201 protein-coding genes, 4 tRNA genes, 1 pseudogene and 3 riboswitches (1 of these 209 cut by a window edge) are annotated in these 230,686 nt (G+C 74.7%); of the genes and pseudogenes, 87 read left to right on the top strand and 119 right to left on the bottom strand.

Annotated features, from left to right (window positions below):
• The 7 genes from KG103_RS01030 to KG103_RS01000 all read right to left on the bottom strand — a co-directional run.
• Positions 1–306, bottom strand: partial view of a GNAT family N-acetyltransferase gene (locus tag KG103_RS01030; RefSeq protein ID WP_207340231.1) — the 5' portion only. The gene continues 279 nt to the left of window position 1, outside the view; only the first 306 of its 585 coding nucleotides appear in the window; its start codon is at positions 304–306; its stop codon lies off the left edge, out of view.
• On the bottom strand, positions 297–2,504 hold the full coding sequence (locus KG103_RS01025) for a penicillin acylase family protein (protein ID WP_207340230.1): 2,208 nt from the start codon (positions 2,502–2,504) through the stop codon (positions 297–299). Before KG103_RS01025 ends, KG103_RS01030 begins: the two co-directional genes overlap by 10 nt.
• A 1-nt stretch (position 2,505) precedes the next feature.
• On the bottom strand, positions 2,506–4,449 hold the full coding sequence (locus tag KG103_RS01020; protein ID WP_207340229.1) for an IucA/IucC family protein: 1,944 nt from the start codon (positions 4,447–4,449) through the stop codon (positions 2,506–2,508).
• Complete coding sequence (locus KG103_RS01015) at positions 4,446–5,168, bottom strand: GNAT family N-acetyltransferase (RefSeq protein WP_207340228.1); 723 nt, start codon at positions 5,166–5,168, stop codon at positions 4,446–4,448. The genes KG103_RS01020 and KG103_RS01015 overlap by 4 nt, the downstream gene beginning before the upstream one ends.
• The gene (locus KG103_RS01010; RefSeq protein WP_207340227.1) at positions 5,165–6,523 is read right to left on the bottom strand and encodes a lysine N(6)-hydroxylase/L-ornithine N(5)-oxygenase family protein; all 1,359 of its coding nucleotides are present in this window, start codon (positions 6,521–6,523) and stop codon (positions 5,165–5,167) included. The genes KG103_RS01015 and KG103_RS01010 overlap by 4 nt, the downstream gene beginning before the upstream one ends.
• The gene (locus tag KG103_RS01005) at positions 6,520–7,974 is read right to left on the bottom strand and encodes a pyridoxal phosphate-dependent decarboxylase family protein (protein ID WP_207340226.1); all 1,455 of its coding nucleotides are present in this window, start codon (positions 7,972–7,974) and stop codon (positions 6,520–6,522) included. Before KG103_RS01005 ends, KG103_RS01010 begins: the two co-directional genes overlap by 4 nt.
• A 205-nt stretch (positions 7,975–8,179) precedes the next feature.
• Positions 8,180–9,151 carry a helix-turn-helix transcriptional regulator gene (locus KG103_RS01000; protein WP_207340225.1) on the bottom strand — a complete coding sequence of 324 codons (972 nt, stop codon included), beginning with the start codon at positions 9,149–9,151 and terminating at the stop codon, positions 8,180–8,182.
• 90 nt (positions 9,152–9,241) lie between these two features.
• Between KG103_RS01000 and KG103_RS00995 the strand changes: the two genes are divergently transcribed.
• Positions 9,242–9,982: an alpha/beta fold hydrolase gene (locus KG103_RS00995; protein ID WP_207801227.1), complete on the top strand. Its 741-nt coding sequence runs from the start codon at positions 9,242–9,244 to the stop codon at positions 9,980–9,982.
• Between the two features lie 176 nt (positions 9,983–10,158).
• Here the strand turns inward: KG103_RS00995 and KG103_RS00990 are convergent, their stop codons facing one another.
• A complete protein-coding gene (locus KG103_RS00990) occupies positions 10,159–10,926 on the bottom strand; it encodes an alpha/beta hydrolase (RefSeq protein ID WP_207340224.1) in 768 nt (255 codons plus the stop codon).
• 137 nt (positions 10,927–11,063) lie between these two features.
• On the opposite strand from KG103_RS00990, the gene KG103_RS00985 reads away from it, so the two are divergent.
• From KG103_RS00985 to KG103_RS00970, 4 genes are all read left to right on the top strand, one after another.
• Complete coding sequence (locus KG103_RS00985; protein ID WP_207340223.1) at positions 11,064–11,546, top strand: hypothetical protein; 483 nt, start codon at positions 11,064–11,066, stop codon at positions 11,544–11,546.
• A 115-nt stretch (positions 11,547–11,661) separates the two neighbouring features.
• Positions 11,662–12,759: an ACR3 family arsenite efflux transporter gene (gene arsB, locus KG103_RS00980; RefSeq protein WP_207340222.1), complete on the top strand. Its 1,098-nt coding sequence runs from the start codon at positions 11,662–11,664 to the stop codon at positions 12,757–12,759.
• Positions 12,756–13,772, top strand: a complete 1,017-nt coding sequence (locus KG103_RS00975; protein WP_207340221.1) for a metalloregulator ArsR/SmtB family transcription factor — start codon at positions 12,756–12,758, stop codon at positions 13,770–13,772. Before arsB ends, KG103_RS00975 begins: the two co-directional genes overlap by 4 nt.
• Before the next feature lie 16 nt (positions 13,773–13,788).
• The gene (locus tag KG103_RS00970) at positions 13,789–14,208 is read left to right on the top strand and encodes an arsenate reductase ArsC (RefSeq protein WP_207340220.1); all 420 of its coding nucleotides are present in this window, start codon (positions 13,789–13,791) and stop codon (positions 14,206–14,208) included.
• 114 nt (positions 14,209–14,322) lie between these two features.
• Here KG103_RS00970 and arsM read toward each other — a convergent pair whose 3' ends face one another.
• The gene (gene arsM, locus KG103_RS00965) at positions 14,323–15,108 is read right to left on the bottom strand and encodes an arsenite methyltransferase (protein ID WP_207340219.1); all 786 of its coding nucleotides are present in this window, start codon (positions 15,106–15,108) and stop codon (positions 14,323–14,325) included.
• A 100-nt stretch (positions 15,109–15,208) separates the two neighbouring features.
• Here arsM and KG103_RS00960 point away from each other — a divergent pair, with 100 nt between their 5' ends.
• Both KG103_RS00960 and KG103_RS00955 read left to right on the top strand, forming a co-directional pair.
• Positions 15,209–15,583 carry an ArsR/SmtB family transcription factor gene (locus KG103_RS00960; RefSeq protein ID WP_207340218.1) on the top strand — a complete coding sequence of 125 codons (375 nt, stop codon included), beginning with the start codon at positions 15,209–15,211 and terminating at the stop codon, positions 15,581–15,583.
• A 278-nt stretch (positions 15,584–15,861) separates the two neighbouring features.
• Positions 15,862–16,728: a metal-dependent hydrolase gene (locus KG103_RS00955; protein ID WP_207340217.1), complete on the top strand. Its 867-nt coding sequence runs from the start codon at positions 15,862–15,864 to the stop codon at positions 16,726–16,728.
• A gap of 97 nt (positions 16,729–16,825) precedes the next feature.
• Here the strand turns inward: KG103_RS00955 and KG103_RS00950 are convergent, their stop codons facing one another.
• The gene (locus KG103_RS00950) at positions 16,826–17,938 is read right to left on the bottom strand and encodes a DNA glycosylase AlkZ-like family protein (protein ID WP_207340216.1); all 1,113 of its coding nucleotides are present in this window, start codon (positions 17,936–17,938) and stop codon (positions 16,826–16,828) included.
• Positions 17,939–18,075: 137 nt separating this feature from the next.
• Between KG103_RS00950 and KG103_RS00945 the strand changes: the two genes are divergently transcribed.
• Positions 18,076–18,957, top strand: a complete 882-nt coding sequence (locus KG103_RS00945; protein ID WP_207340215.1) for an alpha/beta hydrolase — start codon at positions 18,076–18,078, stop codon at positions 18,955–18,957.
• Here KG103_RS00945 and KG103_RS19150 read toward each other — a convergent pair.
• From KG103_RS19150 to KG103_RS00910, 7 genes and pseudogenes are all read right to left on the bottom strand, one after another.
• A pseudogene (locus KG103_RS19150) lies at positions 18,902–19,312 on the bottom strand (serine hydrolase); the annotation flags it as partial. The gene KG103_RS00945 and the pseudogene KG103_RS19150 overlap by 56 nt on opposite strands.
• Positions 19,313–19,536: 224 nt before the next feature.
• A complete protein-coding gene (locus tag KG103_RS00935; RefSeq protein WP_207340214.1) occupies positions 19,537–19,989 on the bottom strand; it encodes a VOC family protein in 453 nt (150 codons plus the stop codon).
• A gap of 68 nt (positions 19,990–20,057) precedes the next feature.
• A complete protein-coding gene (locus tag KG103_RS00930) occupies positions 20,058–20,702 on the bottom strand; it encodes a hypothetical protein (protein WP_207340213.1) in 645 nt (214 codons plus the stop codon).
• A 105-nt stretch (positions 20,703–20,807) separates the two neighbouring features.
• Positions 20,808–21,377: a small multidrug efflux protein gene (locus KG103_RS00925; RefSeq protein ID WP_207340212.1), complete on the bottom strand. Its 570-nt coding sequence runs from the start codon at positions 21,375–21,377 to the stop codon at positions 20,808–20,810.
• A gap of 79 nt (positions 21,378–21,456) precedes the next feature.
• Positions 21,457–22,236, bottom strand: coding sequence for a MerR family transcriptional regulator (locus KG103_RS00920; protein WP_207340211.1), 780 nt, complete (start codon positions 22,234–22,236; stop codon positions 21,457–21,459).
• A 36-nt stretch (positions 22,237–22,272) separates the two neighbouring features.
• The gene (locus KG103_RS00915; RefSeq protein ID WP_207340210.1) at positions 22,273–22,791 is read right to left on the bottom strand and encodes a MarR family winged helix-turn-helix transcriptional regulator; all 519 of its coding nucleotides are present in this window, start codon (positions 22,789–22,791) and stop codon (positions 22,273–22,275) included.
• Positions 22,792–22,848: 57 nt separating this feature from the next.
• Entirely contained in the window at positions 22,849–24,291 is a 1,443-nt protein-coding gene (locus tag KG103_RS00910) for an MFS transporter (protein ID WP_207340309.1), read from the bottom strand.
• A gap of 288 nt (positions 24,292–24,579) precedes the next feature.
• Between KG103_RS00910 and KG103_RS00905 the strand changes: the two genes are divergently transcribed.
• The 3 genes from KG103_RS00905 (at position 24,580) to KG103_RS00895 (ending at position 27,096) form a co-directional block, all read left to right on the top strand.
• The gene (locus KG103_RS00905; protein ID WP_207340308.1) at positions 24,580–26,436 is read left to right on the top strand and encodes an ABC transporter ATP-binding protein; all 1,857 of its coding nucleotides are present in this window, start codon (positions 24,580–24,582) and stop codon (positions 26,434–26,436) included.
• 91 nt (positions 26,437–26,527) lie between these two features.
• Positions 26,528–26,758, top strand: a complete 231-nt coding sequence (locus KG103_RS00900) for a hypothetical protein (RefSeq protein WP_207340209.1) — start codon at positions 26,528–26,530, stop codon at positions 26,756–26,758.
• A 107-nt stretch (positions 26,759–26,865) separates the two neighbouring features.
• Positions 26,866–27,096, top strand: coding sequence for a type II toxin-antitoxin system Phd/YefM family antitoxin (locus tag KG103_RS00895; protein WP_207340208.1), 231 nt, complete (start codon positions 26,866–26,868; stop codon positions 27,094–27,096).
• 77 nt (positions 27,097–27,173) lie between these two features.
• On the opposite strand, the gene KG103_RS00890 is transcribed toward KG103_RS00895, so the two are convergent.
• The 11 genes from KG103_RS00890 to KG103_RS00840 all read right to left on the bottom strand — a co-directional run bounded on the left by KG103_RS00890 (position 27,174) and on the right by KG103_RS00840 (position 36,841).
• Positions 27,174–27,563: a hypothetical protein gene (locus tag KG103_RS00890; RefSeq protein WP_207340207.1), complete on the bottom strand. Its 390-nt coding sequence runs from the start codon at positions 27,561–27,563 to the stop codon at positions 27,174–27,176.
• A 277-nt stretch (positions 27,564–27,840) separates the two neighbouring features.
• The gene (locus KG103_RS00885) at positions 27,841–28,104 is read right to left on the bottom strand and encodes a hypothetical protein (RefSeq protein ID WP_207340206.1); all 264 of its coding nucleotides are present in this window, start codon (positions 28,102–28,104) and stop codon (positions 27,841–27,843) included.
• The gene (locus tag KG103_RS00880) at positions 28,101–28,811 is read right to left on the bottom strand and encodes a YqjF family protein (protein WP_207340205.1); all 711 of its coding nucleotides are present in this window, start codon (positions 28,809–28,811) and stop codon (positions 28,101–28,103) included. Before KG103_RS00880 ends, KG103_RS00885 begins: the two co-directional genes overlap by 4 nt.
• Positions 28,812–28,944: 133 nt before the next feature.
• Positions 28,945–29,274: a DMT family transporter gene (locus KG103_RS00875; protein WP_249670685.1), complete on the bottom strand. Its 330-nt coding sequence runs from the start codon at positions 29,272–29,274 to the stop codon at positions 28,945–28,947.
• Positions 29,275–29,286: 12 nt separating this feature from the next.
• Positions 29,287–29,359: riboswitch (guanidine-III (ykkC-III) riboswitch) on the bottom strand.
• 177 nt (positions 29,360–29,536) lie between these two features.
• The gene (locus KG103_RS00870) at positions 29,537–30,046 is read right to left on the bottom strand and encodes a ribose-5-phosphate isomerase (RefSeq protein WP_207340203.1); all 510 of its coding nucleotides are present in this window, start codon (positions 30,044–30,046) and stop codon (positions 29,537–29,539) included.
• The gene (locus tag KG103_RS00865) at positions 30,043–31,806 is read right to left on the bottom strand and encodes a dihydroxyacetone kinase family protein (protein WP_207340307.1); all 1,764 of its coding nucleotides are present in this window, start codon (positions 31,804–31,806) and stop codon (positions 30,043–30,045) included. Before KG103_RS00865 ends, KG103_RS00870 begins: the two co-directional genes overlap by 4 nt.
• On the bottom strand, positions 31,803–32,690 hold the full coding sequence (locus tag KG103_RS00860; RefSeq protein ID WP_207340202.1) for an NAD(P)-dependent oxidoreductase: 888 nt from the start codon (positions 32,688–32,690) through the stop codon (positions 31,803–31,805). Before KG103_RS00860 ends, KG103_RS00865 begins: the two co-directional genes overlap by 4 nt.
• The gene (locus KG103_RS00855) at positions 32,687–33,646 is read right to left on the bottom strand and encodes a sugar phosphate isomerase/epimerase family protein (RefSeq protein WP_207340201.1); all 960 of its coding nucleotides are present in this window, start codon (positions 33,644–33,646) and stop codon (positions 32,687–32,689) included. The genes KG103_RS00860 and KG103_RS00855 overlap by 4 nt, the downstream gene beginning before the upstream one ends.
• Before the next feature lie 41 nt (positions 33,647–33,687).
• On the bottom strand, positions 33,688–34,569 hold the full coding sequence (locus tag KG103_RS00850; RefSeq protein ID WP_207340200.1) for a carbohydrate ABC transporter permease: 882 nt from the start codon (positions 34,567–34,569) through the stop codon (positions 33,688–33,690).
• Positions 34,569–35,516, bottom strand: a complete 948-nt coding sequence (locus tag KG103_RS00845; RefSeq protein WP_207340199.1) for a carbohydrate ABC transporter permease — start codon at positions 35,514–35,516, stop codon at positions 34,569–34,571. The genes KG103_RS00850 and KG103_RS00845 overlap by 1 nt, the downstream gene beginning before the upstream one ends.
• Positions 35,513–36,841: an ABC transporter substrate-binding protein gene (locus KG103_RS00840; protein WP_207340198.1), complete on the bottom strand. Its 1,329-nt coding sequence runs from the start codon at positions 36,839–36,841 to the stop codon at positions 35,513–35,515. Before KG103_RS00840 ends, KG103_RS00845 begins: the two co-directional genes overlap by 4 nt.
• Before the next feature lie 190 nt (positions 36,842–37,031).
• Between KG103_RS00840 and KG103_RS00835 the strand changes: the two genes are divergently transcribed.
• Positions 37,032–38,087 carry a LacI family DNA-binding transcriptional regulator gene (locus tag KG103_RS00835; protein ID WP_207340197.1) on the top strand — a complete coding sequence of 352 codons (1,056 nt, stop codon included), beginning with the start codon at positions 37,032–37,034 and terminating at the stop codon, positions 38,085–38,087.
• A complete protein-coding gene (locus KG103_RS00830) occupies positions 38,084–40,459 on the top strand; it encodes a beta-xylosidase/alpha-l-arabinosidase (protein WP_243656297.1) in 2,376 nt (791 codons plus the stop codon). The genes KG103_RS00835 and KG103_RS00830 overlap by 4 nt, the downstream gene beginning before the upstream one ends.
• A gap of 61 nt (positions 40,460–40,520) precedes the next feature.
• Here the strand turns inward: KG103_RS00830 and KG103_RS00825 are convergent, their stop codons facing one another.
• Positions 40,521–41,072, bottom strand: a complete 552-nt coding sequence (locus KG103_RS00825) for an NUDIX domain-containing protein (RefSeq protein WP_207340196.1) — start codon at positions 41,070–41,072, stop codon at positions 40,521–40,523.
• Positions 41,073–41,143: 71 nt separating this feature from the next.
• The gene (locus tag KG103_RS00820; protein ID WP_207340195.1) at positions 41,144–41,605 is read right to left on the bottom strand and encodes a hypothetical protein; all 462 of its coding nucleotides are present in this window, start codon (positions 41,603–41,605) and stop codon (positions 41,144–41,146) included.
• Between the two features lie 234 nt (positions 41,606–41,839).
• Here KG103_RS00820 and KG103_RS00815 point away from each other — a divergent pair, with 234 nt between their 5' ends.
• The 3 genes from KG103_RS00815 to KG103_RS00805 all read left to right on the top strand — a co-directional run bounded on the left by KG103_RS00815 (position 41,840) and on the right by KG103_RS00805 (position 43,696).
• Entirely contained in the window at positions 41,840–42,067 is a 228-nt protein-coding gene (locus tag KG103_RS00815; protein WP_207340194.1) for a DUF6458 family protein, read from the top strand.
• Positions 42,068–42,254: 187 nt separating this feature from the next.
• A complete protein-coding gene (locus KG103_RS00810; protein ID WP_243656296.1) occupies positions 42,255–43,424 on the top strand; it encodes a hypothetical protein in 1,170 nt (389 codons plus the stop codon).
• A gap of 44 nt (positions 43,425–43,468) precedes the next feature.
• On the top strand, positions 43,469–43,696 hold the full coding sequence (locus tag KG103_RS00805; protein ID WP_243656356.1) for a hypothetical protein: 228 nt from the start codon (positions 43,469–43,471) through the stop codon (positions 43,694–43,696).
• Between the two features lie 231 nt (positions 43,697–43,927).
• Here KG103_RS00805 and KG103_RS00800 read toward each other — a convergent pair whose 3' ends face one another.
• Positions 43,928–45,115: a lytic polysaccharide monooxygenase gene (locus KG103_RS00800; protein WP_207340192.1), complete on the bottom strand. Its 1,188-nt coding sequence runs from the start codon at positions 45,113–45,115 to the stop codon at positions 43,928–43,930.
• A gap of 269 nt (positions 45,116–45,384) precedes the next feature.
• Here KG103_RS00800 and KG103_RS00795 point away from each other — a divergent pair, with 269 nt between their 5' ends.
• Complete coding sequence (locus KG103_RS00795; protein ID WP_243656338.1) at positions 45,385–46,842, top strand: GGDEF domain-containing protein; 1,458 nt, start codon at positions 45,385–45,387, stop codon at positions 46,840–46,842.
• Between the two features lie 124 nt (positions 46,843–46,966).
• On the opposite strand, the gene KG103_RS00790 is transcribed toward KG103_RS00795, so the two are convergent.
• The 4 genes from KG103_RS00790 to KG103_RS00775 all read right to left on the bottom strand — a co-directional run bounded on the left by KG103_RS00790 (position 46,967) and on the right by KG103_RS00775 (position 52,416).
• A complete protein-coding gene (locus KG103_RS00790) occupies positions 46,967–48,886 on the bottom strand; it encodes an NHL domain-containing thioredoxin family protein (protein WP_207340190.1) in 1,920 nt (639 codons plus the stop codon).
• 291 nt (positions 48,887–49,177) lie between these two features.
• Positions 49,178–50,266 (bottom strand): lytic polysaccharide monooxygenase, encoded by a 1,089-nt coding sequence (locus tag KG103_RS00785; RefSeq protein WP_207340189.1) that lies wholly within the window; start codon positions 50,264–50,266, stop codon positions 49,178–49,180.
• 225 nt (positions 50,267–50,491) lie between these two features.
• The gene (locus tag KG103_RS00780) at positions 50,492–51,520 is read right to left on the bottom strand and encodes a class I SAM-dependent methyltransferase (protein ID WP_249670684.1); all 1,029 of its coding nucleotides are present in this window, start codon (positions 51,518–51,520) and stop codon (positions 50,492–50,494) included.
• A gap of 290 nt (positions 51,521–51,810) precedes the next feature.
• Positions 51,811–52,416: a TetR/AcrR family transcriptional regulator gene (locus KG103_RS00775; RefSeq protein WP_207340188.1), complete on the bottom strand. Its 606-nt coding sequence runs from the start codon at positions 52,414–52,416 to the stop codon at positions 51,811–51,813.
• Between the two features lie 151 nt (positions 52,417–52,567).
• On the opposite strand from KG103_RS00775, the gene KG103_RS00770 reads away from it, so the two are divergent.
• From KG103_RS00770 to KG103_RS00760, 3 genes are all read left to right on the top strand, one after another.
• Positions 52,568–53,890, top strand: a complete 1,323-nt coding sequence (locus KG103_RS00770) for a GAF domain-containing protein (RefSeq protein ID WP_207340187.1) — start codon at positions 52,568–52,570, stop codon at positions 53,888–53,890.
• A gap of 415 nt (positions 53,891–54,305) precedes the next feature.
• Positions 54,306–54,866 (top strand): DinB family protein, encoded by a 561-nt coding sequence (locus KG103_RS00765; RefSeq protein ID WP_207340186.1) that lies wholly within the window; start codon positions 54,306–54,308, stop codon positions 54,864–54,866.
• A 73-nt stretch (positions 54,867–54,939) separates the two neighbouring features.
• Positions 54,940–55,842: a hypothetical protein gene (locus tag KG103_RS00760; RefSeq protein WP_207340185.1), complete on the top strand. Its 903-nt coding sequence runs from the start codon at positions 54,940–54,942 to the stop codon at positions 55,840–55,842.
• A 34-nt stretch (positions 55,843–55,876) separates the two neighbouring features.
• Here KG103_RS00760 and KG103_RS00755 read toward each other — a convergent pair whose 3' ends face one another.
• The 5 genes from KG103_RS00755 to KG103_RS00735 all read right to left on the bottom strand — a co-directional run bounded on the left by KG103_RS00755 (position 55,877) and on the right by KG103_RS00735 (position 61,376).
• Positions 55,877–56,803 (bottom strand): transglutaminase family protein, encoded by a 927-nt coding sequence (locus KG103_RS00755; RefSeq protein ID WP_207340184.1) that lies wholly within the window; start codon positions 56,801–56,803, stop codon positions 55,877–55,879.
• Complete coding sequence (locus KG103_RS00750; RefSeq protein WP_207340183.1) at positions 56,800–59,379, bottom strand: circularly permuted type 2 ATP-grasp protein; 2,580 nt, start codon at positions 59,377–59,379, stop codon at positions 56,800–56,802. The genes KG103_RS00755 and KG103_RS00750 overlap by 4 nt, the downstream gene beginning before the upstream one ends.
• A gap of 140 nt (positions 59,380–59,519) precedes the next feature.
• Positions 59,520–60,077 carry a hypothetical protein gene (locus KG103_RS00745; protein WP_207340182.1) on the bottom strand — a complete coding sequence of 186 codons (558 nt, stop codon included), beginning with the start codon at positions 60,075–60,077 and terminating at the stop codon, positions 59,520–59,522.
• 228 nt (positions 60,078–60,305) lie between these two features.
• Positions 60,306–60,905 carry a hypothetical protein gene (locus tag KG103_RS00740; RefSeq protein ID WP_213319961.1) on the bottom strand — a complete coding sequence of 200 codons (600 nt, stop codon included), beginning with the start codon at positions 60,903–60,905 and terminating at the stop codon, positions 60,306–60,308.
• 397 nt (positions 60,906–61,302) lie between these two features.
• A tRNA-Gly gene (locus tag KG103_RS00735) sits at positions 61,303–61,376 on the bottom strand.
• A gap of 126 nt (positions 61,377–61,502) precedes the next feature.
• On the opposite strand from KG103_RS00735, the gene KG103_RS00730 reads away from it, so the two are divergent.
• On the top strand, positions 61,503–62,102 hold the full coding sequence (locus KG103_RS00730; RefSeq protein ID WP_207340180.1) for a GNAT family N-acetyltransferase: 600 nt from the start codon (positions 61,503–61,505) through the stop codon (positions 62,100–62,102).
• Positions 62,103–62,186: 84 nt separating this feature from the next.
• Entirely contained in the window at positions 62,187–63,485 is a 1,299-nt protein-coding gene (locus KG103_RS00725; protein ID WP_249670683.1) for a YibE/F family protein, read from the top strand.
• 91 nt (positions 63,486–63,576) lie between these two features.
• On the opposite strand, the gene KG103_RS19050 is transcribed toward KG103_RS00725, so the two are convergent.
• Genes KG103_RS19050 through KG103_RS00710 form a run of 3 tightly spaced genes read right to left on the bottom strand, consistent with a single transcriptional unit; the run spans position 63,577 to position 68,297 of the window.
• A complete protein-coding gene (locus KG103_RS19050; RefSeq protein ID WP_207340179.1) occupies positions 63,577–64,731 on the bottom strand; it encodes a GNAT family N-acetyltransferase in 1,155 nt (384 codons plus the stop codon).
• A 49-nt stretch (positions 64,732–64,780) separates the two neighbouring features.
• A complete protein-coding gene (locus KG103_RS00715; protein WP_207340178.1) occupies positions 64,781–65,782 on the bottom strand; it encodes an aldose epimerase family protein in 1,002 nt (333 codons plus the stop codon).
• Positions 65,783–65,828: 46 nt separating this feature from the next.
• Entirely contained in the window at positions 65,829–68,297 is a 2,469-nt protein-coding gene (locus KG103_RS00710; RefSeq protein ID WP_207340177.1) for a GH36-type glycosyl hydrolase domain-containing protein, read from the bottom strand.
• Between the two features lie 324 nt (positions 68,298–68,621).
• Between KG103_RS00710 and dcd the strand changes: the two genes are divergently transcribed.
• Positions 68,622–69,197: a dCTP deaminase gene (gene dcd, locus KG103_RS00705; protein WP_207340176.1), complete on the top strand. Its 576-nt coding sequence runs from the start codon at positions 68,622–68,624 to the stop codon at positions 69,195–69,197.
• Positions 69,197–70,345, top strand: a complete 1,149-nt coding sequence (locus KG103_RS00700; RefSeq protein ID WP_207340175.1) for a hypothetical protein — start codon at positions 69,197–69,199, stop codon at positions 70,343–70,345. Before dcd ends, KG103_RS00700 begins: the two co-directional genes overlap by 1 nt.
• 69 nt (positions 70,346–70,414) lie before the next feature.
• Here the strand turns inward: KG103_RS00700 and KG103_RS00695 are convergent, their stop codons facing one another.
• Positions 70,415–72,529: an alpha/beta fold hydrolase gene (locus KG103_RS00695; protein ID WP_207340174.1), complete on the bottom strand. Its 2,115-nt coding sequence runs from the start codon at positions 72,527–72,529 to the stop codon at positions 70,415–70,417.
• Positions 72,530–72,660: 131 nt separating this feature from the next.
• Here KG103_RS00695 and KG103_RS00690 point away from each other — a divergent pair, with 131 nt between their 5' ends.
• Genes KG103_RS00690 through KG103_RS00675 form a run of 4 tightly spaced genes read left to right on the top strand, consistent with a single transcriptional unit; the run spans position 72,661 to position 75,186 of the window.
• Positions 72,661–73,053: a VOC family protein gene (locus KG103_RS00690; protein WP_207340173.1), complete on the top strand. Its 393-nt coding sequence runs from the start codon at positions 72,661–72,663 to the stop codon at positions 73,051–73,053.
• 33 nt (positions 73,054–73,086) lie between these two features.
• Complete coding sequence (locus KG103_RS00685) at positions 73,087–73,998, top strand: ABC transporter ATP-binding protein (RefSeq protein WP_207340172.1); 912 nt, start codon at positions 73,087–73,089, stop codon at positions 73,996–73,998.
• Positions 73,995–74,855 carry an ABC transporter permease gene (locus tag KG103_RS00680; RefSeq protein ID WP_207340171.1) on the top strand — a complete coding sequence of 287 codons (861 nt, stop codon included), beginning with the start codon at positions 73,995–73,997 and terminating at the stop codon, positions 74,853–74,855. Before KG103_RS00685 ends, KG103_RS00680 begins: the two co-directional genes overlap by 4 nt.
• Positions 74,848–75,186, top strand: coding sequence for a helix-turn-helix transcriptional regulator (locus KG103_RS00675; RefSeq protein ID WP_249670682.1), 339 nt, complete (start codon positions 74,848–74,850; stop codon positions 75,184–75,186). Before KG103_RS00680 ends, KG103_RS00675 begins: the two co-directional genes overlap by 8 nt.
• A gap of 451 nt (positions 75,187–75,637) precedes the next feature.
• Here KG103_RS00675 and KG103_RS00670 read toward each other — a convergent pair whose 3' ends face one another.
• Both KG103_RS00670 and KG103_RS00665 read right to left on the bottom strand, forming a co-directional pair.
• Positions 75,638–77,221 (bottom strand): M20/M25/M40 family metallo-hydrolase, encoded by a 1,584-nt coding sequence (locus KG103_RS00670; protein WP_207340170.1) that lies wholly within the window; start codon positions 77,219–77,221, stop codon positions 75,638–75,640.
• Between the two features lie 363 nt (positions 77,222–77,584).
• Complete coding sequence (locus KG103_RS00665) at positions 77,585–78,490, bottom strand: ATP-grasp domain-containing protein (protein ID WP_207340169.1); 906 nt, start codon at positions 78,488–78,490, stop codon at positions 77,585–77,587.
• Positions 78,491–78,636: 146 nt separating this feature from the next.
• Between KG103_RS00665 and fabG the strand changes: the two genes are divergently transcribed.
• Both fabG and nrdI read left to right on the top strand, forming a co-directional pair.
• Positions 78,637–79,398: a 3-oxoacyl-ACP reductase FabG gene (gene fabG, locus KG103_RS00660; RefSeq protein WP_207340168.1), complete on the top strand. Its 762-nt coding sequence runs from the start codon at positions 78,637–78,639 to the stop codon at positions 79,396–79,398.
• Positions 79,399–79,607: 209 nt separating this feature from the next.
• The gene (nrdI, locus tag KG103_RS00655; RefSeq protein WP_207340167.1) at positions 79,608–80,033 is read left to right on the top strand and encodes a class Ib ribonucleoside-diphosphate reductase assembly flavoprotein NrdI; all 426 of its coding nucleotides are present in this window, start codon (positions 79,608–79,610) and stop codon (positions 80,031–80,033) included.
• Between the two features lie 40 nt (positions 80,034–80,073).
• On the opposite strand, the gene KG103_RS00650 is transcribed toward nrdI, so the two are convergent.
• Positions 80,074–81,756, bottom strand: a complete 1,683-nt coding sequence (locus KG103_RS00650; RefSeq protein WP_207340166.1) for an OmpA family protein — start codon at positions 81,754–81,756, stop codon at positions 80,074–80,076.
• 198 nt (positions 81,757–81,954) lie between these two features.
• Between KG103_RS00650 and KG103_RS00645 the strand changes: the two genes are divergently transcribed.
• Genes KG103_RS00645 through KG103_RS00635 form a run of 3 tightly spaced genes read left to right on the top strand, consistent with a single transcriptional unit; the run spans position 81,955 to position 85,370 of the window.
• A complete protein-coding gene (locus KG103_RS00645) occupies positions 81,955–82,563 on the top strand; it encodes a DUF4956 domain-containing protein (protein WP_249670681.1) in 609 nt (202 codons plus the stop codon).
• On the top strand, positions 82,560–83,375 hold the full coding sequence (locus KG103_RS00640) for a polyphosphate polymerase domain-containing protein (RefSeq protein ID WP_207340165.1): 816 nt from the start codon (positions 82,560–82,562) through the stop codon (positions 83,373–83,375). The genes KG103_RS00645 and KG103_RS00640 overlap by 4 nt, the downstream gene beginning before the upstream one ends.
• A 24-nt stretch (positions 83,376–83,399) precedes the next feature.
• The gene (locus KG103_RS00635) at positions 83,400–85,370 is read left to right on the top strand and encodes a carbohydrate-binding domain-containing protein (RefSeq protein ID WP_207340164.1); all 1,971 of its coding nucleotides are present in this window, start codon (positions 83,400–83,402) and stop codon (positions 85,368–85,370) included.
• Positions 85,371–85,455: 85 nt separating this feature from the next.
• Here KG103_RS00635 and KG103_RS00630 read toward each other — a convergent pair whose 3' ends face one another.
• The 4 genes from KG103_RS00630 to KG103_RS00615 form a co-directional block, all read right to left on the bottom strand.
• Positions 85,456–87,066, bottom strand: a complete 1,611-nt coding sequence (locus tag KG103_RS00630; protein ID WP_207340163.1) for an OmpA family protein — start codon at positions 87,064–87,066, stop codon at positions 85,456–85,458.
• A gap of 103 nt (positions 87,067–87,169) precedes the next feature.
• A complete protein-coding gene (locus KG103_RS00625) occupies positions 87,170–88,447 on the bottom strand; it encodes an alpha/beta fold hydrolase (protein ID WP_207340301.1) in 1,278 nt (425 codons plus the stop codon).
• A 44-nt stretch (positions 88,448–88,491) separates the two neighbouring features.
• Positions 88,492–90,150, bottom strand: a complete 1,659-nt coding sequence (locus KG103_RS00620; RefSeq protein ID WP_207340162.1) for an OmpA family protein — start codon at positions 90,148–90,150, stop codon at positions 88,492–88,494.
• A 90-nt stretch (positions 90,151–90,240) separates the two neighbouring features.
• Complete coding sequence (locus KG103_RS00615) at positions 90,241–92,634, bottom strand: glycoside hydrolase family 31 protein (RefSeq protein ID WP_207340161.1); 2,394 nt, start codon at positions 92,632–92,634, stop codon at positions 90,241–90,243.
• A gap of 80 nt (positions 92,635–92,714) precedes the next feature.
• On the opposite strand from KG103_RS00615, the gene KG103_RS00610 reads away from it, so the two are divergent.
• From KG103_RS00610 to KG103_RS00600, 3 genes are read left to right on the top strand one after another with little or no spacing between them, the layout of a single operon-like run.
• Positions 92,715–93,641, top strand: a complete 927-nt coding sequence (locus tag KG103_RS00610) for a metal ABC transporter substrate-binding protein (protein WP_207340160.1) — start codon at positions 92,715–92,717, stop codon at positions 93,639–93,641.
• Positions 93,638–94,369, top strand: a complete 732-nt coding sequence (locus KG103_RS00605; RefSeq protein ID WP_207340159.1) for a metal ABC transporter ATP-binding protein — start codon at positions 93,638–93,640, stop codon at positions 94,367–94,369. Before KG103_RS00610 ends, KG103_RS00605 begins: the two co-directional genes overlap by 4 nt.
• The gene (locus KG103_RS00600) at positions 94,369–95,235 is read left to right on the top strand and encodes a metal ABC transporter permease (protein WP_207340158.1); all 867 of its coding nucleotides are present in this window, start codon (positions 94,369–94,371) and stop codon (positions 95,233–95,235) included. The genes KG103_RS00605 and KG103_RS00600 overlap by 1 nt, the downstream gene beginning before the upstream one ends.
• A gap of 55 nt (positions 95,236–95,290) precedes the next feature.
• Here KG103_RS00600 and KG103_RS00595 read toward each other — a convergent pair whose 3' ends face one another.
• The 4 genes from KG103_RS00595 to KG103_RS00580 all read right to left on the bottom strand — a co-directional run bounded on the left by KG103_RS00595 (position 95,291) and on the right by KG103_RS00580 (position 99,560).
• Positions 95,291–95,743, bottom strand: coding sequence for a nitroreductase family deazaflavin-dependent oxidoreductase (locus tag KG103_RS00595; RefSeq protein ID WP_207340157.1), 453 nt, complete (start codon positions 95,741–95,743; stop codon positions 95,291–95,293).
• Between the two features lie 119 nt (positions 95,744–95,862).
• Complete coding sequence (locus KG103_RS00590; protein WP_207340156.1) at positions 95,863–97,332, bottom strand: SPFH domain-containing protein; 1,470 nt, start codon at positions 97,330–97,332, stop codon at positions 95,863–95,865.
• Between the two features lie 84 nt (positions 97,333–97,416).
• Positions 97,417–97,884: an NfeD family protein gene (locus KG103_RS00585; protein WP_207340155.1), complete on the bottom strand. Its 468-nt coding sequence runs from the start codon at positions 97,882–97,884 to the stop codon at positions 97,417–97,419.
• A gap of 134 nt (positions 97,885–98,018) precedes the next feature.
• Complete coding sequence (locus tag KG103_RS00580; RefSeq protein ID WP_207340154.1) at positions 98,019–99,560, bottom strand: amino acid permease; 1,542 nt, start codon at positions 99,558–99,560, stop codon at positions 98,019–98,021.
• Between the two features lie 149 nt (positions 99,561–99,709).
• On the opposite strand from KG103_RS00580, the gene KG103_RS00575 reads away from it, so the two are divergent.
• Both KG103_RS00575 and KG103_RS00570 read left to right on the top strand, forming a co-directional pair.
• Positions 99,710–100,213 carry a hypothetical protein gene (locus tag KG103_RS00575; RefSeq protein WP_207340153.1) on the top strand — a complete coding sequence of 168 codons (504 nt, stop codon included), beginning with the start codon at positions 99,710–99,712 and terminating at the stop codon, positions 100,211–100,213.
• A 131-nt stretch (positions 100,214–100,344) separates the two neighbouring features.
• On the top strand, positions 100,345–101,067 hold the full coding sequence (locus tag KG103_RS00570; RefSeq protein ID WP_307860914.1) for an HNH endonuclease family protein: 723 nt from the start codon (positions 100,345–100,347) through the stop codon (positions 101,065–101,067).
• An 81-nt stretch (positions 101,068–101,148) separates the two neighbouring features.
• Here KG103_RS00570 and KG103_RS00565 read toward each other — a convergent pair whose 3' ends face one another.
• The 3 genes from KG103_RS00565 to KG103_RS00555 all read right to left on the bottom strand — a co-directional run bounded on the left by KG103_RS00565 (position 101,149) and on the right by KG103_RS00555 (position 103,528).
• On the bottom strand, positions 101,149–102,009 hold the full coding sequence (locus KG103_RS00565; RefSeq protein ID WP_207340151.1) for an IclR family transcriptional regulator: 861 nt from the start codon (positions 102,007–102,009) through the stop codon (positions 101,149–101,151).
• A 107-nt stretch (positions 102,010–102,116) separates the two neighbouring features.
• On the bottom strand, positions 102,117–102,848 hold the full coding sequence (locus KG103_RS00560) for a M50 family metallopeptidase (RefSeq protein WP_207340150.1): 732 nt from the start codon (positions 102,846–102,848) through the stop codon (positions 102,117–102,119).
• A complete protein-coding gene (locus tag KG103_RS00555; RefSeq protein WP_207340149.1) occupies positions 102,845–103,528 on the bottom strand; it encodes an LmeA family phospholipid-binding protein in 684 nt (227 codons plus the stop codon). The genes KG103_RS00560 and KG103_RS00555 overlap by 4 nt, the downstream gene beginning before the upstream one ends.
• A 155-nt stretch (positions 103,529–103,683) precedes the next feature.
• On the opposite strand from KG103_RS00555, the gene KG103_RS00550 reads away from it, so the two are divergent.
• Positions 103,684–104,100 (top strand): hypothetical protein, encoded by a 417-nt coding sequence (locus KG103_RS00550; protein WP_207340148.1) that lies wholly within the window; start codon positions 103,684–103,686, stop codon positions 104,098–104,100.
• An 18-nt stretch (positions 104,101–104,118) separates the two neighbouring features.
• Here the strand turns inward: KG103_RS00550 and KG103_RS00545 are convergent, their stop codons facing one another.
• From KG103_RS00545 to KG103_RS00525, 5 genes are all read right to left on the bottom strand, one after another.
• The gene (locus KG103_RS00545) at positions 104,119–107,337 is read right to left on the bottom strand and encodes an AAA family ATPase (RefSeq protein WP_207340147.1); all 3,219 of its coding nucleotides are present in this window, start codon (positions 107,335–107,337) and stop codon (positions 104,119–104,121) included.
• The gene (locus KG103_RS00540) at positions 107,337–108,506 is read right to left on the bottom strand and encodes an exonuclease SbcCD subunit D (protein WP_207340146.1); all 1,170 of its coding nucleotides are present in this window, start codon (positions 108,504–108,506) and stop codon (positions 107,337–107,339) included. The genes KG103_RS00545 and KG103_RS00540 overlap by 1 nt, the downstream gene beginning before the upstream one ends.
• A 55-nt stretch (positions 108,507–108,561) precedes the next feature.
• Complete coding sequence (locus KG103_RS00535) at positions 108,562–108,915, bottom strand: STAS domain-containing protein (RefSeq protein ID WP_207340145.1); 354 nt, start codon at positions 108,913–108,915, stop codon at positions 108,562–108,564.
• Positions 108,916–109,115: 200 nt separating this feature from the next.
• Positions 109,116–109,634, bottom strand: coding sequence for an aminoacyl-tRNA deacylase (locus KG103_RS00530; protein ID WP_207340144.1), 519 nt, complete (start codon positions 109,632–109,634; stop codon positions 109,116–109,118).
• Positions 109,635–109,677: 43 nt separating this feature from the next.
• Positions 109,678–110,229 (bottom strand): hypothetical protein, encoded by a 552-nt coding sequence (locus KG103_RS00525; protein ID WP_207340143.1) that lies wholly within the window; start codon positions 110,227–110,229, stop codon positions 109,678–109,680.
• Positions 110,230–110,380: 151 nt separating this feature from the next.
• Between KG103_RS00525 and KG103_RS00520 the strand changes: the two genes are divergently transcribed.
• The 8 genes from KG103_RS00520 (at position 110,381) to KG103_RS00485 (ending at position 123,751) form a co-directional block, all read left to right on the top strand.
• Positions 110,381–112,162, top strand: a complete 1,782-nt coding sequence (locus KG103_RS00520; protein ID WP_207340142.1) for a lipase family protein — start codon at positions 110,381–110,383, stop codon at positions 112,160–112,162.
• A gap of 77 nt (positions 112,163–112,239) precedes the next feature.
• Complete coding sequence (locus KG103_RS00515) at positions 112,240–112,965, top strand: DUF1361 domain-containing protein (RefSeq protein ID WP_207340141.1); 726 nt, start codon at positions 112,240–112,242, stop codon at positions 112,963–112,965.
• 156 nt (positions 112,966–113,121) lie between these two features.
• Positions 113,122–117,705, top strand: a complete 4,584-nt coding sequence (hrpA, locus tag KG103_RS00510; RefSeq protein ID WP_207340140.1) for an ATP-dependent RNA helicase HrpA — start codon at positions 113,122–113,124, stop codon at positions 117,703–117,705.
• A gap of 124 nt (positions 117,706–117,829) precedes the next feature.
• Positions 117,830–118,435, top strand: coding sequence for a DNA-3-methyladenine glycosylase I (locus KG103_RS00505; RefSeq protein WP_207340139.1), 606 nt, complete (start codon positions 117,830–117,832; stop codon positions 118,433–118,435).
• A 51-nt stretch (positions 118,436–118,486) separates the two neighbouring features.
• Positions 118,487–118,699: a hypothetical protein gene (locus tag KG103_RS00500; RefSeq protein ID WP_207340138.1), complete on the top strand. Its 213-nt coding sequence runs from the start codon at positions 118,487–118,489 to the stop codon at positions 118,697–118,699.
• Positions 118,700–118,821: 122 nt separating this feature from the next.
• Positions 118,822–118,928, top strand: a riboswitch (SAM riboswitch).
• A gap of 64 nt (positions 118,929–118,992) precedes the next feature.
• Positions 118,993–120,108 (top strand): methylenetetrahydrofolate reductase, encoded by a 1,116-nt coding sequence (locus KG103_RS00495; protein WP_207340137.1) that lies wholly within the window; start codon positions 118,993–118,995, stop codon positions 120,106–120,108.
• Positions 120,105–122,453 carry a 5-methyltetrahydropteroyltriglutamate--homocysteine S-methyltransferase gene (gene metE / locus KG103_RS00490; protein ID WP_207340136.1) on the top strand — a complete coding sequence of 783 codons (2,349 nt, stop codon included), beginning with the start codon at positions 120,105–120,107 and terminating at the stop codon, positions 122,451–122,453. Before KG103_RS00495 ends, metE begins: the two co-directional genes overlap by 4 nt.
• A 143-nt stretch (positions 122,454–122,596) precedes the next feature.
• Positions 122,597–123,751 (top strand): MalY/PatB family protein, encoded by a 1,155-nt coding sequence (locus KG103_RS00485; protein WP_207340135.1) that lies wholly within the window; start codon positions 122,597–122,599, stop codon positions 123,749–123,751.
• Between the two features lie 208 nt (positions 123,752–123,959).
• Here KG103_RS00485 and KG103_RS00480 read toward each other — a convergent pair whose 3' ends face one another.
• The 6 genes from KG103_RS00480 to gcvP all read right to left on the bottom strand — a co-directional run bounded on the left by KG103_RS00480 (position 123,960) and on the right by gcvP (position 130,715).
• Complete coding sequence (locus KG103_RS00480) at positions 123,960–124,394, bottom strand: Hsp20/alpha crystallin family protein (protein ID WP_207340134.1); 435 nt, start codon at positions 124,392–124,394, stop codon at positions 123,960–123,962.
• 221 nt (positions 124,395–124,615) lie between these two features.
• Positions 124,616–125,068 carry a (deoxy)nucleoside triphosphate pyrophosphohydrolase gene (locus KG103_RS00475; protein WP_207340133.1) on the bottom strand — a complete coding sequence of 151 codons (453 nt, stop codon included), beginning with the start codon at positions 125,066–125,068 and terminating at the stop codon, positions 124,616–124,618.
• Positions 125,069–125,461: 393 nt separating this feature from the next.
• Positions 125,462–125,698: a helix-turn-helix domain-containing protein gene (locus tag KG103_RS00470; protein ID WP_207340132.1), complete on the bottom strand. Its 237-nt coding sequence runs from the start codon at positions 125,696–125,698 to the stop codon at positions 125,462–125,464.
• Positions 125,699–126,013: 315 nt separating this feature from the next.
• Complete coding sequence (gcvH, locus tag KG103_RS00465; RefSeq protein ID WP_207340131.1) at positions 126,014–126,385, bottom strand: glycine cleavage system protein GcvH; 372 nt, start codon at positions 126,383–126,385, stop codon at positions 126,014–126,016.
• A gap of 62 nt (positions 126,386–126,447) precedes the next feature.
• Positions 126,448–127,611, bottom strand: coding sequence for a glycine cleavage system aminomethyltransferase GcvT (gene gcvT / locus KG103_RS00460; RefSeq protein ID WP_207340300.1), 1,164 nt, complete (start codon positions 127,609–127,611; stop codon positions 126,448–126,450).
• 47 nt (positions 127,612–127,658) lie between these two features.
• The gene (gene gcvP, locus KG103_RS00455) at positions 127,659–130,715 is read right to left on the bottom strand and encodes an aminomethyl-transferring glycine dehydrogenase (protein WP_207340130.1); all 3,057 of its coding nucleotides are present in this window, start codon (positions 130,713–130,715) and stop codon (positions 127,659–127,661) included.
• 134 nt (positions 130,716–130,849) lie between these two features.
• Positions 130,850–130,961: riboswitch (glycine riboswitch) on the bottom strand.
• Positions 130,962–131,087: 126 nt separating this feature from the next.
• Here gcvP and KG103_RS00450 point away from each other — a divergent pair.
• Positions 131,088–132,323, top strand: a complete 1,236-nt coding sequence (locus KG103_RS00450) for an RNA polymerase factor sigma-54 (RefSeq protein WP_207340129.1) — start codon at positions 131,088–131,090, stop codon at positions 132,321–132,323.
• A 50-nt stretch (positions 132,324–132,373) separates the two neighbouring features.
• Here KG103_RS00450 and KG103_RS00445 read toward each other — a convergent pair whose 3' ends face one another.
• On the bottom strand, positions 132,374–132,997 hold the full coding sequence (locus tag KG103_RS00445; protein ID WP_207340128.1) for a hypothetical protein: 624 nt from the start codon (positions 132,995–132,997) through the stop codon (positions 132,374–132,376).
• Positions 132,998–133,168: 171 nt separating this feature from the next.
• Here KG103_RS00445 and KG103_RS00440 point away from each other — a divergent pair, with 171 nt between their 5' ends.
• From KG103_RS00440 to KG103_RS00410, 7 genes are read left to right on the top strand one after another with little or no spacing between them, the layout of a single operon-like run.
• The gene (locus KG103_RS00440; protein ID WP_207340127.1) at positions 133,169–133,810 is read left to right on the top strand and encodes a hypothetical protein; all 642 of its coding nucleotides are present in this window, start codon (positions 133,169–133,171) and stop codon (positions 133,808–133,810) included.
• 11 nt (positions 133,811–133,821) lie between these two features.
• On the top strand, positions 133,822–134,787 hold the full coding sequence (locus KG103_RS00435) for a hypothetical protein (protein ID WP_207340126.1): 966 nt from the start codon (positions 133,822–133,824) through the stop codon (positions 134,785–134,787).
• A complete protein-coding gene (locus KG103_RS00430; RefSeq protein ID WP_207340125.1) occupies positions 134,784–136,154 on the top strand; it encodes a hypothetical protein in 1,371 nt (456 codons plus the stop codon). Before KG103_RS00435 ends, KG103_RS00430 begins: the two co-directional genes overlap by 4 nt.
• Positions 136,155–136,165: 11 nt before the next feature.
• On the top strand, positions 136,166–137,689 hold the full coding sequence (locus KG103_RS00425; protein ID WP_207340124.1) for a hypothetical protein: 1,524 nt from the start codon (positions 136,166–136,168) through the stop codon (positions 137,687–137,689).
• 11 nt (positions 137,690–137,700) lie between these two features.
• Positions 137,701–138,765, top strand: a complete 1,065-nt coding sequence (locus tag KG103_RS00420; RefSeq protein ID WP_207340123.1) for an aminotransferase class I/II-fold pyridoxal phosphate-dependent enzyme — start codon at positions 137,701–137,703, stop codon at positions 138,763–138,765.
• Positions 138,762–139,532 (top strand): amidohydrolase family protein, encoded by a 771-nt coding sequence (locus KG103_RS00415; RefSeq protein WP_207340122.1) that lies wholly within the window; start codon positions 138,762–138,764, stop codon positions 139,530–139,532. The genes KG103_RS00420 and KG103_RS00415 overlap by 4 nt, the downstream gene beginning before the upstream one ends.
• Before the next feature lie 30 nt (positions 139,533–139,562).
• Positions 139,563–140,159: a hypothetical protein gene (locus KG103_RS00410; protein WP_207340121.1), complete on the top strand. Its 597-nt coding sequence runs from the start codon at positions 139,563–139,565 to the stop codon at positions 140,157–140,159.
• Here KG103_RS00410 and KG103_RS00405 read toward each other — a convergent pair.
• Positions 140,123–141,646, bottom strand: a complete 1,524-nt coding sequence (locus tag KG103_RS00405) for a sigma-54-dependent transcriptional regulator (RefSeq protein WP_207340120.1) — start codon at positions 141,644–141,646, stop codon at positions 140,123–140,125. The genes KG103_RS00410 and KG103_RS00405 overlap by 37 nt on opposite strands.
• A 553-nt stretch (positions 141,647–142,199) precedes the next feature.
• Here KG103_RS00405 and KG103_RS00400 point away from each other — a divergent pair.
• Both KG103_RS00400 and KG103_RS00395 read left to right on the top strand, forming a co-directional pair.
• Positions 142,200–144,797 (top strand): alpha/beta hydrolase, encoded by a 2,598-nt coding sequence (locus tag KG103_RS00400; RefSeq protein WP_213319959.1) that lies wholly within the window; start codon positions 142,200–142,202, stop codon positions 144,795–144,797.
• Positions 144,798–144,865: 68 nt separating this feature from the next.
• On the top strand, positions 144,866–146,053 hold the full coding sequence (locus KG103_RS00395) for a COG1470 family protein (protein ID WP_207340118.1): 1,188 nt from the start codon (positions 144,866–144,868) through the stop codon (positions 146,051–146,053).
• Here the strand turns inward: KG103_RS00395 and KG103_RS00390 are convergent.
• Entirely contained in the window at positions 145,997–147,073 is a 1,077-nt protein-coding gene (locus KG103_RS00390) for a YeiH family protein (RefSeq protein WP_249670678.1), read from the bottom strand. The genes KG103_RS00395 and KG103_RS00390 overlap by 57 nt on opposite strands.
• 83 nt (positions 147,074–147,156) lie before the next feature.
• Here KG103_RS00390 and KG103_RS00385 point away from each other — a divergent pair, with 83 nt between their 5' ends.
• Positions 147,157–148,167 (top strand): aldo/keto reductase family protein, encoded by a 1,011-nt coding sequence (locus KG103_RS00385; protein WP_207340116.1) that lies wholly within the window; start codon positions 147,157–147,159, stop codon positions 148,165–148,167.
• A 60-nt stretch (positions 148,168–148,227) separates the two neighbouring features.
• Here the strand turns inward: KG103_RS00385 and KG103_RS00380 are convergent, their stop codons facing one another.
• Positions 148,228–148,590 (bottom strand): TFIIB-type zinc ribbon-containing protein, encoded by a 363-nt coding sequence (locus tag KG103_RS00380; protein ID WP_207340115.1) that lies wholly within the window; start codon positions 148,588–148,590, stop codon positions 148,228–148,230.
• Positions 148,591–148,625: 35 nt separating this feature from the next.
• A complete protein-coding gene (locus tag KG103_RS00375; protein ID WP_207340114.1) occupies positions 148,626–149,543 on the bottom strand; it encodes a DUF72 domain-containing protein in 918 nt (305 codons plus the stop codon).
• Between the two features lie 135 nt (positions 149,544–149,678).
• Between KG103_RS00375 and KG103_RS00370 the strand changes: the two genes are divergently transcribed.
• Entirely contained in the window at positions 149,679–150,041 is a 363-nt protein-coding gene (locus KG103_RS00370; protein ID WP_207340113.1) for a hypothetical protein, read from the top strand.
• 62 nt (positions 150,042–150,103) lie between these two features.
• Here the strand turns inward: KG103_RS00370 and KG103_RS00365 are convergent, their stop codons facing one another.
• From KG103_RS00365 to KG103_RS00340, 6 genes are all read right to left on the bottom strand, one after another.
• Positions 150,104–150,598, bottom strand: a complete 495-nt coding sequence (locus tag KG103_RS00365) for an ACT domain-containing protein (RefSeq protein ID WP_207340112.1) — start codon at positions 150,596–150,598, stop codon at positions 150,104–150,106.
• On the bottom strand, positions 150,595–151,740 hold the full coding sequence (locus tag KG103_RS00360) for a lactate/malate family dehydrogenase (protein WP_207340111.1): 1,146 nt from the start codon (positions 151,738–151,740) through the stop codon (positions 150,595–150,597). Before KG103_RS00360 ends, KG103_RS00365 begins: the two co-directional genes overlap by 4 nt.
• Before the next feature lie 69 nt (positions 151,741–151,809).
• Entirely contained in the window at positions 151,810–152,985 is a 1,176-nt protein-coding gene (locus KG103_RS00355) for an aminotransferase class I/II-fold pyridoxal phosphate-dependent enzyme (RefSeq protein ID WP_207340110.1), read from the bottom strand.
• 71 nt (positions 152,986–153,056) lie between these two features.
• Positions 153,057–153,803 (bottom strand): DUF1345 domain-containing protein, encoded by a 747-nt coding sequence (locus tag KG103_RS00350; protein WP_207340109.1) that lies wholly within the window; start codon positions 153,801–153,803, stop codon positions 153,057–153,059.
• A 110-nt stretch (positions 153,804–153,913) separates the two neighbouring features.
• Entirely contained in the window at positions 153,914–155,506 is a 1,593-nt protein-coding gene (locus tag KG103_RS00345; protein WP_249670677.1) for a class I SAM-dependent methyltransferase, read from the bottom strand.
• Between the two features lie 45 nt (positions 155,507–155,551).
• On the bottom strand, positions 155,552–156,094 hold the full coding sequence (locus KG103_RS00340) for a low molecular weight protein-tyrosine-phosphatase (protein WP_207340298.1): 543 nt from the start codon (positions 156,092–156,094) through the stop codon (positions 155,552–155,554).
• A 187-nt stretch (positions 156,095–156,281) separates the two neighbouring features.
• Between KG103_RS00340 and KG103_RS00335 the strand changes: the two genes are divergently transcribed.
• On the top strand, positions 156,282–158,027 hold the full coding sequence (locus KG103_RS00335; protein WP_207340108.1) for a DNA polymerase IV: 1,746 nt from the start codon (positions 156,282–156,284) through the stop codon (positions 158,025–158,027).
• Here the strand turns inward: KG103_RS00335 and KG103_RS00330 are convergent.
• The 3 genes from KG103_RS00330 to KG103_RS00320 all read right to left on the bottom strand — a co-directional run bounded on the left by KG103_RS00330 (position 157,969) and on the right by KG103_RS00320 (position 160,288).
• A complete protein-coding gene (locus tag KG103_RS00330; protein ID WP_207340107.1) occupies positions 157,969–158,442 on the bottom strand; it encodes a hypothetical protein in 474 nt (157 codons plus the stop codon). The genes KG103_RS00335 and KG103_RS00330 overlap by 59 nt on opposite strands.
• A gap of 76 nt (positions 158,443–158,518) precedes the next feature.
• Positions 158,519–159,283: a type I methionyl aminopeptidase gene (gene map, locus KG103_RS00325; protein ID WP_207340106.1), complete on the bottom strand. Its 765-nt coding sequence runs from the start codon at positions 159,281–159,283 to the stop codon at positions 158,519–158,521.
• A gap of 351 nt (positions 159,284–159,634) precedes the next feature.
• Complete coding sequence (locus KG103_RS00320; RefSeq protein ID WP_207340105.1) at positions 159,635–160,288, bottom strand: GNAT family N-acetyltransferase; 654 nt, start codon at positions 160,286–160,288, stop codon at positions 159,635–159,637.
• A 112-nt stretch (positions 160,289–160,400) separates the two neighbouring features.
• On the opposite strand from KG103_RS00320, the gene KG103_RS00315 reads away from it, so the two are divergent.
• From KG103_RS00315 to KG103_RS00305, 3 genes are all read left to right on the top strand, one after another.
• On the top strand, positions 160,401–161,009 hold the full coding sequence (locus tag KG103_RS00315) for a TetR/AcrR family transcriptional regulator (protein ID WP_207340104.1): 609 nt from the start codon (positions 160,401–160,403) through the stop codon (positions 161,007–161,009).
• Between the two features lie 306 nt (positions 161,010–161,315).
• Positions 161,316–162,371 carry an LPXTG cell wall anchor domain-containing protein gene (locus tag KG103_RS19045; protein ID WP_207340103.1) on the top strand — a complete coding sequence of 352 codons (1,056 nt, stop codon included), beginning with the start codon at positions 161,316–161,318 and terminating at the stop codon, positions 162,369–162,371.
• A gap of 291 nt (positions 162,372–162,662) precedes the next feature.
• The gene (locus KG103_RS00305; RefSeq protein WP_207369670.1) at positions 162,663–164,105 is read left to right on the top strand and encodes an outer membrane protein assembly factor BamB family protein; all 1,443 of its coding nucleotides are present in this window, start codon (positions 162,663–162,665) and stop codon (positions 164,103–164,105) included.
• A gap of 8 nt (positions 164,106–164,113) precedes the next feature.
• Here KG103_RS00305 and KG103_RS00300 read toward each other — a convergent pair whose 3' ends face one another.
• Positions 164,114–164,785 carry a ThuA domain-containing protein gene (locus KG103_RS00300; protein ID WP_207340101.1) on the bottom strand — a complete coding sequence of 224 codons (672 nt, stop codon included), beginning with the start codon at positions 164,783–164,785 and terminating at the stop codon, positions 164,114–164,116.
• Positions 164,782–165,297 carry a hypothetical protein gene (locus KG103_RS00295; protein WP_207340100.1) on the bottom strand — a complete coding sequence of 172 codons (516 nt, stop codon included), beginning with the start codon at positions 165,295–165,297 and terminating at the stop codon, positions 164,782–164,784. The genes KG103_RS00300 and KG103_RS00295 overlap by 4 nt, the downstream gene beginning before the upstream one ends.
• A 105-nt stretch (positions 165,298–165,402) precedes the next feature.
• Here KG103_RS00295 and KG103_RS00290 point away from each other — a divergent pair, with 105 nt between their 5' ends.
• Positions 165,403–165,804 carry a YchJ family protein gene (locus tag KG103_RS00290; protein ID WP_207340099.1) on the top strand — a complete coding sequence of 134 codons (402 nt, stop codon included), beginning with the start codon at positions 165,403–165,405 and terminating at the stop codon, positions 165,802–165,804.
• Positions 165,805–165,826: 22 nt separating this feature from the next.
• Here KG103_RS00290 and KG103_RS00285 read toward each other — a convergent pair whose 3' ends face one another.
• The 3 genes from KG103_RS00285 to KG103_RS00275 all read right to left on the bottom strand — a co-directional run bounded on the left by KG103_RS00285 (position 165,827) and on the right by KG103_RS00275 (position 169,199).
• Complete coding sequence (locus tag KG103_RS00285) at positions 165,827–167,290, bottom strand: Tat pathway signal sequence domain protein (RefSeq protein ID WP_207340098.1); 1,464 nt, start codon at positions 167,288–167,290, stop codon at positions 165,827–165,829.
• 194 nt (positions 167,291–167,484) lie between these two features.
• The gene (locus KG103_RS00280; protein ID WP_207340097.1) at positions 167,485–168,480 is read right to left on the bottom strand and encodes an NAD-dependent epimerase/dehydratase family protein; all 996 of its coding nucleotides are present in this window, start codon (positions 168,478–168,480) and stop codon (positions 167,485–167,487) included.
• Positions 168,481–168,602: 122 nt separating this feature from the next.
• Positions 168,603–169,199 carry a hypothetical protein gene (locus KG103_RS00275; protein ID WP_207340096.1) on the bottom strand — a complete coding sequence of 199 codons (597 nt, stop codon included), beginning with the start codon at positions 169,197–169,199 and terminating at the stop codon, positions 168,603–168,605.
• Positions 169,200–169,304: 105 nt separating this feature from the next.
• Between KG103_RS00275 and KG103_RS00270 the strand changes: the two genes are divergently transcribed.
• Positions 169,305–169,925, top strand: coding sequence for a YigZ family protein (locus KG103_RS00270; RefSeq protein ID WP_207340095.1), 621 nt, complete (start codon positions 169,305–169,307; stop codon positions 169,923–169,925).
• Positions 169,926–169,965: 40 nt separating this feature from the next.
• On the opposite strand, the gene KG103_RS00265 is transcribed toward KG103_RS00270, so the two are convergent.
• Positions 169,966–171,138 (bottom strand): epoxide hydrolase family protein, encoded by a 1,173-nt coding sequence (locus KG103_RS00265; protein WP_207340094.1) that lies wholly within the window; start codon positions 171,136–171,138, stop codon positions 169,966–169,968.
• A gap of 33 nt (positions 171,139–171,171) precedes the next feature.
• The gene (locus tag KG103_RS00260; protein WP_207340093.1) at positions 171,172–172,818 is read right to left on the bottom strand and encodes an ABC-F family ATP-binding cassette domain-containing protein; all 1,647 of its coding nucleotides are present in this window, start codon (positions 172,816–172,818) and stop codon (positions 171,172–171,174) included.
• Positions 172,819–173,272: 454 nt separating this feature from the next.
• Here KG103_RS00260 and KG103_RS00255 point away from each other — a divergent pair, with 454 nt between their 5' ends.
• Both KG103_RS00255 and KG103_RS00250 read left to right on the top strand, forming a co-directional pair.
• Entirely contained in the window at positions 173,273–173,857 is a 585-nt protein-coding gene (locus KG103_RS00255) for a VanZ family protein (RefSeq protein ID WP_207340092.1), read from the top strand.
• A 345-nt stretch (positions 173,858–174,202) separates the two neighbouring features.
• A complete protein-coding gene (locus KG103_RS00250) occupies positions 174,203–174,667 on the top strand; it encodes a hypothetical protein (RefSeq protein ID WP_207340091.1) in 465 nt (154 codons plus the stop codon).
• Here the strand turns inward: KG103_RS00250 and KG103_RS00245 are convergent.
• Positions 174,654–175,688 (bottom strand): hypothetical protein, encoded by a 1,035-nt coding sequence (locus KG103_RS00245; RefSeq protein ID WP_207340090.1) that lies wholly within the window; start codon positions 175,686–175,688, stop codon positions 174,654–174,656. The genes KG103_RS00250 and KG103_RS00245 overlap by 14 nt on opposite strands.
• Positions 175,689–175,759: 71 nt before the next feature.
• On the opposite strand from KG103_RS00245, the gene KG103_RS00240 reads away from it, so the two are divergent.
• Positions 175,760–176,344 carry a TetR/AcrR family transcriptional regulator gene (locus tag KG103_RS00240; RefSeq protein ID WP_207340089.1) on the top strand — a complete coding sequence of 195 codons (585 nt, stop codon included), beginning with the start codon at positions 175,760–175,762 and terminating at the stop codon, positions 176,342–176,344.
• 38 nt (positions 176,345–176,382) lie between these two features.
• Here KG103_RS00240 and KG103_RS00235 read toward each other — a convergent pair whose 3' ends face one another.
• The gene (locus tag KG103_RS00235; protein WP_207340088.1) at positions 176,383–176,943 is read right to left on the bottom strand and encodes a TM2 domain-containing protein; all 561 of its coding nucleotides are present in this window, start codon (positions 176,941–176,943) and stop codon (positions 176,383–176,385) included.
• Positions 176,944–177,126: 183 nt separating this feature from the next.
• Between KG103_RS00235 and KG103_RS00230 the strand changes: the two genes are divergently transcribed.
• From KG103_RS00230 to KG103_RS00220, 3 genes are all read left to right on the top strand, one after another.
• Positions 177,127–177,660, top strand: coding sequence for a GNAT family N-acetyltransferase (locus KG103_RS00230; RefSeq protein WP_207340087.1), 534 nt, complete (start codon positions 177,127–177,129; stop codon positions 177,658–177,660).
• 176 nt (positions 177,661–177,836) lie between these two features.
• Positions 177,837–178,430 (top strand): hypothetical protein, encoded by a 594-nt coding sequence (locus KG103_RS00225; protein WP_207340086.1) that lies wholly within the window; start codon positions 177,837–177,839, stop codon positions 178,428–178,430.
• Positions 178,431–178,749: 319 nt separating this feature from the next.
• Positions 178,750–180,576, top strand: a complete 1,827-nt coding sequence (locus KG103_RS00220) for a phosphoenolpyruvate carboxykinase (GTP) (protein WP_207340085.1) — start codon at positions 178,750–178,752, stop codon at positions 180,574–180,576.
• Here the strand turns inward: KG103_RS00220 and KG103_RS00215 are convergent.
• Positions 180,573–181,991 carry a helix-turn-helix transcriptional regulator gene (locus KG103_RS00215; RefSeq protein WP_207340297.1) on the bottom strand — a complete coding sequence of 473 codons (1,419 nt, stop codon included), beginning with the start codon at positions 181,989–181,991 and terminating at the stop codon, positions 180,573–180,575. The genes KG103_RS00220 and KG103_RS00215 overlap by 4 nt on opposite strands.
• Positions 181,992–182,535: 544 nt before the next feature.
• Here KG103_RS00215 and aceA point away from each other — a divergent pair.
• Together aceA and aceB are read left to right on the top strand one after the other, a co-directional pair.
• Positions 182,536–183,891 (top strand): isocitrate lyase, encoded by a 1,356-nt coding sequence (gene aceA / locus KG103_RS00210; RefSeq protein WP_243656295.1) that lies wholly within the window; start codon positions 182,536–182,538, stop codon positions 183,889–183,891.
• Positions 183,892–183,976: 85 nt separating this feature from the next.
• Positions 183,977–185,644 (top strand): malate synthase A, encoded by a 1,668-nt coding sequence (aceB, locus tag KG103_RS00205; RefSeq protein WP_207340084.1) that lies wholly within the window; start codon positions 183,977–183,979, stop codon positions 185,642–185,644.
• A 177-nt stretch (positions 185,645–185,821) separates the two neighbouring features.
• Here aceB and KG103_RS00200 read toward each other — a convergent pair whose 3' ends face one another.
• Positions 185,822–186,673 (bottom strand): isocitrate lyase/PEP mutase family protein, encoded by an 852-nt coding sequence (locus KG103_RS00200; RefSeq protein ID WP_207340083.1) that lies wholly within the window; start codon positions 186,671–186,673, stop codon positions 185,822–185,824.
• 62 nt (positions 186,674–186,735) lie between these two features.
• Positions 186,736–188,202 (bottom strand): DNA-3-methyladenine glycosylase 2 family protein, encoded by a 1,467-nt coding sequence (locus KG103_RS00195; RefSeq protein ID WP_207340082.1) that lies wholly within the window; start codon positions 188,200–188,202, stop codon positions 186,736–186,738.
• A gap of 145 nt (positions 188,203–188,347) precedes the next feature.
• On the opposite strand from KG103_RS00195, the gene KG103_RS00190 reads away from it, so the two are divergent.
• Positions 188,348–189,217, top strand: a complete 870-nt coding sequence (locus KG103_RS00190; RefSeq protein ID WP_207340081.1) for an arginase family protein — start codon at positions 188,348–188,350, stop codon at positions 189,215–189,217.
• Between the two features lie 363 nt (positions 189,218–189,580).
• Here KG103_RS00190 and KG103_RS00185 read toward each other — a convergent pair whose 3' ends face one another.
• The 3 genes from KG103_RS00185 to KG103_RS00175 form a co-directional block, all read right to left on the bottom strand.
• Entirely contained in the window at positions 189,581–190,981 is a 1,401-nt protein-coding gene (locus KG103_RS00185) for a class II 3-deoxy-7-phosphoheptulonate synthase (RefSeq protein ID WP_207340080.1), read from the bottom strand.
• A gap of 34 nt (positions 190,982–191,015) precedes the next feature.
• Positions 191,016–192,134, bottom strand: a complete 1,119-nt coding sequence (locus tag KG103_RS00180; protein ID WP_207340079.1) for a hypothetical protein — start codon at positions 192,132–192,134, stop codon at positions 191,016–191,018.
• 804 nt (positions 192,135–192,938) lie between these two features.
• Positions 192,939–193,021, bottom strand: a tRNA-Leu gene (locus KG103_RS00175).
• A gap of 360 nt (positions 193,022–193,381) precedes the next feature.
• On the opposite strand from KG103_RS00175, the gene KG103_RS00170 reads away from it, so the two are divergent.
• Genes KG103_RS00170 through pknB form a run of 7 tightly spaced genes read left to right on the top strand, consistent with a single transcriptional unit; the run spans position 193,382 to position 202,426 of the window.
• Positions 193,382–194,089, top strand: coding sequence for an FhaA domain-containing protein (locus KG103_RS00170; RefSeq protein ID WP_207340078.1), 708 nt, complete (start codon positions 193,382–193,384; stop codon positions 194,087–194,089).
• A gap of 9 nt (positions 194,090–194,098) precedes the next feature.
• Positions 194,099–194,599: an FHA domain-containing protein FhaB/FipA gene (locus KG103_RS00165; protein WP_207340077.1), complete on the top strand. Its 501-nt coding sequence runs from the start codon at positions 194,099–194,101 to the stop codon at positions 194,597–194,599.
• Between the two features lie 4 nt (positions 194,600–194,603).
• Positions 194,604–196,037 (top strand): Stp1/IreP family PP2C-type Ser/Thr phosphatase, encoded by a 1,434-nt coding sequence (locus KG103_RS00160; protein ID WP_207340076.1) that lies wholly within the window; start codon positions 194,604–194,606, stop codon positions 196,035–196,037.
• Entirely contained in the window at positions 196,037–197,599 is a 1,563-nt protein-coding gene (locus KG103_RS00155) for an FtsW/RodA/SpoVE family cell cycle protein (protein WP_207340075.1), read from the top strand. The genes KG103_RS00160 and KG103_RS00155 overlap by 1 nt, the downstream gene beginning before the upstream one ends.
• A complete protein-coding gene (locus KG103_RS00150; RefSeq protein WP_207340074.1) occupies positions 197,596–199,047 on the top strand; it encodes a peptidoglycan D,D-transpeptidase FtsI family protein in 1,452 nt (483 codons plus the stop codon). Before KG103_RS00155 ends, KG103_RS00150 begins: the two co-directional genes overlap by 4 nt.
• Positions 199,044–200,426: a serine/threonine-protein kinase gene (locus tag KG103_RS00145; RefSeq protein ID WP_207340073.1), complete on the top strand. Its 1,383-nt coding sequence runs from the start codon at positions 199,044–199,046 to the stop codon at positions 200,424–200,426. Before KG103_RS00150 ends, KG103_RS00145 begins: the two co-directional genes overlap by 4 nt.
• Entirely contained in the window at positions 200,426–202,426 is a 2,001-nt protein-coding gene (gene pknB / locus KG103_RS00140) for a Stk1 family PASTA domain-containing Ser/Thr kinase (protein WP_207340072.1), read from the top strand. Before KG103_RS00145 ends, pknB begins: the two co-directional genes overlap by 1 nt.
• Before the next feature lie 87 nt (positions 202,427–202,513).
• Here the strand turns inward: pknB and KG103_RS00135 are convergent, their stop codons facing one another.
• The 4 genes from KG103_RS00135 to KG103_RS00120 form a co-directional block, all read right to left on the bottom strand.
• Positions 202,514–203,137, bottom strand: coding sequence for an aminodeoxychorismate/anthranilate synthase component II (locus tag KG103_RS00135; protein ID WP_207340071.1), 624 nt, complete (start codon positions 203,135–203,137; stop codon positions 202,514–202,516).
• Positions 203,134–203,295 carry a hypothetical protein gene (locus KG103_RS00130; RefSeq protein ID WP_177199764.1) on the bottom strand — a complete coding sequence of 54 codons (162 nt, stop codon included), beginning with the start codon at positions 203,293–203,295 and terminating at the stop codon, positions 203,134–203,136. Before KG103_RS00130 ends, KG103_RS00135 begins: the two co-directional genes overlap by 4 nt.
• A gap of 46 nt (positions 203,296–203,341) precedes the next feature.
• Positions 203,342–204,031 carry a class E sortase gene (locus KG103_RS00125; RefSeq protein WP_249670676.1) on the bottom strand — a complete coding sequence of 230 codons (690 nt, stop codon included), beginning with the start codon at positions 204,029–204,031 and terminating at the stop codon, positions 203,342–203,344.
• Positions 204,032–204,114: 83 nt separating this feature from the next.
• Entirely contained in the window at positions 204,115–204,969 is an 855-nt protein-coding gene (locus tag KG103_RS00120) for a DUF881 domain-containing protein (protein WP_207340069.1), read from the bottom strand.
• 190 nt (positions 204,970–205,159) lie between these two features.
• On the opposite strand from KG103_RS00120, the gene KG103_RS00115 reads away from it, so the two are divergent.
• On the top strand, positions 205,160–205,408 hold the full coding sequence (locus KG103_RS00115) for a cell division protein CrgA (RefSeq protein ID WP_207340068.1): 249 nt from the start codon (positions 205,160–205,162) through the stop codon (positions 205,406–205,408).
• A 167-nt stretch (positions 205,409–205,575) separates the two neighbouring features.
• On the opposite strand, the gene KG103_RS00110 is transcribed toward KG103_RS00115, so the two are convergent.
• Together KG103_RS00110 and KG103_RS00105 are read right to left on the bottom strand one after the other, a co-directional pair.
• Positions 205,576–206,454 (bottom strand): rhomboid family intramembrane serine protease, encoded by an 879-nt coding sequence (locus KG103_RS00110; protein ID WP_249670675.1) that lies wholly within the window; start codon positions 206,452–206,454, stop codon positions 205,576–205,578.
• Positions 206,455–206,471: 17 nt separating this feature from the next.
• Positions 206,472–207,011 (bottom strand): peptidylprolyl isomerase, encoded by a 540-nt coding sequence (locus KG103_RS00105; protein WP_089802803.1) that lies wholly within the window; start codon positions 207,009–207,011, stop codon positions 206,472–206,474.
• Between the two features lie 193 nt (positions 207,012–207,204).
• Between KG103_RS00105 and KG103_RS00100 the strand changes: the two genes are divergently transcribed.
• The 4 genes from KG103_RS00100 (at position 207,205) to KG103_RS00085 (ending at position 212,404) form a co-directional block, all read left to right on the top strand.
• Positions 207,205–208,083, top strand: a complete 879-nt coding sequence (locus KG103_RS00100) for a hypothetical protein (RefSeq protein WP_207340067.1) — start codon at positions 207,205–207,207, stop codon at positions 208,081–208,083.
• Between the two features lie 207 nt (positions 208,084–208,290).
• Entirely contained in the window at positions 208,291–210,723 is a 2,433-nt protein-coding gene (locus KG103_RS00095; protein ID WP_207340066.1) for a glycoside hydrolase family 9 protein, read from the top strand.
• Positions 210,724–210,977: 254 nt separating this feature from the next.
• Complete coding sequence (locus KG103_RS00090) at positions 210,978–211,712, top strand: GNAT family N-acetyltransferase (protein ID WP_307859436.1); 735 nt, start codon at positions 210,978–210,980, stop codon at positions 211,710–211,712.
• A 125-nt stretch (positions 211,713–211,837) separates the two neighbouring features.
• Entirely contained in the window at positions 211,838–212,404 is a 567-nt protein-coding gene (locus KG103_RS00085) for a hypothetical protein (RefSeq protein ID WP_207340065.1), read from the top strand.
• A gap of 154 nt (positions 212,405–212,558) precedes the next feature.
• Here KG103_RS00085 and KG103_RS00080 read toward each other — a convergent pair whose 3' ends face one another.
• The 4 genes from KG103_RS00080 to KG103_RS00065 all read right to left on the bottom strand — a co-directional run bounded on the left by KG103_RS00080 (position 212,559) and on the right by KG103_RS00065 (position 216,472).
• Complete coding sequence (locus KG103_RS00080; protein ID WP_089802810.1) at positions 212,559–212,765, bottom strand: cold-shock protein; 207 nt, start codon at positions 212,763–212,765, stop codon at positions 212,559–212,561.
• A 571-nt stretch (positions 212,766–213,336) separates the two neighbouring features.
• Positions 213,337–214,371, bottom strand: coding sequence for an RtcB family protein (locus KG103_RS00075; RefSeq protein WP_243656319.1), 1,035 nt, complete (start codon positions 214,369–214,371; stop codon positions 213,337–213,339).
• A 153-nt stretch (positions 214,372–214,524) separates the two neighbouring features.
• On the bottom strand, positions 214,525–215,406 hold the full coding sequence (locus tag KG103_RS00070; protein WP_207340064.1) for a hypothetical protein: 882 nt from the start codon (positions 215,404–215,406) through the stop codon (positions 214,525–214,527).
• Positions 215,407–215,794: 388 nt separating this feature from the next.
• Positions 215,795–216,472 (bottom strand): tyrosine-type recombinase/integrase, encoded by a 678-nt coding sequence (locus KG103_RS00065; protein WP_207340063.1) that lies wholly within the window; start codon positions 216,470–216,472, stop codon positions 215,795–215,797.
• A gap of 206 nt (positions 216,473–216,678) precedes the next feature.
• Here KG103_RS00065 and KG103_RS00060 point away from each other — a divergent pair, with 206 nt between their 5' ends.
• On the top strand, positions 216,679–217,146 hold the full coding sequence (locus tag KG103_RS00060; protein ID WP_207340062.1) for an ATP-binding protein: 468 nt from the start codon (positions 216,679–216,681) through the stop codon (positions 217,144–217,146).
• A gap of 113 nt (positions 217,147–217,259) precedes the next feature.
• Here the strand turns inward: KG103_RS00060 and KG103_RS00055 are convergent.
• The 11 genes from KG103_RS00055 to dnaA form a co-directional block, all read right to left on the bottom strand.
• A tRNA-Ala gene (locus KG103_RS00055) sits at positions 217,260–217,332 on the bottom strand.
• A 16-nt stretch (positions 217,333–217,348) separates the two neighbouring features.
• A complete protein-coding gene (locus tag KG103_RS00050) occupies positions 217,349–217,468 on the bottom strand; it encodes a DLW-39 family protein (protein ID WP_213319957.1) in 120 nt (39 codons plus the stop codon).
• Positions 217,469–217,528: 60 nt separating this feature from the next.
• A tRNA-Ile gene (locus KG103_RS00045) sits at positions 217,529–217,602 on the bottom strand.
• Positions 217,603–217,733: 131 nt separating this feature from the next.
• A complete protein-coding gene (locus KG103_RS00040) occupies positions 217,734–218,726 on the bottom strand; it encodes a DUF3566 domain-containing protein (protein ID WP_207340061.1) in 993 nt (330 codons plus the stop codon).
• Positions 218,723–221,317, bottom strand: a complete 2,595-nt coding sequence (gene gyrA, locus KG103_RS00035; protein ID WP_207340060.1) for a DNA gyrase subunit A — start codon at positions 221,315–221,317, stop codon at positions 218,723–218,725. The genes KG103_RS00040 and gyrA overlap by 4 nt, the downstream gene beginning before the upstream one ends.
• A 64-nt stretch (positions 221,318–221,381) precedes the next feature.
• Positions 221,382–223,463: a DNA topoisomerase (ATP-hydrolyzing) subunit B gene (gene gyrB / locus KG103_RS00030; RefSeq protein WP_207340059.1), complete on the bottom strand. Its 2,082-nt coding sequence runs from the start codon at positions 223,461–223,463 to the stop codon at positions 221,382–221,384.
• Between the two features lie 206 nt (positions 223,464–223,669).
• Entirely contained in the window at positions 223,670–224,305 is a 636-nt protein-coding gene (locus KG103_RS00025) for a DUF721 domain-containing protein (protein WP_249670674.1), read from the bottom strand.
• On the bottom strand, positions 224,295–225,491 hold the full coding sequence (gene recF / locus KG103_RS00020) for a DNA replication/repair protein RecF (protein ID WP_207340058.1): 1,197 nt from the start codon (positions 225,489–225,491) through the stop codon (positions 224,295–224,297). Before recF ends, KG103_RS00025 begins: the two co-directional genes overlap by 11 nt.
• 5 nt (positions 225,492–225,496) lie before the next feature.
• Entirely contained in the window at positions 225,497–226,426 is a 930-nt protein-coding gene (gnd, locus tag KG103_RS00015; protein ID WP_207340057.1) for a phosphogluconate dehydrogenase (NAD(+)-dependent, decarboxylating), read from the bottom strand.
• 77 nt (positions 226,427–226,503) lie between these two features.
• The gene (gene dnaN / locus KG103_RS00010; protein ID WP_207340056.1) at positions 226,504–227,634 is read right to left on the bottom strand and encodes a DNA polymerase III subunit beta; all 1,131 of its coding nucleotides are present in this window, start codon (positions 227,632–227,634) and stop codon (positions 226,504–226,506) included.
• Between the two features lie 1,230 nt (positions 227,635–228,864).
• Entirely contained in the window at positions 228,865–230,412 is a 1,548-nt protein-coding gene (gene dnaA, locus KG103_RS00005) for a chromosomal replication initiator protein DnaA (protein ID WP_207340055.1), read from the bottom strand.
• Between the last annotated feature and the right edge of the window lie 274 nt (positions 230,413–230,686).

The raw sequence follows: 230,686 nt of genomic DNA, 5'->3' as shown, positions 1-230,686 counted from the left end.
ACCCACGGGGTCGAGCGCGGGCTCGTACGCCTGCACGAGCGCGACCGACGTGCCGTCGACGCGCACGAGGAGCGCGTGGTGGTGCGTCATCGCGTCGACCACGGCGTAGGTCTCCCGCAGCTCGTCCACGCTCAGGCCCCCCAGCCCCCAGAACGCGGTGCCGCGTGCCGTGCACCAGGCGTGCAGCAGGGGCACGTCGGCGTCCAGGTCGAGCACCGCGGTGGTCAGCACGCCGAGGCCGTCGACGGTCCGCTCGTCGACCACGGACCCGCCGGCCAGCCCGGCCCACGCCGTCGTCAGGCCCACCGCACCCGTCCCGGCTCCCGCTCCCCCGGCAGCGGCTCGGGCGTCAGCAGCGCCCAGTCGGTGACGACCTCGACGGTGCGCGCCGCCGCCCAGGTCGGGTGCTGGTCCGCGAAGTGAGGGCCCCGCGGGTCGCCGCTGCTGCCGAACGGCACGCCCCAGCGGCTGCGCGACCGGTCGCCCAGGTCCCACACCCACCGTGCGACCGACCCGCGGAACGCACGGTCCGTCACGCCGGGCACCGACCCGGTGCACCGCACGGTGTCCTGGTCGCCACCCAGCGGCAGCGCGGGCACGGACGGCACGGTCGCCCCCGGGACGTCGGCCAGCACGTGCGCCGGGAGCACGGTGTGCCGGGCGCCCCAGGCCCCGCCGTCCGCGCGGGCGGCGACCTCCTCCAGCGCGGCGCGCACGTGCGCGGGGCCGTCGATGCCCAGGTCGGCGCGGCCGAGCAGCGCGGTGAGCGCCGACCCGACGCGCCCGCGCAGGCCGAACCACGCGTCGAACGCGGGGCCGGCGTGGTGCGGGACGTCGAGCGCGCCGAGGGCGGGCTCCTCGACGAGACGCGCGACCAGGGCGGCGCGCAGGTCGGCGAGCAGGGCCGCCTCGGCGGAGTCGGCGTCCAGGTGCAGGTCCCACGCGAGCAGCCGGTCCCGGACCGCGGCGGCCGGCGGGCTGAGGTCGTCGAGGTCGGCGGCGTACCGCAGCAGCCGTCCGGCGCCGGCCCAGTGCGTGTCGCCGTGCACGTCGCCCAGGTCGTCGACGCCCCACACGGGCCGTGCCGCGAGCAGGTGGGCGATGCGCGCCGCGCGGTCCGGTGCGTAGACGCTGCCGTGGTCACGGTCCGCGGCGGCCGGTCGCTCGTTCGCGTCTGCGGCGACGTCCGTGACCTCGCGTGGCGCGGCCGGGGCGCGCCACGGGCGCGGGGCGTGCGCGGGGTCCCACGCGTGCAGCGACAGCAGGCGGTCGTCCGGGGCGCGGTCGGCCACGCGGCCCGCGTCGAACGTCAGCACCGTCCCGGCCGAGTCGGCGGCCAGGACACGGTTGACGGGGTCGACCCAGCCCGCGAGCGCCGCGGCGACGTCGTGCGCGGTGCGGGCGCGCAGCAGCGGGCGCAGGCACGCGAACCCGAGGTCGGCGTCGACCTGCGCCTGCAGCCGCACGGACCGCGCCTCCTCGAGCCCGGCGCGCGGCAGGGCCCCGGTGACGACGCCGTCCTGGTCGACGGGACGTCCCGTCGGCATGCCCCGCACCACGACGGGCCCCCGGGCGGTCTCCAGGACGTCGACCGTCAGCGGCTCGCCGCCGCGCACCCGCACCTGCACGGCGCGGGAGGCGACGGGCTCCACGCCGTGCGGGCCGATCGCCTCCCAGCGGCCGTCGTCGCAGGTCAGCAGCTCGCGGTACACCTCGGTGGCGTGCGCGACGGCGTTGGTGATGCCCCACGCGGCGTCCCCGGCGTGGCCGAAGTGCGGCAGCCCGGGGACGCCGGGGAACGCCAGGCCGAGCACGTCGTACTCCGGGCACGCCAGACGGATCTGCTGGTAGGGGCCGGGCAGCTCGAGGACGCGGTGCGGGTCACCCGCCAGCAGCGGGGCCCCGGAGTCCGTGCGGGAGCCGTGCAGGGCCCACGCGTTGGAGCCGCTGGTCGGCCCGTCGGACGCCGGCTCGAAGAGCCGCACGAGGTCGAGCGGGTCGACGTCGGCGAGCCCGGGGTGCTGCGAGTACCGCGCGGCCCGCACGACGTGGTCGTGCCACAGCACCCGCGGGAACGTCGAGAACAGCGCGTGGTCGACGAGGAAGATCCCGAGCGGCGCCCACGCCGGCCACGGGTCGTCCGGCGTGCTGCCGCCGAGCACGCGGTCGAGCTCGTCGACCTCGACCGGCCGCGGTGCCGACGCGAGCCCGGCGTCGACCCCGGCGGTGTACGCGTCGACCCACGCACGGTCGTCGTCGCCGAGCGCGGCGTACGCACGCTGCGCCAGGTCCGGCAGCCGCAGGCGGTGCGCGACGACGTCCCACGCGATGCCGCCGTCACCGATGTGCTCCGCCAGCCGGGCCTCGGCGCGCCACCGGTCCGTCTGCACCTGCCACGTGCGGTCGCGGGCCGTCACCCAGCCCTGGCCGTACGCGAGCGCGAGCTCGTCGGACGCGCGGACGTGCGGCACGCCCCACGCGTCGCGGAAGACCTCGAACGTCATGTCAGACAGTCCCGGGGGTCGCGCCCGCGGCGACGGGTGCCTCGGCGGTCGGCCCGCCCGCCTCACCCGTCCGGTCGTCGTCGTGCCCGGCGACGGCACCGCGTGCGACCGGGTTGGCCAGCGTCCCGGCGTAGACGAGCGACGACGACTGGTCGGCCAGGTCGACCATCTGCAGCGTGTTGCGCAGCTGCAGCCGGTTGAGGCAGGAGTGCGCGAACCGCGGGGCGCGCAGGTCGACGCCCGACGGCAGGTCGGGGTGGTCCGCGGCGTGGGCGTCGATGGTCTCGGCCACGACGCCCCAGAACGTGCCCTCGGTGAGCACGCCGTCGGTGACGAGGACCGCGGCGAGGTGCCGCAGCACGCCGTCGAGCACGTCCGTGAAGATCGCCAGCGCCTTCTCGTCGTCGTCGACGACGGCCCGGACGCGCTCCACCTCGGGCGGCAGCGGGCGGGCGGACAGGACCGCGACCTCCTCGCCGATGTCCTTGAGCAGCGCGCCGACGGGCACGTGGTCCTGCCACACGAGCAGCACGTTCTCGCCGTGCGGCATGAACGCCAGGTCGTGGGCGCGCACGCAGTGCACGAGCGGGCGCAGGTAGACGCGCAGGTAGGCGCGCAGCCAGTCGGCCGGGTCGAGCCCGGACGCGCGGACGGCCGCCGTCGCGAACGCGTCGCCCGCGGCGTCGCGGTGCAGCAGCGCGGCCATCGTCGTCGCGCGCTGCCCGGGGGCGAGGTACGCGAACGGCTGCTCGCGCCACAGCGCCGCGAGCATCTTGCGGTGCGCGTTGGGCTGCGGCGTGCGGTGGTAGACGTCGCCCGTGTACCCGACGGACGCGCGCTCGCGCAGGACGCGGACGCCGCACCCGACGAGCTCCGGGTCGGTGTCCACGAGGTCCGCGACCCAGTCGTTGATCGCGGGCGTCGCGCGCATGTACGCCGGTGACAGCCCGCGCAGGAACCCCATGTTCTGGATCGCGAGGGCCGTCTTCACGTAGTGCCGGTCCGGGCGGTCGGTGTTGAGGAACGTGCGGATCGACTGCTGCGCGCGGTAGGTGTCGTCGGACTCCCCCAGCAGGACGAGGTCGCGGCGCGCGACGTCGGGGGCGAAGGTCACGGCCACGCGGTGCTCCCACTGCCACGGGTGCACGGGCAGGTACCGGTAGTCGGCGGGGTCGAGGCCCAGCACCCGCAGCCGCGCCTCGAAGCGCGCGCGGGTGGGGGCGTCGAGCTCGTGCCGGTACAGCGCGTCCTCCGTGAGCCCCGCGCCGGTGGCGACGTGGCTGAGCGCGCGCCGCGCGGCGAGCCACACCAGGCGCACGGGCCGGCCCGCCTCGGGCGCGTAGGCGTCGTGCTCGGCGACGCCGAAGCCGATCCGCCCGTTGTTCGCCACGAACGACGGGTGCCCCTCGGTCATGGCCTGCTCGACGGTCGCCAGGTCGGCGTGCAGCAGCTCGGCGCTGGTCGGGCCGCCGTGCGCACGCCGGTACGCGGCGCTCGCGAGCGTCGCGGACAGCTCCTCCAGGTACACGGCGAGCAGGTCGTCGCCGATGCCCAGCAAGGGCTGCAGCTCGAGCACCAGGTCGAGCACGTCGAGGTCGGCCGGGGCGCCCGCGACCTGCCGGGTGATCGTCCCCTGGTCGATCACCCAGTGCTCCAGCGCGAGGCGTCGCGCGCGGAACCGGTAGGCGACGTCTCCCGCCGGCGTGTCGAGCCCGACGACGTACGCGTCCGGGCCGGCCGCACGGTCGCGCGCCGGGGCGAGCAGACGCTCGTGCGCGAACTCCGCCAGCGCCTTGGTGACCAGGTGCCGCTGCGCGGCGGCCAGGTGCTCGGGCGTCAGGTGGTCGGCGGGGTGCGGGGTGGGGGCGGTGCGGGCGGCGGGTGCGGGGCGGGCGGTGCGGGCGGCGGGTGCCGTGCGGGGTGCGGGTGCGGTGCGGGTCGTCATCGCCCGTCCTCCCGGGCGGTGCGGGCGCCGGGGACGACCGGCGTGCCGCGCACCGTGGCGCCCGGACCGGTGGGGCCCGGAGCGGTGGGGCCCGGAGCGGTCGTGCGGCGCGGGCGGCTGCCGAGGCGGCTCGCGGCGAAGTCCTCCCGCGTGCACACCGACAGCGCGGCCCGCTTGCCCGGCAGGTCGATCTCCCGGACCACGCGGAACCCCGCCGCCGCGTTCTTCACGGCGATGGCGGTGTTGCGCACGTCCGGCTCGACGACGACCCGCTGGGCGCGCAACGTCTCGAAGCAGAAGCGCATGGTCGCCGCCATGACGGCGTCGGTCAGGCCGTGCAACGGCGCGCCCTGCGGCGGCGCAACCAGCAGGTGCATCCCGACGTCGCCCGCACGGGCGCGGTACAGGCCCTTGAGCAGCACGCGCGACGGGTCGTACGTCTCGACCATGAACGTGGGGCGGCCGTCGACGCGGCCGATCCACGCGTGCTCGTCGGTCGACGCGGCGAGCCGCTGCTGGTACGCCAGGACGTCGTCGAGGCCCAGCTCGGTCATCTGCCAGAACGCCGACGCGGGGTGCGTGAGCCAGTGGTGCAGCGTGAGGGCGTCGCGCTCGGGGACGACGCGGTCGAGGCGGACGGGCCCGATGCGTCGCCACGCCTCGTCGCGGACCGTCGGGGCCGACAGCGGCTCGGTCGGCAGCGAGCGTGGCGTGCTCATGCGCCCGTCCCGGCGAGCGCACCGACGGTCCCGGCCGGCGCCGGGCTGCCGTCCCGGGGCACCCCGAAGTCCTGGAACGCGATGCGCGTCTCACGCGGATACACCTCGCGGCCGCACACCGCGGCGAGGATCGTGGACGACCGCCACGCACCGAAGCCCAGGTCCGGCGCCGTCACTCCGTGCGTGTGCTCCTCGCCGTTCTGGACGAACACGCGGCGGCGGCCGCCGTCGACCGAGTAGTCCCGCGCGACCGCGAGACGCCCGTGCTCGTCGTGGTCGAGGCGCTCGGCGATGGGTGCGACGACGTCGGGGACCTGCGCGGCGTAGCCGGTGGCCAGCACCAGCGCCTCAGTGGTGCGCTCGTGCTCGACGCCGAGCTGCGCGTGGTGCAGCCGCAGCACGTAGCGCTCCCCGTCCCACACCGCCTGGCGCACCTCGGTGTCGGTCAGCAGGGTCGTCGGCACGGGCCCGGCGGCGCTCATGCGGTAGAGGGTGTCGTAGATGTCGTCGACGAGGGAAGCACTGATCCCCTTGGACAGGCCGCGCTGCTCGCGCGAGAGCCGGTCGCGCAGGGCCGTCGGCAGCGCGTGGAAGTGGTCGGTGTACTCCGGCGACGTCATCTCCAGCGTCAGCTTCGTGTACTCCATCGGAAAGAACCGCGGCGAGCGCGTCACCCAGTCCAGGCGCGGACCGCCGGGGCCGGTCGCGTCGAGCAGGTCGCGGTAGATCTCCGCCGCGGACTGCCCGGACCCGACGACCGTGACCGACCCGGCCGCGCGCAGCCGGTCGCGGTGCGGCAGGTACTGCGACGAGTGGACGACCGGCCCGTCGAGCCCGCGCAGGGCGGCGGGCACCACGGGCTGCGTCCCGACGCCGAGTACGACGTGGCGCGTGCGGTAGGACTCGACGCCCTCGGCGGTGCGGGCGTGCACGACGTAGAGGTCGTCGTCGTGCGGGTCGCCCTCGACGGCCGTCACGTTCCTCCCCCAGCGCAGGGACGGCAGCTGCTGCGCGACCCAGCGGCAGTACGCGTCGTACTCCGCGCGCAGCGGGTAGAAGCTCTCGCGGATGTAGAACGGGTACAGCCGCCCGGTGGCCTTCAACCACGCGAGGAACGAGTACCGGCTGGTCGGGTCGGCCATCGTCACGAGGTCCGCGAGGAACGGCACCTGGATCGTCGCGCCGTCGAGCATCATGCCGGGGTGCCAGCGGAACTCCGCGGCGCGGTCGAGGAAGACGGTGTCGAGGTCGAGGGGGTCCGCGAGCGCGGCCAGGCCCAGGTTGAACGGGCCGATCCCGACGCCGACGACGTCGTGCACGGGGGCGTCGGGACGGACGGTCGCGCGCGCGGTCACCGGGCCACCGCCTCGTCCTGGCGGAGCAGCTCCTCGCCCTCGAGGAGCGCGGCGGCGGTCTGCCGCACGAGGTCCAGGACGCCGCGGACGTCATCGACCGTGGTCGCGGGGTTGAGCAGCGTGAGCTTGAGGCACGGGCGGCCGTCGAGCGTGGTGCGGGCGACCAGGGCACGTCCGGAGTCGAACAGGACCCGGCGCACCCGCCCGACCAGGGCGTCCGCGCGGGCGTCGTCCAGCCCGGAAGGCTGGTAGCGGAACAGCACGGTCGACAGGTCGGTGGGCGACAGCAGCCGCAGGTCGGGGTCGGCGTCGACGACGTCGTGCACGGCGGCCGTCAGGTCGATGGTCGCGTCGACCATCTCCCCCAGCCGGTCCGGCCCGAGCGCGCGCAGCGTCGCCCACAGCTTGAGGGCGTCGAACCGGCGGGTGGTCTGCAGCGACACGTCGACCTGGTTCGGCTCGTCCTCGCCCGCGGGGTTGAGGTAGTCGTGGTGGTGGGCGACGAGCCGCAGGTCCGCCGCGTGCCGCACGAGCAGCGCGGAGGACGACACCGGCTGGAAGAACGCCTTGTGGAAGTCGACGGTCACCGAGCGGGCGCGCTCGACACCGTCGAGCAGGTGCCGGCGCGTGCGGCTGACGAGCAGACCGCACCCGTACGCGGCGTCGACGTGGAGCCACACGTCGGCGGCGTCGCAGACGTCCGCGACGGCAGCGAGCGGGTCGACGCAGCCGCGGTCGGTGGTGCCCGCGGTGGCGACGACGGCCATGGGGTGGCGGCCGTCGCGCTCGACGTGCCGCAGCGCGATCGCCAGGGCGTCGGGGCGCATGCGGCCGCGCTCGTCGACGGGCACCAGGCGGACCGCGTCGTGCGCGAGACCCAGGAGGCGCGCGGACCGTTGCACCGAGAAGTGGCTGGACGCCGACGCGAGGACGACGAGGTCCGCGAGCACCGCCCCGGGCCGGGTCGCGAGGGCGTGCTCGCGGGCGACCAGCAGCGCCTGCAGGTTCGACTGCGTCCCGCCCGACGTGAAGACCCCGCCCCCGGCGACGAACCCGACGCGTCCCGCGGTCCACGCGACGAGCCGGCGCTCCATGAGCGTGCCGACGGTCGACTGGTCGTACGTGTCGACGCTGGGGTTGACCGCCGCGAGCACGGCCTCGGCCGCGACCGCGGGCAGCGCGACCGGGCAGTTGAGGTGGGCGGTGTAGGCAGGGTCGTGGAACCAGACCGCGTGCTGCGCGAACAGCTCGTCGACCTCCCGCAGCGCCGCGGGCGTGCCGCAGCCGGGGCCGTCGAGGTCGACCGCGTCGACGAGCACCTGGAGGTGCTCGCGGCTCGCACCGGAGAACGGCTGGGTGGTGGTGCGGAACCGGGTCGCGACCCGGTCGACGGTGCCGCGCAGCGCGTCGACGTAGGCGTCGGCGCTCGCGGCGGACAGCAGCTCGTGCACGCGTCTACTCCCCTGGACGGACACGCGCGACGGATCGCCCGCGTTGTGAGGTGCACCTAAGTGAGGCGCGGCTAACCTACGCGAACAGGAGGATTCGTCAAGGGTCGGTCCGCCGGGCGCCCCACGTCCGGGCCGACGTCGGCACGGGCTCACCCGGTGGACATCCGTCCAGGTCAGCGCCTCGTCGCCGGGACCGCGGCCCCACTCAGGGACGCGCCACCCGGCGTCCCGCGGCGGCCCGCAGGCGGTCTGCCAGTGCCGCGACCTCGTCGCGCAGACCGTCCGGGGTGATGACCTCGAAGTCCCCACCCAGCCCGGCGAGCATGCGAGCCATGCCGTCGAGGCGCTCGGCGCGCGCCTCGAGCAGGACACCGTCGGCGTGCTCGCTCAGGCGCCCGACGCTGGGCGGCAACTGCTCGCGCGCCTGCGCCAGGGTGGTCCGCAGCACGACGGCGACCTCGTGCGACCACGGCACTGCCCCGATGCCCGCCACCACGCGCTCACCGGCGTCGAAGTCGGCAGGCACGTCGTAGGAGCCGTCGGCCTGCTCGACCGAGGCGATGCGGTCCAGGCGGAACGTCCGCACCTCGCCGCGACCGTGGTCGAGCCCGGTGACGTACCAGCGGCCGGAGTGCAGGACCACGCCGTAGACGTCGAGCTCGCGCCGCGACTCCCGGCCGTCCCAGGCGGTGTACGCGATGGTGACGGTGCGGCGCGCCTGCGCGGCGGAGGCCAGACGCAGGAGCGTGTCCGTGCCGGCGGGCACGGCGGCACGGACCGGCGCCGTGAACTGCGCGGTCGACAGCAGGCTCTCGATCCGTCCGCTCAGGGCCCGCGGCAGGACGCGCGTCACCTTGGTCAGCGCGCCGGCCGCCGCCACGCTGCCGGTGGTGGCGAGGCCCGCACGCTCCGCGAGCGTGAGACCCAGGACCACGGCCACGGCCTCGTCGTCCGTGAGCATCAGCGGCGGCAGCTTGTGGCCGGGCGCGAGCCGGTACCCGCCGTACCGGCCCCGCTGCGACTCGACGGGGATGCCGAGGTCGGCCAGGTGCTCGGCGTAGCGGCGGACGGTGCGCTCGTCGACCCCGAGCGCGGCGGCGAGGTCGGCGACCGTGCGCTGCCTGCCCGTCTGGAGCAGCTCGAGCATCGCGAGGACGCGAGCGGTCGGGCGGGTCACGAGCCTCCTCCGCACCGCGGGCGGTGTCCCGTCGGGCGCGTTCTGCATACCGGGCGGATCCTGTCCACAATCAACCGTAGCGTCGCGGTCATGACCACCACCACCTACGTCCTCGTCCCCGGCTTCTGGCTCGGCGCCTCGGCCTGGCGCAGCGTCGCGGACTCGCTGCGGGAGCAGGGCCACGCCGTGCACGCCGTCGACCTCACCGGCATGGGCGAGCGCGCCCACCTCGCCACTCCCGAGACCGACCTGACGACCCACGTCGACGACGTCGTGCGCCTCCTGGAGGAGCACGACCTGCACGACGTCGTGCTCGTCGGGCACAGCTACGGCGGGCTCGTCATCACCGGCGCCGCCGACCGCGCGCCGGAGCGCGTGGCCCGCCTGGTGTACGTCGACACGGGCCCGCTGCCGGACGGCACGGCCCAGGCCGACTTCGACGGGCCGGAGGCCCGCTCGGCCAACGAGCGCGTCGTCATGACCGACGGCGACGGCTGGAGGCTCCCGCCGCCGCCGTGGGCCGCGCTCGCCGCCGACGTGCCGGAGGTCGACGACGCGACGGTCGCCACGCTCGTCGCGGGCTCGCAGCCCCAGCCCTGGCGGACCGCCACCGAGCCGGTCACGCTGACGGGCGCGTGGGAGCGGCTGCCCCGCACCGGGGTGCTGTGCACCTTCGGCGTCGAGCAGATGCGCGAGATGGGCCAGCACGTGCCGGCGCTCGCGCACATGGTCGACGGCGACTGGACGTACGTCGAGCTGCCGACGTGGCACTGGCCGATGGTGAGCCGGCCGGCGGAGCTCGCCGAGGTGCTGGGGTCGGTCGCCGGGTAGGCGGGCCGGGCTGGGCCCGGCCTACGTCGGCCTGCTGGCGAGCGCACCGACCTCGGCGGCGTGTTCACCTCACGGGGTTCGCGCCGTCGACGAGTCCGAGAGCCCGACCGGTGCTGGAGCTGATCTGAGCTGGCCGTCGAGCGCCAGGGGACCCCGCGGCAGCAGGCGCCTCCCGCTCACCGCCGCAGCGGGAGCCAGTCGAGGACGTTCACGATGTGCTCGTCCCAGAACGCCCAGTCGTGGTCACCCGGGTGCACGTGCGCCTCGACCTGGACACCCCGCGCCGCGGCCCGCTCGACGAACGCGTGCTGCGTGTCCAGCAGGTCGTCCTGCGCCCCGCACGTCGCGAACAGCGCGGGCAGCGTGGCCGGATCGGCGCGGTCGAGCAGGGCGAGCAGGTCGTCGTCGGTGCCCGCGGGGTCGGCGCCGCCCCACACGTGCGGCACGAGCTCGTCGCGCACGAACCGCGCCCGCTCCCCGCCGACGACCAGCGCCCCCGACAGGCTCGCCGCCGCCGCGAACCGCCACGGCTCGCGCAGCGCCCACTTGAACGCGCCGTACCCACCCATCGACAGGCCGGCGACGAACGTGTCCTCGCGGCGGTCGGAGACACGGAAGAACTGCTGCACGGCCTGCGGCAGCTCCTGCGACAGGAACGTCCAGTACCCGCCGCCGTGCACCTCGTCCGCGTACATCGACCGCCCACCACGCGGCATGACGACCGCGAGCCCGCGCTCGGCGACGTACCGCTCGATCGACGTGCGGCGCGTCCAGATCGTCTCGTCGTCCGAGAGCCCGTGCAGCAGGTACAGCACGGGCGGTGGGCCCTCGACGTCGGCGCCACCCATGCCGATCTGACCGCGCGCCGACTCGGGCAGCAGCACGGTCGCGGCCGTGCTCACACCCAGTGCCTCGGAGAAGAAGTGACAGGTCAGCAGCGCCATCGCCGGTGGTCCTTCCGTGGCCTGGTCCTCGTGTGGGCCTGGTCCGACCGTAGCCCGGGAGCTCCGCGCGTGCCGCGGACGAGGCGTCCGACCACGGGAGGACGCCCCGACGGCGCGGTCGCGCCTACCGTCCGGGCGTGGCTGCTCGGACCGTGATCGCGCTGGCCGGTAGCGTGCTCGTCGCCGGCTACGCCGTCCTGCTCGGCGTCGACGCCCTGGTGCTCGACCCGCGGGCCGCGGCCCCCTGGCTCACCCCCGCCGAGCTGGAGCACGCGCTGGCCGGGAGCGACTGGCGGTCCGCGCGGACGCTCGTGCTCGTCGCGGTGGCGCTCGGCGTCCTGCTGCCGGCCGTCGGCGTGGTGCTGGTCGCACGGCTGCGCCCGCCCGCCCGCGCGGTGGCTGCCGCCTACCTGGTCCTGCTCGCGCTCGGAGGGCCGGTCGGGTTCGTCGTGACGTTCTCGACGGGCATGACCGTGGCCGACGAGCTCGGGGTGTCCGGTGGCGTGCACTCGTCGACGGGTGTCGCGCTGCGCGTCGTCGCGGGCGTCGCGTCCTGCGCCGCCGTCGCCGCGGTGGTGCTGGCCGCACGCCGGCCCGCACCCGCCCGCGCAGCGCGGTAGCCGACCGCCGCCGGCTCGCCCGGGTCCGCTGACCCGGCCGCGGTGCGCACGCGGGACGACGACTCGTCATCCCGCGTTCGCGCGGCGTTGGTTTGATCTCTGTCAATATAGAGCCATGTCGAACCAAGCCGACGGGAGGCCGCGCCTCTCGATGCTCGACCGCTGGCTGCCGGCCTGGATCGGGACGGCCATGGTCGCCGGCCTGGTGCTGGGCAGGTTCGTCCCCGCTCTCGGTGACGGGCTCGCACGCCTCGAGGTCGGGGGCATCTCCCTGCCGATCGCGCTCGGGCTGCTGGTGATGATGTACCCGGTGCTCGCGAAGGTCCGCTACGACCGGGTCGCCGCGGTGACGGGTGACAGGCGCCTGCTGGTGAGCTCGCTCGCGCTGAACTGGGTCGTCGGGCCGGCGCTGATGTTCGCGCTCGCCTGGCTGCTGCTGCCCGACCTGCCCGAGTACCGCACCGGGCTGATCGTCGTGGGCCTCGCACGGTGCATCGCGATGGTCGTGATCTGGAACGACCTCGCCTGCGGCGACCGTGAGGCCGCCGCGGTGCTGGTCGCGGTCAACTCGGTGTTCCAGGTGGTGGCGTTCTCGCTGCTGGGCTGGTTCTACCTCACGGTGCTGCCGGGCTGGCTGGGTCTGGACTCCGCGGGCCTGGACGTCTCCGTGGGGCAGATCGCGGTCAACGTCGCCGTGTTCCTCGGCATCCCGCTGCTCGCCGGCTTCGCCTCCCGGTGGATCGGTGAGCGGGCGCGCGGGCGCGACTGGTACGAGGAGCGGTTCGTCCCGCGGGTGGGTCCGTGGGCGCTGTACGGGCTGCTGTTCACGATCGTGCTGCTGTTCGCCCTGCAGGGTGAGGCCGTCACGTCGCGACCGCTCGACGTCGCCCGGATCGCGCTGCCGCTGCTGGTCTACTTCGGGGTCATGTGGGCCGTGGGCCTGGCCGCCGGGCGTGGCCTCGGGCTGGGCTACGCGCGGTCGACGACGCTGGCGTTCACCGCCGCGGGCAACAACTTCGAGCTCGCGATCGCGGTGGCGATCGGGACGTTCGGCGCGACCTCGGGCCAGGCGCTGGCCGGTGTGGTCGGTCCGCTGATCGAGGTCCCGGTCCTGGTCGCGCTGGTCTACGTCAGCCTCTGGGCGCGGGACCGCTGGTTCCCGCCCTCCCCGACCTCCCCCTCCGCCGCCGAGCCGCAGGAGGCACGCTCATGACGACGACCGACGTCACCGCGGGCGGTGGCTGCACACCGCAGACCTCGCCCGCCGACCGCGCGATGGGAGCCGACGCCGCGGCCCACGTCGCCGCCACCCTCAAGGCGCTGGGTGACCCGCTGCGCCTGCGGATGCTGTCGCTCATCGCCGCCACGCCGACCGGTGAGGCGTGCGTGTGCGACCTGGCCACGGTCGCCGACGTCTCCCAGCCGACGGTGTCCCACCACCTCAGGCTGCTCAAGGACGTCGGCCTGCTGACGTCCGAGCGCCGCGGGACCTGGGTGTACTACCGCGTGCAGCCGGCGTTGCGCGGTGCGGTCACCACGCTGCTGGACTCCTTCGCCCCGGCCGCGGCGCAGGCCGCGACCGCGGTGCCGCTGGCCGGCCTCACCGACGCCGAGGACGCCCTGGTGCGGATCGCCGACCGGCTCGTCGCGACCTTCCCCGACCGCGACCCCGGGGCGGTGCTCAGCGTGGTCCGCGAGTCCTACACCGGTCTGGCCCGGTCCTCGGCGCTCCGCTCGCACCTGGTCGTCAACGCCGAGCGCTTCGCCCGCCAGCGGCTGACCGACACCGCCCGGTCGCTGGACGCCGCGGGCACCCGCCCGCAGGTGCTGTTCGTGTGCGTCGCCAACGCGGGCCGCTCCCAGCTCGCCGCCGCCCTGCTGCGCCACCACGCCGGCGACGCCGTCACCGTCCGCTCCGCCGGGTCGACGCCCGCCGCGGACGTGCACGCCGCGGTCCGCCCGCTGCTGGCCGAGCTCGGCGCGGACGACGACGCGTTCCCCAAGCCCTTGACCGACGACGCCGTCCGGGCGGCGGACGTCGTCATCACCATGGGCTGCGGCGACACCTGCCCGGTCCTGCCCGGCAAGCGGTACGAGGACTGGGTCGTCGGCGACCCGGCCCTCGCCTCCGAGGCCGGCGTCCGCGCGATCCGCGACGAGATCGACCGGCGCGTCCGCGCGCTGCTCACCGACCTGCTGCCCGACCTGACCCTGCCCAGCACGTGACCCCCGTGGAGACCCGATGAGCGACACCAAGCCGTCCGCCCTGTTCGTCTGCGTGCACAACGCCGGCCGCTCCCAGATGGCTGCGGGGTACCTGCGGCACCTGTCCGGCGGGGCCGTCGAGGTCCGCTCCGCCGGGTCCCTGCCCGCCGAGAAGATCAACCCGGTCGCCGTGGAGGCGATGCTCGAGGAGGGCATCGACATCCGGGCCGAGCGCCCCAAGGTCCTCACCGCCGACGCGGTCGAGGCGTCCGACGTCGTCGTCACCATGGGCTGCGGCGACGTCTGCCCGATCTTCCCCGGCACGCGGTACGAGGACTGGGCCCTGGCCGACCCGGCCGGCCAGGGCATCGAGGCGGTCCGCCCGATCCGCGACGAGATCCGCGGCCGCGTCCTGGCCCTGCTCGCCGAGCTCGGCGTGGAGCCCGTCACCGCCTGACGCGGACGCGGCGAAGGCCGCACCCCGGGTGGGTGCGGCCCTCGCGTCCGGTTCGCGCCGGGCAGCGGGACCGGCCACGCCCGGGGGCGGCTCGCGCTGGTGAACCGCCGTCGATCACGCGTCCTGGGGTGCGGGCTTGCGGGCGCGCACGATCGCGCCGTGCATGCCGTCGGCCACGGTGTGGGTGAACTCGACCTCGGCGTCGACGAACCCCGCCGCCGCCAGGCCCTCGAGGTACTCGGTGCGCGACAGCGCCCCGGCGATGCACCCGACGTAGGACCCGCGCTCGGCGCGCTGCTCGGGAGTGAGATGGTCCTCGGCGACGACGTCCGAGATCCCGAACCGGCCGCCGGGCACCAGCACCCGGAACGCCTCGGCCAGCACCGCCGGCTTGTCCGGGGACAGGTTCACCACGCAGTTGGAGATGACGACGTCGACCGTCGCGTCGTCCAGCGGGAGGTCCTCGATCGTGCCCTTGCGGAACTCCACGTTCGTCGCACCGGCCTTGGCCGCGTTGGCGCGGGCCAGGTCCAGCATCTCGTCGGTCATGTCGACGCCGTAGGCGAACCCGGTCGCTCCGACCCGCCGGGCGGACAGCAGCACGTCGATCCCGCCGCCCGAGCCCAGGTCGAGCACCCGCTCACCCTCGCGCAGCTCGGCGACCATCAGCGGGTTGCCGCAGCCCAGGGACGCCGCCAGCGCCTCGGCCGGCACCGCCGCCGCGTCCTGCGCCCCGTACAGCGCGGCGCCGAACCGCTCGTCGATCACCAGGTCCGTCGGCCCGTCCGTCGGCCCGCACCCCCCGACCGGGTCCCCGCCGCAGCAGCCCGCGTCCCCGCTGCCCTGCACGGCTGCCAGCGCGTAGCGCGCCCGGACCTGCTCCCGGATGTCCTGTGCCATCACTTCTCCTCATATTGATGCCCGTCGATACCCGAGAGTGGACCAGGCATCGACGGCTGTCAACATCGACAGGCGTCAATGCGTGGCGCATGATGCCTGCATGGCTCTCGACCTGCTCCCGGTGACCTCGACCGCGTCGACGGGCTGCTGCAGCCCCGCCACCGGCTCGACGATGAGCGCCGAGGACGCCGAGCGCACCGCCCGCACGCTCAAGGCCCTGGCCGACCCGGCGCGGCTGCGGCTGCTGTCGCTCATCGCCGCCCACGACGGCGGCGAGGCGTGCGTGTGCGACCTCACCGAGCCGGTCGGGCTGTCGCAGCCGACGGTGTCCCACCACCTCAAGGTGCTCACCGACGCCGGCTTCGTCACCCGGGAGAAGCGCGGGGTCTGGTCGTACTACACCCTCGTCCCCGACGCGGTCCGGGCGCTCACCGCCCACCTCGGTGCGCACCTGCTCGACGCGGTCGACGCATGACGACGCTGCACCGGTCCGCGCTCCCGACGTCACCGACGACGTAGCCCGCGACCCAGGAGGCCGGGCGCGACCCGAGGCGTGCACGGTGGCCGCACCCGCCGGGCGTGGCAGCGTGCCGGTGTGGGACACGCCCCGGTGGGACACACCGGGCGTTTGACGCTGGTCACCCGAACGGCTGAGGTGGGGCGTCACCCACCCCCTTGACCTGCACCGGAGGTCCGCGTGCTCGCCGCCACCGTCCCGCCCCGCCGCACGGACGCGACGGGACCGGCCGCACGATGATGGGGGCGCACCACGCCGCGTGCGGGGCGGCCGCGTGGGTCGCGGTCGCCTCCACCGCGCCGTACACCCTCGGGTGGTACCCGGTGTCGCCGCTGGGCGTCGTGGCCGGCGCGCTCGTGTGCGCGGGTGCCGCGCTCGCCCCGGACGCCGACCACCACGACGCGACGATCGCGAACTCGCTGCCGCCGGTCTCGCAGTGGGTGTGCGACGCCGTCGGCGCCGTCGCGGGCGGGCACCGCAACGGCACGCACTCGCTGCTGGGCGTCGCGGTGCTCACCGGTGTCGCGTGGGCGGCCGGGCACCTGACCGTCGACACCGAGGCGCTGGGCGAGCTCGCGCTCGGGGCCGGGGTGCTGTCGCTGCTGCTGGTGGCGTTCGCGGCGCAGGCGCTGCGGCTCGGGGGGAACCGACGCCTGCACGCGTGGGCGCTGGCCCTCGCCCTGGCCGGGTTCGTCACCGTCGCCGCGCCGACGGAGTGGACGTGGCTGCCGGTGGCCGTCGGGCTCGGGGCGAGCGTGCACGTCGTCGGGGACCTGCTCACCACGGGCGGGGTGCCGCTGCTGTGGCCGTGGGAGCCGCGCCCGCCGCGCTGGTGGCGACGCACCCCGGTGCTGCGCGACGTGTGGCGCTCGGGCGGCAACGTCGCACTGCCCGTGCTGGGGTCGGCCGGGTCGTGGCGCGAGTGGCTGATGGTCGTACCGGTCGGGCTGTACGCGACGTACGGGGTCACCACCGCGGTGGCCGCCGGCACCCTGACCTCGCTGGGCTACGACGCGGACGCGGTCCTCGGCCGTGTCGTCGAGCTCGCCGGTGCCGTGGTCGCGACGGCCGCGGTCATCGGCACGGCGCCGCTCCCGGGCTGACGGGCCTGCGGCCACCGGCGCCACCGTCGACAGTGGGCGCCCGTGACACCGCACCCGGGGGCCGACCCGCCGTCCCTGGCAGGTCGGCCCGCTCGCGCTACCCCGCCTCGACGGTGACCCGCAGCGGACGACCGAGGCCCACCGCCAGCCGGTCGACGCCGTCGTCGAGCGCGCGCCGGGCCGCCGGGCCCTCGTGCGCCCACCGCACGGTCAGGTCGCCGTCGCGCTCGGCCCACGTCCCGACGACCACGCCGCCGACGACCACCAGCGGCGTCCCGCGGGTCGCCGCGGTCCGCCACGCGGGAGGGACGACGTCGCGGTCCGCCGTGCCGGGGCCGAGCACCCACTGGTCGTACCCGGGCAGCAGCCGCACCGCATCGGTCGGCTCGGCGGCGAGCAGGTCGTCGACGTCCTCGCGCAGCACCAGCGCGTCGCGGCCGCCGACCTGCACGGTGGTGAGCCGGTCCCCGACGTCGGCCGTCCACCGCGCCAGCCGTCGTCCCGCGCTCAGCCCGTTCCCGAGCCAGTACTGCAGGCCGTCGGGCGTCGTCGGGCCGTACGCGCGGACGTACGCCTCCACCGCGCGGGGCCCGGCGTCGTCGAGGTCCGGGATGCCCGGCCACCCGGGGACGTGCGCGAGCGCCTGCAGCGTCGTGCGACGGTCGCGGGTGGGTCCCAGGCAGAGGTCCCCCTGCCAGGCCAGCGCCTTGAGCAGGGCCCACGCCCCGCCCTCGACCGCCGGCCCGAGGTGCCGGTACGCGGGCCGCGCGGTGAGCGCCGCGACCAGCTCGTCGTGCGTGAGCGGGCCGTCGTCGAGGACCTCGCGGACGGTGGCGCGGAAGGCCGGCCAGTCCTGCGGCTCGAGGCCGTAGTACTCGCGCCAGCTCCGCAGCTCCCACTGCCGCCCGGAGCCCCGGACCGCCAGGTGCACCGCGGCGTCGTCCGGCGTCATGACGTGCACGCTGCCGCGGAAGGTGAACGTCCGGATCAGCCGGCCGTCCGCGAGCGCCGCGGCGACCTCCCCCTCCGCGGGCGCCGCCTGCCGCGTCCGCACCGCGAGGTCGACGTCGGACTGCGCGGGGAGCGCGACGAGCCCACCGACGACGTCCTCGGCCGTGGACCCCCCGGGCGGGACCAGCCCGTGGCGCCCCAACCGCCACGCGAGGGCCTGGGCTCGCGTGGCGGTTCCCGCCGACTCGTCGTCGCGCATATCGATCAGCGTGCCGCAGGCCCGGGCTCGACGGAAGTGCCGGGTGCCGGCGCTGCTGTTCCGGGCCCGCTGGCAGCTCGTGTCGGTGCCCGCACGTACGGTCGGACGGACAGATCGGAACGACGTCCGGGGGCGGCATGTCCGAGAACCAGCTCCTCGAGATCGACCGCGAGCTGCGCGGCGGGGACGCGGCGGCCGCGTCCCTCGCGGAGCAGCGGGCGGGGTTCGAGGCCTACTGCGCGCGACCCGCCGCACCTGACGTCACGGTGACTCCCGTGACGGTCGGCGGCGTCCCCGGCCTGAGGGCGGAACCTCCGACGACGACGGCAGGCACGCTGCTCTACCTGCACGGGGGCGGCTACTCGATCGGCTCGGCGCGCTCCGGGCTCGCGCTGGCCACCGCCCTCGCCCGGCGCGCGGGGACGAGCGCCGTCTCGCTCGACTACCGGCTGGCGCCCGAGGCGGTGTTCCCGGCGGCGGTCGACGACGGAGTGGCCGCCTACCGGGCGCTGCTCGACCAGGACCCGCCGGAGCGCCTTGCCATGGCCGGCGACTCCGCCGGCGCCGGCCTGGCCCTGGCCGTCCTGCTGCGCGCGCGGGACGCCGGCCTGCCGCTACCGGCCGCCGTCGTCGCGATGTCGCCGTGGGTCGACCTCACGCTGACCGGCGAGAGCCTGCGCACCCATGAGGCGCTGGACCCGATCTTCGATGCGGCGGGGATCGCGCAGATCGCCGCCCTCTACCTCGGGGGCGCCGACCCGTCCGATCCCACCGCGAGCCCTCTGCACGCCGACCTGCACGGACTGCCGCCGCTGCTCGTGCAGGTGGGCTCCCACGAGGTGCTCCTCGACGACGCGACCCGGCTCGCGGCACGCGCCGCCTCGGCGCACGTCGACGTCGTGCTGGAGGTCGTCGCCGGGGCGCCGCACGTCTTCCAGCACTTCGCCGGACGGCTGGAGGAGGCGGACCTCGCCCTCGACCGCGCCGGCCGGTTCCTCGCCGACCGCCTCGGGCGCTGAGCGCCGCCACCCCCCAGCGGTCGCTGCGCGTGACGTCGTTGCCGACGCCCCGCAGCCAGGCCGTCAGGCCCTCCGGCCCTCCGGCGCCGCGCAGCAGCAGGTTGCCCGCGGTGTTGTCGCTGTACCGGCCGGCCGCGTCGCCCAGCTCGCGCCATGACATGCCGGCACCGACGCGCGTCTCGGCGACCGGCGAGTACGTCACCAGGTCGTCCGCGGTGACCGGCACGATCTCGTCCATCCCGCCGACGCCCCGGGACGCGAGCACGGCGACCGCCGCGAGCGGCTTGAACGTCGAACAGAACGCGAACCGCTCGTCCGCGCGGTGGCTGACGGTCCGGCCCTGCGCGGTGTCCAGCGCGTGCAGCCCGAGCCGTACGCCGTGGCGCGCCTCGACGTCCGCAAGCGCGGCGGTGAGGTCGAGCGACGACGGCGGCGTGGGGGCCGCCGACGCGGTGGGCGCGCGCGTGGGCGGCGGCGTCCTGCCCGCGTCGGGACGGGCCGGGGCTCACGCGGCCGCGAGGGCGACGAGGCCGATCCCCAGCACGCCGCGACGCGTCGGCGGACGACGCGTCGGTTCGCTCACAGGAACAGGCAGAACGGGTGGCCGTCCGGGTCGAGCATGACGCGCACCTCGTCCTGCGGCTGCGGTGACGCCTCGCGCGCGCCGCACTCCAGCGCCCACGCGACGGCGGCGGGCAGGTCGTCGACCTGGATGTCCAGGTGCTGGGTCGAGCGCTGCTCGCCGGGGCGCGCGGGCCACACCGGTGGGCTCCACTCACGCTCGTGCTCGAGGTTGATCGTCATGCCCACGTCCCCCGGCAGGGGCTGGACCTGGGCCCAGCTGATGCCGAGCGGGTCGTCGGGCGCCGCCTCGTCGAGGTGGGTGATCCGCCCGCCGAGCAGCCGCGCGTAGAACCGCGCGGCCTCGTGCGGACGCGGTGTGCTGATGCTGATCGACGTGGCGCGCAGGCGTGGCGCCCCGCTGGAGACGTGTTCACCGGGCGGGATCGTGCCGAAGGTGTCGTCGCTCATGGCCCGATGCTGGCACCGGGGTGCGACATCCGCACCCGACCCGGCGGGCCGTGGTCACCTCCCGGTCGCTACTCGCCGCCGCTGAAGAACCCGCCGTCGAGGATCCGGCTGTAGCGCAGCCGCAGCGCGCGCTCGGTGCTCGCGGCGATCGTGGCGACCACGAGCGCGATGTTCGCCGTCTCCGGCAGGCGGAACGGGCCGGTCCACGGGCCGATGACCTGCGCGACGGGCGGGATCGCGGTGAGCTGCTCGACGATCTGCGGGGCGCCCAGCACGAGCGCGACGAGCAGCACGCTCACCGACGCGAGCGCGAGGGCGCGGCTCAGCGCCGGGTGGTTCCGGTCCAGGCGGGCACGCCACCCCTCGGCCGAGGCCGGGTCGGGCACGAGCTGCCGCACCGACCCGTCGTGCCGCACGTGGTGGATGCGCCGCAGCCCGTACCCGCTGGTCGCGACCTCGATCGCGCCGTCCGGCACCGGGAAGGCCGCGGGGAGCGTCGCCGTGGCGTGGCGCAGACCGTCGAGGTAGAGCTCGGCCCGCACCTCGCCGTCGTCGTCACCGCCGTGCCGGACGTCGACGGACCAGGTGCGCGGTGCACCGGCCGGGTCAGTCAGGTGCAGGTGGAACAGGGAGCGGGTGAGCAGCTGCCAGGGGCGGTAGGGCGTCAGCGCGTGCCCGTCGCCGGGCTGCACCGTCGCGGTCCTGCGTGTCATGGGTCCTCCTCGTTGTCCTCCGGTTCGGGTGTGCGGGTGCCGCCGCGGCCACAGGGGCCGCGACGGCGACATCGCTGCGAGTTCCCGATCCGGGGTCTCATGTCGTCAGACCCCCACGACGTGGGTGAGCGCGAGCCAGAGCCCCACCGTGGTCAGGGTCGTCCACAGCACGATGGCCACGGCCTGCCAGAGCAGGACCCAGCGGCGAGGGCTCCCGCCGGCGACGAGGATCGCCGCGGTGAACTGCGTCGGGATCGCGAACGGACCGAGGATGCTCGCCCCGGGGACGCCGAAGCGGTTGAGCCACGTGAGGACGCGCTGGCGCCCCTTCGAGAGCGGCTGGGCGGGCTCCGGTTCGGCGAACCCGTCGACCGCCTGGATGTCCGGGGTGGCCGGGCCGCCGACGGTCGCCTTCACGCGCGTCCGGTGGACGACGGCCGTGCGGGCCCGTGCGGTGAACGCGACCACGAGGGCCACGGACAGGAAGTTGCCGGTGGCGGCGGCGACGCCCGCGACGGCCGGATGCAGCCCTCCGACGAGCCCGACCATCGCGCCGAGCTCCCCCTCGACGAATGGGATGGCGCCGGCGAGCGCGACGATGAAGGGCTGGAAGAACTCGGGCACCTGGGCCACGAGCTCCTGGAACCTGACGATGAGCTCCTGCAACGAGGTCATGATGTCGTCTCCTGTGCGAGTCACGGATCGAGCGGTTCTCGATCACGACCCGAGGAGACACCGTGTTCTCGGAACAGGGTCAAGGGGTGGGTGGCGACCCCTCCCCGTCGGCGTCGCCGCGCGCCGCCAGGACCTCCTGCGCGATCTGGTGCCCGAGGACGGCGGCGCGTGTCAGCACGTCCCGCTGCGCCGGGTTGTACAGCGCCGTCACGGCCTCGACGAACGTCTCCTGCGCGACGCGCCCGCTCGTCGCCAGGTGCCCGGCCGGGTCGCTGAGCCACGGGTAGTCGACGAGGTTGCGCGCGATGCCCTGCGCGATCGTCTCGGCGAGACGCTGGCGCGTCGGCTCGTCCGCGTCGGGGGGCAGCGCGTCGAGCTCCTTGCCGTCGTCGCCGGCCTCGGCGTCCTCGGCGACCATGTCCCGCAGGTCGGCCAGCGCGCTCTCGTCGTAGAGCTTGGAGTAGATGTGGATGACCGACCTGTCGACCTCCGAGAGGTGCTCCGCCACCGACGCGAACCCCGCGGGCACGTCGGGCGGCGCGTTGTTGCTGAGGATCGCGGCGATCTCGCCCCGCGCCTGCTGCAGCTGCTCGATCTTCGCGGCGAGGTCGGCGTCCACCTCGCGCAGCCGATCCGCCGTGCCCGCGCTGTCGGCCACGCGGTCGACCTCGGAGAGCGGCACGCCCAGCTCGGCGAGGCGCCGGATCCGCAGCAGGCGCACCAGGTGCGGCACGCCGTACTTCTTGTACCCGTTGTACCGGCGGTCGGGCTCGGCGAGCAGGCCGAGCCGGTGGTAGTGCCGGATCGTGTTGACGGTCGTCCCCGCCAGGTCGGCGAGCTCGCTGGTGCTCCAGGCCATGGGGCGCTCCTCGTCTGCCGGCGGTGCCGAAGTCTGTCAGTCGCGGGCGACCCGCCGCAGCAGGTCCAGCAGCGTGCGCTGCTCGTCGGCGTCGAGCACCTCGAGCCGCGCGCGGGCACCCTCGTGGCGGCGTGCGGACATGCGGTCGAGCAGGTCGTGGCCGGCGTCGGTGAGGTCGACGAGCGTCGCGCGCCGGTCGTCGGGGTCGGGGACGCGCCGGACCCAGCCGTCCTGCTCGGCCTGGTCGACCTTCGAGGTCACGGAGCGGGGCGCGACGTCGAGGGCGACGGCCAGCTCGCCGAGGCGCTGCGGGCGGTCGCACCGGTCGAGGGTGCGCAGCAGGCGCAGCTGGCCGGGGGTGATGTCGTCGCCGAGCCGTTCGGCGGCGTCCCGGCGGACCGTGCGCAGCACGTCGTGCAGGAGCTCGAGGAGCTCCTCGGACGGCTCGGAGGGACGGTTCCGGTCGGGTCGGGGCCGTCCCGCGGTGCCCGCGGGGGGCGCGCAGTCACCCGGGCGCGGCTGGTCGCCGTCCGGTTCCTGCGCGTCGTCCGTCACGCCTCGAGGTTACCGGGGAACCCTCGAGAGGTGACCATCACTCACGGTGAGGCACGCTCAGCGGTCGTTCGGCAGGGCGGCCTCCTGGACCACCGGCCGCCCGCCCTCGCCGTCACGTTCCTCGGAGGCACCGGCCACCGACGCCGCGCCGACCGGGGCCCCTTCCCCACCGGAGCCGTCCGGGTCCCCCGGGTCCTGCGGCGCTGCCTCCCGGTACGTCCGCGAGATCGTCCGGTACGCCCGTGAGCGGAGCCCGAGCGCGGCGACGAGCGCCATCGTCAGACCGCCGACGAGGAACACGAGCCCGATGCCGCGGGCCTCGCCCTCGCCGAGCAGCGGGCGCAGTGCCTCCCGGCCCGCGTCCGAGCGTGCGTACGGCAGGATCCACACCTCGGCGAGGGGCGCCACGAGGAACGCCGCCACCGGCGCGGCAGCGCTCTCCAGCGCCATCGCCAGGCCGAACACCCGGCCCTGCCGCTCGAACGGCACGACCCGTTGCAGCACCGTCTGCTCGGTGGCCTCGACGACGGGGATGAGGCACATGTAGAGGAAGAGCCCGGCGACGTACAGCACCGCCGACTCCCGGACGGTGAACGTGGCCCCCAGCACCCCCATGACGACGACGACGAGCAGCATCGTCCGCATCGGGTTGCGCCCCAGGCCCCGGGCCGCCACCACCGCACCACCGACGAGGAAGCCGGTCGAGCCGAGCGCGAGCATGAACCCCCACATCTCGACCGAGAACAGCTCCAGCCCGTAGGGGTCCATGAGCGCCATGTAGATGCCGCCGATGAGGTTGTTGAAGGTCGCGAACACGATGAGCGCGAACAGGCCCTGCGCGGCCCGCACGACGGCGATCGACCCGCGCAGGTCGATCGCCGCGCGGCCCGTCCCCTCCGTCGCGGCGGCGACCCGGTCACCGGGGAAGCGCACGACCATCAGGTGCGCGATCGTCAGCACGAGGAGGCCGAGGACGACGACGACGGTGCCGCCCATGCCCAGCAGCGCGATCGACAGGCCGCTGACGACGCTCGTCGCGATGAACGAGATCCCCTGCACGGTGCCGACCAGGCCGTTCGCCCGCGCGCGGTCCTCGTCCGGGACGAGGATCGTCACGCTCGTCGACAGCGCGAGGTTGCGCATGTGCTCGACGACCGCACCGATGAGGATGATGCCCGCGAACACCCAGAACCACGGCGCGCCGAGGTCGAGAAGCGTCCGTTCCGGCACGAGCAGGAAGACCCCGCCGGCGAGCGAGAACGCGAGCAACGAGAACACCGTCGAGGCCCGCATGACGACGAGCTTGCGGTGGTGGTCGACGAAGCTGCCGAAGAAGACGGCGCTGAACGAGACGGCGAGCATGTACGCCCCGCCGATGAGGCCGGTGGCCAGCACGGAGCGGGTCTCGAGGTACGCCCAGAACGTGAGGGCCCACCACAGGTAGTTCGTCGTGAGGTTGGCCACCGCGGTGTTGGCGAGCAGGTGGGCGAAGGTGCGCATCGCGGTCGGCGGGGAGCTGCCGTCGTCGGGCACGGGAGACCTCCTGGGCGGGTGACGTCTGCCGGGGTCGACCGTCGCCGGCCGCAGAAGTCGTCGGGGTACCGGCGCCTCGGCGGTGCCGATCCCGTACATCCTCAGGATGCGGGTGGCCGGACGGCGACGGAATACCTGAGAGGTGACTATTGCTCATGGTGAGGTAACCTCAGCATGTTGCGCGGATCGACCCGCGCCCTCCGACCCCTGGAGGTCCTCTTGACCCACCCCGGACCCGTCCCCGGCGGCCGTGGGATGCGTGGCTTCAGCCAGGACCGTGACGTCGCGCGCCAGCGCCTCGCCCCCGGCACCCTGCGCCGCATCCTCACCTTCGCCCGCCCGTACCGCGCCCAGCTCGCGGTCTTCCTCGTCCTCATCGCGCTCGGCGCCGCCGCCGGCGCCGCCACCCCCTGGCTGTTCCAGCGGCTCATCGACGACGGCATCGCCGCCGGTGACACCCGCCTCGTCGTCGGCATCGCCGCCGTCGTCGCCGCGCTCGCCGTCGTGTCCGCCGCGCTCGGCGTCGGCGAGCGCTGGGTGTCCGCCCGCATCGGCGAGGGCCTCATCCACGACCTGCGCACGGCGGTCTTCGACCACGTGCAGCGCATGCCGCTGGCCTTCTTCAGCCGCGCGAAGACCGGCGCGCTCGTCCAGCGCCTCAACGGCGACGTGCTGGGCGCGCAGCAGGCCTTCACCGCGACGCTGTCCAACGTCGTCAGCAACTCCCTGACCATCGTCTTCGTGCTCGCCGCGATGCTGTCGATGTCGTGGCAGCTCACGCTGCTCTCGCTCGTCCTGGTGCCCGTCTTCGTGCTGCCCGCCCGGTGGTTCGGGCGCAAGATCGCCGGGATCACGCGCGAGTCCTACGAGCTCAACGCCGACGCGTCCCAGACCATGACCGAGCGGTTCAACGTCGCCGGCGCGCACCTCGTCAAGGTCTTCGGCGACCCCGCCCGGGAGTCCGCGGCCTACGCCGAGCAGACGGCCCGCGTGCGGGACATCGGCGTCAAGCGCGCCCTGTACTCGACGTGGTTCCGCATCGGCCTGACCACGGTGGCGGCCATCGCCACGGCCGTCGTCTACGGCGTCGGCGGCCTGCTCGCGATCCGGGGCGAGCTCACCGTCGGTGTCGTCGTCGCCCTCGCCGCGTACCTCGGCCGCCTGTACGGCCCGCTGACGGCCATGTCGAACGTGCAGGTCGACGTCATGACGGCCCTCGTGTCGTTCGAGCGCGTCCTGGAGGTGCTCGACCTCGAGCCCACCGTCAGCGAGAAGCCCGACGCGACCGACCTGCGCGCGGCCGTGGCGGCGCACGGCGCGACCCTCGAGCTCGACCACGTCGGGTTCCGCTACCCGTCCGCCGACGAGGTCTCGCTGGCCTCCCTGGAGTCGGTGGCGACGCTGAGCCGGGACCCGGTGGCCGACACGCTGCGTGACATCACGTTCCAGGTGCCCGCCGGGGCGATGGTCGCGCTCGTCGGGCCGTCCGGTGCCGGCAAGACGACGATCTCGCAGCTCGTCACGCGCATGTACGACCCCACGCGCGGCACCGTGCGCATCGCCGGGCAGGACCTGCGCGACGTCACCGCCGCATCCCTGCGCGACACGGTCGGCGTCGTCAGCCAGGAGGCGCACCTCTTCCACGACACCATCGCGGGCAACCTGCGCTTCGCGCGTCCCGACGCGACCGACGACGACATCGAGCAGGCCCTGCGCGGCGCGCACGTGTGGAACCTCGTCGCGTCCCTGCCCGAGGGCATCGAGACCGTCGTCGGCGACCGCGGCTACCGCCTGTCCGGCGGTGAGCGGCAGCGCCTCGCGATCGCACGCCTGCTGCTCAAGGCCCCCGACGTCGTCGTGCTCGACGAGGCCACCGCGCACCTGGACTCCGAGTCCGAGGCCGCCGTCCAGGCCGCCCTCGACGAGGCGCTGGTCGGGCGGACGTCCCTGGTCATCGCGCACCGGCTGTCGACCGTGCGGCAGGCGGACCTCATCGTCGTCGTCGACGCCGGGCAGGTCGTCGAGACCGGCACCCACGCCGAGCTGCTGGCGCGCGGCGGGCTGTACGCGGACCTGTACCGAACGCAGTTCGCGCCGGCGGCGGTGGCCTGACCCGCCGGACGGGCCGGCGGTACGTGCACCATGAGAGCCACCCCTGCTGCCCGTCGACCTCTCGGAGGCCGAGGAACCCGACGTCTACATCGTGCGCCTCTGGAGCCCTCTCGGGTCACCGCACGCGGCCTGGGCTGTCGACGAGTGGACGATCGTCGATGCCAGAGACGTCCTCGAGGTGCTCGAGTGGGCGAACGAGGCGGCCGACGGTGCGCCCCTGGAGGTGTTCACCCAGGCGTCCGCGACATCGCCCCGCCTGCGCCTCCTCGGGGAGGGCCCGCCGACCGACGTCCGGGTGGACATCCCGTTGACGTCCTCGTGAACGGCAGACGGCCTCGCATGACCGCTCGCCGGGATCATCGCTCTTCGTCGGTGCGAGCGATCCCGGTCACCCCGAATCGGACTAGCACACGGCGCTACTTTGGGCTCATGGCGACCGTCGGGGTACGCGAGCTCAGGCAGGACGCGTCCGACGTGCTGCGCCGGGTCGAGGCGGGCGAGCGCGTCGTCGTGACCGTCCACGGGCGGTCTGTCGCGGACCTCGTCCCCCTCACCGAGACCCGCCCGACCTGGCGTCCCGTGCGAGACCTCGCGGTGGTGTTCCCCGGGGTGCACGACCCCGACTGGGAAGACGACACGGCACTCGTCGACGGGGCTTGAGCGCGGGCGTCAGCGGACGAGTTCCAGCCCGGCCACGCAGGCGAGGCCCCTGAGGACGAGCAGGATCTTCACGCCGCTCAAGGCCCCCGACGTCCGCTGCGCAGCTCGACCGAAGGCTCGGGTGCGTCGATCACCATGCGGCCGAAGTCGCCGATCAGGGTGAAGGTGTCGGCCGACCGGTCCAATGTGTCGATCGAACCGTAGTCCCGCTCGCCAGTGGCATCCACAGCCGGGCAGACCTCACTTTGGTGCTCCCAGCTGAGGGACCGAACGCCGGCGAAGCGCAGAGTGCCGCGCTGATAGCAGTACTGCTCTCCGGCCGCGGGCGTGCGGTACAGCGGATGGGACTCCAGAAGCACGAAGTCCGCGGTCAGCTCGACGATGCCCGGCCGCGCGACGACGTCCAGGATCCAGCTGTCCTCCAGGTAGAGATCCCTGAGAGCGTCAAGGTCCCAGTACGTGCCCATGCCACCTCGACAGTGCCCTGGTGATCAGAATGTGGTCCGCTGAAGACTCCCACGTCAGTGGACGAGCTCCAGCCCGACCACGCAGGCCGCGATCCCGAGGATGAGCAGGATCCTCACCCGGCTCGCGGGCGTGGTACGCGTCGCCATCGCGAACGCGACGGTCCCGGACGAGTGACCCCTCGGACCGGTCAGGGCGGTAGCCCAGACGCCGTGACGGCCTCCACGCGGGCCTGACGCGCACGTCGTACACGCCCCCGTCGTGATGTCCACGCGCCCCCTACCTTCGCCACGACGTCAGCAGCTTGAACACCACACCCCCGGTGACCAGCACACCCACGAACGCACCGACGACGACCCTCGGGTGCGTGGCGTGACCGTTCAGTGCGGCGTCGATGAACGCCACCGTCATCAGCGGCACCAGGACGTAGAGCAGGACCGCGGTGAACCCCCGCGGGCGCTCGTCCTCCCGTTCGCCATGGACCTCCTCCTGCGGGGTGATCACCCCGGTGGCGTCGAACACGTTGATCATCGAGTCGCTCACGTGCGCGGCAGCAGCCGCGGCGCACCGGCGCGCACGTCGACGCCGGGCGACCACACCACGTGCGGCGCCCCGGACGGCGCGGGCAGCCCGCACACCTGCGGCAGGTCGGTCTCGAGCCGCTCGACCGTCGCAGCGTGCAGGGGCCACGGCGGGTGCGCGACAGGTGCCCGCCACAGGCGTCCCGCGCGGCGCCCGTAGGCGTTCCACCTGCCCGTGACCGACACCAGCCAGGGGTCGGGGGCCAGCCGCGCACCGGGCACCACGCGCGGGTCGAGCATGCCGCCGTCCCGGCCGCGGGCGCGGTAGCGCGTCGCGTCGCCGCCGTCCTCGACGCGTCCCGACGCCATCCGGTACGGCACCCCCGCCGCGCGCAGGCCCACCACGACGGCCGGCCGCGTGCACAGCAGCCGGAGGAACCACAGGCCGTCGGTGCCGCTCGCCGGGTGGCGCACGTAGGTGCGGACGTTCACCTCGACGAACCGCGACCACGCCGGCGGGGTCGGCAGCCCCGGGACACGCGGGTCCCGCATGACGAACGGGGTGATCCCCACCCACGCGGCGCCGTCGAGGACCTGCGGCTCCAGCCCCGGCGGCAGGTGCGCGGCCACGACCTGCGGAGGGTACGCCCAGTGGACGAAGGTGAGGGTCTCCCACCGCATGAGCGCGACGGGCACCCGGATGGGCGCGTCGGGCAGCCGGCCGCTCACCGCGTGCCCCACCGTGCGCCCCGCGCCGCGTCCATCGGTACCACCCGTCGGTCGCCGGCCGTCGTCCCGCCCCATCGTCGCGCGGCGCGGCGGCGGCGGCACGACGAGCCGCGGGTGCGCTGCGGCGGCGGCGTCAGTGCACGAGCTTCAGCCCGATGACGCACCCGACGATCCCGAGGATGAGCAGGATCTTCACCAGGCTCGCGGGCTCGGCACCCGTCACCATCGCGAACGCGACGGTCACGGACGCGCCGATCCCGACCCACACGGCGTACGACGTGCCGGTGGGCAGCTCACGCATCGCGTAGGCCAGGCCGCCCATGGACACGAGCAGCCCGAGGCCGAAGACGACCGTCGGGCCGAGCCGGGTGAACCCCTCGGAGCGGCCGAGGGCGGTGGCCCAGACGGCCTCGAACAGCCCGGACACGACGAGCACGATCCAGGCGACGGACGTGGTGGACACGGCAGACCTCCGGCGGCTGCCGTCTTGTCGCTCTCCGGGTACGGCGCCCCTCGTCCGGGGGCCCGTGCGATGAGTCGGGCCCGGACCCATGCTCGCACGCCACGCAGCAGGCGGGACCCTCGCCGCCACGAGGGCGTCGCCGACCGCACGCGGGTGGCGACGCCGGCCTCACGGCCAGGGCGTCGCCGACCTCACGGCGTCGCCGGCCACCGGGCCCCCGGGCGCAGGAGTCCCCTCCCGCTCCTACGCCCGGGTCCTTCGGTCAGCAGCCCTCGGTGCCGCTCTCGGCCGCGTCGGCGTCCGGCGCCGTCGCACCCTCGGCCTCGTACCCGCGGATCACGTCGACCTTGGCGGCGGACGCCGACGTCGTGTCGAACTCGTGGTCCAGCCACTCGCGGACCAGCACCTTCGCGAGCTCCAGGCCGATGACGCGCTGTCCCAGGCAGAGCACCTGCGCGTCGTTGGACAGCACGGAGCGCTGCACCGAGAAGGTGTCGTGCGCCGTCACCGCGCGGACGCCGGGCACCTTGTTGGCGGCGATCGCCATGCCCAGGCCGGTGCCGCACACCAGCAGGGCCCGGTCGGCCGCGCCCTCGGCGACCTTGCGGGCGGCCGCCACCGCCACGTGCGGGTACGCGGTGTCGTCGTCGGCGTGCACGCCGACGTCCTCGACGACCTCGACGCGCGGGTCGGCGCGCAGCAGGTCGGCGAGCGCGTCCTTGTACGTCAGGCCGGCCTCGTCGGCACCGACCACGATCCTCGCGACGCTCATGACGTCTCCTCTCCCTCGGGTACCACGGTCGACCGGACGGCCGCCACGATCGCGGCGAACGACACGGCTCCGGGGTCGGGCGTGCCCACGCTGCGCTCGGCGAGCGGACGTGCGCGGCCGAGGCGCGGACGCAGGTCCGCGGTGGCCTGCGCCGCGGTGCGTGCGGCCTCGATCGCCGCGTCCCACGCCGCTGCGGGCGCCTGGCCCGCGCCCGCGGCCTGCTCGAGCGCGGCGGCGAACGGCTCGGCGGCGTCGACCATGGTCTTGTCGCCCGGCTGCGCGCCACCCAGCGTGACGACGGCGGCGACGCCTGCGCGGGCGGCCGCGGCCACCCGTGCGGACGGGTCCGCCACCGGTCGGGCGGCGAGCGCGTGCGCGACGGCGCCGATGCCCGCGCCCCACAGGACGCCGGAGGTGCCACCGGCGCGGTCGGCCCAGGCGCGGCCCGCGTCCCGCAGGCACGCGACCGCTCCGTGGCCCGCGTCGGCGGCTGCTGCGGCAGCGTCCGCCGCGGCGCCCGCACCGCGGAGCATGCCGCGGCCGTGGTCACCGTCGCCGGCGACGGCGTCCAGCCGGCCCAGCTCGGGCTCGAGCTCCGTGAGGACCTCGCGGACGCGCGCCAGCGCCGCGACGACGATCTGCGCCTCGGCCGCGTCCGTGGGGTCGAGGACCCGGGCCGCGTCCTGCGACGGCGTGGTCGTGGCCGATTCCGTCCGCTCCGCAGCCAGCGCCGAGGGCGGCGTGGCCGTGGTGCCGGTGACCCCGGCCTGACCCCGCCGGTAGGCCGGGGTGTGCGCGGGCGCGCACCACCAGCGCTCGAGGTCGTCGTCGAGCCACACGAGCGTCAGCGAGCAGCCCGACATGTCGAGGCTCGTGACGAGCTCGCCGACGTCCGGCTGCACGGCCTGGAGCCCCGCGGCGTCGAGCAGCGGGCGCACGGCGCGCCAGAGGACGAACAGCTCCTCGTACTTGGTGCGGCCGAGCCCGTTGAGCACGACGCCCACGCGCGGACCCGCGTCGGTGGGCTTCTCGCTCAGGAGCCGCTCGACCAGGAGGGCGGCGAGCTCGCTCGCGGTGCACGCGGGCATCTCGCCGATCCCCGGCTCGCCGTGGATGCCGACGCCCAGCCCGACCGTGCCCTCGGGCACGGTGAACAGGGGCTGCTCGGCACCGGGCAGCGTGCAGCCGTCGAACGCGACGCCCAGCGTGCGGGTGCGGTCGTTGGCGTGGCGGGCCGCGGCGACGACCTCGTCGAACGACAGGCCCTCCGCGGCGGCCGCCCCGGCGACCTTGAACACGACGTGGTCGCCCGCGATGCCGCGGCGGCGGTGCGCCTCGTCGGCCGGTGCGGACGCGACGTCGTCGGTCACGACGAGGAACTCCGCGGGGATGCCGCGCGAGCGCAGCTCGTCGCGGGCGAGCGTGAAGTTCATGACGTCGCCGGCGTAGTTGCCGGTGAGCAGGAGCACGCCCGCGTCACCCGCGGCCGCCGCGCCGACCGACACCGCGTCGGCCGTCGACGGCGACGTGAACACGTTGCCGACGACCGCGCCGTGCGCGTAGCCGGGGCCGACCAGGCCGCAGAACGCCGGGTAGTGCCCCGACCCGCCGCCGACGACGACCGCGACCTCGGACGCCGGCGCGGGCGTGGCCCGCACGACACCGCCGGGCACGCGCCGCACCTGGTCGGCGTACAGGTCGACGAACCCGTCCAGCGCGTCGTCGACGAACCGCGCCGGGTCGTCGGCCAGGGGCCTCACCACGTCCGCTCCTTGGCCAGCATCGTCGCGACGACCGAGTCGTCGGACGCGTCGTGGCCGGCGGCGGACACCGTGCGGTAGAGCTGCTCGGCGGCCGCGGCGACGGGCGTGGCGACCTTCAGCTGCCGCGTCAGGTCCCCGACGATCCCCATGTCCTTGCCGATGACGTCGAGGCGCGAGCGCAGCGGCGGGGTCTCGCCGCGCAGCTGCGCGGCGATGCGCGGGCCGCGGTCGGCGAGCATGAACGACGCCGCCGCGCCCTGGCCGAGCACCTCGATGCACGCGTCGAGGTCGAGGCCCATGCGGTGCGCGAGGGCCAGCGCCTCGGACGCCGCGGCCGTGTGGATGCCGCACAGCAGCTGGTTGACGGTCTTGAGCTGCTGACCTGCGCCGATGCCGCCCACGACGGTGAGCGACGAGGACATCGCGTCGAGCACGGGCTGCGCGGCCGCGAGGGCCGCGTCGTCCGCGCCGACCATGATGAGCAGGTCGCCGTTGCCGGCGCGCACGGGGCCGCCGGACACGGGCGCGTCGACCGTGAGGATGCCGCGCGCGGCGAGCGCTGCGGCGACCGACACGACCGCGGCCTCCCCCACCGTCGACGTCACGACCACGACGGCGCCGGCGGCCAGCGAGTCCGCGACGCCGCCCTCGCCGAGCACGAGCGCGTCGAGCTGGGCCCCGTCCCGCACCCCCACGACGACGACGTCGGTCCCGGCGCACGCCTCCGCGACCGTCGCCGCGCCGGTGGCACCCGCCTCCACGGCGAGCGCGACGCGCTCGGGGGCGATGTCGAACGCGACCACGTCGAACGTCCGCGCGAGCGCGGTGGCCATGGGCAGCCCCATGGCCCCGAGCCCGAGGACCGCGACCCGGGCGCTCATCGGGCGGCCGCCACGTTGCGCAGGACCTGCTCGCGCGCCTCGCCCGTCGCCACCGCGAGCATGCGGCGGATGTACCGCGCGTTGCGCGCGGACACCGACAGCCCGTCGCCGCCGTAGTGCTCGACGCAGAACGGCCCGGTGAACCCGGCGTCGACGGCGGTGCGGATGGCGGTGCGGTAGCTCACCATGCCCATCTCCATGGGGGCGGGCAGCGCGACGTACGACCCGGTGCTGCGGTCCTCGTCGCGGAAGTAGCTCTTCACGTGCCAGTAGTTCGACACCGGCAGGCACGCGGCGACGGCCGCCTGGAAGTCCTCGATCGGCCGGTGCAGGCGGATGAGGTTGCCGAGGTCGGGGTTGAGGCCGACGCTCGGGTGGTCGATGTCCTTCACGAGGCGGACGGCCGACTCGGCGGTCCCGAGCAGGGTGTCCTCGTACATCTCGAGCGACAGCTCGACGCCGACCGAGGCGGCGTGCTCGCCGAGCTCCCGCAGCCGGGAGACCGCGAGCGCCCACGTCTCGGGGTCGGTCGAGTCGGCCGGCCCCTCCTCGGTCCAGAACCACAGCACCTCGCGCTGCGCCGGCAGCAGCGGGCGGTGCAGCCCGACACTGACGATCTTGGTGCCGAGCGCGGCCGCCGCGTCGATCGTGCGGTGCGAGTACGCGAGGTTCTCGTCGCCCGTCTCGGGGTCGATCACCGAGCGGCGGATCGCGGACAGCGCGATCGGGTCCAGCCCGACGGTCGCCAGCGCCTCACGCAGCTCCTCGATGCGCGCCGGCGACAGGTCGCCCGGCTGGATCCAGGAGTCGGTGAGGTCGACCTCCGTGAACCCCTCGTACGCCACCTGGGCGAGGTGGTCGACCCAGGTGTCGGCCGGGGCGTCCTGCGAGGCGGGGAACGGGAGCATCGCGGCGGCGATCGGCCACCGGTCGCTGGTGAGGCGGGTGTCGGACATCGTGGACGGACCTTCTTCGGTTGTCGGGACGGTGGGCGTCGTCACTTGCCGAAGCCGGCGGTGAGGCCGGCGACGAGCTGACGACGTCCGATGACGTACAGCAGGAAGATCGGCAGGGCCGACAGTACGACGGCGGCCATGACGGCGGGGACGTTGATGGTGAGCTCGCCCTGGAACGCCCACAGCGCGAGCGGCAGCACGCGCTGCTCGGGGCTCTGGGTGAGCACGAGGGGGAAGAGGAACCCGTTCCACGCGTTGAGGCCGTCGTAGATGGCGACCGTCGCGATGGCGGGGCGGCTCAGCGGCAGCACGAGGCGGGTGAGCACCTGCCACTCCCCCGCGCCGTCCACGCGCATCGACTCGAACAGCTCCTTGGGGATGTCCCGCAGGAAGTTCACCAGGATGATCACGGTGATCGGCACCGCGAACGCCGCGGTGGGGAGCACGAGCGCCAGGAGCGTGTCGTACAGCCCCATCTTGGTGATCATGTAGAAGATCGGGACGATCGCGGCCTGCAGCGGGATCGCCAGACCCAGCAGGAAGAGCGAGAACGACCGGGCCACGAACCGCGAGGTGTTGCGCGTGATCGTGTACGCCGCGAGCAGCGCGACGACGATGGTCAGGGCGACGGCGCCCACGGTGACGACCACCGAGTTGAGCAGGTAGCGGTCGAACCCGCTGTCGATGACCTGGCGGTAGCTGTCGAGCGTCGGCTCGGTGGGCAGCCCCAGCGGGTGGTCGGTGAAGAAGTGCTGCTGCGTGCGCAGGCTCGTCACCACCACCCAGTACACGGGCACGATGACGACGGAGAGCCACAGCAGCGAGCCGACGCCGGCGGGCAGGTTGGGGCGGATCCGGTCGCGGCGGCGCGGCGGGGCCTCCGCGGTGGAGGTGGCGGGGCGCACGGCCTCGGTGGTGACCATCACATGCCCTCCTGCTGGCTCTGCATCCGGGTGAAGCCGGACAGGCGTGTCAGGCCGAGGGACAGCGCCAGGCCGACGACGGCGAGGATGGTGGCGATCGCGCTGGCCCGGCCCATCTCGGTGGCGGTGAAGCCGGTGAGGTACATGTGCAGCGGCAGCAGCCGCGTCGCGTAGCCCGGGCCGCCGGCGGTGAGCACGAAGACGAGGTCGAAGTACGTCAGCGAACCCACGAGCATGAGCGTCGACGACGTGACGATCGTGTACCTCAGCTGCGGCATCGTGATCGAGAAGAACCGGCGCACGGTGCCCGCGCCGTCGAGCTGCGCCGCCTCGTACAGCGAGCCGGGGATCTGCCGCGCGCCCGCATGGTACAGCAGCGTGTGCAGCGGCACGAAGTGCCACGCGATGATGAGGATCACGGCGATGAGCACGGTGTTCGGGTCACCGAGCCAGCTGTGCCGCAGGAACCCCGGGCCGGCCGGCCCCGCGAGACCGAAGTTCGGGTCCAGCAGGTTCTTGAACACCAGCGCGACGGCGGACGACGACATCAGCAGGGCGATGAAGTACACCGCGGCCATCCACGCCCGCCACCGGCCGCGCGGCGCCAGGTAGACGCCCAGCAGGAGGCTCAGCGGCGTCTGGACGAGCCAGGTGCCGACCATCACCTGCAGCGTGATCCACAGGGTGAGCCAGGTGACGTGGTCGGTGAGGACCGCGCCCCAGTTGTCGAGGCCGAGCCAGGCGGGTGTGCCCAGCCCGTTCCACGAGGTGAACGACAGCGCGACGGCGCCGCCGAGGGGGACGAGCGCGAACCCGCCGAACAGGATCAGTGCGGGTGCGAGCAGCCACGCCGAGACCGGCTGCCGCTCGCTGCGTCGCCGCGCGGGGGCACCGCCCCCGCGGGTGCCGGCGGCACCCGCGGGGACGGCAGGGAGGGTGGTCGTCACTTCGCGTCCAGCGTCGCGTTCATCGCCGACACGAACTCCTCCGGCGTGGTCTGCAGCAGGAACACGCGGTCGAGGTGGGTCGTGAGCTGCTCGGCCTGCGACGGGCTGATCGCCTGGTCCCAGGAGAGCTGGAAGTGCGGTGCGGCCTCGGTGAGGTCGACGACCATCTCGGCGAACGTGTCCTCGCGCTCGGTGATCTGGTCGCGCGCGGTGGTGACGCCCGGGACCGCGGACCGGTCGAGGATCTCGCCGATGTACTCCTCGTTCATCACCTGCTCGGCGAGGAACGCCAGCACCGTCTCCTTGTGCTCGTCGCTCGCCGAGGCGTTGACGGACCAGAAGTTCGACGGGTTGCCCACCAGGTTGGCCGGGTCCCCGGCACCGCCGTCGTAGGCGGGGAAGGGGACGGCCTTGAGGTCGCCGGACTCCACGAAGTCCGGTGCAGCGGTCTTGATGTTGGAGTACGCCTGCGACAGGACGACCATCATCGCGGCGCGCCCGGTGTAGAGCAGCGCGTCGGCCGCGCCGGTCTCGTAGGCGATCGACGCGTAGTCGTCGACGAAGCCGCCGGCCTCCACGAGGGCCTGGATCTCGGTGAGCGCCTGCGTGACCGCCGGGTGGGACCACGCGTCGGGCTCGTTCGCCACGATCGCGTCGAACACCTCAGGCCCGCCGATGCGGTCGACGAGGTACCCCAGGTAGGGCAGCTGCGGCCACTTGGACTGGCCGGCTAGGGCGATCGGGGCGATGCCCTCCTCCTCGAACACGGGCACGAGGTCGAGCAGCTCGTCCCAGGTCGTGGGCGGCTCGGCGCCGACCTGCCGGAAGACCGCGTCGTTGTAGAGGATGACGACGGGCTGGATGTTGTTGATCGCGGCCCCGTAGACCTTGCCGTCGAACGTCACGGTGTCGAGCACCGACGGCAGGTACCGGTCGGTGATCGCGGGGTCCTCGATGGGCTCGACGTAGCCGGCGTCGACGTACGTCTTCAGCGCCGCGCCGCCCCAGCTGAACATCAGGTCGGGGCCCTGGCCGGCACCGAGGGCGATGCGGAGCTTGTCCTTGTAGCCCTGGTTGCCGAACATCTGCAGCTCGATGGGGCGGTCGGGGTGCTCCTCGTTCCAGCGGTCGACCGCAGCGAGGTACGACTCCGACTGACCGCCCTCGAGACCCCAGACGATCGCGGCGTCGCCGCTGCCGCCGGGGGCGGCGGTGCCGCCGTCACCGAGCTGGGGCGTCGTACCGGATCCGCAGGCCGCCAGGGCGAGGGCGACGCCGACGACGGCGGCGGTCGCGCGCACCCGCCGCGCAATGGTGGAACTCATCGTTGAGACTCCAGTTCTCCTCGTCGAAAACTTTTCGCCCTGGGGGGCGACGCTTTCACCGTAGGTTTCGCCTGTCACCCGTGTCAACGCGCCGATCTCACCGCCGGTACCGCTGAAACGGATCAACGGTCACCTTGAAGTTTTCGGTCGGGGACGGTTACGTTCGGCCTGAACCGTGAAGGGGGGGCACATGCCCGCAACCGCACGACGCCCGACGCTCACCGCCGTCGCCGAGCGCGCCGGCGTGTCGATCGCGACCGTCTCCAAGGTCGTCAACCGGCACACCGACGTGGCACCGGCCACCCGTGAGCGCGTCGAGGCCGCGGTCGCCGAGCTCGGCTACCGCACCCCCGGGGCGCGCCACGCCGAAACCCGGCGCACGGTCGAGTTCATGGTCGACAAGCTCGACAGCCCGTACGCGATGGAGGTGCTGCGCGGCGTCACCCTCGCCGCCGAGGAGGTGGACGTCGACGTCACCGTCTCGCGCGTACGGCGCGGCGGGGGCGACCGGCCCGAGCCGCCGTCCAGCTGGACGCGGCGGCTGATCTCGGCACGCCGCACCGGCGCGATCGTCGTGACGGCGCAGGTCACCGACACCACGTACGACAGCATCGCCCGTGCGCGGCTGCCCGTGGTCGTCATCGACCCGCTGCACCTGACGACTCCCGAGCTGGTCTCGGTCGGCTCGACCAACTGGACCGGCGGGCGCACCGCCGGTGAGCACCTGCTGGGCCTGGGGCACACCCGCATCGGCGTCGTCGCGGGCCCCGAGGCGTCCATCAGCGCCGTCGCGCGTGTCGACGGCTTCCGCTCCGCCTGCCAGGCGGCGGGCGTCACCCTGGACCCCGCGCTGGTGCGGCACGTCGCGTTCGACCACGACGCCGCGCTGCGCGCCGCTGACGACCTGCTGCGTCGCGCCGACCCGCCCACCGCCCTCCTGGCCAGCAGCGACGCCCAGGCCCTGGGGGTCCTCGAGGCTGCGCGCCGCCTCGGTCTGGTGGTGCCGCGCGACCTGTCCGTCGTCGGCTACGACGACACCTACGTCGCCGCCTGGACCAACCCGCCGCTGACCACCGTGCACCAGCCGCTGCGGGACATCGGGCGCGTCGCGCTGCGCACGGTCCTGGCCATGGACGCCGGCCGCATGCCCGACTCGCACCACATCGAGCTGGCGACGTCCCTCGTCGTCCGCGACTCCACCGCCCCGCCGGCACAGCCGCCGGCGCCTCGGGAAGGACCACGTTGAGCACGAGCACCACCGGCACCACCGGCACGACCGGCACCACCACGCACCCGTGGCACGACACGACCCGTCCGACGCCCGAGCGCGTCGAGCTGCTGCTGGCGGCCATGACCCTCGAGGAGAAGCTCGCCCAGCTCGGCAGCCACTGGTTCGACCGGCGCGGCGCGGATGAGGTCGTCGCACCGATGCAGGACACGTTCGGCGCGCGTCGACCCGACTTCGCCACCGCCTCGCGGCACGGGCTGGGCCACCTGACCCGCGTGCTGGGCACCGACCCGGTCCCGGCCGACGAGGGCCGGGCCAAGCTCGCGCGCACGCAGCGCGAGCTCGTCGCGAACCACCGGCTGGGGCTGCCGGCCATCGCCCACGAGGAGTGCCTCACGGGCGTCACGTCGTACGGCGCGACCGTGTACCCGGCGCCGCTGGCGTGGGGCGCCGCGTTCGACCCGGACCTGGTCCACGAGGTCGGCGCGGCCATCGGGCGGGACCTGCGTCGTCTCGGCGTCCACCAGGGCCTCGCCCCGGTGCTCGACGTGGTCCGCGACTACCGCTGGGGCCGCGTCGAGGAGACCGTCGGCGAGGACCCGTACGCCGTGGCGACCATCGCGACCGCGTACGTGCGGGGCATGGAGGAGCAGGGCGTCGTCGCGACGCTCAAGCACTTCGTCGGGTACTCCGCCTCACGCGGCGGACGCAACCACGCGCCGGTGTCCGTCGGACCGCGCGAGCTCGCCGACGTGCTGCTGCCGCCGTTCGAGATGGCGGTGCGCGAGGGCGGCGCCCGCTCGGTCATGAACTCCTACGCCGACCTCGACGGCGAGCCGGTCGCGGCGTCGTCGGCGCTGCTCACCGACCTGCTGCGCGACACGTGGGGCTTCGAGGGCACCGTGGTGTCCGACTACTGGGCGGTCGCGTTCCTGGCCACCGCGCACGGGACGGCCGCCGACGCCGCGGACGCGGGCGCCCGCTCGCTGCGTGCCGGCATGGACGTCGAGCTGCCCAACACCATGTGCTTCGGCCTGCTGGGCGCGCTGGTGGCCGACGGCGGGCTGGACGAGGCGGTCGTCGACCGCGCGGTGCGCCGGGTGCTGCGGCAGAAGGCCGAGCTGGGCCTGCTCGACGCCCCCGCCGCGGACGGCACGCCCCCGGGCGGCGCCCCCGACGACGACCCGATCGACCTGGACGCCCCCGGCAACCGGGACCTCGCGCGGCGCCTGGCCGAGGAGTCGGTGGTGCTGCTGGCCAACCCGGCGGGCGTCCTGCCGCTCGACGGGCGCACGACACGGCGCGTCGCGGTGGTGGGCCCGTCCGCCGCCGACCCCGGCGTGCTGCTCGGGTGCTACTCCTACCCGATCCACGTGCTGCCCCGGCACCCCGAGCTCGGCATGGGCGTTAAGGTCCCGTCGCTGCTGGACGCCCTGCGCGCCGAGCTCGACGGCGTCGAGGTCGTGCACGAGCCCGGGTGCGCCGTGGTCGACGACGACCGCACCGGGTTCGACGCCGCCGTCGCGGCCGCGCGCGACGCCGACGTGGTCCTGCTGACGGTCGGTGACCGCGCCGGCATGTTCGGCCGCGGCACGTCCGGCGAGGGCTGCGACGTGAGCGACCTGCGGCTGCCGGGCGTCCAGCACGACCTGGTCGAGGCCGTCCTGGCCACCGGGACGCCCGTCGTCCTCGTGGTCGTCTCGGGGCGCCCCTACGCGCTGGGCGCGTTCCTCGACCGCGCCGCGGCGGTGGTGCAGGCGTTCATGCCGGGCGAGGAGGGCGCCGGCGCGATCGCCGGGGTGCTCAGCGGCCGCGTCACACCGTCGGGCCGGCTGCCCGTGCAGGTGCCGCGCGACCCGGGCGGCGGCCCGCAGACCTACCTGGGCGCACCGCTGACCCGTCGGCTCGACAAGATCAGCAACCTCGACCCGGGTCCGGCGTTCCCGTTCGGCCACGGGCTGTCGTACACGACGTTCGCGTACGACGACCTGCGCGTCACCTCGTGCGGTGTGCCGACGGACGGCGCGTTCGACGTCGCCGTGACCGTCACCAACACCGGCGAGCGGGCGGGCACCGAGGTCGTGCAGCTCTACCTGTCCGACCCCGTCGCCGACGTCGCGCGGCCCGTCAAGCAGCTCGCCGGGTACGCGCGCGTGCCGCTCGAGCCGGGCGCCGCGGCCCGCGTCACGTTCGCCGTGCCCGCCGACCTGACGTCGTACACGGGCGTGGACCTGCGCCGCGTCGTCGACCCGGGCACGGTCGGCGTGCAGGTGGGCGGCTCCAGCGAGGGCGACGTGCTCAGCGCGCAGGTCGAGCTCACCGGCCCGCGCCGGTACCCCGGTGCGGACCGCGCGCTGCGCAGCACCGCCGTGGTGACCCCGCTGGCCTGAGGACGCCCCGAGCGGCCTGGGGGCGTGCGGTGCGACCGCACCGTGCGCCCCCGGGTCGGTCTCAGGTGAGCCGGCCCAGGTGCAGCGCCGCGAGCGCGACGGCCGTCACCGTCTCCGCGTCCCGCAGCTCACCGCGGCGGATCATCGCCAGCACCTCACCGAACGGCACCGTCCGCACGGCGGTGATCCCCTCCGCGGCCTGCTCGCGCGCGGTCGCAGCCGGCTCGGCCACGGGCGTCAGGCCGCGGGCCACGAACACGTGCTCGACGGCCCGGGCGACGCCGTTGAGGGCGTCGACCTCACCGACGGCCGTCCACTCCCGCGCCGTGAGACCGGCCTCCTCCGCCAGCTCGCGCTGCGCCGCGACCAGCGGCTCCTGACCGTCCGTGCCACCCGCGGGGACCTCCACCGAGCCGGGTCCGACCGTGTACCGGTCCGTGGTCACCAGCACGACCTCGTCGTCGTCGGTCAGCGCGACGACGAACACCGACGGCCGCACCTCGACCACGCCGTACCGCGCGGGCCGGCCGTCGGGTGCGACGACGTCGTCCTCCCGCACCGTGATCCAGGGGTTGCGGTGGACGACGCGCGAGGTGACGGTCTGCCAGGGCATGACGTCACCGTAGGGGGCCCGAGGCCGAGGCCCGTGGTCCGGAGGTCGGGCTCCGCGGCCCGGCTCCCCGCTCAGCGACCGTGGGCGAGCGTGCGGGCCGTGACCAGCACGAGCGCGTCCTCCACGAGCGCCGCACGCACGTCCGGGCGCAGCACGTCCGGGCCCTGCTCGGCCGCCCACTGCCGCCACGACGCCCCGCCCACCGACCCCGCGAACGCACCCGCTCCGCCCGCGAGCACGGCGACCAGCACGGCACCGGGCCCCCGGCGGTCGACGACCGCCAGCGCGGCGGCCCCGGTCGCGCCGGCGACGATGCGCCCGCCGATCTGCACGGGCACCAGGCGGCTGGGGGTGGCCGGGAGCTTGTCGGTGACCATCTCGCCGAGCACGGCGACGGTGGTCAGGCCGCGCAGCGCGCGTGCCGCCGGGCCGTGGTGACCGCGCGTGGCGGCGTGCACGGGGACGGCGACGGCGACCGCGGAACGACCGCCCGCCGCGAGACCGAGAGCGACGGACCGCACGAGAACACCCATGGGACGTGTCTACCGGGACCACGGTGCACCGGCATCTCGGCGGCGTGCGGCGGGACCGTCCCCACCGGGCCCCGGCGCACCCGGGGCCGCTGGGGGCGCCCGTCCGGGCGAGCTCCTGCAGGACACCCGTCCGGGTCGCGTCGGGCGTTCGACGTGCGGGACCCGCCCGACGGCACCAGACTCGCCTGCCAGGCGGGCCACCGTGGTCCGCACCGGGCACGACGAAGGAGCGACATGGGCATCGGTGGCGGTATCGCACTCCTGGTGATCGGGGCGATCCTCTCGTTCGGGGTCTCCGACCGGATCGAGGGCATCGACCTCACGGTCATCGGGTACATCTGCATGGGTGCCGGCGCCCTCGCGCTGATCCTGGCGGTGGCGCTCAACTCCCAGCGCACCAACACGACCCACCGGCAGGTCGTCGAGCACCGCGAGGAGCCCCCGCTCCCCCCGACGGCCTGACGGCCTGACGCAGCACCGCGAGCCACGCCCCGTCCGGTCCACCCGGGCGGGGCGTCGGCGTGCGTGCACCCGTGCTGCGTCCGTGCTGCGGGCACGAGGGGCGCATGTCGGACCACCCGGACACAATGGGCGCCCGCCCGCAGCCGTACCGCGGGCGTCAGCAGGGGGCGACGACGGAGGGGACCGCATGGACCGGGACGAGGCACGGCAGGCCAAGGCGCACGCCCTGACGGTGGCACGCGAGCTGATCGAGAAGGACGCCCGGGCGTCGACCAGCGGGGTGCACGTGGCCCCGCTGTCCGTCGGCCTCGCGGCGCGCGGCGACGGCCGGTACGGTGTCGCGCTGCGCTACCGGCTGGACGTGCCGGGGGTCCGCGAGCTCGCGCGCCGCGTCGCCGACGAGGTCGGCCAGGTGGGCACCACCGTCGACGTGCGGCGCACCGGCCGCATCCGTCCGCTGGGGGACACCCCCGGGAGCGGGGACACGGACGGCACCGAGAGCTCACCCGGCAGCGGTGTCGGCAGCGGCGTCGGCACCGAGCCCGGCGTGACCCTGGGCACCGGCCCGGGGACGGACCTCGGCGGCACCCGGATCGGGACCGACCTGGGAGCGGCCACCGACGGGGACGCACCCGCCGTGCCGGGTCCCCGACCGCCTGTGGTCACGGCGCAGGCGCTCGGCGAGACCGGCCGCGTGCGCCCGCTGCGCCCGGGGGTGTCCATCGCGCACGTCGACGTCACGGCGGGCACTCTCGGGGCGTTCGTGCTGGTCGGGGGCGTGGTGCACGCGCTGTCGAACTACCACGTGCTCGCGGGCTCGCCGGCGGCCCGCCCGGGTGACACGGTCCTGCAGCCCGGCCCGGCGGACGGTGGCCGGCCGCCCGGCGACCGCGTCGGGACGCTCGCGCGCGCCGTCCCGCTCACGGCGGGGTGCACCGCGGTGGTCGACGCGGCCGTCGCCCTGCTCGACGAGCAGGACGTCGACCCCACCTACCCGGTGGGTCGCATCACCCGCACGGCCCGGGCGCTCGGCGGGGAGACCGTCGGCAAGATCGGGCGGACCACGGCCGTCACGACCGGTGTGGTCACGGCGATCGAGCTCGACGACGTGGTCGTCGGCTACGGCGAGGAGCTGGGCAACCTGCGGTTCGACGACCAGATCGAGATCGAGGGCGCCGGACGCCTGCCGTTCTCCCGCGGGGGCGACTCCGGCTCGCTGGTCTACCGCCAGGACGGGGTCGCCCTGGGGCTGCTCTTTGCCGGGTCGGAGACCGGGGGTGACAATGGTCGCGGGTTGACGTACGTCAACCCGATCGATGCCGTCCTCGAGGCGCTCGACGCGACCCTGCTCGCCTGATGCAGGCCGCGGGCCGCGCGCCCGACCGGCGCGGGAGGTGTGCAGTGGCCGACCTCGACGAGGCCCGCCGGGCCAAGGACGAGATCAAGGCCGCCCTGGCCGGACGGGACGGGGTGGCGGCGGTCGGGATCGCCCGCGAGGCGGACGGCTACGGCGTCCTGGTCCGCGTCCTGGGGGACGACGCGTCTGCCAGACGGCTGGGCGTGCCGTCGAGCGTGCACGGCGTGAGCGTGCACGTCCGCGCGACGGGACCGGTCACGGCGCGGCGCTGACGCCCGCGGGCCACGTCCTCGGGGGGTCGGTCGGAGGGAACGCGCACGCCCGGCCCAGGGACGGGGCCTGCCCGGCACGGGGTGACGCGCCGCGACCGCGCCGGGCCGGAGCGCCGTCCGGCGCCGGGGGGTCCGCAGCGCGACGACGCGCCCGCACCCCGGAGGGTGCGGACGCGTCGGTGTCGCAGCCCGGCCGACGGTCGTCGGTCGGACGGTGTCAGCGGACGGTCGTCAGCGGACGATGCACGGGTTGCCGTTCAGCGTCGCGTCGCTCACGGCCTGGGGCGTCCCGGAGCCGATGAACCCGAACGACACCGCGTTGTGGTGACCGATCGTCGAGTTCCAGGCCACGTTGCGCGCCGTCACCGTCGAGCCGGACTGCGTGGTCGTGGAGCTCCACGCCTGCTGGACGGTCTCCCCGTTGGTGAACTCCCAGCTCACCTCCCAGCCGTCGACCTGCTCCATCGTGGCGTTGAAGACCGTCACGTTGCCCTGGAACCCGCCCTGCCAGGCGTTGGTGACGTCCACCTCGACCTCGCACACCGAGTCCGCGGGGACCGTCGGCGTGGGGGTCACGGACGGCGTGGGGGTGGGGGTCGGCGTCACGGACGGCGTGGGGGTGGGGGTCGGCGTCACGGACGGCGTCGGCGTCGGGGTCCGGGTGGGGGTCGGCGTCGGGCTCGGCGTCGGGGTCCGCGTGGCCGTGGGCGTGGGGGTGGGGGTCGAGCCGCCGCCGCCGAAGTCGACGTCCACGCAGTTGTAGAACGACTCCGGGCTGTCGGTGCGCTCCCAGATGTTGAACAGGACGTGCTTGCCGCTCTTGTTCGACGGCAGCTTCACGTTCCACCAGTACTCGGGGCCGGCGGGGCCGCCCTCGCGCAGCGGCGGGTCCTGGACCCGGTCGAACGGCCCGGGCTCGAGGTCGTCCCACCCGATCGGCTCGTTCTGGTTCCAGCCGTCCTTGGTGATCCAGGTGGTGAAGTACCCGGGGTGCCGCGCGACGGCCGCGTACTGGAACGTCATGGTCTGGCCGGGCGTCACGCGCGTCGTCGGCCAGGCCGAGGACGGGGTGTTGTACGCGGCGAACCGGGAGTCCGGGCCGCAGACCTTGCCGTCGGCGATGGTCTCGTGGCGGCCGTCGATGGTCCCGAGCAGGTTGCCGAACCAGTTGTAGAACGAGTAGTTGCTGTCGTTGAAGGCGTTGACGCAGGCGGGGTTCGTGGGCTTCATGCTGCCCGCCTCGCCCGCGGCCTGACCGCCGGCCAGGCCGTCGGTGTAGCAGACGTAGGTCCGCGTCGGCGGGTTGGTCAGTCCGCCGTGCGCCTGTGCGGCGGTCGGCACGGCGACGAGCGCCGCGGCCACGAGCGCGGTGGCGGCCGTACCCCCGAGCACGCGGCGTGTGGACAGGGTGCGGGGCATGGAGGTCCCTCTCACGCGAGCGGCGTAGGTCGCCGCGGGGGGCGGGCACCGAACGGTGCGGTGTGGCGTTCAGGGTGCGGACCCGCGGCCGGGGCGACAACCCTCTGAAACGTTTCCAGCACGTGGGACACTCGTCCCACGGCTGCCCGTGCCCCTCGAGGACGTCGCGGCGGCGCCGCCTCCCGGCGAGGGGGGACGACGGCGCGGACGAGTGATCTCACGGACCTCTCACGGACCGTGCTCGGCGGAAGGGGGGCGCAGGCCCGATGATGGGCTCCGTGACGCGTAGGGCCGCGACGGCGAAGGGTGCGCACCGGGGTGGCCTGTCGGCCGCCGACCTCGGTGGCGTGCGTGGCCTCGCCGTGGCCGCGCACCGGTTCGACGCCTGCCGCCGGGTCGAGGAGGTCGTCGAGGCGGCCGCCCAGGCTGCCGTCGACGTGCTGGGTGCCGACGCCTGCGCGGTCGCCCGGATCACCCAGGAGACCAGCCGCGTCGTCCACCTCGACCCCCCGACCAACGACCCGCGCTGGCACCAGTTCCTCAGCACCACCTACCGGGCCGACGACCGTCCGGCGCTGCGCGCCCTGCTGCGCAACCGCGAGAGCTGGGTGGCCCACGCGTTCGACGCGCACGGTCGCTCCGTGCGCCCCGGTGACACGTCGGCGGGCGACCGCGTCGAGGTCGAGATGCTGCGGGAGGTCGGCGCCGCGTCCGCCCTGACCGCGCCGGTCGTCGTCAACGACGCCGTGTGGGGCCAGATCACGGTCGTCCGTGACTTCGACTCCCCGCTCTTCCACGTCGACGACGTGGCGACCGCCGAGGTGCTGGCCGCGCTCGCCGCCGGGGCGATCGCCCGGGTGGACCTCGAGCAGCAGATGCGCCACATCGTCGCCGACGACCCGCTGACCGGTCTGGCCAACCGGCGCACGGCCGACCAGGCCGCCGAGGCGGCGCTGGCGTCGGGGCGCGAGACGTGCGTGGTCATGTGCGACGTGGACGGCCTCAAGCGCGTCAACGACGAGCTGGGGCACGACGCGGGCGACGACCTGCTGCGGGCCGTGGCCGACGTCCTGCGGCGCGCCGCCGACGCGATCCCGGGCGCCACCGCCGCGCGGATCGGCGGGGACGAGTTCTGCCTGGTCACGGTCGACCAGCCGCGCGAGGTGGTCGCGACGGCCATGGCCACCACGGTGGCGAAGTTCCCGCTGCCGCACGGCGCCGCGATCTCCTACGGGGTCGCGTCGACGGCCGTCATGGGCTCGGTCGAGGCCCGGCACCTCTTCCGGCGCGCCGACCAGGCGCAGTACCAGGCCAAGCGACGCCGGGCACGGGCCCGCGCCCGCACCACCCCTCCCATCTCCGACCCGGTGCAGGCCGTCGAGCGGCTCACCGCCGGCGGCGCCGTGGCGATCGGCGCCGCGGCCCCGGCAGTGGTCCCGCGACTCTGCGCGTTCGCGGCGGCGGCGACCGAGACGCTGGGCGGCGACTCGTGGGCCGTCCGTGAGCGCATGCCCGGGTCGCAGAGGTTCACGACCGTCGCCCGCGGCGGCAGCCCCGCCGACGCGTCCGAGACGCGCCTGCTGACGGTCGAGCGCGACGAGTGGGTCGTCGAGGTGGCGGTCGCCGCCGCGGCGTCGACCGGCCGGCAGGTGCAGACGGCGCTGCGCGCGCTCGTCGCGATCGCCGTCGACGGCGCCGGCACGCCCGAGAGCGTCGGCACGGACTGAGACCCCGCGCGCCCGGGGCCGCGCCGGTCGGAACCGCGCCGTCGGAACCGCGTCGTCGGAGCCGTGACCTGCCTCGGCAGGGTCAGCCGTGCGGCCGTGGCCGCGGGGTCGGCCGTGCAGCCGTTCAGCCGTGCAGCGGCAGGGTCAGCGACTCCGGGGCGCCCGCCACCACGCGCACGGGCACACCCCAGTCCTGGGCGGCCAGGTGGCAGGCCGGGTGCTCGACCGCCGGGTCGGCGTCGCAGCTCGCGGCGCGGGCGGTCACGTGCAGGACGCCCTCGCCGACCGCCGGGTCGAGCCGCAGCGTGCGGGTGAGCGCGACGTCGTCCCCGCCGCCGTCGAGCAGCAGCGCGGGCGGCGTGGCCGAGACCTGCAGCGACGTCGACGGGCCCCAGCGGTCGTCGAGCTTCTGCCCGGCTGCCGGGTGGAACACCACCTCGAGCGCGACGTCCGCGCCGATCTCGGTCACCGGGCGCTGCGTGCGGTGCGCACCGCCGTCGACCTGCGTGCCCGCACCGGCGGGCAGCGGCACGCGCGTGAGGCGGTGGGCCGCGGACTCGACGACGAGCACGTGGTCGGTGTCGCCCGCGGGCAGGACGAGCCCGCTGGGCTCGGCGAGGTCGGTCGCGAGCGTGGTCACGGTGCCCCGAGCGTCCCCCTCGCCCGGCTCCCACCGCCGCAGCGCGCCGTTGTAGGTGTCGGCGACCAGCACGGAGCCGTCCGGCAGCGCCGCGACACCCAGCGGGTGCTGGAGGAGCGCCTGGTCGGCCGCCCCGTCGCGGTGGCCGAAGTCGAACAGGCCCGTCCCGACGACGGAGGTGGCCGACGCGTCCGCCGGGTCGACCCAGCGCAGCGCGGACGTCTCGGCGTCGGCGAGCCAGATGCGGCCGGCGGCGTCGACCGACAGCCCCGACGGCTGCGCGAACCACGCCTGCGCCGGCGCGCCGTCCACGAGCCCTTCGTTCATCGTGCCGGCGAGGTGCGTGATCGACCCCTGCTCCGGGTCGAAGGCCCACAGCGTGTGGTTGCCGGCCATGGCGACGACGAAGGCGGCCAGCGGCTGCGACCACGTGACGTCCCACGGGGAGGACAGCTTGACCTGCCGCGCCGGCCACCGGTCGCCGACGCCCTGCTCGGCCGGGTGCGCGGGGTCGCCCTCGAACGGTGCGACGTTGTCGACCGCTCCGACCATGTACTGCTCGCCGGTTCCGGCGACGGTCGTGACGTGCCCGTCGGCGAGGCGCACGCCGCGCAGCGCGTGGTTGACGGTGTCGGCGACGAGCACGTCGTAGCCCAGCCGCTCACGCAGGTCGCCCGGCACGAGGCACAGGCCGTTGGGCTCGCTGAAGCGCGCCTCGTCCGGCCCGCCGTCGACGAGCCCGCGCTCGCCGGACCCGATGCGCCGCACGAGCGTCTCGCCGTCCGCCGCGACCTCGGTGAGCGCGTGGTGCCCGGCGTCGGCGACGAGGAACGTGCCGCCCGGCAGCTCGAGCGCCTTGGCGGGGAACCGCAGCGTCGTCGGCTGCGGCGTCGGCGCGACGTACGGGCCGTCGCCGCGGTGCAGCGTGCCCTTCGCCTCGTGCTCGGCGACCAGCTCGCGCACCAGCGTCTCGACGGCGTGCGCGTGCCCCTCGCCGGCCATCTGCGCGACGACGTACCCCTCGGGGTCGATGACGACGAGCGTCGGCCACGCCCGCGCGGTGAACGCCTGCCACGTCACCAGGTCCGGGTCGTCGAGCACCGGGTGGTGCACCTCGTACCGCTCGACGGCGGCCGCGAGCGCCACCGGGTCGGCCTCGTGCACGAACTTGGGCGAGTGCACGCCGATGATCACCAGGACGTCGCGGTGCCGCTGCTCGATCTCCCGCAGCTCGTCCAGGACGTGCAGGCAGTTGATGCAGCAGAACGTCCAGAAGTCGAGGACGACGACCTTGCCGCGCAGGTCGGCGAGGGTCACGTCCTTGCCCCCGGTGTTGAGCCAGCCGCGTCCGACCAGCTCGGACGCGCGCACACGGGGCAGACGGGGGGCAGCGGTCGACGTCACGCGCACATCCTCCCCGACGCGCACCGGCGCGCAAGGCACCCGCCACCAGCTGGTCACCGGCCCGCCCGACGCACCCGCAGACCACTGGGGAAGCACGTCGACCCCCTGTCGACCGTCCCCCACCGACCGGTGGTCGTCCAGGGAGCGCGGCAGCCGTCGGCCGACCCCGGACGTGCGACGGCCGGGCGCAGCCGGAGGGGTGGCTGTGCCCGGCCGTCAGGCCGTGCCGCCCGCGGGTCGTGCCCCCGCGGGGTCGTGCTGCCGCCGGCGTGTGCCGGCGGGGGGGATGCGTCAGGCCGTCGTGCAGGTGGCCGTCAGCGAGCCGGGAGCGCCCGAGGCGATGAAGCCGGCCGTGGTGCTGGCGCCGGCGCTCAGGGAGCCGTTCCAGTCGGCGTTCGTCAGGACGCCGCCGCTGTGCGTGCTGCTCCACGCCTGCGTGATCGTCGCGCCGCCGACCGTGACCTTCCAGCCGCTGATCGCGGCCGAACCGGCGGTCACGACGACCTCACCCTGCCAGCCGCCCGACCACGTGTTGGCCGCCCTGACCGTGGCCGTGCACGCCCCGCCGGGTGCGGTGGTGGGCGCGGGGGTGACGGACGGCGTCGGGGTCGGCGTGACCGACGGGGTCGGCGTGGGCGTCACGGACGGGGTCGGCGTGGGCGTCACCGACGGGGTCGGCGTGGGCGTCGGGCCGGGGTTGCCGCCGCCACCACCGATGTTGATGTCCGAGCACAGGTAGTACGGCTGGTCGAGGTGGCTGGCCTGCCAGATGGTGAACAGGACGGCGCGGCCGGAGCGGCCCGCCAGGTTCACGTCGGTCTGGTACAGGCCCGTGGTGCCGTAGCGCCCGGTCTCCTTGACGAGGTCGAGGTCGTCCCAGCCGAGCGCCTCCGTCGTCGGGTCGAAGCCCGCCTTCGAGACGTAGATGCGCATGTAGTCCGCGCCGTGCTTGGCACCGTCGGTGAGCGTCAGCGTGAACGACGTGGGGACGTTCGTCATCGTCCAGGGGCCCGGGGTGTCGAGCGACGCGTACAGACCGTTCTGCGTCTTGCCGCCGGAGCAGAGCTGGCCGTTGGGGATCACGGCCTCGTGCCGGCCGGCGACGCCCTCACGGTACAGACCGTTCCAGTTCCACATGGTGTTGGGGTTGGCCTGGAACGCCTGCCAGCACATGGGGTCCTGCTGCGCCATGGCCGGGTTGAGGTGGTCGTCGCCCCACCGGTCGTAGCAGCTGTAGTTGCGGGACGCCGGGTCGGTGACCGACCCGTGGGCGGACGCGGACGTGGCGACGAGGCCGGTGGCCGCGACCGCCAGGGGGACGGCGAGGGCGAGCCGGGCGAGCCGGCCGAACCGGCTGCTGCTCCGGGTGAGGATGGACATGCATGTCTCCTGGGGGGTCGGTGACGACGGAGCCCCGTCCGCGCTCGCCCGGGCGGATCGCAACGATGCGATCCGAGGACGACAGGGCGCCACGAGGGCTCGACCACCGTGCGGCCTCACCCTGCGCAGCGCGAGAGTGCTAAGCGTTTCAGCAGGACGTGCGTCCCAGGCGAGGGCAGCGCCGACGGCCCGGCGACCCCGTCACCGGGGGCCGCCGCGACCCGGTCACCGACGGTCGAGGACGTGGATGCGGGGATGGTGTCCCTTGGCGTAGACACGCGTCACCGAGCGCGGCGTCCACAGGTCCGCGGCCTCGCGCACCACCCGGTCCATCACCTTGACCTCGTGCGTCAGCACCACCAGCCGGGCACCGGGCGCGCTCACGGCGTGCGCGGCCCGCAGGAGGCCCGCGTGGAGCCGGGGGGCGTCGGCGTGGGAGCCGTGCAGCGTGCCCCACGGCGGGTCGGCCAGGACCACGTCGGCCGCACCGCCGAGCGGCTCGCCGACGACGTCCAGCAGCGCCGCCGCGTCCGTGGCGTCGGCCCGCAGCAGGACCGGACGGGGCGGGCGCGTCAGCAGCCGCGCCGCCTCGAGGTTGGCGCGCGCGGCGTCGAGCGCCGCCGGGTCGAGGTCGACGGCCACCGCCGCCGCCGCCGGGGCGACGAGCAGCCGCTCGACGAGCAGCGTGCCCGAGCCCGCCATCAGGTTCAGGACCCGGTCCTGCTCGTGCACACCGGCCAGGCGCGCGACCGCCGCCGCGATCGTCGCGTTGGCCGCGCCGGGGAAGTCGGCGACGCGCCACGTGCGCGCGGACAGCGGACGGGGACCGACACGGACCAGCACGTCCCACCCCGGGTCGACGTCGCCCCGCCGCGGCCCGCGACGCACGCGCACCACCAGGTCGCCCGCCTCCGGGTCGTGCCGCAGCCCGGTCGCCTCGTGCAGCAGACCCGCGAGCCGCGCGAAGACCGCGGAGTCCGCACCGGCCGCCTCGAACCGGAAGGTCGACGAGCCGGCGACACGCAGCGACGCGTACACGGCGTCGACGATCCGGGTCAGGTGCTCGGGGCTGGTGAAGGACCGGGGACGCGGCACGTCGAGGTGCACGACGACCCACGCGGCGACCGCGGTGCGCAGCGCGGTCACCGCGGCGAGCGGTCCGGGCAGGCCCAGTGCGAGGGCGTCGTCCCGGTCCGGGACGTCGCGCAGACCGCGGGCGCCGGGCAGCGCCTCGGCGACCTCGGCGGCGAGCACGTCCCGCAGGCCGGGCAGGTAGGTGAGCTCGACCGACGTCAGTGGCTCGCGTGCCGGGGCCGCGCCGCGCGCGGGACGACGGTCCCCGTACGGCCCGCGGTCCCCGCGACCGGTGGCGCGACCGCCACGACCGGTGCCGGAACGGCTCGCGCCGGGACGCCCGGTGCCGGCGCGCGCTCCCCCACCGTCCCGACCGGCAGCACCGCGCCCGCCGCCACCGTCCCGGGCTGCCCCGGCACCACCGCGTCCGGCCGCGTCACGCCCCCCGGCGCGGCGGCCCCGCTGCCCGCTCAGACCGGCACCGCGGCGCGCGCACCGACGGCGCGCAGCACGAACGCCTCGGTCTGCGCGATCGCGTGCTCGCGCTCCGGCCCGCCGTCGGGCAGGCCCCGGCCGGTCAGGCACGCGTTGACGAGCGGGACGGTCGTGTCGAGGTCCTGGTCCGGGAACGCGCCGGAGGCGATGCCGGCGGCGAGGATGCGGCGCAGGATCTGCTCGACCACGAGGACGTGCTCGCGCACGCGCTGCTGGGCGCCGCGCGAGAGCACGGAACGCAGCTCCGGCCCGGGGGCGACGTGGTAGACCCGCGTCAGCGAGGCCTGGGCCCGCACGTAGGCGCGCAGCTGGTCCACGGGGTCGTCGATGTCGTCGAGGGACGCCTGCAGGCCGGCCGCGTACTGCTCGGTCTCGTGGGTGATGAAACCGAGGAGCAGCGCCTCCTTGTCGGGGAAGTGGTTGTAGACGGCGGTCCGTCCCACGCCCGCCGCGGCGGCGATGTCGGCCAGGGTGATCGCGTCGAAGCCCCGCTCGTTCATGAGCGTCGACAGTGCCTCGAACAGCCGGCGGCGTGTCTGCTCGCGGTGCTCGTGCAGCGAGGCCCCGATGATCTTCGGCATGCTGACATCCTGACACATCCTGTCAGGAAGACCGTCCGGGAAGAGGGGTGACACGGGCCAAAGTGTGACATTGCTCACGACGGTTCGTCGCTTTCGCCTACAATGCCTCAGCGTCACCTGGACGACCCCGCCCGACGAGAGCCCGAACGCGATGAGCCGACACGCCCACCACCCGCAGGAGGGCCCTCCTGCGGGTCGCGCGCGCGCCACGGCCGTGCCGGGTCCCATCCCCGCGGAGCGTCCCGGGGACTGGCACCTCGACGAGCACGGCACGCGCCGCGTCTCGGTGGTGCGGGCGGCCCACGAGCGGTTCGTGGTCTCCGGCGACGACCCCGGCCGCCAGGTGCGGCCGGTCGTGGCCGACTCCTGGCGCCGCAGCCGTCGCGTGGGCGTCGACCCGGAGCTGCCGACGCCACCCGTCGACGTCGCGGGGTCCGACCTGGCCGAGCTGCGCAGCACCCACCCCCTGTCGGGTGCGGTGCCCACGGTGCGTCGGCTGCTGGTGGAGCCCGGCCCGGACTGGGTCGCCGCCCTGAGCGACGAGTCGGGCCGGCTGCTGTGGGTCGACGGCGACCGTGCGGTGCGCCGCGAGCTCGACGGCGTCGGGTTCGTCGAGGGCGCCGCGTGGCGGGAGGACGCCGTGGGCACCAACGCGCTCGGCACCGCGCTGGCCACCCGGCGGCCGCTGCAGGTGCTGGGCACCGAGCACTGGGCCCGCGTCGTGCACCCGTGGAGCTGCGCCGCGGTGCCGGTGCACGACCCGGAGGGGCGGCTGCTGGGAGTGCTGGACGTCACGGGCCGCGACGACGCCGCCTCGTGGATGGCCCTGGCGCTCGTGCGCGCGACGGTCGCGGCCGTGGAGGCCACGCTCACCGCCGGCGCGGGCGCACCGCCCGGTGCACGCCTGGCCGTGCTCGGCACCCAGGGCGGCACGCTGCACACGCCCGCGGGCCGCCGCCGCCTGACCTGCCGCCACGCGGAGATCCTCCTGCTGCTCGCCGAGCACCCCGCCGGGCTGCGCGGGGACGAGCTGGCGGTGCTGCTGTCGGAGTCCGAGCTGTCCGAGGTCACGGTGCGCGCCGAGATCTCGCGACTGCGGCGCCTGGTCGGGCCGCTGCTGTCCGAGTCCCGGCCCTACCGGCTCACCGCGCCGCTGCGTACCGACGTCGACGCCGTACGGGACGCGCTCGCCATCGGGGACGTCGCGGGCGCCCTGAGCGCCTACGCCGGCTCGGTGCTGCCGCGGTCCACCGCGCCGGGCGTCGAGCGCGTGCGGGCGACGGTGCAGGACGAGGTGCGCGCCGCCACGCTCGCGTCGGGCGACCCGGGTCTCGTCGCGCGCTGGACGGCGAGCGACCCCGGCGCGGACGACTGGGAGGCGTGGCAGACGCTCGCGCGCGTGGCGCCCATCGGGTCGGCGGCCCACCTGCGCGCCCACACCCGCCTCGCGCAGCTCAACCGCACCCTGCGCTGAGCACGGCGCCCGCCGCCGGCCCGCCCGGCGCCGCGCCCCGCAGCCACGCACGACGGATTTCGTCGTCGTCCCGCGTCACGACCCCCTCACAGCGCCGTCGAAGCGGTTGTGAGATCGGGTGCACCGATCCCCGGCGCACCCCCGCTGACGAGCGGGTCCGCCCCCTGCCGGGTCGTCGTGGCGCGCGCCGTGACGGATCTCGTCGTGCAACGGTCGTGCAACGGTCGTCCGGCTAACGTCGGCGCCGGTGGCATCGACGGCGACGCCTCTCGTGGGAGCCCGTCGCCCCCGATGCCCGGTCGGGCGGCGCGCGGGAGGGGGCGCGTCGCCCGACCATCACCGGTCGGGACGACGGGCATCCACGTGACGAACCGGGCGGTTCCCACCCTCGTGGGGTGCCGCTAGCGTGGCGGTCGTGGACACCGACCACCATCCCGAGCCCGGCACGACCCTGCCGCCCGCGATCGCGCCGGACGGCAAGGACTGGACCTGGGTGCTGCGCGAGCGGTGCCCGGAGTGCGGGTTCGCCGCCTCCGACGTCGAGCCCGCGGGCATCGGCGGCACGGTCCGCGACCTCGTGCCGCGGTGGGTCTCCGCGCTGCACCGCGACGACGCGCACGTGCGACCCGCGGCGGACGTGTGGTCGCCGCTGGAGTACGGCGCCCACGTGCGGGACGTCATGCGGCTGTTCGGCGAGCGGGTGCAGCTGATGCTCGACCACGACGACCCGCCGTTCGACAACTGGGACCAGGACGCGACGGCGCTCGACGACCGCTACGACCTGCAGGACCCCGTGGTCGTGGCCGAGGAGCTCGCCGCCGCCGCCGCGGTGACGGCCGACCGGTTCGACGCGGTCGGCGGTGACGCGTGGGAGCGCACCGGCCGGCGCAGCAACGGGTCGGAGTTCACCGTCCGCACGCTCGGCCAGTACTTCCTGCACGACGTCGTGCACCACCTGCACGACGTGCGCGCCTGACCCCTCGCCGCGGGATCCCCGGGCGGGCGACCGCCGAAACACGCCTGCAGCATTCGCCCGCTACTGTCCGGCCATGACCGGACCGTCCGCGGTTCTCGCGGCCCTCGACGGCAGCCACGTCCTCGCGGTCCCCCGGGGCACGGACCTCCTGCCACTGGCCCGCGCCTGGTTCCCCTCGGCGCTCTGGGCGCGCGAGCCGGTCTCCGCGGCGCAGGCGGCCGCCGCCCGGCCGATGACCGGTGCGCGGTTCCGCGGCATCGCGGTCGCACCCGTCCGCACGGCCGGCGCCCTGAGCCTGGACGGCTCGGTCGAGGTCGTCGGCCCGTACCCCGTCGACGCGGCCGAGGCACGGGCGCTCACCCTGCCGCCGCAGGACAGCGACCTCTACGCGCTGCCGGCGTCCCCCGTGCCCGGGGCGACGCTCCCGCCCGACCTGGTGACGGGCTGGGCCACGGCGGTGGCGCGGCGCACCGCCGGCGGCATCCTGCCCGCGGCGCGCGACCGCACCGTGGTGCCCGACCCGGCGTCCGCCGTGGACCTGACGCTGTGGTCCGCCGTGCCGCTGAGCACCGCGGACGTCCTGCCCCTGGTGCGGCCCGCACTGGCGGGCAGCCGGCTCACGCCGCCGGCGCCGGGTGGTGCCGGCGAGGGCTTCGCGCTGACCGCCACCTACGAGTACGACGGCACGCTGCAGCTCGGCTGCTCACGCTCCCGGGACGTCCCCGTCGTGCTGTCGACGCTCGACTGGCGCGAGCACGGCCCGTGGGCGTACCGCGTGACGTGGCAGCCGCACGACCCGCACGAGCTGGACCAGGCGCACCCCTCGCCGCTGCACGTCATCGCCCGGCAGCGCGTCACGCCGAGCATCGCGCGCGTCGTGGCGACGCTGTGGCGGGCAGCCGGCGGCACGGTCGTCGACGCCGGCGGGTTCGTGGTCCCGCACGAGGAGCTCGACGCGCGCGCCCGGGCACGCTGACCGGCGGTCCGGGACCAGCGTCGGAAGACGCCGGTCAGGCGAACGGCTCGGAACCGGCCGGCACCAGGTCCACCTCGACGCGCGGCGTCGCACCGCCGCCCTCGGTGAAGATCACGCCGCGCAGCGGCGGCACGTCGTGGTAGTCGCGGCCCCAGCCGAGCACGACGTACCGGTCGTCGACGAGCTGGTCGTTGGTCGGGTCGGCGTCGAGCCAGCCGTGCCCCGGCAACCACACCGACACCCACGCGTGGGACGCGTCGGCGCCTCGCAGCTTGGGCCGCCCGGGGCGGGGACGGGTCTCGATGTACCCGGACGCGTACCGCGCGGGCACGCCGTGGACGCGCAGCGCCGCGATCATCAGGTGCGCGAAGTCCTGGCACACGCCCGCCCCCTGCGCGAGCAGCTGCGCCTGCGTGGTGCTCACCGTGGTGGACCCGGACCGGTAGGTCAGCTCGGCGCGGACGCGGTGCACCAGGTCCGTCACGACGTCCGCCAGCGGGCGCTCGTCGACGAACGACGGGGCCGCCCACTGGCGCACCTCGTCGACGAACGTGACGTGCGCCGACGGCAGGACGGCCTCGCGCAGCGCCACCACCCCCGCGGCGTCGGTGCGCAGCAGCCCCAGGTCGCCCGCGGTGACGGCGCGCGCGACGGCACGCCACCCGACGTCGGGCAGCTCCGCGCGCGGCGGGACCGTGCGGCTGACCTCGAGCGTCGAACGGGCCGTGACGACCAGCCGTGTGTGCGGGCGCGTCACACCGAAGTAGGTGGTCGTGTTGCCGAACCAGTCGACGTGCTCGCCGGTGTCGGCCGGCTCGGGGTCCACCGTGAGCGACGTCGCCAGCACGCGCTGGTCCGGCAGGTCCCGCGGCGTCAGCGTCGTGCGGCCGTAGGAGTCCGTGACGGGCTGCGCGTACTCGTACGTCGTGCGGTGCACCAGGTCGTACGTACGGACGCTCACCGCTCACCCCCCTCGCCCGGGTCGCCGTAGGTCGACCCCCACAGGTCGTCCAGGGCACGGCTGGGCGCGGGCCGGACGAAGTGCACGCGCTCGATCTCGTCGGACGCCTCCCGCAGCCGCCACAGCATCGAGCCGAGCGCGTCGGCCAGCCGCACGCGCCGCCCGTCCTCGGACACCTCGTTGCCGACGGCGACGGTGTCCAGCTCGGCCACCAGGCCCGCCACACCGTGCAGCAGGTGGTCGCGCTGCGCGGCGGAGCGGGGAGCGGGCACGGCCTCGAGGTCGGCGAGCAGCCGGTCGAGAGCGAACGCCAGCGAGCGCGGGTTGGTGCGGTCGTGCACCAGCAGGTCGAGCACGCTCGCGACGTCGGCACCACCCTGGTGCCGGCGCCGGTACGTGATGGCGGACTCGGCGGCCAGCAGCACCGACTCCAGCAGCAGGTCCTCGACGTCACCGGGGCGCCGCACCACGAGCGTGGCCTGCAGCATCGCGACCAGCCGCTGGGCACGCTCCAGCCGGCGGCCGGCGTCGAGCAGGTGCCAGCCGACGTCCCGCGTGAGGCCCTCGGCCGCGATCCCGGAGATCGCGAGCAGGCTCTCCAGCACCCGGTCGAGCGTGGGACGCAGCCCGGCGGTGACCGACCCGGGCGGCACGGGGCCGACGTCGAGGCCGCCGCCCGGCTGCTGACGTGCCCGCACCCGCGTCCGCTCGTCGCGCAGCGTGCGCTCGATGCGGGCGAGGGGCCCGAAGGTGTCGGTCGAGAGCTGGTCGCGCACCGTGGCAGCGGACGCCCCGAGGCGGCGCACGGCCCGGGCGACGGAGCCGGGGGTGCCCTGGTCGAGCAGCAGGTCACGCAGCGCCGGCGGGCTCGGCACGACGTGGGCGGGGTCGACGTCGGACGCGGGTGCTGCCTGCGCTCCGTCGGCCAGCGCGGCCGGTGTGAGCGCCGTCAGCAGCACCTCGAGCGCGCGGCCGCCCGCGCTGCCCGGCGTGCGGTGGTAGTCGTCCCAGCGGTCGGCCACCGCGCGCAGCACGCGCACGCCGTCCTCCGCGCGCTCGGCGTACCGGCCCATCCAGTAGAGGTTCTCGGCGGCGCGCGGCGAGATGCCGTAGCCCACGGCACGGCCGCCGGCCCCGGCGACGTCCTCCCGCACGGTGGCGTCCGGCTCGGCCGGCTGCGAGGCCAGCACCCACACGTCCTTGGCGGACGCCCCGGCGGACGAGGTGACGACCTGGTCGTCGTCGGCCACGCGCGCGAGGCCCCCGGCCATGACGGTGTACGTGCCCGCGTGCGCGACCGCGAAGGTCCGCATGACCGCGGCTCGCGGGCCGTCCTCGTCCGCCAGGACCGGACCCACCGGCTCCTGCCCCACCCAGCGCCACGGCTCGGCGGTGATGCGCGCGGCCAGCTCCTCGCGCTCGGCGGCGGACAGGGTCCAGCCCAGCACGGTGGTCGTGCGCGGCCCGTGCACGGTCGGCTTGACCACCAGGCGGTCCAGGCGGCCGAGCACGTGGCGCAGCGCCCGCTCCTCGCCGCACCACCAGGTCGGCGCCGACGCCAGCGTCAGGTCCTGGTCGAGCACGGCACGCGCGAGCCGCGGCAGGTAGCCCAGCAGCGCCGGGTTCTCCAGCACCGACGCCCCGAGCGGGTTCACGACGCTCACGGTGCCGCGGCGCAGCGCGTGCACGAACCCCGGCACGCCCAGGCGCGACCCGGCGCGCAGCTCCAGCGAGTCGCACCACTCCGCGTCGACCCGCCGCAGCACGACGTCCACGGGCTCGAGCCCGTCGATCCCCTGCAGGAACAACCGGCCCGCGCGCACCACCAGGTCGCTGCCCTCGACCAGCGGCAGTCCGAGCATGGAGGCGAGGTACGCCTGGTCGAACGCGGTCTCGCTGCCCGGCCCGGGCGAGAGCAGCACTGCGCGCGGCGCGTCGCCGGCGGTGGGCGGGGCGACCTCGACCAGCGCCTTGCGCAGCGCGTGGAAGAACGGACCGAGCCGGGCGATCGACGCCTGGCGGTACACGGGCGCGAGCACCTGCGCGACGACACGGCGGTCCTCCATCGCGTACCCCGCACCCGACGGTGCCTGCGTGCGGTCCGCGAGGACGCACCACTCACCGGACGCGTCGCGGACCAGGTCGGTGGCGGTCAGGACGAGCTCGCGACCGCCCGGCAGGCGCAGCCCGTCGACCGGCCGCAGGAACCCGGGGTGCGACAGCACGGCCGTCGGCGGCAGCACGCGGTCGTCCAGCAGCCGCCGGGCCCCGTACAGGTCGTGCAGCACCGCGTCGAGCAGCTCGGCCCGCTGCACGAGCGCGGCGTCGAGCCGCGCCCACTCCCGCTCGTCCACCACCACGGGCAGGGGGTCGAGCCGCCAGTGGTGGTCGGTGTCGAGGCGGTCGGCACCGTACGTGACGCCGTGCCCGGCGAGCAGCTGCTCGGCCTGTCGGCCGGCGCGCGCCAGGTCCGCGTCGGTCGGCGCGGCGCCGGGCGGCAGCCACGCCCAGTCGGGCCGGTGCGCGATCGTCGTCCCGTCGCCCAGCAGGCGCGGCGACGAGAGCAGGTCGGTCACCCGGGCAGTCTGACGCACCGGGGGGCGTGACGCCCGGCACGCGGCCGGTGCGCCCCTCGGTGGCGCACAGGGCGCACCGCGGCGCGCGCACCGGACACGTCGGCCGCCCCTGCCATGTCCGCCCCGACCCGGTGCGACGGTCAGCCGACGGTGAGGACCAGCGGCTCGTAGCCGCCGAGCGCGGGCTCGACGGTCAACCGGACGTCCGCGGGGTCCTGGACCAGGAACGCCAGCGGGAACGCGACGGAGCCGCCGGCGGGCACCGCGGCGTCCGGACCGGTCTGGCCGATCTGCGATCCCGGGTCGAGGACCGCGACGGCGTCCTGCCCGCCGGAGACGGCCGTGGCGATCAGCGTGTTGGGCCGGAACTCCGCGTCGGTGCCGTTGGTGATCGAGACGCGCACGCGCACGAGCACGCCCGGCACGGCACGGTCCCACTCCGCCTGCGCCGTGGGTGTGAACCGGGCCGGGGCCGTGACGTCCACGAGCAGGCCGTCCGCGTACTCGAACGGGGTCCCGAAGGTGACCTCGGCACCCGCGTGGGCGGTGGCGGTCGTCGGGCCGGCGTCCGCGCTGGCGCCGGCGGCGCAGCCCGGTGCGACCAGCAGTGTCGCGGCCGCGAGGCCCACCACGACCCGGTGGAGGCGGCGCGGCCGGGCTGCGCGGGCGGGACGGGCGGACGGGGCGGTGAGGGTCACGCGGTGCTCCTGGAGTCCAGGACCGGGGCGGCCCCGGCGCGCGGTCAGCACGCACCGGCCGCCGCGACGTGCGGCGTGACCACGACCCGGTGCGGCGGTGCCGGGGGCGCGACGGTCTGCACCGCGCAACTCCCGAAGGGCGCGGCCAACGTAGCATGGTCGCGCTCCCACGGGGCGGGATCGCGGGCACGTTCCTCCGGACGGACGCCGGGGGGACCACCGCACCGGCTAGAGCGCCTCCACGACCATCGCCCCGTACCCGTAGAGCGCCGGGACGATCTCGAGACGCAGGTCGCCGCCGTCCGGCACGGCGAACGCCACCTCGAAGCTGATCATGCCGCCGGGGGGCACGTTGACGTCGGGGCCGGTGAGCCCGACACCCTGGTCCGGGTCCCAGATCCCCGCCACGGGCTGCCCGCCCGAGGTGGCGCTCACCTGGATGGTGTTGGGCCGGAACGACTCCCCCGTCGAGTTGGTGACGACGACCTGCGCCTTGACCGGGGAGCCGCCCTCGAACCCGGTCGCGTTGTCGCTGGGCTCGTAGACCTGCGGGTACCCGACGACCACGCCCAGGCCGTCGCCGTAGGTGTACTCCTGGCCGTAGCCCACGACCGTCCCCGGACGCTCCTGCACCTCGGTCACGCCGGTGTCGACGAGCTCCGGCGCCGGCGCGGCCGCGGGTGCCGCCGGCACGATGATCCGGAAGGCCACGACGAGCGCGGCGACCGTGACGACCAGGAGCACCGCCCCGACCGCGAGGACGGACCGGCTGCGCCGCTCGGGCTCCTCCGCGGGCGACTCGAGGGCGAGGGGCAGCCCCGGGGTCACCGCGCGGGTGCCCGAGCGGGGGGTGGGGACCGCGGCGACGGTCGATGGGAGCGCTCTCGGCAGTCGACGTCCTTCGGTGGTCACGCAGTGTCTCCCTGGGTTCGGCGGAGGCGACCGCCGGCCGTGCCGGGGCGCCAGGACGACCCCCACCGTCGGGAGGGCGCGCGGGCGCGCGCGACTCACCGGTGAGACGACGGGGGACGCGACGCTCCGCATGCGTCGACGGTGCGGAAACTAGCGCGGCGGCTGACGCCGTCAGGGTGCCTAAACGCTTATGACCAGCGCTTTCACATCGGCCTCTCACCCGCGCTGCCCACGCGGGGCAGGCGGCGGGGCGCGCACGGCCCGCGGGACGACGAAGGCCAGGTCCGGGCTGTGCGCCGGGCCTGGCCTCGCGTGGAGCGGGTGACGGGAATCGAACCCGCGCTATCAGCTTGGGAAGCTGATGTTCTACCATTGAACTACACCCGCCAGCCGCCCTCACGGGCGCTGCGGCGTCGATCCTACCCGGTACCGGGCGTGGTTCTTCAACCCGCCGGCCGGCCTGTGCGTGCGGGACCCTGGCCGGGCGACGGTGGTCGGTGGCAGGGTCGCCCCGTGACCGCGTCGATGCGCCCCTTCCACCCCAGCGACCTGCCCGGCATGTACCGCGTGTGCCTGCAGACAGGCGCCGCCGGGCAGGACGCGACCTCGCTGTACCGCGACCCGGACCTGCTCGGGCACGTGTACTGCGGCCCGTACCCGGTGGCCGACCCGGACCTGAGCCTCGTCGTGGTCGACGCGCAGGGGGTCGGGGGCTACGTGGTCGCGACGGCGGACACGACGGCGTTCGACGCCTGGTGCGAGCGCGCGTGGTGGCCGGCCCTGCGCGCCCGGCTGGCGCTGCGGGACGACCCGGGCGACGGCACCGAGGACCACGTCCTGGTCGAGCGCATCCACCACCCGGACCCGTCGCCCGCCCCGCCCGACGCCCCCGCGCACCTGCACATCGACCTGCTCCCCCGGCTGCAGGGCCAGGGCTGGGGCCGGCGGCTCATCGAGGGCCTCGCCGACCGGCTGCGGGACCGCGGCGTCCCGGCCGTCCACCTGGGGGTCGACGCGCGCAACACCCGGGCCATCGCGTTCTACGAGCACCTCGGCTTCCGCCGCGACACGACGTACCCCTGGGGCCACCGCCTCACGCTCCCCCTCTCCTGACCGCCGCACCCGCGACGGGTCGATCCAGCGCACCGTCGCACGGCCTGCCCGCCCCCGACGCCCGCACAGGGCAGGATTCGCGGCGTGAGTCCGACCGACCCCGCGGCCCCCGCCCCCGTCCACGACGCGTCCGCCCCCGCGCGCGACGCCCTCGCGCCGGCGACGACCCCACGGACGGGCCCGCTGCGCGACGGGCGGGTGACGCGCGCGGTGCTCGCGGTCGTCGTCGTCCTCGCCTCGATGGCGGCGGCGTTCGGCGTCGCGCTGACGTGGCCGGGGGGCGGTGCACCCTCGACGGGCCTCGTCGACGCCGGCACGACGTACGTCGGCGCCCAGGTGGTCGGCTCGACCGTCCGCTCGTGCGACGGGACGATCGAGGACGTCCTGCCCGACGGGACCGTGCCGCAGACGGTCGACTGCCTGGAGGTCACGGCGCGCACGGCGTCCGGCCGCGAGGTCCAGGTGCTCGCCACGGGCGGCACCGAGGCGGGCGACGTGCCGCCCGGGACGCACGTGCTCCTGCAGCACTACCCGCCCGCGGACGGCGACCCGGAGGTGTGGGCCTGGCACGACGTCGACCGGACACTCCCGCTGGGCACGTTCGCCCTGGCGTTCGCCCTGGTCACGACGCTGGTGGCAGGGCTGCGCGGGCTCCGGGCGCTGCTCGGGCTGGGCCTGGCCTTCGCGGTGCTGGGGGCCTACGTGCTGCCGGCGCTGGTGGCGGGGCAGGACGGGCTGGTCGTGGCACTCTCCGGCTCGACCGTGATCGTCGTGGTCGTGCTCTACCTGGCGCACGGGGTGTCGGTGCGGACCACGACGGCGCTGGTCGGCACGCTGCTGGGCGTGGCGATGGTCACGGGCCTGGGCGTGCTGGGCGCCCACGCCGCGCGGCTGCAGCCCGTGACCTCGGAGGACACGTTCGCGCTGGCGCGGGTGCTGGGTGCGGACGGCACGGACGTGCTGCGCGGGGTGTTCCTGTGCGGCGTGGTGCTCGCGGGGATCGGCGTGCTCAACGACGTGACGATCACGCAGGCGTCCGCGGTGTGGGAGCTGCGCGCCGCGGACCCGTCCGCGTCCTGGCGCACGCTCACCGCGCGGGGCATGCGGATCGGCCGCGACCACATCGCCTCGACCGTGTACACGATCGCGTTCGCGTACGCCGGGGCGTCGCTGCCGCTGCTCCTGCTGCTCGAGCTGTACCAGCAGCCGGTGCTCGTCACGCTGACGTCCGGCGCGTTCGCGGAGGAGATCGTCCGGACGCTCGCCGGTGCGACGGGCCTGGTGCTGGCGATCCCGCTCACGACGGTCGTCGCGGCGGTCGCCGCCGTCAGCGCACCTCCCGGCCCGGCCGGGGAGGGCCACGCGCACGGCCACGGCCACTGACCGGCACGACGTCGACGTCCCGCCCGTCGACGCCCCGGCCGCCGACGCCCGCCCGTCGACGTCCGGGGCCTCGGCGCCCGGCCCTCGGGCCTCAGGCGTCCGGGGTGGCGGCGCCGCGCTCCGTGCGCTGCCACGCGGCGGCGACGCCGGCCTGCCGGAAGCCGAGCGCCACGTTGATCGCGAGCATGTGGTCGTTCTCCTGCGCGTTCCACGTGTGGACGCGCCGCACGCCCGGGCGCCAGGCATCCAGCCGCTCGAGGTTGACGCCCTTGACGAGCATGCCGAGCGACCGCCCGCGGTGCTCACGCAGCACGAGCGTGTCCTCCTGGAACGCGAACGGCACGTCGGGGTGCGGGACCCGCAGGACCGAGAACGCGACGAGCCGCCCGGTCGGGGCGTGCTCGGCCACCGTCACCAGCTGGTGCAGGCCCGCGTCGGCGGCACGCTGCAGGCTCGCGCGGACGCGGTCCGCGTCCCACGGGTTCTCCTGCACGTCCAGGGCGCCCATCGGCGCGTCCGTGCTCATGCGCGTGTACAGCCGGGCGACGTCCTCCAGGCGGTCGTCCGGGACCTCGTCGAGCCAGGTGTGCGTGCGGTACTCCTCGCCCGCCCGGGCGCGCGCCGCCGCCAGGTGCTCCGTCAGCTCGGGCGTGCCCGCGCCGTGCTCGTCGCCGAGCTCCAGGACGGAGTAGCGCTCGACCTGCTCGAGGCGGAAGCGATGGGCCTGCGCGAACCGCACGCCGGGGTCCTCGACGGGGACGCGACCGCTGCCGACGGGCGACTCCAGCGCGCCCGCACCGGGCTCCGGCTCCGGGCTGTGGGTCGAGTACGCGTGCAGCGTGCCGCGACCGTCCACGGCCGCCTGGTCGGTCGCCGCGCGGAGCAGCGCCGCCCCGATGCCACGTCCGCGGTGCTCCGGCAGGACGCCGACGGCGACGTGCGCGGTGTGCTCGTTCGCCGTGAGCGGCTCCGACAGCGTCGCGTAGCCGACGACGTCGCGCGCGTCGCCGTCGGCGCCCTGGACCGCGACCCACACCAGGGTCCGCGAGTAGGGCGTCGGGCGCAGCAGCGGCAGCCGCACGTGCAGCGGCGTCCACAGGTCGCTCCAGCCCCACGTGTCGAGCTCGTCGAGTCGCTCGATCTCGCACATCCCGGCGTACGCCCAGGCGCCCGGGTCGTCCGGGGACGGGGGCAGCGGCGGCGCGGGCTGCACACGCCACGTCGTCGCGGGGTCTGTCCTGGTCATGGCGCCACCATCCTGCGCACCGGCACCCCGGCGCCATCGAATACCCGCGTCAGACGCGCACGCGGAGCCGGAAGGTCCCGGACCGCTCCTCACCCGGCTCGAGGACGAACACCCCCGTGCCGGGGACCCCGGCGTCGTGGAGCGTGAACCCGTCGTTGACGTTGGTCGCCGGCTCGACGGCGAAGTAGCAGCGGCGGCGCGGGGCGTACAGCACGAGGTGCCGGTACACCGGGTCGACCGTCAGGTCGACGGCCACCCCCTCGTCGGGGTACTCGACGTGCACGGGGGCCGCCGGGTCGAGGCCGGTGAGCACGTCGTCGACGAACCCCGACCCCAGGGGGCGCGCCGCGCGGAAGTCGGCGCGCGGGGGCACGGGCCCGGCGGGACCGTCGGGCAGGGCACCGGACAGCCGGTAGCCCGCCTCGGCCGCGACCCGCAGCAGCGGCCCGGCGGTGGGCGGGTACTCCCGGATCGGCGCGCCGACGGGCAGCAGCGCACGGCTCAGGTACGGGTGGTGCCCGAACCCGGCGGGGAACGGCTCCACGTCGGTGTTGCGCACCGACGTGGTGACGACGAGGTCGTCACCGTCCACCGCGTAGCGGACGGTGGCGCCGAACTGCCACGGGAAGTTGATGCCGATCTGGCCGCAGGTCTCCACCGCGAGCGTGACGGCGGTGGCCGTGCGTTCGACGACCTCCCAGTGCGCGTACCGCACGGCACCGTGGATCGCGGTGCCGTCGGCCGCGTTGCGCTGCAGCTGCCAGCGCCGCCCCGCGAACGGCAGCACACCGTCACGGATGCGGTTGGACCACGGCACCATCGGGAAGCTCGCGCACTTCTCGGGGTCGCCGGACGACGCACGCCGGGTGGGGCGCAGCAGGTCGCGCCACACCCCGTCGGACGTGCGGATGCGTCCCGCACCCAGGGCGGCCCCCGTGCCGGGCAGCACGTCGACCTCCCACCGGGCGTTGCGGAGCGTGACGGCGCCGGGCGGCGCCGCCACCGCCGGTGCGACCGGTGCGGGCTCGGTGATCTGTGCGGTGATCGTCATCGGTGGCAGCCCCCTGCTGTCGGCACCGGACGCGCGGGCGCGCCGGTCAGAGCGTGACCTCGACCCGGACGGTGCTGCCCGCCGGTGCGTAGGGCACGAGGTTGCCCTCGACGGAGGTCCCGTCGACGACGAGCGAGCCGCGCGCGCCGCGCGCACCCGAGTTGGTCACCGTGATCTCGTACGTCGCGCCGCGGGCGACGCGCGTGACGGTGAACGACGGCACGTCCGGGCCGATCTGCGGGTCGACCACGAGGCCGTCCCAGTCCGGCCGCACACCCAGCAGGTACTGCGACACGGCGACGAAGTTCCACGCCGCGGTGCCCGTCAGCCAGGAGTTCTTGGCCTCACCGGCGCGCGGCGCCTGCTTGCCCGCGATCATCTGCGCGTACACGTACGGCTCGAGCTTGTGGACGTCGCTGATGTCCTCGCGGTACGCCGGGGTGATCCGCTTGTAGTAGTCGAACGCCTTGTCCCCGCGTCCGACGACCGTCTCGGCGATGATCACCCAGGGGTTGTTGTGGCAGAAGATCCCGCCGTTCTCCTTGTACCCGGGCGGGTACGTCGAGACCTCGCCGAGCTCGATCTGGTACGTCGTGTAGGCCGGGAACTGCAGGACCAGACCGTGCGGCGTCCCGAGCATCTCGTCGACCGCGTCCAGCGCCTTGATGGCGGGCGCGTCCGCGTCCTCCGGGCCGTCGCCGACGCCGATGCCCGCCATGACGGCGAAGCCCTGCGGCTCGATCCAGATCTTGCCCTCGGGCGTGGCGTCGGTGCCGACGGGGTTGCCGTAGAAGTCGTACGCGCGCAGGAACCAGCGGCCGTCCCAGGCGTGCTCCAGCACGGCCTCGCGGACCTCGCCGACGACCTTGCGGGCCTGCGACGCGACCTCGGACAGGCCCCGACGCTCCGCGAGCTCGGCGTACTGCTCGCCGTAGAGGACGAACTGCGCCGCGATGAACACGGACTCGGCGTGGCCGCCGGCCTGGTTCTCCGTCGTCTGGAAGGACTCGCCCGGCTCGGTGGAGAAGCAGTTGAGGTTGAGGCAGTCGTTCCAGTCGGCACGCCCGATGAGCGGCAGGCCGTGCGGACCGCGGTGGTTCACCGTGAAGTCGAACGACCGGGTCAGGTGCTCGAACAGCGGCACCTCGGAGCCGGGCTCGTTGTCGAACGGCACGGGCTCGTCGAGGATCGAGAAGTCGCCCGTCTCCTTGACGTAGCCCGCGACGCCGGCGATGAGCCACAGCGGGTCGTCGTTGAAGCCCGAGCCGATGTCGTTGTTCCCGCGCTTGGTCAGCGGCTGGTACTGGTGGTACGCCGACCCGTCCTCGAACTGCGTGGACGCGATGTCGACGATCCGCTCGCGCGCCCGCTCCGGGACCAGGTGGACGAAGCCCAGCAGGTCCTGGTTGGAGTCGCGGAAGCCCATGCCGCGGCCGATGCCGGTCTCGAAGTACGAGGCCGAGCGCGACATGTTGAACGTGACCATGCACTGGTACTGGTTCCAGATGTTGACCATCCGGTCGAGCTTCTCGTCGCTCGAGCGCACCGAGTACGTCGACAGCAGGTCCGTCCAGTAGGCCTGCAGCGCCTCGACGGCGGCGTCGGCCTGCGCGGCGGTGGCGAACCGGCCCAGCAGCGCGTGGGCGCGCTCCTTGTTGACGACCTGGTGCGCGTCGTCGGCCCACTTCTCGTCCTGCGGGTTCTCGAGGTAGCCCAGCACGTAGACGAGGTCGCGCGTCTCGCCCGGGGCGAGCGTCACGCGCACCGAGTGCGAGCCGATCGGGTACCAGCCGGACGCGACCGAGTCGGCCGACGCACCGGCGCGCGGCACGGCCGCCTCGCCGAGGGAGTTGTACGCGCCGACGAAGGTGTCGCGGTCGGTGTCGAAGCCGTCCGCGCGGGTGTTCACGCCGAACACGGCGTAGTGGTCGCGCCGCTCGCGGTACTCGGTCTTGTGGTAGATCGCCGAGCCGTGCGGGCCGTCCTGCTCGACCTCGACCTCGCCGATCGACAGGTTGCGCTGGTAGTTCGTCTGGTCGTCCTGCGCGTTCCACAGGCAGAACTCGACGAACGAGAAGAGCGTGACCGTCTTCTCCGCGTCGGACGTGTTGGTCACCGCGACGCGCTGCACCTCGGCGTTCTCGCCCAGCGGGACGAAGAACGTGGTCGCGACGCGCAGGCCGCCGCGCTCACCGGTGATCCGGGAGTAGCCCAGGCCGTGGCGCGCCTCGAAGTGGTCGAGGTCCGCCTTGACCGGCAGCCAGGACGGGGTCCACACGTCGCCGCCGTCGTTGACGTACAGGTAGCGGCCACCCGCGTCGGCGGGAATGTTGTTGTAGCGGTACCGCGTGAGCCGGCGCATCTTGGCGTCGCGGTAGAACGAGTACCCGCCCGCCTGGTGCGAGAGCAGCGAGAAGAACTGCTCGGACCCGAGGTAGTTGATCCACGGGTAGGGGGTGTGGGGCGTCGTGACGACGTACTCGCGCGCCTCGTCGTCGAAGTGGCCGAACCGCATCGCATGCCTCTCGTGCCTCGTCGCACGGCCCACCACCGAGGCCCCACCGGATGGTGGGTGCCAGGCGTCGGCGACCCTGCTCACGTACCTGGTCGTCCTCACGGAACTGCATCGGGCGGGTGTCCGCGCGGGCTCCCCCGTCGAAGCGCGTCGCCCCGAAGCGGCGAGAGCGCTCCCACACCGGAGCGGCCACAGCATATCCCGAAGCACGTTCCCCTGGAATGCCCCGTGACCTTTCACCGCTCCGCTCGCATCACGGGCCCGCCGCGCACCGCGCACCGGACGGTCCCCGGGCGGCCGGCACGGCTCCACTACGGTGGATCCGTGCTGCTCTCCGACCGCGACATCCGCGCCGAGCTCGAGTCCGGCCGGGTCGCCCTCGACCCGTACGACCCCACCATGGTCCAGCCGTCGAGCATCGACGTGCGGCTCGACCGGTACTTCCGGCTCTTCGACAACCACAAGTACCCGGTCATCGACCCCGCCGCGGAGCAGCCCGAGCTGACCCGCCTGGTCGACGTCGAGCGTGGTGAGCCGTTCGTGCTGCACCCCGGGGAGTTCGTCCTGGGGTCCACGTACGAGCAGGTCACGCTGCCCGACGACATCGCGGCGCGCCTCGAGGGCAAGTCGTCGCTGGGCCGCCTGGGGCTGCTGACGCACTCCACCGCGGGCTTCATCGACCCCGGCTTCCGGGGGCACGTGACCCTGGAGCTGTCCAACGTCGCCACGCTGCCGATCCTGCTGTGGCCGGGCATGAAGATCGGGCAGCTCTGCTTCTTCCGCCTGACCTCCCCCACCGAGCACCCCTACGGCTCCGCCGCGTACGGGTCGCGGTACCAGGGGCAGCGCGGCCCGACCGCGTCGCGGTCCTGGCAGGGCTTCCACCGGACGGACGTCTGATGGCCGAGCCCACCTTCCCGCGGCTGCCCCTGGACGACCCGACCCTGGCCGACCGGCACCTGCTGGCCCTGCCCGCGGGCATCGAGCCCGAGGAGGTCGAGGTGCTCGCCGCCAGCCGGTTCCGCACCGTGGGGTGGGAGGACGTCACCCCGGAGACGACCACGCGCACGGGCATGATGCCGGCGGTCACCGCCGCGTTCGGCATCCGCACCGTCGGCCGCCGCGCGCCGCGTGTCCGGGCGCTGCGTCTGGCGCGCCTGTCCCGGCTCGCGGGCCCCTACTCGATCGAGGCGCAGGACGCCGTCGCCCTCGGCCTGCCCGCGTCCAGCGTGATGGTGTGGGTGCTGGAGGCCCCGCGCGAGCGCGGCGAGCGACCCTGGCCGGGCGGGGACCGCGAGGGCCTCAAGCGGGCCTTCCCCGACGGGCTGCCGGTCCGCGAGGAGGAGCGCGTCCTGCGGTGGCTCGTCGCCACCGCGCGCCGGCTGTGCGGTGCCGTGCGCACGCAGACGGGCGTCGTCCTGACGCCGGACCCCGACGCCGCCACGGACCTCACCGTGCTGACCGACCGCTGGCTGGAGCCCGCGGACGTGCTCGCGCTGGTGCAGCGCGTGCAGCCGCGTGCCTACCTGTCCGTCGCGACCCCGGGGTCGTGGACCGGCCCGACCGTCCTGGCCGGGCGCGGCTCGCAGGGCGCGGTGGGCGGGTCCCCCGAGGCGGGCGGCTCCGGGCTGCGTGCCGCGCTCGAGCAGCACGGCGTGGTCGACCCCGACGACCGCCGGCGGCTCATGGCGGAGGCCGACGCGTTCGACGAGCTCATGCTCGCCGCACCGCCGCCGGCCGAGGCGTTCGGGGTGCTGGTGGACCTGGGCGTCGACGGGATGCTCGCCGTCGAGGTCGCCGCGTGCGAGCAGCTCCCGCCGCTCATGGAGGGCCTGCCCTGGACGAAGGACGGCGTCGTGGCGTACCGCGTGCGCTGGGAGCCGTTCGAGATCGACCAGATCGAGCAGGAGAAGCCGTCGCTGGGGCACCGCGTCGCGCGCAGCCGGTCGGCACCCCTGGTCGCGGGCGTGGCCAAGGTGCTGCAGGCGGCCGTCGGCGGCGAGATCGCCGACGAGGCCGACTTCCTGGTGGACCCGGCCGACCTCTGAGGGGCCACAGGCCCGACGACACGGCCGGCCCACCCGAGGGGTGAGCCGGCCGTCGTGCGTCCGCGACGGTCAGCCGAGCACCTCGGGGTAGGCCACCGCGTCGTCGCCCGTGCGCCCCAGCACGTGCTCGGCGAGGAACGCCTCGACGGCGCCGTACCAGACCTTCGCGTGCTGCGGCGTGAGGATCCAGTGGTTCTCGTCCGGGAAGTACAGGAACCGGTGCGGGGTGCGCCCCTCCTCGTCCGCGGGCAGGCCGGACGCCGCGAGCAGCTCGTACCAGAGGCGCAGGCCCTCGCCGATCGGCACGCGGTAGTCCTTGTCGCCGTGGATGACGAGCATCGGGGTGACGATGTCGCCGACGAACCGGTGCGGCGAGTTCTCCAGCGCCATCTCGGGCGTCATCTCACGCGCCCAGTAGTAGGACGCGTCGGTGGTCGGGCCGAACTGGTCGAGGGCCCACAGGCTCGCGTGCGTGACGATCGCGCGGAAGCGGTCCGTGTGCCCGGCGACCCAGTTGGCCATGTAGCCGCCGAACGACCCGCCCATCGCGGCGGTCCGCTCGGGGTCCACGTCGTCGCGCTGCAGCGCGGCGTCGGTGGCGGCCATGAGGTCGGTGTACGGCGCCTTGCCCCACGCGCCCCAGCCGCGCTGGATGAAGTCCTGGCCGTAGCCGGTGGACAGCGCGGGGTCGGGCAGCAGCACGGCGTAGCCCTGCGCGACCAGCAGCCACGGGTTCCAGCGCCACGACCACGCGTTCCACGACCCGAGCGGGCCGCCGTGGATCCACAGCAGCAGCGGCGCCTTCGCGTCCGCGCCGGCGCCGTCGGGCAGCGCGAGCCACGAGCGCACGCGGGTGCCGTCGGCGGCGGTGGTGACGACCTCCTCCAGACGGCCCGGGAGCGGGACGTCGGCCGCGGGCGAGCGCAGCGGCTCGGCAGCGACGGGCCCGTCCGCGAGCGCGGCGGCGAGGTCGATCCGCACCGGGTGCGCGGGGGCGAGGTACGACGTGCGCAGCGCGTACGCCGTCCGGCCGTCGGGCGCCACCTGCACGTTCGCGAAGGTGGCGTCGTCGCTGGTCAGACGCGTGACCGCATCGGTCCCCAGGTCGACGTGGAAGACGGGACCGCGCCCGTCGTCGTCGGCGGTGACGAGCATCGCGTCCGACGACGGCAGCCACACCAGGTCGGTCGGCCAGCGGTCCCACGCAGCAGCGACGTGGCGCGCCTCGCCGCCCTCGAGCGGCACGACCCACAGCTGGACGGACGGCGCCCGGTGCGGCGTCGAGATCGTCTCGCGCACGTAGGCCACCCACCGGCCGTCGGGCGACACGACGGGGTGCGCGAGGTCGCCGTCCGCGTCGTCGACGAGCACGCGGCGCTCGCGCGTCTGGACGTCGATCGCCACGAGCTGCATCCGCAGGACGCCACGCGCGCCCGGGCGGTGCCACGCGGTCACGACCGTGCGGCCGTCCGGGCTGAGCGTCGGCGACTCCTCACGCAGGGCCACGTCCGCGTCGGGCGTGACGTCCGCGAGCGCGAGGCGCGGGTCGCGCTGCCCGGCGAGCGGGGCCGCGACGTCGTCGGTGAGCGTCGCGACGAAGGCGTGCGGCGAGCCGGGGCCCAGGTCGTGGTCCCAGTACCGCACCGGGTAGCCGGTGTGGAGGATCGCGGCGACCTTCTTGTCCTTGCGCTCCTTGCGCAGCCGCTCGTCGGTCTCGTCGTCGGCGGCGGAGGGCAGCACGTCGGACACGACGAGCACCGCGGGGGCAGCGGTGGCGGCTCGGACCCCGCCGACGCCGGCCGCGCGGTCGGCGATCACGCGCGCCTCGGCGCCGTCGGCGGGCAGCAGCCACAGGGCGGGCTTCGGGTCGTCGGCCGCGTCGGTGGCGTCGGGGTCGGGGCGCGCGCTGGTGAACAGCAGGTCCCCGCCCGGCGTGAAGGCCGCGGAGGCCTCGCTCTTGGCGGAGCGCGTCAGGCGGCGCGCAGGACGCTCGCCCGTGGGGTCGACCTCCCACAGCGCGGTCACGTACGCGGTGCGCTTGGCGTCGAGCGTCTGCACGGCCGTGACCAGCCGGGTGCCGTCGGGCGAGAGCGCCAGGCCGGACAGGCGCGGCAGCGCGATGTAGTCGTCGAGGTCCTCGAAGGGGGTGGCGGCAGGGGTGTCGCCGTCGGTGGCAGTCGTCATGGGAACGTCCTATCACCCCGGGCCCACAGCGAGGACCCGGCCGGGCGCGGGTGTCAGAGGGGCGCAGTAAGTTCCTGAGTGCCGGCACGCACGCGGGCACCCAGGCCCACGCGGCTCGACGAGGAGGCGCCATGACGACCATCACGCCCTACCTGACCGTCCACGACGCGCACGCGGCGATCGACTTCTACGCGGCGGCGTTCGGCGCGGTCGAGGTCGGTGAGCGCTACGAGGAGGAAGGTCGCGTCGGGTTCGCCGCGCTCTCGATCGACGGCGCGCCGCTCTTCCTGTCCGACGAGGCGCACGAGTACGGCGCCTGGGCGCCCGCGACGCTCGGGCACGCGACGGGGGCGGTCGCGCTCACCGTGGGTGACGTCGACGCCGCGTACGCGCGGGCCGTCGACGCCGGGGCGACCGTCGACCGCGAGCCGAGCGACCAGGGGGACGAGCGACGGGGGTGGCTGGTCGACCCGTTCGGTCACCGGTGGGTGATCTCCACACCGATCGGCGCAACTCAGCCGTAGCGCAAGTACGACGGCATGTAGTAGACCTACTACATGGACGTACGCGACGACACTGCCATCCGGGTCACCGACCTGCACATGGCGTACGGCGGGCGGACGGTGCTCGACGGGATCGGCTTCGAGGTCGGGGCCGGCGAGGTGGTCGCGCTGCTGGGCCCCAACGGCGCCGGCAAGACGACCACGGTCGAGGTCGTCGAGGGCTTCCGCCGTCGCGACGGCGGCGACGTGACCGTGCTCGGCACCGACCCCGAGCACGGCGACGACGCCTGGCGCGCCCGTATCGGCGTGGTGCTGCAGTCGTGGCGGGACCACCGCCGCTGGCGCGTGCGGGAGCTGCTCGGCCATCTCGCCGAGGCGTACCAGCCGTACTCACGGCCGGGGCTCGCGCGACCCCGACCCGTTGACGACCTGCTCGCCCGCGTGGGGCTCACGGACGTCGCCCACCAGCGGATGGCGACCCTGTCGGGCGGTCAGCGCCGCCGCTTCGACATCGCGGTCGGACTGGTCGGGCGCCCGGACCTGCTGATCCTCGACGAGCCGACCGCCGGCCTCGACCCCGCGGCGCGGCGCGAGTTCCACGAGATCGTGCACGAGGTGGTCGACCGCGACGGCACGGTCGTGCTGCTCACCACGCACGACCTCGCCGAGGCCGAGGTCGTCGCCGACCGGATCCTGCTGCTGGCGGGAGGGCACGTCGTCGCCGACGGCAGCCCTGCCTCCGTCGCCCGGGAGGTCGCCGGACCGTCGGAGGTGCGCTGGAGCGCTGACGGCACGCGGCACGTGCACAGCACGCACGACCCGGTGGCCTTCACGCGCGAGCTCCTCGCCCGCGGCGGGGTCGACGACCTCGAGGTCGTCCGCGCGAGCCTCGAGGACGCGTACCTGCAGATCGTCCGCCGGCACGAGGCCGACACGGCCCGCCACGACCTGGAGGTGACCCGATGAGCACGTCCGCACCCCTGCCCTGGGCGGTCCGGCTCGGCCTGCGCCGGGGTGTGACCGAGTTCCGGCACATGCTGCGCAACCCGGAGGACCTCGGCTGGAACGTCCTCATCGGGCTCGCCGTGCTGGTCTACCTCGTGTCCCAGCGCGACACGGTCGTGCCCGGCAGCGGGGGCCTGACGCTGCCGAACCTCGCCCTGCCCGGCATCCTCGCGTCCGTCGTGCTGTTCGGCATGGCCATCGGCCCCGCGTTCGCACTGGCGGCGGAGGCCGAGGACGGCACGCTGCTGCGGCTGCGCACGGCACCGCGCGGCACGACGACCTACACGGTCGGCGTCGTGGTCGGCCAGCTGCTCGGCGCGCTGCCCATGCTCGCGATCATCCTGCTGCCGTGGCCGTTCCTGCTGGGCGACCCGATGCACCAGGGCGCGGCCGGGTGGGCCGCGATGGTCGGGTGGCTGCTGCTCGGCACGCTCGCGATCCTGCCGCTGGGCATCGTGGGCGGCGCGCTCGCCGGACGCCCGACGCGCGTCATGCTGTTCGTCATGGCCCCGATCGTCGCGCTCGCGTTCGTCTCCGGCGTCTTCGGCCCGCAGACCGTGCCGCCGTGGGCGGAGGGCGTCGCGCAGGTGTTCCCGCTGTACTGGCTCGCGCACGGGCTGCGCGCGACGACGCTGCCCGCGGGCGCCGAGTCCCTCGAGATCGGCGGCGCCTGGCACCCGGAGGTCGCGGCCGTCGTCCTGCTCGCGTGGGCCGTGGTCGGCCTGGTCGCGGCGCCGCTGCTGCTGCGCCGCACCCAGGCCCGGCAGACGGCCGGAGCGCTGGCCGACCGCGTCCAGGCGGCGCTGCAGCGTGGCTGACGGAGTTCGCCCCGGCACGCCGGACGACGCGGCCCCCGACGCGGCCGAGGACGCGCGTCGCCGCCCCACGGGCGGCGAGACCGTGCACAACCGCATCGCCGTGCTGCGCGCCGAGCGCGGCGTGAGCCGGCGGGAGCTGGCCGAGGCCCTCGGTGTGCACTACCAGACGGTCGGGTACCTCGAGCGCGGCGAGTACAGCCCGTCGCTGCACCTGGCGCTGCGCATCGCGCAGTTCTTCGACGTCCCCGTCGAGGTGGCGTTCTCGCTCGCACCGTTCCCGCGGATCGGCGACACGCCGCAGGTCGGGGCCACGAGGTCCGGGCTGCGCTGAGCGCGCAGGAACGCTGAGCGCGCAGGAACGCCGGGAACACACAAGCGCCGGGAACACGGCGACGCTGCGGGACGCAGAGACGCCGGGGCGCGGTGCGCGGCGGGTTGGGCGCGAGGCTGGGCGGCCACCTCGCATCCTGCTCCTTGACCCGGCCGAGCGGCACGTGCGGGTGAGAATCTTCACATTTTCGTCACAAGCGGGCGATTCTGCGGTCGCGTCTTGGCCTCCGCGTGTCCGCGGGTCAAGAAAAGGTCATGCACCCCCTTGGCAGAGACCGCGCGGAGGAGCAAGATGTCGCCCGTCCTGAGCGAGGCTGGGCGGCCACGCCAACGGGACGAGCAGCGCCGGACGTGCAGCGCCGGACGTGCATCGCCGGGCGCACGGCGCCGGACGCACAGCGGCCCGGGCACCCGCAGGCACCCGGGCCACCGGCTGTCACGCCGTCAGCGCGTCACGACGTCCGCAGGTCCATGGCACCCGCGTGGCCGCGCCCGTGCCCCTTGCCCTTGCCGGGCTTCCAGGGTCCGTGCTGGTGGCCCTGGTCGCCGGGACCCGACACCCCGTTGATCGCGGAGGTGTCGTTGGCCAGGCTGGCCGTCGCGAACGCCACCGCCGGGGCCATGATCCCGATCGCCTCACGGCTGACGTTCGACAGGTCGTCGCCAGGGCTGTGGTAGTTCGGGTCGTGGGTGATGCCGGCGGTGCCGCCGAACAGCGCGACCTCCTCGGCGGTCTTGATGTCGTCGGCGCCGGTGAACAGGCCGGACGCCGGCACGCCATTCTCGATGAACGCCTGGTAGTCCGAGCGGCCGGAGAACTCCGTGTCGACCCACGGCTGGCCGGTCGCGTCGAACCAGCCGGTCAGCACGGCCTCCGTCTCGGCGGAACCCGGCGGCACCGTCACGGGCGCCGGGTACGTCGACTCGTCCGCGTCGTAGACGCCGATGATGTAGTTGGGCGAGCCGACCATGTCGAGGTTCAGGTAGGTGGCGATGCGGTCCAGCTCGCCCTCCTGACCCGCGAGCTCCTCGACGTACGCGGTCGACCCGAGCAGGCCGAGCTCCTCGGCACCCCACCACGCGAACCGCACGGTGTTGTTGAGCTTCTTCTGCTTGGCCAGCTGCACCGCGACCTCGAGCAGGACCGCCGAGCCGCTGCCGTTGTCGTTCAGGCCCGGGCCCTCCTCGACGCCGTCCAGGTGCGCACCGAGCATGACGACGTTGTCGTCGCGCCCCGCCCGCGTCTCCGCGATGACGTTGAAGCTCTCCTCCTGCTGGACGTGGAACCGGGTGTCCAGGGTGAGCGTCGCGCCGCCGTCGACGATGTCCGCGACGACCGCCTGCCCGTCGGCCAGGTCGGCACCGGCCACGGGCACCGTGGCCACACCCTCCGCACCGAGGGTGCCGAACAGGATCCCCTCGACGTTGTTGTAGACGACGACGCCCACGGCGCCGGCCGCCTCCGCAGCGACCGCCTTCTCGGCGAACGAGCAGACCCCCCGGCTGACCACGGCGATGGTGCCGGTGACCTCGACGCCCGCCCACGAGTCGGCCGTGCACCCGGTGACGTCGGCGGGGACCGACCCGGGTGCGGTCACGCCGCCCTCGGGCGAGTTCGGCGCGTACTGCATCTGGTCGACGTCGTAGGTCGCCCCGCCGTCGGTCGTCAGGGTCGCGGCGTCGACCACCTCGAACTCGAACGTGAACGGGTCGCGCGTCGTGGTGTACCCGGCACGCTGCAGCGTGCGCTCGACGTACCGGGCGCTGGCCTCGTACCCGGACGTCAGCGCGGCGCGGTTGCCGTCGTTGCGGTCGGCGATGCGCTGCAGCTCCTCCAGGTGCCGCCAGACGCCGCGGGTCGTCACCTGCCGGGCGAACCGCTCGGCGTCGACGACGTGGCCGGACCCGTGGCCCGGGCCGTGGCCTGGCCCACCGCCGCGACCGTGGGCGGCCGCGGGTGGGACGAGCAGGGCGCTCGTGCCGAGCACGAGCGCGGCGAGGGTGCCCGCGAGGGCGGTGGTGCGTCGAGCTGCCACGGTGGTGTCCCCTTCTGCACGAGGGACCGGCGGCCGGGCGGCCGCGGCCACGACACCCCCGGGGGTTGCCGCGGGCGACGTCCCGACACGGTAGGACGATGCCGTCCGGAAAGTCACGACATCCGGTGACATCCGGGGCGGGGCCGTCGTCCCGCACCGGCGCCGGGCGGCGTCCGCCGCGCGTCCCTCCGGTGGACAGCGGCAGCGGCGCACGCCCCCCGGGGGGACCATGGCAGTCCACGACCCGTGCACCGCCCTCGTGCTGGAGGACGACGCGGACGCCCTGGAGTTCCTGCGCATCGCGCTCGAACGGCACGGGGGGATGTCCGTCGACGTCGCCACCACCGCCGAGGACGCGCTGGGTCAGCCGGGCCAGTCGTCCAGGACCGCGTCCAGCAGCTCGGGCGCCGACGCCGAGACCGCACCGAACCGGGCGTTGACCTCCAGCACCACCGGGGTGCCGTCGGCGAGCCGGCGGACGTCCATGTCGACGGGGCCCACGAGGTCCAGCGCGCGCACGGTCCGCTCCGCCAGGTCGGCGACGTCCGCCTCGTCACCCTCCGGCACCCGGTCCACGGCCGTCGCGTTGCCGATCCGTCCGTGCTCGAGCGCCGCCTTGCGCAGGACGACGACGGTGCACTCGCCCGTCGTCGGCGAGCGGTACACCTGCGGGCTGTACTCCGTGCCGGGGGCGAAGCCCTGCACGAGCCACGACGCGTCGACCCGCCCCCACACCCGGTCGTCGGGGTCGTCCAGGACGTGCACGCCGCGCCCGCCGCGCGCCACGCGCGGCTTGACGACGGCCGGCCCACCGGCCCAGTCGAGGACCTGCGCCGCGGACCTGAAGCTGCTCGCGACGGCGAAGACCGGCACGTCGACCCGGGCCCGCGCGAGCGCCCACATCGTCAGCAGCTTGTCTCCCGCCACGGCGGCCGGGCCGGGAGCCGAGACCACGAGCCGGTGGCCCCAGCCGACGGCCCGCCCGAGCGTCGCGATCCGTGGCAGCTCCTCCGACACCGTGGGCAGCACGAGGTCCGGCTCCAGCCCTGCGACGAGGGCCAGCATGTCCTCCTCGTACCGCGGGTCCACCGCCGGGGCGACCATCTCGACCGCCTCGTAGCCGGGCACCGGGACCGGTGCCATGTCCGCGCCGATCGCCCAGACCTCGCGCGTCTCGCCCACCTGCACGAGCCTGCTCGCCAGCGCCCGGCCTGCCGGACCGGCAGCACCGGTCACCAGGATCCTGCGCTGCGCTCCCCCTGCGCCCATCCTCGGATCGTAGGGGCGGGGAACGCGCGCCGCCCGGCGTACCGACGGGCCACCCGGGGTGGCGGCGCGCCGGGGTGCGGGCCGCGCCGGGGTGCGCGAGAGTCGGACGGGGACGGCGCCGTCCGTCGCCGTGGGAGGGGACCGTCATGGCCGAGCTGCTCGCCGGACGCACCGCGCTGGTGACGGGGGGAACCCTCGGCATCGGCCACGGCATCGCGCAGACCCTGCAGCGCCACGGCGCGCAGGTCGTCGTCACGGGGCTCACCGAGCAGGAGTGCGACGACGCACGCGCCCGCGGCACGGCGGCCCACGTCCTGGACGTGCGGGACGCCGACGCGTGCCGCGAGGTCGTCGCGCGGGTCGTCGAGGACCTCGGCGGGCTGTCGGTGCTGGCCGCCAACGCGGGCGTCTACCCGCAGGCGCGCGTCGCGGACATGACGGACACGGACGTCGACGGGATCGTCGGCGTCAACCTCAAGGGCACGATCCACGCCGTGCAGGCGGCGCTGCCGGCGCTGACCGCGTCGGGCCGCGGGCGCGTCGTCGTGACCAGCTCGATCACGGGCAACATCACCGGGTACCCCGGCTGGGCGCACTACGGCGCGACGAAGGCCGCGCAGATGGGGTTCGTGCGCACCGCCGCCATCGAGCTCGCGCGTGCCGAGATCACGGTCAACGCGGTGCTGCCGGGCAACGTGCTGACGCCCGGGCTGCGGGCGCTGGGTGAGGAGTACATGGCCCGGATGGCGCGGTCCGTGCCGCTGGGGTTCCTCGCCGAGCCCGAGGACGTGGGCGAGGTCGTCGCGTTCCTCGCGTCCGACGGCGCCCGGTACGTCACCGGGCAGGGGATCGTCGTCGACGGCGGCCAGGTGCTGCCCGAGTCGCCGGAGGCGTTGGCGGAGGCATGACCGACGAGCGTCGCACCCGCCGGGTCGCCCGGCTGCTGGTGTGGACGAGCACGGCGGTGGCGCTGGCCGCGGTCGTCGGGCTGGTCTACGCGGTGCACCACCTGGTCACCTGACCGCGGGTGCCGGCCACGGGCCGGGCCAGGCCAGGCCAGGCCAGGCCAGGACCAACGTCCACGGCCCGCACGTCGCCCGGGAGGTGGGCTGGGGTCATGCGTCGCACGCCCGTCTACTACTACTCGTCCGCGAGCGGACTCGTCCGCACGTTCGCCGAGCGCCTGGACCGGCCCGTGCACAACCTCGCCGAGCGCGAGCACCGCACCAGCGAGGTCGACGGGCCGTGGGTGCTGCTGACGCCGTCGTACAAGACCGGCAACGACGCGAACGACACGATCCCCGAGGCGGTGCGCCGGTTCCTGCGCTCGGCGCACAACCGCCGCCTGCTCGTGGGGGTGATGGGGTCCGGCAACCGCAACTTCGGGCAGTACTACCAGAAGGCCGCGCGCGAGATCGCGCAGCGGTCCGGACGGCCCGTGCTGTTCGAGTTCGAGCTGGCCGGCACGCCGTGGGACGTCGAGGAGTGCGAGCGGATCCTGCAGGACCTCGACGCGGCGCTCGACGTGCGGCACGCGGGCTGACGCGCCGCGCGCCGAGGGCACCTCCCTCGCCGGCCGGCCGTCACCCGTCCGCGGTGGGCGAGGCGTCGGGCGCGACCGGCACGTCGAGCAGACGGAAGTCGTCGCTGTACGTGATGCCGTTGCCGACCTGGAACGTGACGGTGTCGACGTCCATGCGCGGGTAGACGAACGAGTACATCCGTGTCTGTCCGCCGTCGATCCACGCGCCGGCGTCCAGGTCGGTCACGGTCAGCCACTCCCCGTCCGGGGCGCCGTCCGTCGGGCCGGTGGTGTAGTCCATGGGGTAGAGCTTCGACGCACCGTGCAGGATCACCGCACGGCCGGCGACGTTCTCCGGCGTCCGCGTGCCGTCGCCGCGGTGCGGGTGCTTCCCGCGGAGGAACCCGACGGCCCACCCCAGGCCGTCCTCCTCGTCGTCGCCGCGCACGGCGAGGTCGACCACGACGTGCCCGTGCACGCGGCGTGCCGTCGCCTGGACCTCCCACGCCCGCGCGAGGTTGACGATCTTCAGGGGCGCGTCGCCGGGGGCGACGGTGCCCTTCTCACCGAACGGCGGCAGCTCACCCGTGGTGGTCACGTCGGTGCGGGTCACGACCGTCGAGGTCAGGGACACCGTCACCCGGCGGTTGAGCGCCCGGTTCTCCTCGGAGTCGTTGGCGACGAACGGCTCGGCCTCACCGCGGCCCTGCGCCTGCAGCGGGTAGGACGACGCGTCGACCTGCGCCGCCAGGGCGTCGGCGACCGCCTGCGCGCGCCGCTGCGAGAGGTCGAGGTTGTAGGCGTCGTCCCCCTGGTCGTCGGTGTGCCCGACGACGTCGACCGTCCCCGGCTCGCGCTCGGCGATCCGCGCGGCGACGAGCGCGACGGCCTCGCTCGCGGCCGGGGTGAGCGTCGCCTGGTCGAACTCGAAGAGCACGTCGGAGCCGAGCTGCACGTCGATCCGCTCGGTCGACTCCGTCGTGGTGACGGCCCCCTCGAGCTCCGAGCTGCTCGAGTCCAGCGGGAACGTGCGCGCCTCGACGATCGCGTCGAGGTCGAGCGTCTCCGGCTCGGGCCGGGGCGACGGGGTCGCCGTCGCCGTGCCCGCGGCCGTCGGCGTGCCCGTCGCCGACGGGTCACCGCCTCCGGCGTCGGGGCGCACGCTCGACGGGACGTCGCCCTCGATCACCGGGACGTCGGCGAACAGCGGGGCGCCGGGCAGCAGGACCGACACGCTCGTGACGTCGTCCGCGGGAGCCGCGTAGGGGATCAGCACGCGGCTGCCCTCGGGCCCGCGCAGCACGTCCCACTGGCGCGGCGCCACCACCGGCCAGTCGTCCCCTCCGACGCCGGGGTGGTGGATCACGTCCCGCTCGAGGTCGACCAGCCGGACGTTCGACGGCGGACGGAGCGTCACGTTGCGCGACAGCGCGCCGGCGAACCCGTTCACGTGCACGGGGTCGCCGTCCGGCAGCTCCTCGAGCGGCGTCAGGTCGAGGGTGAGCACCGCGTACTCACCCGCCCGGACGACCGGGTGGACCCCGACCTCGACGTCGATGCCGCCCTCCGGGATCACGGCGGTCGCCACGACGTCCTCGGGCTGCGGGCCCGGGTCGACGGTGGGCGTCGGGGTCGCGTCGGGGGCGGGGGTGTCCGCGTCACCCGCCGTGCAGCCGGCGAGCACGGCGAGGGCCAGCACGAGACCGGCGGCGAGCGGGGGGCGGGTCCGTCGGGAGACGAGCACGGAAGGGTCCTCCGGGGGTGGGGTGCGGCCATGATGCCGGACCTTCCGGACGCGGGCCCGCCGGGCGGGCACGCTCACCCGTTTGCAGGACACGCCAGGTCAGAGCCTCGACCCAGCGTCCCCACAGCGTCGTCACAGGCGCGTGCGGCTCCATGGACCCACCCGCACCCGGCGGGTCACCGACGCTCGGAGGCACCCGTGCCCGACCTCACGCTGCTGGCGGCGGACCTCGTCGCCGTCGTCGTCCTGACCTTCGCCCTCTACGTGCCGCGGCACCGCCGCCGCGACCTGGTCGTGGCCTACCTGGGCGTCAACGTGGGCGTGCTGGCCGTGTCGGCGGCGCTCGGGTCCGGGACGGTCGGCGCCGGCCTGGGGCTGGGGTTGTTCGGCGTGCTGTCGATCATCCGGCTGCGGTCCACCGAGCTGGCGCAGAGCGAGGTGGCCTACTACTTCTCGGCGCTGGCCCTCGGGCTCGTCGGCGGGCTCGGGGTCACGTCCGTGCCGCTCGGCGTGGGGCTGATGGCGCTGGTGGTCGCGGTCATGGCGGTCGGCGACTCGCCGCGGCTGCTGCGCCGGTACCGCTCGCAGACGGTCGTGCTGGACCGGGCGTTCACGTCCGAGGCGGCGCTGGTCGCCCACCTGGAGGAGCTGCTGGGCGCGCGGGTGCACGCGGTGGACGTGCAGCGCCTCGACCTCGTCAACGACACCACCTGGGTCGAGGTGCGCTACTCCCTCCTCGACGGCGCGCGCCGTCCCGCCGACGCGGCGTCCGCCGACGCACCCGTCCTGGCGGGGGTGGCGCGGTGAGCGCCCCGTCCGGGTCCGTCCCGCTCGGCGGCCTCGCCGGCGTGACCCTCGAGGAGCTGACGGCGCGTGCCGGCCTGCAGACCCGGGTCGACCGCAAGTACGTCGTCCCCGTGGCCGTCGCCGAGGCCCTGGTGGCCGCGCTGCACGACCGGCTGGACGACGGCCTGCGGGTGCTGCGCGTCGACGGCCGTGAGCGCTTCGACTACGCGTCGGTGTACCTCGACACCCCGGACCTCACCTGCTTCCGCGGCGCCGCGCAGCGCAGGCGCCGGCGCTTCAAGGTCCGCACCCGCACCTACCTGGACTCCGCCGCCTGCTTCGTCGAGGTGAAGACCCGCGGACCGCGCGGCACCACCGTCAAGACGCGGGTGCCGTACGACGCCGACCCGTCCGCCCCGCTGACCGGTGCGGCGACGGCGTTCGTCGCCGGTGTGCTCGACGCCGCCACCGTGCCCGCCCCGGCCGGCCCGCTGACGCCGGCGCTGGTCACGCGGTACGCGCGACGCACGTTCCTGCTGACGGGCCCGGCACCCTCCCGCGTCACCGTCGACACCGGGCTCACCTGGGCCGGGACCGGCACGGTCGCGCCGTCCCACGCCGCCCTGCGGCTCGACGGCCTGGCCGTCGTCGAGACCAAGACCGGCTCGACGCCCTCGGCCGCCGACCGTCTGCTGTGGCGCCACGGCCACCGGCCCGTGCGCCTGTCCAAGTACGGCACCGGCATGGCGGTCCTCGACCCGCGCCTGCCCTGCACCCCCTGGCGGCCCGTGCTCGACCGGCACGTCGCGCCCGCCCTCGTCCCCGCCGGCTGACCGGCCCCCACGAACGGAGCACCCATGCGACGCACCCTCACCCGGCTGACCCTGCCGGCCGCGCTCACCGCCGTCCTCCTCGCCGGCTGCACGAGCACCGCGACGCCGTCGGCCGACGCGACCGACGCGGCCACCGACTCCGCCACGAGCGCGGTCACCGACGTCGACCCGGCCGACGCCGACACGACCGTCGAGGCCGAGCTCGCCGCGAACCACGACCACGTCACGTCGGACACCACCTGGGACGCCGCGAGCGCCGTCACCGTCACCCTGGACGGCACCACGGCGCACGCCGACGGCGACGGTGTGCAGGTCGACGGCGGCACGGTGACGATCACCGCCGCCGGCACGTACGTGCTGACCGGGACGCTCACCGATGGCCAGGTCGTCGTCGACACCGCGGACGACGAGCAGGTGACCGTGGTGCTGGACGGCGCGTCGATCACGTCGTCGACCACGTCGGCGCTGCAGGTCACCGCCGCCGAGGAGGTCGTGGTGGGCCTGGCCCAGGGGTCGTCCAACACCCTGGCGGACGCCGCGACGTACGCCGACGCGGACGCCGAGGACGCCCCGGACGCGGCGCTGTTCTCGACCGCGGACCTCACGATCGCCGGCGCCGGGTCGCTCCAGGTCACCGGCAACGCGAACGACGGGATCGCGTCGAAGGACGACCTCGTCCTCGCGTCCGGGACCGTCGCGGTCACCGCCGTCGACGACGGCGTGCGCGGCAAGGACGCGCTCGTCGTGCTCGACGGTGCGCTCACCGTGGAGGCGGGCGGCGACGGCCTGAAGTCCGACGCGGACGACGACGCGACCCGCGGGTACGTGCACGTCGCGGGCGGCACGGCCGACGTGACGTCCGGCGACGACGGGATCACGGCGACCACCGACGTGCTGGTCGGCGGCGGGTCGGTGTCCGCCGTCGCGGGCGGGGGTGCGTCGCAGGCGGCGTCCGTGACGGACGACCTGAGCCCGAAGGGGCTCGCCGCGGGCGCCGCGCTCGTCGTGGGCGGCGGGCAGCTGCGCGTCGACGCGGCCGACGACGCGCTGCACTCCGACGGGAACCTCACGGTCACCGACGGCGACGTGCAGCTGTCCGCCGGGGACGACGCCGCGCACGCCGAGGCGGGCCTGCTGGTCGAGGGCGGCACGGTCGACGTCGCGGCCTGTGTCGAGGGCCTGGAGGGCACGGTCGTGACCGTCACCGGCGGCGACGTCACCGTCGTCGCGTCCGACGACGCCGTCAACGGCTCCGACCCCGCGACCAGCGCACCCGAGCAGGCCGTCGAGGGCGTCGAGGTGGCCGTCACGGGCGGCACGGTCGTGCTGCACGCGGACGGCGACGGGATCGACTCGAACGGCACCGTGACGATCAGCGGCGGCACCGTCGTGGTCGACGGACCGGCCCGCGGCCCCGAGGCGGCGTTCGACGCCAACGGCGCGATCACCGTCAGCGGTGGCGTCCTGCTCGCGACCGGCGCGGGGGAGATGGCGCAGACCCCGGCGGTGTCGAGCCCGCAGTCGTTCGTGTCGCTGACGTCCGACGAGGCCGTGCCCGCCGGGAGCGTCGTGCACGTCGTCGCGGAGGACGGCACGCTCGTCGCGACCTTCGAGACCGGCCGGGACGTCCGGAACGTCGTGTACTCGTCGGGCGACGTCGTGGCGGACGCGACGTACCGGCTCGTCGTCGGGGGGTCCGCGTCCGGGGAGTCGGTCGGCGGGCTGCGCGCCGGTGGGGACGCGACCGGCGGCACCGAGCGCGCCACGGCGACGGCGGGCGTCGCGTCGGGCGGGACAGGCGGGCCGGGCGGGGCCCCGGGCGGCGGGACCGCGCCGCAGCCGCCGACCGGGGACGACGCGTGGCCGCAGGCGCCCACCGACGGGGGCGGCAGGCCGCAGCCCCCGGCCGGCGACGGCCGGCGGCCCGAGGCCCCGACCGACGGGAGGACCCCGCCGGCACGGCCCGGCGACGCCGGGACCGGCAGCTCGGCCTGAGCACGTGCTGCGCGCGGTCCTGCGCCCCGCACGGGCGTGGGGCCCGCGGGGCGCACCGGGTTCCGCGCGTCAGCCCGACGGTCCCCTACTCGTCCGCGACCACGGGCACACCGGTCATCCGGAAGTCGTTGGAGCTGAAGCCGCCGTCGCCCGCCTGCAGCGTGACCTCGGCGGTGTCCATGCGGGGGTAGACCGCGCTGAACGTGCGCCGCTGACCCCCGGTGAGCGTGGGCGTGCCCTCGAGGTCGGCGACGCTCCACCACTCCCCTCCCGGGAAGCCCTCACGGTCACCCGTGCGGTAGTCCAGCGGGAACAACCGGACCGCGCCGTCGAGGACGGAGACGCGGGCGGCGTTCTGCATCGGCACGACGGTCCCGTCGCCGCGGTGGGACGACAGGACGTTGCTGAGGGCCGCGAAGACCGCCTCGTCCTGCCCCTCGGGTGCCGTCACCACCAGGTCGACCACCAGGTGCCCGTGGACGTGACGGGCCGTCGCGTCCAGCAGCCACCGGGCGCGGTCGTCCCCGAGCTGCAGCCCTCCGCCGGCGCTGCCGACCGTGCCGTCCTCCCCGAACGGCGGCAGCTCCCCGGCGGCGGTGACCTCGGTCTGCGTCACGACGGTCGACTCCAGGGTCACGGCCACGCGCCGGTTGCGGGCGCGGTCGTCGTCGGAGTCGTTGGTCACGAACGGCTCCGCCTCGCCCCGCCCTTCGACCTGCAACGGGTACGACGGGCCGACCGCCGCCCCGAGGGCGTCGGCCACCGTCTGCGCCCGACGCCGCGACAGGTCGAGGTTGTAGTCGTCGTCCCCCTGGTCGTCGGTGTGCCCGACGACGGTGACCGGTCCCGGCTCGCGCTCGGCGAGCCGCTGCGCGACGAGCGCGATCGCCTCGCCGGCCTGCGGCGTCAGCGTGGCCTGGTCGAACTCGAACAGGACGTCGGACCCGAGAGACGCCTCGACCCGCTCGACCGACTCGGTCGTGGTCACGGCGCCGGCGAGCTCGACGCTCGCGGACTCCAGGGGGAACGTCGGTGCGGCCACGACCGCGTCCCAGTCCAGCCCGTCGGGCTCCTCCGCCGGCGTGGCGGTCGCGCCGGCGACGGCACGGACCGGGGCCGGCGCGTCGCCGTCGACGACCGGGACGTCCGCGACCAGCGGCGCACCGGGCAGGAACAGGGACATGCTCCGGACGTCCGGCGGCGGGGCGGCGTACGCCGTCTGCAGCCGGGTACCGTCCGCGGTCCCGATGACGTCCCAGTCGCCGTCGGTGACGACGGGACGTCCCTGCGCGTCGCGCGCGACGTGGTGGACGACGTCGCGTTCCAGGTCGAGCAGCCGCAGGTTGACCGGGCCGTGCAGGATCTCCGTCGTGAAGGCCCGGCCCCCGAGGCCGAAGAGGATCACGCTGTCCTCCTCCGGCACGGCGGGCGCCCGGGCGGTGAAGTCCACCGTGAGCACGACGTGCTCGCCGTGTCGCACGAGGGGGTACACCTCGACGTCCACGTCGTGACCGTTGAAGGGGACCACGAACGACGCGACGACGTCGTCGGGCTGGGGCGCCGGCGCGGCCGACGGCGTACCGGCCGCGGTGGTCGCGCCGGCGGCGGGACCCGGGTCCCCCGTCGTGCAGGCCCCGAGGGCCAGGACGAGCGCGGCGGCCAGGGTCGTCAGCGGACGGAGGCGGCGAGCAGGCACGGGTCAGATCTCCTCAGGGGTGGGGCTGCTCATGATGCCCGATTCGCCCCGGTCGTCGGGGCGACGGCCCCGACTCCGCCCGTTCGGCCCACCGCGGACCGCGTCAGCCGGACGTGACCGTCCAGCGGCCGGACGTCAGGTCGGCCAGCCGCGGCAGGATCGTGTCACCGGCGACGCGCAGCCCGTCGTGCAGGTACTCGTTGGTGAGCCACACCTGCGCGTTGCCCAGGCCCGCCGCGGTCGCGCGCGCCAGGTCGACGTCGACGTACGGGTCGTCGAGGTACTGCACGGCGGCGACGGGGACCTCGTTGGCGGCGAGCCGGTCGACGTCGTAGAGCGCGGGCCACTCGGTCCGGGCGGCGAGCTCGTGGGCGGCGGCCGCGAACGGGCGCAGCGCCGCGACCTGGTCGAACATCCACGGGTACACCGCCTCGCCGGTGAGCAGCAGCGGGCGGGCGGTGGCCGCGAAGTCCGGGTGGCGGGCGTGCTCGGCCGCCGCGGCCCACCCGGGCTCACGCTCACCCGAGTGGTAGATGACCTCCTGCAGCACCAGGTACAGCGGGTTGGTGTCGAACCCCGTGCGCGCGGCGACCTGCGCGAGGAACCCCGGCGCGGGCTCGCCGTGGCGGTCGAGCGCGGTGTCCAGCAGCCAGTGCAGGTCGTCCACCCCGGTGCTCATGCCCAGCGACATCCCCAGGGTCTGCAGCCGCTCGACCGTCAGCGCGTCACCCGTCGGCAGCACGACGCCCCCCGCCGCGACCCGGTCGGCGAGGTGCCCCAGCAGCTCGACGTCCGTCGGGAAGGCGCGGTGCAGCGCGCGGTTGCGGGCCGCCTGCCGGGGGTACGTCGCGGCGTACACGTCCTCGGCCGTGGCGCCGACGGGCGGCAGACCACCGGTGATCCAGCACGCCTCGAGCGCCTCGGGGTACCGCGACAGGTACGTGAGGGTGAGGAACCCGCCGTAGGACTGCCCCAGCGTCGTCCACCGCCGCCCGCCGTACACGGTGCGGCGCAGGTGCTCGGCGTCCTCGACGATCGCGTCCGCGCGGAAGCACGCCAGGTAGTCCGCGGCCCGGGCGGGGTCGTCGAACGCCGCGACGTCCGCCCCCTCGATCCGCGACGAGCGGCCCGTTCCGCGCTGGTCCAGCAGCACGACGCGGTGGGTGCGCAGCGCGGTCGCCCACCACCCGCCGCCGGGCGTCGGGCGCGGCCCCATGCCGCCGGGGCCGCCCTGCAGGAAGAGCAGCAGCGGCAGGTCCTCGCCGTCGCGCTCCGGGTCGACGACCTCGCGCGCGAACACCTCGACCGAGCCGAACCGCTGCGGGTCCCCCCGGTCGACCGGCACCTCGACGCGGTGCTCGCGCACCCGGAACCCGGTCATCGTGTACTCGTCCACGTCGTCAGCCTACGAGCGGCGGCGCGGCGTCAGCCCGTCCCCTCCGCCGCGACGGGGATGTCGAGGATGCGGAAGTCGTACGACGAGCTCCGCCCGGTCCCCGCCTGGAACGTGACGGTGTCGACGTCCAGCTCCGGGTAGACGAAGGAGAACGTGCGCGCCTGCCCCGGGTCCATGTCGCCGCCGACCGTGAGGTCCGCGAGCGCGAACCACTCGCCACCGGGGTGCCGCTCCGAGACGCCCGTGCGGTAGTCCAGCGGGAGCACCCGGGTCGCGCCGTGCAGGATCGTGCCGCTCGACGACGCGCTCGGTGCCGTCGTGCCCTCGCCCCGGCCCCGGTCCCCGCCGTCCAGGGAGCCGATCTTGGCACCGGAGCTGGAGCGGTCGTCGACGTTGCGGGCGACCAGGTCCACCACGACGTGCCCGTGCACGCGTCGCGCGGTCGCCTCCACCTCCCAGTCGATGAGGGCGTCGACCGGCAGCGGCGTGCCCGCCGTGCCGACCTGGCCCTCCTGGCCGAACGGGGGCAGCTCGCCCCCGGTCGTCAGCTCGGTGCGGGTCACCATCGTGGACGTGAGGGTGACCGTCACGCGACGGTTCAGGGCCCGGTCCTCGTCCGACGTGTTCGGCGCGACCGGCTCGGACTCGCCCCGCCCCTCGACGCCCATGGGGTACGACGCGGGGTCGACGAGGGCACCCAGGGCGTCGGCGACAGTCCGGGCACGGCGCTGCGACAGGTCGGCGTTGTACGCCTCGTCCCCCTGGTCGTCGGTGTGCCCCACGACCGTGACGTCGCCCGGCGCGCGTTCCGTCAGCCGCTGGGCCACCAGGCGCAGCGCCTCGTCGGCCGCCGGGGTCAGGACGTCCTGGTCGAACTCGAAGAGCACGTCCGACCCGAGGGACACGTCGACGCGCTCCTGCGACTCCACGGTCGTCACCGCGCCGGCGAGCTCGATGCTCGTCGACTCCAGGGGGAACACGGGCGCGGCGACCACGGCGTCCAGGTCGAGCACCTCGGGGGCCGGCGCCGGCGACGCGCTCGCCGTGGCGGACCCGGACGCGCCGGGCGTCCCGGTGGGCGCGGCGGCCGACGCCGGACGCACGCTCGCCGGCACGTCCCCGTCGATCACGGGCACGGCGGCGACCAGCGGCGCCCCGGGCAGGAACAGCGCCACCTCGTCGGCGTCGGGGTGCGGGGCCGCGAACGGGATCTGCAGGCGGGTCCCGGCGGGGTCCCGCAGCGTCGCCCAGCCCTCGGGTGCCACGACCGGGGCGCCCTCGCCGTCCGTGCCGCCGTGCAGGACCACGTCACGGACGAGGTCGACGAGCCGCACGTTCGACGGGGCCTCGCTGGTGAGGTGGTACGTGAGCCCGTCGACGTCCCACCCGTGCACGTGCACCCTGCCCGTCTCCGGGAACGGGTCGGGCGGGATGAGGTCGAGGGTCAGCACGGCGAGGTCCCCGACGCGCACCACCGGGTGCACGTCGACGCGCACCTCGGCCTCCGACGTCACGACCACCTCGCTCGCCACCACGTCCTCGGGCCGCGGCCCGGGGTCGGCGGTGGGCGTCCCGTCGGTCTCGCCGTCCGGGGTCGCGCCGCCGCCGGTGCAGGCGGCGAGCAGCACGGCGACGAGAACGACGACGAGGCCGGCACGAGCCGGGCGACGGCGGCGGGCAGCACGCACGAGAGGGTCCTCCAGAGGGTGGGGCCCTCATGATGCCGGACTTGTCCGTGTCGACCGGGCCACCGACCCCGTCGTCACCCGTTCGCACCCTCAGGGCACGCGCGCTAGCACGACCTCCTCCAGCGCCCCGCGCAGCGCCGGCGGCACGTCGAGCGCGGCCAGGTGCGACAGCCGCACGTGCAGCGGACGGTCGGACGTCAGCACGTCGAGCACGCGGCTCTTGAGCTCGTAGCCCACCTGCGCGACGTCCAGCAGCCGGTGCAGCCGCCCCGCGACGTCGTTCGGCCGCAGCGCCGGCGCCTCGCCGAGCCCGACGCGCAGCGTGGCCCCGACGGGCACGTCGGCCACCGTCACCCGCAGCCGGCCGTCGGCGGCACGGGCGACGACGGGCTCGGCCGGTGCGCCCTCGACGGTCGCCACCGGCGTGACGTCGTCGGCGACGGACACGAACGTCGCGGTCCACGTGCGCGTCGCGGGCACGACGCCGGCGGCCCCCTCGACCGGTCCCACGGTCAGCGCACCGCGCGCCTGGTCCCACGTCAGCGGCGTGCGCGCGACGCGGGAGGAGTCCAGGCCGTCGCCCGTGCCGTCGTCCTCGACGAGCGTGAACGCCCCGTCCGCGCCGACGACGACGAGGACCTCCAGCGCGCACGGCTCGACCGGGTCGTCGTCCGGCACGTCCGCCGCGTCGAGCGGGACGATCGCGCCGGCCGCCGCGAGCACCGGCACGGCGGCCAGGTCGCGGTGCAGCACGAGCTCGCGGCCGCCGTCGTAGACGAGGCCGGTCAGCACGTCGACCCACGCACCGTCCGGGAGCCACGCACGCACCGCTGCCGTGGCCGACCCACGGTCCCGCGGCGACGTCACGGGCGCCACCAGCAGCTGCGACCCGAAGAGGAACTGCCCGGGCACGCCGTACGCCTCGCGGTGCCGCGACCAGCGGTGGTACATCGGCGTCACCAGCGGCACGCCCTCGCGCGCCGCCCGGTGGTTCATGGTGTGCAGGTACGGCACCAGGCGGTGGCGCAGCCGCAGGAAGTCCGTCTGGACCGCGGCGTGCTCCGGGCCGAACGCCCACGGCTCCTTGGTGAGGAACGGGTTGTTCGACGAGTGCAGCCGCAGGACGGGCGAGAACGTGCCGAGCTGCACCCAGCGCGTCGCGAGCTCGTCGTCCTTGGCGCCGAACATGTGCCCGCCGATGTCGTGGCTCCACCAGCCGTACCCGATGTTCGCGGCGGTGGCCGTGAAGTGCGGCTGGGCCGCGAGCGACGCCCACGACACCACCGCGTCCCCGGAGAACCCGACGGGGTACCGGTGCGACCCGGGCCCGGCGTACCGCGAGAACGTCAGCGGGCGGCGCCCGTCGCGCGCGTTGTCGAGGAAGTGGAAGTGGTTGAGCATCCACAGCGGGTCGATGCCGGCGACGCGCGAGTGCGGCCCCTGCTGCCAGTCGATCCACCAGAAGTCGACGCCCTCGTCCTCCAGGCCGCGGTGCAGGACGTCGAGGTAGGCGGTGAGGAAGGCCTCGTCGGTGACGTCGAACGCGATCGGGTCACGGGTCGACGGGTCCAGGCCGAGGGCCTGGCACATCGCGCCGTACGCCTCCTCGTGCGGGCCGACGCCGTCCGCCGGGTGCACGTTGAGGGTGACGCGCAGACCGCGGGCGTGGACCTCGGCGAGGAAGGCCGCCGGGTCGCCGAACAGCTCACGGTCCCAGGTGTAGCCGGTCCAGCCGCTGCCGATCGCCGGGTCCACGTCCGTGACGTGCCAGTCCATGTCGAGGACCGCCACCGAGAAGGGGACACCCGCGGCCCGGAACCGGTCGAGCAGGGCCACGTACTCCTCGGCGGTGTAGCGGTGGTAGCGGCTCCACCAGTTGCCCAGCGCCCAGCGCGGCAGCACGGGCTGCGGGCCGGACACCGCGTAGAGCGCGCGCACCGCCTCGGCGTGGTCGTGCCCGTACGCGAAGACGTACAGGTCGGTGCGGCGGTCGTCGCGCGGCGCCACCCAGCCGTCCTCGGTGAGCAGCAGGGAGCGGGAGTCGTCGATCACGGCGTACCCGTAGCGGCCGGCGACGCCCGGCTCCAGGGGCACGGCCCCGTCCGCCTCGTCGAGCGTGCGGGCCGTGCCGCCGAGGTTGCGACCGTCGTCGTCCTGCCCGTAGCGCCACACCGAGTGCCAGGTGGTGACGGCGCCCAGCACCGCGACCGACAGCCCGCTGGTGGTGAACGGCCCCTTGTCGTACGTCAGGCGCAGGCGCCGCGTGACGACCTCGAGGTGGGTGCCGCGGTCGACCACGCGGAACTCGGGGACGGGCTGGCGGCGGTGCAGCGCGAACGTGGACGGTCGGTCCTCGAAGACACCGTCCGGGGAGTGCTCCAGGCGCAGCAGACCGTCGGTCAGGACGGTGATCCGGTAGGTGTCCCCCTGGACCACGGCGGCGGGGTCGGCCACCGGGCGGGTGGGCAGGGTGGGCAGCGTCATGGCGTCCATCCTTGGTCAGCGCACGAAGTTACGTCCGGGGGATCTTGCGAGTTCGGTCGGCCGAAACTAGGTTCGGCAGCATGCGACACCCCTCCCCGCAGCACCGCCGGTCGTGGTGCGCGGGAGCCGTGCTCACGGTCCTCGCGCTGCTCGCGGGCTGCACCGCACGCCCCGCGGACGACGGCCGCCCGGTCGTCCTGACCACGTTCACCGTCCTGGCCGACATCGCCGCGAACGTCGCCGGCGAGCACCTGCAGGTCGAGTCGATCACCCGCGTGGGTGCCGAGGTCCACGGCTACGACCCCACCCCCGGCGACATCGCCCGCGCCCGTCGCGCCGACCTCGTCCTCGACAACGGCCTCGGACTGGAACGGTGGTTCGAGCAGTTCGTCGACGGCCTGGACGCCCCGCACGTGGTGGTCTCCGACGGGGTGGACGTCATCGACGTCACGGGCGACGCCTACGCCGGCCGGCCCAACCCGCACGCGTGGATGAGCCCGCTGCAGGCCCAGGTGTACGTGCGGAACATCGCCGACGCCTTCGCCGACCTCGACCCCGCGCACGCCGACGACTACCGCGCCAACGCCGACGCCTACAGCACCGAGCTGCAGCAGGTCCACGACGAGCTGGTCACCGCGCTGGGAGCCCTGCCCGAGCAGCACCGCGCGCTGGTGACCTGCGAGGGCGCCTTCTCCTACCTGGCGCGGGACGCCGGGCTCACGGAGCACTACATCTGGCCCGTCAACGCCGAGCAGCAGGCCACGCCGCGGCAGGTCGCGGCCGTCGTCGACACGGTCCGCGCGGACGAGGTGCCGGCCGTCTTCTGCGAGTCGACCGTCTCCGACGCCCCCATGCGCCGCATCGCCGAGGCCACCGGCGCGGTGCTGGGCGGCACGCTCTACGTCGACTCGTTGTCCGAGCCCGACGGTCCGGTCCCGACGTACCTCGACCTGCTGCGCCACGACGTGCGCGTCATCGTCGACGGCCTCACCGGGCGCACCTCGTGACGCACGCCCTGGAGGTCCGCGACCTGCACGTCAGCTACGGCACCGTGCGGGCCCTGGACGGGGCGAGCCTGACCCTCGACCACGGCCGCGTCTGCGGGCTGGTCGGCGTCAACGGCTCCGGCAAGTCCACGCTCTTCAAGTGCGTCATGGGGGTCGTCCGCCCGGACGCGGGCACGGTGCTGGTCGACGGCACGGACCCCGCGGCCGCCCGCCGACGCGGTGCCGTGGGCTACGTGCCGCAGAGCGAGGACGTGGACTGGACGTTCCCGCTGTCGGTGCGGGACGTCGTCATGACGGGCCGCTACGGGCACCTCGGCCTGACGCGCCGCCCCGGCCGCGCCGACCACGCCGCCGTCGACGAGGCCCTGGCCCGGGTCGAGCTGACCGACCTCGCGGACCGGCAGATCGGGCGCCTGTCGGGTGGGCAGCGCAAGCGGGCGTTCGTCGCGCGCGGGCTCGCGCAGGGCGCGACCGTGCTGCTGCTGGACGAGCCGTTCGCGGGGGTCGACAAGCGCTCCGAGGCCACGATCACCCGGCTGCTGCGCGAGCTGGCCGCCGCCGGGGCCGCCGTGCTCGTCTCGACGCACGACCTGCACGCGCTGCCCGCCCTGGCCGACGAGGCCGCGCTGCTGCACGGCCACGTCCTGGTGCACGGCACGCCGCAGGACGTCCTGCGGCCCGAGAACCTGGCGCTCGCGTTCGGCTCCGACGTCCGTGAGGTGCCCTGATGAGCCCGCTGGACCTGCTGCTCGAGCCCCTCACCTACGACTTCATGGTGCGCGCCCTGGTCACGATCGTCGTCGCGTCGGTCGTGTGCGCCGTGCTGTCGTGCTGGCTGGTGCTCATCGGGTGGTCCCTCATGGGTGACGCGGTGTCGCACGCCGTGCTGCCCGGCGTGGTCCTCGCGTACGTGGTGGGGGCGCCGTTCGCGCTCGGGGCCGTGGTGTTCGGCGTGCTGGCGGTCGTGCTCATCGGGTTCGTCCGGGACACCAGCCGCGTCAAGGAGGACGCCGCGATCGGCATCGTGTTCACGTCGCTGTTCGCCCTCGGACTGGTGCTGGTGTCGGTGACGCCCAGCCAGACGGACCTCAACCACATCGTGTTCGGCAACCTGCTCGGGGTGTCCGGCACCGACCTGGTGCAGATCGGCGGGCTGGGGGCCGTGGTCCTCACCGTGCTGCTGGTCAGGCGCCGGGACCTCACGCTGTACGCGTTCGACCCGATGCACGCGCACGCCATCGGCATCAGCCCGCGGCGTCTGGGCGCGCTGCTGCTGGGGCTGTTGGCGCTCACCGCGGTCGTCGCCCTGCAGGCCGTCGGGGTGGTGCTCGTCGTGGCCATGCTCATCGTCCCCGGCGCCACGGCGTACCTGCTGACGGACCGGTTCTCCCGCATGCTGCTGATCGCGCCGTCGCTGTCCGCGGCCTGCGGGGTCGTGGGCCTCTACGTCAGCTACTACGCCGACACGGCGTCGGGCGCGACGATCGTGCTCACGCAGGGCGTCGTCTTCGCGCTCGTGCACCTGTTCGGCCCGCAGCGTGGTGTGGTCACCACCCGCCTGACCCGCCGCCGGCTCCGCACGCCCACGCCGTGACAGGACGCTGCGGCCCGGTCCGCGCCGGTGCGCGCGACGCCCGTTCCTGCCGTGGTCAGCCCTGGTCGCGCCGGTCGACGGGGGTGAGCACGAGCACGGGGATCAGCCGGTCCGTGCGCCGGGTGTACGCCTCGTAGTCCGGCCACACCTCGACCGCCCGCGCCCACCAGGCGTCCCGCTCCGCACCCGTCACCTCGCGGGCGACGTAGTCCCTGCGCACGGGCCCGTCCTGCAGCTCGACCTGCGGGTGGGCGACGATGTTGCGGTACCAGACGGGGTGCGTCGGCGCACCGCCGAGCGACGCGACGACCGCGTACTCGCCGCCGTGCTCGACGCGCATCAGCGGGGTCTTGCGGATCTTCCCGCTCGTCGCGCCGAGGGTCCACAGGACGACGACGGGCTGCCCGTCGAGCGTCGTGCCGCGCGTCCCGCCGGAGCTCTCGTACAGCTCCACCTGCTCGCGGGCGCGGTCCGACGTGCTGGGGGCGTACTCACCGGTGAGGGGCATGCCTGGCACAACCCGGCGCGCCCGCCGGGGATTCCGTGCGGGTCGCTGCCGGAGGAGCTCTTCTCGGCGACCGGGCTGGATCGCCCTCTCATGACGAGGGGCGATCCAGCCCGGGCCGGTCAGCTGCGGTTGCTGCCCGCGGGTGCGCCGTTGGTGCCCACGGCGCGGCCGGCGATGCCGGCGACGAGCGTGTTGAGGTCGAGGCCGGTCAGGGACTTGATGACCTCCTGGCCCTCGCCCAGCACCTGCCCGACCGTCCGCGTCATGGCCGACGCGCCGTCGGTCGACACCACGGTGAGCTGGTCGATCGAGCCGATCGGCTCGGCGGCGGCGCGGACGATCTCGGGCAGCAGCGCGATGACCTGCTGGGCCAGGACCGCCTCGCCCTGCTCGCGCAGCGCCTCGGCCTGCGCGTGCGTGGCCTCGGCCTGCGCCAGACCCTCCGCACGGGCGGCGGCGGCGCGCGCCAGACCCAGCGCCTCGAGCGCCTTGGCCTCGGCGAGCTGCCGGTCGCGCTCGGCGTTACCGGCGCGGATGGTGGCCTCGGCGGCGGCCTCGGCGTCCTGGACCGTCGCGATCTTGTTGGCCTCGGCGACCTTCATGCGGCGGTACGCGTCGGCCTCGGCGGCCGCGTTGGCGGCGTCACGCTCGGCGTTGGCCTGCTGGACCGCGGCGTACGCGGACGCCTCGGCCGGCTTGCGGACGTCGATGTCGAGCTGCTCCTCGGTCACCTTCGCCTTCTCGGCGAGGGCGTCGCGCTCCTGCAGGGCGACGAGCTTGTCCTGCTCGGCCCGGGCGAGCTGGCCGGCGGCGTTGGCCTCGGCGTTCGCCTTGTCGGTCTCCGCCTTGATCGCGGCCTGCTTGAGCGCGAGGTCGCGCTGACGCTCGGCGATCTGCTCCATCGCCCGGATCTTGGCGAACTCGGAGACCTGCTGGGCCTCGGCCTCCTTGACCTCGGCGACCTGCCGGGCGCGGGCGGCCTCGGCGCGCCCCAGGTTGGACAGGTAGTCCGAGCCGGGCGTCGAGATGTCGGAGATGTTGAGCAGGTCGACCTGCAGACCCTGCTCGGCCAGGTCCGTCTTCGTCGAGGCGACGACCGCGTCCTGGAGCGACTTGCGGTCGGAGATGATCTGCTCGATCGTCATGTCGCCGATGATGGCGCGCAGCGACCCCTCGAGGGACTCCCGGATGACGTCGGTGAGCGTCGCCTGCTGGGACAGGAAGCGCTGTGCGGCACGCCGCACGCCCTCCTCGTCGCCGCGGACCTTGAAGTTGATGGACGCCTTGATGGCGAGCTTGATGCGGTTCTTGTCGACGCCCTCGACGGTGATGCCGATCTGACGCTGCTCGAGCGAGATCGGGAAGCCCTGCTGCAGCACCGGCCAGACGAAGACCCGCCCGCCGACGACCACGCGCTGGCCGGTGTCGGCAGCCGCACCGCGCCCCGCCCCGCGACCGACGATGATGAGCGCCTCGTTGGGCGGCACCCGGCGGATGCGCTTGGTGATGAGCGCGATCACCGCGACGAACGCGATGATCAGCGCGCCGACCGCGATGACGGTGATGCTTCCCTGCGCGAGCTCGAGCATGGTGTCCCGGCCGGGCCGGGCTCCTTCCTGTGGGTACTGCGGATGGTGCCCGGGGCCGCGGTGCGGCTCAGGTGGTCGAGGACGTCACACGGGACGCACGTGCACGCGGGACCCGGACACCGCGACCACGACGACGCGTGTGCCCGCGGCGATCTCCTCGTCGGCCCAGGCGAGCCGGGCCTCCAGGTCGCGGACGCCCTCGAGCCGGACCTCGCCGCCCGACGGGCCGGTGGTCGACGTCGTCGTGCCGAACGCGCCGTCCAGCGGCGGCGGCGGCGCGTCCTCGGTCTCCGAGAGCCGCTTGACCAGGCCCTGGGCAGCGGCGAAGGCGACGACGGCGAAGCCCACGCCGATCACGTACGCCCAGACGAGCGGCAGGTCCGACGACAGTGCGATGACCCCGCTGGCGCCGAACACGACGGCGCCCACGCCGGCGGCGATGCCGGAGAACCCGCCCTCACCGATGTCGAACGACTCGAAGATGTCGCCGAAGACCAGCGACGCGAGCAGGACGACGAGGCCGATGCCCCCGATGACGAGGAAGACGGTCACGGAGAGGGGTCCCTTCGGGTGGGTTGTGCGCGCAAGTATGCCCCAGGGCGCACACCACCGGGGTGGGTCCGCAGACTCCTGCGGACGGGCGTCCGGGTGAACCGACCCGGACGCCCGTCACCGCGGCCCGGCCGCTACAGCAGCGGCTCGTCCGCAGCCGTCACCGGCACCGGCGTCCCCCTGCCCAGCAGCGAGTGCCGGTACGAGAACCCGAAGTAGACGACCAGGCCCACGAGCACCCACACGAGGAACCGGAGCCACGTCAGCGTCGTGAGGTTGAGCATCAGCCAGATGCACGCGAGGCCCGAGATGATCGGCAGCACCGGCGAGAACGGCACCTTGAACCCGCGCGTCAGGTCGGGGCGCGACCGGCGCAGCAGCGGGATGCCGAAGCTGACCAGCACGAACGCCGAGAGCGTCCCGATGTTGATCATCTCCTCGAGCAGCTCGACCTCCGACAGCCCCGCGATGAGCGCCACGACCACGCCCGCACCGACCTGCAGCCACGTCGGGGTGCCGAACCGCGAGGAGGTGCGCGACAGGGGACGGGGCAGCAGCCCGTCGCGGCTCATCGCGAAGATGACGCGCGTGAGGCCGAGCAGCAGCACCATGAGCACGCTCGTCAGGCCCACGAGGATGCCGACCGAGATCACCCGGCCCGCCCAGTCGGCCCCCACGAGCACGAACGCCGTGGTGAGGGACGGGGAGCCGGACTCGGCCAGCTCGGTGTAGCTGACCATGCCGGTGACGACCACGGTCACCAGGATGTAGAGGACGGTGACGAGCGCGAGCCCGCCGAGGATGCCGCGGGGCACGGCGCGCTGCGGGTTCTTGGTCTCCTCGGCGGTGGTCGCCACGACGTCGAACCCGATGAACGCGAAGAAGACCAGCGCCGCGCCGGACAGGACGCCCATGACGCCGTACATGGAGGGCTCCATGCCCAGCAGGAAGCCCGTCAGCGGCTGGTGCAGCGCGCTGGTGCCGGACTCGGCCGGCTGCGACGGCGGGACGAACGGCGTCCAGTTCTCCGCCTTGACGTAGAAGAACCCGGCGACGATGACGAAGAGCGTGATGCCGACCTTGATGATCGTGAACACGCTGTTCACGCGGGTGCTCAGGCGCGTACCGATGGCCAGCAGCACCGTGAACACGGCGACGATGAGCATCGGGCCCCACGCGACGTCGGCGCCCAGCACCTCCACCGTGGCGGGCACGTCGATGCCGAACAGCCCGAACGCGTCGGACAGGTACACGCCCCAGAACTTGGCGATGACCGCGGACGCCAGGAGCATCTCGAGGATCAGGTCCCAGCCGATGATCCAGGCGACGAGCTCGCCCATCGTCGTGTACGAGTACGTGTACGCGGACCCGGCGACCGGCATCGTCGAGGCGAACTCGGCGTAGCACATGATCGCCAGGCCGCAGACGACCGAGGCGATGACGAACGACAGGATGACCGACGGGCCGGCGTAGTTCGCCGCCGCGGTCGCACCCACCGAGAAGATGCCGGCGCCCACGGCCACCGAGACGCCGAGGACGGCGAGGTCCCACGCGTTGAGGGTGCGGTGCAGCCGACGATCCGGGTCGTCGAGCTGGGCCATCGAGTCTTCCACGGACCTGCGCCGCAGGACGCCGCGGTACTCGCGGGCACGGTCCGCCGGGCTCGGTGTCGTCATCGTCCCTCCTTCGGGTGCCTGGACGTCACCCGAGAGCATGACGCCCCCCCGGGACGGCGGCCACCGGACGTTCGTCCCGGGACGCGGTCCGGTGCGTCCGGTCGCACGCCCCGCATGCGGACCGCCGGCGTCCTCGGCAGGGTGGGCGCATGGACGACACGACGCGACCGGTCGCGGACGACGGCCCCGACGACCACCACCTGCCGCCGCCCGGCACCGACGACGCGACCGTGGCAGCCGTCGGTGCGGTGACGGCCGCCTTCGAGGTCGTCGAGCACGCCCGGGGCACGCTGTACGCCTTCCACCGCCTGATCGGCCGCGCGGACGCCGAGCTCCAGCAGGCGCTCGACGACCTGGAGGCGGCCGGGCACGGGGAGCTCGCCGACCGGGTCCGTGCGGACGTGGTGGGCCGCAACGTGCTGCCCGGCCGGTGGACGTTCCAGGTGGTCGAGGAGTTCGACGAGGGGTACCACCGCGCGTTCGCCGACGCCGAGCGGCACGTGCGCGACGAGCTGACCGCTGGACGCCGCCACGTGTACGAGGCCCGGCTCAAGGAGCACGGGCGCACCCACGGCCGCCCGGGGCACGAGGCGCTGCCGGCCGACGTGCCGGACGACGCCGACGAGCCCGGCAGCCCCGGACCGGTGGCCTGAGCCGGCGACCCGACCCCCGCCCGGCCGACCCCGGCCTCCACCGAGCCGACCCCGGCCGCCCGCGGACGCGCCCACCGCACGCCGGCACCAGGGAGTGCGGGACTGTCACCGCGGTGCGGCATGCTCCCCCCGTGCCCCGTCGTCCCCGGTCCGTGGTCCCCGCCCGCTCGTCCGCCCGTCGCGCCTGGCCGTGGGTGCTCGTCCTGCTGGTCGGGCTGGCCGGTGGTCTCGGCGCTCCGGTGGTCCTCGACGCCCGGGCAGCGGCGCAGTACCCGGTCACCGCCGACGACCTGGCCGCCGGTCGCACAGCCCTGGAGCAGCTGGCCGTCAAGGGTCGTGCACCGCGCACCGGGTACAGCCGCGAGGCCTTCGGGCAGCGCTGGGAGGACGTCGACCGCAACGGTTGCGACACGCGCAACGACATCCTGCGGCGCGACCTCGTCGACGTGGAGGTGAAGCCCGGGACGCACGACTGCGTCGTCCTGCGCGGCACCCTGCTGGACCCGTACACCGGCACGACGATCCCGTTCGAGCGCGGTGAGCGGTCGTCCGAGGTGCAGATCGACCACGTGGTCGCGCTGGCCGACGCCTGGCAGAAGGGCGCCCAGGGGTGGACCGAGGAGAAGCGCACCGCGTTCGCCAACGACCCGGCCAACCTGCTCGCGGTCGACGGGACCGCCAACCAGCGCAAGGGCGCCGGGGACGCGGCGACGTGGCTGCCGCCCAGCAGCGGCTACCGGTGCGCGTACGCGCTGCGGCAGACCGTGGTGAAGGCGGCGTACGGCCTGTGGGTGACCGCGGCGGAGCACACCGCGCTGACCCGGGCGATCGACCGGTGCGTCGTCGTGGACTGACGGACGCGCGCACCGGCGACGCGGCAACCGGCCCGCGAACGGCGGCGGCTGACCCGCTCGCCGCGGGTTGCGGCCGTGACGTCAGGCGCCGCGACGCACCTGGTGGGCCTCCGCGGGTGCGGGCGACGCCTCACGCGGTCCGATGACGGCGCCGCCCAGCCGCCGGGTCACGGCGCGGGCGGCCAGGACGACGGCGCGGGCGTGCTCCTGCACGGCGGCCGCGGGCATCCGCGCGGCGGGCGCGACCAGCGCCAACGCCCCGACGACGCCCCCCGTGTGGTCCAGGACGGGCGCCGCGACGGCACGCAGGTCCGCGTCGAGCTCACGGTCGTCGACGGCGAACCCGCGCCGGCGGGTGCGCACCAGCTCGGCCCGCAGCTCGCCCGGGTCGGTGATGGTGCGGCCCGTCGCGGGCGGCAGGCCGGCGGCGACCACACGCTCGACGGTGGCGGCCCCGGCGACCGACAGGATCGCCTTGCCGGTCGCGGAGCAGTGCATCGGCACGGTGGCCGGGATGCGACCGGGGAACCGTCCGGCGCTGCCGGGGCCGGAGCGGTGGGCAGCCAGCCGGACGTGGACGCCGTCCGGCACGGTCAGGACGGCCAGGCAGCCGCTGGTGCGGGCCAGGTCGTCGAGCGCACCGGCGGCGACGGTCTCCACGTCGAGGCTCGACAGGTAGGCGTGGCCCAGCCGCAGCGCGCCGGGACCCAGGCGGAACCGTCCGCTGGTGGGGTCGCGGCGCAGCAGCTCGGACTCCAGCAGCGGTGCCGCGAGCCGCAGCACGGTGGACTTGTGGACGCCGAGGCGTCGGCCGATCTCGGCTGCGGTCAGGCCGGCAGGGTCGGTCTCCTGGGCGCACACCTCGAGCAGTGCGAGCGCCCGTCGCAGCGACAACGACTCGTTACGTCCCGGCCGGGAAGCGACGTCTGCTGTTGTGCTCACCGCTTCACTATCGCAGATCTGAACAGTCGTCCTGCGCTCCGTCCGACGCGTCCGCGGAGCGCATTCGGCGCACACGTGGTCACACCGTCCCACAACGGGCGCGCAGGTCAGGGCGTCGGCCAGGCCGCGAGCAGCCACGCACCGCCGATGCCGAGGAGCGCGACGCAGAGCACCAGCAGCAACCCGACCCAGGCCGCCGCGGGCAGGTGCGTGAGACCCGCGAGCAGTCCCGCGTCGGACTGGTCACGACCGCCGCCGCGTCGCACGCGCCGCCGCTGCGACTGCATCTCCAGGACCGCGCGCGGTGCGCCGAGCAGGAGGAACCACGTGAGGCCCGCCGCGACCACGGTCTGCACCTGCGCCGGTGCCCACACGGTCACGACGACGAGGACGGCCCCGCTGACCAGCACCGCCCACAGCCCGTACCAGTTGCGGATCTGCAGCAGCACGAGCACCACCACCACCAGCAGCAGCCACAGCACCGCCAGCGCGTACCCCCGGGACAGCAGCCACGCGGCCGCCAGTCCCAGCACGGCGGGCCCCGGGTAGCCCGCGGCGACCGTGGCCACCATCCCGGGGCCGCGGGGGCGCCCGCGCGAGACGGTGAGGCCGGACGTGTCGGAGTGCACACGGATGCCCGACAGGCGCCGCCCGACCAGCACCGCGACCGCGGCGTGGGCCGCCTCGTGCACGATCGTCAGGCCGTGGCGCAGCAGGTGCCACACGCCCGGCACGGTGAGCGCGACGAGGACGACGAGCGCGACCACGGCGACGGTGAGCCGGTCGGGCGCCGGCTGGGGCGTCGTGACCTGGGTCCACAGGTCGGCCAGGCCGCTCACCGCGCGTCCTCCAGCACCACGTCGACGCCGGTGGCCCTCACCCGCACCCCGTCGGGCACGACCTCGGCGGCCTGCAGCACGATGCCCGGGGGCAGCCCGTCGAGCGGCACCTCGATCCCGACGAGTCGTTCCGCGAGGTTGCCGGGCAGCTGGTCGAGCCGCAGGGTGCCCGCCCCGAGCGTCAGGTCCTGCACGTCGACCAGCAGCCGGCCGCCCTCGACGCGCGGCACGAGCCCGGCGGTCAGCGTCAGGCCGAGGACCTCGCCGGACGCGCGCAGCGTGGACCCGTCGACCGTGACGGCGAGGTCCGCCTCGTCCCGCACCGCCTGCTCGATCGACGCGGTGGGGACGGTCGCGTCGATGCGCACGTCGCCCACGCGGTACGGCGTCTCGAGGGAGACGTCCGTCGCGTCGACCGTCACGTCGGTGACGCGCAGCCCGTCGAGCGTCACGGCACCGGCCGTCGCGGTCACGTCGTCGAGCGAGCGTCCCAGCAGCTGGGTGAGGAAGGGGAAGCCGCCGATCCGGATCTCCGGCGTCCCCTCGACCTGCAGCTCGCGCGTGATGACGTCCGCGACCCGGCCCTCGGCCTCGTCGCGCGCCAGGCCGTCGGCCAGGTAGGCGCCACCGACGACGAGTCCGATCGCGACGAACCCCGCGACCGCGGCCTTGGCTCCCATGCGCTCCCCGTCCGTCGACGCCGATCCCCGGCACACCGTAGGGGGCGCGGGAGCGTCGCGCGTGCAGAGCCACGGGCGCACCCCGGGCGCCCGGCACACATGTGGCACACGTCACATCCGCTGCCTAGGCTGGTGGCACGTACGACGGAGGCGCGATGACCTGGGCTCTCCTCATCCTCATCTCGGTGGCCCCGACGGTGCTGCTGTGCCTGGTGTGGTCACTGATCCCCTCGCCGGACGAGCCCCCACGCTGGCGCACCGCGCTGGCCGACCGGCTGGAGGCGCTGGCCGGACGGCTGCGCCGGCGACGCCCCGACCCGTACGACCCCTTCCTCACGCTGCGGGTGCAGGAGCGGCTGGGCGCCGTGGCCGACCACGTGCGCCGCCTCGAGGTGGACGAGCACACCTTCGCCCGGGCGGAGCGGATCATCGCCTCGCAGCTCGCGTACGACCAGCTGCTGGCCGAGGCGTGCCGGCTCGCGGGTGTGGAGGTGCGGCCCGCCGCGCTCGGGGACCCGCAGGAGCGGTTCCGCGAGGAGGTCGAGCTGGCCGCCCGCGGCTGGACGTGGTGACGCGGCGGTCGCCGCGGGTCAGCCGGCCAGGACGGTGAGGGTGCTGGGTCCGCCCGGGGTCGGGCGCACCTCGATCCGGTCGGCCACGGCCTGCTTGAGCGCCTCGACGTGCGACACGATGCCGACGACGCGGCCGCCCTGGCGCAGCCGACCGAGCTCGGCGAGCACCTGGTCGAGCACGTGCGGGTCGAGCGCCCCGAAGCCCTCGTCGACGAACAGGGTGCCGAGCTCGACGCCCCCGGCCTCGGCGGTGACGACGTCGGCCATGCCGAGCGCGAGGCACAGCGACACGTAGAACGTCTCGCCCCCCGACAGGGTGCGCGGGTCGCGCGCGCGTTCGGTGCGGTGGTCGACGACACGCATCGCGAGGCCCACCGCCCGCGCGCGCACGTCCTCCTTCTCGTCGGAGCGCACCAGCTCGTAGCGCCCGTCGGACATGACCGCGAGCCGCTCGTTGGCCGCGGCCACCACGTCCTCGAACCGCCGGCCCAGCACGTACGTGGCCAGCGACAGCGCGTGCGCGTTGTCGGAGCCGGTGCCGGACGCGAGGTTCGCCATCCGGGTGACCGGCGCGGCCGCGGCCACGGCGGCGTCGAGACCCTCCGCGGCGCGGCGGACGAGCTCGGCGCCGTCACCGGCCGCCTCGGCGCGGGACGCCGCCACGCGCGCCCGGCCGTCGGCGTCCGTGGCGACCTGACGGGCGGCGACCTCGGCGGCCCGGGCACCGGCCACGTCGACGGTCACGTCGTCCGGCAGCGCGGCGACCTCGGGCTCCGCGAGCCCCGCGGTCACGCGCGCGAGGTCGGCGGTGTGCGTGACGACGCGCCGCTCGAGCTCCGCGAGCTCGGGCGCGCGGCACCACGCGTCGCGCGCGGCGGCGTCCGTGGCGAAGCCGTGCTCGGCCAGGGCGGCGTCCAGCTCCCGACGGCGGCGGCCCGCGTCGGCGGCGGCCGAGCGCTCGGCGTCCAGCGCGTCCAGCAGGTCGACGGCCTGCCGTGCGCGTGCCTCGAGCGCAGCGTGCCGGGCGGCGACGGTCGGGTGGTCCGCCCGCGCCTCGACGACCTCGGCCTCGGCGCGGCCCAGCGCGTCGCGCTCCGTCTCGAGCGTCACCTCGGCGGCACGCACCTGCGCCAGCACCTCGTCCCGCAGGGCCTCGCGGCGTCGGGTGGCCGTGTCGTGGGCCGTCAGCTGCGCGTCGAGCTCGGTCACCCGCGCGGCCGCGGCGGCCACCGCTGCCACCTCGGCGTCGGCGCTGCGCAGTGCCGCCCCGGCGGACCCGGTGTCGTGCTGACCGGTGCGCGCGGCGAGGCCGTCGACCCGCTCCGTGAGCCCTGCGCGCCGTGCGCCGGCCGCCGCGAGCCGGGACTCGGCGTCCGCCCGCGCCTGCTCGGCAACCTGCACCTGCTCGGCCGTGACGTGGTCGGCGCCGACGGTCGCCGGCGCGGGGTGCTCGCAGGCGCCGCACACCGGGCACGGGTCCCCGTCCGCCAGGTCCGCTGCCAGCTCACCCGCGAGTCCGGCGACCCGTGCGGCCCGCAGGGTGGCCTCGGCGCCGAGCGCGGCGCGGGCGTCCTGGGCCGCGGCGGCGACGGCGGCCTCGGCCGTCGCCAGGTCCGCCCGCGCGGTGACGAGGGCCTGCACGTCGGCGACGAGCGCGCGGGCGGCGGTGCGCGCCGCCTCGGCCGCGTCCGCCCGCCCGGCCTGCGCGCGTGCCGCGTCGCGCTCCTGCTCGAGCACGGCCCGCGCCGCCGGACGGTCCGCGAGCCACGTCGTGGCCGCGTCGACCTCGGCCCGCAGGTCGTCGAGCACGGCCGCGAGGTCACGGACCGCGCGGCGCCGCTCGGTGAGCCCTGCCTCGACGTCGACGGTACGGCGCAGCGACGCGGCCGCGGCCGCCGCCGCGTCGTGCTCCGCCCGCAGGTGGGGCCGCCAGGCGCCGAGCGCGTCCTCGCCGAGCGCACCCGGCAGTCCGAGCTCCGCCGGCAGCCCGAGCGCCGCCGGGTCGCCGTCCGCCGGGTCACCCGGCTGCGGGGCGAGGGTCGGCAGCTCGAGGGTCGGCAGGTCGAGGGTCGGCAGGTCGCGCGGCACGTCGAGGGTCGGCAGGTCCGCGGGCAGCAGGTCGGCGGGTGCGACGTCCGCCGCCGCCACCAGCGCCTTGGTGGCCGACGCGTGCGTGGTGCGGGCCTCCTCCCAGCCCGTCAGCAGCGGACGCACCGCCGCGGCGGACCGTGCCCGGCCCAGGCGCTCCACGTCGTCGGCGTGCCGGGCGGCGGCGGCGTCGAGCAGGGTGTGCTCCGCGCGCAGCGCGTCGCGACGGGCCACCAGCGCGGCCGTCGCGCGGGCCTGCTCGTGCACCGCCTGCGCCGCCTCGCACGCGCCGCGCGCGGTGTCCGCCTCGCGGGTCAGCGCGTCGGCGACGGCGTCCAGCCCGGCCGTGAGCGTGGCGAGCACCTGGCCGACCGCGGGTGCGGCGGGCGTGGCGAGCACCGCCTCCTCGAGCGCGGCGCGGGCCGCGTCCTGCTCCTGGGGTCCCCCGGCGCACGCGCCGAGCAGGTGCGCGACCGACTCCCCGAGGCGCCCGCGCGCGGCCTCCACGGTGCGCGCGGCCTCGGCCCGCAGGGCAGCGAGCCGCTGCTGCATCTGCTCGTACACCTGCGTGCCGAAGATCTTCTGCAGCAGCACCCGGCGCTCCTCGCCGGTCGCGCGCAGGAACCGCGCGAACTCCCCCTGCGGCAGCACCACGGTCTGGACGAACTGCGTGCGGTCCAGCCCCACCACGCGCTGCAGCTCGGCCCCGACCTCGTCCAGGCGCGTGCCGAGCAGCACGCCGACGCCGTCGAGGGCGTCGGGGCCGCCGGACACGTCGGCGTCGGGCGGCAGCCGCCACGCCTTGACGCTCGCCTGTGCGGTCGTGGTGCCCGTACCGCGGCGCTTGGCGCGCTGGTGGGCGGGCGTGCGGCGCACGCGGTAGATGCCGGCGGGCACCTCGAAGACCAGGTCGACGACGCTCTCGACGTCGTCGGCCGCGTACGCGGAGCGCAGCCGCTCGTCCGAGGCGTCGGCGCCGGCGACCTTGCCGTACAGCGCGAAGACGATCGCGTCGATGAGCGTCGACTTGCCCGCGCCCGTGGGGCCCTCGAGCAGGAAGAGCCCGGACGCGCCGAGGGCGTCGAGGTCCACGGTGTGCCGGTCGGCGAACGGGCCGATGGCCTGGACGGTCAGCGAGCGCAGCCGCATCAGGCGCTCCGCTCCGCGGCGGCGACGTGCTCGTGCGCGGCACGCAGCACCGCACGCTCCGCGGCCGTGGGCCGGGCACCGGTGACGTGCGCGACGAAGTCCGCGGCGACCTCGACCGGGTCGGCGGCGGCCGTGACCAGCACGGGCCGCGCACGCTCCTCGTCGGGCCGCGCGGGCCGGTGCTGCACGACCAGCGCGTGCGGGAACCGCTCGCGGACACGGCGGAACAGGTCGGCGGGGCGCGCGTCGTCGGTCACCGTCACCCGCACCCAGTCCCCGACGTACGGCTCACCGGCGGCGCCGAGCAGGTCGTCGAGCGGGCCGGTCACGTCGCTCAGGCGGCGGGGCACCGGCGCGGGCACGAGGGTCGTCACGGGCGCCGCCCCGGACAGGTCCACCAGCACGGAGGACTTGGTGTGGTGCTGCTCGGAGAACGAGTACGCGAGGGGCGAGCCGGAGTACCGGAGCACGGTGCCGTCCGGCCCGGTGACGACCTGGGGGCCGTGCAGGTGGCCCAGCGCGACGTAGTCGGCGCCGGCGAACACCGCGGCGGGCACGTGGTCGACGCCGCCGACGCGGATGTCCCGCTCCGACTCGCTGGCCCGGCCGCCCACGACGAACGCGTGCGCGGCCACCACGACGCGCGGCCGCGCGGACCCGCGCCGGGTCGCCGCGTCGGCCCGCACGCGCGCCATGGCGGCGGACGTCACGGCCTCGTGCGAGCGCGCGAGCAGCGTGCGCGTGCCCGTCGCGTCGACCGGTGCGAGCTCCGCCCGGCACACGTCCGGGTCGAGGTACGGCAGCCCGTAGACGAGCACGTCACCCACCTCGACCGGCTCGGCCAGCGACGCGACGCGCGTGCGCAGCCGCACGCGCTCGCGCATGAGCTGGGACCCGAAGCCGAGCCGGGTCGCGGAGTCGTGGTTGCCCGACGTCACCACGACGGTGGTGTGCTCGGCGAGCCGCGCGAGGGTGTCGGACAGCAGGGTCACGGCCTCCACGGGCGGGATGGCCCGGTCGTACACGTCGCCCGCGACGACGACCGCGTCGACCCGCTCCGCGTGCACCAGGTCGACCAGGTGGTCCAGGTACGCGGCCTGGTGGTCGAGCAGGTCGACCCCGTGCAGGGAGCGCCCCAGGTGCCAGTCCGACGTGTGCAGCAACCGCATGCCCGGAACGTAACCGAGCGGTCCGACATCGCCGCGGTCGACCCGCGGCCGCGCGTCACACGTCGTCCGGGACCGCCTCTCCCAGACCGACCATGTCGAGCAGGTCGCGCAGCACGCGGTGCGGGTCGTGCAGCCTCAGGTCGACCCCCGCCTCGGACGCGGCGAGGTGCAGCTGCAGCACGAACGCCACGCCCGACGAGTCGATGAACGTCGCCTCGCTGGCGTCGACCAGGAGCGGCAGCCCGCTCATCAGCGCGATGCCCATCGACGCGGAGGCCGACTCGCGCAGGGACGCGTCGATCTCACCGACCAGGCACACGACGGCCCGACCCCCGCGGTGCTCGACACGGATCTCGTGGTCCGTCGGGTCGGGGGTGCTCTCGAGTGCCGCGCTGGTGAGCTCGGTCATGGGCGTTCGTGCTCCTCGTGCCTCGGGCCGGTACGTCGTCGTACCGGGGTGCGACGGGCGGGAAGACGGTACCCACCACCGCCCACATCGGCGCGGCGGGACGACGCCTCGCTGCCTGCCAACACGACCGGACCCGTCGGTGTTCCCGGACGGCACCCCGACCGCCGGTCGGTTGTGACCGGGACGTGACCTGCGCGGCGTCAGCCGTCGTCGCTGACGTCCGCGACGGTGGCACCCAGCGCACGTACCAGGTCGTCGGTCGCCAGCTCGATCCCGACGCCGTGACCGCCGCCGCCGATCGACACGCGCCGCCCCGTCGCGCGCCGGTCCACGACCACCGGCCAGGTGCGGGTGGTCCCGAACGGGGTGATGGTGCCGCGCTCGAAGCCCGTGACGTCCTTGGCCACGGCGGCGTCCGGCATGGACAGCCGCGAGACGCCGAGCAGGGCGCGCAGCCGCGGCCAGGAGATCTGACGGTCGCCGGGCAGCAGCACCAGCAGGAAGTCGTCCTCACCGCGGCGCACGACGATGGTCTTGACCAGGTCGGCCGGCTCGATGCCGCGGGCGGCGGCGGCCTCCGCGAGAGACCCGACGCGCCCGTGCCGCGTCCGGACGTAGGGGATGGCGGCGGCGTCCAGCGCCTGCACCGTGCGCCGCTCACCGTCGGTCCGCAGCTCGGTGTCGGGGGCGGCGGTGGGGCCGGGGGTCGCGTCGCTCACGTGCCCACGGTAGCGACGCGGGCGCGACCGGTCCGGGGCGCCGTCAGGCCAGGGCGGCGACGAGCGCCGCGACCAGCGCCAGCGGCAGCACCGCCGCCACCGCGACGAGCCACCCGCGACCCCTGGGCGGCGGCGGGAGGGCGTGCTCGTCGGCCGGCCGCGGGCCGGCCTGCGCGGCGAAGAGACCGAGCCAGTCCTGCTCCGGCGTCCAGCGCTGCTCGGGGGCCGGCGCGGGGTCGGGGATCCACTCCTCCTGCGGCAGCCACCGCGCGGGCAGCGGACGGGCGCGCGCCGGCGCGTCGGGCTCTGGACCGTCGGAGACCCACGGGTCGCGCTCACCGCGCTGCCCCTGACCACGACGGCGGCGGGTCGCGGGGTCGGCGGTGGGCCACCCCGCGGGGGCCACCGCGTCCACGGTGGGGAACGGCGGTCCCGCGCGCCGCACGAGCGCACGTCCCACGTCGTTGGCCCACACGGACCCGTGCGCGTCGCGAGGCTGCCGCGGGCCCGGGGCCGGGGGCGGCCACGGCTGTGCGAGCACGGCGCTCCCGTCGACGTCGGCGGCGATCCGGACGAATCGCCCAGGGACCAGCATGCCGCCCTCCACGACCGGACGAGGACCGGATCACCCGAAAAGGTGAGCACTCTCTCATCCGCACGCGGGCCGCTCCCTCCCGGGACCACCCCGCGCGACGCGATCACGACCTGATGCACGACGAGCGTCCGCGGGTCGCTACGTTCACGCCATGGTCCAGCCCGCGCGACGTGCGCACCCGGGCGCGCGGTGGGCGCTGCTCGTCGTCTCGTCGCTGGCGGTGCCCGTGGGCGCCGTCCTGGCGCTGCGGCCGTTCGTGTCCCTCGCGGTGCTCGTCGTCGCGGTCGTCGCGGGGCTCACCGCGCTGGGGGTCGTCCACCTGGTGGCGGACCGCCCGACCGCGGCCTCGGACGCGGGCGCGGCGGCACGCTGGTGGTGGCTCGCGGGCGTCGCGTACCTGCTGGCCGCGGGCGTCGTGGTCGTCTGGCCCGGGCCGACGATCGCCGTGCTGGCCCGCGTGGTGGGCGTCGCGCTCGTCGTCGACGGCGCGCTGGACGCCCTGGCCGCCCGGCGGGGCTGCGGCACCGGCCGGGCGAACGCCGCGCTGTCGGGCGTGACGTCGGTCGTGCTCGGCGTCCTGGCACTCGCGTGGCCCGACGTGACCGTGCTGGTCGTGGCCGTGCTCGTGGGGATCCGCGTGCTGGTGACCGGCATCCGCGGCGTCGCGGCCGCGCTGCGCGGCACGTTGCGGCGCCGCCCGTCGCGGCAGGACCGCCGCGCCCGGCCGGGACGCGGGCGGCTCGTCGTGAACGTCGCCGCGCTCGTCGCGACGCTCGCCCTCGCCGCGGTCGGCGTCGCCCTGGACGGTGGCACCGCCCGCCCCGACGACTTCTACGCCGCACCCGCCGACGTCCCGGACGCCCCCGGGCGCCTCCTGCGCAGCGAGCCGTTCACCAGCGCCGAGATCCCTCACGGCGCCACCGCGTGGCGCATCCTCTACACCACGACGCGCGGCGACGGCACGCCGACGGTCGCCTCGGGCCTGGTCGTCGCACCGGACACGGCGACCGGTGACGCCCGCGAGCCCGCGGACGTCGTCGCGTGGGCGCACGGCACGACGGGCGTCACACCCGGCTGCGCACCGTCCGTGCTGCCCGACGGCCTGGCCGCCGGCGCGCTGTTCGTGCAGGACGACGTGCTCGCGCAGGGCTGGGCGCTCGTCGCGACCGACTACGCGGGTCTCGGCACGGCGGGTCCGCACGCCTACCTCGTCGGGGAGCCCGCCGCGCACGACGTGCTCGACGCCGTCCGCGCGGCGCACCAGCTGGACGACGTGACGCTCAGCGACCGGAACGTCGTGTGGGGCCACTCCCAGGGCGGCGGCGCGGCGCTGTGGACGGGGATCGTGGCACCCGACTACGCGCCCGACGTCGACGTCCTCGGCGTGGCGGCGCTGGCGCCCGCGTCGAACCCGTCCGCCCTGCTCGCGCACCTGCCGGACGTGTCGGTGGGCGCGCTGTTCGCGGCCTACCTGGCCGAGGGCTACGCCGCCACGTACCCGGACGTGCGGTTCGCCGACGTCGTGCGGCCGGGTGCCCGGACCGTGGTGGGGGAGATGGCGCACCGGTGCCTCGCCGACCGCGGCGTCGTCGTGTCCGCGCTGACGGCGCTGCTGCTCGACCAGCCCGTGTGGGCGCACGCCGACCCGTTCACCGGGGCGTTCGGCGACCGGCTGACGCAGAACGTGCCGTCCGGGCCGATCGCCGCACCGCTGCTCGTCGCGCAGGGCACGGCCGACTCGATCGTCGTCGCGTCCTCGCAGGACGAGTACGTGGCCGCGCGCTGCGCCGCCGGCTACGCCGTCGAGCACCGCACCTACGACGGGCTCGACCACGTCGCGCTGGTCGAGGCGGACTCCCCGCTGGTCCCGGACCTCGTCGGGTGGACGCGCGACCGGCTCGCAGGGGCGCCGGCCACCGACACCTGCCCCTGACGGTCCCTGCGTGCCCGTCCCTGGAGCGCGGGTGCCCGTGCCGCCATGATGGGCGCTTTCCGGACGAGGGAGCACGCGTGCTGACCAGCCTCATCATCGGCGTCCTGCTCATGAACGTGTTCGCCGCCGCGCTGGTCGTCGCGCGGGCGCCCGTCTACCGGACCCGGCTGTACCGGCCGATGCTGCTCAACCTCGTGCTGTCGGTCGCGCCGCTGGTGGTCCTCGGGCTCGCCGTCGTCGTGGTGCTGCCGCTGGTCGTCGTGGGCGTGCCGCGGCCGGCGGTGTGGGCCGTCGCCGTGGTGCTCGGCCTGGTGTGGCTGCTGCTGCTGCCGAACTCCGGCTACCTCATCACCGAGCTCAACCTCAACCACCGCCGCGAGGGCGAGCGCGTGCCCGAGTGGTACGACGTGCTGCTCGTCCTCGTGCTGGCGATGTCCGGCGTGCTGACGACCGTGCTCAACGTGTTCCTCATGGTGCTGGTGCTGCTCGTGGTCGGTGGGGACGACACCGCGACACCCCTGGCCGGCACGTCGGCGCGCGTCATCGAGGGCGTGCTCCTGGTGCTCGTCGCGTTCGGCATCTACCTGGGCCGGCACGTGCGCCTGAACTCCTGGGACGTCAAGCACCCCCCGCACCTCGTCCGCAAGGTGCTCGGCCACCTGCGCGGACCCGGCGCCGTCGGCAACGCGATCGGCTTCACGCTGCTCGGGGCCCTGTTCTTCGCGCTCATGTACCTGGTGATGATCGGGCCCGTGGTGCAGGGGCTCGTCGACGTGGAGTCCGTGCGGCAGGCGACGACCTGATGGCAGGCCGTGTGCGACATCTCCCGCACGATGCCGTACGCGGTGCAGTCGTGGAGCCAGGACTCTCGGCACAGGGGACCCCGCACGCCCGGCGTGTGCGCCCGTCGGCGGTATCAGGATGAGCCGTCGCGCAGAGTCCTGCGAGGATGGACGGTCGTGAGCACGTCCGATCCCACCCCCGCCGCCCCCGAGGGCACGTCCCCCGGGGGCGCTGCCGCGCAGGGTGGCGCGGACGCGACCGGCACGGACGCCCGCAGCACGCCCACGGGTCGTCGTCGCGGCGGCCGCGGCAGGGGTCAGGGTCCGGGACGTGGCGACGAGGGGCGACGTCGCGACGAACGTGCCGCCGGTGACGGATCCCGCGGCCGCGCCGACGACGACCGCGGCCGCCCTCGTCGCGACGAGCGTCGCAAGCCCGCCCGCGCCGACCGCACCCGCCGCGACGACGCCCGCCTCGCGCGCACCGCCGAGGCCCGCGCCGCGGTCGCCCTCCCCGCGATCGTCTACCCCGAGCAGCTCCCCGTCTCGGCCCGCCGCCGGGAGATCTCCGACGCCCTGCGCGACCACCAGGTGGTCGTGGTCGCGGGTGAGACCGGCTCGGGCAAGACGACGCAGATCCCGAAGATCGCGCTCGAGCTCGGCCGCGGCCGCGCCGGCCAGATCGGCCACACGCAGCCCCGGCGGATCGCGGCCCGCACCGTCGCGGAGCGCATCGCGGACGAGCTGAACGTCCCGCTGGGCGGCGTCGTCGGCTACCAGGTGCGGTTCACCGACGAGTCGTCCGACTCGACGCTCGTCAAGGTGATGACCGACGGCATCCTGCTCGCGCAGATCCAGCGCGACCCGATGCTGCGGATGTACGACACGCTCATCATCGACGAGGCGCACGAGCGCAGCCTCAACATCGACTTCATCCTCGGGTACCTCACGCGGCTGCTGCCGCAGCGCCCGGACCTCAAGCTCGTCATCACGTCGGCGACGATCGACTCCGACCGGTTCGCGCGGCACTTCGCCGGCCCGCCCACCGCGGCGCACCCCGACGGCGTCCCGGCCCCGGTCGTCGAGGTCAGCGGCCGCACCTACCCGGTCGAGATCCGGTACCAGCCGCTGTCCCCCGACGACGGCCCGGACCGCGACATGGTCACGGGCATCACCGAGGCCGTCGACGAGCTGATGGCCGAGGGCCCGGGCGACATCCTCGTGTTCCTGTCCGGTGAGCGCGAGATCCGCGACGCGGAGGACGCGCTGCGCGGCTCGCTCGGCCCGCGTGTCGACCCGAAGCACCCGAACGGCGTCGACATCGTGCCGCTGTACGCGCGGCTGTCGGCCGCCGAGCAGCGCCGAGTCTTCGAGCCGCACACGCGCCGCCGCGTGATCCTGGCGACCAACGTCGCCGAGACGTCGCTGACGGTGCCGGGCGTCCGGTACGTCGTCGACCCCGGGACCGCGCGCATCTCGCGGTACTCCAAGGCGACGAAGGTGCAGCGGCTGCCGATCGAGCCGGTCTCGCAGGCGTCGGCCAACCAGCGCTCGGGGCGCTCGGGGCGTGTGGCGCCCGGCATCGCGATCCGCCTGTACTCGCAGGAGGACTTCGAGTCCCGCCCGGAGTACACCGAGCCGGAGATCCTGCGCACGTCGCTGGCGTCCGTGATCCTGCAGATGATCGCGGTGGGCGTCGTGACGTCCCCGGACGAGGTCGTCGACTTCCCGTTCGTCGACCCGCCGGACGTGCGGTCGGTCCGCGACGGCGTCGCCCTGCTGACCGAGCTGCACGCGCTGGAGGAGGTCCACGGCCGCACGCGCCTGACCGAGACGGGCCGCCAGCTCGCCCAGCTGCCCATCGACCCGCGCCTGGCGCGCATGGTCGTCGAGGCCGGCCGCCGCGGCGTCGCGCGCGAGGTGCTCGTCATCGCCGCGGCCCTGTCGATCCAAGACCCGCGCGAGCGCCCCGCGGAGTCCCGCGAGACCGCCGACGCCCTGCACCGCCGCTTCGCCGACCCGTCGTCGGACCTGCTCACCTACCTCAACCTGTGGACGTACCTGCGCGACCGGCAGCGCGAGCTGTCCGGGTCCGCGTTCCGGCGCATGTGCAAGTCCGAGCACCTGCACTACCTGCGCGTGCGCGAGTGGCAGGACGTCGTCACGCAGCTGCGCGAGATGGCCAAGGGCCTGGGCGTGCACGCCAAGGGCGCCCCCACCCCGACGTCCGACGACGTCCCGGCCGCCGCCGGGCACGGGCGTGACGGGCGTCGCGACGGCGGACGGCACACCCCGACGGGCGCGCCGACGCAGGACGCCGGCACCGTCGAGCGTCCCGACGCCGTGCAGACCCGCTGGACGTGGGACGGTGACACCATCCACCGCGCGATGCTGCCGGGGCTGCTGTCGCAGATCGGGATGCAGCTCGTCACCGACGTAGCCGCCGGCAACGCGCCCAAGGGCCGCGACGGCAAGCCCCGCCGCCCCGACGCGCGCGCCCGCAACGAGTACCTGGGCGCGCGCGGAGCGCGTTTCGCGATCTTCCCCGGGTCCGGCCTGTCACGCCGCCCCCCGTCGTGGGTGATGGCCGCCGAGCTCGTCGAGACGTCCCGGCTGTGGGCGCGCGACGTCGCGAAGGTCGACCCGGACTGGGTCGAGGAGGCGGCCGCGCACCTGGTGAAGCGCACGTACTCGGAGCCGGCGTGGTCGACGCGGCAGGGCGCGGCCATGGTCAACGAGAAGGTGCTGCTGTACGGCGTGCCCGTCGTCGCGCAGCGCCGCGTGCTGCTGGCGAGGACCGACCCCGAGCAGGCCCGCGAGCTGTTCATCCGGCACGCGCTCGTGCAGGGCGAGTGGACGACGCACCACGCGTTCTTCCACGAGAACCGCCGCCTGCTGGACGAGGCGGAGGCGCTCGAGGCGCGCGCCCGCCGCCGGGACCTCGTCGTCGACGACGACGCGCTGTTCGACTTCTACGACGCGCGCATCCCGCCGGAGGTCGTCTCCGCGCGGCACTTCGACACCTGGTGGAAGTCCGCGAGGCGCGCCGACCCCGACCTGCTGTCGTTCACGCGCGACCTGCTGGTCGGTGAGGACGCCGCCGAGATCGACGAGCACGCGTTCCCGTCGCGCTGGCCGCAGGGTGAGCTGTCGTTCCCGCTGACGTACCAGTTCGAGCCCGGCACCGAGGCCGACGGGGTCACCGTCCACATCCCGATCTCGCAGCTGCCGCGCGTGCGGCCCGAGGGGTTCGACTGGATGGTCCCCGGCATGCGCGCCGAGCTGCTGACGGCGACGATCCGCGCGCTGCCCAAGCCGGTGCGCGTGCAGCTCGTGCCCGCGCCGGACGTCGCGCGGGCTGTCGACGCGTGGCTCGACGAGCACTCCGCGTCGTGGGTCGACACCGTGCGCGCCGGCGACGCCGCCCCGTCGTTCCGCGAGATGTTCGCCCGGGCCGTGCGTGCGCTGCGTGACGTCGAGGTGCCCCCCGACGCCGTCGACGAGGACCGCCTGCCCGCCCACCTGCGCATGACGTTCCGCGTGGTCGGTGACCGCGGCGGTGTCATCGACGAGGGCAAGGACCTGCTCGCCCTGCAGCGCCGCAACGCCGACCGCGCGCAGGACGCCGTCGCGTCCGCCGTCCGCACGGCCGTGCGCGCCGCCATGGAGGAGGCCGCCGCCCAGGCGGGCGTGCCCGCGACCACCACCCCGGCTGCGGGGGACGCCGAGCGGTCCGGTCGCCCGGCCCGCGGTGCCGACGCGGGGAAGCAGCCGGGCCCGGGCGGCACCCCGCGCGCGACCGGACGCCCCGGACCGACCCCCGGCCCCGGTGGCGCCCCGACCCCCGACCTGGAGCGCACCGGCCTGACGACCTGGCCCGACCTGCCCGCCCCGCTGCCGGACGTGGTCGAGGCGACCACCGCCGCCGGCGGCGTCGTGCGTGCCTACCCGACGATCGTCGAGGAGGGCACGGGCCCGCGGGCGGGCGTCGCGCTGCGCGTCCTGGCCGACGGCGCCGTCGCGCAGGCGGCCGCGCGCCGCGGTCTGCGCCGGCTGCTGCTGCTCGACGTCGGCCTGGCGACCGCACGGGTGACCAGCCGCTGGAGCGGGACGCAGGCGCTCGCCCTGGCCGCGTCGCCGTACCCGAGCACCGACGCGCTGGTCGCCGACGTGCAGCTCGCGTCGATCGACCGGCTCGTGGCCCGCCACCTGGGCGGGCGGACGGCACGGGACGTACGCGACGCCGAGGCGTACGCGACGTTGCGCGCGGCCGTCCGCGACGGCCTGGAGGACGACGTGCACCGCGTGGTCGGCGACCTCGTCACCGTGCTCACCGCGTCGCGGGAGCTCGACGCCGAGGTCCGCGGCGCGAACAGCCTCGCGCTGCTCGCCACCGCGCAGGACGTGCGGGAGCAGTCGGCCCGCCTGGTCCACGACGGGTTCGTCTCCGAGGTCGGCGCCGAGCGCCTGCCGCAGCTGGTCCGCTACCTGCGCGCCGCGCGGCACCGCCTGGCCAAGGCCGCCGAGAACCCCACCCGCGACGCCGACCTGGCCTGGCAGGTGCACGACGTCGAGGAGCTGTACACGGGCGCCCGCGAGCGCGCCCGGACCGCCTCCCCCGACCCGGCCCGCGACGCGACGCTCGACGACGTCCGCTGGCTGCTGGAGGAGCTGCGCGTCAGCCTGTTCGCCCAGCAGCTCGGCACGCCGGTGCCCGTGAGCCCCACGCGCATCCGCAAGACCCTCGCCGGCCTGACCTGACGGCTCCCGTGCGCCGGCGGCCCCGGCGCTCGTCCGGCCGCCCACAGCCCTGCGGCGCGCGCGGGTCCCCACCGCGCCGCCGCGCGGGGCGCGGGCCGTCGGGAGGCCGGTCCAGACTCGGGGCATGACGTCAGCACCCACGCCGCCGTTCCGCTGCTTCGGTGGCAGCGACCCCCTCTACACCGCCTACCACGACGACGAGTGGGGCGTGCCCGTGCACGACGAGCACGCGCTGTACGAGCGCCTCGCCCTCGAGGCGTTCCAGTCCGGGCTCGCCTGGATCACGATCCTGCGCAAGCGGCCCGCCTTCCGGGAGGCGTTCGCCGGGTTCGACCCCGAGGCGGTGGCCCGGTTCGGCGAGGACGACGTCGAGCGGCTGCTCGCCGACGTCGGGATCGTGCGCAACCGCGCCAAGATCGAGGCGACCGTCGCCAACGCGCGCGCCGTGCTCGCGCTGCACGCGTCCGGGCGCACCCTCGACGAGCTGCTGTGGTCGTACGCGCCCGGGCCGCGGCCGCGGCCCCGCACGTTCGCGGACGTGCCGTCCAGCACGCCGGACTCCGCCGCGCTGGCCAAGGAGCTCAAGAGCCACGGGTTCCGGTTCGTCGGCCCGACCACCGCGTACGCGGCGATGCAGGCGTGCGGGGTGGTGGACGACCACCTCGAGGGCTGCGTCGTGGTGCGGCGGGGGGCGGCCGCCGCGACGGGCGCCGATACTCCCCCAGGGTGACAGCGCGCCCACGGGCTCGGCACGGGCCCACCTCGCGGCTAGTGTGCCCGCATGGCGGAGGATCGGGAGCTCGACGGGCGGTACGCGGCCGTACGGGCCGCGCACGACGCGTGGCTGAGCGAGGACGACGCGGACGCCGTGGTGCTCGAGGCCGTCCAGCACGGTCTGCTGGCGGTCCCCGTCCTGGTCCCCACCTCGTCCCCGGGGCTGCCGCACCAGCGCACGAGCCGGGAGGGCTCGGTCCTGCAGCGTCGGCGCCGCTGACCTGCAGGGGGCCGGCGAGCGCCGCCGTCGACGACCGCCCGCGACGCCTGCGGGCCGGACGAGGGCGTCTCACATTCCGAGTAGCGCTGTCCGCCATCCGGGCACAGGCGTACGATCCTCGGCGACCATCCAGAGCGGCTGAGAGACCTGGCTCGACGACGCCGCAGCAACCCCCCTCCTCGTGAGGGTGTGGGTGCTTCCGCCAGGAACGATGGAGTGACGATGAGCGTGCGCAACCGTGCCACCGACCCCTCGTGCGGGGCGTCCCGCCCGACAGCTGCGCGTCCGGCGCGATGAGCGTCGTGGCCGAGATCCCGACCACCGCCCCGCCGACGAGCTCCGCGGCGGCGTCCGGGCCGGCGTCGGCGGCGCCGGAGCCCTCCCGCGCCGCACGGCGTCGGACCGACCCGGCGGGCGCCCTGGACCGCCCCACGGTCTCCTTCGAGCTGTTCCCCCCGCGCAACCCGGACGCCGCCCCCCGGCTCTGGGCGACCGTGCGCGAGCTCGAGTCCGTCGAGCCCGACTTCGTGTCGGTCACCTACGGGGCGTCGGGCCACACGCGGCAGACCACGCGAGCGTTCGTCCGCCGGCTGCTGCGCGAGACGTCGCTCAACCCGATCGCCCACCTGACCTGCGTCGGGACCTCGCGCGACGAGGTGACCACGATCGTCGAGGAGTTCCTCGACGAGGGCGTGCGCTCCTTCCTCGCGCTGCGCGGCGACCCGCCCGCGGGCGAGCCGGACTGGCGGCCGCACCCGCAGGGCGTGCACACCGCCGCCGAGCTCGTCGAGCTGCTGCGCGAGATCGAGCGCCGCCGGTGCGGCCGCAGCGCCGCACAGGCCGTGCGCGCCCGCGTCCGCCCGCTGTCCGTGGCGGTCGCGGCGTTCCCCCGCGGCAACCACGCCACCGGCGGCACCCGCGCCCAGGACGTCCAGGCGCTGCTGGCCAAGCAGGAGGCGGGCGCGGACTTCGCGATCTCGCAGGTCTTCTTCGACGCCGAGGCCTACCTCGGGCTGGTCGCCGAGGCCCGCACCGCGGGCGTCACGATCCCGATCGTGCCGGGCATCATCCCGACCACCGACCCCGCGCGGCTGCACCGCGTCCAAGAGCTCACGGGCGTCCCCGTGCCCGACCGTCTCCTCGACCTGCTCGGCTCCACCGACGACCCCGTCGAGCGGCACCGCCGCGGCACGCGGGCCGGCGTCGACCTGGTCAACCGGGTCCTCGACGGCGGTGCGCCCGGCGTCCACGTCTACACCTTCAACAAGCACGAGGCGGCGCTCGACCTGCTCGACGGCGCCGACCTCGTCGGCGGCCGCCGCAGCACCGTCGCCGCCCACGACCTCACCGCGCCCGACGGCACCCCCGCCGACGCGACCACGACGACACCGCGAGGAACCCTGTCATGACCGACACCACGCCCGCGCCGGCGACCCCGGCCTTCCCCGCAGGCTCCGTCCTCGGCTACCCGCGCATCGGCCCGCGCCGCGAGCTCAAGAAGGCCCTCGAGGCGTTCTGGGCCGGCCGGACCTCGGCCGACGAGGTCGAGGCCGTCGCGGCCGACCTGCGCCGCCGCACCCGCACCCGCCTGGCGGAGCTCGGGCTGGCCACCGACGCCCCGGCCATCCCCAGCGCGTTCTCGTTCTACGACCAGGTGCTGGACGCGACCGCGCTCGTCGGCGCCGTGCCCGCCCGGTTCGCCGACCTGCAGGACGCCGACGGCCGCCTCGACCTGGCCGGCTACTCGACCGTGGCCCGCGGCCGCGGCGACGACCTCCCGCTCGAGATGACGAAGTGGTTCGACACGAACTACCACTACCTCGTCCCGGAGATCGGCCCGGACACCGCGTTCCGCTACGCGTCGGACCGACCCGTCGCGGAGTTCGCCGAGGCGCTGGCCGACGGCGTGCTGACCCGGCCCGTGGTCGTCGGTCCCGTCACCTTCCTCGCGCTGGCGAAGCCGACGGAGGACGCCCCGGCCGGCTTCTCGCCGATCGACCGCCTCGACGACCTGCTCCCCGTGTACGCCCGGCTGCTCGCCGAGCTCGCCGCCGCCGGTGCCACCTGGGTGCAGATCGACGAGCCCGCGCTCGTCTCCGACTCCGTCGGCGTCTCCGCCGAGGTCCTCGCCGACGCCACGACGCGCGCCTACCGCGCACTGGCGACCGAGCTCGCCCGCCCGCAGCGCCCGGCCATCCTGCTCGCCGCCCCGTACGGCGACCTCGGTGCCGCGCTGCCCGTCGTCGCGGCCACCGACGTCGAGGGCCTCGCGCTCGACCTCGTCCGCGGCGACGCGCCGACCGTCACCGTCCCCGGCCTCGCCGGCAAGACGCTCGTCGGCGGGGTGATCGACGGCCACAACATCTGGCGCGCCGACCTCGACGCCAAGCTCGCGGTCCTCGAGCAGCTCGGGACGCTCGGCGCCGCCGCGGTCACCGTCGGCACGTCGACGTCGCTGTTCCACGTCCCGCACACGCTCGAGGACGAGCCGGCGCTCGACCGCACGCTGGTCTCCTGGCTCGCCTTCGCGGACGAGAAGGTCCGCGAGGTCGCGACGCTCGCCGAGGGCCTGACCGCGGGCCGCGAGGCCATCCACGAGCAGCTGCTCGCCGCGTCCGACGCGGTGCGCTCCCGCGCGACGGCCCCGGGCGTCGTGCGTCCGGAGGTGCGCGAGCGTGCCGCCGCCCTGACCGACGAGCAGTTCCGCCGCGGCCCGTTCGACCAGCGCAAGGCCGCCCAGGCCGCCCGCCTCGACCTGCCGGCGCTGCCGACGACGACCATCGGCTCGTTCCCGCAGACCCCCGAGATCCGCAAGGCGCGCGCCGCCTTCGGCAAGGGCGAGCTGACGGCGGGGCAGTACGAGGACGAGATGAAGGCGGAGATCCGCCGCGTCGTCGAGCTGCAGGAGCGCATCGGCCTGGACGTGCTGGTGCACGGTGAGCCCGAGCGCAACGACATGGTCCAGTACTTCGCCGAGAACCTCGACGGGTTCGCCGTCACGCAGAACGGCTGGGTCCAGTCGTACGGGTCGCGGTGCACGCGTCCGTCGATCCTGTGGGGCGACGTGTCGCGGCCCGCGCCCATCACGGTGGCGTGGGCGCAGTACGCGCAGTCCCTCACGGCCAAGCCGATGAAGGGCATGCTCACCGGCCCGGTGACGATCCTGGCGTGGTCGTTCGTCCGCGACGACCAGCCGCTCGGTGACACCGCGAACCAGGTCGCCCTGGCGCTGCGCGACGAGATCGCCGACCTCGAGGCCGCCGGCATCGCGGTCGTGCAGGTCGACGAGCCCGCGCTGCGCGAGCTGCTCCCCCTGCGCGAGAAGGACCACGCCGCGTACCTCGACTGGTCGGTCCGCTCGTTCCGTCTCTCGACGGCGGGCGTGCGCCCGGACACCCAGATCCACACGCACCTGTGCTACTCGGAGTTCGGCGAGATCATGGACGCGATCGACGGCCTCGACGCCGACGTGACCAGCATCGAGGCCGCGCGCTCGAAGATGGAGATCCTCGGCGACATCGCCGCGGCCGGGTACCCGCGCGCCGTGGGCCCGGGTGTCTACGACATCCACTCGCCGCGCGTCCCCTCGGAGGCGGAGGTCACCGAGCTGCTCACCGAGGCGGTCCGCACCATCGCCGTCGACCAGCTCTGGGTCAACCCGGACTGCGGCCTCAAGACCCGCCGCTACGAGGAGGTCACCCCCTCCCTCGAGCACCTGGTCGCCGCCACCCGCACGGTGCGCGCCACGCTCTGACGCCCCCGGCACGACCCGAGGCCCCGGCCGCCACCCGGCGACCGGGGCCTCGCCGTCGCTCCGGGGCCCGCGCGAGGGCGCTCCAGCCCTCCCCCGCCCGGCGCGGCGGGCGGGCCACCCCGCGGCAGCCCTACCCTGCGGGCATGGGTTCACCGTTCGACGTCACCGTCGCCGACCTGCGGCGGCGCACCTCGCTGAAGTGGCACACCTACCCCGACGACGTCCTGCCCGCGTTCGTCGCCGAGATGGACGTCCTCCCGCTCGACGCGGTCGTGGACGCCACCACCGCCGCGGTGGCGGCAGGTGACACCGGCTACGAACCGGGCCCGAACAGCCCTCGGGGCGTGGCGTACGCCGAGGCGTTCGCCGAGTTCGCCGCGCGGCAGCACGGCTGGGACGTCCCCGTGGAGCGCACCCGCATGGTGCCGGACGTGATGATCGGTGCGGCGGAGGTGCTCGCCGTGGTCACGGCGCCCGGCGACGGCGTCGTCGTGAACCCGCCCGTGTACCCGCCGTTCCGCGCATTCGTCGAGCACGCCGGCCGGCGCGTGGTCGACGCACCGCTCACGCCCGCCGGTCGTCTCGACCTCGACGCCCTCGACCGGGCGTTCCGCGACGCGCGCGCGTACCTGCTGTGCCACCCGCACAACCCGACCGGCACGCTCCACTCCGCCGACGAGCTGCGGGGCGTCGGCGAGCTCGCGACCCGCCACGGCGTGCGCGTGGTGGCCGACGAGATCCACGCCCCGCTGGTCGTGGGCGACGAGCCGTTCGTGCCGACGACCACCGTGATCCCGGACGCGATCGCGCTGCACTCGGCGTCCAAGGCGTTCAACCTGGCGGGCCTCAAGACGGCGCTGGCGATCCCCGGCCCCGCGGCGGACGACCTGCGCCGCCTGCCGGAGATCGTCGGCCACGGTGTCAGCCACGTCGCGTCGATCGCTCACCAGGCGGCCTACCGCCGGGGCGACGCCTGGCTCGCGGACGTGCTCGCCGCCGTGCGGAGCAACGGGGACCTCGTCGCCGCGACGCTCGCCGACCGGCTGCCGCAGGCGCGGTGGCACCGCCCGGCCGCGACGTACTTCGCCTGGCTGGACCTGCGGGAGGTGCCGGCCGTCGCGTCGACCGGGGCCGATCCGGCACGCCTCCTGCTGGAGCGCGGGCGCCTGGCCGTGAACGCGGGGCCGACGTTCGGACCCGGCGGCGAGGGTCACGTCCGTCTGAACCTCGCGACGTCCACCGGGATCCTGACGGAGGCCCTCGACCGTCTCACGACGACGCTCGCCGCTCCGCGCTGACCCATCCCGCGCGCCGCGCTGACCCATCCCGCGCGCCGCGCTGACCCATCCCGCGCGCCGCGCTGACCCATCCCGCGCGCCGCGCGACGTCGCCCCCGCAGCAGCGGACGGCCGGCCTCCCAGGGGTGCTCAACCACCCTCCGACAGGAAAGGGCTGGATCGCTCCCGGAGCGATCCAGCCCTGGTACCCGGGCGCTCGGAGCGCCGGTCAGTCGGCGGAGCCGGCCTCGATGGGCGTCGTGCCGGTGCCGTGCTGGACCTCGATGCGGCGCGGCTTGGCCTCCTCGGCCACGGGGACCGTGAGGGTCAGCACGCCGTCGGCGTAGGTGGCGTTGATGCGGTCGAGCGCCAGGCCGCGGCCCACCGTGAGCTGCCGCGCGTACTGGCCGACGGGGCGCTCCTTGGCGAGCCACTGGACGTCGTGCTCGGGGCGGGCGCTGCGCTGGGCACGGATGGTCAGGGTGCGGTCGTCCACGCTCACGTCGACGGTGCCGGGGTCGACGCCCGGCAGGTCGACGTTCAGGACGTAGTGGTCGCCGTCGCGGTACAGGTCCATCGGCATCGTGGCCGACGCGCGGTCGGACGCCAGCACCTGTGCGAGCACGCGGTCCATCTCCTGGAACGGGTCGAAACGAGTAGCCACGGCCCATCACCTCCTCGACGTGGGGACCGGACCTCCCGGTGCCCCGGTGCTCCCGGCGGGCTCGGCCGCCGGCTGGCTACACCTCAAGAATTAGCACTCGGGGGTCGAGAGTGCCAACCGTTCAGGAGGCCGATTTCGCTCACGGCGAACAGGCCGAGCGGCGGCCGGCTCGGCCGTCGCACGACGGCGAGTCCGCGTTCAGCGGGCAGGGCGTCCGCGGCTCAGGCGGAGCGGTCCACGGAGCGCGCGTCCTTGGCGAACCCGGCGACGAACTCGAGCAGCCCTTCGACGATCGGGACGTCCGCGTCCAGCCACGGCACGTCGAGCCACTGCCCGGTGGGCAGCCAGCGCAGCTGGTCGTGCTCGACGACCGGCTCGGGCTCGCCCTCCACGACCTCGGCGAACCACAGGCGCATGACGTACTGGTCGGACAGCCGCCACACCCCGCCGTCGGGGCCGAGCAGCTCGACGCCGAGGCCCACGCGCACGCCGAGCTCCTCACGGAGCTCGCGGTGCAGGGCCTCCTCGGGCGTCTCACCCGGCTCCACCTTGCCGCCGGGGAACTCCCACCGGCCGGCGAGGCTGGCGGGGGTGGCACGACGCGCGGCGAGCAGCAGACGCGGGTCGTCGAGGTCGTCGACGACGGCTGCCGCCACGACCAGCACAGGAGTCATGGCACGAGTCTGCCAGCCGCGCATCACAGCAGGGTCACGAGGGACGGACGGCAGTCCGCCCGCACCGGTGCGGTGGACGATCCGCGGCCGGACGTCGCGGAGGCGTCATGGCGACGTGGGCCCGCGAGTCACAGCGTCGTCATGGGTGCGCACCCTCGCAGGTCACAACCCTGTGAGGAGGACGTGCACCCGCTGTGCGTCGTCCTGTCGGGACGACGGACCCCCGTCCGGCAAGGCCGTCACGGCGGCGTGACGCCGCCCGCCGCGGCCGCGTCACGACGGTGTGGCGTGGCGGGTGCGGGTCGTCACGTACGGCCGGGGAAGTCCGCCCGGGCGGGACGAGCGGTGGGCGGAGCGCTGCCGAGGCAGACCCTCCGGCCCTGGGCGTGCGGGTCAGCGGATGCCGTGGGCCTCGGCCCACGCGACGGCCTCGGCACGCGTGGACGCGCCGATCTTGCGGTAGACGCTGCGCACCTGGGACTTGACGGTGTTACGGGTGACGAACAGCCGCGTCGCGATCTCCTCGAGCGTGACGTCCTCGGCGAGCTCCGCCAGCACGACCCGCTCGCGGCGGGTCAGCGTGTGGGCCGCCGTCGTGTGCAAGGTCACGCTCGTGTCCAGCATGGTCATGATGTCCTCCGGTGGGCGGCGGGCCCGGACTCTCCGGACCCGCGTCGGCTGCGTACCGGATGAGAGCGACATGCGTCGTGGGTATGACGCGGAATCGGCCGTTCTCCTCGAATCACCGTGAGATCCCCCCCGCGGTGCCGATAGCTGCACCTGACATGACGACTCTCGGAACCCCCTGATACGTCACGAGTGAAGGCCGTCGTTCAGCACTGTGCGTCACATCACCCGTTCGGGCAAGCACCCGGACGCATGGCGGGACGCCGATGATGTCCCCCGGACGGCGCAGTCCTGGGTAGCACCACCTACCCCATTCCGTCAGGGGTTCATCGCGCGGTACTGGTCCGCGGTCAGCAGCGCACCCGCGGACGTCATGTCGACGCGCAGCAGCCACCCGGCGCCGTAGGGGTCGGCGTTGACCAGCGAGGGGTCGTCGACGACCGCCTGGTTGACCTCGGCCACCGTGCCCGACACCGGGGAGAACAGCTCGGAGACGGACTTGGTCGACTCGATCTCCCCGATCACCGACCCCGCCTCCACCGTGTCGCCGACCGCGGGCAGCTCGACGAAGACGATGTCCCCCAGCGCCTCGGCCGCGACGGAGGTGATGCCGACGGTCACGGGCGACGAGTCGTCGACCCACTCGTGCTCGGCGGTGTACTGCAGCGTGGTGGGCAGCTCGGCGGCCATGGGGGCTCCTGTCGGGTCGGGCGGTGGCGGGACGGCGTGGTGGGCGGCAGGTCGGGCCGCGGTCACCGAGGACGACGGTAGAAGGGCAGCGGCACGACGCGCACCGGTTCGCGCCGACCGCGCACGTCGACCGCGAGCTCGGTGCCCTCGGCACTCACCTCGGGGGTCACGTACGCCATGGCGACGGGGTGGCCGAGCGTGGGCGACGGCGCCCCGGAGGTCACGGTCCCGACGACGGGTGCGTCCGGCTGCGTCGACGCGTGCACGGCGTACCCGTGCCGGGCGGCGCGTCGACCCAGCCCCTGCAGCCCGACGAGGACGCGTGCGGGCGCGCTGTGGGCCCGCGCGGCGAGGGCGTCGCGGCCGACGAACGGCACGGGCTCACCGTCCGCGTCGACCTTGTCGAGCCGGACGACGCGACCCAGGCCGGCGTCGTGCGGGGTGGTGGTGCGGTCCAGCTCGTGGCCGTACAGGGGCATGCCGGCCTCGAGCCGCAGGGAGTCGCGCGCCGAGAGGCCGGCCGGGACCAGCCCGTGGTCGGCCCCGGCGGTCAGCAGCGCCCGCCACAGGGCGGGGGCGCCGGCGGCGTCGACGAAGAACTCGAACCCGTCCTCCCCGGTGTACCCGGTGCGGGCCACGAGCACGGGGCGCCCCTCGAACCGCATCGGGAGGCAGGCGTAGTAGCGCAGGGTCGCAGGGGTGACGTCCGCGGGGCCGTCCGGGTCCGGCGTGAGACCGGGCACCGCCTCCACGACGGACAGCGCGTGCGGTCCCTGCACCGCGACCAGCCCCGTCGCGGCGGAGCGGTCCTCGACCCGCACGTCGAGGCCCGTCCCGGCGGCCCGCTCGCGCAGCTCGGCGAGCACCACGTCGTGGTTGGAGGCGTTGGCGACGACGAGGTACGTGTGCTCACCCGTCCGGTAGACGACCAGGTCGTCGATCACCCCGCCGTCCTCCTGGACGACCATCGTGTAGCGCGCGCCGAGCACCCGCAGGCCGCTCAGGTTCCCGACGAGGGCGCGGTCGAGGAACGCGCCGGCCTCCGGGCCCGCGACCTCGATCTCGCCCATGTGGGACAGGTCGAACAGCCCGGCGGCCGTGCGCACGGCCGTGTGCTCGGCCAGGTCGGAGGTGTACCGCAGCGGCATCTGCCAGCCCGCGAACGCGGTGAGGGCGGCCCCGAGGGCCACGTGCTCGTCGTGCAGGGGCGAGTGCTGCTCGGTCATCGGGGCTCCGGTCGCGGTGGAGGGCTGCGGGGACTGGCCGGTCGTGCTCATCGGACGTCGTCCGCGTACGCCTCGACGGGCGGGCACGAGCACACGAGGTGACGGTCTCCGCGGGCGCCGTCGATGCGGCGCACGGGCGGCCAGTACTTGTCGGTGCGCAGCGACGCGACGGGGTACGCGGCCTGCTCGCGGCCGTACGGGTGCTCCCAGACGTCCGCCGCGACCGACGCGGCGGTGTGCGGCGCCTGGCGCAGCGGCGAGTCGGCGAGCGGCCAGCGCCCCTCGGCGACCGCCTCGATCTCGCCGCGGATCGCGACCATCGCGTCGACGAACCGGTCGAGCTCGGTCAGGTCCTCGCTCTCGGTGGGCTCGACCATGAGCGTGCCGGGCACGGGGAACGACAGCGTCGGGGCGTGGAAGCCGTAGTCCATGAGCCGCTTGGCGACGTCCTCGGCGGTCACGCCCGTGGCCTTGGTGAGCGGGCGCAGGTCGAGGATGCACTCGTGCGCGACGAGCCCGCCGGGGCCGGCGTACAGCACCGGGTAGTGCTCCCGCAGGCGCGTGGCCAGGTAGTTCGCCGCGAGCACGGCGGTCTCCGTGGCGCGCCGCAGCCCGTCGGGGCCCATGAGCGCGACGTACGCCCACGAGATCGGCAGGATGCCGGCGGAGCCCCACGGGGCGGCCGCGACGGGCGCGACGACCGACCCGGCGGCACGCTCCCCCCGCACCCCGGCGCCCGGCGTCGGGTCGCCGGGCAGGTACGGCGCCAGGTGCGCGGCCACCGCGACCGGCCCCACGCCCGGACCGCCGCCGCCGTGCGGGATGCAGAAGGTCTTGTGCAGGTTGAGGTGCGAGACGTCGCCCCCGAGCTCGGCCGGTCGGGCCAGCCCGACCAGCGCGTTGAGGTTGGCGCCGTCGATGTAGACCTGCCCGCCCGCGGCGTGCACCAGGTCGCAGACCTCGCGCACGTGAGCCTCGTAGACGCCGTGCGTGGAGGGGTACGTGATCATGATCGCCGCGACGCGGGGCCCGTGCTGCTCGAGCTTGGCGCGCAGGTCGGCCAGGTCGACCTCACCGTCCCCGGCCGTCGCGACGACGACCACGCGCAGGCCCGCGAGCGCCGCGGAGGCCGCGTTGGTGCCGTGCGCGGACGCGGGGATCAGGCAGATGTCGCGGTGCTCGGCGCCCTCGGCGCGGGTGGCCTCGTGGTACGCGTGGATGGCGAGCAGCCCGGCGAGCTCGCCCTGCGAGCCGGCGTTGGGCTGCACGCTCACGGCGGCGTAGCCGGTGATCTCCGCGAGCCAGTCCTGCAGCTCGGTGACCAGTGCCGCGTACCCCTGGGTCTGGTCGGCGGGCGCGTAGGGGTGGACGTCCGCGAGCTCGGGCCAGGAGATGGGCTCCATCTCGGCCGTCGCGTTGAGCTTCATGGTGCACGAGCCCAGCGGGATCATCGTCCGGTCGAGCGCCAGGTCCTTGTCGGACAGGCGCCGCAGGTAGCGCAGCATCGCCGTCTCGGAACGATTCACGTGAAACACGGGGTGCGTGAGGAAGTCGGTGCTGCGCAGCAGCTCGGCGCGCGGCTCGGCGCGCCCACCCTCGGACGTACCGGAGGGCGCCGTCCCGTCGGCCCCGACCGGGGCGGTGGTGACGCCGGCGACGACGAACGCGTCCAGCACGGCCTGCACGTCGGCCGTCGTCGTGGTCTCGTCGCACGCGACCTGCACGTGGTCGGCGTCGGCGACCCACAGGTTGATCCCCGCCTCGGCGGCGGCCCGTGCCACGTCCGCCGCCCGGCCCGGCACCTGCGCGCGCACCGTGTCGAACACGTCCTCGTGCACGACCGTCACGCCCAGGTCGCGCAGCCCGTGCTGCACCGCCCGCGCGAGCCCGTGCACCCGCCGCGCGATCGCCCGCAGCCCGTCGGGCCCGTGGTAAACCGCGTACATCGACGCGACGATCGCCAGCAGCGCCTGCGCGGTGCAGATGTTGCTCGTGGCCTTCTCCCGGCGGATGTGCTGCTCGCGGGTCTGCAGCGCGAGGCGGTAGGCGGGGGCGCCGTCGGCGTCGACGGACACGCCCACGAGGCGCCCGGGCAGCGTGCGCTCGAGCCCGGTGCGCACGGCCATGAACGCCGCGTGCGGACCGCCGCCGAACAGCGGGACGCCGAAGCGCTGCGCCGAGCCGACCGCGACGTCGGCGCCCAGCTCGCCGGGCGACGTCACGAGCGTCAGCGCGAGCAGGTCCGCGGCGACCGTGACGAGGGCGCCGCGCTCCTTGGCAGCGGCGACGACCGGCCGCAGGTCGCGCAGCGCGCCCGACGCCCCCACCTGCTGCACGACGACGCCCACGAGCGGCCCGTCCACCTCGGGCAGCCCGTCGGTGAGGTCCGCGACGACGACCGGCAGCCCCACGGCCTGCGCACGCCCCCGCGCCACCGCCAGCGACTGGCCGAACAGGTCGGCGTCCAGCACGACCGTGCCCGTCGTCGCCCGCGACGCGCGCCACATCAGCGCGACGGCCTCGGCCACGGCCGTCGCCTCGTCGAGCAGCGACGCGTTCGCGACGTCCAGACCCGTCAGGTCGGACACGACGGTCTGGAAGTTGAGCAGCGCCTCCAGACGACCCTGCGAGATCTCCGGCTGGTACGGCGTGTAGGCCGTGTACCAGGCGGGCGACTCCAGCACGTTGCGGCGGATCACGGCGGGCGTGACGGTGCCGTAGTACCCCTGCCCGATCATCGGGCGCAGCACGCGGTTGCGGCCGGCGATCGCCCGCAGGTCCGCCAGCACCTGCTCCTCGGAGCGTGCGGCGGGCAGGTCGAGCGGGCGGTCCGTGCGGATCGAGGCCGGCACGGCGGCGTCGACGAGCGCGCCGAGGTCGTCGTACCCCAGCGCGGCGAGCATGCGGGAGGTCTCGTCCCCGCGGGGGCCGATGTGCCGGTCGGCGAAGCCGTCGGCGGCCGGCGAGCGGCGCGGCGGGACGCCGGGCGTCGGGGCGGCGGACGGGACGGGCGGCACGGCGAGCTCGGTCACGGGTGCTCCACGGGGTCGTCCGGTCGTGCCGACGCACGGCCCGGGACGGGCAGGGGCTCCCCGCTCTGTCATCCACCCCGTACGGGGTGACCTGAGAGTTTGGCCGGTCCGCCATGAGCACGCCCCGACGGGACGCGGCTCCGGGGCGCGCCGGCTTGCACCGTCGGTGGGCACCGGACCTGGCCGGTGCCGCTTTCCAGAGTTGCCTGGCCGCGGCGGTACGGGGTGCCTGAGAGATTCCCGGGGAGGGTTGCTCCTTCGGCGTCCCGCGCTGCCGTCCTCACGGACGGCCGGCGGGAGCTCTCCCGCCGCGGTTCGAGCAGCGTGTTCAGTTGTGCTGGATCTGCCGGCCAGCCTACGGCACGGGTCCCCGCCGCGGAGGGGCGGCGGCGGTCGGACCGCCGCCGCGGCCGCCGGTCCCGGACGGGGGGCGACACTGGTGACGTGGAGCCGGTCCACGGCCCGGCGACGGAGCACGGGCTGGAGCAGCACGCCACGCTGACCACGGTCGCGCGGCAGCTGCTCGACGTGCTCGCCGCGACGCAGGCCGACGTCGACGCGGACGTCGACGCCCGGGTGGCCGACAACCCGGCGCTCGTGCGAGGGACCCCCCGGCGGTGCCGCTGGTGCGCCTCGACGCTGCACCGCGGCCGGTGCCCGACGTGCAGCGGCTCCGGGGCCGATCTGCGCTCCCAGGACCCCGCCGCGCCGGCGGACGAGCGCGACCGGGTCCGCCGCGACGCGCGAGCCCTGGTCCCGCCGGGTGCGGAGGACGACGTCGACGCGGCCGTCGCGCTCCTCGACGACCGCGGCCTGCTGCCGTCCGACGCACCCGACCCGCCGGCACCGCGGCTCGCGGCCGCCCTGGCCGCTGTCCGCGCCGTCGCGCCCCCCGGCACGGCCGAGCGCGGGCTGCGCGCGAGCCTCGTCGCGCAGGCGCGCTGGCACGTGCGGCACGGCGCGCCGGACCTCGCGCTCGTGCTCGTCCGCGACCACCTCCCCCGCATCGGCACCCCGGACCTCGCGCGGGACGTCGGCGCGTCGCCGGCGGCGCTCGAGGCGGCGATGCACGTCGTGCGGCGCCTGACGCCCGCACCGCTGCCCCGTGGCGCGTCCGACGGCCCCGCGACACCGCCGGACGTCGTCGTCCGTGAGGTCGACGGGCGGCTCGTCGTCGACGCGCTCGGGCCGGAGGACCTCGGCATCAGGCTCGACGACGAGCTCACCGCCCTGCCGCTCGACGCGGCGGCGGCCGCGTGGCGCGACGCCCACGTCTCGGCGGCCCGGCAGCTCGTCTACCTGCTGGGACGGCGTGCCGACACGCTGCGCCGCGTCACCGCGGTGGCGGTGGAGGTGCAGGAGGGCTTCGTCCGGCACGGGCCGTCGGCGCACCAGCCCCTGACCCGCGCGCAGGTGGCCGCCCGCCTGGGGCTGCACGCGTCGACCGTCTCGCGCGTCGTCGCCGGGGCGGTCGTCGCGCTGCCGGGCCGCCGCGTGCTGCCGCTCGCCGACCTGTTCGGCACGTCCCTCGCTGCGCGCGACGCCGTCGCGGCCCTGTTCGCGTCCGACGACCCGCCGCACACCGACGCCGAGGCGGCCGAGCGTCTCGCGGCCCGCGGCATCCGCGTGGCCCGCCGCACGGTCGCGAAGTACCGCGCGACCCCGTCCACCGCTCGGTGAGCGGACGCGCCTGGTCGTCGGGGTCGACGTGCTCCGGGTCGGCGGTGCGGTCAGGCCGTGGTCGGGTCGGCGAACGCCCGCTCGAACCAGCCGCCGGGCGGTACGTCGACGGGGGGCGGCTCGACGGCGTGCCGCGGCCGCTCGGGCTCGCGGGGCCACAGGACCTCGGTCCTGCCGGCGGCTGACCGCAGCGCCGCGGCAGCCACGGTGACGCGCGACTCGTCGATGCCGAGGCCGGGGTGCGCGACGACGACCACCAGGTCGCCGGGCGGCGGCTCCGGGGTCAGCCACAGCTGGGTCGACCACTCACGGCCACCGCCACCCCCGCCGCGGTACGCGAGGAACGGCCCGTCCGGCGCGGGCCAGGCGGGTCGGCCGGCGACGACGGTCCGGCCGTCGGCGAGCTCGACGCCGACGAGCAGCCCCGCGTGGAACCTCGCGTGCACGTCGTCGGACGGCTCCGGATCGAGGCGGAGACGGATCGCCAGGTCGATCTGCAGACCCACCGTGCAGCGGGAGAGGCCGACCAGCAGGACCGCAGCGTCGGGGGACCGCCCGATGACGCCGCTCACGCCGACGGCGGCGGGCACCTCGTTGTCAGGAGGGGCGAACCGGAGCCTCGCCCGGTCGAGGTCGTCGTCGTCGTCGCCGGAGAGCGCGATGGCCGCGTGCATGGACCCGACCCTGGGTGACGTCGGTCCCCCGCGTCAACGGGGTCACGGAAGCGCGGTTCGTGGGTGGGAAGAGCTCTTCGCACCCCCGGACGCGCGGCGCGCGCACGCCCGTGGCACGGAACGTGCATGGAGGGGGGTGACGGAGTCCGCAGCGGGGAAAGGGATGCGCCCATGCATGACATCGACCGAGCCCTCTTCGAGATGGGCCAGGAGAACGCCTGGGAGGGCGAGTCCGAGGACGAGCTCGGTGGGCAGACCGAGATCGGCCTGGCGACCGAGCTGCTCGAGGTCACGTCGGAGGAGGAGCTGGACCGGTTCCTCGGCGACGTGCTGCGCAGCGCGGTGGGCGCCGGCAAGGCGTTCGCGTCGTCGAGCGCCGGCCGCGCCGTCGGCGGGCTGCTGAAGTCCGCCGCCAAGCAGGCGCTGCCGCACGTCGGGCGCATGGTCGGTGGCGCCGTGCCGTGGATCGGCGCCGACGCGGGCGGCAAGGTCGGCGGCTTCGTCGCCGGCAGGCTCGAAGCCGACCTGGAGGGCCTGTCCCAGGAGGACCGCGAGTACGAGGTGAGCCGCGCGTTCGTGCGCTTCGCCGACGAGACCGCACGGATCGCGGCCGGCGCGCCCCCCGGGGTGCCGCCGCAGGTCGCCGCCCAGCGTGCCGCCACCGCCGCGGCCCGCCGCCACCTGCCGCCGCTCGCCCCCGTCGTCGCGGGCATGCGACCGCCCGCACCCGGCGGCCCCACGCGGCCCGGCGGCCACCGCACGACCGGCCGCTGGGTGCGCCGCGGCCGCAACATCGTCCTGCTCGACGCGTGAGGAGAGGTGCCATGACCTACCAGAGCAACGACCAGCGCGAGTGGTCCGGCGAGGTGTCCCTGCAGGAGTGGGAGCTGCCCGGCACGTCCGGTGAGAGCGAGTGGTCCGGCGAGTCGGAGTCGGAGTCCGAGTGGTCGGGCGAGGGCGAGTCCGAGTGGTCCGGCGAGTCCGAGTGGTCGGGCGAGGGCGAGTCCGAGGACGAGCTCGCGTACGAGCTGCTCGAGATCACGTCGGAGGAGGAGCTCGACCAGTTCCTCGGCAAGCTCGTCAAGGGTGCGGGAAAGTTCCTGAGCTCGGGCGTCGGCAAGGCCGTCACGGGTGCGCTGAAGAGCGTCGCCAAGGTCGCCCTGCCGGTGGTGGGGTCGGCGATCGGCAGCTTCGTCGCACCGGGCGTGGGCACCGCGATCGGCGGCAAGCTCGGCTCGATGGCCTCCAAGCTCCTCGAGGCCGAGGAGGCCGAGGCGCTGGGCGAGGAGGAGGCCGACCTCGAGGCGGCCCGTCGGTTCGTGCAGCTCGGCCGGGCCACCGCCCGGTACGCGGCCGCCGCGCCACCCTCGGTACCGCCGCGGACCGTGGCCCGCAGCGCGACGATCGCCGCCGCGCGCCGCTACGCGCCCGCGCTGGTACGGCCCTCGACGCCCGGGTGGCGCAGCCGGCGCGGGCAGCGGGTGGGACCCGCGTACGGCCCGCGCACGGGGCGGCCGCAGGGCGGCGGGTACGGCTCGCCCGGCGGGTTCGGCTCGTCCGGGTACGGCCGGTCCGGCACGTCGCGGTACGCCGGCGACGGACGCACGTCGTCCGGCCGGTCCGGCCGCCGTCGGGCTCCGCGCCCGGACCCGCGGTGGGGCGCGTGGGGCGGTGACGTCTGGCCCGTCGCGGGCCCGTGGCCCGGGTGGAGCACGCCGTGGGAGGACGGCGCCGACGTCTGGGACGGTGCCGACGACGGCACCGGCGAGAGCGGGTTCGAGTTCGCATGACCACGCGTGCGGACCGCCACCCCGTCCCGGACGGCGCCACCCTCGCGCCGGCGCTCGTCGCGCAGGAGGCCGAGGCGCTGCTCGTGCGCCTCGGCCGGCTGCGGCCGTTCGTCATGACCGAGACGATGGTGCTGGCGGCGGCCCTGCCGTACGACGCGCACCGGGCGATCGAGCGGTTCCTGCACGTCGGCCGCACGGCCCTGCGGGACGAGGTCGAGGGCTTCCTCGACTGGCTCACCGGCCCGGGGGCGGCCGCGCCCGCGTGGGAGCAGCAGCGCCGGTTCGTCGCGATCCGCATGCGGTTCAACGACGTCCTGTCCCAGCTCGACGTGTTCGCCGAGGTGGTGACGCAGCGCAGCGAGCAGGGCACCGGCGTGTGGCTGTCGGGCCTCGACCGGCTGGCCGCCGACGCGGTGGGCATGCCGGACCCGCCGGTCGAGCCGCCGCCGCTGGTCTGCTACCTGGCCCGGGGGGCCGGCGCGGCGATCCGCCGGGCGCGCACGCGGCTGCCGGGCGGGCGCCTGTCGCCCGTCGCCGTCATCCGCGTCCCGCGCGAGCGGATGGTGGGGCACGGCGTCGCGTCGTCGCTGATCCACGAGGTGGGCCACCAGGTCGCGGCCCAGCTCGAGCTGGTGCCGTCCCTGCAGGACGCGATCGCCCGGCGGCGCGCGCGTGCGGGGCCGGCGGAGGCCGCCGCGTGGGACGGGTGGCACTCGACGGTCTCGGAGTGCGTCGCGGACCTGTGGTCCGTCGGCAAGCTCGGCATCTCCTCGACCCTGGGCCTGCTGGCCGTCGTGAGCCTGCCGCGCTCCCTGACGTTCCGGCCGCCGCGCGGCGACCCGCACCCCATGCCGTACGTGCGGGTCCTGCTGTCCGCGGCGATCGGCCGCACGTTCTACCCGCACCCGCAGTGGGACGCGCTGGTCGCCGCGTGGAAGGCCTGCTACCCGGTGCAGGACGTGACCCCGGAGCTGCAGGCGGACATCACCCGCCTCGAGGGCACGGCCGACGACTTCGCCGACCTCATGGCCGGGCACCGCCCTCCCCTGCTCGGCGGTCGCGCGATCGCCGACGTCCTGCCGCTGGCGACCCGGACGCCGGAGCACCTGCTGACGCTGCGGCGCACGTGGGGGGACGACCTGGGCGTGCTGGCCCGGCGCCCCCCGACGCTCGTGTTCGCCGTCATGGGCCAGGCGCGCGGCGCCGGGCTCGTCGCCCCGCAGCAGGAGTCCGCGGTGCTCGCCGACGTGCTGGCCGCCTGGGCGGTCCGCTCGTCCATCGACGTCATGGCGCGCCCCCATCACGCGCGTCCCCGTCCCGCACACCAGCGCCCCGCGGCACCCGTCGCGGCCAGCGCCCAGCCCTGAAGGGAAGTGCCATGGTCAAGATCCAGACGCCGCGGTTCGTCGACGGCGAGGTGCGGTTCACCGCCACCGAGCTCGTCCGCAACCACCGGTACGAGGCGCGGCTGGTCGGTCCGGTGGAGTTCGGGACGATCGACCGCGTGGTGCAGACGAACGCGAACGGCACCGCGGCGAAGGTCGGCGTGCCCCTCGTCGACGCACCCTCCGGGCCGTACGTCGTGCAGGTCGTCGACGTCGGCGTGACGCCCGAGGTGGTCGTCGCGGAGAGCGAGTTCCACGTGGTCGGCACGGTGACGGCCGACGAGGAGCCGCCGCCCGCGCGCGTGCAGCTCGCGCGCACGGCGACGACCCCCACGAGCGACGTCGTGCTCACGCAGGAGATCCTGCGGGTGACGCGGGCGCGCCGGTTCGCGGAGTACCAGCTGCACGTCGACCGCGCGCTGCAGCGCGAGACGAACGGGGCGTTCTCGCCGGCCGCGTACGACGTGATCCTGCGCGCGACCCGGGAGTTCCTCGAGCGCGACACCACGACGATCATCGACCCCGGCGGCAACTACCTCGAGGGCGGCAACCTCCCGTACCTCGAGAACGTCGCGAGCCGGTACCCCGACGCGCGCCTCGGCCGCACGGCCGCGGACGGCGTCGCGGACATCGACGAGGAGCTGCTCGTCCGGCCGGCACCCGTCGAGCTGATCTGGACGTACTGGGACGAGGAGGGCGCGACCTTCCAGGCGATGAACCTGATCCTCGCGCGGTTCCAGAACCGGCGGCTGCCGAACGGTCTCGCGCTCGAGCGGTTCTCCCTGAGCTACCTGCGTCCGCTGCGCAACCTGCTGTACACGTGGGGCGACCACGAGATCGACCGCCTGACGGTGCGGCGGCGCGCCGCGGAGTACGAGTACGAGTACGGGCTGAGCCTCATCGGCCGCGCCGTGCCCGGCTCGCTGCAGTACGTGGAGCGGCGCAGCCAGTTCCTCGAGTCGTTCCACACGCTGCTGCACGAGGCGCTGCGGTTCCACCGGCTCGACGACGACACCACGGTCGTGGCGGACGGGTTCCCCGTCCTCAACGCGCTGCGCGACCTGCACCGGACCCTCGCGCCGGGCGCGGAGAACCAGTTCGACGGCGTGGCGCTGCAGTCGCGCATCGAGGCGATGGCCATGCAGTACGTGCTGGCCCAGCCCGAGATGCGCGAGTTCCTGGGCGGGCGGCCGATGGTGCCGTACGAGGAGCCCTGGATGGACAAGGTCGACACGGTGCGCGCGCTGTGCGGCTGGGGCGACACGTCCGTCATGAGCTTCCACGAGCTGGCGGTGCACGGCGAGCAGCTCGTCATGAGCGTCCGCTGGGGCGACTGGAGCGACATCTCCCTGACGGCCGACTCGGCCGCCAACTGGGCCCGGCTCATGCGCGACCCCGTGCACCGGTACGTGCACGCGTACCGCACGGTCACGGGGGTGGACCTGCAGCTCGGGGTCGACGCGACGATGCCGGCCGTGCTGCTGGCCCGCCGCAACCGCGCACGCGTGCGCGCCTAGGGGCGTGCGTCGTGCTCGACCTGACGTCCTCGCTGTTCCTCGGCCTGCACCACCCGGCAGGCGACCGCGCCGGGTGGACGTCCCTGACGACGGGCCGTGCGGCGGCGCTCGACGAGCCGGTGGCCGCCCGCCGGGTCGCCGCACGCGTCGCGGCCCGGCTCGGGGCTCCCGCCGGCATCGTGCACCGCTCGGCGCTGCACGCGCTCGTCGACGTCGTGGACGTGCTCGCACCGTCGGCGGTGCTGGTCGACGCGGGGGCGTACCCGCTGGTCAGGCTCGCGGCGGGTGCGACGGCGCCGGTGGTCCGCGCGTTCGGGCACCACGACGTCGACGACGTCGCGCGGCTCCTCGCGGGCGAGGGCGCGGGGCACGGGCGGGGCGCGCGTACCGGGCGGCGGCCCGTCGTCGTGACGGACGGCTGGTGCGCCGCGTGCAACCGGCCCGCGCCGCTCGCCGCGCTCGAGCGCGTCGTGCGCGCGGCGGGCGGCACGCTCGTCGTCGACGACACGCAGGCGTTCGGGGTGCTCGGCCCCGGCGGGTCGGGCACGTGGCGCTGGGCCGGTGGGCGGCCCGTCGGCGCGGTCCAGGTCGTCTCGCTGGCGAAGGGCCTCGGGGCGCCCCTGACCGTGACGACCGGGCCGCGGGACGTCGTCGCGCGCCTCGCGGTGCACGGCACGCGGTGGCACGCGAGCCCGCCGACGGCCGCCGACCTGCGGGCCGCGGACCGCGCGACCGACCCCGCGGGCGGCCCGGTGCTGGCACGGCGCCGGCGTCGCCTGTGGTGGCTGGTCCGCGCGCTGCGCGCGGGTCTGCGGCGGCTGGGGCTCGCGGTCGTGGGGCGCCCGTTCCCCGTCGTCCACGCGCGCGTCCCCGACCCGGCACGGGTCGCACGCGTGCTGCGCGGGCGCGGCGTCCGGGCCCTCGTCCTGGCCCCGGCGTGCCTGCCGGGGCCCGTCCTGACGTTCGTCGTCACCGCGGAGCACGCCCCGGCCGACGTCGAGCACGTCCTGGCCGCCCTGCGCGGCGCCGTGCCGGGCACCGGCCTGCCCACCGTCCCGACGGCGGTGCCGCGATGATCGTCGACGCCCACTGCCACGCCGGCCTGGGCGACGTCATGCCCGACCCGCTGGGCGACGACCGCCCCGACGCCGCGCTGCACCGGTACGCCGTCCGCGCCCGGCGCGCCGGCGTCGACCACACGCTGCTCATGGCCCCGCCGTCGGACGACTACCCCGCCGCCAACCGGCGGGTCGCCCGCATCGTGGCCGCCGACCCGCGCCGGTGGACGGGTGTCGTGTTCGTCGGCACGCGCCCCGACGCGGGCCGCATCGGGGCCATGGTCACCACGGCCGTCGACGCGTGGGGGTTCCGCGCGGTCAAGGTGCACTGGCGCGACGGCCCGATGACCGACGAGGTCGCCCGCGTCGCCGACGCCCGCGCGCTGCCCGTCGTGCACGACCCCGGCGGCGACGTCGACCAGGTCGCGCACTTCGCCACGCGCTGGCCCGACGTCGCGTGGGTCGTGCCGCACCTGTCGTCGTTCGCCGACGACTGGCGCGCGCAGACCCGGTTCGCCGACCTGCTCGTGCGGCTGCCCAACGTCCACACCGACACGTCCGGCGTCCGCTACGTCGACGTGCTGCTCGACGCCGTGCGGCGTGCGGGCGCCCACAAGGTGCTGCTCGGCACCGACGGGCCCTACCTGCACCCGGCGGCCGAGCTCGCGAAGGTCCGCGCGCTGCCGCTCGCGCGCGAGGACCTCGCCCTCGTCCTGGCGGGCAACGTCCGCCGGCTCGTCGCCGCCGTCCGCAGGGCGCCGGCCACCACCCCCGTCCCGGTGTGAGCCGGGACCGATCCACGCGAGGAGACCGACATGTCGAGCATCATGATCGAGCCGGGGACGATGCTGCCGGCGCCGCCGCTGTCGAGGAAGCCCGTGCCCGCGTACAGCGCGGGGAAGCTCGGGTTCGCCGAGGTGAAGCCGCACAACGTCCGCGGCGTCCTCGCCGGGCTCAAGAGCATCCAGAAGCACAAGGCCGAGGCGAAGCAGCCGTACCAGCAGGCGTTCCTGCTGACCTACCGCCACCAGCCGGGCGACCTCGCGCCGCGCGCCGTCATGCCGTACCTGCTGGTGCCGACCACCACGAGCACGACGCCCCCGGCCCGCCCCGCGGACAAGGACCTCGTCGCGTGGCTGGGCAGGCTCGGCGACTGGTACGCGCTGAGCCCCGCGCCGCTCGCGCTCCCCGCGCACACCGAACCGCGGTGGGGCCGGGACGTCGGACCGGTCGTCCGCGGGTCGATGGTCGAGCCGCTGGTCAGGTACGCGTTCTACCGGTTCTCGAACTACCGCGACGCCTACGACCTCACGCCGAAGAAGCAGCCGCAGCAGAAGGGCGCGGACGTCGCGTGGAAGGAGATCGCGGAGTACCTCTACGAGCTCGCGTCCGAGCTGGGGTCCGTCGGCTGAGGACGGGCCCGCGCCGCCGTGCGGTAGCCGAGCGCGCGGCGGCTCACGCCGAGCAGCCGGGCGGCGGCGACCGTGCCGCCGCCCACGTCGAGGGCGACGCGCGTGGCGACGTCGGCCGTGCGGGCCTTGAGCTCCTGCAGGCCGACGCCCGCGCTCAGCGCTTCCCGCACCGCGCTCTCGAGCCCGGACTCCCACGGGGTCCCAGCGGTGAGGGACGACGGGTGCGGCGCGGTGACGGCCGGCGCGGTGACGGTCGGCGCGGTGACGGCCGGCGCGGTGACGGCCGGCGCGGTGACGGCCGGCGCGGTGACGGCCCGGACGGGACGGTCCTCCGGGGGCAGGTCGCCCGGCGTCACGGGACCGTCGCCGACGTGCCGCGCGGCCACCCGCGCCGCGAGCTGCCGCAGCTCGCGCACGTTGCCCGGCCAGTCGTGGCCGCGCAGCGCGTCCGCGACCTCGCGCGACACCTCGGGGGCGTCCTCTGCCTCGTCGCTCCCGGCCTCGACCGACGGCCGGTGGCGTACCGCCGCGCGCACCGCTGCGACGTCACCGCCGAGCCGCTGCTCGGCGAGGAAGTGCCGGAACAGCGGCAGCACGTCGTCGGGGCGCTCGCGCAGGGGCGGGACCCGGAGCGTCGTGGCCGCCAGCCGGTGGTACAGGTCCGCGCGGAACCCCTCGGTCCGCAGGTCGCGGTGGGTCGCGGCGACGAGCCGGAAGTCCGTGCGGCGGCGCCGCGTGCCGCCGACCGTCTGGTAGGTCCCTTCCTGCACGACGCGCAGCAGCGCGGCCTGCAGCGCCGCGGGCAGCTCACCGACCTCGTCGAGGAAGAGCGTGCCGCCGTCAGCGCGCGCGAACGCGCCCTCGTGGGCCGTCGTCGCACCCGTGAAGGCCCCCTTCTCGTGCCCGAAGAACTCGCTGCCGGAGAGCGTCGGCACGACGGTCGTGCAGTCCAGCAGGACGAGCTCGTGCTCGCGTCGTCGCAGGTCCACGCGGTGCACGATGTGCGCCGCGACCTCCTTGCCGGCGCCCGTCTCCCCCAGCAGCAGCACGGGCGCGGTCGACCAGCGCGCCACCTCGACGAGGTCCCGCAGGAACAGCCGCCAGGCCGACGACGTGCCGATCGCACCTGCCCGCCGGGCCTCCGCACGGACGAGCTCGTCGACGTCCTGCCACCGGCGCAGCCGGTCGAGCACGGGCCGCAGGTCGTCGCCGGTGAGGTGCACGACGTCCGCCGCCCCGCACGCGAGCAGCGACCACGGGTCGACGTCGACGCCGGGTGCGAGGGCCACGAGGACCCGGCCGGGGCTGTCGGCGAGCCGCGCCGGGTCAGGTGCCGCGTGCGGGTCGGTCAGCAGCACGACGCCGGGCTCGTCGGCCGCGACCGCTCGTCCGTCGGCGTCCGCCGCGTCCGCGTCGCGCAGGCCCGCTGCCGTCAGCCGGGCACGCGTCGCAGGGCGGCAGGGCGCTGCGACGCGGAACCACGCCATGCCGCCCCCGTCCGCCACGCGGCCGGGCGGACCTCGCAGGCCGCGGCGTCACCGGACCCGCACCGACACCCCCAACGACCGACGACGCTCCCCCTGCGTCGGGGCAACCGCACGACACCGCGAGCGGTGTCTGGGCGTCCGGCTCCGCAGCGGTGCGGCCCGGTCTGCTCCCGTCCTCGCAGTCTCTGCCCCGGTCGGAACCCCGGTCAAGGGCGGGCCCGTGATACATGACCAGGCCACCAGATCGACCCGCCGGGCGTGGAGGCTTGACGTTAAACCTCCCGACCGGACAGCATTCGGACAACCCGCTCCTGCAACGCTGCAGACCGGCGGGCACGTCGTGGGCGTCGTGGACGCCTGCGGCAACCGCAGGGGGAAGCAGCACCGCGATCCCGCCCTCGACGTGGAGGGCCAGGTCGTCCGCGTCCTCCTGCCGGTCGGCGACCGAGGAGGAGTATCGATGGGGATGACTCGCAGAGGGCCACGCGGCACGCACCACAGGACGACAGCCGTGGTCACAGGGGCCGCGCTCGCACTGGGAACGGCGGCAGTGATGGCACCACCAGCAGCAGCAGCCGAGGGCGTCGCGCCCGACCCGTGGGTGTCGGTGACACCCGAGGGGTACTACCGGTTCACCGCGCCGCAGGCGGTGGTCCACGAGCTCGTCGGCGGCACGCCGCAGGTCGTGGAGCTGCAGGGCAACATCGGCCCGGCGGGCACGTGGTCCGACCTGGCCATGGACCCCAGCGGCACGGACTACCCGACGCAGGTCGGGATCCTGGACCCGGGCCTGTACTACTACCAGTACACGGCGACGTTCCCGGACCGCACCAAGAAGTCCTTCCGCAACCCGGACACCCCCGTGACGATCGCGTCGAAGCCCACCTGGAGCACGTTCTTCGTGCCCGGGCCGTCGGTGCAGTGGATGGCCGACGTCCCGAACGGCGGTGCGGTCACGGAGCTGACGTGGGAGAGCCCCGTCTCCGGTGACGAGCGCACGTCGCTGGTCTGGACGCCGCCCGGCTACGACGCCGAGCGCGAGGATGCCTACCCGGTGCTCCACCTGCTGGCCGACACGGGCCAGTCCGCGGACGAGTGGACCGAGCTGGGCCGTGCGCGGCAGGTGCTCGACAACCTCGCCGCCGAGGGCGACCTGACGCCGATGGTCGTCGTGATGTCGCAGATCGGCGGCTCGGACCCGGGCGCCGACCTCCTCGACGGCGTCGCCGCGGCCACCCGCGACGCGTACCACGTGTCGCAGGAGGACCAGGCGCTGGCCGGGATCGGCGCCGGCGCCCAGCAGGCGCTGACGGTGCTGCGCACCGACCCCGGCGTCTTCCGCGAGGTCGCGTCGTTCTCGGGGCGCCTCACGGGATCGATCAGCGCCACGACGGCGCGTGAGATCAACGAGGGCACCGACCGGCTGCGCGTCTACGTCGGCAACGTGCTCGACCCCGCCTACAACCCGACGCACGACATGCTGCGGGCACTGGAGCGCGCGGGTGTCGAGCACGAGTTCGACGGCGTCGACCCCGACACCGGCGGCACGTGGGACACGTGGCGCGAAGGGCTGCGGGACTTCGCGTCGCGCGTCTTCACCGACGCCGGCCACGGCCCGCGCGAGGGTCACGGCCCGCTCGACGAGCGCTACACGGCGCCCGCCACCGGGTCGATCACCACGCCGCACGTGGACGAGGACGGCATCGTCACCTTCGAGACGGGCACGCAGTTCAAGGACGCCAAGGACGTCACCGTGTGGGCCAACTGGGCCCCCAACGGTGCGTGGTTCCGCGTGCCGATGACGAAGGTCGGCGACCGCTGGCGGCTGCAGATGGGCCCGCTCGACGGGTTCTACTACTACCGGTACGTGGTCGACGGGGTCGACGTGAAGGACCCCGAGGACACGGTCAACACCCTCACCGGTGTCAGCCCGCTGTTCGTCCCGGGCGAGACCGACCGCCTGCTCGGGGACCTTCCTGCGGAGGACCGCGGCAACCTGGAGGTCCTGACCTACCAGAGCGCCGTCGCCAACGAGGAGCGCAAGGCGTACGTCTGGACGCCGAAGGGCTACGACCCGGACCGCGCCGAGCCCTACCCCGTGCTGTACCTCAACCACGGTGGCGGGCAGAACTACGGCGACTGGGTCGAGGTGGGCCGCGCGCCGCAGATCCTCGACCACTACATCAAGGACGGCGCGATCGTCCCGATGGTGGTCGTCATGGGGAACGGCAACTCGCCGGACTTCCCGGCCGAGCTCATGGAGAACCTCGCACCCGCCGCGCGGGCCGAGTACAACATCGCGGACGACGCGGCCGGCCAGGCCATCGCCGGGCTGTCGATGGGCGCCATGAACACGCTCAACACGTGGCTGACCCGCCCGGGCCAGTTCGGGTGGATGGGCGCGTTCTCCGGCGGCCTGTTCTTCAACACCCCGCAGTTCGACCCCGCCGCCGTCAACGCCGAGACCCGCCTGGCGCGGATCTACACCGGTGACAAGACCGACTTCACGTACCAGGCGACGATGGACCTCCTGGACCTCCTGGAGTCCAACGGGATCGACCACGAGTTCGCCGGCGTCACGCAGGGCCCGCACGGGTTCGACGTGTGGTCGAAGAACCTGATCGACCTGCTGCCGCGCCTGTTCCGCGACCCGGCCACCACCGAGGGCGTCGAGCTGAAGGCCGTCGTGCCGGAGGGCCAGGACGGCGTCCTGGCGCTGTCGGTCGCGGCCGACAGCGTCACGCTCGACGGGCCGCAGAACACCGGCACCGCGCTGCGGTTCCGGGGCCAGCTGCCCGCGGTGACGGTCGTCGACTCCCGCTCCGTCTCGCAGGCGGGGGTCACGGGGTGGGCGGTCACCGGCCAGGCGTACTCGTTCGACTCCGGCTCGCGTCTGCTCGACGCGAAGCACCTGGGCTGGACGCCGCGTGTCGAGACCCCGCGTGCGGGGATCGTCGCCGGTGACGCCCGCGCCACCGCGCTCACCGGCGGCGAGGGCCTCGTCATCCCGGGGCGTCTGGCGTCGGCCACGCCGGAGGGCCGTCTCGGCACGACGACGCTGGGCGCGGACCTCGTGCTCGACGTCCCGGTCGAGACGATGCCCGGCGAGTACACGGGCACGCTCAGCCTGTCGCTGTTCCCCGTCGACTGACCGACGGACCGACGAACCGACGCGCGGCGGGGCACCACCCCGCCGCGCGTCGGCCCGAGGAGACACCCATGCACCGCACGCGCACGGCCGACCTGCCCCGCACCTCCCGGCCCGCCGGCGCCACCGTGCTGCTCACCGCGCTGGTCGCTGCACTGCTCGCTGCACTGCTCGCTGCGCTGGTCGCCGTGGCCTGGCCGACCGCGGCGACGGCGGCGGCCGAGGTCGCGCCGACGCCGGCGCAGCCCGACGACACCGTGACGTGGACGGTCCAGCCGGCGACCGCGGAGGGCCCCGACGACCGCATCTCGCTGCGGCACGTCCTGGACCCCGGCGCGTCGGTGGCCGAGCACGTGACGATCACCAACCTCGGTGAGACCGCCGCGACGTTCGCCGTCTACGCCGGGGACGGGGTGCTGTCCGACAGCGGGTACTTCGACCTGCCGCCGACCGGGACCCCGCCCCGCGACGGCGGGTCGTGGGTCGCCCTCGGCACCGTCGAGGGCGCGCAGGCCCAGGAGGACGGCACGCTCCTCGTCTCGCTCGACGCCGGCGCCGCCGTGACCGTGCCCCTGACGATCACCGTGCCCGCCGACGCCCGACCCGGTGACCACCCGGCCGGCGTCGTGGCCGAGCTCGTCGCCGGCGACGACCTGCGTCTCGCGGCGCGCAACGGCGTGCGGCTGCACCTGCGCGTCACGGGCGACATCGAGGCGGGGCTGGCCCCCACCGACGTCACGACACGGTGGGAGCCGTCGTGGAACCCCTTCGCCCCGGGCACGGTCCACGTGAGCTACCGGGTCGAGAACACCGGCGACGTCCGCCTCGCGGCCCGCGCCGTGACCACGCTGGCCGGCCCGTTCGGCGTCGCCGCCGCGGAGGACCGCACCGAGGTCCGCGAGGTGCTGCCCGGTCAGCAGGTGCTCGTCGAGGCGGCCGTCCCGGTCTGGCCGGTGGTGCGCGTCACCGGGCACGTCGACACCCGCCCGTGGGTGGTGGGCGAGGACGTCGTCGACGCCGCGCTGCGCACCGGGTCCGCGCAGGTCACCGTGTGGACGGTGCCGTGGACGCAGCTCGCGCTGCTGGTGCTCGTCGTGGGTGGCGTGCTCGGGGTGCGGTGGTGGCGCCGGCGGTCCGCCGCGACCCTGCAGGCGCGGATCGACGCGGCGGTGGCCGCCGCCCGCGACCCCGAGCCGGTCGGGTCACAGCAGGCCGGTGACCGCCTGCATCCCGAGGCTGGTCGCCGCCACGGCGAGTGACAGCGCACCGCCCAGCGCGAGCGGCCGCCAGCCGGCGCGGCGCAGTGCGTCGACGGGCGTGAGCAGCCCGACGCCCGCCAGTGCGACCGCGGTCAGGGCGTGTGCCCCGGTGTCGGCCCCGGCCTCCCACGCGGCGGGGAACCAGCCGAGCGTCGTGACGGCCGACGCGACCAGGAAGAGCACGAGGAACGGCGGGACGAGCCGGGTCCACGGCGTCCCACCGCCGGTGGCGTGCGCCGCCGCGCGGTCCCGCCGCGCCTGCCGCACCGCCAGCGCGAGCGTCACCGGCACGATCGCCAGGGTGCGGGTGAGCTTGACGACGACGGCCGTCTCGAGCGCGAGCGCGCCGTAGGCCGTGGCCGCGGCGACGACCGAGGACGTGTCGTTGACGGCGGTGCCCGCCCACGTCCCGAACCCCTCCTGCGACAGCCCCATCGCCTCACCCAGCAGCGGGAACGTGATCGCGCCGAGCGCGTTGAACGTGAAGATCGTCGCCATGGCCGTCGCGATGGTCGTCTGCGACGCCCGGATCACGGCACTGGTCGCCGCGATGGCCGACGCCCCGCAGATGCCCGTGCCGACACCGATGAGGGTGCGGGTGTCGGAGTCCAGGCCGAGGCGGCGACCGAGCAGCACCGCCAGGACCAGCACGACCGTGAGCGTCACGAGCATCACGGGCAGCGCCGCTCCCCCGGTCCGCGCGACCTGACCCAGCGAGAGCCCGAACCCCAGCAGCACCACCGCCGCCTGCAGCGCGAACGTGGAGCACGTGCGGGCCCCGGGCTCCAGCGCGTGCGCCCACGCGACCGGTCCGCGGGCCAGCACCTCGCGCAGCGCCACACCCATCGCCAGCGCCAGCACGGCGCCGCCGAGCAGCGGCACCGCCGACCCCAGGGCGGCCCCCGCCGCGCCGAGACCCAGGGCCACGGCGATGCCCGGCGCACGCGCGCGCCAGGGTGCGACGGGCACGCCGCGCGGGGTGGGCTCGCGGCCGGGCACGGGACGGTCGGCTTCCGGCACCCTTCCAGCGTCCACCCGTGCACGCCGCACCGCCGCACCAGCCCTGCACGGCGCGACGGCGACGAAGGTGCTGGGATGGGGCCATGGAATTCCGCTACCTCGGCAGCTCGGGGCTCAAGATCTCCGAGATCACGTACGGCAACTGGCTCACCCACGGCTCGCAGGTGGAGAACGAGACCGCGACGCAGTGCGTCCGCGCCGCCCTCGACGCGGGCATCTCGACGTTCGACACCGCGGACGTCTACGCGAACACCAAGGCCGAGAGCGTCCTCGGCGAGGCGCTCAAGGGCGAGCGGCGCGAGTCGCTCGAGATCTTCACGAAGGTGTACTGGCCCACCGGACCGGGCGGCAAGAACGACGTCGGCCTGTCGCGCAAGCACATCATGGAGTCGATCAACGGCTCGCTGCGTCGCCTGCAGACCGACTACGTCGACCTGTACCAGGCCCACCGGTACGACACGGAGACGCCGCTCGAGGAGACGATGCAGGCGTTCGCCGACGTCGTGCGCCAGGGCAAGGCGCTGTACATCGGCGTCTCGGAGTGGACCGCGGACCAGATCCGTGCCGGCCACGCGCTGGCGAAGGACCTGGGCGTGCAGCTCATCTCGAGCCAGCCGCAGTACTCGATGCTGTGGCGGGTCATCGAGGAGGAGGTCGTCCCGACGTCGCGCGAGCTGGGGATCTCCCAGATCGTCTGGTCGCCCGTCGCCCAGGGCGTGCTCACCGGCAAGTACAAGCCCGGCCAGCAGCCGCCCGCGGGGTCGCGCGCCACGGACGAGAAGGGCGGCGCGAACATGATCAAGCGGTTCATGAACGACGACGTCCTCACCCGCGTGCAGGGCCTGCAGCCCGTCGCCGACGAGCTGGGCCTGTCGATGGCGCAGCTCGCGATCGCGTGGGTGCTGCAGAACGACAACGTCGCCGCCGCGCTCATCGGCGCGTCGCGCCCCGAGCAGGTCACCGAGAACGTCAAGGCCGCAGGCGTGACGATCCCGGCCGAGGCGATGGCCCGCATCGACGAGGTCCTCGGCGGCGTCGTCGAGCGCGACCCGGGCAAGACGGCGGAGACGTCCCCGCAGAAGCGCCCCGCCTGACGACGTGACCGGACCGCTCTCCCACCCCGGGTGGGAGGGCGGTCCGGACACCCGGGGCCGTCAGAAGTCGAAGAGGTCCTCGAGCCAGGACTCGCGCTTCTTGCGCTTGCCCCGGTCGTGGCCGTAGCCACCGCGGTCGTCGTACCCGCGCGCGTAGCCGCCGCGGTCATCGCGGTCGTACCCGCGCTCGGGCGGCCGGTCGTACGAGCCGTAATTGCGCGTGTCACCGAGACGGGGGTCCGGCGCGGCAGCGCCTGGGACGGCCCGGGGGTCGACCCCCGGCACCGCGGGCCCGGCACGGTCGATGATCTTGTCGAGCTCACCCCGGTCCAGCCAGATGCCGCGGCACACGGGGCAGTAGTCGATCTCGACGCCCTGGCGCTCGGTCATGACGAGCTGGGCCTGGTCCACGGGGCACTGCATGGTGTGCGCTCCTTCAGGTCGGGACGAGGACGAACCTACGCGAGTCCAGCGTCGGCGCCGGTGCCCCCCTGTGCCGCTGGCCCCACCCCGAGGCGCCGGGCCAGGGCCATCGCGTCGAACGGTGCGCGGACCTTCACGTCGTTGTCGAAGTAGACGTACACGTCCCGGGGGCGGTCCGCGGCCGGCGGTGACACCCGGGGCCCGTCGGGCGGGGTGGCGCCCGTGGACCAGGCGCGGACCTTCGCGGCCCACCGGTCCAGCGACGCGTCGTCGTACCCGGAGACGTACAGCTCGCTCTCCCCGTGCAGGCGCACGTACACGACGTCGCTGGTCAGGTCCTCCAGGTGCGGCCAGCGCCCCGCGGTGTCGGCGACCACGAGGCCGATGTCGTGCGCCCGCAGCAGCGCGGGGAACGCCGGGGTGAGGAACGTGTCGTGCCGGACCTCGAGGACGTGCCGCAGCGGCCGGTCCTGCTCGACGGTCGTCAGCGCGCGGCCCTCGGGGACCTTGTCGTCGTGCTGCTCCGCCAGGCGCGCGGCCGCGGCGGTGGACCGCGGCAGCAGGTCGAAGAACCGGGCGAGCCGGTCGGCGTCGAAGCCCAGGTTGGGCGGCAGCTGCCACAGCACGGGACCGGTGCGGTCCTCGAGCGCGAGGACCCCCGACGCCCAGAAGTTGGCCAGCGGCACCTCGACGCCGGCGAGCTTCTTCATGTGCGTGACGAAGCGGGGACCCTTGACCGAGAACACGAAGTCGTCGGGCGTCTCGGCCCGCCACGCGCGGTAGCTGTCGGGGCGCTGCAACGAGTAGAACGACCCGTTGATCTCGATCGAGCCCAGCTGCCGTGACGCGTGCTCCAGCTCGCGCCGCTGCTGCAGCCCGGGCGGGTAGAACACCCCCCGCCAGGGGGCGTACCGCCACCCCGAGATGCCGATGCGCACGTCCCCGCTGGTCACGCCGACGACTCTAGGAGCGCGGCGCGCGGCGCACCTCCGCAGGCGTGACCCGACGACCTGCGGGGCAGGGCGCCCGCGTCGGGACCCCCAGGTCGCCGGGCTACCCTGCTGGGGACCCGACCTGCTGGAGGAACTGTGCGCGACCGCGCCAAGCGCACCCGCACGACCGCTGTGGTCGTGGTGGCCGCCCTGGTCGGCAGCAGCCTGCTCGGGGCGCTCGCCGCGTTCGGCAGCGGGGGCGGCGGGCCGGCCGTCGAGATCCCCGCACAGGGTCCGTGGACGGTGCTCGTGGCCGGTGACCTGCGGACCGTCGCGGCGTGCGCCGACGACGCGGCGGTCGTCGACGCCTACGTCAGCGCGGACGCACCGTCCGCCGGCGGCGGGATCGTCATGGCGTCCGACGCCCGCGTCGCGGACGTCGAGCGGGTCGTGCAGTGCGTCGGGAACGTCATCGACCCCGCGATGATCAGCGTGGTGCAGACGCCGCCGTCGGCGTGACGCGGCCCGGCGCCGCCACGGCCTGACGCCGCGGCCTGCGCGCCACGACCACCCGCGGCCGGTCAGCCGCGCGGCGGCTGGATCACGGTCGCGTCACCGGTCGCCCCGGCGGCACGCGCGGCGGCCACGGTCGTCTCGACGTCGACGAGCGGGCCCTCGACCAGCAGCGGCTCCCCCGCGCCGCTGCCGCCCGACCACCGCACCCCCGCCCCTGCGGGCGGACGGAAGGCGGTCCCGGCCGGCAGGTGCACGACGGCCGCCGCGCGCACGCCCGGGTCGTCGACGCGGCGGACCCGCACGCCGCGCACCTGCGGGAGCCGCTCGACGGTGCGGGCCAGGAGGCGGGCCCGGCGCTCCCCCGCTCGGAACGTCACGACCACGAGGCCCGCGTCGTCGTGGACGTCGCCGGTGGCCATGGAGTCGACGTTGACGCCGCGGGTGGAGAAGACGCCCGCGAGCGCGGAGATCGCGCCCGTGCGGTGCTCGGTGCGGACCCAGCCCACCCACCGGGTGTCGTCGTCACCCGCGAGACCGGCGGGGGCGGCGGTGTCGGTCATCGCGGCGGCTCCCCGGTCGTGGGCGTGGCGGGGTCGGAGGTGGGGGGGTCGGAGGTGGCAGCGACGGCCGCGGCGCCCGTCCACGGCGCGCACGCCGCGGCGACGGCGGCGCCGGCCTCGGCCAGCCGGGCGTCCTCGTCGGGCGGCAGCGGGTCGAGCAGCACGCGGGACCACCCCTCCGGGCCGAGCACCACGGGCACGCCGAGCACCCCGTGCACGGGCGACCCGCCGACGCTCACCTCTCCCTCGAGCGCCACCTGCCCGGCCACGACGATGTCCCGGCCGTCGAGGATCGTCTCCACGAGGTCGATCGTCGCCGACGCCGTCCCGGTGGCCGTCTTCGCGCCGGACTGGTGCGTCATCCACGGGCGGGCCAGCGCGCGCAGGTCCGGCGGCCAGGAGTCGATGAGCGCGAACGCCGCCGCCACGTCGGTCGCGGCGACGGTGAGCAGCTCGGCCTTGGCCCGCGCGACCTCCGCGGGGAACGTCGCGAGGGTGCGCCCCTGCCGCAGCCGCGCGACGGCCCGCTGCCGCTCGGCGACGTCGAGGCCGCTGATCCGCACGGTGGACCACAGCGGGACGGCGTCGTCGCCGTGCTGCCCGCCGACGAACCCGCCGACCCGGTGCCGCCGCACGCCGAGCTGCACGGCGATCTCACGGCGGAACCGCAGGGTGTCGAGCCACGCGCCCATGCCGACCACCCGGTGCCGCCCCAGCCGCTCGGCGAGGATCGCGACGCCCAGCTCGACCGGGTTGGACACCACCACCACGACCTCGCTGCCGGACCCGTGGGCGGCCAGCGCGTCCGCGTACGCCCGGAACACGTCGGCGTTGGCGGCGGCGAGCACGGCCCGGCTCGGCGGGACGCCGCCGCTGCCCGCGGGGGCCGTGCGACCCGCGGCCACGACGACGACGTCGGCGACCACCTCGGCCGGGTCGAGCGCCACGTCCAGCAGCGGCGCGTGCTCGTCGTAGGCGTCGACCAGGTCGGCGCGCAGCCCGTGCACGGCCCGCCCGGACGTCCCGCCGGGGCGCCCGACCAGCTGCAGCCGCGACGTCGTCGGCAGCACCTGCCGCTCGACGAGCTGCGTGCAGATCTGCCGTCCGACGTCGCCTGTCGCCCCGAGCACCGCCACGTCCATGCGGGTGAGGCTACGGGGGGCAGGTGTCGTGCGCGTTGCGTCGCCCGGGCGCGGCTGCCGCCCGCGGCGTCAGAGCCCGCGCTGCCAGGCCACCACCCGGTCGGCCGCCTCCGCCACCACCTGCGGCGAGGACGCGAACGACAGCCGCACCCAGCTCCGGCCACCGACGGGGTCGAAGTCGCTGCCCGGGGTGATCGCGACGCCCGCCTCGTCGAGCAGGCGTGCGCAGTACGTCACCGCGTCCAGGCCCGTGCGCGACACGTCGCCGTACAGGTAGAACGCGCCGTCCGCGGGGGCGACGGGGTCCCAGCCCAGGTCCGGCAGCCGGTCGAGCAGCAGCGCGCGGGACTCCGCGTACCGCTCGACGTTGGCGCGCGCGGCGGCCATGCCGTCGGGGCTGAAGGCCGCGACGCCCGCGTGCTGCGCGAGCGCCGGCGGGCACAGGGCGACGTTGCCCGCGAGCGCGTCGACGGGTGCGACCAGGTCGTCGGGCAGGACGAGCCAGCCCAGCCGCCAGCCGGTCATGGCCCAGTACTTGGAGAACGAGTTGACGACGACGGCGCCCGTGCCGAGGTACCGGGCGGCGGTGGCGGTCGCGGGGGTGGCGCCGGACGCGTCGGGGTAGGTGATGCCGTGGTAGATCTCGTCGCTGACCAGCCGCACGCCGTGCTCGCCGCACCAGTCCGCGAGCGCCGCGAGCTCGCCCGGCTCGATCATGGTGCCCGTCGGGTTGGCGGGCGACGCGACGACCAGCCCCTCGACGGGCCGGTCCAGCGCCTCGAGCTGCGCCACCGTCGGCTGGTAGCGCTGCTCGGGACCGCACGGCAGGTCGACGACCTCGCAGCCCAGCGCGGTGAGGATGTTCGCGTACGCCGGGTACCCGGGGCGGGCGAGCGCGACGCGGTCGCCGACGTCGAACGCCGCGAGGAACGCGAGCATGAACCCGCCCGACGACCCGGTGGTCACCGCGACCCGGGCCGGATCCACGTCGACGCCGTACGTGGCGCGGTAGTGCTCGGCGATGGCGGCCCGCAGGCCAGGGGCGCCGAGCGACTCGGTGTACCCCAGGTCCCCGGACGTCAGCAGCTCGATCGCCCGCTGCCGCACCACCTCCGAGGCGCCCGTGGACGGCTCACCGGCGCACAGGTTGAGCACGTGCTCCCCGGCGGCGCGGCGCGCGTTGGCGGCCGCGAGGATCTTCATGACGGCGAACGGGGGGACGTGGGCGCGGGCGGCGACCTTCATGGGCCCCAGTGTCCACGCTCCCGCGGTGCGTCGGTGCCGGTCGGCCCCGGGGCGCACCGCGCCGCGAGACGTCAGGTCGCCAGCGAGACGATCGACGCGACGCTGATCGCGACGACGACGGCGTTGAACACGAACGCCGCCAGCGCGTGCCCGGTGACGGTCCGGCGCAGCGCGCTGCGGGTGACCTCGACGTCCGTCGTGCCGAACGTGGTGGCGACGGCCACCGCGACGTACAGGTAGTCCGCGAAGACGCGCGGCTCGTCCCCGGCGAAGCGCAGCCCGCCGTCGAGCAGGTCGCGGCGCAGGTAGTCGATCGCGTACGTGACGACCATCGTCGCCCACGCGCTGACGACCAGGACGATCCCGACCGCCACGAGCGCCGGCTGGGGCAGACCGCTGGGCAGCCCGCCGCTCTGCGGCAGCACGACGACCGCCGTCACCATGGCGCCGAGCCCGACCGCGAGCGCGGCACCGGCCCCCGGCTCGGTGAGCAGCAGCCACCGGTGCAGCGGCCCGCGTCGGGGCATCGACGCGGCGGCGCGCGCGACGACCTCCGGCCCGGCCGGCAGGTAGATCGCGAGCGTCAGCAGGACGTAGAGCGCCTGGTACGCCGCCATGCCGACGAGCAGGCCGTCGACCAGGGTCCAGGGCCCACCTGCCCCGATCGCGTGGCCCGACACACCGAGCGTGATGCCGACCGCACCCCCGAGGGAGGAGCGGACGGTCTCGGTGAGGGCGAGGTCGTGGAGCCGTCGTCCGAGCGCACGTCCCGACGCGCCGCGCCATGTCCGGACGACGCCGCTGCGCTCCCCTGCCACGGCCCGGACACTACTGGCGGGCACAGTCCCCCGACGCACGCGTGACCTGCGGGGTTGTGCAGCCGACACGTCCCGGCCGACCGGCGGACGACCGGGACGGGAGCGGCCGGCTACCCGGCCGTGGCCACCGGCGCCAGGGGCCGGCGTGCCACCGTCAGCACGTGCGTGTCGGGCCACTCGACGGGTGCGCCCGTGACGGGGTCGCGCAGCGCGGCCCCGACGCGCAGCCGGTTCTCGACGAACCAGTCGTTGCGCCACGGCCCGCTGCCGGGCTCGAGCTCGAACCCGACGCCCTCGAGCAGCGCACGCCAGTCGTCACCGGTCATGTCGCAGAACCGCTCGTGGCACTCCGAGAGCCAGGAGTCGGTGTAGTCGCGTGTGTACAGGTACTCCATCGCGGTGCGCAGGGGCGTGCGCGCGACGCTGCGGACCTGCCCGACCTCGACCCACTCGACCTCCACGGCCGCGCCGGACAGGGCCGGGAAGTCCCGCGCGAACTGCACCAGCCGCGCCGCGGGCGACAGCGCGGCGACGTGGGCGGCGGCCTCGGCGCGCGGCAGCCCCGACAGGTCCCGCGGGGGGACGGCCGCGTCCCCGTCGAGCACGAGGTCGACGACGCGCTCGGGGTCCGCCGGGCCCAGCACGTCGGAGTTGATCCACACGCCGCCCGGCCGCGTGTGCGCGAAGATCCGCGCGGCCAGCAGCTCCAGGTCGTCACGGCCGCGGCCGTAGCTGGAGATCTCGTGGGTCAGCGCGATCGTCGTCGTCGTGTCGACCGAGCGGTCCGGGAACACCGGGCCCAGCAGCAGGTTGCGCTGCGCGAAGAACACGTTGGGGTTGGCGAACACGCCCTGCGCGCGGCGGTGCTCGGCCTCGGCGACCAGGTGGCGCGACACGTCGACGCCGTACAGGTCGGACTCCGCCAGGCGCGGGTCCTTCGCGGCCCGCTCCAGCAGCCCGCCGGCCGCGCAGCCCAGGTCGACGACCCGACCCGGGCGCACGTGCGGGGCCACCTGCGCCCACTTGCGGTCCGAGGCGTCGTCGAAGGCCGCGGTGTAGGTCGTGTAGTCGCGGGTCTCGGTGAGGTCGCCGTCGTCCTGCACGGTCGGGTCGGTGTGCACCAGCCGGACGTGCTCGTCGAGGCGGTACCGCTCGTAGAACGCGACGGCGTCCGGGTGCGCGAGCGCGCGCCACGCGTCGTCGCCGGCGACCATCCGCTCGAGCACGTCCCACGGCCGCACCGGGTCGCGCGGGTCGCCGGCCTCGACGGCCGCGATGCGGAAGCCCTCCGCCGCGTACAGCGCCGCGACGTCCGGCGTGGAGCACGCCACGACCGTCTCGGCGGGCGTCAGCGCCTCACCCAGCACCAGCTCGCACGTGGCCAGCACGGTGTGCGCGAACCGCGGGCTCGGGGGCACGTCGGCCACGGGGACGACGAGCGAGGGCAGCCCCGCGCGCGTCGTCACCGTCTCGACCATCGCCTCGCGACGGTGCGCCGGGACGGGGTTGCGCCGGGTGCCGCTGTGCGTGGCGGAGGTCAGCGCCCACACCACCCGCGCGTCGGGCGCGCAGGTCACGGGCTCGCCGGCGGTGTCGACGACCTTGCCGGCGAGCAGGTCGCCCAGGTACGCGACCTGGAACGCGGTGACCATGTGGTGACGGCCGGGGAACAGGACGTGGCGGATCGCGGGAGGCGGGGTCACGGGAGGCACAGCGAGCACCGTGCCACACCCCGGCGGGACGTCACGTCAGGCGCGGGGGTGATCCGCCGCGTCGTCGGGGTGCGCGTCCTGCCGCGCGGCGAGCGCCTCGCGGACGAAGTCGACGATGCCGTCGGCCGCCGCCTCGATCTCGGCGAGCGTCGTCTCGAAGCCCTCCTCGGGGCCGTACCAGGGATCGTCGACGTCGAGGACGTGCTCGGGCTGACCGGGCTCCGTCGGCGCGGCCGGGTCGAAGGTCCGGAACATGCGGACCCGCCCGGTCAGGGCCGGGTCGCCGTCCGCCAGGCGGCGCAGGGCGCGGGCGTGCGCCGCGGTCATGGGCAGGACGAGGTCCCGCGCGGCGAGGTCGGTCGGACGGGTCTGCCGCGCCCGGTGGCCGTCGCCCGTCGGGTAGCCGTGCCGTCGCAGGACGGCGCGCGCCCGCCAGTCGACCGGGTTGCCGTGCTCCTCGTCGCTGATGCCGGTGGAGTCGACCCGCACCGCGTCGGCCAGGCCGGCCTCCGCGAACCGCTCGCGGAGCACGATCTCCGCCATCGGGGAACGGCAGATGTTGCCGGTGCAGACGGTCATCACGCGGTACGGACTGGTCACCGGGCCATCCTCGCAGCATCCTCGCGACAGCCTGCTGGATCGTTACAACGTGGGGGTGATCCTCATCGACCTCACATTCCCCGCCCTCGGCCACGCTCGACCCCGGTGAGGTACGGCACGCGCCGCCCCGGGCGGCGGGCCCGGTGCGGCGTCGGAAGATGGTGGGGTGGACCCCGCAGCCGACCGTGCGCAGCGCCTCGTCGCCGCCGTGCGCATGCGCGACGCGGCGACGGTGCTGCACCTGGACGCCGACGCGTTCTTCGCGGCCGTCGAGCAGCGCGACAAGCCGTCGCTGCGGGGCAAGCCGGTGCTGGTCGGCGGGATCGGCGGGCGCGGGGTCGTCTCGACCGCCTCCTACGAGGCGCGGCGGCACGGCGCGCGCTCCGCGATGCCCATGTCACGGGCCCGGCGCCTGAGCCCCGGGGCCGCGGTGCTGACGCCCCGGTTCGCCGCCTACGCCGCGTACTCGCAGGTCATCATGGGGGTCCTGCGGGACCTCACGCCCGCGGTCGAGCCCCTGTCGATCGACGAGGCCTTCGCCGACCTCGCCCTCGCGCCCGGCGACGTCGGGGAGCCGGAGGACGTCGCCGCGCGCGTCCAGGCCCGCGTCACCGAGCTCACCGGACTCACCGTGTCCGTGGGCGTCGGCCGCTCCAAGCTGGTCGCCAAGATCGCGTCCGACCTGCGCAAGCCCGGCGGCGTCGTGGTGGTGCGCCCCGAGGACGAGGACGACGTGCTGCTGCCGCTGGACGTGCGGACCCTGCCCGGGGTCGGCCCCGCGACGCAGGGCGCGCTCGAGCGCCTGGGCGTGCGGACCGTCGCCGACCTGCGCCGCCAGCCGCTCGACACCCTGACGATGACGCTCGGCGAGGCGCACGGCACCGGGCTGTACCTGATGTCCCGCGGGCTGGACGACCGGCCCGTCGTCACGACCTCCGAGCGCAAGTCCGCCGGCGCCGAGCGCACCTTCGCTGCCGACCTGCGCGGCAAGGCCCTGGTGCTGTCGGCCGTCGACGACGTGGTCGACGAGGCGCTGCAGCGCCTGGAGCGGCACGGCGGCGCGGCGCGCACCGTCGTCGCCAAGGTCCGCTACGCCGACTTCTCGACCGTCACGCGCTCCGTGACGTTCCCGCACCCGACGGCCTCGGAGTCCGAGCTGCGCGACGCCGCGCGGCGTGCGGTGCTCGCGGCGGGGGTCGTGGAGCCGGTGCGGCTGCTGGGCGTCGCGTTCCACGCCCTGTCGTCGCACGCCCAGCTGGCCCTCGACCTCGACGCGCACCTGTTCGACGCCCCGCGGCGGGCCGTCGTCGGGGAGCACGACCACGTGGGCGGGCGGCTGGCAGTGGTCGACGCGGCGGCGCCCGCGGGCGACCGGCCGGAGGGCACGGACGGCACGGGCGGCACGGAGGGCACCGACGGCGCGGACGGCACGGAGGGCACGGACGGCGGACCCGACGGCACCGCCCCCGGGCCCGACGACGGCGAGGACCGCACCGGGGACCCCGGCACCGCCGTGCCCGACCCCTCGCAGCCGGCATCGCTCGACGGCACCCCCGCACCCGACGTCGACGAGGTCGTCGCGGCGCTCGTCGCGGACGACGCGCGGCTGGTGGGCGCGGAGAAGGCCGTCGTCGGCCGCCCGCTCGGCGGGTCCGCGGTGGGCCGTCCGCTGGACGCGTCGAACTCCCGGCCGGGGCTGGACGTGGAGCACGCGACCCTCGGACGCGGCTGGGTGGTGCACGTGCGCGGACGCGAGGCCACGGTGCGGTTCGAGACCGCCCTGACACCACCGGCGCGGTCGCGCGTCCTCGACCTGGACACGGACGCGCTCGTGCTCGTCGAGCCGGTGGGCGTCACACCGCCGTCGGCGGTGCCGTCGGAGGTGCCGTCGGAGCTGCGCCGCCACGGCTGAGGGCGGCGACCCCGGCGGCGACCGCCACGCCCACAGCCGCTCCGACGACCAGCTGGGCGGCCAGCTCGGCACCGGGCAGGGGCCGGGCGGGCCGGGTGGCCAGCAGGGTGGCGACGGTGAGGGCCACGAGCAGGACCACCTCGAGGACGGTCCACCAGCGCGTGCCGTCGCGGCGGGTCCGCGCGCGCACGGTGCTGACGCCCGCGACCGTCATCGCCGCGACGAGCGCGGCCGGGCCGAGGTCGGTCAGCACCCACGCCAGGACCAGCACACCGCTCATGACGGCACGCACCCACAGGTCCGGGTCGCGGTACCAGGGTGCGTCGCCGGCGTCACGCGGGTCGGGCCCGCGGTAGGCCTGCGGGTCGACGGGCCGTGCGGCCGGGATGCCCGACGTGTCCTGGTGTGCGTCCACCCGCACATCCTGGCGGGCGGCGACCCGTTCGCGCAGGCGTTCCGGATCGGGGACGCCTGCGCCTCACCCCGACGGGTCAGTCGCGGGCCGTCAGGACCACGGGACCGCGCTTGGTGATCGCGACCGTGTGCTCCGCGTGGGCGGCGAGCGACCCGTCGGCGGTGCGGATGGTCCACCCGTCGTCGTCGACGACGTAGTCGTTGCCGCCGGCCATGAACCAGGGCTCGATCGCGATCACCAGGCCCGGCTTGAGCCGGCCGCCGCTGCCGGGGCGCCCGTCGTTCGGCACGTGCGGGTCCTCGTGCATGGTCCGGCCCACGCCGTGCCCGCCGAAGTCGGTGTTCAGCCCGTAGCCACCCTGGCGCGCGATGCGTCCGATCGCCGCCGAGACGTCGCCCATCCGCGCGTTCGGCTGCGCGGCGGCGATGCCGGCGGCCAGCGCCTGCTCGGTCGCCGCGATGAGGCGCTGCGCCTCGGGGGTCTGCGTGCCCAGCTGGAACGTCAGCGCCGAGTCCGCGACCCAGCCCTCGACCTGGCACGCGAAGTCGATGCTCAGCACGTCGCCGTCCTGCAGCACCCGCTCCGACGGCAGGCCGTGCAGCGCGTCGGCGTTGACCGACGTGCACAGGACGCCCGGGTACGGCATCGCCCCGAAGCTCGGGTGGTAGCCCAGGTAGACGGAGTGCGCGCCGGCCTTCGCGATCAGCTCGCGGGCGTGCGCGTCGAGGTCGTTCGTCGTCATGCCGACACGGGCGAACTCGCGCAACGACGTCAGGACGTCGGCCACGAACCGCCCCGCGGGGCGCATCTGCTCGATCTCTGCGGGGGACTTGAGTGCCACGGCACCAGCCTCTCATCCGTCGCGGACGCGAGAGGCGGACCCCCGGCGGGCAGGGAACAGCCCGTGGGCCGGGTCCCCTGGACGGGGGCCCTGCCGCGAGGGACGAGGTCGCGGCTCCCACGGGCTGCGGTGACTGCCGGTACTCGCCGGCCGCCCTGCCGGCTGGTGCCGGCGGAGCATGAGCGGATCGAGCAGTCCGTCCGATGACTCGGGCGGCTAGCGGGCAGCCACCTCACGCGTCCGGAAAGACTTCATGTCTCGGACCACCTCCCTTCCGTGTACCGACGACGCTACGTCGCGCCCCGCGCGCCGCCAAGGGGTTTTCCCGACGGCTCGCAGCGGGCCGGCGCGTCAGACGGTGGCGGACCGGGTGGCGGCCGCGCCCGCCCCGGCGCGCCGGGACGCGGGCGGGCGTGACATCACCATGGGCGGGGACGCGAGGCCCCGCACCGGGCCGACGTCGACGAACCCGTGCCGCCGGTACAGGCGGCGGTTCTGCTCCGTCGACGACTCGAGGTGGGCGGCGGCGTCCTGCGCGTCGACCACGGCCAACCGGCTGCGCAGCAGCGCCGTGCCGACGCCGGCGCCGCGCGCCCGGGCCGCGACGCCGACCTCCTGCAGGTACCAGTGCGGGGACCGCGGGCGGTGCCGGTCGATCGCGTGCTTGGTGGACGCGGCCCGCAGCAGGCCGCCGATCCCGCAGGCGCGGGCGAAGGACGGCAGCTGCGCGGCGAGCTGCACGACGCTCGTGACCGTGCCCGGGGCCTCCCAGATCGCGACGCCCAGCACGTCCGGGTCGCCCGGGTGCCGGGCGAGGTCGACGGTCGCGTCGGCGACGGCCGGTCGCAGCAGGGCGACGAAGAGGTGCTCCAGGCGGGCCTGCCGGTCGGCCGGCTCCCCGCCTCCCACCAGCGGGGCCGTCACCGGGTCGTCCGCGAACGCCTCGGCCAGGACCACCGCCGCGGCGCCGACGTCGCTCGGTGCAGCGGGGGCGACGATGATCACGGGTTCTCCAGCGGACGGTGCACGAGGGGGGCGCGGGGATGCGAGGTGCTCACGCTAGGCCGAGTTGGCCATGCGTCCAAGTCGGTTGGCCAAGTCTGCCTAGGATGGTGCGGTGAGCACGACGGGGAGCGGGTCCCACCGACCCGTCGACGAGCGCCGGGCGCAGCTGCTCGACGCCGCGGTCGCCCTGCTGCGCGAGCAGGGCCTGGCCGGCCTCACCACCCGCGCCGTGACGACCCGGGCCGGCCTGCCGCACGGGATCTTCCACTACGCGTTCGGCTCCAAGGCGGCGCTCGTGCGCGCCCTCGTCGACCGCGAGCTGACCGGCGCCGCGGCGGCCTGGGGAGCCGCCGTCGCCACGGACGACCTGGAGACGGCGCTGCGCCGCGCGGTGCGCGCCCAGCTCGACATCGTCCGCGCCGACCCCGAGCACCAGGCGATGGTGTTCGAGCTGATCCGCGCCGCCCGTGACGACGCGGGACCCAGTGTCGTCACCTGGGAGCGGCAGCAGTACCTGGCGGAGATCGAGCGACAGCTCGCCGCGTGGTCGCAGCACGGGGCCGTCACGTGGTCGGCACCCGTCCCGCACGTGGCCGCACTCGTGCTGTCCGCGTCGGACGGCATCATCCAGGCCTGGGTCGCCGACCACGACGACGAGCGAGCCGACGCGTCGGTCGACCTGCTGGCGCGCGCCGTCGCCTCGCTCGCCGCCACCGCCTGACGCGGTCACCTCACCACTCTCCCCCGGCCACCGCCCGAACCGCACCGCGCGACCGGCCGCAGGGACGCCCCCGGGGCACCGGGGAACGGGCGCGACAGGGGTGCGGCGGACAGCGCATCCCGTCGAGCGGGTCCGGCAGACCCCCTGGTCAGGCGGTCCCCTCTGCGACCGAATGGATGATTTGGTCACGAGTTGGACAGAAGTTCACCACGAACCGGGTGTTTGCCTCTATTGTCCGTTACGCCCGATGGCGCGGCCGCTGCCGTCCGGCACCCGTCCACGCGTCCGCGGCCGAGGAGTGCCCCCGTGAACCCCCGTCTCCCCATCGTCCTCCTGTCCGCCGCAGCGCTGCTCGTGCTGCCCGCCACCGCCGCCACCGCCGGCGGCGGCCACCACGGCTCCACCAAGCCCGGCTACTCGTCCGGCCCGGACAAGGGCAAGCCCGGCTCGAGCAAGCCCGCACCGGGCAAGCCCGGCACCCCGGCGCCCGCACCTGCCGACCTCTGCGGTGGCAAGCGCGCCGGTGAGCCGATCGCGTGGGACTCCTACACGTGCGAGAAGGCGACCGGCTACTTCCTGTACAAGAAGCTGGACACCCGCAAGCCCGCCGCCTTCCACAACAGCGGCCCCCAGCACCGCGTCGCCCTGCACCCCGTGTGGGCGTGGCCGTCGGCGGACGGCTCGCTGCGCCACGGCGCGTCCACCAAGCTGCCGAAGAAGGCGGAGATCATCCCGCTCGAGCTCGGCACCGAGGACGCCGCCGCGGTCTGCGCCGCCCCCGAGGCGTACGGCCTGCAGGTGGACCTGGTGGGCAACGGCATCGCCGGCACGCGCGTCGACCTGGCCACGGTCGTGCCGACCGTGATCGTGCCGCCGAGCAGCGGCTTCGCGCCCGAGATCCTGGCCTACTACGGCCACTACGACGTGAAGAAGCTCGTCGACCTCGGCACGCTGTGCGACGCGGGCGAGGTGGTCCCGGCTCCGGCCCCGGAGCCCACGCCCGAGCCGACCCAGGCGCCGACGCCGACGCCCGAGCCGTCGGTCACGCCCACGCCCAGCCCCGAGCCGACACCGGTCGAGGAGGTCGTCGTGGCACCCGAGCCCAGCCCGACGCCGACGGAGCGCGCCGAGGTGCTGCCCGCACCGGCCGAGACGCCGACCCCCGCGGTGACCACCCCGTCGGCACCGACGCCCACGCCCACCGCGACCGAGCGCGCCGAGGTCCTGTCCGCGACGGACGACGGCGACACGCTCGCCGCGACCGGTGCGCAGGTCACGGTCGGCCTGCTCGCCGCCCTCGCCGCCATCGCCGGTGGTGCCGCACTCGTCCTGGCGCGCCGTCGGCAGTCCACGGACGGCTGATCGCACCGCTGACCGTCCGGGCGCCGGCCACCACCGGCAGCCCGGCGGTCAGCCGGCGCGGGCCCGGCGTGGGGCCCGCGCCGAACCCCACCCGTGGACGCTGCGGCGTCCGCCCCCCGTCACCCCCCGGTCCCTCCCCCCTGGCCGGGGGGTGACGCACGTCCCGGTCCGGTCGCACCGACCTCACAGGTCCGCAGGGCCCGGGCCGGCGTCGTCCTGCGCGCCGACGGGCTGCTGACGGGCGCGGCCGACAAGGGGCCGTCAGGGCACCGGGTCGGTAGCGTGGACACAGTGGGTCGCCCGCTGGTGGTCGAGCTCGACGACGAGCCGGACGCTCCCGCCCCGCGACCGGTCCGGGAGCCCCGTGGTCGCCGGTGGTGGGTGGCGCTCCTGCTCGTCGTCGCCCTGGTGCTGGTGGTGGCCCAGGTCGTCGCCGACGCCCGGGAGCGTGACCAGAACGCCGCGCTGGCCCTGGTCCCGGGTGTCCTGGTGCCGCTGGCCGTCGCGCCGCAGCCGGCATGGCGCCTGGACGCCGACACGTACGACGTGACGGTGGTCGGTGCGCAGCTGCTGGAGGAGCGGCTGCTCCCCGACGGGTCGATGCTGCTGACGTCGCGGGACGGCACGACGGGGTCGCCGGGGTGGACCGCCTCGTTGCTCGCCGCCCCCGACCCCCCGCTGCCGCCGGCGGCGGCGCGCTACGGGCTCGACTGCACCGACGGTCCCGCGCTGCCGCGCCGGGTGGTGTGCCTCATGCACGACGCGACGGCGGTGCGCACCCGCGACGGTGACGCCGCGGGGTCGTCGACGGCCACGAGCGAGCCCGCCACCAGGGCGGAGATCGCCGTGGTCGACACCGCCACGGGCACCGTCACGGACCGCTACCCGGCGGGGTCGGGTGACACCGTGGCGGCGGCGCTGGCCGTCGTCGGCGGGACCGTCGTGCTCGCGGCACCGCAGCCCGACGGGACCTCCGTGTGGTCGCTCGACGCCACCACGGGCGAGGAGCGGTGGCGCGTGCACGCCGACACCGGCAGCGGCGGGGGGTGGCTGCGGTGGGGCGCCGAGGTGCGGGTCGTGCCCGTCGGGGACGACGCGGTCGCCGTCCTGGGCGGTGGTGCCGAGCTGCTGGACGCCGCCGACGGCGCGACGCTGGGCTCGGCCGGGGTGCTGTCGACCGTGCAGGGCACGACCCCCGACGGTCGTGCGCTCGTCGTGGAGGTGGAGGGCCGCACCCGGTTGGTCGGGCGGGACCTGGACGTGGACCTCGACGGCAACCCCGTCCCCGTGACCTTCGACGACGCGAGCGCGCCCGCGCTGACCCTGACCACCGGCGGCGGGCTGCGCGCGTGGGACGTCACGAGCGGGGAGTCCCGGTGGCACGCCACGGCGGCGGTCAGCACGCGGGAGGCGGTGGTCCTCACGGGCCGCGTGCACGTGCACGACGGCAACGAGGTCACCACCCTCGACGCCCGCACCGGTGTGGTGCTCTGGGACGCGTCGGCGACCGAGCTGCTCGGTGAGGACCTGCGCGTCACCGGCGTCGCCACGGACGGGGTGCGGCTCGTGGTCACCGGGATCGACAGGCTCGGCTCCCGCGCGGTGGTCGTCGCCGTCGACCCGGCCGACGGCGCACCGGTCTGGCGCACGGAGGTCCCCGACGCGGCGGCCGTCGCGGACATCGAGGGTCTGCTGCTGCTGTGGACGGGGGACGACGTGGCCGTGCTGCGCTGACGGCGCGCCTACGCCACGGGCAGCCCGAGGAGCCAGCGTGCCTCGCGGCGCAGCAGCGCGGCGCGCGCGGCGCTGCCGTACGAGCCCACGTCGTGCCCGAGCGCGTCGTACACCGCCCGTCCGCCCGGGGCGACCCACACCACCGGGTGCGTCGCGCCGCCCTCCTCGTGCGTGACCAGCACGTGCGCGTCGGGCGCGACGACCAGGTCGGTGTACCGCTCATCGTCGACGACGAGCGGCCCCAGCCCGTCGGTCAGCGGGTGCCCGGTGCGGACGTCGAACGCGGTGACCGACTGCGGCGGGTGCCACGAGGTCCCCTCGACCCACCGGCCACCGACCACGTGCTCCCACCACGGGCTGTCCCCGAACGTGTTGGCCGCCTGGTGCAGCGCGAGGACGGGGCCGCCGGCGGCTGCGTGGTCCCGCACGCGCTCGTGCAGCGGCAGCCAGGTCGCGTCGTCGTCGTCCGCGGTCCCCCGGCCGGCGTTGACGACCAGCAGGTGGGCGGGCGTCAGGCCGGTGAGCGCGTCCGGGAAGGTGCTGCGCACGTCGACGTCGAGGCCCGCCGCGGTGAGCTCCAGGGCGACGCGGTGGGACGTCGCCGCGTGGTCGTGCCACGGGTCGCCGTACCGGCCGCGGCCCGCCAGCACCAGGGCACGCGGCGGTACGGCGGGGCTCATCGCGACCCGTCCACGGGGTCGGGGTACAGCGCGAGCGCGGCCGCCAGGACGCCGAGGGCCACCCCGGTGCGGGTGTGCGGCAGCCGCACCCCCGACGCGCGGCGGGCCTCGCCGCGGCGGAACAGGGCCCGCTCGATGCCGACGGTCAGCGCGACCGACGTGGCAGCGCCCGCGAGCGCGCCGCCGGTGAGGGCGGCACGCCAGCCCGGGGGCACGCTCCGCCACGCCTCGGACAGCGCGCCGCGCGGGGCGTCGGCGCCGTCCGGCACCGTGCCGCCGGAGGGCGAGCCGGCGTCGGATCCTGCCCCGGGCGCCCCCGCCGCGGCGTCGCGCGTCGCCCGCCACCCGCGGTAGGCCTCCGGCACGCCCGCGGCGGTGACCACCAGCACGCAGGCCGCCTTGGCCCAGCCGCGCGCCCGCCGCGAGCGCAGCAGGTCGGGCGTCGCGTAGTAGCCGACGGTGCCCACGCCCGCCACGACGGCGGCGGTGATGCGGGCGGACTCGGTGCTCATGGGGTGCGCTCCTCGGTCGGTGGGTGCGCCCGGGTCAACGACGGGCGGCCCCCAGGGTTCCCACCCTCACCCACGGCGCCCACCCCGACCCGGGATACTGGTCCCATGACCGGCGTCTCCTCCGCCCGGTGCCCCTGCGGCAGCGGCCTGCCCCTCGCGGAGTGCTGCGCGCCGCTGCACGCCGGCGAGCGCGCCGCCGGCACGGCCGAGCAGCTCATGCGGTCCCGGTTCAGCGCGTTCGCGGTCGGCGACGCGGCCTACCTGCGGCGTTCCTGGCACCCCTCGACCCGGCCCGCGGACCTCGTGCTGGACGACGACGTGCGCTGGTACCGCCTGGACGTGCTCGCCACGTCCGGCGGTGGCGCGTTCGACACCGCCGGGACGGTCGAGTTCGAGGCGTTCTGGCGCAGCCCGGCCGGTCGTGGGTCGATGCGGGAGGTCAGCCGGTTCGTCCGCGGGGACGAGGGGTGGCAGTACGTGGACGGCGACGCACGTCCGACCGGCTGACGTCCTCCGCGGCCCCGCCCCCTCAGCGCAGCCCGTCCCAGCGCATCGGGTTGGACCGCGTCGAGGCCAGCAGGAACCAGGACGTCGCCCCGACGTGCTGCACCTGGAAGTAGCCGAACCCGAACCCGCTGTCGAGCAGGCTGGACGCGGCGACGACCCCGCCGTCGACCTCGACGCCCCCCAGGTGCTGCCCGCCGCCGAGCACGTCCTGGGCGTGCCGCACCTGCGCCAGCAGGGCCTCGGCGCGCTGCCGGTCGCCGCGACGGTCCCGGTCCAGCAGCGACGTCGCCAGCTGCGCCGTGCCCTCGAGCCACACCCCCTGCGGGTGCACGGTGATGCCGTTGTACTGCGCGGTCGAGGTGAGCGACGCGGTGCTGAAGGTGACGCCGGAGACCTGCTCGCCGTCGGGCAGCTGGGACGTCGGGGCCGCGGCGTCGTCCGTGACCGCGAGCGCGGAGGCGGCCCAGTCGAGCGCGGGGTCGTAGCGGCGGTCGCCGATCGCGAGGCGGCTCCACGTGGCGGGGTCCAGCGGGACGGGGTCGCGGTTGATCTCGACGCCGTCGTTGGTGCCCGTCCAGAACCAGCCCGAGGCGGGCTCCCACATGCGCTCGACGAACCGGCGCGCGTGCTCGACGGCACCGCCCCAGCGCCGGTCGCCGGTGGCCTTGCGCAGCATGGTGAAGAAGGCGACGCAGTCGACGTTGTGCTCGGTGGAGCCGTTGGGGACGGGCTGGTTCGCGCCGTCGACGCCGAAGGAGAAGCCGCCCAGCGGAGCCGTCGACCAGGTGGTCGCGGTGATCCACTCGCCGATGCGCACCGCCCCGTCGCGGTACCGCGGGTCACGCGTCGCGCGGTAGAGCTGGAGCAGGGCGATGCCCGGCCAGGCCATGTCCCCCACCGCGGTGCCGAGGAACCCGAACTGCCAGCCGACGTTCGCGGCACCGTCGGCGCGCACGAACCCGTCGGGCTGGGGCGAGCCGTCGTAGAAGGTGTACGGGCCGACGTTGTAGCCCTGCCGCAGGCGGCCGTCCGCGTGGTCGGGGTCGTGCTCCTGCGCGAAGAGCAGGCCGTCGCCGATCACCCGTGCGGTCTCGACGCTGCCGCGACGCCCGTCGGCGAGCAGGGCGCAGACCGCCAGGGCGTTGTCGTAGACGAACGCGGTGGAGAACAGGCCGAGCTCGTCGGTGTAGCTCTGCGCGAGCCGGGGGCCCGTGTTCAGGTCCGGGTACGCGTCCGTGGCCGCCCGGACGAACGCGACCGCCGCACGTTCGGCGCCCGCCGGGCCGCCGTGGTGCCGGGGCGGACCGGGGTGCACCGGGGGTCGCGGTCCCCACCCGCGCCCGTCGTGCGCGCCGGCCGCACCGGCCCCGGCGACGACGGCGGCGGCCGCGCCGGCGACCGCGAGGAACGTGCGCCGACGCAGGTCCGGTCCGCCCGGGGGCGGGGTGGGGCGGGACGTGGCGTGGACCTGCGGGCTCTCGGGCATGCGCGCTCCCCGGTGACTGAGGTGGCCGTCGCGTCGTCGCGACCCCTCGCCAGGCTAGGGAACGGACACCTCCGGAGGGAAGGTGCACCACCGGAGCAACCGGACCGCACGCGGGGCCGGGTGGCGCGCGCACCGGCACGACGACGAGGCCGGCCGCAGAGGGGTGCGGGCCGGCCTCGTCGCGTCGTGCCCGGTCAGCCGACCGGTGTCGCCACCGGGTGCTCGACGCACCAGCGGAACGTCTCGCGGATCGCGGCCACGACGTCGTCGGGCTCCATGCCCAGCGTGGAGGCCGTCGGCTCGATGTCGCTCACGGCGTCGCGGTCCTGGAAGCGCAGCGAGTCGACCACGTGGATGCCGTGCTCCGTGCCCTGCGCGGCGGCGGCCGCGTCGGCCTGGGGGCCGTACGGCAGCATCGCCTCGAGCGGCACGACGACGACGTCCTGCGGGTCGCGGCCGACCGCCTCGCACGCCAGCCGGTACAGCTCGGCGTACGTCAGGTCGTACCCGTTGATCGCGTAGCGGGCACCGTGCGTGCCGGACTCCATCGCACCGACGGCCGCCTGCGCGACCTGCCGGACGGTGACGGACGACGTCGAGCCACCGAGGACCGCGACGGGCCCGGGCGCCTGCACCCGGTCGAGGACGAACTGCCACAGGGGCCGGCGCTGCCCGACGAGCCCGAAGATGTACGGCAGCCGCAGGACCATGACGTCCATGGCGCCGTCGCCCTCGAGGTACGCGGCCTCCTCCTGCGCCAGGCGGGTGCGGGGGTAGCCGTTGTGGGTGCGGTAGCCCAGGTCGTCGAAGCGCTCGGCGAACTCGGCGGTGTAGGAGCCGAACAGCACGAACCGCGTGACGCCCGCCGCGCGCGCGAGGCGGGCCATGCGCTGCGTCGGGCGGACGTTCGCCTCGTGGAAGAAGTGCGCGGCGGGGGCCGGCGGGACCGTGCGCTCGTCGGCGCCCGCGGCGTAGACGACCGCGTCCATGTCCGTGAGCAGCGACGTCAGCTCGTCGTCCGTCATCGTCGCCACGTCGCCCCACAGCGCCTGGACGCCGTCCGGGAACGTGATGTCGGTCGCGACCGGCGGCAGCGACAGGCTCGTGACGCGGTGCCCGCGGGCGACCAGCTCGAGGACCGTGTGGAAGCCGAGGAGACCGGAGCCTCCGACGACCAGGACGCTGCTCATGACGCACTTCCCTTTCGACGCGGGCCACGTGCCGTGGCCTCGTCCCGAAGTCTTCGGCGTCGTCGCAGCGGGTGCCTGGGTCCTCGGTCCCGCGGATCCGCCCACCGGCGTGGCGAGCGGCCTCAGCGGCGCTCGGACGGCTCCGGGACGAGCGCGCCCGCCGCGGCCAGCACACCCATGACGACCCCGGTGCGGGTGTGGGCGAACCGCACGCCCGCCGCCGCGCGCGCCTGACCCCGGCGGTAGACCCAGCGCTCGAACGCGACGGTGCCGGCCGTCGCGACGACCACGAGCACCGCCGCGACGCCCACCGCGGCGGCGCGCTGGGACACGCTGGGACGGCCGGTCAGGCCGTCCTCGTGGCCGGGCAGCACGTCGGTGCCGGCGGTCCCGGCGTCGGACGGGTCGCTCACCGCGGCGTCGGGGTCGGCGTCGGAGCGGGGGTGGGCGTCGAGCACGTCGCCCGCGCCGTCCCGCGACGAGACGCCGGCGAGAGCCTCTCGCCAGGACGTGCGCTTCTCCTCCCAGCCCGCCCGCGTGGTGGGCATGGCCTCCATCGTGGTCATGCCCAGGCCCAGCAGGGCCGTCTTCAGCCAGAAGCGCGCCGCGCGGGAGCTCACGACGTCCGGCACCGCGTAGTAGGCGGTCGTGGTCAGCCCCGCCACGAGGGCGTCGCGGGCACGGTTCCGGTCGGTCGTCCCAGGTGTGCTGTCGTCCATGCCGTCACGCTAGCCAGCGGCGAGCCGCACCCGCGTCGATCGCGCGGACGACCCGCGGTCCGTCCCGCGGCGGGTGCTCGCCCGCATGGCATCGTGGGTGGTGCCATGCCCTCCTACCTGACGATCGCCCGCGACGGCGAGGCGACCCTCGAGATCAAGCGCTCCCGGTTCCTGTGCACGCTGCGCCGGGTCGAGCAGGAGAGCGACGCACGCGCGCTGGTCGAGGAGATGCGCAAGACCCACTGGGACGCGCGCCACCACTGCTCGGCGTTCGTCATCGGCCCGGACGCGATGCTGCAGCGGTCGTCCGACGACGGTGAGCCGGCCGGGACCGCGGGCGCCCCGATGCTCGAGGTGCTGCGCGGGCACCGGGTGAGCGACGTCGCGGTGGTCGTCACGCGGTGGTTCGGCGGGATCCTGCTGGGCGCGGGCGGGCTGGTGCGGGCGTACGGCGACGCGGTGTCCGCGGGGCTGGCCGAGGTCGGCACGCTCGAGCGCCGGCTGCTCCAGGAGTGGGCGGTGCGTCTCGACCACACCGAGGCAGGGCGTGTCGAGGGCGAGCTGCGTGCCCGGGGTGTCGAGGTGCTCGAGGCCACGTACGCGCAGGACGTCCGGCTGCTGCTGGGCGTCGAGGACCCGCAGGCGCTGGTGGCCGCCCTCGCGGCGCTCACCTCGGGCCGGGTCGTGCCCGAGCGTGTCGGCGAGCGGTGGGTCGACCGGCGCTGACAGCAGGCCACCGGCCACCGGACGGCGGGGAACGGGCGGCTCAGTCCCGCACCGACCGGTAGAACGCCCGCAGGTCGGTGACGAGCAGGTCCGGCGCGTCGAGCGTCGCGAAGTGGCTGCCACGGGGGTGCTCCGTCCAGTGGACGAGGGTGTGCCGGCGCTCGGCGACCGACCGCAGCATCGGGTCGGTGGGGAAGAGCGCGACACCGGTCGGCACCGCGCTGCGCACCGGCGGGTGAGCGCCCGCTCGGCGGTTCTCGAGGTAGAGGTTCGCCGCCGTCGCCGACGTCCCGGTCACCCACGTCCACGTCGCGAGGTCGAGCACGTCGCCCGGGTCGACGTCGCCGAACGGCGGGCGCGCCGGGTCGGACCAGTCGTGGACCTTGTCGAGGATCCACGCGAGCTGCCCGACCGGGGAGTCCGAGAGCGCGTGCCCCAGGGTGTGCGGCCGCGTGGCCTGCAGCGCCGCGTACCCGCCGTCCGCCGCGGCCCGACGCCGTGCCCACGCGAGGCGCTCCGCCTCCGCCGCACCGAGCGGACCGACCGGGTCAGGGACGTCGAGGTTGCCGTGCAGGTGCACGCCGACGACGCGGTCCGGCGCGAGCGCCCCCACGAGCGGTGAGACCACCGACCCGGTGTCGCCCCCGGCCGCGCCGAACCTGTCGTACCCGAGCCGGGTCATGAGCTCGACCCAGGCGCGCGCGACCCGCTGGTGGTCCCACCCGGGTGTCAGCGGCGTCGACCGGCCCGCACCGGGCACCGAGGGCGCGACGACGTGGAACGCGTCGGCGGGGTCGCCGCCGTGCCGCGCCGGGTCGGTGAGCGGCCCGAGGACCGGCAGCAGGTCGACGACACCTCCGGGCCATCCGTGCGTGAGGAGGAGCGGCAGCGCACCGGGTTCGGCGGACCGCACGTGCAGCAGGTGCAGGCGCTGCCCGTCGACGACCGTCGTCCACTCCCCCGCCGCCCGCACCCGGTCCTCGGTGGCGCGCCAGTCGTACGCGTCCGCCCACCGCTGGACCAGCGGTCGCAGCGCGTCGAGGGGGACACCGCGCTCCCAGCCCGAGCCGAGCACCTGCTCCGACCACCGGGTGCGCCGCAGCCGGTCGCGCAGGTCGTCGAGGACGCGTTGCGGCACACGCACGTCGAGCGGCTCGACGACCGTCCCCGCGAGACCGGCGCGACCCGGACCGGCGGTGTCCTCGTCACCCATCTCGCGATCGTCGCGCGGACCACCGACACCCGGTCAGTCCGGCTGCACCTCGGCCACCTGACCGTCCTCGACGTGCCACCGGCGCGTGAGCCGCACGGTGTCGAGCATCCGCCGGTCGTGCGTGACCAGCAGGATCGTGCCGTCGAACGACTCCATCGCCTGCTCGAGCTGCTCGATCGCCGGCAGGTCCAGGTGGTTCGTCGGCTCGTCGAGGACCAGGAGGTTGACGCCGCGGGCCTGCAGCAGCGCCAGCGCGGCGCGCGTGCGCTCCCCGGGGGAGAGCGACGCCGCCGGGCGCCCGACCTGGTGCCCGGCGAGACCGAACTTGGCCAGCAGCGTCCGGACGTCGGCGGTCGTCCAGTCCGGCACCTGCCGGGCGAACGCCTCCCCCACCGGCTCGTCGCCCTCGAACGCGGCGCGCGCCTGGTCGACCTCACCGACGAGCACGCCGGGGCCGAGCGCCGCGGATCCCTCGTCGGGGCTGACGCGTCCCAGCAGCAGCGCCAGCAGCGTGGACTTGCCGGACCCGTTCGGGCCGGTGACCGCCACGCGGTCCTGCCAGTCGAGCTGCAGGTCGACGGGCCCGAGGACGAAGTCGCCGCGCCGGACCACGGCCGCGCGCGTGGTGGCCACGACCGCCCCGGACCGCGGCGCGGTCGCGATGCTCATGCGCAGCTGCCACTCCTTGCGCGGCTCCTCGACCGTCTCCAGCCGCTCGATCATGCGGTCGGTCTGGCGTGCCTTGGACGCCTGCTTCTCCGACGTCTCCCCACGGTGGTGCTTGACGAACTTGTCGTTGTCGCTGGCCTTGCGCCGCGCGTTGCGCACGCCCTTCTCCATCCACGCGCGCTGCATCCGCGCCCGGCCCGCGAGCGCGTCGCGGCGGCCGGCGTAGTCCTCGTACGCCTCGCGCGCCTGGCGGCGGGCCGTCGAGCGCTCCTCCAGGTACGCGTCGTACGAGCCGCCGTAGGTGGCGACGCGCTGCAGGCTGCGGTCGATCTCGACGACCGTCGTGACGGTCCGCGCCAGGAACTCCCGGTCGTGGCTGACGACGACGATCGGCGCCTGGGCACGCGCGACGAACTCCTCGAGCCGGTCCAGGCCGTCAGCGTCCAGGTCGTTGGTCGGCTCGTCGAGCAGGTACAGGTCGAAGCGGGACAGCAGCAGCGCCGCCAGGCCCACGCGCGCGGCCTGCCCGCCGGACAGCGCCGTCATCGGCAGGTCCAGGTCGACCGCGAGCCCGAGGTCGTCGGCGACGACGCCGAGCCGGGCGTCGAGGTCGGCGCCGCCGAGCGCCATCCAGCGCTCCAGCGCGTGCGTGAACTCGTCGGCCGCGTCGGGGGCGTCGGCCGCGAGCGCGTCGGACGCCGCGTCCATCGCCTGCTGCGCGTCGGCGACGCCCGTGCGCCGCTCGAGGAAGCCGCGGACCGTCTCGTCGGGGTGCCGCTCGACCTCCTGCACGAGGTACCCCACCTGCGCCGTCGGCGGCGACAGCGCGATCGAGCCCGCCTCGGGGGCGCGCTGACCGGCGAGGATGCGCAGGAGGGTCGTCTTGCCGGCGCCGTTGGGGCCGACGAGCCCCACGACGTCACCGGGCGCGACGACGAGGTCGAGGTCCGAGAACAGCTCGCGGTCACCGAACGCCGCGGCCACACCCTTGGCCTGGAGGGTCGCACTCATGGGCCTCATGATGCCCTGGCCTCGGCAGGGCCGGACCGTGATTTCCGCCGCGGCCGCCCGGTGCGCCGCGTTCGGAGGGGCGACGACGGCTCGGCCCGCGAGGACCGGGCCGTCGTCCCGCACCCGGCTGGGCGGGCGTGAAACCCCGAGGGAGTCGTAGGCGGAGGACGTCACCGCGCCGGCCGGGACTCCGACCTCCTTCGTCGAGGTGCGCGACTGGACGGCAACCCTGTCGGCTGACGCGCCCGAGGCGCCGGCGCCCGCCTTGGTGCAGGAGTAGCCGACCTCCGCGACGACCGCACCGGCCGCGTTCCCCGCGGGGTCCGTCCGCAAGCACCACGGGGTCACGACACCCGGACGGTCCTGCGATCAGCCACGGGGGGCGACGAGGAGATCGTGTGGACGTCCTGCCACCGTCGTCACGGCCGACGTCCTGGAACGACAGACTCGCGCCGTGCGCTACTACCTGGAGGCCTTCGCGGGCCGGTTCGTCGTGCTCGACGTGCTGATGGCGTTCGCCGTCCTCGGCGTCGTCGTCCTGGGTGTGCGCGACGTGCGCAGCGGGGGGACGTGGTCGTCGTTCCTGCTACGGGTGGCGCCGCGCGCCGTGTTCGTGGTCCTCGCGGTCGCCACCGGGTTCGCGACCCTGACCCCGTTGGGCACGGGCGAGGGCCGCGCCGTCGACCTGGTGCCCCTGCGCTCGGCCCTGGCCGCGGGGGTGAGCTCGACGACGTGGGCGCAGGTGGCCGGGAACCTCGCCCTGCTGTCCTGGCTCGGCCTGCTGCTGCCGGTGGTGTCGTCCCGCCTCGCCACGGTCCCGCGCACCACCGCCGTCGTCGCCGCGACGTCCGCCGCCGTCGAGGCCGCCCAGTACGTGCTCGGCCTGGGCCGCTACTCCACCGTCGACGACGTCCTGCTCAACACCCTGGGCGGCGCCGTCGCGGCCGTCGTCGGGGTGCACCTGCTCGCGCCTCGGCTGCGGCGGGGCCGGGACGGCCGGGTGCGCGCTCCAGGCGGGGTCGTCGCGGAGCCGTCGTGAGCGGCTGAGCACCAGGGTCGTCGCAGCGGCGCGGCCGGCGCGCCCTGTCAGGTCCACCACCAGCCACGCGTCGACGAGCCCCGTGATGACGATCCCGGGGACGACCCACCCCCACATCCAGCCGGGACCGTGGGCGTCGGACCTCGTGCCTGTGCCACGGGCCGGGTGGCTGTGGACGGCGTGCGCGGGAGCGGGTCGGGTACCACTACGGTGCGGCCTGGCCTCAAGGACCGCGTTCCTGCTGGTCGAGGAGACGCTGCGGCGCCTGCGGCTGTCCGACCGTGCCGGGCTGGTCGGCTGCCTGGACCGGCTCGGCCACCGGTTCCGACCGAGGGAGCGCTGACGATGTACTGGCTGCACCCCGCTGTCGAGGGCGACCTCGGTCCCGGAGTCGACTACGACATCACCCGTGACCCCCAGCTGCTCGGTGAGCTCGCCTACGAGTTCGACGACTGGGGAGGTGACGACATCGTCCAGACGTCGGGGTACTGGCTCGTGAGCGGCCGGCTCGCGCAGGCGCTGTCGACGTCCGCACTGACCGGGTGGGAGCTCGCACCCGTACGCGTCAGCACCTCCGACGTGTTCGACCAGCTGCATCCCGACGGGCTGGACATGCCGACGTGGCACCGTCTGGTGCCCGTCGGCACGCCCACCGACGACTTCACGCTCGTGCGCAGGGTGTACCTGTGCGTGAGCGAGCGCGCACTGGCGCTCCTGCGGGGCTTCGACCTCACCCACGCCCGGATCAGGGACGAGTCCGAGATCCCGCCGATCAGGGACGCGGGCGGGCACCCGGTCAACGGATCCTGAAGATCTCGACCACGTGCGGGCTGTCGATCAGGGTGTGCGGCGCGAGCGCGTGGTACGCCCACAGGTGCACCCACGCGTTCCCCGTCCGGACGGTGAGCAGGGTCTTCATCATCCCGGGGGCGAGGTAGACGAAGCACAGGAAGACGACCGACAGCACCGCGTCGGTGGGCGTCGTGAGGACCGTCCAGGCGTCCCAGGCGTGCAGCGCCGTGTAGAGGACGCCGCCGAGCACCACCGTGGCGGGCGTCGAGCCGGTGAGCCGGAGCAGCCGCGGCACCAGCAGCGCGTGGACCAGCACCATGATCGGCAGGCCGGTGCCGGCGAGGTAGAGCAGGAAGGTCACCGGGACGCCGACGAGGTACTGGTGCGTCGACAGCCGGCCGACCACCGTGGCGAGGGTCGCGACCTGGATCGCGGACTCCGCGACGAGGACGACGAGGATCAGCCGCACGTCACCGCGGCGGTCGGTGGAGACGAGGTTCAGCTGCGCGGCCGAGTACCGGCGGCGGAAGACGGCGAGCGGCACGATCGCGTAGACGACGAGGTTGTAGACGGCCCACGTGGCCGCCTCGGCGGGGGCCACGTGGTCGTGCGTCCCGACCACGGACCCGGCGAGGTGCAGGCCGATCGGGTGCCACCCCAGGAGCGGGCCCAGCACGAACCCGCCGAGCAGGCCGAGCGCCGCCCAGGCCAGGAGCAGGACGGTCTCGCGGCGCGCCGTCGCGACGTCCGGCGCGCGGGCGGCGACGTCGGGCCGCACCCGCCGCCGGGTCAGCAGGCACGTCAGGGCCATGAGGGCCAGGACGCTCAGCATCGCGACGTCGGCACCGACGAGCTGGTCGACGGCCGAGCCCGGCAGCGCGGGCCAGTCGAACGGCAGGGTCCGTCCCGCCAGCAGCAGCACGACGGCGTTGCCCGCGAGCCACAGCGCCGCAGTCACCTGCACGCTGCGGTGCCGGGCGAGCCACCGGACGGTGGCCCACGGGCCGGGCGAGGTGCGTGGGGTGGTCGTCGTGGCCATCGCGGGCCCCCTGATGTAGTACGACCGTGCTAGTTCCCGAGAGATTAGCACGACTGTGCTATAACGACGAGGTGCCCCGACTCCTGGACGCCGACGCCCGACGCCGCGAGATCGCCGACGCGACCTGGCGGGTGATCCGCCGCGACGGGCTGGAGAACGCGTCGGTGCGCAACGTCGCCGCCGAGGCCGGACTGTCGGCCGGGTCGCTGCGCCACATGTTCGCCACGCAGGGCGAGCTGCTCGTGTTCGCCATGGCGCAGGTCGTCGAGCGGGTCACCGCCCGCGTCGCGGCGCAGGACGCGTCCGGTGATCCGCTCGACGCGGCCGAGCGGCACCTGCTCGAGCTGCTCCCCCTCGACGACGAGCGCCGCGCCGAGAACGAGGTCTGGACGGCGTTCACCGCCCGCGCACTGGTCGACCCGTCGCTGCGCGCGTGCGCCGAGCAGAACCACGACCTGGTCCGCGCCGGGTGCCGGCACTGGGTCGAGGAGATCGCCGCAGGGCGGGTGGACGTGGACCTGGAGGCGGACCGGCTGCACGCGGTGGTCGACGGTCTCGCGGTGCACGCGGCGGTCCGGCCCGACGCCGTCACGGGCGAACGGTGCCGGGCCGTGCTGCGCCGGCATCTCGACCTGCTCGCCGCGACGCCAGGCTGACGCGGCGGCGCGTTCCGGCCACCGCAGCGGCCCGTGCCTCAGCCGCGCAGCGGCCGACCCCAGGCGTCGTGCGCGAACCGGCCGCGCCGGGCGCACAGCACGAGCAGCCCTTCGGTGAATCCCCACACACCCATCGCGAGGGTGGCCAGACCGAGCGTGAGCACCCCACCGACCACCGCGGTCGCCAGCATGAGCAGGCCGCGGCGCCGGTGGCCCAGGTAGACCGCGTGCAGACCCGTCGCGCCGAGCAGGACGCCGAGCAGCCCGGCGACCACCCGCGAGCGCGGCCACGGACCCACGGGCAGCATGACCCGCCCGCGCAGGACGAACGCCCGCGTGCGCAGCGCCGGCCCCGCGTCCGTCACCGGGCGTGCGGCGACGGACGTCCGCGGTGCGAACAGCTGCCGCACGAGCGCGCCCCAGCGACGCGGCGTCGCGGCGGGCTGCGGCACGTCGTCCTCGACGTCCGGCACCGGCCCCGGCGGGTAGCGCACGGTGGCGGACAGCGGCTGGAACAGCGGGGGCGGCGGCCCCGCGGGGCGGCGCGTCACGACGGGACGCTCGAGGTCCTCGTCGAGGTCCAGGTCGAGGTCGGTCACGAGCGCTCCCCCCGGGTCGGCGCAGCGGATCACCCCACGCTACCCGCGTCCGCGCCGGCGGGGAACGGACGGCCCGGTGCTCCACCCGCACGCCGACGGTCCCGCGCGCCGCAGGACCGTCAGGTCGGGCGCGGGGACGCTCGCGGGCCGCCACGCCGCGGGCACGTCCGCCATCATGGCGACGTGCCCGCGACCGTCGTGACCCGCCCGATCGAGCTCGACGACGCGCCGGCGCTCGTGGACCTGCTGCGCGTCGACAGGGCGTTCCTCGCGCCGTGGGACCCGATCCGTGACGAGTCCTTCTTCTCTCTCGACGGGCAGCGGGAGGCGGTCCGCGACGCCCTGGCGATGCAGCGCGACGGTCTCGGCCGGGTGCACGTGATCGTCGACGAGGGGTCCGTGGTCGGGCGGATCGCCCTGACCGGCGTGGTCCGGGGAGCCCTGCAGTCGTGCGCCCTGAGCTACTGGGTGGCCTCGGCGCACAACGGCCGGGGCCTGGCGACGGCGGCGGTCGGGGAGCTGCTCGACGTCGCGTTCCGCGACCTCGGCCTGCACCGCGTGCAGGCCGAGACGCTCCTGCACAACGTCGCGTCGCAGCGGGTGCTCGCCCGCAACGGCTTCGTCCGCTACGGCACCGCGCCGCAGTACCTGAGGATCGCGGGCCGCTGGCAGGACCACGCCATGTTCCAGGCGCTCGACCCGGCCGCGGATCGCTGACTCTCGTCCTGGCCCCGTGCCGTCTGCCGGCAGCCGTCGTCGCCCGAACGGGCGAGGTGCGGTGAGGCGGGTCGGCCGTGCCGTCCGCGTGCCTGCGCCGTACGGATGACCGCGGTCCTGAACGGGCCGTCGGGTGCCGCTGCTGGCAGGACGTGGACGATCCGACGGAGGACGACGTGGACGAGTACAGGGCCCGGGACATCATCGCGACGATCGACGAAGCCATCTCCGCGTGGACGCTGCACGTCGGCACCGTGCCCGACGAGTTCACGATCGGCGCGCTCGCCCAGCACGCGGACCGGCTGGCCCGGGCCGCGTCCCGCCTCTCGACCCTGGCGATCACACGCCCCGACCTCACGGTCGGGCAGCTGTTCCCGCGCAGCGCGGTCGACGTCGCCGAGCTCGAGGAGATCCGCGCGCTCTCGGCCGCCGAGCTGGCGGTGCTGACGGAGCCGCCGCCGACCGTCACGCTGACGGTCCGGCCCGGCCAGACCCCGCTGCTCGACGAGTTCGACCACCACGTGCGCGGTGCCGTCTGCCCGGTGCGGGTCGCGCAGGACGGCACCCAGACCCTGGACCTCACGGACATCCTCATCGAGGCGCTCCACTTCGACCCCGAGGCGGAGGAGCGGGCGGCGCTGGCGCAGCTGGCCGCCGCCGAGGACCGCGACCCCTACCTCGAGGACGACGAGGACCTCGACGAGGACGGTGGGTACGACACACGCCTGCGGGCGACCTACGACGAGCTCCGTCGCCGCCTGCAGGGATGAGCGGTGGTCGCCGTGTGACGCGGTGACCACGGCACGGTCGGGCAGGAGCCGGGTCGCCCACCAGGGTCCGCGCGCGCGTCGTGTCCCTTTCCGTCTCGAGCAGGTCCGCACGCCTGCCGTCAGGACCGGCTCCACGCGGCCTGGGCGCGACCGCTGCAACCTCTTCCGTCACCAGGAAGATCCCCCGAACTTCTCCCGCGCGCGGCTCGCCGCGGCGCTCGTGCAGGTCCACGGTGGAGATGCGGCTCCGGTGCGGTGCCGCAGGTGCACGGACCACGCGCCACGGCGGTGACGCCGTGCCGCACGGGAGGGACGGACGATGACGACGCTCGACACCCCGGCCACGGCGACCGGCGCCCCGACGACCCACGCGGACCTGCGCGCCTGGGTCGCGGCGACGGCGGAGCTGACGCAGCCCGACGAGGTCGTCTGGTGCGACGGCTCACCCGAGGAGTACGCGCGGCTGTGCGAGCTGCTCGTCGCGCAGGGCACCTTCGTGCGGCTGGACCCGCAGCGTCGTCCCCGCAGCTTCCTCGCGCGCTCCGCGCCGGACGACGTGGCGCGCGTCGAGAGCCGCACCTTCATCTGCTCGCAGCACGAGGCCGACGCCGGTCCGACGAACAACTGGCGCGACCCCGCGGCGATGCGCACCGAGCTGCGTGACGTGTTCGCCGGCTCGATGCGCGGCCGCACGATGTACGTCGTGCCGTTCGCGATGGGTGCGGTCGGCTCACCGCTCGCCGAGTACGGCGTCGAGCTGACCGACTCCCCGTACGTCGTGGTGAGCATGCACCTGATGACCCGCGTGGGGACCGCCGTGCTCGAGCACCTCGGGTCCGACGGCGCGTTCGTCCCGGCCGTCCACAGCGTCGGCGCGCCCCTCGCACCGGGCGACGCCGACGACGTGACGTGGCCGTGCAACCCGACCAAGTACGTCGTGCACTTCCCCGAGACCCGCGAGATCTGGTCGTACGGCTCGGGGTACGGCGGCAACGCGCTGCTGGGCAAGAAGTGCTTCGCCCTGCGGATCGCGTCCGTCATGGGGCGCGACGGGGGCTGGCTCGCGGAGCACATGCTGCTGCTACGGCTGACGTCCCCGCAGGGCCGCGCGTTCCACGTCGCCGCGGCCTTCCCGTCGGCGTGCGGCAAGACGAACCTGGCGATGCTCAGCCCGACGCTGCCCGGCTGGACGGCGCAGACGATCGGTGACGACATCGCGTGGATGCGGCCGGGTCCCGACGGGCGGCTGCGGGCCATCAACCCCGAGGCCGGGTTCTTCGGCGTCGCCCCCGGCACGGGGCCGCGCACCAACCCCGCCGCGGTCGAGATGGTCGCGAGCGACACGATCTTCACGAACGTCGCGCTGACCGACGACGGCGACGTGTGGTGGGAGGGCCTGACGGACGAGCCGCCGGCCCACCTCGTCGACTGGCGGGGCCAGGACTGGACGCCCGACGCGGACCGCCCCGCCGCCCACCCCAACTCCCGGTTCACGGTGCGCGCGGACCGCTGCCCGACGATCGCCCCCGACTGGGACGACCCCGAGGGCGTGCCCGTCGACGCGATCCTGTTCGGCGGTCGTCGTCCGTCGACCGTGCCCCTGGTGGTGCAGGCGCGCGACTGGGCGCACGGCGTGCTGCTGGGCGCGACCGTGTCCTCCGAGCAGACCGCGGCCGCCGAGGGGACGGTCGGGGAGCTGCGGCGCGACCCGTTCGCCATGCTGCCGTTCTGCGGGTACCACGTGGCCGACCACTGGGCGCACTGGCTGCGCGTCGGCGAGCGGCTGGGGGTCGGCGCGCCGGCGGTGTTCTGCGTCAACTGGTTCCGCACCGACGCCGACGGGCGGTACCTGTGGCCGGGGTTCGGGGACAACGTCCGCGTGCTGGCGTGGGCGCTGGGACGGCTCGACGGGTCGTCGGCCGCGGTCGACACGCCCGTCGGCCTGGTGCCCGCTCCGGGGGCGCTCGACGTCACCGGGACGGACGTCGGCGACGGCGAGCTCGCGGCGCTGCTGGACGTGCCGACGGACGCCTGGCGGCAGGAGGTGGCGCGGACCGCCGCCTGGTTCGACGAGGTGGGCGAGCGTGTGCCGGCCGCGGTGCGGGACGCGCTGACCGATGTCGAGCAGCGCCTCTGGCGGGCCTAGGACCGAGGCGCGTGCCGCTCGAGGAACTCGTAGACCTCGGTCTGGTCCACGCCGGGGAACACGCCCACCGGCAGCGCGGCCAGCAGCGACGCGTGCGGCCGGGCGCTCGGGAACGCCTGGTCCTCCCAGCGGCTCGCGAGTGCGCGCGGCGCCTCCCGGCAGCACGACGCGTCCGGGCAGCGCGACGCCGAGCGCTCCGTCGTCTCGCGCCCCCGGAACCAGCGGACGTGCGCGAAGGGCGTCCCGACGCTCACGGAGAAGGCACCCTGGGATGACCCCTGCACGCGCGACGTGCACCAGAACGTGCCCGACGACGTGTCCGTGTACTGGTAGTACGGGCTGAACCGGTCGTCGAGCGTGAACACCACGCGCGCCGTCCACTGCCGGCACACGGGCTGCCCCTCGATCGCCCCCAGGGGGTCCGACGGGAACACGACGCCGTCGTTCTCGTACGCCTTGTGCAGCGTGCCGCCCTCGTGGACCTTCATGAAGTGCACCGGGATCTGCAGGTGCCGCGTGGCGAGGTTGGTGAAGCGGTGGGCCGCCGTCTCGTACGGCACGGCGTAGGTGTCGCGCAGGTCCTCCACCGACAGCCGCCGCTCGGCCTTGGCGTCGCCGAGGAACGCCACGGCCGACGCCTCGGGGATCATCAGCGCCGCGGCCAGGTAGTTCGCCTCCACCCGCTGGCGCAGGAAGTCCGCGTAGTCGACGGGCTCAGAGTGCCCCAGCACGTGCGACGCGACGGCCTGCAGCAGCGGCGAGCGTGAGTCGTTGTGCGCGGCACCGGTCTGCGGCAGGTAGATGCGCCCGTGCGCGAGGTCCGTGACCGTGCGCGTCGAGTGCGGCAGGTCGGCGACGTAGTGCAGCGTGAAGCCGAGGTGCGCCGCGATCTCCGCCGTCGCGCGCTGCGACAGCGGGCCACCGTGGTGCCCGACGGCGTCCAGCAGGGTCCGCGCGTGCTCCTCGAGCGCGGGGAAGTAGTTGTCCTGCGCGCGCATCCGGGACCGCAGCTCGGCGTTCGCGCGCCGCGCCTCCTCGGGCGTGGCCGCGTTCTCCGTCAGCAGCCGCTGCACCTGGTCCTGCAGCGCGACGAGCGCCTCGAGCGCGTCGGACGGCAGCGAGCGACCCACCTTCACCGTCGGCATGCCGAGGCTGGCGAACAGCGGGCCACGCTGCGCCCGCTCCAGCTGCACCTCGAGCGCGGCACGGCGCGTGGGGGGCTCGGGGCTGAGCAGGTCCCGCAGCGGGACGCCGAGCGCCTCGGCCACCTGCGCCAGCAGCGACAGCTTGGGCTCGCGGTGCCCGTTCTCCAGCATCGACACCTGCGACGGCGCCCGCCCGATCGCGCGCCCGAGGTCGTCGAGCGTCATGCCACGCGCGGTGCGCAGGTGACGCACGAGGCGGCCCAGGACCAGGGTGTCGACGGTCGCGCCGCCCCCGTCCCCGGACCCGCGGGAGACCGGGTCGGTACCGGCGTCCGCAGTCCTGCCGCGAGACGTACCGGGCTCGGCAGGCCTCGGGCGTCCCACCCCTCCCCCGGGCGCGCGGGAGGCCGACGCGGCCCTCGAGGCCGCGACGCGACCGGCCGCAGGGTCGATCGCGCGTCGGGGGTCCGGGGGCCGGGGTGCCGTCGTCGTCACCGTGTCAGCGTCACACCGTGGGAACGGTCCCGTCCAGGAGAAGCATCGAGATCCTTCCGTCGTTGATCGGCTGACGTGCACGGATGCGTCGATCTTCCGCGGCGAACCGGTCGATTCCCTGTGAAGAACCGTCACTCTTCACATCGGCTCGTTCGAGCGGTGCGACGACCCGGCCTGTTGCGCGCCGCGGAAGAGTCCCCGATCTTCCGCAGCCGCGACCGCCCCACGGCCCTCGCCGAGCGGGCACGTTGGTCGTGGGACGCCGACCGGCTCCCCCCGGACGCCCTCCGGGGCCACGCACGACGCGAGAGGCACGACGATGACCGCTCCCACCACCCCGCTGGACGACCTGCAGGCCCCCGCCGCCGTCGCGGGTGCGGTCGACGTCCGCCCCGGCGCGCAGACCCGCACCGCCGAGGAGCTCGAGCACGAGTGGCGCACCGACCCGCGCTGGGCCGGCATCGAGCGCCGGCACACCGGTGCCGACGTCGTGCGGCTGCGCGGCTCGGTCCGCGAGGACCCCACGCTGGCCCGGCGCGGCGCCGAGCGGCTGTGGGAGCTGCTGCACACCCGCACGCACGTGCCGGCGCTCGGCGCGCTGACGGGCAACCAGGCCGTCCAGCAGGTCCGCGCGGGGCTCGAGGCGATCTACCTGTCCGGCTGGCAGGTCGCCGCCGACGCGAACCTGTCGGGCCAGACGTACCCCGACCAGTCGCTCTACCCGGCCAACTCCGTGCCGGCCGTCGTGCGGCGCATCAACAACGCGCTGCTGCGGGCGGACCAGATCGACGTCGCCGAGAACGGCACGCCGACGCGTGACTGGCTCGCGCCGATCGTCGCCGACGCCGAGGCCGGGTTCGGTGGCCCGCTCAACGCGTACGAGCTGATGCACGCGATGATCGCCGCCGGTGCCGCGGGCGTGCACTGGGAGGACCAGCTCGCCGCGGAGAAGAAGTGCGGCCACCTGGGCGGCAAGGTCCTGGTCCCGACGTCGCAGCACGTGCGCACGCTGTCCGCGGCACGGCTCGCGGCCGACGTGGCCGGCGCCCCGACGGTCGTCGTCGCCCGCACCGACTCCCTCGGTGCGGACCTGCTGACGTCGGACGTCGACGAGCGCGACCAGGAGTTCCTCACGGGCGAGCGCACCGCCGAGGGGTACTTCCGGGTCCGCCCGGGCCTCGACGCGGTGGTCGCACGGGCGCAGGCGTACGCACCGCACGCCGACCTCATCTGGGTCGAGACGGCGACGCCGGACGTCGCGCTGGCCGTCGAGTTCGCCGAGCGGATCCACGAGGCGTTCCCCGGCAAGCTCCTCGCCTACAACTGCTCGCCGTCGTTCAACTGGCGCGCGCACCTCGACGACGCGCAGATCGCCCGGTTCCAGCGCGAGCTGGCGGCCCACGGGTACGCGTTCCAGTTCATCACCCTCGCCGGCTTCCACGCCCTCAACGAGTCGATGTTCACGCTCGCCCGCGGCTACGCCGAGCGCGGCATGAGCGCCTACGTCGACCTGCAGACGGCCGAGCTCGCCGCCGAGGCCGACGGCTACACCGCGACCCGCCACCAGCGGGAGGTCGGCACGGGCTACTTCGACCAGGTCGCCACCGCGATCAGCCCCGACAGCGCCACCCTCGCGCTGGCCGGCTCCACCGAGACGGCCCAGTTCCGCCACTGACCCGCCCGGCCCGACCCTCTCGCGGCACGCCGCTCGGCCCTCCCGCAGAGGTCCCCTCACGCTGATCACGAACCAGGAGAACGTCATGACCCTCACCGACACGTCGCCCCGGGCGGCGAGCCTGACCTCGCCGTTCGCGCACCCCCGGCTGACCGTGACCGGGCCCCCGGTCGAGGGCACCGACCTGGTGCTGTCGCCCGAGGCGATGGACTTCCTCACCGCCCTGCACGAGCGCTTCTCGGGTGGGCGGCACGAGCTGCTGCTCGCCCGGCAGCGGCGCCGCGAGCGGTTCGCCAACGGCGCGGACCCCGGCTTCCTGCCGCTGACGGCGCACATCCGCGCCGACCGGACGTGGCGCGTCGCCGGACCGGGGCCGGGCCTGACGGACCGGCGCGTCGAGATCACGGGCCCGACCGACCGCAAGATGACCGTCAACGCGCTGAACTCCGGGGCGAAGGTGTGGCTCGCCGACCACGAGGACGCCATGAGCCCCACGTGGACGAACGCGATCTCGGGCCAGGTGAACCTGTACGACGCGATCCGCGGGCAGGTCGACTTCACGACGCCCGAGGGCAAGGAGTACCGGGTCGGTGTGACGACGCCGACCATCGTCTTCCGCCCCCGCGGCTGGCACCTCACCGAGAAGCACGTGCAGCTCACCGACCGTGCGGGCCAGTCGTGCGCGGCCTCCGCGTCGCTGTTCGACGCCGGGCTCTACCTGTTCCACAACGCGCAGGCGCTGATCGACGCGGGCCGCGGCCCGTACCTGTACCTGCCGAAGATCGAGGGCCACCTCGAGGCGCGGCTGTGGGACGACGTCTTCCGCTTCACCGAGACGTACCTGGGCCTGCGGCACGGGACGATCCGCGCGACGGTGCTCATCGAGACGATCACGGCCGCGTTCGAGATGGAGGAGATCCTCTACGAGCTGCGCGACCACTGCGCGGGCCTGAACGCCGGACGCTGGGACTACATCTTCAGCATCATCAAGAGCTTCCGTGCCCGCGGGCCGCGGTTCGTCCTGCCGGACCGCGGCCGCGTGACGATGACGGTCCCGTTCATGAAGGCGTACACCGAGCTGCTCGTCGCGACGTGCCACCGCCGCGGTGCGCAGGCCATCGGCGGCATGAGCGCGTTCATCCCGAACCGCCGCGAGCCCGAGGTGACGGCACGCGCCCTGGAGCAGGTCCGGGCCGACAAGGAGCGTGAGGCCGGCCAGGGCTACGACGGCACGTGGGTCGCCCACCCCGACCTGGTGCCCGTGGCGCGCGAGGTCTTCGACACCGCCTTCGGCGACCGCACCGACCAGCGGCACCGCCTGCGCGAGGACGTGCAGGTCACCGCGGCCGACCTGCTCGACATCCCGTCCGCGGGCGGGGCGCAGCCCGGCGCCGTCACCGACGCAGGGCTCCGGCAGAACGTGTCGGTCGCCGTGCGGTACCTCGAGGCGTGGCTGCGAGGGCTCGGCGCCGTGGCCATCGACGACCTCATGGAGGACGCCGCGACGGCGGAGATCTCCCGGTCGCAGGTGTGGCAGTGGGTGCACCAGGGCACGACGACCGCCGAGGGCACGGTGATCGACGCCCCGACCGTCCGTGAGGTGCTCGCGGACGTCCTCACCGACGTCGAGCGCCGCGAGGGCGACCGCTTCGACGACGCCGCCGCGCTGTTCGGCGAGGTCGCCCTCGCGGACGACTTCCCGACCTTCCTCACCATCCCCGCCTACACCCGGCACCTGGTGACGCGGGGCTGACGAGGGCGGCCGATCCGGGCGTTCGGTCGGGCAGCCCGGGCGCGAGGGCCTCCGGTGGTGACGCGGTGGAGCCGCTTCACCACCGGGGCCTTCGCCTTGCCCCTGCCCCTGGACGCCTGACCGCCCGGCCGCGCCGGACGGTCGTCGACGTGCCGGTACGGCACGAAGGACCTCTCGTCAGCCGCGCGCGCTCAGCGCCTGGAGCGCGCCGTAGTCCAGCGCGTCCCCCGCGACCGGGAGCTCGCCGTCCTGCAGGAACGCCGTGGCAGCCGCGCGCGCCGTCGTGTAGGCGGCTTCGGCCAGGGCCGTGCCGACGCTGACCCGGCGGACACCCGCCGCGGCGAGTGCAGCGACGGAGGGGCCGCCCGGCACCGCCATGGCGTTGATCGGCGCGGGGACGGCCCGTGCGAGCGTCTCCAGCTCGGGCAGGTCGAGCAGGCCCGGGACGAAGACGCAGTCGGCGCCGGCCGCGACGTACCGACGCGCCCGTTCGACGGTCTCGTCGAGCCGTGTGTCCGCCGCGCCGACGCCGCGCAGGTGGACGTCGGTGCGGGCGTTGACGACGATCCCCGGGAGCCCGGCGGCGGCAGCGGCCTCGCGCGCGGCCGCGATCCGTGCGACCTGCGCGTCCACCGGGTGGAGCGACCCCGCCCCGGGGTCGAGGTCCTCGACGTTCACCCCGACGGCACCGGCGGACACCACGAGCCCGACCGTGCGTGCGACGTCCTCGGGTGCGGGCCCGTAGCCACCCTCGACGTCGGCGGTCACCGGCACGTCGACCGCCTGCGCGATGCGGCGCACGACCTCGGCCGTCTCCTCCCGGGTGAGCAGCTCGCCGTCGCCGCGTCCCAGCGACCAGGCGACACCTCCGCTCGTCGTCGCCACCGCGGCGGCGCCGGCGGCTACGACGATCGCCGCGCTGCAGGCGTCCCAGGCGTTGGGCAGGACGAGGAGCCGGTCGTGCAGGTCCCGGAATCGCTGTGCACGCTCGGCGGCCGATGCCGGTGCACGGTCGGTCGTGGTGGTCATGGCGTTCTCCTCGGTGTCCGTGAGCGTTTCATCGGGTCTCCTGGCCGCGATCGGGTGCCGGCTCACGAGGGCATCTGGTTGACGGGGTGGTCACCGACGGCCCACAGGTACTGGACCGCGTACGCCCGCCACGGTCGCCACGGGGCGCCGCGCCGCGTGAGGGCGCCAGGGGTCGAGGGAAGGCCCAGCCGCTGCGCCGCTGCGCGCACCCCGAGGTCGGACGGCACGAACGCGTCGGGGTCGCCGAGCGCCCGCATCGCGATCATCTCCACAGTCCAGGGCCCGATCCCCGGCAGCGCCGCCAGGCGGGCGCGCGCCTCCTGCCAGTCGCCGCCCGCTCCGAGGTCGACGCTGCCGTCGGCGAGCGCCTCGACGAGCCGCAGGACGGCGTGGCGTCGGGACGTCGGGAACGCCAGACGGGCCGGGTCGAGCGAAGCAAGGCTCGACGGCTCCGGGAACAGGTGGGTCAGGCCGCCGTGGGGATCGTCGATCGGGGTTCCGTGCGCGACGACCAACCGGGCCGCGTGGGTGCGCGCGGCGGCCGTCGAGACCTGCTGGCCCAGCACGGCCCGCACGGCGAAGCCCTCCGGGTCGGTCGTGCGCGGCACGCGGCGGCCGGGTGCCGCGTCGACGAGGGGCTGCAGGACCGGGTCGGCACGCAGGGCGTCGTCGACGGCCACGGGGTCGGCGTCGAGGTCGAGCAGGCGGCGGCAGCGCGCGATCGCCGTCGACAGGTGGCGCAGGTCGCTGAGGACGAGCTCGCAGACGACGTGCTGCGGCATCGGACGCAGGGAGGCGATCGCGTGCCCGGTCCCGAGCCGCAAGGAGCAACGGAACGCGCCGTCACGCCACTCCTCCACACCGGGCACCGCCGTCTCGACGAGGTGGCCGAAGAGGTTGTCCGGGCACAGCGGCTCACGGAAGGGCAACCGCACGGTCAGCACCCCGGGTGCGGCGAGCTCGCTGCCCGCGCCGCGACGGCGCAGCTCGGTGGGGGCCAGCGCGAAGACCTCGCGCACGGTGTCGTTGAACGACCGGACGCTGGAGAAGCCGGCGGCGAACGCCACGTCAGCCATCGGCAGCCCTGTGCCCTCCAGCAGGAGGCGCGCCGTCTGCGCCCGCTGCGCGCGAGCGAGGGCGAGAGGGCCCGTCCCCAGCTCCTCGCGCAGGTGCCGTTCGACCTGTCGCACGCTGTACCCGAGTCGCGAGGCGAGCCCGGAGACCCCCGACCGGTCGACCACGCCGTCGGCGATGAGCCGCATGGCCCGCGCCGTCAGGTCGGCCCGCTGGTTCCACTCCGGCGAGCCGGGGCTGGCGTCCGGGCGGCACCGTTTGCACGCCCGGAACCCGGCCTGCTGGGCCGCGGCCGAGGTCGGCATGAACCGCATGTTCACGACCTTGGGAGGTGGCACCGGGCAGCTCGGCCGGCAGTAGATGCCCGTGCTCAGGACGGCGGTGAAGAACCAGCCGTCGAACCGGCTGTCCCTCGACTGCACGGCGCGGATGCAGCGCTCGGTGTCCTGGTGCACATCGCCAGTCTTGTGCCCGTCGGCGACGTGCGTCTGGCGAGAATGCGACATCACCCTGGCGGCGACCGATGCCGACAGGCGTCACCACCTCCTGTCTCGTTGAACCAGTGGCCAGCGCCGCGTGCCCACGGGCATAGTGGACGCCGTGCCCGCCCGGATCCGCCTGCTGGAGGTCCCCTACGACTCGGGCTGCCGGGACGTGCGCCACGGTGCCGGCCCGCCCGCCCTCGTCGCCGCAGGTGCTGCGCAGCGGCTGGCCCACCACGGTGCCGTCGTCGACCACGGGCGCGTCCAGCTCGCGGCCGGCCCCGGTCCGATCGTCGAGGCCGCCGCGGGCACCGAGGTGATGCGGCTCGTCGCGCAGGACGTCGCCGCCCACGCCGGCCACCTGCCGGTGGTGCTCGCAGGCAACTGCGGGGTGACGCTCGGGGTCGTCGCCGGCCTGCGTGCCCTCGCGCCCGAGCGGCGCGTGGCGGTCCTGTGGCTCGACGCCCACGGCGACCTGCAGACGCCCGCGACGTCGGCGAGCGGGTTCTTCGACGGCATGAGCCTGGCGATGACCACGGGCCGGTGCTGGCAAGGACTCGCCGCGAGCGTGCCCGGGTACGCGCCGTCGCCCGACGACCGCACGGTGCTCGTCGGCGGCCACCAGCTCGACGAGGCCGAGCGCCGGCTCCTTGACGGCCCCGGACCGACGTGGTTGACCGTGGCCGACGTCCGGGCGGGGCGGGCGGGGAGCGTGCTCGACCGGGTGGTCGCGCACGCGGACGCGGTGCACGTGCACGTCGACCTCGACGTGCACGACACGTCCCTCCCACCGGCGAACTCCTACGCCGCGCCGGGTGGCCTCACGCCCGACGAGGTGCGCGCCACGGTGCTCGACGCCGTCACGCGACTCCCGCTCGCGTCGGCGACCGTCGCCTCGTGGGACCCGACCCACGACGTCGACCACCGCATGCGTGACGCAGCCCTGGGCCTGCTGGAGCTCCTGGGCACGCCGGCTCCGGCCCTGTGAGCCCGGACGACCACCTCCAGCCCGACCCCTGGCAGGTCGAGCTCGGAGAAGAACCGTCGCCCGAACCGCTCGACCGGCGTACCCCTCGACCAGAGGCCGGCGTCGCGCCCGTGCCGCGGGTGACCGCCTGAGAGTCCACACCTGTTCGCCCGGCCACCGCCGGGCCGCGTCGCGAGCACCCCAGAGCAGCCCCATGCACCCCCGGAAACCACGAAGCTCCCGGTCAGAGAACCCTGACCGGGAGCTTCGGTACTGCTCGAGCGGTTCCTTCCGGAACCACCTCACTGTGGGGTCTTGGGACAACTCGCTGGGACAGCTGGTCGAGCGCTGCGGACCGTCCGTCCTACTCCGACGAGCGTCGCATCAGCGCGCCAAACGCGTCCGGGCGTCGCGCAGCGCCTCGGCCGCGAGAAATGCCAGATCGAGCCCCTGGCGCCCGTTCAGGCGCGGGTCGCAGAGGCTTGTGTAGTTGCGCCCTAGCTCGTCCTCGTCGAGCAGCCAGCTTCCGCCCGTGCATTCCGTGACGTCGTCGGGGGTCAGCTCGAGGTGGATGCCGCCGGGCCACGCACCCGCTTCGGACACGATCCGCACGAACGACAGGAATTCGGAGCTGACGTCCTCGAACGACCTCGTCTTCACGCCGCTCGCGGTCGTGCGCGTGTTGCCGTGCATCGGGTCGCTGACCCACGCGACGGGGTGCCCCGCGTCGACGACGGCCTGGACCAGCGCGGGCAGTGCTCGGTCGATCACGCGAGCACCCATGCGGATCATCAGCGTCAGCCGACCGGGGATGCGCTCGGGGTTGAGCATGGTGCAGATCTGCAGCAGCTCTTCAGGGCTGCAGTCGTCGCTGATCTTCACGCCGATCGGGTTACGGATACCCCTGACGAAGTCCATGTGCGCGCCGTCGAGCGCTCGCGTGCGCTCGCCGATCCACAGCAGGTGTGCCGAGCAGTCGTACCACTCGCCCGTTGCGGCCTCGCGTCGCGTCAGACCCGACTCGTAGTCCAGGACGAGCGCCTCGTGTGCGGTGTAGAACGCCGTGCGCGAGAGCTCGTCGTTGTCGTCGCGCACGCCGCACGCGTGGAGGAACTCGACGGCGCGGTCGATCTCGGCGGCCAGCATCTCGTACCGCTGACCCGAAGGGCTTTCGGCGATGAAGCTCTGGTTCCAGCGGTGCACCTCCCGCAGGTCGGCGAATCCGCCGCTGGTGAACGCGCGCACGAGGTTCAGCACGATCGCCGAGTGGTGGTAGCCCTGGACCAGCCGGCGGGGATCGAGGCGGCGCGAGTCCGGGTCCTCGTTCTCGGCGTTGAGGAGGTGACCGCGGAGCGATTGGAGCTCGACCCCGTTGACGATCTCGGTGGGCGCCGAGCGCGGCTTGGCTAGCTGCCCCGCCATCCGGCCGATCTTCACCACCGGGAGCCCGGCGCCGTGAGTGAGGACCAGGGACATCTGCAGGATGATCTTGAGCTGGTCGCGGATGCGGTCGGCCGACACCTCGTCGAACGACTCGGCGCAGTCGCCCGCGAGAAGGACGAACGCCGCGCCGCGGGTGACGTCGGCCAACTGGCTCTGCAGCGCACGTGCCTCGCCCGCGAAGATCAGCGGCGGAAGCTTGCGGAGCTGCTCGAGCGCCCGCTGTGCCTGCGCTTCGTCCGGCCAGTCGACAGCCTGCGCGACCGGTCGCGTGCGCCACGCGTCGCTCGTCCAGGGGGCGCCGGCGTCAGTGTTGGTGTCGGTCACTTCGGCGGTGTTCGTCATCGGTCTCGTTCTCTCTCGCAGTGGAGGTGTGTGCTCAGTCGTCCAGTGCGCCGCGGGTGAGCGCGGCGGCCGAGTCGAGGTCGGACCATGTCGCCGCCCACGCCGGAGCGGCCGAGGCGGCCCAGAGGGTCTCGTCGGTGTGCGCGGGCGCAAACCAACCGAGCCAGTCGGGGCGTTCGACGCTGCGCCCCGTGACGGTCTGGTCCAGTAGCCGGAACCAGGTCTGCGTGCGGTCCAGCCGGCGCGCCGGCCTCCCTGCGGGCTCCCAGGTGGGAAAGACCACGCGGTCGAGGTACACGGGACGCTGGGCCGGGGTGAAGCCGAGGCAGGCGAACATGTCCTGCCAGGCGATGCGCCGCTTGCCCGGCCGGGACCACTCGGTGTCGGCAGAGCGCGGTCCTGCAAGGTGCTCGGTCTGCGGGAAGGCGCGCAGCGTGCCCGGGAACGTGCTGATCTTCTCCGGACACGCCAGCATCCGCAGACCGTCGGGTGTGGGCAGCAGAACGATGCGCTCACAGGAGAGCGCCTCGCGGGCGCCGTCCAGCGCAGCCGCCATGAACACCGAGGTCTTGCCTGCGCCGCGATCGCCCACGACGAGCGTCCCGCTGCCGTCGGCTCCGACGACCGCCGCAGCGTGTACCACGACGCCGCCGTGCGCCTCGAGCCACGGCAGGAAGAGCAGGTCGCGCACCACACGGCGCACGTCGCTGGCAGCGGCTGCCGGGTCGCCGTTGACGACGTGGACTGTGCGTGCGGCCACGTCGGACACCACGCACGAGCCGGTGTCGACCGACTCCACGACGACCACGCCGTCGTGCTCGTGGCGAACACCGCGACGGACGTCGTACGCGTGGCTGCCGGAGTGGAGAAGGATCGGGCGGCCCGCGTCACCGCGCGAGGTACGCCACCGGTCACCGGCCTCGGCGGACACCTCGACGGAAACTCTCGCGAGCGGCACGAGGGGCTCGGGCAGCTGTGCGTCGATGCCGAAGTAGGCCCCGAGCTCGGCACGCAGGAGCGCGTCGACCTCGGGAACGGCGTGGTCGAGCAGCACGGTGTGGCCGAGCATGGTTGCCGAGGTGACGTGCCCGCCGGGCGACACCGGGCGGGCCCCGGTCGCGGGAGCGGGAAGGTGGCCGGACATTGTGGGCATGGCGCGCTCCTGACGGACTGGCACGGGAGGGTTCGGGCGGCGATGCCGGCATGCGAAGGCACGCGGGGACACACGCGGAGGCGAGGACGAGGGATGAGTGACGGCGGGCGCTGAGGATCGCGTCGTATCCGAACGCGGCCTGGGTGCCGTCCCTGGCCGGATACCAGTCCTGCGACTGGGCACCACCCAGGCTCTGCGAGATCTGCCGCGACCGCTGGACGTCGTCGGCCCACTGGCGGACAGCACCCTCGCGGGCGCCGGCGACCGTCATCAGCGCCTCGAGAAGAGCCATCGTCTTGCGCGCGACGGACATGACCCGCTCCTGCTCGGCAGGCGCGAAGAACTCGCGCTCGCGTCCGTGGTCATCGTCATCTCGTGGCCCCCTCGCCTAGCGCCCTCGCGCCGGGTCGCACCCGGCGACGGGCGAGTCATCGGGTCCGGACTGTACGGAATGCCCCAGAACCGACTCGGGACGTCTCGCACGTTGAGCACACGGAAGCGCGCGTTCCACGAGGCCTACTACTCCGCGAAGCAGAGGCCACCCACGGCCGCCTGACGCACGAGGCGCCACCGAACTCCACGGAACCTCAGCCAGCCCGGCACCACCACGGTGACCGGGCTGGTCGGCATGCGCCCATCCGCGCTCGACGCCGGCTCCACAGCGTAAAGAGCAGGTAATAGCACGCTAGCGTGCTCACCAAGTCGCCGACTCGGCCCTGGAACCAGAAACTCCCGGCAGGATCTCGTCCTGCCGGGAGTTGTCCGGACTGCCGGGCCTTGGTTGTCCCAAGAGCCCACTGTCTGTGCGCGAGGCGGGATTTGAACCCGCACGCCCTTTCGGACACTGGCACCTGAAGCCAGCGCGTCTGCCGTTCCGCCACTCGCGCGCGCCGCCAAAGTTAGCACGTCGAGGGCCCCGTCAAAAACACTGCCCGCGACGGGCGGTGAGGGCCCTGTCCCACGGCCACCGACCCGTGCAACCACGCCGCCTCTGCCAACCCCCGCCCTCCCTCGGGCCTTCCCCCACAGCGACCACCGGAGGCGGCACCGGCACGCCTGCCGCCACCGGTCCACTGTCAGCCCTCCCGACCCGCCCACACCGCACGGCGTACACCGTTCACCCTCCCAGGCACCCGTCCAGGCCGCCGCACGGATACCATCGACGCGGATCGTCGTCGCACCGCGCGGACGGACCGAGGGCAGGTGGGACGGGCGACCGGCCCGCCCGAGGCGGGAGGGAGGTGGACGTGGGGTTCCTCGACAAGTTCGAGAACGGCGTGGAGCGCGTGGTGAACAACGCGTTCGCCCGGGCCTTCCGCAGCGAGGTCAAGCCGATCGAGCTGGCCGACGCGCTGCGCCGCGAGATCGACGACCGCGCCGCCGTCGTCGGCCGTGACCGCACCGTGGTGCCCAACGAGTTCACCATCGAGCTGTCCACGCCGGACTACGACCAGGTCGAGGCCTGGGGTGCGGAGGCCCTCGCGGAGGAGCTGGCCGCCAACGTCACGGAGCACGCCGCGAGCCAGCACTACGCGTTCGTCGGCCCCGTCACCGTCTCGTTCAGTGAGAACACGGAGCAGGACGCCGGCCGGTTCGCGGTCCACAGCGCGACCGTGCGCGGCCCGGTGGCACCGGCGACCAACGCGGCACCCAGCCCGCGGCACCCGCTGATCGACATCGACGGTCAGCGCTACATCCTCACGGGCCCGGTCACGGTCATCGGCCGCGGCTCGGAGGCCGACATCATCGTCGACGACCCGGGTGTGTCCCGGCGGCACCTCGAGATCCGGGTCACCCCGGACGGGGTCGTCGCCAGCGACATGGGCTCCACCAACGGACTGTTCGTCGAGGGGCACCAGGTGCCCGCGGCGACGCTGCTGGACGGCAACACGCTGACCATCGGCCGGACCCGGATCCTCTTCTGGACCGGGGGCGACGCGGACGTGGACGAGTGATGCCGCGGCATGAGTGAGCTCACGATCACCCTGCTGCGCCTGGGGTACCTCGCGCTGCTGTGGTTCCTCGTCCTGTCCGCCATCACGGTGCTGCGCCGGGACCTGTACGGCACGCGGATCATCGACCGACGTCGCGCCCCCGGCAAGGGTGCGCCCGCCGAGGCACCCGTCCCCGCCGGCGAGGCGCCGCGCGCGCCGCGACGCCCGCGCACCAGCGGCGGCCCCACCCGGCTCGTGGTGACCGAGGGCCCGCTGCGCGGCACCACGCTCCCCCTCGGCTCCTCCGCGGTGCTGGTCGGTCGGGCTCCCAGCTGCACGCTGGTCCTCGACGACGACTACTCCTCGTCGCGGCACGCGCGGATCTTCCCGCAGGGCGACCGCTGGTTCGTCGAGGACCTCGGGTCCACGAACGGCACGTTCGTCGGCGAGTCGCGCGTCGAGCAGCCCACGCCCGTGCCCACCGGCACGCCGATCCGCGTCGGGCAGAGCCTGCTCGAGCTGCAGAGGTGACGGCGTGACGGTCGCCCTGCGCTACGCCGCGCGCTCCGACGTGGGGCTCGTGCGCTCCGACAACCAGGACTCCGCGTACGCGGGCCCGCACCTGCTCGTCGTCGCCGACGGCATGGGCGGCCACGCCGGGGGCGACGTCGCCTCGTCGGTCGCGGTCGCGGCCATGGCCCCGCTCGACGGTGAGTCGCACGGCCCCGACGACGCCCTCGACGAGCTCGAGACGGCCCTGGACGACGCGCGGTCCGAGATCATCTCCCGCAGCGACGCCGAGCCGGACCTGGCCGGCATGGGCACCACCGTCACGGCGATCCTGCGCGCGGGCAACAAGCTCGCGATGGTGCACCTGGGCGACTCGCGCGGGTACCTGTTCCGCGACGGCACGCTCACGCAGGTCACCACCGACCACACGTTCGTGCAGCACCTCGTCGACACCGGGCGCATCACGCCCGAGGAGGCCGAGCACCACCCGCAGCGCTCCGTCGTCATGCGGGTGCTGGGCGACTTCGACACCGACCTCACGGCCGACCTGTCGGTGCGCGAGGCGCGGCCCGGGGACCGCTGGCTGCTGTGCTCCGACGGGCTGTCGGGGTACGTCTCGGCCGAGACGATCGCGGAGACCCTCGCGGACATCGAGGACGTCGACGCGTGCGCCGACCGCCTGGTGCAGCTCGCGCTGCGGGCCGGCGGACCCGACAACGTCACGGTGGTGCTGGCCGACGTCGTCGAGCTCGACGACCTGCCGGACGGCGCCATGCCCTCCACCGCCAGCGTCGTCGTCGGTGCCGCGGCCCTGAGCCGCAAGCGGCCGTCGGCCGCGGTGGACGGCCCGGCCGCGCGTGCGGCGTCGCTGTCCCGGCGCGCCCGCACCGGCGCGTCGGACCCGCAGGACGGCGCCGAGGACGACGACGAGGACGCGAAGGTCGCCACGGCGTCCGCCCCGGACGACGGCGACGAGCCGCTGGCGCCCGCGCCGCGCCGACGTGGTCTGCTGCTCACGTGGGTCGCCGTCGGGGTCGCGGTGGTCGCCGCCCTGGTGGGTGGGTACGCCTGGACGCAGACGCAGTACTTCGTCGGCACGTCCGACGGTCGGGTCACCGTGTTTCGCGGGATCCCGCAGTCCCTCGGCCCGCTCGAGCTCGCGTCCGTCGTCGAGACCTCCGACGTCCAGGTCGACGACCTGCCCGCCTACCTGCGCGAGCGCGTCGAGAAGACGATCTCCGCCCCCTCGCTGGACCAGGCGCGACGCCTGGTGGAGATGCTCACCGACGACGTCGTGCTGCCGACGCCCACGCCCGTCCCCTCCCTGACCCCCGCCCCCGCCCCCGAGCAGACGCTGCCGGCGCCCGCGACCGAGCCCGTGATCCCGCCCCCCGTCGAGCCCGCCCCCGCGGCGGGTGCACCGTCCGGCGGCCCGGCAGCGGTCGCACCCGCGCTGTGATGGCCAGCGTCCAGCCGCACCGCGTCCGCCCCGGGCGTGGCACCGAGCTGCTGCTGCTCGTCCCGGCGCTCGGCATCGGCATCGCCGGGTACGTGCTGACCGGCCTGGGTGCCACCGGCTCGGTACCGCCCCACGTCATCGCCTACGCCGCGGGCACCACCGTGCTCGCGTTCGTCGTGCACGTGGTGCTGCGCCTGCGCGCCCCGTACGCCGACCCGGTGATCCTGCCGGTGGTGGTGGCGCTCAACGGCATCGGCCTGGCGATGATCTACCGCATCTCCATCGCGTACGCGGCGCGAGGCCGTGCCGACGCGGACATCGCCGACCGCCAGCTCGCGTGGACCGCCATCTCGGTCGCCCTGGCGATCGTCGTGCTGCTGGTGCTGCGCGACCACCGCACCCTGCGCCGGTACACGTACACGGCCATGGTCGTCGGTCTGGTGCTCATCGTGCTGCCCCTGGTCCCAGGGCTGGGACAGACCATCAACGGCGCCCGCATCTGGGTGCGCGTGGGGCCGGTCGGCATGCAGCCGGCGGAGTTCGCCAAGATCGCGCTGGCGGTGTTCTTCGCCGGGTACCTGGTGACCCACCGCGACACGCTCGCCCTGGCCGGCAAGCGTGTCGTGGGCCTGCAGCTGCCGCGCGCCCGCGACCTGGGCCCGATCCTGGTGGTCTGGGCCGCGTCGCTCGCGGTCCTCGTGCTGCAGCGCGACCTCGGCACGTCGCTGCTGTTCTTCGGGCTGTTCGTGGCCGTGCTGTACCTGGCCACGGAGCGCACGTCCTGGATCGTCATCGGCCTGCTGCTGTTCGTCGGCGGCGCCGCGGTCGCGGCGACCGCGTTCGGCCACGTGGGCGCACGGTTCGACGTGTGGCTGCACGCCCTGGACCCCGAGATCTACAACCGGTCGCCCGGCGGCTCGGGCCAGCTCGTGGCCGGGCTGTTCGGCATGGCCAGCGGCGGCCTGTTCGGCACCGGCCTGGGGCAGGGCCGCCCCGACCTGGTCCCGTTCGCCTACTCCGACTTCATCGTCGCGTCGCTCGGCGAGGAGCTGGGGCTGACCGGGCTCATCGCGATCCTGCTGCTGTACACGATCCTGGTGGAGCGCGGCCTGCGCACGGCGATCGGCGTGCGCGACGGCTTCGGCAAGCTGCTCGCCGGCGGCCTGTCCTTCGTCATCGCGTTCCAGCTGTTCGTCGTCGTCGGCGGCGTGACCCGGCTCATCCCGCTGACCGGCCTGACCACGCCCTTCCTGGCGTACGGGGGGTCCTCGCTGGTCGCCAACTGGATGATCGCCGCGCTGCTGCTGCGCATCTCGGACGAGGCACGACGTCCCGTGCCCGCGGTCCGCGCGATCGCCACGCCGGACATCGGCATCCCGGTGGCCGGTCCCGGACGCTCGCGCCCCGCCGGCAACGGACGCTCCACGGCCCGCCCCGGCGCCCCGGCCGCGGACGCCGGCGGTGCGCCGCTGCGCACGTCGACGCCCACCCGGGACGACGGGACCGACGGCCCCGCACCTGACGACAACCCGACCGAGCTGCTGGGAGGTGAGGACCGGTGAACACCCCGCTGCGCCGTCTCGCGACCCTGACGCTCGTGATGTTCGTGGCCCTCATGGGCGCGGCGTCGTGGGTCCAGTTCTTCCAGGCCGAGTCCCTCAACACCGACGGCCGCAACGTGCGGACCCTGTACCGGGAGCACGGCAACGCGCGCGGCCCGATCGTCGCCGGCGGTGAGGCCATCGCCGTGTCGGTGCCGGTCGACGACCCCTTCGGCTACCAGCGGGAGTACCCGAAGGGCGCCGTGTACTCGGCCGTCACCGGGTTCTACTCGATCGCCAACGGCCGCACGCAGCTCGAGGAGGCCGAGAACGACCAGCTCACGGGCCGGTCGGACCAGCTCTTCTTCACGCGCATCCGCGACCTGCTCACGGGCCGGCGGCCCGAGGGCGCCGCGGTCGAGACGACCATCGTGCCCGCGGCCCAGCAGGCGGCGTGGGACGGCCTGGGGAACCAGGAGGGCGCGGTCGTGGCCCTCGAGCCGAGCACGGGGCGGATCCTCGCGCTGGTGTCCACCCCCGGGTTCGACCCCAACGCCCTGGCGGTGCACTCCACGACGGAGGCCGCCGCGCAGTACCGCGCGCTCGAGGCGGCCCCGGGCAACCCGCTGCGCTCCAAGGGCACCCAGGAGCGATTCGCGCCCGGGTCCACGTTCAAGCTGGTCACGGCCGCGGCCGCCCTGGAGTCCGGGCAGTACACCGCGGACACCCTGGTCCCGTCGCCCACCGAGCTCGCGCTCCCCCAGACCTCGGCCACGATCAGCAACTTCGGCGGCAGCAGCTGCGGCGCCGACCAGGTGAGCCTCGCGGAGGCGCTGCGCATCTCCTGCAACACCGCCTTCGCGAGCCTCGGCCTGACGCTCGGGGAGGACGCGCTGCGCGAGCAGTCCGAGCGCTTCGGGTTCCTCGACGACTCGCTGACCGTGCCGATGCCCGTGGTCGAGTCCGTGTTCCCCGACGGCCTGGACCCGGCGATGCTGGCGCAGTCCGCGATCGGGCAGCGGGACGTGCAGGCGACGCCGCTGCAGATGGCCATGGTGGCGTCCGGGATCGCCAACGGCGGGCGCGTCATGACGCCGTACCTGGTCGACACCGTCCGCGCCGCCGACCTCACCGTGGTGTCGCAGACCAAGCCCGAGGCGCTCTCCGACGCCGTGTCGGCGTCGACCGCGAGCGCCCTGACGCAGATGATGGTGGGTGTGGTCGAGTCCGGCACCGGACGCTCCGCCCGCATCGACGGTGTGCAGGTCGCGGGCAAGACCGGCACGGCCCAGACCGTCGAGGGGCAGCCGCCGCACGCGTGGTTCACCGCCTTCGCCCCCGCCGACGCACCGCGTGTCGCGGTCGCGGTGATCGTGGAGAACGGCGGCAGCCTGGGCAACGAGGCGACCGGCGGGGCGGTCGCCGCACCGATCGCCCGCGCCGTCATCCAGGCGGTGCTGGCCTCATGAGGACGGCTCCGGGTGTCGCGCTGGGCGGTGGCCGCTACCGGCTGCTGCGCCGCATCGCCGTGGGCGGCATGGGCGAGGTGTGGGAGGCCAACGACGACGCCCTGGCGCGTGCGGTCGCCGTCAAGGTGCTGCGCAACGAGTTCGCCGGGGACGCCGGGTTCCTGGAGCGGTTCCGCACAGAAGCGCGCAACTCCGCCGCCCTGCACCACCCGCACATCGCCGCGCTGTTCGACTACGGCGAGCAGGAGGGCTCCGCGTACCTCGTCATGGAGCTCGTCGTGGGCGAGCCGCTGTCCGACCTGCTCGAGCGGGAGCCCGTGCTCCCGCCCCGACGGCTGCTGCCGATCCTCGCCCAGACCGCCCGCGGGCTGCACGCCGCGCACCAGGCCGGCGTCGTGCACCGGGACGTCAAGCCCGGCAACGTGCTGCTCGCGCGGTCCGGACGGGTGAAGATCACCGACTTCGGGGTGTCGCTCGCCGCCGACCAGAAGACCATGACGGCCACCGGCATGGTGATGGGCACGGCCCAGTACCTCTCCCCCGAGCAGGCCGTGGGCCGCCCCGCGACCCCGCTGTCCGACCTGTACTCCCTGGGTGTGGTGGCGTACGAGGCGCTGGCCGGCCGCCGCCCCTTCACCGGTCCCACGGCCGTCGACATCGCCGTTGCCCACGTCAACGACCCCGTGCCGCCGCTGCCGGCGTCCGTGGACCGCAAGCTGGCGGCGCTCGTGCTGCGCCTGCTGTCCAAGGAGCCCTCCGAGCGCCCGGCGTCGGGCGAGGAGCTCGCGGGGCTGCTCGACCGGCTTCTGCCGCAGACGCCGCCGTCCGGCGTGGCCGTTCTGGTCAGCAAGCCGGACCGGGCCCGTGAGGACCGCCGTGGCGCCACCGGCCCGCGCACGTCGCCGGACGCGGCCTCCCGGCCCGCACCCGTCGGCGGCACCACGCGCCCCGGTGCGGGCAGGGAGGCCGCGCGCACCGAGGCCGCGCCGCCGTCGTACCCGCCGTCCCGGCGCGAGCGCGCCGGGCGTGCCGCACCCGCTGACGACGGCACCCGACGTGGTCGCCGTGAAGCACCGTCCGACGGCCCGCTCGACGGTGTCCTGGCGAGCGCCTCCGGCTGGGTCCGGCGCCTGCGCCTGCCGCTGGTCGCGCTCGTGCTCGTGCTGGTCGCACTGCTCGGGGCGGCGCTGGCGGACCGGCTGCTCGGGGCCGGCCCGCAGGAACCGGCAGGGCGCGCGGTGACCGCCGAGTACCCTCGTGGCGGCCCACCGGGTGGGATGATCGCCGCAGAACCGAGCCGCGGCGGCCTCCCCGCCCCGGCAGACGGGGCCCTGGCACGAACCGGTGCGCCCCGACCGACGGAAGTGAAGGACTCCTAGTGGTGGACGAAGGATCGCGCATCCTCGCCGGCAGGTACGAGGTCGGCGAGCTCATCGGGCGCGGCGGCATGGCCGAGGTGCACATCGGGCACGACACGCGCCTGGGACGCACCGTGGCCATCAAGATCCTGCGGTCCGACCTGGCACGTGACCCGTCCTTCCAGAACCGGTTCCGCCGTGAGGCGCAGTCGGCCGCGGCGCTCAACCACCCGGCGATCGTCGCGGTGTACGACACCGGTGAGGACGTGTTCACCGAGCCGACCGGCACGGTCGCGCACGTGCCGTTCATCGTCATGGAGTACGTCGAGGGCCACACGGTGCGGGACATCCTGCGCGACGGCCAGGCCGTACCGATCGACGAGGCCGTGGAGATCACCGCGGGCGTGCTGTCGGCGCTGGAGTACTCGCACCACGCGGGGATCGTGCACCGCGACATCAAGCCGGCCAACGTCATGATCACGCCCACCGGCGCGGTCAAGGTCATGGACTTCGGCATCGCCCGTGCCGTCGCCGACTCGGCCGCGACGATGACGCAGACGCAGGCGGTCATCGGCACCGCCCAGTACCTGTCCCCCGAGCAGGCGCGCGGCGAGCAGGTGGACGCCCGGTCCGACCTGTACTCGACCGGCTGCCTGCTGTTCGAGCTGCTCACGGGCCGGCCCCCCTTCGTCGGGGACTCCCCCGTGGCGGTGGCCTACCAGCACGTGCGGGAGATCCCGCCGGTACCCAGCTCCATCGCGTCCGACGTCCCCGAGGCGTTGGACCGCATCACGCTGAAGGCGCTGGCCAAGGAGCGCGACGCCCGGTACTCGTCGGCGGCGGAGTTCCGCGCCGACCTGGAGGCGGTGCTGCGCGGCGGCCACGTCAACGCGCCCGCCGTGGGTGCCGCGGCGGCCGGTGTCGCGGCCGCGGACGCCACGCAGGTCATGGCGCCGACGACGCAGACGACGCAGGCCATGCCCCCGGCGACGGCACCGTGGGGCGCCACGGGCCTCAGCACGCTGGAGACGGACGAGCCCGGCCCGGACGAGGACGAGAAGAAGCGCCCCTGGCTCATCTGGGTGCTCGCGGCGGTCGCGCTGCTCGCGGTGGGTGGCATCGTCTGGGCGCTCATGCGGGGCCAGGACGCGCCGGTCGACACGACCGTCGCGGTCCCGACCGTCGCCGGGATGTCCCAGGAGGAGGCCGTCCAGACGATCCGCGACGCGGACCTCGTCCCGGAGCCCGCGCAGGAGCCCAGCGACGACGTACCTGCCGGCTCCGCGACCCGTACCGACCCCGCGGCCGGCGAGACGGTCGAGAAGGAGACGTCGGTCAAGGTCTACATCTCGACCGGCCCCTCCGAGGTCACGGTCCCGGACGTGGCCGGGCAGACCGAGGCCGAGGCGGCCGCCGCGCTCGAGGCGGCGGGCCTGTCGGTGTCGCCGACCCGGCAGCCGGAGGACAACCCGTCGGTGCCGAAGGGCCGCGTCACCAAGACCGACCCCCCGGCGGCCAGCCCGGTCAAGGCGGGCGCCACCGTGACGCTGTACGTGTCCTCCGGCAACGTCGTCGTGCCGAACGTGACCGGCAAGAACGTCGAGGTCGCGACCGAGGAGCTGACGGCGCTCGGTCTGCGGGTCAACACCAGCAACGTGGCGTCGACCGAGCCCGAGGGCAACGTGGTCTCGCAGGACCGTCCCGAGGGCGCGGTCGTGCTTCAGGGATCGGCCGTCAACCTGGGGATCGCCGAGCCGCCCAACACCGCCGCCGTCCCCACCAACCTGCGGGGCCTGACGTACGACCAGGCGGTCCAGGCGCTGCAGGCCGTCGGCCTGACGAACATCGCCCGTGAGGACGTCGCCTCGGACGAGGCGGCGAACACGGTGGTGTCGTCCGACCCGAGCGGCGGCACCGAGATCGCCAAGGAGCAGCGCGTGACGCTGCGGGTGTCGCGCGGCCCGAGCGCCGGCAACAACCCGGCACCGTCCCCCTCGCCCACGCGGGCGTCGGACGACTGACAGCGACGCGGACGCCCCCCGACCTCAGGGTCGGGGGGCGTCCGTCCGTCGGGATCCGCGCACGCGTGGCGCGGGTGACCCGGTGGATCAGAGGCGGACGAGCGGGTGCAGCCCCTGCGACCGCTCGACGGCGTCCCGTGCCCCGCAGACCTCCAGCCAGTTGGCCAGCAGCCGGTGCCCGCCCTCGGTGAGCACGGACTCGGGGTGGAACTGCACGCCGTGCAGGGGCAGGTCCCGGTGCTGCAGGCCCATGATGATGCCGTTCGCGCGGGCCGTGACCACCAGCTCGTCGGAGAACGTGCCGTCCACGACCGCGAGCGAGTGGTAGCGCGTCGCGGTGAACGGGACGGGCAGCCCGGCGAGCACGCCCTGACCGTCGTGCTCGACCTGGCTCGTCTTGCCGTGCATGAGCTCCGGGGCGTGCGTCACGGTGCCGCCGAAGACCTCACCGAGGGCCTGGTGGCCCAGGCACACGCCGAGCATGGGCGTGCCCGACGTCGCGCAGTCCCGGATGACCTGGGTGCTCGCACCGGCGTCGGCGGGTGCGCCGGGGCCCGGGGACACGAGGACGCCGTCGTACCCGGCGCGTTCCGCGGCGGGCGGCACGGCGTCGTTGCGCACGACCTCCGGCTTCGCCCCGAGCTGGTCGAGGTAGCCGACGATCGTGTAGACGAACGAGTCGTAGTTGTCGACGACGAGGATCCGCGTCATCCCTCACCCACCGTGGTCTCGTTGAAGGGCATGTACGGCGCGACCGCGGGGTACAGCCACAGGAAGCACGCCGCGAGCACCGCCGCGGCGAGCACGGCCGCGAGGACCACGCGCACGGGCACCGGGCCCGGCAGGTGCCGCCACAACCATCCGTACATCATGAGCCTCCCGTCGTCGTGCGCCCAGCCCGGTCCCGCCTGCCGGTCACGGCGTCCCCAGCAGCTCGGCGGGGGTGCCGGACGACACGGGGGCCCAGTAGTCGAGCACGCCGTGCACGATGAACCGCTCGCGCGCGGAGAACATGGGGTGGCACGTGGTGAGCGTGATGTACCGCTCCGTCGGCTCGACGCCGGGCTCGTTGGGCACGGGCGCGATGACCCGCACGTCGGGCGGCAGGACGACCTCGGTGCCCGTGACCCGGTACACGTACCAGGTGTCGGCCGTGCGGACGACGAGCGGGTCGCCGAGCTGCAGCTCCTCGATGCGGTTGAACGGCTTGCCGTACGTCACCCGGTGCCCGGCGAGCGCGAAGTTGCCCACTCCCCCCGGCATCGCGGTGCCGGGGTAGTGCCCGATGCCCAGCACGTCCAGCACCGTGGGCCGGTCGGTCCCCTGCGAGATCGGGCGCTCGGGCTCCCCGGCCCAGCGCGGCACCTGGAGCGTGGCGAACGAGACCGCGTGCGCGGGCTCCTCGATCACCGGCGGCTCGTCGCGTCGCGGCTCGGCGATCCCGCTGTCGTCGTCGACCGCCGCGGCGGGCGGGGCGAAGTCGAGGTCCCGGACGATCTCCGCCTGCACGGCGTCGCCCTCGACGTCCGTCCACCACAGCTGCCACACCAGGAACCCCAGCAGCAGCACACCCAGGGTGATGAGCAGCTCGCCGAGGACACCCACGGCGCCATAGAAGAACCCGGCAGCGGTGCGCGGACGTGTCGCGCGGACGTGTGCGGGTGCCCGCTCCGTCGTGGCGGACCGGGTCACAGGTGGCCCTCCTCGGTCGTCCGCGGGCCGCTCGGCCGGGCGCTCGCCGTGGGGGCGTCCTCGTCCGCCGGTGCCGCCGCGGGCACGCCGGGCAGCACCTCGACGTCGTCCGGCACGCGCGCCCAGCCCAGCTCGGTCGCGCCGGAGTAGGCAGGCAGCTCGACCTCGCTCCGTTCCTCGAGGTCCCAGCCCAGGTTGAGCTCACCGGCCTGCCGCACGTAGGTGCGGACGTCCTCGTCCGCGGCGAGCGCGGCACGCAGCTGCTCGGGGTCGCCCACGGCCGTGATGACGAACGGCGGCGAGTACATGCGGCCGTGCAGGCGCAGGACGTTGCCCTGGCACTGCACGCCGGTCGTGGACACCACCCGCTGGTCCATCAGGCCCATCGCCTCGGCGCCACCCGCCCACAGGGCGTTCATGACGGCCTGGATGTCCTGCTGGTGCACCACGAGCAGGTCCGGTCGGACGTCGTCGCGCCGGGAGTCCACCGGGGCGTCGTCCAGGGAGATGACGAGGCCCGGTCCGCTGACCGGCACCGAGCCACCCGCCACGAGGTCACCCGCCGTGGGGGTGAGGGCCGGCCTGCCCGCGAGGGCGTTCTGCTCGGCGGTGAGTGCCTCCACCTCGGCCCGCAGCGTGTCGACCTCGCCGGACAGGCGCTGTACGGTGGCGGCCTGCTTCTGCGTCAGCTCGCGCAGGTCCTGCGGGTGGCGCGCCTCGTCCGTGCCGGCGCTGCGGGCGTTGACGGTGAACAGGAGGCCGGACAGCCCGAGGACGAGACCCACGGCGACGGCGCCGCGGCCCAGGCCGGGCCGTCGGGCGCGCGCCCGGGCACCGGCGGTCTCGGTCACGGCGTCTCCCTCCGCAGGGTCCCCGCACGTGCGGCGGGACGACGGCACTACGCTAGGTCACGTTCGGCGGCACGCCGACACCGGTCCGCAGGTCGACGACATCGGGCACTCGGACGGCCCACCGTCCAGATCCGCCCGGTGGTGTCGGTTCCCACCTGCTCATCGCACCGTCGCAGACAGGAGCCCGCCCGTGCCCGAGTCGAAGTCGCGCAAGAAGGCGACCTACACCCCGCCGCCGGCCAAGGCCGCCGCGCCCAAGCCCCTGCCCCGCTGGTTCCTGCCGGTGTCGCTGGGCCTGATGATCTTCGGCCTGCTGTGGCTGGTCGTCACGTACCTCTCCCCCGGTGCCGCGTACCCGCTGCCCATCGGTCAGTGGAACCTCGCCGTCGGCTTCGCGATCATCATCGTGGGCTTCGGCATGCTGACGCGCTGGCGCTGAGCAGCACCTTCTTCCCGCGGGGACAGGGCTGAGCGCGCGTCACGCGCCCACAGCCCTGTCCACAACCCGCGCCGTTGGTCATCCACAGGCGGTGCACATACCTGTGGAGAACTACATCGGTGTAGTTCCACAGCTGTGAGTAACGCTGGGGAGGGTGCGTCAGCAGGTCAGACGAGGCCGACGGACGCGTACGTCGCCCACGTGGCCCCGAGGAGCAGGACGAGGACCGCGACGGGTGCGGCCCAGCCGACCAGGGCCCGCCGCTCGCGCGGGGCGTAGGCGAAGGCCGCACCCAGCGCGGCCCCCACGACGAGTCCGCCCAGGTGCGCCTGCCAGGCGATGTTGGGCAGCACGAACCCCAGCACGCCGTTGAGGACGAGGATCCCGATGATGGGCCCGGCGTCACGGCCCAGGCGCCGCAGCACCACGAGCACGGCGCCGAACAGTCCGAAGACGGCACCCGAGGCACCGACCATCGCCGTGGTCCAGCTGTCGGTGGCGGTCGCGAGCAGCACGGCGGCCACGGACCCGCCGAGGGCGCTCATCAGGTACAGCACGGCGAACCGCGCGCGCCCGAGCGTGCTCTCCAGGTACGGCCCGATCATCCACAGCGCGAGCATGTTGAACAGGATGTGGAAGACCTGGCCCGGCGAGTGCAGGAACGCCGCGGTGAGGAACCGCCACGGCTCGAAGGCGCCGGCCAGCGGGCTGAACGCCCACTGCGACGTCCACCCGGGCACCGCGAGCTGGAGCACGTAGGACACGGCGCACAGCCCGATGAGGGTCAGCGTGACGACGGGCCGCCCGGCGCGCACGCGGCCGCCGAACACGGTGCGCCCCTCGCGGGCGGTCCGTGCCGCCTCCGCGACGCAGTCGACGCAGTGGATGCCGACCGGGGCCGGCCGCTGGCACTCGGGGCACGCGGGCCGGCCGCAGCGCTGGCACCGCACGTAGGAGACGCGGTCGGGGTGCCGCGGGCACACGGGAACCTGCTCGGCCGCACCGCCGGGCACGCCGGGCGGCCCCGCGGGGGGGCCGCCCGGCACGTCGGGACCGCTGATGGTCAGTCCTCCACCGTGATGGACGTGATGGTCACGTCCTGGACGGGGCGGTCACCGGGACGCGTGGGCGTCGCGGCGATCGCGTCGACCACCTTGCGGCTCTCGTCGTCCACGACCTTGCCGAAGATCGTGTGCTTGCCGTTGAGCCACGTGGTGGGCGCCACGGAGATGAAGAACTGCGACCCGTTGGTGCCGCCGACCTTGCCCGTGACCGGGTCGAGGCGCTTGCCGGCGTTGGCCATGGCGAGCAGGTAGGGCTCGGAGAACGTGAGCTCGGGGTGGATCTCGTCGTCGAACTGGTAGCCCGGGCCGCCGCGGCCGTTCCCGAGCGGGTCGCCGCCCTGGATCATGAAGTCCGGGATGACGCGGTGGAAGACGACGCCGGAGTACAGCGGGTCGGTACGGGGCGCGCCGGTGCTGGGGTCGGTCCACTCGATGGTGCCCTTGGCCAGCCCGACGAAGTTCTCGACGGTGCGCGGCGCGTGGTTCTCGAACAGCTCGACCCGGATGTCACCGGCGGACGTGTGGATGGTGGCGAACATGGGTCCAGTCTGGCACCCGTCGCCGACGTCGCACCGCGGACGGTCGGGTCGATCGCAACGGCCGAACCACCCCTGTGCGTCGGGCACGACGGCGCGAGCGGTGGCAGAGTGTGAGGTCACAGCGTCGAGCCACCGCTCGAGAAGACCCCAGCACCACCTAGCCGAGACAGCCGAGACAGCGCGGGAGTGGCAGATGACCCACCGTCCGAAGATCGACGTCGACACCGAACGCCTGAAGGGCCAAGCAGCGGGCCTCGGCGCGACCCTGGCCGACGGCGCCAAGCACGGCGCCGCCCGGGCGAGTGACGCGGCAGGCCAGGCGAAGGACTGGACGACCCCCAAGGTCGAGGCCTTCGTCGCGTGGCTCGTGCCGCAGGTGGAGCACCTGTACCGCGAGAGCGTGAAGACGGCCGCCCCGCAGGTGGAGAAGGTCGCGCAGAAGGCGACCCCGGCGATCGACACCGCCCACGACAAGCTGGTCGACGAGCTGATCCCCAAGCTCGTCGCAGCGATGAACGAGGCCGCGGTGAAGGCGGGCGCCCAGGTGGGGCAGGCTGCGGACGTCGCGGCCACGTCCGCGGGCAAGCACTCCAAGAAGATCGCCAAGGCCGCGCGGAAGGCCGCCAAGGAGGCGGCCAAGGCCGAGCACAAGCGCTCCGGCGCCAAGGTGTTCTGGGTCGTGGCGGGTCTGACCGGCGCGGGTGCCGCGCTGTTCGCGTGGCTCCGCTCGCGCTCGACCACGGACCCGTGGGCCGAGCCGTGGGAGCCGGCGGACTCCCTGGGCAGCGAGTCGCTGCGCGCCCGCGCGCAGACGGCGGCCGGTGACCTGACGGACGCGGTGGGCGACGCCGCCGACGCGGTGGGCGAGGCCGCCGGCACGGCCGTGGCCAAGAGCCGCGACGCGGTCGGCAAGGCCGCCGAGGCCGTGGGCCACGCGACCGAGGAGCTGGGCGACAAGGCCAAGGAGGCCCGCGACGCGGCGCAGGAGACGGCCCGCAAGGCCACGCGCCGCTCCACCCCGAAGACGCCGGACGGCACCACGCCCGACGAGGGCACGACGCCCGCGTCCTGACCTGATCACGCCCGTCCGGCCCCGGCCCGTCCTCGACGGCCCGGGGCCGGCGTGCGTCCGGGCCTAAACGCTTCGGGCGTTGACCGCCCCCGGCTCACCTCACGACGATCGCCCCAGACCCCCGTCCTGCGACGTCGTCGTCGTGCCGCGTCCGGCGGTCGTGGGAGCGCTCCACCGGCGCCCCGGTCCCGTCCGAAGGGAAGTGCCATGCCCCGCACCCCCACCCCCCGCCCGCGCCGCCGCGCGCTGTGGGCCGGCGCCGCCGCCGTCGCGATGGCCGCCGGAGCCGTGACCCTGCCGGTCCAGGCCGCACAGGCCGCGCCCGCGTACAACTACGCCGAGGCGCTGCAGAAGTCGATGTTCTTCTACCAGGCGCAGCGTTCCGGCGACCTGCCGGCCGACTACCCGGTGTCGTGGCGCGGCGACTCGGCGCTCGACGACGGCAAGGACGTCGGCAAGGACCTGACGGGTGGCTGGTACGACGCCGGGGACCACGTGAAGTTCGGGCTGCCCATGGCCTTCACCGCGACGATGCTCGCGTGGGGCGCGGTGGAGAGCCCGCAGGGGTACACCCAGGCCGGCCAGATGGACGAGCTGCGCGACAACCTGCGCGCCGTCAACGACTACTTCATCAAGGCGCACACCGCCCCCGACGAGCTCTACGTGCAGGTCGGCAAGGGCGACGACGACCACAAGTGGTGGGGCCCGGCCGAGGTCATGACCATGGCCCGCCCCGCGTACAAGATCAGCGCGTCCTGCCCGGGCTCCGACGCCGCCGCCGAGACCGCCGCGGCCATGGCGTCCGCGGCGCTGGTGTTCAAGGGGTCGGACGCCTCCTACTCCGCGACCCTGCTGAGCCACGCCAAGCAGCTCTACTCGTTCGCGGACACCTACCGCGGCAAGTACTCCGACTGCGTCACCGACGCCCAGTCGTTCTACAAGTCGTGGTCCGGCTACCAGGACGAGCTGGTGTGGGGCGCGTACTGGCTCTACAAGGCGACGGGTGACGCGACGTACCTGGCCAAGGCCGAGGCCGAGTACGACAAGCTCAGCAACGAGAACCAGACGACCACCAAGTCGTACAAGTGGACCGTCGCGTGGGACGACAAGTCGTACGCCGCGTACGCGCTGCTGGCCATGGAGACCGGCAAGCAGAAGTACGTCGACGACGCGAACCGCTGGCTCGACTACTGGACCGTCGGCGTCAACGGCGCGAAGGTCACCTACTCCCCCGGCGGCATGGCCGTGCTCGACTCCTGGGGCGCCCTGCGGTACGCCGCGAACACGTCGTTCGTCGCGCTGGTCTACAGCGACTGGCTCACCGACACCACCCGCAAGGCGCGGTACCACGACTTCGGCGTGCGGCAGATCAACTACGCGCTGGGCGACAACCCCCGCAAGTCCTCGTACGTCGTCGGCTTCGGCACGAACCCGCCGAAGAACCCGCACCACCGCACCGCGCACGGGTCGTGGCTGGACTCGTTGAAGGACCCGGTCGAGACGCGGCACGTGCTGTACGGCGCCCTGGTGGGCGGCCCCGGCTCGGCCAACGACGCGTACACCGACGACCGCGGCGACTACGTCGCCAACGAGGTCGCGACCGACTACAACGCCGGCTTCACCGGCGCGCTGGCGTACCTCACGGCCGAGTACGGCGGCACGCCGCTCGCGTCGTTCCCGCAGCCGGAGAAGCCGGACCAGGCCGAGTTCTTCGTCGAGGCCAAGCTCAACCAGCCCGCCGGGGGGACGTTCACCGAGGTCAAGGCGATCATCCGCAACCGCTCGGCGTTCCCGGCGCGATCGCTCACCAACGCCTCGATCCGGTACTGGTTCACGCTCGACGCAGGCGTGCCCGCCTCCGCCGTGACCGTCTCGACCAACTACAGCGAGTGCGGCACGACGCCGTCGAAGGTCGTCGCCGCCGGGGGCAGCCTGTACTACGCGGAGCTGAGCTGCGCGGGGCAGAACATCCACCCCGGTGGCCAGTCGCAGCACCGTCGCGAGATCCAGTTCCGCGTCGCCGGCACGACCGGGTGGGACGCCACGAACGACCCGTCGTTCGCCGGCCTGCCCGCCACCGGGGACCCGGTCCGGACCACGGGCATCACGCTGCACGAGGGTGGCACGCTGCTGTGGGGCACGGTGCCCGACGGGACGGGCCCGACCCCGACGCCGTCCGTCACCCCGACGCCCACGGTGACCCCGACACCCACCGTGACCCCGACACCCACGGTCACGCCGACCCCCACGGTCACCCCGACCCCCACGGTCACCCCGACACCCACGGTCACGCCCACCCCGGGCGTCACCCCCACGCCGGGCCCGGCCACGTGCGCCGTGACGTACAGCGCCAACACCTGGAGCTCGGGCTTCACCGCGTCCGTGCGGCTGAAGAACACGGGCTCGGCGCCGCTGACCTGGTCGCTGTCCTTCACGCTGCCCGCGGGGCAGCAGGTGCAGCAGGGATGGAGCGCGACGTGGTCGCAGACGGGCTCCACCGTGACCGCCACGGGTGCGGCGTGGAACGCCACGCTCGCCCCCGGCGCGTCGGTCGACCTGGGCTTCAACGGGTCGCACACCGGCCAGAACCCGGCCCCGACGTCGTTCACGGTGAACGGCGCCACCTGCGCGGCCGGGTGACAGACGGGTCCCGGTCCGGCTCGACCCCCGACGTCGCCGGACCGGGACCGATCCAACCCCCGGGCGGGCGGCCCGTATCCGCCCGTCCGGGCCGGGCGTCCGCCGCGGGGGCAGCCGGACGCCGCACGAGGGCGTCGCGCGTGCGCGACGCCCTCGTCGCCCGTCGGAGGGCGACCGGGTGGCAGCGGCCGCTCGACGGGACGGGTGCAGGTCCGGGAGTTGACCGCGGGCGCGCGGACCGGGAGCCTGCGGGGGTGACCGACACGGCCCCGCCCGCATCCCCGCAGACGCCGCCCGCGACGACCCCCTCGAGCACGGACGCCGCCGTCCTGTCCGACGTCGACATCTGGCCCCTGACCGGCCTGCGGGTCGTCTGCGGCGACCTGGAGCTGCGGGCGCCGGACGACCGCATGCTGCTCGACCTGGCCCGGCTGGCCGCCCAGGGCGTGCACCAGCCGGACTACATGCCGTTCCTGGTCCCGTGGACGCGCGGGACACCGGTGCAGGTGGCCCGCAGCGTCATGACGTACCAGTGGGGGCTGCGCGAGCGCACCGCGCCCTCCGACTGGGCGATCGAGCTGGCGGTCGTGCGGGACGGCGAGCCGCTGGGCACCCAGGGCCTGTACGCGAAGGACTACCTGGTGGCCCGTAGCGCCGAGACGGGGTCGTGGCTCGGTCTGCGGCACCAGCACGGCGGTGTCGGCACCCGCATGCGCCTGATGGTCCTGCACCTGCTGTTCGAGGGTCTGGACGCGCGGTACGCGACGAGCTCCGCGTTCGTCGACAACCCGGGCTCGTCGGGCGTCAGCCGCAAGATCGGGTACCGGCCCAACGGGATCCTGCACCAGGCCCGTGAGGGTGGCCCGGTCGACAGCCAGCTGTACGTGCTGGACCGCGCCGACTGGGACGCCCGGCCGGACCACCTGCGACCCGAGATCCGCATCGAGGGCCTGGGCCCGGTGCGGTCGCAGCTCGGGCTCTCCGGCTGAGCCCGCCGGAGGCCGACCCTGTTGACCGGGGACCGACACGGCGCAGACGCGGAGCAGGCGGTGTGTTTACCTTGCCGTGACACAGGTCCCTGTCGCGGCCGACATCACGGGAGTAGCGTCCGGCCATGCTCCTCGCCGACCTGCAGTCCCGCGTGCGCATCGCGCTCACGACCACGCTGGTGGACGAGTGGACGCTGCTCGCGCCCTCGGCCGGCACCAGCCGGCCCTCCGAGCGGACCATCTCGTTCCACCTCGGCTGGGCCCTGCGCGGCACCATCGAGGGCAGGTGGGACCTCGACGCCGACTACGACCGGTCCGGCATGGTGCTGGAGGACTCGGTCCGGTTCGACGGTGTCACGCTCCGTCCGCCGCACCTCATCGTCCACCGGCGTGGCCGGCTGGGGCCGGAGCACAACCTGCTGCTGGTCGAGCTGACGGCCGACGCCGCGGCGGCCACGGCGGGGACGGCGAACCTCGCGGCCGCCCGGTCGGTGCAGCAGCGCTTCGGGTACCGCTACGCCGTGCTGCTCGACCTGCGCCTGGACGACGCCGACGCCGCCGCGACCCAGGTCATGCCGCACTGGCAGTGGTCGACCCTGGAGGAGGGCCCGGTGACCGACGGCCCGGTCCCGGTCTACAGCCCCGAGGTGCTGACGGACCTCGTGGCACGCGCCCGACGCACCGGCTTCTGACGGCCGTACCCCCGCCCAGGGCGCCGGGAAGGCCCTCGGGCGCCCTCGTGGCGCCCGGGACGGCGGATGAGCGGCCGGGGGAGGCGCGACGGGCGCCCGGGGACGACGAAGGCCGCACAGCGAGTCGCGGTGCGGCCTTCGTGGGGAGCTCGGGTCAGAGCGGTCGGATGTCCGACGCCTGCAGGCCCTTGGGGCCCTGGGTGACCTCGAACTCGACCTGCTGGTTCTCCTCGAGCGTGCGGAAGCCGCCCGTCGAGACGATCGCGCTGAAGTGCGCGAAAACGTCGGCGGAGCCGTCGGACGGAGCGATGAAGCCGAAGCCCTTCTCCGCGTTGAACCACTTGACGGTGCCGGTGGCCATGATGTCTTCTCTCGTTCGGTCTGCCGGCGCGCTGGTGCGGCGCCGGTTGCCGCGCCCCGAGGGGCGCAGACGGTGAAGGGTCGACGTACGACGCGCTCGGGGTGAGCTCGTGCGGGCCGGTGCCAGGAGGCACGTCGCACGGTCGAACGTCGGGGCGACACCCACGGGCCGCGTCCAGCGGTCGTGGGTGTGGAACCCGTCGGGGGTACGGACGATGAGCCCGGCGTACTCGCCGTCGACGGTCCCGACCCACAGGTCGGCGTCGACGGAGCGCCAGACGGCGTCCGATCCTGAGCTCACGGTGACCGCAGCAACGGTCGGCCGGTGCTCGAAGGTGGTGTGTGTGATGTTCTCTGCTTCCGCTCCGCGCCCGGTGGCCGGAGATCCTCGCCGACAGCCTCTGCTGCCGGATGCGTGCGGTCCTCGCTTCGATGCTGAGGTACCGAAGTGCGCCGCGGATGTGTTCGCGCGGCAGAACGCTTCGACGACTCTACACGAGATCGGGCGGATGTCCAGCACCGCCTCGGCGACCCCGGGGTCTCCGGGGCCGCCGAGGAGGCGTCGTCGCAGGTCAGCCCTTCACGCACACGATGGTGCGGAGTCGTGCGACCACCTCCACGAGGTCGGCCTGCGCCGCGATCACCTCGTCCAGGTCCTTGTAGGCGCCGGGGATCTCGTCGACGACCCCGGCGTCCTTGCGGCACTCGACGCCGGCGGTCTGCGCCGCGAGGTCCTCCACGGTGAACGTCCGCCGGGCCGCGGCACGGGACATCCGCCGGCCGGCGCCGTGCGACGCCGACCAGTACGACGCGGGGTTGCCCAGTCCGCGCACGATGTACGACCCCGTGCCCATCGACCCGGGGATGAGCCCGAGGTCGCCCGCACCGGCCCGGATGGCGCCCTTGCGGGTCACCACGAGCTCGGCACCGTCGATGCGCTCGGTCGTGACGTAGTTGTGGTGCACGTTCGCCACCTCCTCGAACGCCACCTCACGGTCGCCGAAGGCGGCACGCACCGCGTCCACGAAGAGCGTCATCATCACGGCCCGGGACCGGGCCGCGTACTCCTGCGCCCACGACAGGTCCTCGAGGTAGGCGTCCATCTCCGGCGTCCCCGCCAGCAGGACGGCCAGGTCCCGGTCCACCAGGCCCGCGTTGTGCGGCAGCGACTTGGCGACCGCCACGTGCACCTCGGCGAGGGACTTGCCGATGTTGCGCGACCCGGAGTGCAGCTGCAGCCACACCGTCCCGTCGTCGTCGAGGCAGACCTCGAGGAAGTGGTTGCCGCCGCCCAGCGTGCCGAGCTGGCGCCGCGCCCGCCCCTCCAGGTCCCGCACCCGCGGGGTGAGAGCACCGAACCGGGCCCAGAAGGCGTCCGCGCCCCGCAGCGCCTCGGCCGTCCGCGCGTGCGCGCCGATCGGCCGCAGCCTGCGCAGGTCGACCGCCTCGTCGTGCGAGCGGAACCCGACGGGGATGCGAGACTCCACGGCGCTGCGCAACGCGTGCAGGTCGTCCGGGAGGTCCTCGGCGGTCAGGGACGTCCGCACGCCGATCATGCCGCAGCCGATGTCGACACCGACGGCGTTGGGGGACACCGCGTCGCGCATCGCGATGACGGAGCCGACGGTCGCGCCCTTAGTAGTTATCTGGACAAGCCGCAAGGGCTGAGGAACGCGTCTTCGCGACCTACTGCATCTCCAACCGAACGCCCTGTCTCGATGCCATCGGATGTGTCTGCCGAGACGAGCTCGAAGAAGCGGTCAGGACTCTGATCTGTAGTCCGTGAACCGATCCCACACCGTGATCATGTTGATGACCCAGCTCTCCGATGGGCGGTCGCGTCGCGCCTCGTACAGGGCTTTGAGAGCTTCTCGTTCGCTGGTGAACCCGCCAAGCTGGTATGACTCGGGCTGCGACGGGTCGGTCTGAACGACGTAGGCAACAGATGGCTGCTGGTATCCGTCGGGGAGGTCGCCCGCCACGGCGGGCTCTTCGATTTCCTCGTCGACTTCCTCGAGCTCGTGCCACACGCGCAGTTCTCGGAGGTCCATGGCGAGGGCGGTGACGTCCTGCCGCGCGTGGGCGATGAAGTCCTGGTCGGCGAGGCGCTGTTCCTCCGACACCAGGGGATCCCATGTCAGGTAGATGTCCGGTCCGCGATCCTTCTCCGTGCCGGTCATCACGAAACTGTCCCCGGCAAGATGGTCCCGACCTTCCACGAACGACCGCCACGGTCCGCGAGTTGCGGCTCCCGCTCGGGCCTCGATCTCGGCGATGGCCTGGCCCGAGAGCGGTGGCCTGGGGAGATCGGCATGACCTTGTCCGCGCTCGACGTGGGTGACAGCGAAGACGGCGACCGTTCTCGGGCCCTCGGTGACCATGATCACCGAGCCTTCGTCAACGACGGGACCAGGGGGAACCAGCCACCTCGCCTTCGCGTGCGAGGTCCACGCGTCCCGTACCGAGACGTGCAGACTGATCGACGCCAGGCCGCTGGAACTCGTCTGTGGCGGGACGAACGCGGTGGCGTGGTAGTACCTGTCCCAGGGTGTAGGCGGAGGGCCGGACTCACGACCGCCCTGTTCGGGAGTCAGCCAGACGATGTCGCCCCAGATCGGGAAGTCTGGCTGGGTCTCGTGCACGCTCCACGGTAGCCGGATCGCAGGCTGCGTGTGGCGATCGCCCTCGCCCGGGGCGGGTGCCGATGTTTCTCGGGGGCTCAGCACTCATCCTGGGGTCCGTCGAGCGTCTGGCCGAGGTCGCTGAGGAGCGCTTCAATCCGCCTCTGCACCGCCTCGTGCCGTTCCACCTCGCGCGCCCAACCCCGCTCGCGCGCGTCATCGATCAGGCGCTCCTCCTTGTGCCAACGTGAGCGGAGACGTGGAGCGTGCTCCTCAGTCGTGAAGAACTTGCCGCACGTGAAGAAGATCTCGCACTCACAGGGGCCCTCCTCCGGCAGGCGGATGCATGCGCCGAGCTCGAGCTCAGTCTTGAAGAAGTTCGACTGGAGCCACGAGACCTCGCGCTGGCTCAGCGCTTGTCGCGGATCGCTGCCGCGGCGGGGCCCGCGATCGAGCCCGCCTCTACGGCCTTCTCGTAGTCCGCCTTCACCGTCGGGTCGCTGACCTGCGCGTACGTCAAGGTCATGTCCGCTGAGTCGTGGCCGAGTACTGCCATCACAGTCTGGAATCGGGCTCCGACCTCGACCAGCTCCGTCCCGAGGGTGTGGCGGAACCGATGGGCCGTGACCAGCTTCCCGCCCTCGACCGTCAGCAGGCCGGCGTACTCACACACCAGCTGTAGCGGCTTGTCGAAGAGGTGCGACCTGGAGATGTGCCGGCCCTTGCTCATGAACAGGTATCGCGTGCGTCGCTCGGTGACGCGATCGATGATGCCCCGGTCGTGGTCGCCTGCACGGATCGCCCGGAGCTCTCGAATCGCGTCGGCCGCGTCGGGGTGCAGCGGGATGCTGCGCTCTTTTCGCGTCTTGCCTGCGGGAATCCGCAGTCGAGGACTGCCGTCCCTACCGGCATCTGTCCAGATAATGCCCAGGTGGACGTCGGGCATGACGCGCACCCCGTGAACCCAGGGGAGTGCGGCGATCGTGCGCAGCTGCTGCAGCGCCGCCGGCTCCACGTCGTGCTCGTGCGCCCACATGAGGGTGGGGGCGGCGGCGCCGCGCAGCGTGACCGGGAAGGTGCTGGTCATGACATCCCCCTTCCGGGGCGTCGTCCGGCGTCCGCCGGGTGGGGCGCCCGGACGGGTCGTGCACGGGGCCAGCGGAAGGATGCCCGTCCGTGCGACCCGGCGCCTCTCGATTTCGGGGCGCCGGCCTCGTCGCCACGCGGCCTCTCGACGTGCGCGATCGCCCGCGGCCTGTGAGGCTCATCGCCTGACGACGCGGGGGAGGCGGCATGACCGGCAGCCAGGAACAGCTCGAGCTCATCGACGTGGACGCGGGCCTGCCCGTCAGCCGTCCCCCCGAGGGGTTCGCACCCGTCCGGCACTGGGAGCTGGCGTCCACCGCGCAGCTGCGCACCCTGCGGCACCAGTTGGCGGACGAGATCGGTGCCGGCACCGGCGCGGCCCGGCAGGACCTGGAGGCGACGCCCGACAAGCTCGTGCTCATCGCCACCGAGCTCGCCGCGAACGCGCTGACCCACGCCCTGCCGCCGACGACCGTCGCCCTGTCGCGCACCGACGACCAGTGGATGCTCGACGTCGCCGACCACGACCCGGAGTCCGCGCCGGTCTACGCCGGTGCCCGCATCACCGGCGCCGGGGGACTGGGCCTGCACCTGGCCCGCCGGCTCTCGCTCGAGGTCGGCTGGTACGAGACGGACATGACCAAGAACATCTGGGCGACGTTCCCCGTCGAGTGACGGTCCCGGCGTCCGACGCTCCTGTCCTGCGGCCCTCCCGTCCTCGGACGACGACGACGGCCACGGGAACGCCGAACGGCGCAGGACACGAGGTCCTGCGCCGTTCGCGGGTGTGGAGCCAAGGGGACTCGAACCCCTAACCCCCTGCTTGCAAAGCAGGTGCGCTACCAATTGCGCCATGGCCCCGGGTGCGGGCCGCCGCTCACTCGAAGGTGTCGGTGACCTCGGCCCACAGGTCGCGCTCGTCGCGGTCCTGCGCGTACTTCTGCCAGGCGACGTAGCCGACGGCCGCGACAGCGGCCAGGAGCAGGAGCTTCTTCATCGGTTCCCCCGTCTCGGGTGGGTGCCGGCAGTCCGTGGGACGACGACCGAACCTGCAGCGTGGGCCTAACAGGACTTGAACCTGTGACCTCTTCCTTATCAGGGAAGCGCTCTAACCGTCTGAGCTATAGGCCCGTGAGACACGACCGCCGGTCGAATCCCGTGAGGGATCCGCACCGGTGGGCGCGACGGTCGAGACTACCCCAGGCGGGCCGCCGCGCCCAAACCGGCGGGCTGCGTCGTGCTGCCGGGGCGTCCCGGCCGGGTCACTCGTCGGTCATCGTCACGTGCACGCCACCGACCAGCGCCGCCACGATGTTGTAGAGGAACGCGCCGATCGTCGCCAGGGCCGTCAGCAGGAAGACGTCGATCACGGCGACCAGCGTGGCCGCGGAGACGGTCTTCTCGAACGACACGTAGGCCATGACGTCCAGCGGGCTGTCCTGCCCGACGACCTGCCGGACGAGATCGTCCACGCGTGCGAAGACCTGCAGCCCGTCCAGCGTGAACCACACGACGACGGCCGCCACGACGATCATGATGCCGACCGCCACGGACAGAAGGAACGACAGCTTCATGACCGACCAGGGGTCCACGCGGGACACCGCGAGGCGGACGCGGCGCGGGCCGCCGCCCACGCTCGGGATCCGGCCGGTGGCCGGACGGGCGGTCGCCCCCGTGACGGGAGCCGTCGACCGCGGCGCGGGGCGCTCGGTGGTCGCGGCACCGGTGGTCGTCGGCGTCGTGGTCATGTGGTCGTCCTCGGTGCGGGGGCGGGTCAGCTGAGAGTACGCCCTCGAGAGACCCGAACCGGTGGCTCCGGCCGCCTTCTTCAGCCACACGGTCGTCGCGTCGACGGCCGTCACCAACGGCGACGCGGCGTCGTCGGGATCGCTCCCGTCCGCGGGCGCGGTGGTCGCGGGCGCGGTGGTCGCGGGCGCAGGGCGCGGCTCCGTCCGGTCGGCCGCTGCTCGCTCGGCCGTCGGCCGCTCGGCGGACGACTCGGCCGGCGGACGCTCGGCGGTACGCGGGCCCGCGGGGGACGTCGTCCGGCCCGACGACGACCCGGAGCCGCGCACGTCGACGGTGTAGGTCGGGGGAGCGGAGGCGGTCGGGCCGCCGAACGACGCCCACGAGCTGCCGCCGGCCTCGTGCTCGGCCGACTGCACGGCCCCGCCCTCGCCGGACGCGCTGCCCCCGCCGTTCATCGGGGGGGTCGGGCGCTTGCGCGGGGGGATCGAGGGGGGCGTGTCACTCATGCGTCCTCCGCGGGTCGGTCGCCGCCGTCAGGCACCGATCCGTCCGGGTCCGGTACGTCGGGTGCGTCGTGGTTGAGCACGTTCTCGCCCACGGTACCGCCATCGTCGTCGAGGTGTCGTTCGCTGTTCCGGGCGACGGCGATGATCCGGTCGTTGGCGTCCGGCTTGGCGAAGATGACGCCCTGGGTCGTGCGACCGGTCGCGTTGACCTCCGAGGTGGAGGACCGCACGATCTTGCCGCGCTCCATGATGACCAGCACCTCGTCGTCCTCGTCCGTCACGAGGGCGCCGACGAGCTCCCCGTTCGCCTCGGGCAGGTTGGCCACCTTGATGCCCAGACCCCCGCGGCCCTGCTGACGGTAGTTCTCGACCGTCAGGGCCGTGCGCTTGGCGATGCCGCCCTCGGTGACCGTGAACAGGTAGGCGTCCTCACGCACGACGTCCATCGCGAGCAGGTCGTCGTCGTCCCGGAACTTCATGCCCGTGACGCCGCTGGTGGCGCGGCCCATGGGACGCAGGGCCTCGTCGGACGCGGTGAAGCGCACCGACTGCCCGAGCCGCGAGACGAGGATGACGTCCTGGCTGGAGTCGACCAGGCGAGCGGCCACGAGCTCGTCGGTGCGACCCTCCTCGTCCTCGCGCAGGTTGATCGCGATGACGCCGCCGCTGCGGTTGGAGTCGTACTCCGTCAGTCGCGTCTTCTTCACCAGGCCGCGCTTGGTGGCCAGGACGAGGTGCTCGGCCTGCTCGTAGTCCTTGAGGTCCAGCACCTGGGCGATCTTCTCGCCCGGCTGGAAGGCCAGCAGGTTGGCGACGTGCTGACCCTTGGCGTCACGCCCGGCCTCGGGCAGCTCGTACGCCTTGGCGCGGTACACCCGGCCGAGGTTCGTGAAGAACAGCAGCCAGCGGTGCGTCGTGGTGACGAAGAAGTGGTCGACGATGTCGTCCTCGCGCAGCTGCGCGCCGCGCACGCCCTTGCCGCCGCGACGCTGCGCGCGGTACGCGTCCACGCGGGTGCGCTTGGCGTAGCCGCCGCGCGTGATCGTGACGACCACGTCCTCCTCGGCGATCAGGTCCTCGATCGACACGTCACCGTCGAACGGCAGGATGTGCGTGCGTCGCTCGTCGCCGAACTTCTCGACGATCGTGTCGAGCTCCTCGCTGACGATCTGCCGCTGCCGCTCCGGCGAGCCCAGGATCTCGTTGAGCTCGGTGATGATCGCCTCGAGCTTGGCGTACTCCTCGAGGATCTCCTGGCGCTGCAGGGCGGCCAGGCGGCGCAGCTGCAGGTTGAGGATGGCCTGGGCCTGCTCCTCGTCGATCTCGAGCAGCTCCATGAGGCCCGTGCGGGCCTCCTCCGCGTCGGGGGAGCGCCGGATGAGCGCGATGACCTCGTCGAGGGCGTCGAGCGCCTTGAGGTAGCCGCGGTAGATGTGGATGCGCGACTCGGCCTGCGCCAGCCGGTACCGCGTGCGGCGCTGGATGACGTCGATCTGGTGCGTCGTCCAGTGCCGGACGAACGCGTCGAGGCTGAGCGTGCGCGGGACCCCGTCGACCAGCGCGAGCATGTTCGCGCCGAACGTGTCCTGCAGCTGCGTGTGCTTGTACAGGTTGTTCAGCACGACCTTGGCGACGGCGTCGCGCTTGAGCACGATGACGAGGCGCTGGCCGGCGCGGCCCGAGGTCTCGTCGCGGATGTCCGCGATGCCCTGGACGCGGTTCTCCTTGACGAGGTCGGCGATCTTCTTCGCCAGGGTGTCCGGGTTCACCTGGTAGGGGAGCTCGGTGACGACCAGGCACTGGCGGCCCTGGATCTCCTCGACCTGCACGACCGCGCGCATCGTGATCGAGCCACGACCCGTGCGGTACGCGTCCTCGATGCCCCGGCGACCCAGGATCGTCGCGGCGGTCGGGAAGTCGGGGCCCTTGATCCGCGCCATGAGCGCGTCGAGGAGCTCCTCCTTCGAGGCCTCCGGGTGGTCCAGGTGCCACTGCACACCCGCGGCGACCTCGCGCAGGTTGTGCGGCGGGATGTTTGTCGCCATACCGACGGCGATGCCGGCCGAGCCGTTGACCAGCAGGTTCGGGAAGCGCGACGGCAGGACAGCCGGCTCCTGCGTGTGGCCGTCGTAGTTGTCCTGGAAGTCGACGGCGTCCTCGTCGATGTCGCGGACCATCTCCATGGCCAGCGGCGCCATCTTGCACTCGGTGTACCGGGGCGCGGCCGCCGGGTCGTCACCGGGGGAGCCGAAGTTGCCTTGGCCGGACACCAGCGGGTAGCGCAGCGACCAGTCCTGCACCAGGCGCACGAGGGCGTCGTAGATCGCCGTGTCGCCGTGCGGGTGGTACTTGCCCATGACGTCGCCGACGACGCGGCTGCACTTGGAGAACTGCCGGTCCGGCCGGTAGCCGCCGTCGTACATCGCGTAGATCACGCGTCGGTGCACCGGCTTGAGGCCGTCGCGGACGTCCGGCAGCGCGCGGCCGACGATGACGGCCATCGCGTAGTCCAGGTAGGAACGCTGCATCTCGAGCTGCAGGTCCACCTGGTCGATGCGGCCGTGCTCGATCTCGCCCGGGGTCTCGGTCACGTGCGGGTCACTCCAGTCGTCGGTACCAGCTCGGTCGCGCGCGCCGGGGTCGCCGGCGCCCGCGTCAGATGTCGAGGAAACGCACGTCCTTGGCGTTGCGCTGGATGAACGCGCGTCGGGCCTCGACGTCCTCGCCCATCAGCACCGAGAAGATCTCGTCGGCGGCGGCGGCCTCGTCCATCGTCACCTGCAGCAGCGTCCGGTGCTCGGGGGACATGGTCGTCTCCCACAGCTCCGTGTAGTCCATCTCGCCCAGACCCTTGTAGCGCTGGACGCCGTTCTCCTTCGGCAGCCGGCGGTTGTGCGCGCGGCCGTCGGCGATCACCGCGTCGCGCTCCCGGTCCGAGTAGACGTAGTCGTGCGGGGCGTTGCTCCACTTGATGCGGTACAGCGGCGGCTGGGCCATGTAGACGAAGCCGCCGGTGATGAGGTCCGGCATGTAGCGGAACAGCAGCGTGAGCAGCAGCGTGCGGATGTGCTGGCCGTCGACGTCGGCGTCCGCCATCAGCACGATCTTGTGGTAGCGCAGCTTGCTGACGTCGAAGTCCTCGCCGATGCCCGTGCCGAACGCGGTGATGAGGGCCTGGACCTCCTGGTTGCCCAGGGCCTTGTCCAGCCGCGCGCGCTCGACGTTGAGGATCTTCCCGCGGATCGGCATGATCGCCTGCGTCCGGGGGTTGCGGCCGCGGACGGCCGAGCCACCGGCGGAGTCACCCTCGACGATGAACACCTCGCACTCGGCGGGGTTGTTCGACTGGCAGTCGCGCAGCTTGCCCGGCATCGAGTTGGACTCGAGCAGACCCTTGCGGCGGGTCGCCTCGCGGGCCTTGCGGGCCGCCATGCGGGCTGCCGCCGCCTGGATGGACTTGCGGATGACGTCCTTGGCCTCGACCGGGTGCGCGTCGAGCCACGCGCCGAGCTGGTCGTTGACGACCTGCTGGACGAAGCGCTTGGCGTCGGTGTTGCCGAGCTTGGTCTTGGTCTGGCCCTCGAACTGCGGCTCGCCGAGCTTGACGGAGATGACGGCCGTCAGACCCTCGCGGATGTCGTCACCCGTGAGGTTCTCGTCCTTCTCCTTCAGGATGCCCTTCTCACGCGCGTAGCGGTTCATCAGCGACGTCATCGCCGCACGGAACCCCTCCTCGTGCGTGCCGCCCTCGGTCGTCGAGATCGTGTTGGCGAACGTGTGGACCGACTCGGAGTAGGCGGTCGTCCACTGCATCGCGATCTCGACCGCGATCTTGCGGCTCTTGTCCTCGGCCTCGAAGTCGATGACCTCGGGGTGCACGTGGTCGACCTTCTTGGCCGAGTTCAGGTGCGTGACGTAGTCGACCAGGCCGCCGTCGTACTTGTACGTGACGGTGCGCACCGTCGTCTCCGGCTGCTGGTCGTCGCCCGGCTCGCCCGTGATCTCGTCGTCGGTGCCCGTGTGCTGCGGCCGCTCGTCCGTGAGGGAGATCTTCAGGCCCTTGTTGAGGAACGCGTACTGCTGGAAGCGCGCGCGCAGGGTCTCGAAGTCGTAGTCGACCGTCTCGAAGATCGTGGGGTCCGCCCAGAAGGTCTGCGACGTGCCCCTGTCGTCCGTCGCCTCCCCCTTGCGGAGCTCGCCGACGGGCTTGCCACCGTCCGCGAAGCTCTGGCTCCAGACGAACCCGTCGCGCTTGACGACGGTCTCCACGCGCGAGGACAGCGCGTTGACCACCGAGATGCCCACGCCGTGCAGACCGCCGGAGACGGCGTAGCCGGCTCCGCCGAACTTGCCACCGGCGTGCAGGATCGTCATGACGACCTCGACGGTCGGCCTGCCCTCGGTGGGGTGGATCGCCACGGGGATCCCGCGCCCGTTGTCGGTGACGCGCACCCCGCCGTCGGCCAGCAGCGTGACCTCGATGGTGTCGCAGTACCCGGCCAGGGCCTCGTCCACCGAGTTGTCGACGACCTCGTACACCAGGTGGTGCAGGCCGCGGGCGCCCGTGGACCCGATGTACATGCCCGGACGCTTGCGGACCGCCTCGAGGCCCTCGAGGACGGTGATCGCGCTGGCGTCGTACGAGCCGTCGTCCGCGCGCCGGGGCGCCGCAGCGGCCGTTCCCTGCTCCTCGACGGCGTCGTCCTGCGGGTCGGGAGGGGTGCTCTGGTCGGCCACGGGCGGCGGTTCTCCTCGAGAGCTGGTGGGCGTCAGGCGCGTCGTGAACGGCTGCGAACCGCCCAGGAGTCCGGATCACTCCACGGTGGCGGAGTTCTCGGCTCACGGGGGCGCGCAGGCGCCTTGGATGACCTGTCCAGTCTACCCGGTGGACGCCCGATCCTGGGCAGGTCGGGCGCGCGGCGGCGCCACCCGGGGGGAGGACGTCAGCCGTACGTGTCCCGCGGACCTCGGCCCGCGACCCGGCGCGGACCGCGCCCGAAGCCGTGCCCCACCGGTCCCAGGACGTCCACCTGCACCACGACGCCCTCGCCGAGGGCCTCGTCGAACCGCGCGAGCATGGCCGGTGCCAGCAGCCGCAGGTTCGCCGCCCACGCCGTCGACGACGCGCGCACCGTCAGCAGCCCGGACGTGAAGGACACGTACTCGCAGTGGTCGGCGATCTGCGGGCCGACGATCTGCGCCCACCGGTGCACCAGGTCGCCCACCACCAGGCCGGGCTCCCAGCCCAGGTCCCGCGCGAGCAGGCCCGCCGAGACCGACAAGGGCTGCGGGTCGCGCGCCCCGGGGGCGGAGCCGCTGCTCACCGGCCTGCTGCGGACCACCCCCGGCCGCAGGCCGCGGGCCCGAGCGGCCTGCTTCGCCCGGGCGAGCGCCGCGCGCACCACCTGCTCCGGGGGCGTCAGATTCACCAGCTCGGAGACCGGGACGCCGTCGGGGACGCCCATCGGCGCAGGCAGGAGGGTGTCGTCGTCCGACGTCCCGCCGGGCCGCGCGGGTGCCCCGGGTGCCGCGGCTGCACCGGGTGCGCGCCCGGCGCCGGGGCGGCGGTCAGCGGGCACGCGCCACCTCACCGGCCATGACGTCCACCCGCGCCCCGGCCAGCGGCTCGGGGACGTCCTGCGGCACCGCCGCCGTCACCAGCACCTGCCGCGCGGGCGCCACCAGCTCGGCCAGGCGCTCCCGCCGGCGCGTGTCGAGCTCGGCGAACACGTCGTCGAGGATCAGCACCGGCTCACCGTCCGGCCCCCAGTCGGCCGCCCACGCGCCCGCGTCGTCGACACCGTGCGTCAGCAGCGCGTACGACGCGAGCCGCAGCGCGAGGGCGACCGACCACGACTCGCCGTGGCTCGCGTACCCCTTGGCCGGCAGGTCGCCGAGGGTGAGGTGCAGGTCGTCGCGGTGGGGACCGACGAGGCACACACCCCGCTCGATCTCCTTGCTCCGCAGCCGACCCATCGCCTCGAGCAGCCGTGCCTCGACCACCTCGACGCCAGCGCCCGGTGCGACGGCGGGCTCGTCGTCCGCCTGCCCCAGCGCCGCGTCGAGGGAGGAGCGGTACGTCAGCCCCAGCTCGCCCTGACCGGCGCTGACCTGGTGGTACGACTCCGCGGCGCGCGGTCGCAGGGCTGCCACCAGTGCCTGGCGCGCGACGACCACCTGGGCGCCGGTCTGCGCGAGCTTGGCGTCCCAGACGTCGAGCGTGCGCAGGTCCGCCCCCGACCGTGCCCGCGTCGCCGCCGCCGCGGACTTCAGCAGGGCCGACCGCTGCCGCAGGACGCGCTCGTAGTCGCTCAGGACACCGGCGATGCGCGGGGTGAGCTGCACCAGCAGGTCGTCGAGGAACCGGCGGCGCCCGTCCGGGTCACCCTTGACCAGGGCGAGGTCCTCGGGGGCGAACAGGACGGTCCGCAGGATGCCGAGCACGTCGCGGGCCCGGCCGGGGGAGCCGCCGTTGACCCGGGCCCGGTTCGCCTTGCCGGGCGTGATCTCGACCTCGACGAGCGTCGCACGCTCCTCCCGGACGACCTTGGCGCGCACGACCGCACGGTTCGTCCCGGCCCGGACCAGCGCGGCGTCGGACGGCACCCGGTGGCTGCCGAGCGTCGCGACGTACCCGATGGCCTCGACGAGGTTCGTCTTGCCCTGCCCGTTCGGGCCGACGAGCGCGGTGATGCCCGGGTCGAGCGGGAGCTCGACCTGCGGGTACGACCGGAAGTCGGTGAGGGACAGGTGCGCGACGTACACGCGGCTCAGGCCTCCGACGTGGGCGGTGCCGACGGGGTCACGGTCGCGGCGCCGGCGGCTCGCACCGCGTGGCCGCCGAACTGCTGCCGCAGCGCCGCGACGGCCTTCATGGCCGGCGACTCGCCCTGCCGGGAGGAGAAGCGCGCGAACAGCGCGGCCGAGATGACCGGGGCCGGGACGGCCAGGTCGATCGCCTCGTCGACGGTCCACCGGCCCTCGCCCGAGTCCTCGACCCAGTCGTCGATCGCCCCGAACTTCGGGTCCTCCTCGAGCGCCTGCACCAGCAGGTCCAGCAGCCAGGACCGCACGACCGTGCCGGTCGACCAGGCCCGCATCGTCGCGGGCACGTCCGTGACGAGGTCCTTCGCCGCGAGGAGCTCGTAGCCCTCGGCGTACGCCTGCATCAGCCCGTACTCGATGCCGTTGTGGACCATCTTCGCGTAGTGCCCGGCACCCACGGGGCCCGCGTGCACGAACCCGTCGGCGCGCTCCCCCGGGGGGCGCAGCGCGTCGAACACCGGCATGGCCCGCTCGACGTCCCGCGACGCGCCACCGACCATGAGGCCGTAGCCGTTCTCCAGGCCCCAGATGCCGCCCGACACCCCGGCGTCGATGAAGCCGATACCCCGCTCGGCCAGCAGCGCCGCGTGGGGCTCGTCGTCCTGGTAGTACGAGTTGCCCCCGTCGATCACCAGGTCACCGGCGGTCAGGAGTCCCGCCAGGTCCTGGACCACAGCGTCGGTGATCGGCCCCGAGGGCACCATGACCCACACGACCCGCTCACCGGCGGGCAGCGCCTCGACCATGGCCTCCAGCGTGGGCACGTCGCTCACCTCGGGGTTGCGGTCGAAGCCCGTGACCTCGAGCCCCGCCTCCCGGATGCGCTGGCGCATGTTCGCGCCCATCTTGCCCAGCCCGACCAGACCGATGTGCATGCCTCGCCCCTCTCCGCGGGCCCCGTCCGGGCCCGACCCGGTCACTGTGCCGTACACACGGCCCCGCCGCGCGGGGGTCAGCTCGAGAAGCGGATCGGCACCAGCAGGTAGCGGTAGTCCTTGCGGTCGTCGCTCTCCAGCGACTCCTGGCCCGTGAACTCGACGGGCTTGTTCGGGTGCGTGAACGACATCCGGACGAACGTCGTGTCCAGGGCGCCCAGGCCGTCGGCCAGGAACTGTGGGTTGAACGCCACCGAGATGTCGTCGCCGACGAGGACGGCCTCGAGGGCCTCCGACGCCTGCGCGTCGTCACCCTGCCCGGCGTCGAGCACGACCTGCCCCTCGCTGAACGTCAGCCGGATGGGCGTGTTGCGCTCGGCCACGAGGGCGACGCGCTTGGCGGCCTCGGCGAGCGCCTGCGTGTTGACGATGGCGTGGATGGGGGTCTCGTCCGGGAACAGCCGGCGCACGGGCGGGTAGTCGCCGTCGACCAGCAGGCTGGTGGTCTGCCGACCGCCGGCCTCGAACCCGATGAGGTCGACACCGCCGCCGGTGGACAGCGCCACCGACACCGAGCCCGAGCCGCCGAGCGACTTGGCGGCGTCCGACAGCGTGCGCGCCCGCACCAGGGCGACGGCCTCGACGCCCGGGTTGGTGGGCTTCCACGTCATCTCGCGCAGCGCGAGGCGGTAGCGGTCGGTCGCCAGCAGCGTGACCTTCTCGCCCTCGATCTCCACGCGCACACCGGTGAGCAGCGGCAGGGTGTCGTCCCGGCTGGCCGCCACGGACACCTGCGCGACGGCGTGCGTCAGCTCGTCACCGTCGACGGTGCCCGTGACCTCCGGCATCACCGGCAGGTTGGGGTAGTCCTCGACGGGCATCGTCAGCAGCGTGAACCGGCTCGCACCGCACGTGACCTGCACCTTCGTGCCGTCGAGGACGACGTCCACCGGCTTGGCCGGCAGGGAGCGCGAGATCTCGGCGAGCAGACGCCCGGAGACGAGGACGGTGCCCGGCTCGCTCACGTCCGCCGGGAGCTGCGCACGGGCCGAGACCTCGTAGTCGAAGCTCGAGAGCTGGATCGTGCCGGTGGTGTCCGCCTCGATGCGCACGCCCGCCAGGACGGGGACCGGCGGGCGGGTCGGCAGGCTGCGTGCGGTCCACGTGACGGCATCGGCGAGCACGTCACGATCGACGCGGAACCTCATGCATCACCTTCTCGTCGTCCGGCCCGTCCGGCTCGTGCGCGGCGTGCCGAGAGGCACGGGCGGGCACGACGGCGGGCGCTGGTGGGGCTGAGCCGAAGACTACGCGACACGTCCGACGCCGGGTACACCGTGCGAGGTGGTCGGTTCTTCCTGGCGTCCCGGCCGGGCCCCGGCCGTCGCACCAGCGCACCCCACGTCGGTGTGTGGATCTCTTCCTGGTGAATGGGTCGTCGTCGTCATCGGGGGTGTTGATCATGTGGACGACGCGTCTTCATGCAGGTCAGAAGGCATATCGTCTTGTGCGGCGAGTGGGGACGCAGGACGCTGCCGCGGTGGACGGGGGTGGACGCCCCCGAAGTCGTCGATCCGTGTCCACCGACGGGCACCCCCGGGTCCACAGGTCTTGTGGGTGTCGTCCACCGTCGTCCACAGGTGTGTACACAGGTGTGAACATTCGTCCCATGCGTGTTTCACCCGCATGTCCACAGCCCCGTCAAGACACTTGTCCGGGTTTGGTGGTGAGAGTCCTCTCATGGACGCGCGGTCCAGACGGGTCCGCATGACATGCGCGCCGTGGTCGCCGGGCCGGCTCGTCGGAACGTTTGTGCAGTTCAGAGGGCTAGGGACTCGCGCAGCAGGTCAGTTGTCCACAGGCTCGTGGGCGTCCGGGTGAACTGCTTCACAAATGTCCCCAGGCGGTGGGCAAACCTGTGGACAACCCGGATCACCGGTGGAGAGAAACGGACAGTCCGACCATCTCGTCCCCAGGTGGGGACGTGTCGTGCGGAGGCGTCGTCCCGGGTCGGGCTCCGGTGCTCGGCGTCGGGTGCGCGCCCGGGCCGCCCGGCGGGGTGACCGGCGTCACCGCGCCGGTGGCCGCGGGGGAGTCCGGCGCGTCGTGGCGGGAGCCTCGCGGGATGCCGTGCCGTTCGCCCGAAGAGCTGCGGGCTGGCCCGTGGGTCGCTGACGACCAGCACGGGCAGGCCGGCAGGGGCTCGTCAGGGCTGGTCGGAAGGGCTCGTCAGGGCTGGTCGGAGGGACTCGTCAGGGCGACCACCAGGACCCCGTGGGCGGGTGCCAGGAGCCACCGGGGCAGGCCGGCGGGGTCCACCTGAGCAGGGCCGTCAGGACCCACCCGGAGCATGCCCTCAGGAGTTGACCGTGGGGCACGGCCGCGAGGACGCACGGGCGGTACCGCCGGCGGGCGCCCCTGCGTGCCGTCCGAGGGCGTCAGCCGCGGTGCTGCTGCTTGATGCGGTTGGTCAGCTCCGTGACCTGGTTGTAGATCGAGCGGCGCTCGGCCATGAGCTCGCGGATCTTCCGGTTCGCGTGCATGACCGTGGTGTGGTCCCGCCCGCCGAAGGCCTGTCCGATCTTCGGCAGGGACAGGTCCGTGAGCTCCCGGCACAGGTACATGGCGATCTGCCGCGCGGTGACCAGCACGCGCGATCGGCTCGAGCCGCACAGGTCCTCGATCGACAGGCCGAAGTACGCCGCCGTCTGGCCGATGACCGTCGTGGCGGTGATCTCCTGCGTCTGGTCGTCGGTGATGAGGTCCTTCAGGACGATCTCCGCGAGCGACACGTCGACCAGCTGCCGGTTCAGGTTGGCGAACGCGGTGACGCGGATGAGGGCACCCTCGAGCTCGCGGATGTTGGTCGAGATCCGCGACGCGATGTACTCCAGCACGTCGTCCGGCGCCTGCAGCCGCTCGCTCGCGGCCTTCTTGCGCAGGATCGCGATGCGGGTCTCGAGGTCCGGCGGCTGCACGTCGGTGATCAGGCCCCACTCGAACCGGGACCGCATCCGGTCCTCGAACCCGTTGAGCTGCTTGGGCGGGACGTCGGAGGTGATGACGACCTGCTTGCTCGCGTTGTGGAGCGTGTTGAACGTGTGGAAGAACTCCTCCATCGTCTGTTCCTTGCCCTGCAGGAACTGGATGTCGTCGATGAGCAGGACGTCGACCTCGCGGTAGCGGCGCTGGAACGCGCCGGCCTTGCCCTCGCCGATGGAGTTGATGAAGTCGTTGGTGAACTCCTCCGAGTTCACGTACCGCACCCGCACGGTGGGGTAGAGGTTCTGCGCGTAGTGCCCGATCGCGTGCAGCAGGTGGGTCTTGCCCAGCCCCGAGTCGCCGTAGATGAACAGCGGGTTGTACGCCTTGGCCGGTGCCTCGGCGACGGCGACGGCGGCCGCGTGCGCGAAGCGGTTGGACGAGCCGATGACGAAGGTCTCGAACAGGTACTTGGGGTTCAGCCGCGCGGGCTCCGAGAGACCGCGGCGAGGCGAGGGGCCGTCGCCGTCGACGGCGCGCAGGGCGGGACGGGTCTCGCGGTGCTGATCGCGGTCCGGCGCGTCGTCGCGCGGGGGAGCCTCGTCCTGGGTCGTGTCGTCCCGGCCGAAGCCGTGCGACGTGACCAGCGCGAGGTCCGGCCGCACCTCGCCGTTGCGCTCGTACCCGCCGGTCGCCTGTGCGGGCGGCACGACGCGCAGCGCGGGGGGCACGTCGTCGGCGACCTCGGGGTCGACCGTGATGGCGAACCGCGCCTCCCGACCGAGGGCCTCCGTCAGCGCCTGCGTGACCTCGGCGCGGACACGCGACTCGAGGTACTCCTTGGTCAGGTCGTTGCCGACGGCCAGGAGCATGGTGCCGTCGAGCAGCCCCAGGGGGTGCGCGAGACGGACGAACGCCAGCTGCCGCGGGGTGATGTCGGGGCTCGCCTCGAGGCTGGCGACCACGTGCCCCCAGAGGCGGGCCGGCTCTTCGTCCTGTGACAACGTCCTACCTCGTGATCGGTCCTGCGGGCGGGCTGAGTGTCGCACGGGCGACCGTCGTCCACATAGTTGTCCACACCTGTGCGCGCGGGTGGAGGGTCGTCCGAGGTGCAGCCGCCGGTGCGTCGCCGCGCCTGCGGGGGGCATCGCCGCCGGGCGAGCCGCGCCGTCGGGGCGCGTCAGGTCGGGCCCGGTGTCACCCGTGGAGGCGCGACGTGCCGATGCTACGGCCACACGGCGGAGCGCAGAAGCGCGCGACCGGGTGAGAGACGCGACA

Origin of the sequence: Cellulomonas wangleii, from assembly GCF_018388445.1 — a bacterium.
Classification (GTDB): domain Bacteria; phylum Actinomycetota; class Actinomycetes; order Actinomycetales; family Cellulomonadaceae; genus Cellulomonas; species Cellulomonas wangleii.
The sequence above is the reverse complement of the archived record's forward strand: the minus strand, read 5'-3'. Positions and strand labels throughout refer to the sequence as shown.

Coding starts and splice junctions, on each gene's coding strand:
- gnd (WP_207340057.1), bottom strand. CDS start 226,426: ATGCACATCGGTCTGGTCGGGCTGGGCAAGATGGGCGCGAACATGCGC.
- KG103_RS00600 (WP_207340158.1), top strand. CDS start 94,369: ATGAGCCCGCTGGACCTGCTGCTCGAGCCCCTCACCTACGACTTCATG.
- KG103_RS00770 (WP_207340187.1), top strand. CDS start 52,568: ATGAGCCGACACGCCCACCACCCGCAGGAGGGCCCTCCTGCGGGTCGC.
- KG103_RS00485 (WP_207340135.1), top strand. CDS start 122,597: ATGGGTTCACCGTTCGACGTCACCGTCGCCGACCTGCGGCGGCGCACC.
- KG103_RS00250 (WP_207340091.1), top strand. CDS start 174,203: ATGTACTGGCTGCACCCCGCTGTCGAGGGCGACCTCGGTCCCGGAGTC.
- KG103_RS00615 (WP_207340161.1), bottom strand. CDS start 92,634: ATGACGCTGCCCACCCTGCCCACCCGCCCGGTGGCCGACCCCGCCGCC.
- KG103_RS00580 (WP_207340154.1), bottom strand. CDS start 99,560: ATGACGACACCGAGCCCGGCGGACCGTGCCCGCGAGTACCGCGGCGTC.
- KG103_RS00100 (WP_207340067.1), top strand. CDS start 207,205: ATGACCCACCGTCCGAAGATCGACGTCGACACCGAACGCCTGAAGGGC.
- KG103_RS00870 (WP_207340203.1), bottom strand. CDS start 30,046: ATGAGCGTCGCGAGGATCGTGGTCGGTGCCGACGAGGCCGGCCTGACG.
- KG103_RS00995 (WP_207801227.1), top strand. CDS start 9,242: ATGACCACCACCACCTACGTCCTCGTCCCCGGCTTCTGGCTCGGCGCC.
- KG103_RS00775 (WP_207340188.1), bottom strand. CDS start 52,416: ATGCCGAAGATCATCGGGGCCTCGCTGCACGAGCACCGCGAGCAGACA.
- KG103_RS00380 (WP_207340115.1), bottom strand. CDS start 148,590: ATGCAGTGCCCCGTGGACCAGGCCCAGCTCGTCATGACCGAGCGCCAG.
- KG103_RS00300 (WP_207340101.1), bottom strand. CDS start 164,785: ATGAGCCCCGCCGTACCGCCGCGTGCCCTGGTGCTGGCGGGCCGCGGC.
- KG103_RS00500 (WP_207340138.1), top strand. CDS start 118,487: ATGGCGGAGGATCGGGAGCTCGACGGGCGGTACGCGGCCGTACGGGCC.
- KG103_RS00835 (WP_207340197.1), top strand. CDS start 37,032: ATGCCCGCAACCGCACGACGCCCGACGCTCACCGCCGTCGCCGAGCGC.
- KG103_RS00095 (WP_207340066.1), top strand. CDS start 208,291: ATGCCCCGCACCCCCACCCCCCGCCCGCGCCGCCGCGCGCTGTGGGCC.
- KG103_RS00950 (WP_207340216.1), bottom strand. CDS start 17,938: ATGCGCGACGACGAGTCGGCGGGAACCGCCACGCGAGCCCAGGCCCTC.
- KG103_RS00165 (WP_207340077.1), top strand. CDS start 194,099: ATGAGTGAGCTCACGATCACCCTGCTGCGCCTGGGGTACCTCGCGCTG.
- KG103_RS00680 (WP_207340171.1), top strand. CDS start 73,995: ATGAGCACGTCCGCACCCCTGCCCTGGGCGGTCCGGCTCGGCCTGCGC.
- KG103_RS00105 (WP_089802803.1), bottom strand. CDS start 207,011: ATGTTCGCCACCATCCACACGTCCGCCGGTGACATCCGGGTCGAGCTG.
- KG103_RS00860 (WP_207340202.1), bottom strand. CDS start 32,690: ATGAGCGCCCGGGTCGCGGTCCTCGGGCTCGGGGCCATGGGGCTGCCC.
- KG103_RS00220 (WP_207340085.1), top strand. CDS start 178,750: ATGACGACGCTCGACACCCCGGCCACGGCGACCGGCGCCCCGACGACC.
- nrdI (WP_207340167.1), top strand. CDS start 79,608: ATGCGTCGCACGCCCGTCTACTACTACTCGTCCGCGAGCGGACTCGTC.
- KG103_RS00540 (WP_207340146.1), bottom strand. CDS start 108,506: ATGCGGTTGCTGCACACGTCGGACTGGCACCTGGGGCGCTCCCTGCAC.
- KG103_RS00760 (WP_207340185.1), top strand. CDS start 54,940: ATGACCGGACCGTCCGCGGTTCTCGCGGCCCTCGACGGCAGCCACGTC.
- KG103_RS00700 (WP_207340175.1), top strand. CDS start 69,197: ATGGCCGAGCCCACCTTCCCGCGGCTGCCCCTGGACGACCCGACCCTG.
- aceB (WP_207340084.1), top strand. CDS start 183,977: ATGACCCTCACCGACACGTCGCCCCGGGCGGCGAGCCTGACCTCGCCG.
- arsM (WP_207340219.1), bottom strand. CDS start 15,108: ATGGCACAGGACATCCGGGAGCAGGTCCGGGCGCGCTACGCGCTGGCA.
- KG103_RS00155 (WP_207340075.1), top strand. CDS start 196,037: ATGGCCAGCGTCCAGCCGCACCGCGTCCGCCCCGGGCGTGGCACCGAG.
- gcvP (WP_207340130.1), bottom strand. CDS start 130,715: ATGACAGAGCGGGGAGCCCCTGCCCGTCCCGGGCCGTGCGTCGGCACG.
- KG103_RS00715 (WP_207340178.1), bottom strand. CDS start 65,782: ATGACGATCACCGCACAGATCACCGAGCCCGCACCGGTCGCACCGGCG.
- KG103_RS00825 (WP_207340196.1), bottom strand. CDS start 41,072: ATGCCCTGGCAGACCGTCACCTCGCGCGTCGTCCACCGCAACCCCTGG.
- KG103_RS00635 (WP_207340164.1), top strand. CDS start 83,400: ATGCGACGCACCCTCACCCGGCTGACCCTGCCGGCCGCGCTCACCGCC.
- KG103_RS00690 (WP_207340173.1), top strand. CDS start 72,661: ATGACGACCATCACGCCCTACCTGACCGTCCACGACGCGCACGCGGCG.
- KG103_RS00815 (WP_207340194.1), top strand. CDS start 41,840: ATGGGCATCGGTGGCGGTATCGCACTCCTGGTGATCGGGGCGATCCTC.
- KG103_RS00285 (WP_207340098.1), bottom strand. CDS start 167,290: ATGCCCGAGAGCCCGCAGGTCCACGCCACGTCCCGCCCCACCCCGCCC.
- KG103_RS00145 (WP_207340073.1), top strand. CDS start 199,044: ATGAGGACGGCTCCGGGTGTCGCGCTGGGCGGTGGCCGCTACCGGCTG.
- KG103_RS01015 (WP_207340228.1), bottom strand. CDS start 5,168: ATGAGCACGCCACGCTCGCTGCCGACCGAGCCGCTGTCGGCCCCGACG.
- gcvH (WP_207340131.1), bottom strand. CDS start 126,385: ATGGCCGCCGAGCTGCCCACCACGCTGCAGTACACCGCCGAGCACGAG.
- KG103_RS00060 (WP_207340062.1), top strand. CDS start 216,679: ATGACCGGCAGCCAGGAACAGCTCGAGCTCATCGACGTGGACGCGGGC.
- KG103_RS00135 (WP_207340071.1), bottom strand. CDS start 203,137: ATGACGCGGATCCTCGTCGTCGACAACTACGACTCGTTCGTCTACACG.
- KG103_RS00925 (WP_207340212.1), bottom strand. CDS start 21,377: ATGACCTCGTTGCAGGAGCTCATCGTCAGGTTCCAGGAGCTCGTGGCC.
- KG103_RS00400 (WP_213319959.1), top strand. CDS start 142,200: ATGGCACCACCAGCAGCAGCAGCCGAGGGCGTCGCGCCCGACCCGTGG.
- KG103_RS00975 (WP_207340221.1), top strand. CDS start 12,756: ATGACGACGACCGACGTCACCGCGGGCGGTGGCTGCACACCGCAGACC.
- KG103_RS00520 (WP_207340142.1), top strand. CDS start 110,381: ATGGTCCAGCCCGCGCGACGTGCGCACCCGGGCGCGCGGTGGGCGCTG.
- KG103_RS00430 (WP_207340125.1), top strand. CDS start 134,784: ATGACCACGCGTGCGGACCGCCACCCCGTCCCGGACGGCGCCACCCTC.
- KG103_RS00425 (WP_207340124.1), top strand. CDS start 136,166: ATGGTCAAGATCCAGACGCCGCGGTTCGTCGACGGCGAGGTGCGGTTC.
- KG103_RS00685 (WP_207340172.1), top strand. CDS start 73,087: ATGGACGTACGCGACGACACTGCCATCCGGGTCACCGACCTGCACATG.
- KG103_RS00385 (WP_207340116.1), top strand. CDS start 147,157: ATGGAATTCCGCTACCTCGGCAGCTCGGGGCTCAAGATCTCCGAGATC.
- KG103_RS00785 (WP_207340189.1), bottom strand. CDS start 50,266: ATGTCCATCCTCACCCGGAGCAGCAGCCGGTTCGGCCGGCTCGCCCGG.
- KG103_RS00415 (WP_207340122.1), top strand. CDS start 138,762: ATGATCGTCGACGCCCACTGCCACGCCGGCCTGGGCGACGTCATGCCC.
- KG103_RS00495 (WP_207340137.1), top strand. CDS start 118,993: ATGAGCGTCGTGGCCGAGATCCCGACCACCGCCCCGCCGACGAGCTCC.
- KG103_RS00850 (WP_207340200.1), bottom strand. CDS start 34,569: ATGGTCACCACCGAGGCCGTGCGCCCCGCCACCTCCACCGCGGAGGCC.
- KG103_RS00525 (WP_207340143.1), bottom strand. CDS start 110,229: ATGCTGGTCCCTGGGCGATTCGTCCGGATCGCCGCCGACGTCGACGGG.
- KG103_RS00395 (WP_207340118.1), top strand. CDS start 144,866: ATGCACCGCACGCGCACGGCCGACCTGCCCCGCACCTCCCGGCCCGCC.
- KG103_RS00545 (WP_207340147.1), bottom strand. CDS start 107,337: ATGCGGCTGCGCTCGCTGACCGTCCAGGCCATCGGCCCGTTCGCCGAC.
- KG103_RS00080 (WP_089802810.1), bottom strand. CDS start 212,765: ATGGCCACCGGCACCGTCAAGTGGTTCAACGCGGAGAAGGGCTTCGGC.
- KG103_RS00340 (WP_207340298.1), bottom strand. CDS start 156,094: ATGACCGTCTGCACCGGCAACATCTGCCGTTCCCCGATGGCGGAGATC.
- KG103_RS00435 (WP_207340126.1), top strand. CDS start 133,822: ATGACCTACCAGAGCAACGACCAGCGCGAGTGGTCCGGCGAGGTGTCC.
- KG103_RS00075 (WP_243656319.1), bottom strand. CDS start 214,371: ATGCGCGACGCGGTGTCCCCCAACGCCGTCGGTGTCGACATCGGCTGC.
- KG103_RS00855 (WP_207340201.1), bottom strand. CDS start 33,646: ATGTCCGACACCCGCCTCACCAGCGACCGGTGGCCGATCGCCGCCGCG.
- KG103_RS00295 (WP_207340100.1), bottom strand. CDS start 165,297: ATGAGCACCGAGTCCGCCCGCATCACCGCCGCCGTCGTGGCGGGCGTG.
- KG103_RS00445 (WP_207340128.1), bottom strand. CDS start 132,997: ATGCACGCGGCCATCGCGCTCTCCGGCGACGACGACGACGACCTCGAC.
- KG103_RS00475 (WP_207340133.1), bottom strand. CDS start 125,068: ATGACTCCTGTGCTGGTCGTGGCGGCAGCCGTCGTCGACGACCTCGAC.
- KG103_RS00920 (WP_207340211.1), bottom strand. CDS start 22,236: ATGGCCTGGAGCACCAGCGAGCTCGCCGACCTGGCGGGGACGACCGTC.
- KG103_RS00440 (WP_207340127.1), top strand. CDS start 133,169: ATGCATGACATCGACCGAGCCCTCTTCGAGATGGGCCAGGAGAACGCC.
- KG103_RS00470 (WP_207340132.1), bottom strand. CDS start 125,698: ATGACCATGCTGGACACGAGCGTGACCTTGCACACGACGGCGGCCCAC.
- KG103_RS00065 (WP_207340063.1), bottom strand. CDS start 216,472: ATGACCAGCACCTTCCCGGTCACGCTGCGCGGCGCCGCCGCCCCCACC.
- KG103_RS00820 (WP_207340195.1), bottom strand. CDS start 41,605: ATGGGTGTTCTCGTGCGGTCCGTCGCTCTCGGTCTCGCGGCGGGCGGT.
- KG103_RS00050 (WP_213319957.1), bottom strand. CDS start 217,468: ATGAAGAAGCTCCTGCTCCTGGCCGCTGTCGCGGCCGTCGGCTACGTC.
- gcvT (WP_207340300.1), bottom strand. CDS start 127,611: ATGACCGAGCAGCACTCGCCCCTGCACGACGAGCACGTGGCCCTCGGG.
- KG103_RS00410 (WP_207340121.1), top strand. CDS start 139,563: ATGTCGAGCATCATGATCGAGCCGGGGACGATGCTGCCGGCGCCGCCG.
- KG103_RS00245 (WP_207340090.1), bottom strand. CDS start 175,688: ATGGCCACGACGACCACCCCACGCACCTCGCCCGGCCCGTGGGCCACC.
- KG103_RS00360 (WP_207340111.1), bottom strand. CDS start 151,740: ATGGACGTGGCGGTGCTCGGGGCGACAGGCGACGTCGGACGGCAGATC.
- KG103_RS00275 (WP_207340096.1), bottom strand. CDS start 169,199: ATGGACGACAGCACACCTGGGACGACCGACCGGAACCGTGCCCGCGAC.
- aceA (WP_243656295.1), top strand. CDS start 182,536: ATGACCGCTCCCACCACCCCGCTGGACGACCTGCAGGCCCCCGCCGCC.
- KG103_RS00840 (WP_207340198.1), bottom strand. CDS start 36,841: ATGAGTTCCACCATTGCGCGGCGGGTGCGCGCGACCGCCGCCGTCGTC.
- KG103_RS00960 (WP_207340218.1), top strand. CDS start 15,209: ATGGCTCTCGACCTGCTCCCGGTGACCTCGACCGCGTCGACGGGCTGC.
- KG103_RS19050 (WP_207340179.1), bottom strand. CDS start 64,731: ATGACCAGGACAGACCCCGCGACGACGTGGCGTGTGCAGCCCGCGCCG.
- KG103_RS00595 (WP_207340157.1), bottom strand. CDS start 95,743: ATGCCCCTCACCGGTGAGTACGCCCCCAGCACGTCGGACCGCGCCCGC.
- KG103_RS00890 (WP_207340207.1), bottom strand. CDS start 27,563: ATGGGCACGTACTGGGACCTTGACGCTCTCAGGGATCTCTACCTGGAG.
- KG103_RS01020 (WP_207340229.1), bottom strand. CDS start 4,449: ATGACGACCCGCACCGCACCCGCACCCCGCACGGCACCCGCCGCCCGC.
- KG103_RS00665 (WP_207340169.1), bottom strand. CDS start 78,490: ATGGGCGCAGGGGGAGCGCAGCGCAGGATCCTGGTGACCGGTGCTGCC.
- KG103_RS00905 (WP_207340308.1), top strand. CDS start 24,580: ATGCGTGGCTTCAGCCAGGACCGTGACGTCGCGCGCCAGCGCCTCGCC.
- KG103_RS00290 (WP_207340099.1), top strand. CDS start 165,403: ATGACCGGCGTCTCCTCCGCCCGGTGCCCCTGCGGCAGCGGCCTGCCC.
- KG103_RS00355 (WP_207340110.1), bottom strand. CDS start 152,985: ATGAAGGTCGCCGCCCGCGCCCACGTCCCCCCGTTCGCCGTCATGAAG.
- fabG (WP_207340168.1), top strand. CDS start 78,637: ATGGCCGAGCTGCTCGCCGGACGCACCGCGCTGGTGACGGGGGGAACC.
- dnaN (WP_207340056.1), bottom strand. CDS start 227,634: ATGAGGTTCCGCGTCGATCGTGACGTGCTCGCCGATGCCGTCACGTGG.
- KG103_RS00535 (WP_207340145.1), bottom strand. CDS start 108,915: ATGACCGAGCTCACCAGCGCGGCACTCGAGAGCACCCCCGACCCGACG.
- KG103_RS00185 (WP_207340080.1), bottom strand. CDS start 190,981: ATGACGAACACCGCCGAAGTGACCGACACCAACACTGACGCCGGCGCC.
- KG103_RS00710 (WP_207340177.1), bottom strand. CDS start 68,297: ATGCGGTTCGGCCACTTCGACGACGAGGCGCGCGAGTACGTCGTCACG.
- KG103_RS00505 (WP_207340139.1), top strand. CDS start 117,830: ATGACGTCAGCACCCACGCCGCCGTTCCGCTGCTTCGGTGGCAGCGAC.
- KG103_RS00040 (WP_207340061.1), bottom strand. CDS start 218,726: ATGAGTGACACGCCCCCCTCGATCCCCCCGCGCAAGCGCCCGACCCCC.
- KG103_RS00180 (WP_207340079.1), bottom strand. CDS start 192,134: ATGCCCACAATGTCCGGCCACCTTCCCGCTCCCGCGACCGGGGCCCGC.
- metE (WP_207340136.1), top strand. CDS start 120,105: ATGACCGACACCACGCCCGCGCCGGCGACCCCGGCCTTCCCCGCAGGC.
- KG103_RS00590 (WP_207340156.1), bottom strand. CDS start 97,332: ATGCTCGAGCTCGCGCAGGGAAGCATCACCGTCATCGCGGTCGGCGCG.
- KG103_RS00910 (WP_207340309.1), bottom strand. CDS start 24,291: ATGCGCACCTTCGCCCACCTGCTCGCCAACACCGCGGTGGCCAACCTC.
- KG103_RS00695 (WP_207340174.1), bottom strand. CDS start 72,529: ATGACGACTGCCACCGACGGCGACACCCCTGCCGCCACCCCCTTCGAG.
- KG103_RS00270 (WP_207340095.1), top strand. CDS start 169,305: ATGCCCTCCTACCTGACGATCGCCCGCGACGGCGAGGCGACCCTCGAG.
- KG103_RS00265 (WP_207340094.1), bottom strand. CDS start 171,138: ATGGGTGACGAGGACACCGCCGGTCCGGGTCGCGCCGGTCTCGCGGGG.
- KG103_RS00575 (WP_207340153.1), top strand. CDS start 99,710: ATGGACGACACGACGCGACCGGTCGCGGACGACGGCCCCGACGACCAC.
- KG103_RS00610 (WP_207340160.1), top strand. CDS start 92,715: ATGCGACACCCCTCCCCGCAGCACCGCCGGTCGTGGTGCGCGGGAGCC.
- KG103_RS00555 (WP_207340149.1), bottom strand. CDS start 103,528: ATGGGAGCCAAGGCCGCGGTCGCGGGGTTCGTCGCGATCGGACTCGTC.
- KG103_RS00085 (WP_207340065.1), top strand. CDS start 211,838: ATGCTCCTCGCCGACCTGCAGTCCCGCGTGCGCATCGCGCTCACGACC.
- KG103_RS00810 (WP_243656296.1), top strand. CDS start 42,255: ATGGACCGGGACGAGGCACGGCAGGCCAAGGCGCACGCCCTGACGGTG.
- KG103_RS01025 (WP_207340230.1), bottom strand. CDS start 2,504: ATGACGTTCGAGGTCTTCCGCGACGCGTGGGGCGTGCCGCACGTCCGC.
- arsB (WP_207340222.1), top strand. CDS start 11,662: ATGTCGAACCAAGCCGACGGGAGGCCGCGCCTCTCGATGCTCGACCGC.
- KG103_RS00625 (WP_207340301.1), bottom strand. CDS start 88,447: ATGACCGGGTTCCGGGTGCGCGAGCACCGCGTCGAGGTGCCGGTCGAC.
- KG103_RS00130 (WP_177199764.1), bottom strand. CDS start 203,295: ATGTACGGATGGTTGTGGCGGCACCTGCCGGGCCCGGTGCCCGTGCGC.
- KG103_RS00550 (WP_207340148.1), top strand. CDS start 103,684: ATGACCTGGGCTCTCCTCATCCTCATCTCGGTGGCCCCGACGGTGCTG.
- KG103_RS00935 (WP_207340214.1), bottom strand. CDS start 19,989: ATGAGCGACGACACCTTCGGCACGATCCCGCCCGGTGAACACGTCTCC.
- KG103_RS00970 (WP_207340220.1), top strand. CDS start 13,789: ATGAGCGACACCAAGCCGTCCGCCCTGTTCGTCTGCGTGCACAACGCC.
- KG103_RS00955 (WP_207340217.1), top strand. CDS start 15,862: ATGATGGGGGCGCACCACGCCGCGTGCGGGGCGGCCGCGTGGGTCGCG.
- KG103_RS00405 (WP_207340120.1), bottom strand. CDS start 141,646: ATGGCGTGGTTCCGCGTCGCAGCGCCCTGCCGCCCTGCGACGCGTGCC.
- KG103_RS00200 (WP_207340083.1), bottom strand. CDS start 186,673: ATGACCACCACGACCGACCGTGCACCGGCATCGGCCGCCGAGCGTGCA.
- KG103_RS00990 (WP_207340224.1), bottom strand. CDS start 10,926: ATGGCGCTGCTGACCTGTCACTTCTTCTCCGAGGCACTGGGTGTGAGC.
- KG103_RS00280 (WP_207340097.1), bottom strand. CDS start 168,480: ATGAGCAGCGTCCTGGTCGTCGGAGGCTCCGGTCTCCTCGGCTTCCAC.
- KG103_RS00260 (WP_207340093.1), bottom strand. CDS start 172,818: ATGAGTGCGACCCTCCAGGCCAAGGGTGTGGCCGCGGCGTTCGGTGAC.
- KG103_RS00895 (WP_207340208.1), top strand. CDS start 26,866: ATGGCGACCGTCGGGGTACGCGAGCTCAGGCAGGACGCGTCCGACGTG.
- KG103_RS00800 (WP_207340192.1), bottom strand. CDS start 45,115: ATGCCCCGCACCCTGTCCACACGCCGCGTGCTCGGGGGTACGGCCGCC.
- KG103_RS00945 (WP_207340215.1), top strand. CDS start 18,076: ATGTCCGAGAACCAGCTCCTCGAGATCGACCGCGAGCTGCGCGGCGGG.
- KG103_RS00930 (WP_207340213.1), bottom strand. CDS start 20,702: ATGACACGCAGGACCGCGACGGTGCAGCCCGGCGACGGGCACGCGCTG.
- KG103_RS00365 (WP_207340112.1), bottom strand. CDS start 150,598: ATGACCGACACCGCCGCCCCCGCCGGTCTCGCGGGTGACGACGACACC.
- KG103_RS00795 (WP_243656338.1), top strand. CDS start 45,385: ATGGGCTCCGTGACGCGTAGGGCCGCGACGGCGAAGGGTGCGCACCGG.